Source organism: Leptolyngbya sp. BL0902 (assembly GCF_016403105.1).
Classification (GTDB): Bacteria; Cyanobacteriota; Cyanobacteriia; order Phormidesmidales; family Phormidesmidaceae; genus Nodosilinea.
In genome coordinates, this window is record NZ_CP046155.1 from 1,430,136 (window position 1) to 1,660,821 (window position 230,686).

The window sequence follows — 230,686 nt, forward strand, 5'->3', positions numbered from 1 at the left end:
ACGACGGGCGGACGGAAACTGCGGGCCGCGACCAAGTTGGCATACTGGGGCAAGTCGCGCAGCAGGGTTGTCACCAGGGTTTCGTACTCCGCTGGGCAAGCTTCCGAGGGGCGCAGGTAAACCGGATCACTCGCTTCATTGACCGGGGAAGCATCGGGATCCCGTTCAGCATTGGGAGCTTCCGGGGTTGGGGTTGCGGGGGCCGGAATTTCGGGATCGGTTGGCAGCGGATCGCCCCATTCCAAACTAGCGTCATGGGGTGAGACTGAATCGAGGGATTGCGTTGGTTCAGGCGACTGACCTAGGGCAACCTGGGGCCAGGACATCGACATGGCGATCACGGCTAGGAGCGACAGACTCCATTTCTGAGTCTGTCGGTATGGGTGATGGGGATGATGTTGATGGTGGCGGGCGGTGCCCACCCTACGGTTGTTTGGGGGCATGGGGTAGCTTCTCGGCTTAGCCCCTACAGGTTAGCCCCTAGTTGAGGGCAGTGGCGCATTCATCGCAGATGCGCTGGAAGGCGGCGGCGGGGTCGGGGCTGGCGGTGATGGGCCGACCGATGACCAGATAGGTGGCTCCGGCCTGGAGGGCTTGGGCGGGGGTGAGGGTGCGCTGTTGGTCGTTGGTGCTGGCCCAGGTGGGGCGCACACCAGGGCAAACAAGGGCAAAGTCTGGGGGCAGGAAGCGCCTCAGTTGGCTAACTTCCTGGGGCGAACAGACCACGCCACCAAGGCCCACATCCTGGGTCATTTGGGCCATTTGTAGAACGTAGGCTTCTGGTTTCAGGGGCACTCGCAGTTCTGTGGCGAGGGCTTCGGCGGAAATGCTGGTGAGCAGCGTCACCGCCACAATTAGCGGTAAAGGGAGGTTCTGCGCGGCGGATTCGGCCTGGGCGGCGGACAGCGCAGCCGCTAGACCCATTTGTCCCGCCGAGGCGTGGAGGGTGAGGATATCGACCCCGTAGCGGGTGGCAGCGGCACAGGCTCCGGCCATGGTGTTGGGGATGTCGTGGAGCTTGAGATCTAGGAAAATTCGCTTGTCCCTGGCCTTGAGCTCCTGAAGCATCCCTGGCCCTGCGCTGATGAACAGCTCAAGACCCACCTTCCAAAAGCTCACCTGGGGCAGGCTGTCTATCAGCCTCAACGCCGCCTCAGCCGTGGGAACGTCTAGGGGCACGATGATCCGCTGATCCACCGTCAGCGCGTTGACCGTCAAACTATCCGTAGTCGAAATCGTCATGGGCGAAGACTCCAGGGAATAATCTACGGACATGGGGCAAATTGCTCGACAGCCATGGGGCAATTTACTCGATGGGCTAGGAATACTGAGGTTTCCCTTAGTTAGGGCGCACCAGCATCAGGGCTTGGCCAAATTCCACAGGCTCGGAGTTGTTGACCAGGATCTCTACAATTTCCCCGGAAACCTCGGCTTCTAGCTCGTTCATCAGCTTCATGGCTTCGATGATGCAGACGGTTTGGCCCGTGCTCACGCGGTCGCCCACATTCACAAAGGGCGGCTCATCGGGCGCAGGAGATCGGTAGAAGGTGCCCACCATGGGCGAACTGATGGTCAACAGGTCGGAGTGCTTGCCGGGGGGAGCGACTGGGGGGGTGGCTGGAGCCGCTGCTTCTGCGACGGGGGCCGCCACGTCCACAGGTTTAGCCGGGGCCGGAGCCACCGTTTCGGAGGACACCACCACGGTAGGCACAGTCGCCGCCGTCACCACCCCCTGCTTGCGGAGGGTGAGCTCAAAGGTGGAGCTTTTTAGGGTTAATTCGGCCACATCGCTCTGGCTCAGGGCGGCGACCAATTCTCTGACTTCGTTAACGTTTAGTTCCACTGAGCAACCCTCACTACCATCGTGCGTATATCCCGGTGATTCCCGATTTTAGGGGCAACCTGGCTTCTATCAATTCCCGCGCTCTGTTCTTCACCTCGGCCCTAGCCAGAACCAGGGCCCAGGGGAGGACGGCCTATTCCCGACCGAGGTAAGCGTCGGTGCGGGTGTCTACTTTAATGCGTTCTCCGATGGAAATAAACAGCGGCACCATCACCTGGGCTCCGGTCTCCAAAATGGCGGGTTTGGTGCCTCCGGTGGCGGTGTCGCCCTTCACACCGGGGTCGGTTTGGGTGACTTCCAGCACGATGGAATTGGGCAGTTCCACTTCCAGCACCTGACCATTCCAGGTGATGACGTTGACGCTCATCTCTTCCTTCAGGTACTTCACCCGATCCCCAATTTGGGCGGCGGTGAGGCGACCTTCTTCATAGGTTTCCATGTCCATGAAGACGAAGTCATCACCATCGCGGTAGGTGTGCTGCATTTCTTTCTTTTCAATCACCGCTTGGGGCACGGTTTCTCCGGCGCGGAAGGTGCGCTCTACGGTGTTGCCGGACTGCACGTTTTTGAGCTTGGTGCGCACAAAGGCCGACCCTTTACCAGGCTTAACGTGTAGAAATTCCACAACACGCCAAACAGAGCCATCAAGCTCAATGGTTGTACCGGGGCGGAAATCATTGCTGGAAATCATAACGCTGGCTCTAGTGGTCGGATAGATAATTGTTTTGGCATCTCATTTTACCCTTCAGTGGCCCTTTCCCCATGGTGAGTTCTGCCAGAATCTCGATAGCCTAGCTATGGCCGCTAGAAACAGGCTTTTGGCCCTAGGGGCTATGGCCAGGGCGAATTCGCCCACCTCCGTTTTTTGGCCAAGATCCAACAGTGTGACAAGATTGTAAGGGCGACCTCGCCCACGCAGTTGTTTGGTTTAGCAGGCAAGTTAAGAAACATGGCCAAAGGCATGACGATCAGCCGCCCTTGGTGGCAGCACGGTTCCCGCACCCTCCTCTCCGCCCTTGGGGTGCTGTTGGTGATGATGGGCGTGGGGGTGGGGCAGCCGAGTCAGGCCCAGGCCCTCAGTCTGGGTGGAACCCTAGACGCAACGATGACCGTGGCCTACCTGCCCCCCGGCAATGCCATCACCGAAGGGCGAGCGCTGCTGCGAAATTCCCTACCCATTGAAAACAAGGCGATTCGCGACATTCAGAGCACCCTAGAGGGGCTGTCAGAATGGCTGCGAAGTAAGCGCTGGGGGCCTGTGGCGAAGGATGTGGCGAAGGTAGAGCGGCTGCTGGGCCGAGATCGGGAAACGATTTTGGCGGCGATTCCCGACGGCAAGCGGGCGGCGGCAGTTAGCTATTTGGACGATCTCCAGGCTCAGCTCCTGCCCATGCATGAGGCCATTGATCTGAAGGATCGAGAAGCGGTGTGGATGACCCGTTCCGCCATGCTCGACAATGTGGGCCGTATTGAAGAGCTGATGGTAACAGCCTTCCCCTTCGAGGTGCCCGAAGCCTATAGCAACCTGCCCCAACTGAAGGGACGGGCCACAATAGAATTTGTCACCAACAAGGGCACGATGCAGGCCGTGGTGGATGGCTATAGCGCCCCCGTCACCGCTGGTAACTTTGTAGACCTGGTGCAGCGAGGCTTCTACGACGGCATGGAATTTATCCGTGCCGAAGAAAACTACGTGCTGCAAACGGGTGATCCGGCGGGGCCAGAGGATGGCTTTATCGATCCCAAAACCAAGGCTTACCGTGCCGTGCCCCTAGAAATTTTGGTGAAGGGCGACGATGCCCCCGTCTACGGCACCACGTTGGAAGATCTGGGCCGCTATTTGGATGATCCCGTCTTGCCCTTTTCCGCCTTTGGCACCCTGGGCATGGCCCGCCCCGGAGACGATCCCAACGGCGGATCTTCCCAGTTCTTCTTCTTCCTGTTTGAGCCGGAAATGACCCCCGCTGGCCTGAATTTGCTGGATGGCCGCTACTCGGTCTTCGGCTATGTGGTAGACAACAAAGAAGTCCTAGAACAGTTGGGGCAGGGCGACCGCATTCAATCCGCCCGTGTGGTAGCCGGAGCCGAAAACCTCATCCAACCCACCTAAGCCATGGCCGATATCCCAACCGTGGGCTCCACTGTGGGGCACGTTGGCGAACTAGGGCTGCTTCAGCGTCTCTTTCGCTACTGCCCCACCGACCTAGTGGGAGACGACGCGGCGGTGATGAATCTTCCCCCCGGTCATCAACTGGTGGTGACAACGGACATGCTGGTGGATGGCGTCCACTTTAGCGATCAAACCACTGCCCCAGAGGACGTGGGCTGGCGGGCCATCGCCGCTAATTTGTCCGACCTCGCCGCCATGGGAGCCCAGCCCCAGGGCATTACGGTGGCCCTGAGCCTACCCAGTTCCACCCCGGTGGCCTGGGTCGAGGGGGTGTATCAAGGTATGGCCGCCTGCCTCGATACCTGGGGCGGGCAGATTATTGGCGGCGATCTGTGTCGGTCGAACACCCTCAGCCTCGCCATTACTGCCCTGGGTGCGGTGGAGGCGGGTGAAGCGTTTTACCGCCACACGGCCCAGCCTGGACAGGTGCTCCTAGCCACGGGCTACCACGGCCTTTCGCGGGCGGGGCTAGAACTGCTGTTGGCTCCCGATCAACGCCAGTCCCCAAGCGACGCGGTGCGTCAACGATGGATTCAGGCTCACCAGCGACCCCAGCCTAGGCTAGAGGTGGTTGCTCACCTGCGATCCCTGATTCAGGATGGTGCCGAGCGGATGCCCATCGCTGCCATGGATTCCAGTGATGGCCTTGCCAACGCGGTGTTGCACCTGTGCCAAGCCAGCGGCGTTGGAGCTATCCTTGATGCCCATCAACTCCCCCTCGATCCCGCCTTGGTCGACTGGGTGGGGCTCGACCAAGCCCGCCAATGGTGCCTCTACGGCGGCGAAGACTTTGAGCTGGTGCTTTGTTTGCCAGCATCCATTGCCCAAGCCCTCAGCCGTGACCTGGGCGGCTCGGCAACGGTGATCGGACGCACGACGGCCCAGCCCGCGATTCGCCTCCAGGGAGTGTCTTCCTCGCCCGATTCTGTCTCATCGGCGGGCTCTGGCGACGGTATCGAATTGTCCTTCGACCAAGGATTCCAGCATTTTTAGATGACTTCGCCTCTCCGGGGGGCGGCTGAGGCTGGGGGCCTGTTCCTACGGGTTAGCGGCCACCACCGGATAGAGCGGCTCCTGACCATTTAAGCGCCAGAGGCTAATGCACAGGGCTGTAGCCACCACCAGCCACACCAAGGACGGAAAAATGACCCACCCTGCCAAGGGCAGCACCTGAAAGTAGCTCGCTGTCAGCACCACAACCGACAGCAGCGGCCCCGCCAGCACCACGGGCACCGCCGCCCCCAGGCGACCCTCCACCGTGAAAATCGTGTTCCAGGTGTCGCCCAAGCTGAGGTGAATCATGTAGATCACCAGGGGCCAGCACAGGAACGTTTGCCCCAGGGCCGACCACACCCAGTAAGCCGAGGTAATCCGCAGCACGGCAATGCTCATCCAAACAATCGGGAAGGCTAAGGGGGGCGGTGCCCAACCCGGTCGTTGCAGCGACCGATAACGACCGCTGTTGCGCGTGTTGTCGAGCCAAGAGAACAGCCGGGAACGCAGGGTGATAAAGGCAAAAAAAGCCCAGGGAATGGCGGTCATTGCCCAATCTGGCAAGGCGTCCCCTAGGGGCCAGTCTAGGATCCTATCCATCCCCCACAAGAGCCCCGTCATCACCGCCACCTGGGTCAGGGTGGCCCCTAGGTAGGTGAGGGTAGCGGCGATGTCCCAGCGGGGGCTGGCCAAATCGGTAGCAATTTTGGGGTCGGTGGCCGTTTCGCGAACACCCATCACGGTATTAACGCTTTGCTGGATCCAATTTTTGCGATTCATGGCGATCTCCCCTGTGTTCCTGCGTGTGTATCCTGACCGATGTGCTCGGCCTCTAGTCTGCTGGCGATGGCTTCTGAGGCCGTCATCCTAGGCGCTTGACCCGATCCTTGGCGTCTTGGCGCAGTTGTCGGGCCATGCGAAAGAGTTCCTGTCCGGTGTGTAGGTAGGACGGTTCGTAGCTGTAGGTAAAGCGCTCGATTTCCTCTAGGCCGTCTTCGATCTGGCCCAGGCAATGGTAGAGGTCAGCGGCAACCCCGGCTGCGCTGGCAGGGTTGGCCATGGATTGAAACTTGGTTTTGGCCTGCTCTAGCCAGGTGTTGCACTGTTCTAGGTAGGCTTGAAAGGCTGCCATCAAGTCGTCGTCAAAGGGGTCGGCGGAGAGTTGACGCACCTCGGCTTTGAGGGGGGAGATAATCTTCCCTGTGAGCCGATCCACCGGGCCGTAGACGAGCTTCAGCCAAGCATCTTCGCGGGCCTCGGAGGATTGGCTAGCCTGTCGGTGACGGCGGTAGGCAGCTTGCATATCGGCGGTGCGGCGGGTGCGCTGCTGGGCCGCCACCTCTGGATTAGCAACGGCCACGCCCTGACGCTCTTGGTCGTACCGCACCCGACGGGCCGGATCGCCGATCACCTCGTAGGCGTTGTTGATGCGGGCAATGTGGTCGTGGGAGGCGGCTTCCGTTTGGCGATCAGGGTGAAACTGCTTAGCCAAACGGCGATAGGCCCGCTTGATTTCGGCCTGGGTTGCCGTTTCGTGGACTTCCAGAATTTGGTAGTGAGTTTGCTCTGCCATAGCCACTATCTTAAAAGAGAGCCTGGCGAATCGCTAGCGTTCCCTGCCCTAACCTCAGTTCGGAATCAGCTCAGCGGCCCAGCCCTAATAGTCCATTGGGAAGCAAGCCATAGCCCCCTCGCCCCGGCCTCACACCGTCAGGGCGGTGAGCTTGACTAGGAGTGGATCGGTTAGGCTTTGTTGTTTGTCGGTCAACAGGCTTTGCAGATAGGCCCGAAGCCCCTGACTTTGCTGGGGGTTCGGCACATACACCTGGGGGTTGGGGCGGCTGAACAGCGGCGTTGTCCCCAGGGCCTGGAGAGCCGGGTTGGGGCTCGGAATCAGCAGGGGGCTGGGGGTCGCGATGGGAATTAGCCCTGGAGGTAAGCGTCCCTCTAGGAGGGCCATCAGGTGGGCTTCGCAGGCCGCTACGTTGAGGCCCTGCTCCTGGAGGAGATGGAGGATGCCGCTGAGGGGCAGAGGCTGATCGGCACAGGTACGCAGCAGTTCCATCAGCAGAAACATATCGCTGTACTGATGGCGGTGCAGGTCAAGCACCTGGGGATAGCGGGCAAGATTCACCAGCCCATAGGCAACCCGGCTGCAACTGGGGGGGCGGTCACTGTGGTAGGTGTCTTGGACGATGGTGGCGTTGGGAAATTTCTGGCGCAGCCAGCGGGCCATTTTGGGCAGCGACGCACTCCCCCCGGTACACACCACCTGGTGGACGGCCTGACTGGCCATTCCCACCTCGCTCAGCAGGCGGTTGAGGTGGCCGTTGATGCGCTGGATGTAGGGCAGGATGATGCGATCTTCGAGATCCTTACTCCGCACTACCCAGTGTTGATCCGCCAGATCCAGCTCAAACTGGGCCTGGTGCTGAAGGATGATCTTGAGGTGGCGGGCCGCATCCAAAACACTTTGGCCCAGGGCCGAAGACTCTAGCCGCTGCCAAAGCCGCTGCCGACGGGCCAGATCAGGTTCGCCCGGTCGGGGTAAATCCAGTTCATCCAAACGCAGATCCACCCAGTGAGCATTTTCCAATTCCGGCATCTCCGCCTGCCAGCCCCAGTCGTGGCCCCCGGTCGATCCTCCCATCGCGGCTGGACGCTGCTGCCGCCGATCTGCCGGGTGCAGGAGTTGGCACACAATATCGAGGTCGATGGCATCCCCCGCATAGGTAAGGGAATGGAGGGAAAAAGCCTCATAATTGAGGGCCGTCAGGGGTTCTGGGATATTAACGAGACCCACTTCGGTGACGGTGGCCCCCGCCGCAATTACCACGGTGCCCCCCGTCCACTGACAGGCGTAGAGGGTTTGCTGCTGAATGGGCTGGCTTTGGCCCTGGGGTAGGGGTGTCTCCGGGTCAGGTAATCCTGAGAGCACCGCTGCAATAGCGTCCTCAATGAAGTACACATCATCTGCCCGGTGAACTAGCCCCGCCCCCAGCACCGCTTCCCGCAGGTTAAAGGTATAGGTATCGGGCCAGTTGGCCGGATAGCTGACCACCACCCCGGCCAGGTGATCGAGGGCTTGGGCAATGGCCGGAGCTTTCAGCCCCACGGCCCCCAGGGTAAAGGGAGCCTCGCCCCGAAGAGCCTGGGGCAGCGTGGCCAATAATCCCTGCAAGCTGTCCTGGAAGGCCTTGAGCGGTAGCTGAGTAGTCTCGGCCCATTGAATCTGAGGCTGCGATACGGCACCCTCGCCGAGGGGAATACCCAGGCGCAAAAACGGCTTGAGGTTTTTGATTAATACCGTGTTGTCTTCGGGGTCTCCGTCGCCCCAAGTTACGGTGAGGGCCGAAGAACCGACGGACTGAACCTGGTAATCGCCGCTGGTAGCTAGCCGCACTAGGCTGAGGGTGGGCAGACGGAAAAACTTATCGGCGGTGGCCCCCGAAATGTTGTTGTCCACCCAGTAGAGGGGATGCACCTGGCCGCTGTGGCGTTCCATCAGTACGGCTGACAGCCCCGTGGTGCCAACGTCTAGCCCCAAAAACCATAGGGACTGCGGCTCTGGCGAGGCCGGAAGCGGCGGCTCCACCGTGGCCGGAGGCGGTGGGGGCTCTGCCAGCAACGCCTCTAGGTCGGCCACGTCTGCTTCTGCCAGGGCGGTTTCGGGCAAGGCGGGTTCCGGTGTTTCCCCAGGCAAACCCGCATCCCCAGGGCTGACCTGTGGGGATGGGGCGGGAGCAACGCGATTCTCTGCCTCACCAGAAACTACCCTAGACTGGGCGATCTCCTCCGTCAGGTTGGCAAGGCGAGTTTGATCGAGGGATCCCAGGATGCTGTCCAGGCTCATTTCTCGTTGCCAATCGCTGTCCTCGCTGGCGACAGGCCCAGGCAGGGGAGCCTGTGGCGATAAGGGCTGAGGGGACTCGGCAGACGCCCCAGCATCCTGGTTAACGCCAATGTCCTCTAGGCTCCAGGGAGTGATTGGGGCCGTTCCGATGCCGAACGAGGTTGGCGCTAGGCCAGCAATCCCGTCGTTGGTCGCCTCATCTGGGGGTGCTTCCATCTCAGGGCTGAGGGCGTCGCTAGGATCGAGGCTCAGGTCTAGGTCATTGAGGGTGAGGGAAAAGTCCGCTGCTTGGGGGCCTTCGCGGGCAGGCAAGTCAGCGGTGCCAAAGTCTTCTAGGGTAGGGCCTGACGCGCCAAAGTCCTCTAGGGTGGGACTAGCTGCACCAAAGTCCTCCAGGGTGGGACTGGCAGTGCCAAAGTCTTCTAGGGTGGGGCCTGACGCGCCAAAGTCCTCCAGGGTGGGACTGGCTGCGCCAAAGTCCTCCAGGGTGGGACCTGACGTGCCAAAGTCTTCCAGTCGAGGGCCAACCTCAAGCTCTGACAGCGTAGGATTAGGAGCCATAGCCTCCCCAGCCCAGTCGAGGTCGGTTGGAGAAGGTCGGGCCGCAGCGGGCGAATCCCCCCAATCAAGGCTATCCAAGCTATCTCCGCCCAGGCTTAGGGCCAGATCAGGCACATCCACAGTCGGTTGTATCGGGGGCTGGGGGGCTGTCTCAGCGGCGTTTCCTCCAAAGGCGTCTTCCCCAAAGACATCCTCCGCTGTCACCGAGTCGGTTTCGGGTTCAGCCAGCGGAAACTGAGGATCCAATCGCAAATCGACCAGCAGACTGTCTAAGGACAAAAACGGATCCGCTGCGGTCTCTTCTGGTGCCGTGGACGGTGGATTTGAGGGGCCTTCGCCAAATAGATCAAGGCTACCTTCTCCCGCATCCACCCTCGAAGCCGAAGGATCCGAATCCGCTGCAAATTCCCCTAGGGCCTCGAGGGTCAGGCCCGCATCAGTGGGCGGAGACTCTACAGGCCCCAGGCTCAAGTCTAGGTCTGACAGGATGAGGGACAGGCTATCTGCCGTATTCAGCCCCGGATCGACGGATGGCCGCTCCGGCGGACGAGGTGGATCCGGCGCGAGCCTTGGCCCTAGGTCGCCAAACAGGTCGTCTGCGGGAGAGACGTCTGAGGCAAAGTCAAGGGTGCCAAAATCCTCGGTATTCCCGAAGTTGCTGGCGTCGCCAAAACGGCTGCTATCACCCCAATCCGTAGATGGGATACCAAGGTCGCTGCTGACGCCGAAATCGCCAAACACATCCTCAGAGGTGGGGCCGGGGGCAGTTAGAAGGTCGGGGGAAGGGGTTGGGGCTTGGTCGGGAGGAAAAGCCGCATTGGGCTCTTCGAGGTCGAGGTCTGAGGCCAGTGTTCTAGCAAAATCGTCAAGGGCGAATTCTGGCCCCTCCGGCACCAAGGGCGGTTCTGCTAACGTTGGCTCTACTGGTTCCGAGGGCGGCAGATCCCCAAATAAATCCAGGGTTTCTGACGGAGGTTCGGAGGCATCTCCGGGAGCGTTCTCCCACCCGTCGCCGAGGCTGTTCCCTAGGCGGTTGCCCCCGGTATCGCCAAAGAGTGTCTCGGTGGTGTCGGCCAAGTCCTCCTCCTGGCGGGGAGACGCAGCAATGGCCTGATCGTGAGCGACTTGCTGCCGCCACTGCTCTACCCGGCTTGACCAATCCACCACCTCTTCCTCGGTCTCCCCTAGGGCGGGGGCCACTGGATGGGCGGTCTCCGCCTCGGCGGGGGGCGGGGGCGAGATGGTTTCCAACCGCACCAAATCTTCGGAGAGGGCGCTAACCACCTCAGCATCTAGGGCCAGATCGAAGTAATCTGCCTGGGGAGGCTCAACCTCGGCCAGCAAATCCTCGTCCTCAGGGGCCTGGATTTGTTGACTAGGGTTGAGCAAAATATCGAGGGCATCGAGCTCTGTGGAAGCCCCTGACCCATCGGGCAGCAGCTCATCTAGCGTTGTGATGGTATCGAGGTCGGGGGCGGGGCTGGGCGTTGACCCCGGCAGGGCGTTACCGCTGCCCTCCACCAGTTGGGCTAGGCCATCGTCGGGGGGGGCAACCGCGATAGCCTCAGCTTCCCCCAATGCGTCATCGTCGGGGGAAGCTTCGACCAGCCCGCCCCAGTCCTGGAGGTCAGACGGGGGCGGGGTGTCGATGAGATCGGCAAGGGTTTCGGCGGCTTCGGCGGCGGCTCTGGCCTGGGGGGGGCGCACGGCACTATCGCCAAAGAGCGTTTGGTAGAGATCGTCAATGTCCTCAGCGGCGTCTTCCAAAACGGTATCTGCCGCCGCCGATTGGGTGGGGGGCAGAGAAACCGAAGCGGTGGGATCCGGGGCCGCAACGTCGAGCTGGTCTAAAATTTGCAGGGGTTCGCGGGGTGGATCCACTTCTGGGGCTAAAACCTCAGCGGCCTCGGCCTCGTCCCCTTCTAGCCGCAACTGAGAAATTTCCTGATCGATTTGCAGCAGGGTTACTTCATCGTCATCAAAGTCGATGTCGAGATCCAGCTCCTCAAGGTCAAAGTCATCCTCATCCTCAAAACGTTCATCCGTGTCAGCGAATGCTGAGATCAATCGCTCATCCTCGGCCACGGGTAGTTCCGGTGGTAGACGGCCTGGCGCTTCTAGGTAGGCGAGGGCTTCCTGGTTCATCCGCTGGGCAACGTGGTTGACCAAGGCGCTAAACATCATTTCGCCCTGCTGGCCCAGGCTGTGCATTTTGTTGAGGCCCTGGTTGAGCGAGTCTTGGTAGCTATAGACGCTCTGTTGGAGCGCATCGAACACCGCCCGCAGGGATAGATCCAGGTTGCGAATTAGATCGTCGGTTTGGGCCTGAATTTGCTGGAGATAGGCCAGCCGCTGGGCCGGGGATAGTTCCCCTAGGCCAGCCGTAAGGGCATCGTCGGGGGCTGATGGATTCAGCAGATAGTTATTCGCCACCGAGGTTTCGAGGCGGCGCACCGCTTGCTCTACCTGCCCCGCTAGGTGGGCATCGAGGTGCCGCGTCAGTTCTCCCAGGGTGTCTTCCCACAGCCCTGGGGACAGGCGGGGGTTGCCCTGGGCGGCTTCGAGGCGCTGTTGCTGAAGCTGCTGCACCTCCCGCAGGAGGGTTTCTCGCTGCTGGCGCAGGGCCGAGACCTCATTTTGCAGGGGCGTCAAAATTTGCAGGGTTTGCCCCCGCAGATACTGCATTTCCTGAAGCAGGGCATTGAGCACCTGGCTTGCAGACTGGCTAGTCGCATCCTCGGACGGCCCCGCTGTTGGCGACAGACTCGGGATCGCCTGCGGATCCGCCTGCATCTCCGCTAGACAAGCTCGGGCCTTGGCCAAAAGCTGTCGTTGCTGCTGGGTGGCGCTCGACATCACCCAGGGAAGTTTGGGTGCTGCCTCCCCCAGGGTTGCATCAATCTCGGCGATTAAGGCTTCTAGTTGTTGCCGCTGCACAGTCACGTCCTTGTACCCTACTTCCCCAATTATTGCCAAAGTGTATGCTAGTCGGTCTGAAAAATCACCTTTCCAGCCGATACATTAAGTTCGGTGTCGGCTAATCTCCCAGGCCCATCGGAGTGTGGAATGGTATACTGAATTCCCTGGTACGGGAATAATTCGGCCATTAGGGCGATATGTTTAGCGTTGGAGTCGTCAATGGATGCTCGCTACGGCCATCGGGATTCCAAGGATGATCTCCAGTTGGTGCGTTCAGCCCTGATCTTCAAGGATTTGCCAGAAGAAGCCGTGGCCCAAGCTGTCAGCCATGTGGTTTCCCGCCGCCATCCGGCCAATCAGGTAATTTTGCTGGAAAATGACTGGGGCAGCTCCGTCTATTTTATCCTGGACGGCTGGGTAAAAATCCGCACCTACAACCTGGACGGCAAAGAGGTAACGCTGAATATCTTGGGCCGGGGTGAGCTTTTTGGCGAGATGGCCCCCCTCGAAGAAGTGCCCCGCTCCACCGATGTGATTACCCTGGTGCCCACGGTCATCGGCAGTATGCCCGCCAGCGACTTCGTTCATCTGCTCAACACCCAGCCCCTAGCCGGGATTCACCTCGCCCAACTGATGGCCCGACGGCTGCGGCAGGTCAATCGGCGGCTGCGGCTGCGAGAGTCGGACAGTACCTCACGGGTGGCCGATATTCTGCTGTTTTTGGCCGATGGCCAGGGCAAAAGCGGCAGCAGCGGCATCGAAATTCCCAACCTGCCCCACCGCGAACTCAGCAGCCTGAGCGGCCTTGCCCGCGAGACAGTCACCCGTGTGCTGAGTAAGCTAGAAAAAAAAGGGCTCATTGTTCGGGATAGAGACCTCGTGGTCATTCCAGATATCAACGCCCTAGAAAAACTGCTCGTCTAGGTATCCATGAGTTCTTCTGTGCCCGATTCCGCTGGCTCTAGCCGCCCATCGTCCGCGTCATCCCCTGGCCCATCCCCAGAGACCGAGGCCAATTTCGACGACCTCGATACCTATTTGGACTACCGCTCCGCCGCCAGCAACACCGGATCCTGGCGTCCGCCCATCGCCGACCATCGCCGCAAGGCTGGCCCCCTGGTGATGGTGGAAACCGCCTTTTTGGCCAGCACCGCCGCCCTGATCTGGCTGGTAAACACCTACTTTCCCCCCGGCCCCATCCTGCGGATTTTGTTCCCGTTGCCGATGGCCCTGGTCTACCTACGCTGGGGGCCAAGGGCGGCCTGGATGTCGGCCCTAGTCTCAGGTCTATTGCTGTCGGTGCTGATGGGGCCACCGCGTAGCCTGCTGTTTTTGATTCCCTACGCCCTCATGGGAGTACAACTGGGCTTTACCTGGGTGCGCGGGGCCAACTGGTACATCTCCGTTGCCGCCGGATCCCTCATTGGCAGTCTGGGCTTTTTCTTTCGCCTGTGGCTGATGTCGGTGCTGATTGGCGAAGACCTCTGGATTTACCTCACCACCCAAGTCACCCAAATGCTGAACTGGGGGCTAGAGAAGCTGGTGAATTTTGGCATCCTAGACATCGGCGTGTTAGGACAGGCCAACGTAGAAGCCATCCAAATTCTCGCCCTGGTGATGGTGCTGCTGAGCAATGTGGTCTATCTGTTCACCGTCCACCTCGCCGCTTGGCTGCTGTTAGAACGGCTGGGGGCCAAAATTCCCGAACCACCCGTCTGGGTCCAAGATCTCCTTACGGATTAAGCTACACCAACACAGTAAGCAACATCAATGATTACCGTTTACAGCGATCCCCAGCGGGCCACCCCTTGGCTGCATCGGGTGCGGGGGCAACGTCCGGCCCTGGCCCTGGTGCTAGGCTTCACCGAAACGGGGCTGATTCCCGGCATTTCCGCCGCTGGGGCTACCCCCGCAGATCGCCGCACCACCGCCCTCGCCGATGCCGAATGGATGGTAAACGGCCCCCAACCGCACCCCACCTTTCCCCTGCCGCCCCTCCAAGCCGGAGCCTCTCCCGCCCTAATTTCGCGGGCGGTGATGGCCGGACAGGATATTCCCCTAACGGTGTTCAATGCCGGACTGCCCCAATCGCCCACCGTCGCCCATGTCGATTTGGGGGGACAACCTGCCCAATGCCTCACCACAGGCCAAGCCCTGCCCCTCGATGCCGTAAAGCACCTCTTTCAGGCAGGGCTGCACTGGGGCGAAACCCTCGCGGCGGATCCCACCACGGGCTACCTGCTGCTGGCGGAATGCGTCGTTGGCGGCACAACCACGGCCCTTGCCCTGCTGCAAGGGTTAGGCATCGACGCCATGGATCGGGTCAACAGCAGCCACCCCATCTGCAACCACGACCAAAAACGAGACATCGTGCAACAAGGACTGACCCAAGCCCGCCAGCACTGGGGGGAATCCTCACCCCACCCGCTAGAAGTCGTTGCCGCCCTAGGCGATCCCATGCAGCCTGTGGTCGCCGGAATGGCCCTCGCCGCTAGCCGCACCCAACCCGTGATGCTGGCCGGAGGCACCCAAATGTTAGCTGTCTATGCCCTGATGACGGCCTTGGCCCAGGTTGATCACTTATCCTGGCACCCCGAAAACGTCGTCGTCGGCACCACCCGCTGGGTCGCCGCTGACCCCACCGGGGATACCGTAGGTCTAGCCCAAGCCATCAACGCCTGTCTGTTGGCAACGGAGCTATCCTTTGCCGACTCCCGCTTTGCCGCCCTCCGAGCCTACGAACAGGGCTTTGTCAAAGAAGGGGTGGGAGCCGGAGCCTGCGCCATTGCCGCCGAGCTGTATCAAAACTGGGGGCAATCGGAACTGCTAGCCGCCATTGAACAGGAACTCGCCCAAAAAGTTGAATTTGAAGGTCAGGCACTATTGCCAGAAGGGGCAAGTTAGCAGATCGTCCAAGGCTGAACTGAAGGGCCAATGATCGGGGAAAGGCACCTTAGCATAGTCCTCCCGTACTTCAGAAAGGGCGATGGTGTAAGCGTCCTCCACGACATCGGCAGCATAGTGAACCAAGCTGGGGGATTGCTCTAGCAATAACCGCAGTTCTCGTCGCTGTTCTCGAAGGGTGACTTCCCAACCCCGATTATCGTAGGCGCTGTCGATGTAGAGGCATTTGAGCAAATGGGCCAACAGCACCACCAGCCGACTCTTAATCTCGCGCTTCTGGGATCGTCCCAAGGCGTCTAGCTCCACCACCAAGTTGTCAATATCAAGGTGGCTGAAATCTCCAACCCGAAGCTGATTCGCCACCTGTTCTAGCCAAAGGGCAAAGTCTTGATCATAGAGCGATTTGGATAGGGAGGTCTGGGTCACAGGAGCCACCTCAGGTTGGCCTTTAGCTCTAGGGTAGCCTGTGAAATCCTTGAAAAAACAGACCCAAATCCAGGAAACGGGGTTTGGGTCTGTCGTCGATATTCAGAATTTAGGGTTGAGCCGATTTAGTTCAGGCCCTCTCCCAGGGCCACAGTATTGACCAGGTTGGTGCTGGCCACGGGGGTTTGCAGCATGGGCGTCTGCACCACGGCATTGTTAGCCAGGGTGAACAGGGGGTTCGACAAAATCCCGGCGAGGGAAGTGGCGACCAGGGCCAGAATCAGGCTAATTTGCATGGGCCGCAGACCGGGCAGATCCCAGCGCACGGCGGGGTAGTTGTTCACCACGTCGGACATTTCCTGGGGTTCCTTCACCACCATCATCTTGATGACGCGGATGTAGTAGTAGATGGAGATCACGCTGGTGACGAGGCCGACCAGCACGAGGCCGTAGGCTCCGGCTTGCCAGCCTGCCCAGAAGATGTAGATTTTGCCGAAGAAGCCCGCCATGGGCGGAATGCCGCCGAGGGACAGCAAGCAAATGCTGAGGCCCAGGGTGAGCAGGGGATCTTTTTGGTAGAGGCCGCTGTAGTCGCTGATTTGGTCGCTTCCGGTGCGTAGGGCAAACAAAATCACGCAGGTGAAGCCACCCAGATTCATGAACAGGTACACCAGCAGGTAGTAGATCAGGCTGGCGTAGCCCGCATCGGTGCCAACGACGAGGGCGATCATCAGGTAGCCCGCTTGGCCAATGGAGGAGTAGGCCAGGAGGCGCTTCATGCTGGTTTGGGCCAGGGCCACCACGTTGCCCAGCACCATGCTGAGGATGGCCAGGGCGGTGAAGACAAAGCGCCACTGTTCGGAGACGAGGGGGAAGGCTTCAATCAACAGGCGGATGGCGAGGGCGAAGCCAGCGGTTTTGGAACCCACGGAGAGGAAGGCCACCACGGGAGTGGGGGAGCCTTCGTACACGTCGGGCGTCCACTGGTGGAAGGGCACAGCGGCAATTTTGAAGGCGATCCCCGCAATCACAAACACCAGGGCGACAATCAGGCCGATGGGTGCTTCGCCGTCAACGTTGACGATGGTGTTGGCAATTTCTGATAGCCGCGTTTCGCCACCGGAGAGTCCGTAGAGCAGGGACGATCCGTAGAGGAAAATCGCGGAGCTCGCCGCCCCAATCAGCAGATATTTCAGGGCCGCTTCGTTGGAGCGGGGGTCGCGCTTCATGTAGCCCGTCAGCAGGTAGGAGGCGATACTGAGGGTTTCTAGCGAGACAAAAATCATCACCAGTTCGTTGGCCCCGGAGAGGAACATCCCCCCCAGGGTGGCGGTGAACAGGATGACCAAAAATTCTGCTAGGGAGGTGCCGGACTGCTCCACGTAGCGAATAGACATGGGCACCGTAAACACCGCTGACAGAACGATGATGCCCCGGAAAATAATACTGAGGTCATCGGCGTTGAAGCCGCCCAGGAAGCCGATGGGATCCGCTGCGCCCCACTGAAAGACCAAGGCCGCAATGGCCCCCAAACCGCCACCCATGGCAGCATAGGGAGTCCAGGCGGAGGAGGAACGCCCCTGAATTAAATCTCCTACCAGCATCACCAGGATGGTGGCGACGATGATGCCCTCTGGCCAAATGGTGCCAGCATTAAGCTGGGCCGCAAGGCTCGCAAAATCCATGGGCGCTTCCCCTTGTCGATGACACGTTTACAAACCTACAACTGGCATATTATCGCGATCCTGCCCCGGTAGGCAGGGCCAAACAGGATTTTACGGCCCCTAGACGACGGTACCCTATCTGAATTATTGATTAGATTGATTAGTGGTCGTAAATTCGACCTTTTTTACCCAGGAGCGTCCGATTTGCCCCTCACCCATGGCCATGCTCATTGGTTCATCACCTTGACCCTGACACCTGGGGGGCACCTCAGTGTTTGCCCATACGGGGGATAAGCTAAGGTGACGTTAGACCTGCGCGGCAATCATTAAGTTTTTTGGGGATTTGGAACTTTGCCCCCTAAAGCTGTGCATTAAAGTGGTTAACACCTGGGTCATGGTCTTTCTACAGGCTTTGCCCTCAGACTTTCCTCTCTCCCTCTCCGACCTCCGACTGCCATCCACGCGCCATCAGCCCTATGTCAACCCTTGTTATTGTCGAGTCGCCCACCAAGGCCAAAACCATTCGCAACTACCTGCCACGGGGCTATCGGGTGGAGGCTTCCATGGGGCACGTGCGCGATTTGCCCCGGTCGGCCAGTGAAATTCCGCCGGAGGTGAAGGGGGAAAAGTGGGCGCAGTTGGGCGTTAACCCCGACGATAATTTTGCGCCGCTGTACATCATTCCCAGCGACAAGAAGAAGGTGGTCAAAACGCTCAAGGATGCCCTGAAGGACGCCGACGAACTGGTACTGGCCACGGACGAAGACCGCGAGGGGGAAAGCATTAGCTGGCATCTGCTCCAGGTGTTGAACCCCAAGGTGCCCACCAAGCGCATGGTGTTCCACGAGATTACCCAGGAGGCGATCCAGTCGGCCCTAGAAAACTGCCGCACCATTGACGATCAGCTCGTCCATGCCCAGGAAACCCGCCGCATTTTAGACCGCCTGGTGGGCTACACCCTGTCGCCGCTGCTGTGGAAAAAGATTGCTGGGGGACTGTCCGCCGGACGGGTGCAGTCGGTGGCGGTGAAGGTGGTGGTGAACCGCGAACAACAGCGCCGCGCCTTCCGCAAGGGTTCCTACTGGGATTTGAAGGCCAGCCTTCTGAAAGACAAAAGCGCCTTTGAGGCCAAGCTCTATTCCCTAGCGGGGACTCGCCTTGCCAACGGCAGCGACTTCGACGAATCTACCGGACAGATTATCGCTGGCCGAGAAGTGGTGCTGCTGGACGAAGCCCAGGCCCGTGACCTGCAAGCCCGGTTACTGGAAGGCGTGTGGACAGTCAGCAACCTGGAAGAACGGCCCAACACCCGCAAGCCCTCGCCCCCCTTCACCACCTCCACCCTGCAACAGGAGGCCAACCGCAAGCTGCGCCTCTCCGCCCGCGACACCATGCGCGTAGCCCAAAACCTCTATGAGCAGGGCTACATCACCTACATGCGTACCGACTCGGTGCATCTGTCTCAGCAGGCCATCGAAGCGGCGAGAAGCTGCGTAGAAACCAAGTACGGCAAGGAATACCTCAGCCCCAAACCGCGCCAGTACGCCACCAAATCCAAGGGTGCCCAGGAGGCCCACGAAGCCATCCGCCCCGCTGGCAGCACCTTTAGAACGCCTGCCGAAACGGGCTTAAGTGGACGGGAACTCTCCCTATACGACCTGATCTGGAAGCGCACCGTCGCCAGCCAGATGGCCGAAGCTCGCCAAACCAACATCACCGCCTCGATTGAAGTGGAAGACGCCATCTTCCGGGCCACGGGCAAGCGGATTGATTTTCCCGGCTTCTTCCGGGCCTATGTGGAAGGTTCCGACGACCCCGATGCCGCCATCGAAGGCCAAGAGGTGCTGCTGCCCAACCTCAACACCGGGGATGCCCTGGGCTGCACCGACCTAGAGGCCATTGGCCACGAAACCCAGCCCCCCGCCCGCTACACCGAAGCCACCCTGGTCAAAGTCTTAGAGAGCGAGGGCATCGGTCGGCCCAGTACCTACGCCACCGTCATCGGCACCATCATCGACCGGGGCTATGTGCGCCTGGTGAACAACAGCCTGATCCCCACCTTCACCGCCTTTGCCGTCACCGCCCTGCTAGAGCAAAACTTCCCCGACCTAGTGGACGTTCACTTCACCGCCCGGATGGAGCAAACCCTGGACGATATTTCCACGGGTGGAGTGGATTGGCTACCTTACCTGAAGGAGTTTTACAGCGGAGATAAGGGGCTAGAAACCCAAGTCCACACCCGCGAAACCCAGATTGACCCCACCGCCGCCCGTACCGTCGTCCTCGATGACCTAGAGGCCAAAGTCCGTATCGGTCGCTATGGCCCCTACATCGAAATTGGCGACGGCGAAGAATCCGTGCGGGCCTCCATCCCCGCCGATGTGCCCCCCGCCGATTTGGACGAGGAACAGATCGAGCGCATCATTAAACAAAAGGTGGAAGGCCCTGATAAAGTCGGCCTCCATCCCGACACCGGGGAACCGATTTTCCTGCGCATCGGCCCCTACGGCCCCTACGTGCAGCTCGGTGAAGCCACCGACGACAACCCCAAACCCAAACGCGCCTCTCTACCCAAGGGCATGAAGGCCGAGGACATCACCCTAGAATCGGCGGTGGGTCTGCTGCGGTTGCCGCGCCTCCTGGGCGAACATCCTGAAACGGGCAAGCCCATCAAAGCTAGCCAAGGCCGCTTTGGCCCCTACGTCATCCACGATCAAGGCAAGGACGGCAAAGACTATCGCTCCATCAAGGGCGATGACGACGTGCTGACGATTTCCCTAGAGCGGGCGCTGGAACTGCTGGCCCAGCCCAAAACCGGACGCGGACGGGGCAAAGCCACCCCCCTGAAGGAACTGGGCAACCACCCCGACGATGGCGAACTGATCGCCGTGTTCAACGGCCCCTACGGCCACTACGTGAAGCACGGCAAGGTGAATGCCTCCGTGCCCGAAGGGGTGGAATTGGAGAGCATCACCGTGGAGCAAGCCCTGGAATGGATCGCTGCCAAGGCCAAAACCAAGGGCGGCAAAGCCAAGAAAGGCAGTACCGCTAAATCCGGTACCAGCAAGTCCGGCACGACCAAATCTGGCACCACGAAAAAGAGCACCAAAACCGGGACAACCGCCCGAACCACCAAAACGGCGGCGGCGAGTAAGGCTTCGGGCACCAAACGCACCACCAAAGCCACCACCACCAAAGCCACCACCACCAAAACCTCAACGACGAAAAAATCCACCACCCGAAAATCGACTTCAGCCAAGGACGATGCAGCGGATTCTAGTGATTAGAGCGTTGATGGATGCTCCTTTAAATCTGGTCGTCGGGTGCATTAGCAGCCCATCCATTGCGGTTAATCTTTAAGGATTACTCTGATGCCCCAATGCACCGACAATGGAGATATTGGGCATCCGCCTTCTTTTTTTACGTTCTACGAAAGCCCCATTCAAGTCCTACGGCTCGTCTCCGATGGGCAATCCTTGATTGGGCTTTACTTGGCATCGGCAAAGCATGACCGGATGGCTCAAGGCGATTGGGTCGAAGATGCATCCGTCGATCCCTTTCCCGCCGCCAAACAACAACTGACTGCCTATTTTTCGGGTACCTTGATGGAGTTTGACCTGCCGTTGAAAATGCCAGGAACGGTCTTTCAGCAGCGGGTTTGGGACGCCCTCAAAACTATTCCCTACGGCACAACGATGTCCTACGGCGAGGTGGCCCAACATATCGGACAACCCAAGGCATCCCGTGCGGTGGGTCTAGCCAATGGACGCAATCCCGTATCAATCATTGTTCCCTGTCATCGTGTGATTGGGGCCAGCGGTAAGTTAACGGGATATGGCGGTGGCCTTGAACACAAACAGTGGTTACTCACCCATGAGTGCCTAACCCGGATGAAAGGCATAGAGCCGCACCGCTAAATCCGGTACCAGCAAGTCTGGCGCGACAAAATTCTGAATAGCACCCCAGCCTAACCTCGACACGATTGGTTGAACCCGCCGCAAGGTTAGAAATAGTCGTATTCCTGGATGGGGTTAGCTGGGTCGGGGGCAAAGGCTAGCCACAGGGGAAACTGAAGCAGGGCGAGGCTAATCACCGATTCTGCTTCATCTACCACAATGAGGGGCAGGCCCCCTTCAGACCGGATGCGGTCGGCCCGTTGGGCGAGGGGTTCTGGGGCGTCAAACAGCATGAGCCCTTGGCCTGTGCCAAAATCGGCCCGCGATACGCCCAGGCAATCTTGTAGGCCGCGCCGCCATTCCCCCAGTCGCTCCGGGCTGTTGGAGAGCACCAGCGTCCGCAGGCGTGGGCCGTAGAGGGTGTGCAAAATTGAAATCGCCGCCGAGGCCACTAGCACATTCTGCAAACGGCTGCCCATGCTTTTTACGGCACCGCGTCCGCCCTGGGCAAAAAACCAGTTCGACACCCGCTCAGCGTGGATTGGCTCGAAGGTGCGCCGCAGTTGCCACACGGGGCCATAGTAGTCGGGTCGCATCCGGTACTGATCCAGCAGGCTCCGTACTCGGTCGGTTTGGTCTTGGAAGGCGGTGGGGGCAAAGCCTAGGGAGGAGGGGGCCTCCCCAGGTGGCTGATCCGGTGCTGAAGGACGAGGGCGACGGCCAGCCCCAGCCTGAATCACCTCTGGTTCTCGCGGAGGGGCGGCGGCGGGGGCCATATCCAACTGTTCGGCGGCGGTGGCCAAATCCTGCAAGCTGCCCACGAGGTAGTCTTTAAAGCCCTGCACCCGCACCGCCAAATCTTGAGAAGCCCCGGCAAAGGTCGTCCGCATTTCTGCTTGAATGCGCTCCTGGCGACGCTCCAGCTTTTCAATCTCCAGTTGCAGGGTGCGTTTGCGCTGCTCTAGATCGGCGGTGCCCTGCTCTACCATGCGGCTGAGGTCGCTTTGGATTTTCTTGAACTGATCCTGGGTCAGACGGTTGTAGGTGGCTTGCAGATCGGCAATGCTGCGCTTCAGATCGGCCTCCTGCTGCTTCAGGCTGTCCATGCGGCTGCTCCAGTCTGACCGAAAGCCCTCCGAGCGCAACCCCTCCGATGACGATCCTGCCGACCCGATCCCCTCCGAACGCAGACCCGAAAAGTCCACTGAAGCTGCGCTGCCGCCCTCGCCGCTGGGGCTACCTTCGGTGGATGACGTCGCTGGGGAAAACTCGTCGGGGGTCATAGACATGCTTTAGAGAGAACAGTGGGTTTCTAGGGCAGCTTTCAGTTGGCTGGGGCTAAAGATAATGGGCAAAAAGTGAATGCTTTTCACTTCCCGAAAGTAAAACAAAATGGGTACCGGGGGCCAAAAAATTTCCCAGTGCTCCCAGTCGGCGTAGGGAAATTGGCGAATTTGTTTTTCCCCGCGATAGATATCTAGGGCCGTGTCGGTGAACCGCAGCCGCAGGGTGAGGGCCTGAATGCCTAAAAATAAGCCAAAGAGACCGACCACACCGCCCAGCCACAGGTTAACCACAGCCAGCGGTATCGCCAGCCCTACTAAGGCTAGGGGAATGCGGTAGCTGGGGGCCAGTTCAGTGACAGAGGAGGCTAGGGGGGTATCCGTTGGAGAAGAAACCATCGCCAGGGGGTGCAACAACTTTTCCAGTATATCGCTGACGTCTCTCCCGGCGGTTGCTCCCCAAATCCCCCTGGGTCTTGACTGAGCCCCCCTGGGTCTCGTTCGCCCGTAGCTTAGCTTTGACCAAATTCTGCCTGGAGGGCGTCGTCCGAGTCATCGGCGATGGTGGCAACGATGGTCATCAACCGGGAGATTTCGGCAGCGGAAATGTCCTGGAGGATTCGGCTGGAAATCACCAATACCTGATTACCCGATAGGCCAAAGCGAGCCTCTAGGGTTTCGTAGCAGTTTTTTTCGAGCAGGGTTTTCATCAGTCGGGGTTCGTCCTTGGCGGGCAGCGTCAACACCGGAGACCAAACCGTAAGGGTATCGGAGGCTGTTTCCCCCGTGAGTTGGACATAGACACGAACGCTGCCGTATTGGAATGTCCACAGGTGCCCTTGGTCGTTTTTTTGGACGCGGGGGCCATCCCCCTGATCTAAGCTAGTCAGCACCGCCTCAATGGTTTCAATGTAGGAGGTGCTTTCCGTGGCATCATCGGGGCTAGGGGCCGACAGATCGAGTTCTACGGTGTTGGCAGTCATTACACAAGCTTCCATCTAGGCGGTCACACGCCGATGATAGCGCCCATCCCCCAGCCCCAAACACCACTTCGCAGTAAATTGAGACAGAAACAGCGCAACCGCCGCCGGAGGCAGGGGACGCACCGCCCCGATATCCGCAAAACCCGCTGGGAGCTTTGTCTTCTGGCTCACCCTCCTCAAGGGGGTGAGCCGCTAAACTAAGACGACTATGACCTTTAAGACCACTGTGGTTCCCCTCCGAGACGACAATCCGGCCCAAGGTACGCCCTTCGTGGTCTATGGCATTATGGGGCTCAACCTCGCGATATTTTTGGCGCAGATTGGGCTATCGACCCCGGAACTCAGCCAATTTTATGATGACTGGGGCCTCGTGCCAGCCCAGTTCACGGCTAGCCTGCGCGGACGCCTCGATGCTCCCCTGCGTGAATGGATCACCTTGCTCTCGTCCCAGTTTCTCCACGGTGGCTTTTTCCACTTGGGGGGCAACCTGCTCTATCTCTGGATTTTTGGTAACAACATTGAGGATCAGCTTGGTCATTTCAAATTCTTGATCTTTTACCTAGGCTGCGGCGTCTTGGCAGGACTTACCCAGTGGGTGTTCGACCCTCTCTCCACAATGCCCACCGTGGGAGCCAGCGGAGCCATTGCCGGGGTGATGGGGGCTTACGTGTTGCGCTTTCCTAGGGCACAGATTCTTACCCTGCTGCCGCTGATTGTGGTGTTTACGACCGTTCGCATTCCCGCCATCTTCTTCTTGGGGATTTGGTTTGCTCAGCAGGCTCTCTTTAGCCTCGCTACCCTCACGGATCAGGTCAACTTGGGCTCCTCTGGTGTGGCCTATTGGGCGCACTTGGGCGGCTTCATATTCGGCCTAATGTTGGGGCCAATGCTAGGGCTGATGAAGCCACATCCCCCTCGGCGGTGATGTGGTTCTTGGTAGGTAACGGCAACGGCACAGACAACAGCCCGTGACCATGGTGTGGGTTATCTAAGTTGCCGCTCACGGGTTCCGCCCTGGCCTAGGGTGCGGCGCTTTGGGTTTCTAGGTCAATCCCCAGCACTTGGGTATAGGCTCCTCGTGCTTGGGTGACGCCGATGGTGCGCTGGGACGCTTCGATCATCGGGCGGCGCAGGCTGACGACGATGAACTGGGCCTGCTCGGCCTGGTGCTTAATCATCCGAGACAGGCGCTCCACGTTGGCCCCATCCAGGAACATATCCACCTCGTCGAAGGCGTAGAAGGGGGAGGGACGGTAGCGCTGGAGAGCAAAGATGAAGCTGAGGGCCGTGAGGGATTTTTCGCCCCCGGACATGGAGGCCAGCCGCCGCACGGGTTTGCCCTTGGGGTGGGCCACCAGGTTCAGCCCGCCGTTGAAGGGGTCTTCCGGGTCTTCCAGTTGCAGATGGCCGTCACCGTCGGAGAGTTCGGCAAAGATGGTCTGGAAGTTTTTGTCCACGGCATCGTAGGCTTCCTGGAAAGCTTTGCGCCGCAGGGTGGTAAAGGTTTCGACCCGCAGCAGTAGTTCCGTGCGCTCCTCTTCCAGGGTGGAGAGCTTGTCGCTCAGGTCGTTGAGGCGTTCTTCGGTGCGGTTGTATTCCTCCAGGGCCAGCATGTTGACGGGCTCCAGGGCTTCCATCCGCCGTTGCAGGGAACGCAGTTCCTTGTGCAACTCTTCCAAGTCGGTGTCGGGGGGAATTTCCGGCAGTGGATCGGGCAATTCCTGGGCCTGGGCTTGGCAGAGGGCTTGGGCTTCGGTGAGCTGTTGCCGCCGTTCCTGCTGGGTTTCGAGTAGCTTTTGCCGCTGCCATTCCTGCTGCTGCTTTTGGGTGCGTTGGTCGCGCAAACGGGCTTCAAGTTGATCCCGACTTGCCTTTTCGGCGGCGAGGGTTTGATCCAGCACCGCCATGGCCTGCCGCAGAGTCGCAATTTCCTGGTTTAGCCCACCCTGCTGCTGTTTGATTTGAACCAAGGACTGTTCCCGCTCCCCCTGCTGTTGGCGGATGGTAACGACGGTCTGCTGGGCCTGTTGAATCGTCGTTTCGAGCTGCTGGCATTGGTTTTGGCGGGTTTGGATTTGCCGTTCGGCCTGTTGTAGGGCGGCTTGGCGTTCCGCGAGTTGCTGTTCGAGTTGGCGCACAGCGGCCTGGGCGGTTTGCCATTCGCTGTGGGTCTGGGATTGCTCCAATTCCGCCAGTTCGGCTCTTTTTTGGGCGATTGCGGCTTCCTGGGTGGGCAAGGTGGCGGCGATCTCCTGAAGCCGCGCCTCGGCGGTGGCAAACTCCTGCTGGGCCTGCTGAAGCTGGGTTTGAATTTGGCTGCGCCGTTGGGCAAGCTGCTGCTGCTGGGTCTGCTGCTGTTCTCCCTGAAGCTGCATTTCCCGGTATTGCTGCCGCTGGGTGATCAGGCTTTGGGTGAGGGTTTGCAGGGTAGTGGAAGCATTTTGCAAATTACGTTCGCACCGTTCTAGCAGCACGTCAATATCGCTGAGCCGCTGCCGGAGGGCTTGGGCTTCCTCGGATTCGGCGGGTTCTACGGTGCCAAAGTGCAAGCTGCCGGAGCGCTGGTTGAGGCTGCCCCCGGTCATGGCCCCACTGGTTTCCAGCACTTCGCCATCGAGGGTGACGATGCGGAAGTCGCCCAAGTGTTGCCGCGCCATCTCCAGCTTGTCGAACACCACGGTGCTGCCGAAGGTGTAGGCGAAAATGTCGCGATAGCGGGGGTCGCAGTCGATTAGGTCAACGGCGTAGTCTAGGAACCCGTCGGGACGCTTCCAGTCGGGCACGGGGGTAAATTTCGGGGCACGGATTTTGTTCAGCGGCAAAAACGTCACCCGTCCGGCCCGTCGCTGCTTGAGGAACTCGATGCCCTGAGCCGCCACTTTGTCGTTGGCCACCACCAGGTAGCCCAGTCGCGCCCCCGCCGCCACCTCTAGGGCCACCTGGTAGCGGGGCTCCACCTTGCCCAGTTGCGCCACCAGCCCCTCAATGCCCTTGATGCCGCTGTCGAGCAGCAGTTTGGTGGCCTGGGTGCCCTGGCTTTCCTGCATGGCCTGGGTTTGGGCCTCTAGCTTGTCCAGTTGCCGCTGTTTGTCCCGCTGTTCCTTTAATAGGCGAGTTTGGGTTTCCCGCTGCACCGCCAGTTCCGCTTCGGCGGCAGAGATTTTCTCGGCGGTGGCCTGAATCTCCGCCTTGGCCCGCTCTAGCTGCTGGCCGAGGTCTGGGGCACTTCCACCACCGAGGACATCCTCCGCTTGAAGGGCCGTCAGTTGCCCCTGCTGCACCTGAATTTGCTGCTCTAGCTGGTGCCGCCGCTCTTGTAGACGAATTTGCTCGGCCCGCTGGGGTTCCATCACCCCTTGCAGGGTTTCGATGGCGCGGCGCAGTTCCGTCTGCTGCTGCACCCAAGCCTGGGAGGCCGAGGCAATCTCATTCGTGGCCTGTCGCCGTTCCTCTAGGGTCTGCTGCACCTGATCCCGCGCCTGGGTGAGCGTGACCATTTCCCGCGAGGACTGCTCCTCGATCTCCCGCTGAAGTTGGGCCAGGGTGCGCTGGTGCTGTTGCAGGGCAATCTCCGTGTCCCGAAGCTGGGCCGCCGCCTGGTTGGCCGCCTGACGAGTCTCCTGTTCTTGACGCTGCAACTGACGCAGTTCCGCCTCGTGGGTGGCAACTTTCGCTTGCAGGGCCAGATGTTCGTCTTCCCCCATGGCACGAATGCGGGCGTTGAGGGTGGCCAATTCCGCCTCTAGGGCCACCACAGCTTGATCCGCCTGGGTGATGGCCTGGGCTAGTTGGGCCGATTCGGTTTCCCCCCTGGCGATGGCCTGTTGCAGTTGATCGATCTGTCGCTGCTGCTGCCGCCACACCAGCACCGCCTCCCACTGGCTTTTGTCCTGGAAGGTGGCCTTTAATTTTTGGTACTTCTCAGCCTTCTGGCGATCCTGGGCCAGTCGTTCTAGCTGGGCTTGCAGTTCGCGCTCCACAATGCGGAAGCGGTCTTCGTGTTCGCGCACCGCATCCAGTTTGCCCCTGGCCTGGTCAATTTTGCGGTCAAAGGAGGCCACCCCGGCCAGTTCGTCGATGATCTGCCGCCGCTCCCGCGAGTTCATCGAAATAATACCCGTCACGTCCCCCTGGAGCACCACGTTGTAGCCTTCGGGGTAGATGTGGAAGCGCTGCAACTGCTCGTGCAGGTCGTTGAGGGTGCAAGGTTCGCCGTTGATGTAGTAGTTGGAAGTGTAGGTGCCCTGGCTGGTGACGCGCAGCCGTCGGGTCACGCTCCATTCGTGGTTGATGGCCAGGGGCACCAGCCGAGAATCCGTCTTGGCTCCGTTCTCGTTGCCGTTCTGACCGTTGCCGTTCTGGCCGTTGCCGTTCTGACCATTGGCCTCTGGACTTTCCCCATTGCCGTTAGCCTCACTGGCGGCTCGATGGGCTTCCTCCATCAAATCTGCCGCGTCTTTTAAGAAGAACTCCGGCGGCACATCGCTTAAATCAAAGGTGACGGTAACACTAGCTTCCGAGGTGGTGCGACGGCTCATCTGGCCCTGGTTCACCAAATCCGGTAGGCGATCCGCCCGCATTCCCTTAGAACTGGCTAGCCCCAGGCCAAACAGCAGCGCATCCAAAATATTCGATTTGCCAGACCCATTTGGCCCAGAGATGACCGTAAACCCAGGCAATAAGGGAACCTGGGTTGTGCCACCAAAGGACTTGAAGTGGGACAACTCGACGCGCTTAATGTGCATTCGCTAGCGGTGCCTCAAGCATAAGACACGTGTACTAAAAGTTGGCACGCTTTCGGCCAAGATGACAGGACAGTTGCCCATACTATAACGATGTCCTGGCCTATTGCCGCCTAAGTTTAGTGCAAATGCTGTCGTTTGTAGCGACGAATGGATGAAAAACGGGGAAGATTTGTTGCAGTTCTGGGGTGCAGTTTCCCTGGGCTGGCAGTCTTAGGGGCAAACCTGGAGCAAGGGGATCATCCTTGTTTACCGCAATGAATCATCTCCAGCAGGAAGAACGCCCTCTGTGTGATGACGCAAGAATGAAGTAGCTGCTTGCCAAAAGTAAACCGACCAAGCTACTAGGCCGATGAACTTAAAGCCATCTTCAAAAAAGTATGGATTGATATAGGGGGGCTCTAGAATATCTAGCCCAATGGAAAGAGCAAACCCTACAAATGCGACGACGAGCAGAGTATAGTCTGTGCGGCGGATAATCTTTCTGAATTGCCATAGATAAGCTAGGGTAAGCCCAGCATATAGGGCATAAACCATCATCTCAGGGATACCTAGGTAGGCTGGGAAAACCTCCTCATGAAGCAGAAAAACATCGTCAAAACCCAGAACTAGACTTAGAATTCCCGACCCTAAGAAGAACTGTCGGATAGGATAGAGTCCTGGTCGGCGTGGTAATGTCTGCGCTGTTAGCAAGCAGACCGATGCCATTGCTGACCAGATAAAAATGCCTAACTGAGAGAGAAAGCCAAGATAGAAAGGCTGCCCCATGACCGCTACGGGATCTGCCATGAAGTGCTGAACAGGAATGTCCTTGAGGCGATTAAAAATAACAATTAACCCTAGGGGAATTATTGAAATAGTCAGAGCAATCACGTAGTAGGGTGAGTGAATGACTCCCTGAGGATAGACACTATATTTTCCTTGCAAAGACTCTGTAGATGAACTCAGTTTTTGGGTCTGACTGGAAGGATAAGTCACAATCGTTTTAGAGAAGGGATAGATACAGACACCTGACCTTAGTTGCGCTAGACAGAATTGTTTAGGGCTGCATTTAGTGGCTTGAGGGATAGACTAGACCTCAGCGAGATCTACTCCTGATGCCACCGATCAAATTTCTGGCAATGTTCCATGAATAAGGAAGCTAAAGCCCTGGATTACAGGCTGTGGATGCCCATCATTGGTCTGAGCATGGCGATGAGGCTTACATTTTTGACTTCTTCTTTATCCATACTTGATTAAGCAAATTGCTGCTGTAAGTAAATTTACATAGTTATCATAGATGACAGTCCTGGAGAGAAGTTTCTAAATTAAGAGTTTTCTCATGTAATCAGCTTGGTGGGCGGGTGCGGGTTCGCTGAGGGGTTGAAGCCTTGCCCTGAACTGGAGGGGTAAATGGCCCTAGGCGGAGGCTGAGCCGCAGAAATCCGAAGAAAACCCAGTTGATAAGGACATCCGCCTCGTTCCGTGGAACACTGGATCACACGTGGGAACGCGTTCTGTCGTAGGCTATGAGTCTTTGTATCAACCCGCATTGTCGCCAACCAAATCATCCCGACAACAGCGCAAGTTCGGTGTGTCAGTCCTGTGGGTCGGAACTGCTGTTGCAGGGGCGCTACCGGGTGATGCGGCTGATCAGCAGCCAGAGCGGCTTTGGGCGAATTTATGAAGCCTATGAGCGGAATGTGCCCAAGATTCTCAAGGTGCTGAAGGAAAGCTACAGCCACAACGAGAAGGTGTTGGAGCTGTTCCGGCGGGAGGGGCAGGTGTTGGGTCAGCTCAACCATCCGGGGGTGCCCCAGGTGGATGCCGATGGCTATTTTCAGTATTTTCCGAAGGGGAGTCCTGATCCCTGCCATTGCCTGGTCATGGAGAAGATCGATGGCCCCAACCTCAGACAGTGGATGGTGCAGCAGGGGAATCACCCCATTAACGAACAGCAGGCGATGCTGTGGCTCACGCAATTGACCGATGTGCTGCATTTGGTGCACCAACACCACTACTTCCATCGCGACATCAAACCAGAAAATATTATGCTGCGGTCGTCGGGGCAGTTGGTATTGGTGGATTTTGGCGCAGCCCGTGAGATGACTCAAACTTACATGGGTCACTTGGGCGACAGCAATATTACGGCGGTGAGCTCGGCGGGCTATACGCCTCCAGAGCAGGAGCAGGGCCAAGGGGTGCCCCAGTCGGACTTCTATGCCATGGGTCGCACGTTGATTTATCTGCTGACCGCCAAGCTGCCCAATGATCTGACGATCTACGACCCCCGCAGCAACGCCTTTCAGTGGCGCGAGCACGCTCCCCACATTTCCTCAGCCTTGGCAGATTTTGTCGATGAACTGATTGCCCCCGCCGCTGCCCATCGTCCGGCCACCACTGACGCCATCCTAGAGCGCCTAGGCCAGATTCGAGCGGCCCAGAGTTCCCGTCTGCCCCCGCCATGTCTGCCCTCGGGCCAAGGGGGCAACTCCTGGCCACAAACCACCCTCAATGCAACGGAACCAGAAACGCAGGTGGAACCTGCCCCCAGCCGTTTTCCCAGGTGGCTGGGGGGCCGACCTTGGCTGGTGGCGGGGTTAGCTGGGCTGATCCTGTCGCTTCCCCTGACTTGGTATGCCTTCAGACGCGGGGAGGGGGTAACGGCTCCTGGGGCCATCAACCAACCCGATCTGACCCCGGTGACGGTGACGCCCACGCTGGCCCTGGCAGGGCACACCGGAGATGTTTACGACCTGCTGCTGCTGCGGGATGGCATCACGCTGATTACCGCCAGCGCCGACGAAACCATTCGCTTCTGGGATCTGGAGGCGGGCACGCTGGTCAAGACCCTAGACCAGCCCACCAATGTGGTGAAAGCTCTGGCCATCACCACCGACCAAACGGTGTTGATTAGTACCGGAGATGACCGGGCCCTGCGGTTTTGGGCCTTGCCTGAGGGAGATCCCCTCGGCCAAATCAACAATGCCCACAACATTCCCACCACGGCGGTGGAGGTGAGCAACAACAATCGCTGGTTAGCCAGTGCCGATGGCGACGGCACCATCCAGCTCTGGCCCCTCATTACCGTTGATGGTCGCCTCAACCTAGCTGCCATGGCCGAGGCTGGCCCAAGCCATAGGTTCCAAGCCCAGGGCACGATTAACGACCTGTTGTTTAGCCGCGACAATCGCTGGCTGGTTAGCGGCGGGGCTAGCCTACACCTGTGGGATTTATCCAGCCTAGGCGCAGGGGCGGAGGTGCCTGCCCCCATCACCCTGGAGGGCCACACAAGCTTTGTCAACCGCCTTGCCATCAGCGACGACAACCAAACCTTGATGACTGCTTCTGCGGATACAACGGTGCGGCTATGGAACCTCACCACCCAAACTCCCCAAGCGGTGCTAGAGGGGCACCAAAGCTATGTCAACACCCTGCGAGCCCACGGCTCCCGCCTGTGGAGCGCCGATGCCAACAATGTGATTCTGGTGTGGGATCTCCAGCAGCAGGTTCCGGTTGGGCAAATTAACGGCTTTGCCACCGATATTTGGCGGTTTGCGGTTCGACCCAACGGCCATATTGTCACCATCGGCGGCAGTCAACCCCTCATTCGGGTGTGGCAAGGGGCCGAAGCCGTTGCGCCCTAGGCGTCGTCCGCTGAGGTCTTAGTCTGCATAGTCCTGGCTCTCCTGCCTCGATGGCGAGTGTCTATCAGGCTGAAAAATTGCCCAATCTTCGGCTACGCAGTAGCTGTTTCGTCCTTGGGTTTTGGCCTGGTAGAGGGCTTGGTCGGCGGCGGCAATCAGGGCACTGGTAAATCGTGTGGGCTGGGGAAGCGCTGTGGCAATGCCCATGCTAACGGTGATCTGCCCCTGGGGAGAGGATGCGTGGGGAATTGCTAGGGTCGCTAGGCTGTGGCGAATCTGTCGAGCCACGGTGATGGCTCCCTGGGTGTCGGTGTAGGGCAGAATAATCGCGAATTCTTCCCCACCATAGCGGGCCACCAAATCCGCCGGACGTTGGGTTTCCTGTTGAAACACAAGGGCTAATTGTTTCAGACATTCATCCCCGGCTTGGTGGCCGTAGGTGTCGTTGTAGGGCTTGAAATAATCAACATCGCAGAGAATGAGGCTGAGGATCTGTTGCTCGCGGCCTAGGCGGTACCATTCTTGATCGAGGTAGGCGTCAAAATAGCGGCGGTTGGCGGTTTGGGTCAGGCCATCGCTGTGGGCCAGTCGCTGCAATTCTTGGTTGAGCTGCGTAAGCTCCAGATTGCGCTCCTCCACGCGCTGCTCCAAAGTGATCAGGCTGTCCTTGAGCTGATCCGCCATGATGGCAAAAGATCGCGACAAATCGCCAATGGCATCGGATCGCTCGGTGAGGATGGGCTGAGTCCAGTTACCCTGGGTAATGGCCTGGGCGCTCTGGCTTAGATCCTGAATGGGGCGCACCACCCAACGAGCTAGCAGCATTCCACTCACCCCCGTCAGCGCTAGGGCTAACAGGTAAAGCGTCAGGGTTAAATGGTTTTGATCGTTGATTTGGGCCATAAAGTCGGCCTCAGGAATCACCACCACTAAGCGCCAATCTAGCCCCATCTGATCGCTAAAGGGGCTGACCTGAACAAGGTAGCGCTCGCGGTCAAGGGTAATAACGAGTCGATCTAACAATCTGACCCTCGTCGGGACGTCTTGATCTGGCGGTGTATGGCCTTGAAGGGCTTGAGCTACCTGCCGAATGACTGGGTTCTCGCTGTCGATGGCCTTGAGCAGCAGGCTATTGGCTCCTTGTCCTCCCCCCTCTTCCGCCAAAATAGACTCCGGTGTTGAGGTAGCGAGGAGCACTCCTTCGGCATCCATAATGAAGGCAATGCCGGATTGACTAATCGTCAAAGTTCTCAAAAACCCATTCAGCTCTTCAGACAGGATGATATCGGTGGCGCAAACGCCAATCAGAGACCCCGTATCTAGGTCAAACACGGGGGCATTGGCGGTAATGGTGGGCAGGCGGGTTTCAAAGTCGAGGTAGATGTTGCTCCAGTTGGGTTTGCCCTTGGCCTTGGTTTCCATATACCAGGGCCGGAGCCGGGGATCGTAGGGTCTATCGCCCACGGCACTGAGGCGGCTGCGGCGTCCGGTGGGGGTGATGTCGTAGTAGTAGATATAACGTCCAGTTCTGGCGTTTGCCTCTTGAATTTGCAACACTCGCCCCGTGCCCCCCTGGGAACGGCCTGCCCCTAAAAAAGCTCCATCTACCTCTGTGGCGCAATAGATGAAGTTGGTTTCCGAGAATATTTTCATTTGCTGCCAAAAGATATGCTCCCCTTGGCCTGTCAGCAGATTAATATCTCCCTGAAGTAGAGCATTAGCGTTGAGCTGGTTGATAATGTGAGGCTTAGCAACGGTTTCCTCAATCTCCTGCAAAATTCGGGTGGCTAGCTCATTTTGCAACTGCTGCGCTATGTTGTAGACCGCCGCTTGCCCGTTACGGTAAGACAGATAGGCAACCACTCCGACCGCTAGCGCTACCTGAGTGGCCAAGGGCAGGATAAGTGCCGTCTGAAGGGGAAGTCGATCCAGAAATCGCTTGACAAGCGCTCGCATAGTGACAGGATGATGAGGGAAAACAGCGAGGCAGGAACTAAGGTAAGGATACCCACGTTCCCCTCGACCCTAACATTCCCTCCTTCACTACACCGCTAAGAATTCCTGAATCACGTCGTTGGTCAACTCCTGGGTGGGGCCATTAGCCACGATGGTGCCCCGTTGCATGGCGTAGTAATAGTCCGCCTGCCGCACAAAATGCAGGTGTTGCTCCACTAACAGCACCGAAATCCCCGTGGTTTTGATGATTTTCTTTACCGCCGCCTCAATATCCAAAATAATCGACGGCTGAATGCCCTCCGTGGGTTCATCGAGAACCAGCAACTTAGGACGACCCATAATGGCGCGGGCAATGGCCAACTGCTGCTGCTGCCCACCGCTGAGGTCGCCCCCCATCCGATCCAGCATCGTTTCTAGCACCGGGAACAGCTCATAAATTTCGGCGGGTACCTCCTTCACGGGCTTGCCACGACTGCCCAGGGCTTCCTGGCCAATCAACAAATTTTCCCGCACCGTCAGCCGAGGAATCACCTCTCGCCCCTGGGGCACATAGCCAATCCCCATCCGCGCCCGACGATCTGGAGGCAAACTATTCACCCCTTGCCCCTCAAACTGAATCTGCCCGGTGCGAGGCCGCAACACGCCCATAATGTTTTTCAGCAACGTGGTTTTGCCCACGCCGTTGCGACCAATTAAGCACACCATTTGCCCCTTCGGTACGGTCATGCTCACATCCCGCAGAATGTGGCTTTCGCCGTAGTAAAAGTTCAGCCCCGAAATCTCCAGCATCGGTGCTGTCAGAGGATCTTGATAGGTGGGAGTTGGGAGAGTCGTTGTCATTTTGGGTGAGTTGATAGGTGAATAAAATTAGAATTCGTAGGGTGCATAACGCTAGGGCGAGGCTGTGCCAACGCGAAGCAATGCACCAGCTTTATACACAAGGTATTTGGTGATAGATTATGTTTTGCTGACTACCCTCTTTCCGCGAGTTCTGCTAGGGCCGCAGCTTCCAACCGTTGCACCGTTTCCGGCGGCAAATTCAGCAGGTTCAGCAACTTTTGGTACACCACCGCTTCGGTTTGGTTGATGGTGTTGGAGCTAATCACCTCGTAGCTGAGCATCAAGGCGTCTTCCTTCTGGGCCTCAGTGGCAAGTTGGGGCACCAGGTCTTCTAGGGGAATTTCCTTGGCCAGCAGATCCCGCAGGTCGTCGCGCAGGCTGGCCTGTTCATCGGGGCTGTGGGCAAATTTACGGCTGAGGCGATCCAAAATCACCTCCTGCTGAACGTCGGCAAAGTTATCGTCGGCCCAGGCCATGGTGGCGGCAATTCGTAGCAACAGCATTTGCTCTGGGGACAGACTGGTTTCCTTGCCCAGGTAGACCTCGATGACTTTGGGATCGTTCTGAATTTCGTCCATGGTGCCCTCGCAGAGCACGGTGCCCTGGTGCAGCACGGTCACTTGGCGGGCAATCTGCCGCACAAATTCCATGTCGTGCTCAATCACCACAATGGAATGGCTCTCGGCTAGGGACATCAGTAGGTTTCCGGTCTGCTCAGTTTCTTCATCGGTGAGGCCCGCTACGGGTTCATCCACCAGCAGCAAATCGGGGGATTGGGCTACCAGCATCCCAATTTCCAGCCATTGTTTTTCCCCGTGGGAGAGCAGCGCCGCCGGGATGTCGGCCTTGGCAGTGAGACCGATGGTTTCTAGCAGGCCGCCCACGGTGCGTTTTTCGGCGGGGGGTGTTTTTTTGAATAGGGTGGAAAAGACATTTTTGTTGCGATTGCAGGAGAGTTCCAGATTTTCCCTAGGGCTGAGGTTGAGGTAGACCCTAGGGGTTTGGAACTTGCGACCAATGCCAAGGCGGGCGATTTCGTGTTCCTTAAATTTCCGCAGGTCTTGCCCTTTGAAATAGGCCGCGCCTTCGGTGGGTTTGGTTTTGCCCGTAATCACATCTAAAAAGGTGGTTTTGCCCGCACCGTTGGGGCCAATAATCACCCGCAGTTCGCCCTCATTCATCGAAAAATTGAGGTTATTGAGGGCCTTGAATCCGTCAAAGCTAACGGTAACGTCTTGGATATCGAGGACTTTGGTGCTCATTTTGGGGGGATGGAAATGGGGGAATGATGGGGAAATGGGTGCATTGCTGGCGCGTTGGCGTTAGCCTCGCCTCAGCGTTATGCACCCTATGGTGTTTACCCTACTTTTCGGCGTATTCGGGGGTGTCGAGGGGGGCTTCGGGGATGGGTTCGGTGCCGTCGGAGTAGGGGATATCCGTGGGGGCAAGGCCGAGCAGGTTGCTGATGCTGGGGCCAAATTGGTTGCGGCCCCAGCCGATGATGCCGTTGGGCAGGGCCGTTACCACAATCAAAAACAGCGCCCCCTGGAAAAACAGCCAAATATCAGGGAATTTTTCGCTCAGCAGGCTACGGGCCATGTTGACCAACACGGCCCCCAAAACGGCCCCGACCAGCGTCGCCCGCCCCCCCACGGCCACCCAAATCACCATTTCAATGGAGAAGGCAATGTCCATGGACTGCGGCGAGATGATGCCGGATTGCACTGTAAATAAGGCTCCGGCAATGCCCGCAATCGCCCCCGACACGGCAAATACCAGTACCTTGAAGGCGGTGGGGTCGTAGCCGGAGAAGCGCACCCGGTTTTCGTCGTCGCGGATGGCCACCAACATGCGGCCAAAGCGCCCACTCGTTAGCCAGCGGCAGAGGGCATACATGGCAATCAGGGCGACCACCGTGGTGATGTAGAAAAACATCCGCATTTCCGGTGTGCTCACCTGCTGGCCAAAGAAAATTGAGGTGGAGGTTTTGAGGCCGTTGGTGCCGTTGATCAGCTTTTGTTGACCGTTGAAAAAGTTGAAAAAGACCACCAGGGCGGCTTGGGTCAAAATCGAAAAATAGACGCCCCGAATGCGGTTCCGAAACACCAGGTAGCCCAGTAATCCGGCGACGATGGCCGGAATCGTAAAAATGGCAATTAGGGTAAACGGAAGCGAATTAAACGGTTGCCAAAACCAGGGCAATTCCGTGACACCATAGAGGCCAAAGAACTCTGGAATCCGGCCTTCAGGCAGGGTATTTAGTTCCAAATACATGGCGAAGGCATAGCCACCAAGGGCAAAGAAAATGCCGTGCCCCAGGCTCAACAGGCCTGTGAATCCCCAGATCAAATCAATCCCCAGGGCGACAATGGCGAGGGCCAAAAAGCGCCCCAGCAAATTGAGACGAAACCCCGACAAAAACAGCGGCATCACCAAAATCAAGATCAGCGCAATGGCGATAACGACCGCTGCCTCAATCAAAAATTTGCGCTTTTGGCTGGCTTTAACCGCAACACGCGGCTGTGTGACTGCTTCAGACACCATCACCCTACAACTCCGCAGAACGACCCTTCGGCGGGAACAGCCCAGCGGGCCGCACCTGCAAGAAGGCAATAATTAACGCAAACACCATCACCTTGGCCATGCTGGTGGTGGCAAAGAAGGTAAAGAAATCAATGGCGGGCTGGAAGAAGGCCGTGGGCGGCAGCAGAATCGCCAGGGTGCCCGAACCCACCAGATAGGTGGTGATCCCAATCAACAGCGCCGCCACAATACTGCCCACCAGCTTGCCCACGCCGCCCACCACCACCACCATGAAGGCATCCACGATGTAGTTGGCCCCCAGGTTTGGCCCCACGGAACCCAGGAGCGTCACCGCGCACCCGGCAACCCCCGCTAGGCCAGATCCTAGGGCAAAGGTAAGGGCATCCACCCGGTCGGTGGGAATTCCCAAACAGGCACTCATACCCCGGTTTTGGGTCACAGATCGAATCCGCAGCCCCCAGGCGGTGCCGTTGAGGAACCAGTACACGGCCACCAAACAGAGAATCGTCAGAACAATGATGAACAAACGGGCATAGGGAAATTGCAGCGTCGTACCGATGGCAACACCACCCCGCAGCCAGCTGGGGGGCGTCACATCCACGTTGCGAGCACCAAACCAGGGCCGCACAAATTGGGCGCTACCGGAACTCTGCACCAAAAACCAGGTCAATGCCGCAATGGCCGCTGACAAACCCAAAAATACGGAGTTAGCCCAACCTTGGATGCGATCCCAATCGGTGTAGCGGGTTAACACCCAGTGCCCGATGAAGTACAGCGCCGCAAAGACGATTAATCCAATCACCATCGGCCAGCTCACGCTGCGAATGAACTGGATCATAATCAGGCTCACGCCCCAGGTGGCCAGCAGGGTTTCCAGCGGTCGCCCGTAGAGGTAGCGAATCACCGTTCGTTCTAGAAACAGCCCAATGGCCGCAGCTACTAAAAACGCTAGGGGCAGCGCCGCAAAAATGTAAATTTCTGGAGCAATGCCGCCCATACTTCTGGCCGCATTTTGCACCACAAAGGTGGTGTAGGCCCCAAACATCATCAATTCTCCGTGGGCGAGGTTAATCACCCCCATCAGGCCAAACACGATGGCCAAGCCCAAGGCCACAATCAACAGCACCGCACCGATGCTCACTCCGTTGAATAGGCCGCCGATTAAGCCTTCTAACACAGCATCTACCGCCTAAGGAACCAACGGCTAGCCGCACTTTCAGCAGACGGTCTACAGAATGCTTGGGCTAGCCGACACAACAGAGCTGATCCTAGGAGGTATGGGATGGTTAGAAATGTTCATCAGCAACATTTGCTGCCATTCAACGGCGGTGCGGGGTGCCATCAAGGCTAGGGATCGGTTTGCAGGGCTTGGGGCTGAAGGTAGGTGATCATCTCCTCCATGCCTCGCTGAATGCGGCGGGTGACGGTCATGGGGCTAACGCCGATTTTCTTGGCCACTTCCTTGCGAGACAGGCCGCTGAAAAAGACAAACTCAATGGCAACACGGGTTTTGCCCTCCAGTTGGCTGAGCGCCCGCTGGATTTGCTGGCGATCTTCCTCCAAAGCCTGCATCCGCAGGTAGTGGCTGTCAGGCAGGGTTTCGCCAAGGGTGATGGCGGCATCGACTTGCTGGCAAACCGTGGCATCTAAGCTGAGGGGCATCCGGTTTTTGTAGGCTAGCTTCACTTCGCGCCATTCTTTGATCGAAACCCCCAGGGCGGCGGCGATTTCACCGTCGGAGGGGGTGTGGCCGAGGTCTCGCAGCATCTCGGATTGAACGTGGTGAGCTTCTTTTTGGAGGTCTTGCCAGCGACGCGGGATTTTTACCGTAGTGCCCCGATCTCGTAGAAAATGGAGCATTTCGCCCCGGATGTAGGGGACAGCGAAGGAACTAAAGGCGCAGCCTTGGGTGGGGTTAAACCGTTCGATGGCGCGGATGAGACCAAGGTAGCCGATTTGTTCGAGATCCTCGTAGGGTTCAGAACATTGATGGCTCACCCGATGGGCAATTTTGCGAACCAGCCCAGCATTGAGACGAACCAATTGATTACGCAGCTGAATGGACGGGGCTTTTTGGTATTCTGCCAACAGTTCCATCCCCCGAGAGCGAATTGAGGAGATTTGAGTAGCCATATCTGCGGGTGTCCTTGCGAGAGCGAGTTCCAGCGGAACTATGTATTATTCTCTGAGGATGCAGAAAGGCTTACCATCGTTGATCCACGGGACTCTGAGGTAACGCGAATTTCCTCCTCCGTAGTCCCACGGGTACAGCCCCCTCCTGGAAGCTTGCTAGGTGGCTGAAACTATTGTCTGATAGGCTTTTGAACGGTTCTGCTAAAGACTCCGTAAAGCCCCGTAGAAACGGGCCATTGGTCGGGTTTTGGTGGGATCGTCTTCCCTTTGAATACCCAAAAATCGGGCTAAGCTAGAGGTAGAGGCTCAAAAGTATCAATTTCTTTACAGTGTTTGGGTGAAGTAGGCTAACGCTATGGTGTTGCAGGCGGTGTTGCTAGATTTTAACGGTGTCATAATTAACGATGAGCCGCTGCATCAAACCCTGATTCAAGATTTACTGCTAGAGGAAAACCTGCGCCCGAGCCTGGAAACCTATCAACAGGTGTGCCTAGGCCGTACTGACCGAGCTTGCATTACCGATTTGTGGCAGCGCCAGGGGCGGGTGGTCACGGAAGCCCAACTGAATAAATTGTTAGATCGCAAGGCTACTCGCTACCGCGAAGCCTTGACAACCCTAGAAAAACTGCCCCTCTACCCCGGATTGGAGGATGTGATTTACCAAGTTCGGGCCGCTCAGTTGAAGCTGGCGGTGGTTTCCGGGGCACGGCTCAGCGAAATTGAGGCGGTGCTGTCCTTGGCGGGGGTGGCGGACTATGTCCACACCATTGTGTCTGGGGATGACCTGTCGGTGGCCGCCAGTAAACCTGCCCCAGACGGCTATCTGTTGGCAATCCAGCGCCTCAACCAGCAGTTCCCTGCCTTGCACCTCACCCCAGGGGAATGCCTAGCGGTGGAGGACTCCTTCGCAGGGCTGGAAGCGGCTCGGCGGGCGGGGGTGCCCGTGGTGGGGGTGGCCCACGCCTTTCCCTACCACATGATCCATCGACGGGCCGACTGGGCCATCGATCACCTCTATGAACTCAGCCTGGAGTGGCTGCAACCGTACTACGCCAACCAGCCTCTACCGTCTAGCCCGCCCGAAAAAAGCCTTCCATCATAGCGACTCTTGGGAAAATGGCACGGCCTTGATCAACGTTTTCTCTACAACTGCTCTATTTCTGAGCTTTTGTGCCAATGTAGTTACCGACAGCGCACCCTAGCGAGATAGCCGAGTCGGTAGAATGAAAAGGCAACTGACCTACTTTGGGCATTGGCGTCGAATCTGGGCCATGGCCCACCACTGGATTCATCACAGCAATATGCTCGATTTTGTTAAGTATCGAGTGGGGCAATCGCCCTGGGTCAAGCTGGTTGGCCGTACCTTCCTCAAATGGCAGCAGGATGACTGCCTCGAGATGGGAGCGGCCCTAGCCTACTATGGTGTGTTTTCCCTGTTTCCGATGATTTTGGTGGTGCTGAGCGTGGTGGGCTTTTTAATTGGCCCCAGCACGGCGGCCTTCAATACCGTTCTCCACTTTGCCCAAGAGGCGCTGCCGCCGGATGCCTTCCCCATCGTCCAAACTACGCTCATTAAATTTCATACGGGCAGTACGCGGGCCAGCTTAATTGGGTTTGGCGTCCTGTTATTTACCGCCAGTGGTTTCTTTGGTGCCCTCAGTCGATCCTTTGACAAAATCTGGCGGGTAGATCAGCATCACCGCTCTGTTAAGTGGGTGCCGGGGGTGGCCCTCACCTTTCTGTGGCGACGCTTTTTGGCCTTTCTGCTGGTGATTGGCTCCGCCGGACTCGTTTTTGTTTCTCTGCTGTCGAATATCTTAATTGATACGCTGCTGCGACTTTTAGAGCGATTTAGTACGATGCTGACCCTCGAAACCATTGACTGGGTTCAGTTTTTGCCCTCGTTACAGTTGGGGGTATCGTTTATTATTTTGATTCTTGTTGTAGGGGTGCTCTATAAAGTTCTGCCCCGCACCTATGTGGCCTGGAGCGACCTTTGGCTCGGTGCCCTGTTTACCGCTGTTCTCTGGATTCTGCTGCAACAACTGATTACCAATAGTGTAATTAGCCTAGGCAGTCGGTTTCAATCCTACGGGGTGGTCAGTAGCTTTATGGTGCTGATGCTGTGGATTTACCTCACCAGCCAGATTTTTTTCCTAGGGGGTGAACTCACCTACGTCTATGCCCATTTATTTGGCAGTCGGCGGGGGCAGAAGCGGATTAATCCCCATTAGGGTTAGTCAGCGGATTAATCCCCATTAGGGTTAGTCATCGGATCCTGGGGGTAAGGGATTGCCTAATAGCGCTAGGCCATGGGATAGACCCCGCCGCCCTAGATCACCCTAGGGTTGGATCCAAGACAGCTTCGATGCGGGCCGCTTCTCGGCCTGATTGCCTAGGGATAGTCCATTTAGCGATAGTCTAATGTAACCCTGCCGCGAAGTAGCAGGGGGATGGCAATCGCCGTAGGACAAATCGTTAGGATCAATCGTTAGGATCAATGGCAATGAAACAGCGTGGTGTCACCATTTGGTTTACGGGTTTGAGTGGGTCAGGAAAATCCACCATTGCCCACGCCCTGGAAGTTGAACTCAGGCGGCAGGGCTATGGCCTCGAAATTTTGGACGGCGACATTGTGCGCACCAATTTGACCAAAGGTTTGGGCTTTAGCCGAGAAGACCGTGACGAAAATATTCGCCGCATCGGCTTTGTTTCCCACCTGCTGACCCGCAACGGCGTGATTGTGCTGGTTTCCGCAATTTCCCCCTACCGAGACATCCGCGACGAAGTGCGCGAACGCATTGATGATTTTGTGGAGGTTTACGTTGATGCGCCCCTAGCGGTTTGCGAAGACCGCGATGTCAAAGGGCTCTACAAACGCGCCAGAGCCGGAGAAATCAAGCAGTTTACGGGCATTGATGACCCCTATGAAGCGCCCCTCAACCCTGAAGTGCACTGCCACACCGATGCCGAAACCGTGGAGGAGAGCGTGGCTAAGGTGATGGCCAAACTGGTGGAACTGGGCTACCTTCAGCAGCCCGCCGCGGTCTAGGTCCTTGGGCCTAGGGCCACCAGGTGATGACAGCGGGGCTTGCCTAGGTGAGCCCCGTATTATTAGGGGATGATTGGGGGAAATTTGGTTGCACAGGATGCGGTCAGCCGCCGAGAAAAAAGGTTTTATCGTATTTAGTCCCGATCTAGGTCAGATCAGGTTAAAAATGGTCTAGGTATCCCTCAGGCTTCAGAATGAAGCTGCTGTCATCATGGGGTACCCGTCGTTCCTGCCGTGGCCTCTGGCCTGACCCGATTGCCCCGTCTTGCAGCATTTCCGTGATTCTATCCTCCTCTCCGATCATCCACCGTGGCAAGTCTCTTTACGAACAGGTGTACCAAGCGCTGCGTTCGGCCATTCTCACTGGGCAGTTGGCCCCTGGGGATCGCCTAGTAGAGACCCAACTGGCAGAGTGGCTTCAGGTGAGCCGGACGCCCCTGCGGGAAGCCCTGCGCCAAATTCAGCAGGAGGGGCTGGCTACCGCCGATGTGAGTGGCGGGCTGCGCGTGATCACTATCACCGCTGCCGATGCCGCCGAACTCTACGACTGTCGTATGGCCCTAGAATGCCTAGCGGTGGCCGGGGCTTGCCATAATGCCACCCCAGATCAGCTACAACGCATCGAGTCCTGTGTTTTGCAGGCCGATTCCCTGGGGACGCAGTACCCGCCCGTCCGGCCCCGTCCGGCCCATGTCTCTGCCTCTGCTGGGGCGGCCTCCCCGCCGGATCTCCCGTCCCCCCAGCAACTGCTCGATGTGGACTACCAGTTTCACCATTTGATTGCCGAAAGTTCAGGCAACCGACGCCTGATCTCCCTGCTAGATGGCCTCTTTGATGCCATGGCTCTGCTGCGGATTCAGACCCTCAAGCAAAATCCCGACGTCCTCGATATCCGCCTAGAACATCGGCAAATCTACCAGGCCATCGCTAGCCGGGATGTGGCCACCGCCGTCAGCGCCATCAAAAGCCATCTCAGTGCCAGCAAGGCGCGGGTGATCCAGGAAATTGAGGCTTACGAAATCGGGCGATAGCTGGAAAGCCCAGGAGTTTCAGCCCAGGGATGAAGAGCAACGACGGATTTCATGGCCATCCTTACCCTAGGCCGGAAGCCGCCGCCCCCACAACCGCGCTGCCTGTGCCTTGAAACATCAGCCAGGACAGGAAGAAATTGCTGATAAAAATGGCGAGCAAGGCGGTGACGACGGCGGTGGTGGTCGATTGCCCAACGCCCTTGGCTCCGCCCGTGGTTGTGAGGCCCCAGTTGGTGCCAATGACGGCAATCAAGACCCCAAAGCAAAAGGCTTTGATCAGGGAACTAACCAAGTCCCAGGTTGACAGAAAGTTTTTGGCCGAGTCGAGAAAGACTGAACTGGCGATGCCGTATTGGGTGGTGGCAATCACCAGTCCGCCCGCCATTCCGGTGATGAAGGCGAGGATGTTGAGCAGGGGTAGCATCAAGGCGCAGGCAATGATGCGAGGGATGACCAGATAGTCAATGGGGTCGGTTTTGAGAACCTGGAGAGCGTCGATCTGCTCAGTGACGCGCATGGTACCAATTTCGGCAGCAAAGGCGGAGCCCACTCGTCCGGCAATGATGACGGCGGTGAGGACGGGGCCAAGTTCGCGGGCCAGAGTGAGGGCCAGCACACCGCCCACAGCGGTTCCGGCCCCAAAGCTGAGGAATTCGCGGGTGACTTGGATGGTAAACACCATGCCCACAAAGGCCGCTGTAATGAGGGCAATCAGCAAGGATTCTGGCCCCACTGCCGCCATTTGCTCTAGGGTGTTGCGACGGTGAATCGGTCGTGAAATCAAGTGCATCACCACCTGTCCGGTGAGAAATAGAGCAGCCAGCAGCCGCCGACCCCACTGCCCTAAGCTGGAATTTTCTGCCGCCTGTGTCACGTCTTTTCTCCCCTTGCGATGGATGGCTGAACCTCCACGGATACCCCTAGGAGACGCTTATCTTAGGGCAATTGGCCCACGCCATTCCCGTTTCCCAAAAGCCTCCCCCAGAATATCAGTCTGGGCAAGGGCAAGGGCTGTCCTCCGCATATCGGTGTCTGAACATCGGTGTCTGAGCGAGGCATTGGCTCCACCCCTGCCCCTTGGGGCCTACTATTGATCACCATCTGTCACAACTTCCATACCTTGCTTCATGGCTTTGCAACGATAGACCGTGTTTTACAACGAGACACGAACGAGCTTGAAGTTTTCTCACTAGGCCGATCCATTCCTAGTTGGGCTGTTTAAGGTGTTAAAAGTTCCGCACTGTTCCACGACGAAGGTCTAAACCTGTGACGGCAAATACGAAATCCATCACGATCAACACCAAGAGCCTGGGGCGATACGTGCAATCCCTCGCCATGACAGCGGTGGTCGCCGGGTTGCTACCCCTGGGGCTGATGGGGCTGATGATTTTTGGCCTCGGTCTCGCCCAAGCTTGCGTACCCAGCCTTGATCTCTATGGTCAGGGTATCCACTGCTGCCTTGATGTGCTCAGGGTTTTTGGCAGCGGCGACCCCCGCCAGGGCATTCTCACCATTGTGGCCACCTCTAGCCTGGTAGGGATGCTGTTTGATACCTACACCTTTTGCCACGGACGCCACAGCCCCTACCGATAAACGCCCAGCCGGGTGGCCCTTGCCCTCACCTTCCTGATTCTGGGGCTTTTGGCAGAAGAGGCTAGCCACCCAGAACAGTCTCACCGTTCAGGGCAACGGGAAACGCCGCAGAGACCCACGCAACAGGGTAAGATCTGACCTTGGTTGAGCAACTGAGAGGACAGACCCCTGAAAACCCGCATCATTATTGTCCGCCATGGACAAAGCACCTATAACCAGCTCAAGCGCATCCAAGGCCACTGTGACGAATCGGCCCTGACGCCCCAAGGGGAAGCCCAGGCGCTCCAGGTGGCCCAAGCTTTGGGGGGGATTCCCTTCGACGCGGTGTGGTGCAGTCCTCTCCAACGGGCGCGTAAGACCGCTGAACTGATCACCGCCGAACTGCAAAAGAGCCTGCCCAACCTGGCGGCTCCCCAAACTACCGACGATCTGAAGGAAATCAGCCTGCCCCTGTGGGAAGGAATGCCCTTCACCGAGGCTGAGACCCAATTCCCGGAGACCTTCCGCCAGTGGCGCACCGATCCGGCCAATTTTGTCATGGCCCTACCCACGGCAGAGGGCGGCACCGAGGACTTTTACCCGATCCGCAGCCTCTACCAGCAGGCGGCGCGGTTTTGGCAGGCTTTACTGGCTGACCATGAGGGGCAAACGGTGCTAGTTGTGGCCCACAGCGCCATCAACCGCGCCCTGGTAAGTACGGCCATCGGCCTAGGGCCAGACCACTTTAACCAGCTCAGCCAAGCCAACTGCAACATCAGCGTGCTCAACTTTGAGGGCGGCTGGAACGGCCCGGTGCAGGTGGAGGCCATGAACCTGACCAGCCACATGGGCAGTCCGCTGCCGGAAATGCGGAAGGGCCACCGGGGGCCGAGGCTGCTGCTGGTGCGCCACGGCGAAACCGAGTGGAACCGTCAGGGGCAGTTTCAGGGCCAGATTGACGTTCCCCTCAACGACAATGGTCGCGCCCAGGCCCAAAAGGTGGCGGAATTCCTTAAATCGGTGAAAATTGACGCGGCCTACACCAGTTTTATGGCTCGCCCCAAGGAAACCGCCGAAATTATCCTGCAACATCACCCTGGCCTGGAACTGCACACCGTCACCGACCTGCAAGAAATTAGCCACGGCGAATGGGAAGGGCTCTACGAAGCCGACATCGAGAAAAACTATCCCGGAATGCTGCACCAGTGGCAAACCGCCCCGGAAACCGTGCAAATGCCGGGGGGCGAAAACCTCCAGCAGGTGTGGCATCGGGCGATTTTGGCCTGGAAGCAAATTGTGGCGGCCCACAGCGGCGGCGACGAGGTGCAGACCGTCCTAGTGGTGGCCCATGATGCGGTGAATAAGGCGCTGCTCTGTCACCTGGTCGGCCTTGGCCCAGAGTCCTTCTGGCGGTTTAAGCAGGGCAACGGTGCCGTCAGCGTCATCGACTACCCTAACGGCATCGACAGCCCCCCGGTGATCAACGCCGCCAACATCACCATCCACCTGTCGGGCAGCGTGTTGGATAAAACCGCAGCGGGGGCCTTGTAACCGTGACCACCGAGGCCGATCAGCATCCCACGTCCGGCAGTCCGACTACCCCAGGTCAGCCCCCCCAAGGCCAGATTCAGCTCATCCAACAGGTGCGGGTGCTGGATGCCGTCACCCAAATGGATCAAGTCAACGACGTGTTGGTTCAGAATGGGAAAATTCAGGCCATCGCCAACCCCATCACCGACTGGCCCGCCGAAGCCGAGGTGATTTCGGGCCAGGACAAGGTGCTGATGCCGGGCCTGGTAGATCTCTACAGCCACTCTGGGGAACCGGGCTATGAAGATCGCGAAACTCTGGCCTCCCTGCTGCGGGCCGGACGGGCGGGGGGCTTTACCCGTTTGGGCGTGCTGCCAACGACGGAACCCGCCGTGGACAATCCGGCCATGGTGGAGAAGCTGCTGAGCCAACGCCAAGCCCTCGCCGCCGCTGAGCCCAACCTACCCCACCTGTACCCCTGGGGTGCCCTCACCCAAGCCGCCCAGGGCCAACAGATGACGGAACTGGCAGAACTGGCCCAAACCCCGATTGTGGGCTTTGCCGATGGCCGTTCGCTGCAAAATCCCCTACTCACCCAGCGCTTGCTGGAATACCTCAAACCCCTCAACCGTCCTGTGGCCCTGTGGCCCTGCGACACCACCCTGCGCGGCAACGGCGTAGTCCGGTCTGGCCCCTTTGCGCTGATCTACGGCTTTGTGGACGACCCGGCCCTCTCGGAAACCGCCGCCCTCGCCGCCCTGCTGGAAACCATCGCCGCCGTGGGCACCCCCGTCCATCTCATGCGCCTCTCCACCGCACGGGGGGTCGAATTGGTGCGGCGGGCCAAGGCCGAAGGGCTACCCATCACCGCCAGCGTTTCCTGGATGCACCTGATCTTTAGCAGCCGCAACCTCGGTAGCTACGACCCCAACCTGCGCCTCGCCCCGCCCCTCGGCAACCCGGAGGATCAGGAAGCCCTCATCGCTGGGGTGAAAGACGGCACCCTCGACGCCATTGCCATCGACCACCGCCCCCACACCTACGAAGACAAAACCGTAGGCTTCCCTGCCGCGCCACCGGGGGCCATCGGTCTAGATCTGGCCTGGGGCGTGTTGTGGGATGCCTTTGTTTCGACGGGACTGTGGGAACCCCTCACCCTGGTGCAAGCCCTCAGCACCAACCCCGCCCGCCTCTGGGTCCAAACGCCGCCCACCCTGCAACCCCAGCAGCCCGCCGAAATGGTGCTGTTCGCCCCCGCCCAATCCTGGGCAGTGACGCCCCAAACCCTAGAATCTCTCTCCCACAACACCCCCTGGCTGGGCCAAACCCTGAAAGGTCGGGTGATTCGCACTTGGGCTTAGGTCGGGTCTTGATGACCATCCCAGGTAAAGTAAACATGGGCCTTTTAGGGATGACAACTGCCATGACCCCACCCCCCATTGATTCAGCCACCGTCGAAACCACCGACCTAAAGCCCGACCCAAAGCCCGAAGCACCTCCCAGCTTTGTGAAATTGGCCATGCGAAACATGGTGAAGAAGGGCGGCAAGTCGCTCTATCACTTCACCCTTACCACGGTGGGCCTGCTGGGGCTGCTGGTGGGGTTAGCCTATCTCACGCGCTAGGGCTCAATCGATGGACCCTCTTGCAGACGTTTATTCTGGGGAATCCGATTCTCCTCTATCCAAGTTAGCTGCTATGCCTTCGTCCCCTGAGTTTGACGTTGTGGTGGAGACGCGCCACGCCCAGGCGAGGATGATTGCTGAGGAAGACTGGCCCACCTGGTTTCAGCGATGGGCCACGATGGTCGATTTGCCGCCCTCGCCGCTAGGGGCCTACGAGCTTTCCCTCACCCTGACCGATGACCGGGAAATCGCGGAGCTAAACGGCACCTATCGCCAGATGGATCGGCCGACGGATGTGCTGTCCTTTGCGGCCCTAGAGGACGCAACGCCCTTGGCCCCAGAGCTGCTGGAAACGGAGCCTCTGTACCTGGGCGACATCATCATTTCCTTGGATACAGCCCAGCGGCAGGCCGATGCGGCGGGGCATTCCCTCGCCTGGGAGACGGTGTGGTTGGCCAGCCACGGCTTTTTGCACCTGCTGGGCTGGGATCATCCCGACGAGGAACAACTCACCGCCATGCTAGCTAAGCAGGATGACCTCCTTCAGGTGATCGGCTGGGTGTCGGCAGACCGCCAGGGCTAGGGTAGCACCAATCCCAGGCCGCCATCGGCCCCCAGATTGCCCCTTGTACCCCGGCAACGCTGCATTGTGGTTCTGCGCCTGTCCAAAAAAGTGCCAAGATTTATCAAAAACCTCATATTTTTTCTATGCAGTGCTGTAGGTGACGCAATGAAATTGAAATGACTGGTGTAGACTAACCTCGAAGCCCGTCCTAAAACGCCCCAGGGTGCAGCATGGCCGGAAAGGTAGTGGCTGCCCTTGTATTCATGCTATATTTCCTGCCGATCCTGAGGGATCTCCCATTCATGACTCTCTATCACGAAAAATCTGACCCGGCGATCATTTCCGACCTACCCCGCCCCAGCCGCCCCCTCTCTTGGCGGGTTGCCAATAATTTGTTAGTCAGTTTTCAGTATGCCGGACAGGGCCTGAGCTACGCCTTTCGTACCCAGCGCAATTTTCGTATCCACGTGGGGGTAGGGCTGCTAACTGTGGGGCTAGCCCTAGGGCTGAAGCTGAGTGCGGTGGAGGTGGCGGTGATCATCCTCACGGGGGGCATCGTGATGACGATGGAACTGCTGAATACAGCCCTAGAGTCGGTGGTAGACCTAACCGTACAGCAGACGTACCACGAACTCGCTAAAATTGCCAAAGACTGCGCCGCCGCCGCCGTTCTGATGTCGGCGATTGTGGCCCTTGCGGTGGCAGTTTGTTTACTGTTGCCAGCTCTATTGCAGCGTTTTGTGGGATAGCCCTGATCATGATTCTTGTGATTGACAATTACGATAGCTTTACCTACAACCTGGTGCAGTACCTAGGGGAGTTGGGCCAAGAACTATCCGTGGCCCAAGATTTGAGGGTCTATCGTAACGACCAAATTAGCTTAGAGGAGATCAAAGCCCTGGCCCCCGATGGGATTGTGATTTCCCCTGGCCCCGGCACCCCCGACGATTCTGGCGTGTCTCTGGCGATCATCCAGACCCTTGGCCCCACGGTGCCCATTTTGGGGGTGTGTTTGGGCCACCAAAGCATTGGTCAGGTGTTTGGGGGCAACGTCATTCGAGCCCCAGAGCTGATGCACGGCAAAACCTCCCCCATCTATCACAAGGGGCAGGGGGTGTTTGCAGGGCTGGATAACCCGTTTCAGGCCACCCGCTACCACAGTTTGGTGATTGAACCCGCGTCGTGCCCTGAGGATCTAGAGGTAACGGCCTGGGTGGAGGACGGCACCATCATGGGGGTGCAGCACCGCCACTATCCCACCCTCCAGGGGGTGCAGTTTCACCCCGAAAGCATTTTGACCGACTGCGGCAAACAGATTCTCCGCAACTTCCTGATCTCGATCCCCGTTCCGGTGGCGGCGTAGCACGTAACCCGATCTGCACCCGATCTGCACGGCCTTGACTCTGTATCTGGTATCGCCCTGGCAAAACTAGGTAATACCAGATGCGGGACTAGGAGACTTCCTGAAGCTCTGGGGCAGCTTGGGCGGCGAGGGCTTTTTCCTTATCTAGGCGGCGCTTGCGGGCATAGAGCTGAATGGTGGCGGCCATGAAGACAACCAGTCCAGCGATGAGCCAGGTGGTAGCTCCGGTGGGGAAGTTGTTTTTGAAGATGACCAGCATCACAATCACCACCAGCAGCAGGGTGGGCGCTTCGTTTAAGGCCCGCAGCTTTTGGCTAGACCATCGGCACTCGCCCCGCTGAAGCTGCCCCATCAGCCGTCCGCAGTAGACGTGGTAGGCCAGCAGCAGCCCCACAAAGCCCAGCTTGACGTGCATCCAGCCATCTTTGAGATATTCCGGCATTTGCACCAGCAGCCCCACGGCCATGGCCACGGTCACAACCATGCCGGGGGTGGTGATGATGTTGTACAGCCGCCGCTCCATGATTTCGTACTGGGCTTTCAGGATGCCCTGGGCGGGTTCTGGCTCGGCTTCAGCTTCAACGTGATAAATGAACAGGCGTACTAGGTAGAACAACCCTGCAAACCAGACAACGACGCCAATAATGTGAAAGGCTTTGAACCAGTAATACGCCATAGGACTTGTGCTGCAACGATAGGGAGGAGGATAAGCGCCTCTCCACTGGGGAAAGGACGTTAGGAAAAGGGCCACAGAACAGCGATGTACTCCACTACCCAACCGGGCTAGGGGAATATTGCAAACCGTTAAGCCCGCTTTTTATTGTTATGCAGGGGTTTACCTATAGAAAAGAAACTGCGATGGTTCTTAACGTTTAGCGCGTTAAAAGGGACGATGCCCCTCCCCCGGATAGGTATAGCGCGGAGTCTGGAGGGCCTTCTACTATGAAAACGTCCCTTTTCTGTTGGAGCCCTATGGCTTACGAATTAGCTCCGTTGCCCTACGCCTACGATGCGCTAGCGCCCCATATCTCGAAAAGCACCCTAGAGTTCCACCACGACAAACACCACGCCGCCTACGTCAACAACTACAACAAAGCGGTGGAGGGCACCCCCCACGACAGTCAGCCTATCGAAGCGGTGATCAAAGCCATCGCTGGGGATGCCGCGATGCAGGGGGTGTTTAACAATGCCGCCCAAGCCTGGAACCACACCTTTTACTGGAACTCCATCAAGCCCGGTGGCGGTGGTTCCCCCACGGGGGAACTGGCCCAAAAAATTGAGGCCGACTTCGGTGGCTACGACAAGTTTGTAGAAGCCTTCAAAGCCGCTGGGGCGACCCAGTTTGGCAGCGGTTGGGCTTGGCTGGTGCTGGATGGCGGCACCCTAAAAGTGACCAAAACGGGCAACGCCGAGAACCCCCTCACCGCGGGCCAAGTGCCCTTGATCACTATGGATGTGTGGGAACACGCCTACTATTTGGACTACCAAAATCGTCGGCCTGACTACATTGATACGTTCCTCAACCACCTGGTGAACTGGGACTTTGCTGCCCAGAACCTAGCCAGCGCCTAGAGCCCAGAATCCGATCAACTCGGCAGGAACCCGGTTTTTAGGTCGCAAGGGCTACGCTGATAGCACAGCCACCCAAAAGCCGGGTTTTCATCCTCCGTCCCAACCCTGTGGCATGGTGGAATCATGGGTTTTGGCTACGTTCTCTGTCCTGCGTGCTCTGCTCTGTGTTGTCACCCCTTCAGCTCTCTGGCCTAGCGTCCCATGCTGTTCTCAGACCCCGATTACCCCCACGTGGTGATGTCCTTTGCCTATCGAGGCTTTTGGCTCGAAATTGACCAAGGCGAGGATCAAGGGCTGGTGCTGTTTTCGGTGTGGGCCACCCACGACCGAGGCTGTGCTGTCGCAGTGCCCGGTGTCTACAGCCGCCGCGAAGCCATCTACAAAGCCAAGCGCTGGGTAGATCAGCGCCTCAACCCTTAGCCAACCCAGGGCTGATTCTGGAAACCTTCAGCCGCCAGCCCCAAAACCAACACCTCAAAGCGGTATGGGATAACAGCTACCGCCTTGAGACTCTGCCCCCGCAAAATGAGGCGCGTTGGCCCTGGGGATGCCCAGGAGTAGGAGTCAGAATCCCTAACTGGCTGAGACGGGCAGTTTGAGATCTATCAGGCTGAGGAGGCGATCTAGATCGAGGTGGTTGGCTACCAAATCTTGTACACACTGCACCTTGATGGGCTGATGCAGCCGCACCTGGCCAAAGAGCTCGTCAATGCGCTCGACGGTGGAGAGGGTGTCGGAATCTACCGCCAGGATGGGAATTTCTAGGTCAGACGCCCGCTCCAGAATGGTGGGAATGGGAGGAATTTGCCCCGTTAGCACAAGGCACTGTGTGGAGGTTTCTAGGGCCGCAAACTGGATGTCGCTGCGGTCGCCCCCAGTGACAACGGCCATATTGAGCCCCTTGCGGAAGTAGCGCAGGGCAGAATTGACGTTCATCGCCCCAATCGTCAGGGTTTCCACCATCAGTTCCATACGGTCGGGGCAGCAGAGAATTTCGGCGTGCAGCCGCTCCACAATTTCCCCAACGGTGATGCTCCGCATGATGGGAGATCGAGGAAACAGCGCCAGCACCGGAATGTTGAGCCGTTCTAGGAAGGGTTTTGTCACCTGGTGGGCGGTCTCCAGTTCATCATCGGGCACGTCGTTGAGGATGACCCCAACCAGGTGATCCCCTAGTTGCGCCTTGGCGGCCAGCAGTCGATCCACCAGCAGTTGAGAGTCGTAGCGCGTGACCAGCAGCACCGAGGCATCTAGGGCGTAGGCCATGGCGGGCAGGGAAAGATTGAGGAGGGTGCCCTCGGTCAGATTGCCGGGGCCTTCTAGCAGCAGCAGGGTTTCTCCCTGGCTTTCGCGGTAGGAGGTCAGGCTGTAGTCATCCGCGCCACCTAGGGCAAGGCGTTCATCGACGGTGGCTGGGGTGAGGGAGGCTACCGGAGGATAGTAGCGATTGGCGGGCAGCTTCAGGGTTTCTATAATAAAGTCGAGGTCGGGGTCGAGGGCCGCTTCGTTGTAGGCGCTGCCGAGGGGCTTGCCAAAGGCAATATCCACCCCCATGGCCTGAAGTTGTAGCCCGATCCCCAGGATGGCTGCCGACTTGCCGCTATAGGGCTCGGTCGATCCAATAAGTAAATGCTTTGAACTGGACACGCCATCACTCCTTCACAAGGGGGAACCGTTTAGTCTCTAGAGTAGACCAAACTCGGCCATTCTTAATACCCACGGCAGCACCCACGGCAATACCCGCGACTAGGGCACCGTGTATCCCTACGGTGCTGAATATCACCCCATCGCCCTTGGGTCTGAGGCCGCCAGGGCACCCCAATCTAAGCCACCCCACCCAGGGTGTAGTTCTCCCTAGGAAGGAAACCTGGGCCTGCGGTGTTGTGGCGCTAATCTTCTGCTCGCAGCAGTTTGCGATAAAACGCCTTAGAGAAGTCTGGGGCTCGTTTGTTGCGAAGGGCCACAATGACGTCAAACAGGAAGTCTACAAACTCAAAGGTCGCCATCACAATTTCGTAGCTGAGGTCGGCATCGCCATCAAATTGAAGACGACACCGGGTCAGGTCAGCGGGCAACATTGAGACGTTCCAAGTGGCGATAAACGAGATACTCTCTCCCCCCTCAATGTGGCGCTCTCCCTCTAGGTTGCCCTGTTTATAGAGAGAGATCGCGTAGGGTAGGGCGGCGCGCTTGTTCCCTTGGTAGTAGGGTAAGTACACGCCAACATCTTGTTTACCAGCGGGTTGAATATCCTCAAAGGTCAAGCGCATGGGTATGGGCCTTAAAGTGTGGCTAGGGGTTCACAGGAATGGAGGTGGGGCGACGTCCCTAGGGTTAGCATTGGGGGAGACTAGGGGCTCCACGGGGGCTTTCAAGGGAACTAGAGGTCAGGGTACCGCGAACTGGCCAGGACGAATCATCAGAATCTCTGAAAAATTGCGTCACTGGAGTAAACCTAGGCTCGGCAGCGCCATCCTGGGGTCTTATTTTTAACATTCCCCGTTGAGGCGACAAGGCATCACGCTATTTTTTTCTTCAAAATCAGGGATGATAAAGCTGAATAGTTTGTAACTCTAGGTAACACTCACGCCGAATGTGGTGGGGTATGTGGTGCGGCTGTTCTTGGCTGCGTTGCTGCTGCCCTCTGTTGATTCCCGTCGTCCATGATGAACTCCCCCAAAGCTGTGTTTCAACCCCTTGCTGACCTCGACCTTGATGATTTTCCAGGCTATGCAGGCCGTCGCCGCAAGGCAGCGTTAACCCTGTCTCTGCTGTGGGGCAGTACCGTGGCGCTCCACCTTCTATCCTGGGGAAGTTGGGTGATGCTGGGGCTGATGGCGGTGCTATCGACCCATGCCCTGCGGGTGATGCTGGCCCGCCCTCGCCTGGGGCCAACGCCGCTACCGTCCCAGGTCGTGGAGCGGGAATTATCCGTCGAGGGCGATGCCATGGGGCAGACTTCTGCGGCCAGCCTTCGCCCAGACGCCGATCCCTGGCCCTACGTCTCGCTATTGGTGGCGGCCAAAAACGAAGAAGCTGTCATCCAGCGCTTGGTAACGGCCCTGTGTAATCTGGACTATCCCAGTCACCGCTACGAGGTCTGGATCATCGACGATCACAGCACCGACCGCACCGCCCAGCGCTTGCAGGCGCTCCGGCAGCGTTACCCCCAACTGCGGGTACTGCATCGATCCGCCAACGCCACCGGGGGCAAGTCTGGAGCCCTCAACCAGGTCTGGCCCGATACCCAGGGCGACATCATCGGAGTATTTGATGCCGACGCCCAGGTACCCAAGGATTTGCTGCGCCACATTGTCCCCATGTTTGAGACAGAACAGGTAGGGGCCGTGCAAATGCAGAAGGCCATTGTAAACCGGGCCAAAAACTGGCTCACCCGGGGACAACAGGCCGAAATGGCCCTAGATACCTACTTTCAGCAGCAGCGCATTGCTCTAGGTGGTATTGGCGAACTGCGGGGCAACGGCCAATTTGTGCGGCGGCGTGCGCTGATCCAGTGCGGCGGCTGGAACGAAGAAACCATCACCGACGACCTCGACCTCACCCTACGCCTCCACTTCAGCGGCTGGGACATTGAGTTTTTGCTCCACCCCGCCGTAGATGAAGAGGGGGTAGAACGTCCCCTGTCGCTGTGGCACCAGCGCAACCGTTGGGCCGAGGGCGGCTACCAGCGCTACCTCGACTACTGGCGCTTCATTGCCCAGAGTCGTCTCACCCCCGGCAAAACCCTAGACATGGCCGCTTTCTGGCTGATTCAGTACGGCCTACCCACCGTGGCCCTGCCCGACTTTGCCCTGGCCCTCCTGCGCCATCGCCTGCCCGTCTTCCTGCCCGTTTCTGGCCTTGCCCTCACCCTCTCCGTGGTGGGAATGTACTGCGGTCTGCGCCGCACCCAACGCCAACCCCACTGGGCCAGTGCCCTCCTCACCCTCTGGGGCAACCTCTATATGCTGCACTGGCTGCTGGTGATTTCTACCATGGCCCTGCGGCTCTCGGTGCGACCCAAGCGTCTCCGCTGGGTCAAAACCGCCCACCAAGGCAGCGAAGACGACCTCCAAGTGGACGGGTCGGCCTAGGGGCATCATCACCTGGGCGGGGGTGGAGCAGGAAGGGCTGATCCTCCCCTGCCATAACGAACTCCGACCGTCTGGTTGGTTTGGTGACACGCCATAGCCCAAGAGAGAGGCATCGCATGACCCCTGATTTCCCGAAACCCGCCCTGACCCTGGCTATTGTGGAGGGCACCTTTGCCATTCACCGCTTGGCCCCTACCGCTGAGGTTCCCCCAGAAATTCTGCATCAAGCCATATTTAGCGTGATGCGTACTCCCCAGGAATTGTCTCTGCTGGTACGAGAGGAGGTGCCCATTGTGGCTGACAAAACCGAACTGGGCTGGCGGGGGATGGTGATTCAGGGGCCTCTCAACTTTGGGATGACAGGGGTATTGTCGGCAATTTCCAACGTGTTAGCGGCGGCCCAGGTCAGTATTTTTGCCCTATCCACCTACGACACAGATTATATTTTCGTGAAGGCTGACCAACTAGAATCTGCCTGCAACGCCCTGCGTCGAGCGGGCTACGGCCTGCTTTAGGGGTTGCTGGGAGAAGAGGGGCTGGGGGTGAGGGCATTCAGGGACTTTGCGATCTAGTGAGCCTGAGACGTTGGCACACCCAAGCCTCGGATCGCCACTGCCCTGGGATCGCTGGGGGTTCCGAACGCCATTTCCCAACGCCATTTCTGAACGCCATTTTAGGCGGAGACTCGGCACAATGAAAAAGACCCGTTTTTGGAGGCTACCAAGACCATGCGACTTCTACACACCATGCTGCGAGTGGGCGATCTAGAGCGTTCCCTCAAGTTCTACTGCGATGTGTTGGGGATGAAACTGTTCCGCAAAAAGGACTATCCCGGCGGAGAATTTACCCTGGCCTTTGTGGGCTACGGCGATGAGGCCGACCACACGGTTCTAGAACTCACCTACAACTGGGGTGTGGATAGCTATGACCTAGGCAGCGCCTACGGCCACATTGCCCTCGGCGTAGACGACATTTACCAAACCTGCAAGCAAATTCAGGCCATGGGCGGCGAAGTGGTGCGAGAACCCGGCCCCATGAAGCATGGATCAACGGTGATTGCCTTTGTGCAGGATCCAGACGGCTATAAGGTAGAGCTCATCCAACTGGGCACGTCCGCAGGTACCGCCAAGGCGAGCTAGTCCAAGCTAGGGTGCGCCCTAGGCTACGTCCGGGAGGTTCCTAAGCCTGCCGGACGTAGCGAAGACCTAGCGAAATTAAGAGAAATCATGGCTTGGAGAGATCCTTTCCGTCAAGACTGATCGGGCGTTTCATCAGGATGGCCTCGGGCTGGTAGCCCAGCTTTTGATATAGCGCCTGGGCCGGGGCATTTTCGCTAAATACTTGCAGGCTGATTTGGGTGTAACCTTCCGCCTGCGCCCACTGGTGGGCCGTATGCAGCAGTTCTGTGGCCAATCCGTTGCGGCGGTGGTCAGGGTGAACGTAAAGCAGCAGCACGTAGGGGTGAAGTAGGCCGCTGCGTTGATCGGTGGCTTGGCCCAGCCAAATGCAGCCCACGGCAATGGTAGACCCTCGGCTCCTAGGACGTTCTATAATCCACAGCGGCGTATCGCCAGAGAGATAGCGATCTACGGTGGCAGCAAGGTGCTGGATCGGCAGGCTGTCGTCCAATTCTTGGTAGGTACGCTCCATGAATTTGACCAGGGTGGCCCGGTCTAGGGGAGATCCTAATCGCAGGTGATAGCCAGGAATGGGACAGGAAGCCATGGGGGTTATGAATGAACGGACTGCACCTGAAGACTGCGGAGGCGGTTGATGGCGGCGGCAAGTTCTAGGCCACGAAACATAACCAAGTCGCCCATGGGCCATTCGGTCAGGGCATCTAGGCCGTGACTGGCCAAGTCGGCCATGACCGCATCAACCACCTGAAATAGAGGCCGATCCTGGGTCATATAGTAGCGCTGGGCATAGACGATGGCCTCAGCAATGGCCCGCACCTGGCCCGGTTCCACCAGTTGCTCCACAGCAGAAAGGTCGATGGCTTCGGTGCCGATCTGCAAGTGATCGGTGTTCCTCGCCTTGAGGTTGACGCTGCGCCGCCCCTTGCTGGGGTCGATGCTGTGGGGCTTCACGATGCGGGCTGTGAGGTTGCCAAAATGGGGGCCGCCCTCGCAGTGGCGGTCGGTTGGGTACTGGGCGGCGAGGGCCTGGGCTTGGGCGGTCACATCCTGGGGCACAAATTCATCCAGGACGATCACCGTGTCGGCCACATCGAAATAGTCGCCGCTGCCCCCCATCACCAGCACCGTAGAAAGACCGTATTCGGTATAGATCTGGCGTACCTTGTCGATGAAGGGGGTGATCGGCTCCCGGTCTTTGGCAATCAACGCCTGCATCCGGCGGTCGCGAATCATGAAGTTGGTGGCAGAGGTGTCCTCATCCACCAGCAGCACCCTGGCCCCAGCTTCCACCGATTCAATGATGGTTGCCGCCTGGGAGGTGCTGCCGCTGGCGTTGGCGGTGGAAAACTGGCGGGTCGATTGGCCCTGGGGCAAGTGGTTTATAAAGGGCGAAATATCCACCCCAGCAATGCTGCGGCCATCCTCGGCCCGCACCTTCACCGCTGCCCCATCGGTGACCACCTGGTGCCGCCCATCGTCAGGAATGTGGTTGTAAACGCCCGCCTCGATGGCCCGCAGCAGGGTGGATTTTCCGTGGTAGCCGCCGCCCACAATCAGGGTAACGCCCTGGGGAATGCCCAGCCCCGTCACTGCTCCAGCGTGGGGACAGGTCAGCGTCACCCGGAGGGATTCCGGCGACCGGAAGGGCACCGCCCCATCCACCCCAGGCCGCTCATCTACGCCACTCCGTCGAGGCAAAATCGCCCCATCCGCCACAAAAGCCACCAGTGCCCGATCCACCAACTGGGATCGCAGGGCCTCAGCATCCTCGGCACAGGCCAGATGACGCTGAATCGCCGCCGCATCCAGGGCGTCATAGCGCAGGGTCATATTCACCAACTCTGGCAGCGCCCGACAGAGTAAGTCTGCCGCTTGCTTTCCCGCAATGCGTCGCCCAAAGGCCGGAAGCCCCACCGTCAGCCGCAGTTCCACCGCCTCTGCCGTCACCTGGGCTGCACTGCGCTCTAGAATCGCCTGACTGGGCCGGACGACGCCGATCAACCCGCTCTTGCCCGACCCCGTCGGTTGCGCCCGCCGCTGGGTAGCTTGGTACGCCGCTCGAATCAGAAAATCCGCCAGCGCCACCGCCCGCCCTGGGGTTTGCCACAGAGTTGCCGGAAATCCTGCCACGGCCTGGGGCACCACCACCCGCACCCGACTAGGGGCCGCAAAGGGATCCCCCTGCACATGGTCGATGTGGAGGGTAAAGTCCGCCAATCGGTAGGCACCCTTGAGGGACTTGTAGGCCCCATAGCCCTGGCCATCCAGGCGATGCAGTTGGTCGTAGAGGGAATCGCCAGGGATGGACATGGCCGTTGAAAAGCCCCTTGGGAACTTGGGCGAAGAACTAGGCGGCAAAGGCCAAAGGATTTTGATCGCGGCGGTGGTTCACGGGGATGGGATCCGGCTGGCCCTCCCCGGCAAGGGCGGCGGTGGCTTCCAGGGCTTGCCGCAGGTGCTTGGCCGCATAGATGGACATATCCCTAGGGACGCTGATGCGGTCGCGCAGGTAGCGCAGGGCCACGTCACTGCCGGCTGGGGGCTGGCAGCTTTCCCCAGTCATCAGGGTGGTAAGGGCGCAGCGCAGGGCTTCGTCCATCAGGGTATCGGCGGCGGGGTTGACGCGAATGATGTTAGCCCGATGTTTAAGAACTCGGTGCAGGGCCTCCTGGCGGGAATTATCTGCCTCGGCATAGCCCACATCGGGCAGGCCAAACCAGGGGCCACGATCCACCCGCTGCTGATTTTGACGAGTTTGGGGCAAATCGTTGCTGTAGCAGCCGCCCATTTGGGGGGGCAGGTCGTGGACGTGGGTGTGGAAGTCGCTCTGGGTACCGCGATAGGTGGGGCGGGTTTCCATGGCGTCGCACCAGGCCGCAAAGCGCGGGTTCACCTCCCGCATGGAGTAGCCCTTGTAGTAGAACAGGCTGGCGTTCATGCGCTCTACATAGGGCGTAAAGACCAAATCCACAGTGCCAAAGTCGTCTAAAAAGTAGGGGCCGGAGGTACTGGCCAGGGCCGCTTCCACCCGATCCATCACCCCCTGAAACTGCTGCCCCGACCGCTGATCCTCCTGGGCCGACCGGGACGGATAGCACAGCCACGCACACCAGGCCCGAAACAGCAGCCGTTCAAGCTGGCGCAGGGGCACCACCGCCCGATCCGTCATGCTGTGAACCAGTGGCCCAAAGGTGCGCTCTAGGGCCATCAAAATGTCATCGCTCTCGGTAATCATCCGCCCGTCTAGTTCTAGGGCAGGCAGCATCCCAGAGGGCACCTTGCGCTTATACCAGGCTTCCTTCTCGCCGTAGCAAAACATGGTGATTTTTTCGACCCGGTAGGGAATTTGCTTTTCCTCGAGCCACAGCCATACCTTTTGGCAATAGGGACACCAGGCATGGTTATCGCGGTAGAGCGTGACCCGCACCGCCGATTCGGGCTGGCCAAACAGCCGCAGCCGCGATTGGGCATTGGTGGGGCCATGCACCGGGTCGATGGCGAAATCCGTCAGCGCCGCGAGGGCGTCCCAACTTAGGGGTTCAACAGCCATGGGGATTTAGAAAAAAGCGACAACATCGAAGCCGTAACATCCCGATTGGGTAGGGGACTTAGTGATGCAGGACGCAACTGTACAGGGTGCAACGATGCAGGACACACAACGCTCAGTTGGGGCTTCGTCCACGTAAAGCCGTACACCCAGCTAGCGATAGTTCGTAAATTGCAGCGCCACGGGCCACTCTTCCTGCTTCACTAACTGCATAGCCTGTTGTAGGTCGTCCTTGGATTTGCCGGATACGCGCACCGCATCGCCCTGGATGGAGGCCGTGACTTTCTTCAGGTTGTCGCGAATCAGCTTGGAGACTTGCTTGGCAATGTCTTGGCTCATGCCCTTTTTGAGGGTAATTTGCTGACGCACCCGGTTGCCGCTGGCGGATTCCACCACGCCATAGTCAAAAATTTTCAGGGACAGATCCCGCTTCGCCGCCTTTTGATGCATCAGTTCCTTCACCGAATCCAGGCTCATTTGGCTGGCGGTTTCGATGGTGATGGTGTCGTTGCTGAGTTCGATGCTGGTTTTGCTGTCTTTCAGGTCGTAGCGGCTGGTGACATCGCGACGGGTTTGGTCAAGGGCGTTGACCAGTTCTTGGCGATCAAAATCGCTGACGATGTCAAAGGAAAACGTAGAGGCCATCGTGGAAGGTCTCCCAAATACACACAGGTTGGATGAAGGGCGTAGGTCAACCGGGCCGATGATTCCGGTCTACGAGACTACTCTATGAGTCCGGTACATCAACCCAGGGCATGAATTACGCAAGTCATCACCAGCCTACAGGAAGGCGGCGCGACAACTCAAGACGTAGAGGGTGATGGTGCCCAGGTTGGCTAAGCCAAACATGAGGGAACGCAGGGCCGGGATATTGGCGATGTAGAACATAGGATACAGCGCCCTGGCCACCAGATACACCACTACCGCCCCCAAGGCCACCGTAGACTCTTGCTGGGTGATGTAGGCCATCAGCGCCGCCGGGGCAAAGAGAATCATGGATTCAAAGGCATTTTCGTGGGCCCAGGTGGCTCGTTGGGCATAGGGAGGCAGTTTGGCCAACATGGCGCGGGGGGCCGACTGGTCGTAGCCCACCTTGAGCCGAGCATAGCCCACGGCCAAAAACGGCACATAGACCAAAGCGGCGGCGAGGGGGATGCTGAGCAGGAGAAAACCGGGCATTGCCATGACTATTCCCTAATCTCTAATCGACGTAAGACAGCATGATGAAGGGGGCCGTGCCCACCCTACCGAGCTTTCCGGTTTCCTAATCGAAGTAAAACAGCGTCACAATTTTGCGCTGATCTTCGGCGTCTTGGCAGGTGCGCAGCAGGGTGTGGCTGTCGTGGAAGGCGAAGCAAATCAACTGCTGGCAGCGGGAAATAATTTCCTGGTTGCAGATGGAGCTAGCTTCCCCAAGAGAGAGCACATCGTTGGAGGGGTTCTCCACCAGGTGCATCACGTCTTCGAGTTGCTCCCGAGACTCGCGGGGCTGGCGCTCCAGGCTTTGGGGCAAAATCACCGTCAGCAGGTTGGGGTCGGCCTTCATTGCCCCCCGAATGGCCGCTGAGTTGGTGCCCGTTGCGCCGGAGGTAATCACCCGGTTGCCGCCTAGCACCAGGGCGTAGGTCATCAGCTCGATGAGTTGCTGGTGGGTAATGGGCACATGGCGAGATCCCAGGATGGCCACTCGCTTAGAACCAGACTGTTGAATAGCGGCCAGTTCCTGGAGGAATGTATCGACTTTGGAGGCTTCGATGGACTGACTCAACGACTACACCAATTAGGAGAAGACGGGCTTCATTGTATCAGACCCCCGTTCTCCCTGGGCAGGCCCAAGGGGAGTTCCGCAGGGTAAACGCATACTCATGCTGTAGGGGCAGCTGGTGGAGGCCAGATGGTGGGCGCTAGAAGGCATTTCATCGGCCCCCTAGAAGAGGGACAGAGAGCCTAGGGCTGATTGGCCTGGGCATCCTTCACCGCCGCATAGAACAACAGCCCCACCAAGGGCACACACAGCCCCAGAATGACCGTCGTTGGCCCCTGGCCCCAGTCGGGGCTACCGGAGGATAGCTCAAAGACCGAGCCCACCGCCGCAATTGCTGCAATACAGGAACCTGCCAAAAACAAACCGCTCTTTGGGGTCACAACCGCACTCCTCACAACAAAACTATTGAACCAGCACCGAAGGTCAGCCCCACAGGACGCAGCTTTCCTCACCGTTGCCCAAGCACCCGCCGCTAGGCCTTGACGGGCTGCACGTCCTTAGCAAAAAAGCCGTTTTTCTTCAGTTCTTGGTTTAGGGCTAGGGTGTTGTCCACCCGGTCTACAAACAGCACCCCCGTCAGGTGATCCATTTCGTGGAGGATGCAGCGGGCCAGCAGATCAGCGGCCTGGATTTTCTGGGGCCGACCGTTTTCGTCTTTAAAAGAGACCTCGATGGCGGCGGGGCGCACCACATCCAAAAACACGCCGGGAATGCTGAGACAGCCCTCTTGACCCACGGCCAGTTCCTTAGAAACGCGGACGATAGTAGGGTTGACCAGCACCAGGGGCGGAGCAGCGACGTTTTCTGGATCCACATCTACCACAATGAGCTGCTTATTGACCGCTACCTGGGGAGCGGCCAGCCCAATACCATCGGCACTGTACATGGTTTGCAGCATTTCCTTGACCAGCAGACGGATGTCGTCGTCTACCTTAGCAACTCGCTTGGCGGGCTGGCGCAGCACTCGGTCGCCCAGGGTATGGATATCGAGGGGGGGCTGCTTAACTTTGGTTTTCTCAACGTGGATGGTGGCGGCCATAGGTTAATTCGGGATTGATGTCCTAGGGGTAGGGTGTTGTTACCTATCCTAACAACTCAAACTGACGTCGAGATAGCCCCCAACCTACTCTGTTTCCCGGCTGCCCTGCCAACTGGCCAGCATCGTGGTGCCCAAAATCAAGCCGCCGCCCAATATCGTTCTCACGGTGGGGATTTCCCCTAGCAGCAGCGCGGCCAAGATAATGCCATAGACGGGCTCCAATCCGCTGATAACGCTGGCCACCTGGGTTCGCAGCACCGACAGGCTTTCGATAAAGAGCGTGTGGGCTATCGCCGTACACAACACCCCCAACACCAGCAACCACAGCCAGTCTGTTCTGGTGATCCCAAAGTTAGGCAAAGGATTAACCGCGATCCAGACCAACAGGCTGAGACAGGCAAATAGGTTTTGCTGAAAGGCAATGGTCAGGGCGGAATAACGCTGCCGCTGCCCTCGGTTCAGCAGTTGCAGCAGCGCAAAGGACAATCCAGACAGCAGCCCCCACACCGCCCCCAGGGTGACGTCTGAACCGAGGCGATATTCCGGTACCACTAGCGCTACCCCAAGGACGACCAGAAGCGCCAAGATCCCATCTCGTCTGCGCCAGGGGGTGCCAAAAAACATCGGCTCTAGCACCGTGACAAACACCGGAAAGCTGGAAAATGTCAGCAGCCCAATGGCCACCGTCGAAAGCTGAATGCTGCGAAAAAAGCTCACCCAATGGAAGGCCAGCAGCACCCCCAGCAGCGCCAACCCTAGCCCATCGCGCTTCCTGTGTGACCAAAGCCGTTGCCGTTGCCAACCCAGACCTAAACCCAGCGCGGCGGCGGCTAACCCTGTTCGCCCCAAGACGATAGCCGTCGCAGGCCATGCCAATCCCTTGCCAAACAGCCCCGCCAAGCCAAACAAAAATACGGCCCAATGCACCTGCACCAAGGCTCGACGGCGAGACAATGAGCTGTCTAGACCGTCACACCTTGGACTCCCAGGTTCTCGATCTGCCGATGACTGTCCTTGCTGCGCCACAGCCCCTCCCTCACCCTTGGATATCACAGCGCCAAGCTCAATGTAGAACAGCCCGATGGGCTAGGGCTAGGGTAGGCAGGCCGAGTGAACGGTCGCCGTGGGTTGGAAGATAGACCTAAAAAATCCCATAGATCTAAAAAAGCCCTCAGATTTCTCTGAAGGCTTTTTTACTATTTGGTGGCGGGGCATGGATTTGAACCATGGACCTTCGGGTTATGAGCCCGACGAGCTACCAGACTGCTCTACCCCGCGTCGGCTTATTCAATATAGCAAGAAATGTTCGCGGTTGACCAGTTTTTTGAAAAATTTTTCAAAATAGCAGGTTCCTTAGGAGGATCGGGAGGCTAGGGGCTGCCATCCAGGCTGCCAGAGGTCGCGGTTTTTCAACTGTTTGGCGTTGATCCACAGCCGCACCGAGGGGTCGCAGGAGGCCACCAGTTCCGCAAACACCCAGCCCCCGTCTTCTTTACGGTTAGCCACTTGGAAATGCCGCCAGCCCTCGGTGGTGTGGCGGGCCGTCCATTTGGAGCCCAACAGGTGGGGAAATTTTTGCTTACGGGCCATCGGGAAAATTAAAAATTGAGCCGGGTTGGGTAGAAGCTGAGCTGGCGGTGGGTCGCTAAGGGAGAAACCGAGGGGCGGCGACCGACAAAAAAGCCCCTGCTGCCTAGTCGATCCTAAAGGAACGCGGCAACGGGGGCAACGGATTGTGTTGAAGGAGGAACAGGACAAGATTAGGCGTTTAACCAAATCGTCCTTGGACGTAGTCGCGGGTGGCGTCTTCGCGGGGGTTGGAGAAGATTTTTTCGGTGTCGGCATACTCCACCAGGTAGCCCACCTTGCCGCCCGATTCCGTGGCTTCAGCGTTGAAGAAGGCGGTTTTGTCGGAAATTCGCAGGGCTTGCTGCATGTTGTGGGTAACGATGACGATGGTGTAGTACTTCTCCAGTTCCCGCATCAGTTCCTCAATTTTGAGGGTGGAGATGGGGTCGAGGGCAGAGCAGGGTTCGTCCATCAAAATCACTTCCGGCTCGATGGCGATGGCGCGGGCAATGCACAGGCGCTGCTGTTGGCCCCCGGAGAGGGAGAGGCCGCTTTCCTTGAGCTTGTCCTTCACTTCGTCCCAGAGGGCGGCAGATTTGAGGGAGCGTTCCACCAGGTCGTCGTAGTCGCCCCGATAGCCGTTAATACGGGCGGCAAAGGTGATGTTTTCGTAGATGGATTTGGGGAAGGGGTTGGGCTTTTGGAACACCATGCCAATGCGGCGGCGCACGTTCACCGGGTCAACGCCGGGGCCGTAGAGGTCGCTGCCGTGCATGGTGATTTTGCCCTCTACCCGCGCCCCTGGGATTAGATCGTTGGTGCGGTTGAAGCATCGCAGTAGGGTACTTTTACCGCAGCCAGAAGGGCCGATGAAGGCGGTGATTTCGTTTTTGAAGATATCCAGGCTGACATCCCGCACGGCCAGGGACGCCCCGTAGTAGACGTTGACGTTTTTGGCCCGCAGGGTGGCCTCCTCTAGGGAGGTCTCTAGCCCTGGCTGGCCTGTGGATTCTGACATCATGGCGACCAATTCTCTCAGGCGTCTTGGATGGTTAGAAGTTGGGGATTCTCGCAGGGGAGGGGCCTTACTTTTGGAAGCGGTTTCGCAGGTAAATGGCGAGGGAATTCATCATTAGCAAAATCACCATTAGCACGATAATACCCCCTGCCGCGAGGGCGTGGAAGGCGGGCTGAGGACGCGACACCCAGTTGAAAATTTGGATGGGCAGCACCGTAAAGGGGCTTTGCAACCCGCGCAGGGAAAGCTCTGGCAGGAAGGGAATGTAGGTCAATGCGCCGATGGTGATCAGCGGTGCAGTTTCGCCAATGGCGCGAGACAGAGCCAAAATTACCCCGGTTAAAATGCCGGGAAAAGCGAGGGGCAAAATGTGGGCACGTACCACCTGCCAACGGGTAGCCCCTAGGGCATAGCCCGCCTGCCGCAAACTGTTGGGGATAGCCCGCAGGGATTCGCGGGTGGCGATGATCACAATGGGCAGCACCAGCAGAGACAAGGTGAGTGCACCGGATAGAACACTGCGCCCCTGGGTGATGGGGAACATAATTCGCACAAACACCTGGAGGCCGAGCAGACCATAGATAATAGATGGCACCCCTGCCAGATTGGAGATATTGATCTCAATTACCTTGGCAAACCAGCTATCGGAGACAAATTCTTCGAGGAAGATGCCCGCCCCAACCCCAATGGGGAAGGTAAACAGCGCCACCAGCACCATCACCCAAATGGTGCCTACCAGGGCCGACACCAGCCCTGCATCGGCGGGGCGTCGGGAGGGAAAACTGGTGAGGAAGCTCCAGCTAAGGACGGGGAGCCCATCGATCAGCACATCGATTAGCAAAATGGCTAACACTGACAGGGAGAAGATCACCGCTCCCAGGGAGAGATACTTGATAATTTGGTCAATCAGCTTGCGGCGGCTCAGGGCGCTCAGGGCAGAAGCCTGGTCGATGTCCCAGCCCTTGTCCATCTTGCTGGGTTGAGGCGACAGTGAGGTCATTACTCGTAGGTCTCCCGAAACTTACGCACGTACCAGAAGCTGAAGATGTTGAAGACGAGGGTGACGAGGAACAGCGTCATCCCCACCGCAAAGATAGACTTATAGGCGATAGAACCAGCGGGGGTGTCGCCCAAGCTGACCTGCACAATGTAGGCGGTCATGGTCATGATCGGCACGAAGGGGTTGAGGGTGAGGTTGGGGTTTTGCCCCGCCGCCAGGGAGACGATCATGGTTTCCCCCACCGCCCTTGAAATCGCTAGGATGACCGAGGCCACAATCCCGGAGAGGGCCGCTGGCAGCACCACCCCAAAGATGGTTTCCCGCTTCGTCAAACCCAGGGCGTAGGAACCATTGCGCAGGGAGTCCGGCACAGCGTAGATGGCATCCTCACTGAGGGACGCCACCAGCGGCGTGATGGAAACGCCCAGCACAATCCCGGCACTGAGGCCGTTGAAGCCGGAAAGACCAGGGATAAAAAGCTGCAAAAACGGCGTCACCAACAGCAGGGCAAAGTAGCCAAACACCACCGAAGGCACCCCCGCCAATACCTCTAGGGCAGGCTTAAGGATGCGGCGTAGTTTCGGAGAAGCGTACTCACTCAGATAAATCGCCGACAGCAGCCCTAGGGGCAGCGCCACGACGATAGCAATGATCGAGGTGAGAAAGGTGGCGCTCAGCAGTACAAACACGCCGAACTGAGGATTGGAGAACAGCGGCGTCCACTGGGTATCGGTCAAAAAGCGCCAGAGCGGCACCGCTCTAAAAAACTCCAGCGCCTCAAACAAAAGCGACAGCACAATGCCGATGGTGGTGGCCACCGAGAGCAGGGCAAAGAGGCCAAACAGCCCCACAATAACCCGCTGGCTCCACTTACTCCAGGCTCGGTTGGGCTGCCACAGGTCGGGCTGGCCCGTGGGTGGAAGGTTGGTAGTCATCGCATTATCTCTGAGCGATAGGGAACGGTTGGGATAGGCTCCTTGGTCAAGGAAAAGGGGTCAGCGTCATCGAACACTAACCCCTTTCCCACCTATTGAGCGCTAGCCGTTTAGGTTGATACTAGAGGTCGCCAGAAGGAACGCCCCTAGAGCAGATCTTCCAGGCTCTTGCCCACGGCAGACCCACCTTCAAACACCGAGCCCGTTTTGGTCGTTGCCAACCGCTCCAGCACCTTGGCATTCATGTCGGCGGGCAGACTGACGTAGCCCACTTCGTCGATCAGAGGGGCATTGGCCATATCAAGATAAAACTCCACAAAGGCCTTCACCGCCGGATTTTCCAGGGAGGTGGTCTTCACGTAGATGAACTCAGGCCGAGACAGGGGCTGGTAGCTGCCGTCGGCAATGGTTTCGGGACTGGGGGCCACGCAGCCCGTGCCGCCATCAACGGCCACCAGTTGCAGACGGTCGGCGTTTTCTACGTAGTAGGCAAAGCCAAAGAAACCCAGACCGCCATTGTCGGTAGACACACCCTGCACGATGACATTGTCATCTTCGCTAGCGGTGAAGTCACCCCGGCTTTCGCCATCGGCCCCAATGGCTTCCATAAAGAAGTCGTAGGTGCCGGAGTCGGTACCTGCGCCGTAGAGGCCCAGGGGTTGATCGGGGAAGTCAGCTCGGATTTGGTTCCAGTTCGTGATGGTGCCCTGGGCGGCGGGTTCCCACATGGTCTTCAGTTCGTCGGTGGTGAGGCACTGGGCAAACTCGTTGCTGGGGTTAACCACCACCGAGAGCCCGTCAAAGGCGATGGGCAACTCAACAAACTCGATGCCAGCCTGGGCGCAGAGGTCAATTTCCTCTTGGCGAATGGGGCGAGAGGCACCGCTGATATCGGTTTCGCCCGCACAGAACTTTCTGAAGCCGCCGCCCGTGCCGGATACGCCCACGGTTACGGCCACGCCGGGGTTAGCCCGGCCAAACTCCTCGGCCATGGCTTCGGAAATGGGGAACACCGTGCTGGAACCATCCACCAGCACAGACCCGGTGAGGTCAGAACCACCAGCGGTGTCGCCACCGGCTTGGTTGCCACCACCACAGGCCACAAGCCCCAGCACACTCGCTAACAGCAGACCAGAACGACCAACGGAAAATAAACGATTGGACAACATAGCTTCCTCAGTTTCACCTAAAACACAGTTCAAACAAGCTAGGGCTGCTTTGAACAGCAAAAGCCGCGTCAGACTCCCTTAGAATCCATGGCCATCACAGCTGCGAATGACCCTTGTGACCCTGCCTTTGCTCAGCCAAATATAACATTGATTGTCTTCTGACTTAAGCCAAACTCTAAATTTGAGGCATGAGAATACAAGTGATTGTTTGTCAAGTCAGTCGTCGAAATCTAGGGATTATTGCGCTTCAAGAAGCTGTAAAACACTAAAAAGCATAGCATTTCCAGCCTTGCAGTTTTTCTGGCCTCTAGTTCACAGAGCTAATCTGGCAGACTTTCGGGTTGATCCAGAGTGAATTCTAGTCTTCCTTAAAATATGCTTAATTTGGACAAAAGAGAGGCTTTCAATATTTAGAAAAACACCCCGGCAAAAATCTCGACATACTCTCCAATCTACCCCAACCTGCAAAAGAATAAACCTAGCAAAATTAGGCTGTGGCTTTGACAAGTATCTCTGTCACGGGGTCATGCTAGCCCAGGCGCATTAATAACTGTTTGCGCTCACATTAACGATATCTTGGCATTGCATTAACATCAGGTTAAAAAGCGGCTCAGGTCAGCAACCCAGATCGCCCTAAACCTAGGGCAGAGGGCAGGCTCGATGAAGGCGCTTTTGCTGATACATGGCTCGGTCAGCCTCGGCCCAGGCGGCTTTTAGGCCCCGACTGGGATGGCGGGAGGCAACGCCTACGGAAGCCTGAACTTGGGCGTTGAGGAGAGCCCGCTGGAGCCGCTCCCCCAGCCACTGCCCCTGGGTGGCCGAGCATTCTGTGCAGAGCACCACAAATTCATCGCCGCCAATCCGAGCGACTACGTCGTGTTTGCGAGTTTCCTGGCGCAGGATGTGTCCAGCGCGTTGAATGAGCCCATCCCCCGCACCGTGGCCGAAGCTATCGTTCACGATTTTGAGGTTGTCCAAGTCAATCACCACCACACAGGCCGGAAAGCCATAATTAGCGCAGCTTTCCTCCTCCTCCGCCAGCAGTTGATCCCAGCCTCGACGGTTATAGAGCCCTGTGAGGGCATCGGTGAAGGCTTCGTTTTGCAGGCGCTCGGCGCGACGGGCCTGCTCGGCAGCCGCCATATCGGCATGGAGAATGGAGCTGAGCAGCTTGGCCAAGAGTGTGATCAAGGGAAGGTGTTCAGCGATGGAATCGGGCTGAGGGGAGGGATCAATGGCGCAGAGGGTGCCAAACAGGGTGCCGTCTTCAGTGGCTAGGGGCACACCCACATAGGCCCCAATTTTTACCTGGCTGGCAATGGGGGCTTCAACGTAGGCCGGAACAGCCTGGGAATCGGGGGCAATGCAGGGGCCTTGTCCGGCCACCATGCGAGAACAAAAGGAATCTGTCCAGCGAAACACATCTCCCTGCTTCACCCCATAGCTCTGATCCTGGGCGTGGAGCACGATCCAGTCTTCGCCCTCTGTGCGAGTCACCATCCACAGCCCAAAGCCTAAGGTCTGCTGGAGATAGTTCAAAACTGCCGTGGCAGCGGCATTAAAGTCAGGGAACAGGTCAGCCTCAGGACGCATCAGCACGGTTTTAGCCACTATGAGACATACTCTATTAGTTCCCTATTTAGGGAAAAAATGCCAAACACAATACAAAATGAGACAAATACACGGGTGCCGGAGGTATTAATTAGAAACAAACTCTCCTTAAAAATACTGAGGCGCTGGCAACGGCTAGGCAAGGAAAAGGCCGCTCTCCGAGCATAGCCCCCGCATGGGCCGATCCCACACATCCCTGGGCAGATGAGGCAGCCGGGCATACTCAAAGACAATGCCCACCGTGGGCACGTTGCGCCAAACCTGCTGGCTGAGCATCCGGTCGTAGTATCCAGCCCCGTAGCCCAGGCGATAGCCCTTGACATCGCAGGCCACCGCAGGCACAAGAATTAAATCGACCAGATCAGGATTGACTAGGGGCGAGTCTGGGTGGGGCTCCAAAATGCCGTAGGCTCCCCGTACCAAGGCTCCACCATCCTGGGGCGTCCAGAGATGCCAAGCTAGGGTTTTGCCAACGCAGCGGGGCAGCCCCCAATACCCATGGTGCTGTGTCAGGGGGCTGAGGTCGGGCTCTTGGCGAAAGCTGGTGTAGGCCAAAATCACCCGGCAGCGGCGAAAATACTCCCAGCGGGAGAGGTGGTCACAGATCTGATCGCTTTTCTGACGCCACACTTGGGCTGGAATATTCTGCCGTGCCTTTAGCAGACGGCGGCGCAGATCGGTTTTGGCGGTGTGATTCCGTTCGGCAGGGGTGGACACGGGAAGCAGGTCTGAAGGAGTAGAAAAACAGTGGGGGCGTTAGGGGCAGATTCGCTAGCGTTAGCCTAACGCATAGATGCCTCATCCCATCTCCTGGTAAGCCTGCCAAAATAACGTTGTAGCGTTCAAGGGCGATCAACGCGAACCTCATGGGTTGGCCACCATCGGGTGCCGCAACCGCTCAGACAGAGGCCGTCCGGTGCCGCCTCGGCGCACCATAATCAGTTCGGCGGTGATGCTGACGGCGATTTCCTCCGGGGTGAGAGCTTCGATATCCAAGCCAATGGGGCCGTAGATATTCGCAAAGCTGGAGCGGGGTAGGCCCGACTGCTCCAGGGTTTGGTAGACCTGGCGCACCCGTTTCTCGCTGCCGATCATGCCGATGTAGGTGCAGGGGATGGGGCGGGACAACAGATGGGTTAGGGCTTCTAGGTCGTAGGTGTAACCCCGCGTTACCAAGGCGGCATAGAGGTTTTGGTGATCGGCGAGGGTTGCGAGGGCGGGTTCGATAGGTTGTGTCAGCCGATAGGTGGCCTGGGGATAGAGGCGTTCGTTAGCCCAGTCGGGGCGGTCGTCTTGGACGGCGATGGCAAACCCCGCGAGGTGGGCGACCTTAGCCAACTGCACCCCCACATGGCCTGCGCCCACGATTAGTAATAGGGGCGGCGGTTGCAGAGTGTCCACAAAGGCGATGGCAGGGTCGAGATCGGGGGGCACTTCGCTGAGGTAGGGTGTGCCGTTCCCATCCAACGGCGTGACTAACGTGACAGATTGCCCCGCCTGAAGTCGTTGCACGATGGTTTGGGCCAGGGCGAGTGCGTCCTTCCCCTGCCAGCGCTCTAGCCACACCTGCATCAAGCCGCCACACACGCCTTGGGTTTGGCGATGGGGTGCGCCTGTCAGGTCAATTTCGACTATCTGGGACTCGCCCGTTTGCAGCACGGTTTGGGCCTGGGCAATTACCTTGGCCTCCCCTGCCCCGCCGCCGATGGTGTTGAAGGCTTGGCCTTGGGCATCCACCACCAGCCGCGCCCCCACCTCACGGGGCACCGACCCGCGTATGCTGACGACCGTAGCCAAAACAGCAGGGCCATAGGTCAACGCCTGGGCTAATTGTTGAAAACAGGTGATCATTGCAGCAAGCGGCCAAATTTGCCCTTAACCTATCGTGTTCTAGCCAAAATCAACCGTTACATCGCCTACCGCTCACTGGCGAAGGGGGCAAAGTCCCCAGGCGGGCTGTCTCCGCCGCAGGCATCCCTTGAGAAAATCCATCGTTATTCCCCCATTGGCCCCCCAGGTTGCTACAGTCGTTAAGCGGTTTTTGGCGTGGGCGTGTCGCGTTCCTAGGGCATAGGGTGAACCCACCGCCACTTTCGCAAGCATTGATTTTTCCACAAGCACGGATTACGAGCAGGACAACGGCATGGACGGGTGGCGACAGGGCGATACGTTGGATTTGACGATTACCGACCTCACCAGCAGCGGCGATGGGCTGGGGCGCTGGCAGGAGCGGGTGGTGTTTGTGCCCGACACGGTGCCGGGAGATGAGGTGCGGGTGCGGCTGGTGCAGGCCAAGCCCACTTTTGGCCGAGGGCAAGTGAAGCAGATGATTAGTCCTTCGCCGGATCGGGTGCGGGCGGCCTGCATTGTGGCGGATAAGTGCGGCGGCTGTCAGTGGCAGACCGTCAGCTACGAGGCCCAGCTTGCGGCCAAACAGCAGCAGGTGACGGATGCCCTGGTTCGCATCGGCAAATTTGACGCGCCCAACGTGCTGCCGATTTTGGGCACCGAAGCGCCCCTCGGCTACCGCAACAAGGCCACCTATCCCCTAGCCCGTTCGCCGGAGGGCAACGTGAAGGCGGGCTATTTCCGCAAGGGCAGTCACAAACTGGTGAACCTCAACCAATGCCCGGTGCAGGATGAAAGGCTGAATCCCCTACTGGCGGAGGTGAAGCAGGACATCAAGGAACGGGGCTGGTCGATTTATAACGAAGATCGCCACCAGGGCCGCTTGCGTCACCTGGGTCTGCGGGTGGGGCGGCGCACGGGGCAGATGTTGCTCACCCTGGTCTCCACCGCGCCGAACTTGAAGGACATTGAACTCCAGGCCCAGGAATGGATGGAGCGCTACCCCGACCTGGTGGGCGTCTGCGTCAACCTCAACCCCGACAAAACCAACGCCATCTTTGGGGCCGAAACCCTGGTGATCGACGGGGTGCCCTACATCGAAGAAATCTTTGCCGATCTACGTTTTCGCATCCACGCCACCACCTTCTTCCAGGCCAACACCGAGCAGGCCGAAGGCATCCTCCAGGTGATTTTGGACGAACTGAAGCTGACCGGAACCGAAACCCTGATCGATGCCTACTGCGGCGTAGGTACCCTGACGCTCCCCCTCGCCAAGGTCGCCAAACGCTGCGTGGGTCTAGAGGTTCAAACTGAGGCTGTAGAACAGGCTCTAGCCAATGCGGGCCTGAACGGCATCGACAATGTGGAATTTCGGGCCGGGGACGTGGGCGAAACCCTAATCACCGCCGCCGAAAATCTGGCTGACCCGCTGGACATTGTGGTGCTGGATCCTCCCCGCAAGGGCTGCGACCGGGCGGTACTGGATGCCCTGATTGCCCTCAAGCCCCCCCGCATCGTCTATATGAGCTGCGACCCCGCCACCCTGGCCCGCGACCTCAAAATCCTGCGCGAAGAGGGCGGCTACACCCTCACCAAAGCCCAACCCGCCGACTTCTTCCCCCAAACCCCCCACGTCGAATGCGTCGCCTTTCTGGTAGCGTAAAGACCAAATTCCCCTTCCTAATTCCTATGAAGCTCAGCACCATCGCCGAACAAATTCGGATTGCCGCCGCCACCAGCCTGGAGGCTAACCCCAGCCACGACCCCGACATTACCGGGGTTGCCGCTGTGGATGAGGCCGTTGCCGGAACGCTGAGCTACATTGAAGGGGACAAATTTGCCCAGTTTGTGGCCACCACCGGGGCCAGCGCCCTGATTTTGCCCCAAAACGAAGCCCTCCAAGCCCAGGCCACCGAACGGGGCATCGCCTGGATTAGCACCGCCGATCCGCGTCTGGCCTTTGCCCGTGCCATCGCCCTGTTCTATCAGCCCTACCGTCCCACTCCCGGCATCCATCCCACAGCGGTGATTGACCCGATGGCGACCTACGGCGAGAACGTATCCATCGGGGCCAACGTGGTGATTTCGGCAGGCGTTCACCTGGGGAATGACGTGTGCATCCATCCCAACGTAGTGATTTATCCCGGTGTGCGGGTGGGGGATCGCACCGTCCTCCATGCCAACTGCACCATCCAGGAACGCAGCCAAATTGGGGCCGACTGCACCCTCCACAGTGGTGCCGTGATTGGGGCCGAGGGCTTTGGCTTTGTGCCCACCGCCGAAGGCTGGGAAAAAATGGAGCAGTCCGGCTACGTGGTGATTGAAGACGGCGTGCGCGTCGGCGGCAACACCTGCATCGACCGTCCCGCCGTGGGCGTCACTCGCGTTGGACGCGGCACGAAGCTGGATAACCTGATCCAAATTGCCCATGGTTGCCAGGTGGGCGAGGCCACGGTGATGGCCTCCCAGGTGGGCATGGCCGGGGGCGTCAAGGTCGGCAATCGGGTGATTTTAGCCGGACAGGTGGGCATCGCCAACCAAGCCACCATCGGCGACGGGGCCATCGCCACCGCCAAGGCGGGCATCCACAACGACATCGCCCCAGGGGAAATCGTCACGGGCACCCCGGCCCTGCCCCACAAGGTATTCCTAAAAGCCTCGGCCATCTATCGCCGTCTGCCGGAAATGCACAAGTCCCTGCAAAAGCTGCAACGGGCCTTGGACGCTATCAGCCCCAAAGAACCTCAGTAAGCCCCAGTCAACCCCAAGCTAGACCAGGGGAGATTTGGCCGGAATGCCGGGAAGTCGGGGGAATTTGTCGGGGGTGCGGCTGGTTTTGTCGATGATGACGTTGTGGCGCACGCCTTGGGTGATGGGGGTGGTGACGGCGCGTACCTCCCGCAGTTGGCCCCCTAGGCGCGGCAAAATGGCGATCAGGCTGTCTTCTTCCTGGGCCGACCACTGGCCTCGGTAGAGAATGGCCTGTCCGCCTAGACGGGTGAGGGGCAGGGCGTATTCAGCGCAGGTGTTGGTTGATCCCACCGCTCGCAGCAGGGCCAGATCAAAGGATTCGCGCAAAACAGGTTGGTGGCCGACCTGTTCTGCCCGCTCTGCCAAAAAGTGAACGTTGTCTAGGCTAAGCTGGGCGCTGACCTGCTGGAGGGCGGCAATTTTTTTGCGGGTGGCGTCCATCAGCGTCACCGTCCAGTGGGGGAAGGCCAGGGCTAGGGGCAACCCCGGAAAGCCACCCCCGGTGCCAATGTCCACCACGGTGAGGGGCTGGGTGGCGAGGGCCGGATCGCTGAGCCAGGGGGCTACTCCTTGGAGCGAGTCCCACAGGTGCTTTTCCCAAAAGTCTTCCGGGCTAGTGATGCGGGTGAGGTTGAGGGTTTGATTAATAGCGACGATGGCCCCATAGAGCTGCTCGAAGCGGGGCTGAAGGTTATCCGTGGGCTGCCATTGCAGGGTGGCTTGCCACAGGTCGGTGGGGTTGGGCAGGGTTGGGGTCGTGGTCATTCCCAGTTAGCCTCCGTGGCCATCGGTTGAGGATTTGTCTGTTTTTGCAAGGTGAGGTGTCCCTGGTTGAGGTGCCAGCAGCAGTCCGCCAAGTGGGCCAGTTCATCGGCATCGTGGGATACCACCAGCAGCGTCCAGTTTTGCTTGAGCTGTTGCAGCAGGCTGATAATTTGCTGGCGCATCGACCAATCCAGCCCCGCTGTGGGTTCATCCAGCAGCAGCAGGTAGGGCTTGCGAATGAGCTGTACCGCCAGGGCTAAACGCCGCTGCTGGCCCCCGCTGAGGGAGTGAGGCAGGGTGGTGAGGTCGAGGTGATCGAGCCCCACTGACTGGAGCGCTTGGTCGATCTGAGCCCGGTCGAGTTCGGGGTGGCCGAGGCGCAGTTCTTCTAAAATGGTGTGGCCGCAGAAGTGCCGCTCTGGAAACTGAAACACCAGCCCCGCCAACTGACGCAGCGCCTCGGGTTCGAGGGTTTGATCGCGCCACCGAATTTGCCCGGTGCTGGGCGTGGCAAACCCGGCCATCAGCTCTAGGAGGGTGCTTTTGCCCGACCCGCTGGGGCCATAGATCACTCCCAACTGCTGGGGGGCCAGTTCCAAAGACACCCCGCTCACAATGGCCGCTGGGGTCGCGGGGGGATGGTACGTAAGTTGTTCAAGTCGCAGCATGGGTTCGTTCTGATGATCTCGCAGACCCTTCCAACCGATTCCGTCGATTCAGTTTTCCCCGTTATGGAGCCTGTCTAGGCAGGATAGTCCTGGGCGACGCAATAGGCCAGTGTAGCATCTGTAACAGGGGGGCAGGCTATTCCTCAGGCCAGCGCACCAGAATAGAGGCAAGCGCAGTCTTGACCACAATTACGCCATTCATCATCCCATCGTCCGTTTTAATGATAGCGAGTTGTCCTATGGTGGTTCCTTCCTTGCAACACTCTCAGCCCCTTCGTCGCCACCGCTGGCGAGCATGGCTGGCGGGAGCCCTCACCACGGCGATGGTAGGGCTGAGCGGTCTACCTGCCCTGGCTGGCGATCCCTTCCGCCCCAACACCCCCCACGCCATTGGTGATGCCACCGAGGCGGCCTTCAAGGCCCTGTTCTATGAAGGCAACTACACGGCGGCAAAACAGTTGGCAAACCAGGCCATCGCCTCGGAGCCCAACGAGCCGATGAACTATGCCATTGCCGCAGCCCTAGATTACCTCGACCAAGACCTCAGTTCGCTGCTAGAAAAAGCCCAACAGACCCAATCCGCTGCCGCTGCCCTGAAGGAAACCGACCCCCTGCGGGGCCACCTCTACACCGCCGTGGGGCTGTTTCTCGAAGGAGCCCATGTCATCCAAACCCAAGGGCTGACACGGGGCACTCCCACCGTCCTGCGGCTGTTACAGCGCGTCTTTGGCGAACTCAACGCCGCCGAAGCCATCAACCCCAACGACCCAGAACTGAGCTTGCTGAAGGGCTTTATGGACTTGCTGCTGGCGGTGAATTTGCCCTTCGCCAACCCCGATCAAGCCATTAGTCGGCTGCAACAGGGCTATCCCGCCTACCTCTCCCATCGCGGCATTGCCATCGGCCTGCGCGACCTCCAGCGCTACGACGAAGCCCTCGTGGAGGCGAATCGTGCCCTCACCGCCGCCCCTAGCAATCCCGATTTGATGTACCTCAAGGCCCAGATTCTTTTCCTTCAGCAGGATTTCCAGGGGAGTCTTCCCTACTACGCCGCCGCCCTGGCCCGCGCTGACCAACTGCCCGCCACCACGGTGCGGCAGATTCGGTTCGAGGAATGTCGTGCCCAGGGCACCGATTCGAACACCTGCTCTACGCGGGCTGGCCTCAACTAGATTGGTCGCCCTAAAGCTGCCCTGCGCTGCCTTGAAGCTGGCCTTGAAGTCGGTCGCCCCCAGGCCCCTAGCCCTCGGGTTGATGGGGGCTGTTGTGCTGGGATTAGGGGAAACCAGGCGAGGCCCAGGCCAAAACTCATGGGAAGTCAGGACGCAGCCTAGGCTAAAATTGACAGCTATGAATAGCGAACTTGACTACTCCCTTCCCCCCGCTGTCCGCCGCATTGCCACGGCCTTCCGGCTTACAGGCTGGGTCAGCTTTTGGATCCAAGTCGTGTTGGCCGTGGTGTCTAGCCTGGTGCTGCTGTTTGCCCTGGTTAGCATTGGGGCGCGTACGGCAGCCGGAGGAGCCAATGCCGGAACGGGAGTTGGGGTGCTACTGGCCCTATCAGGCTTAGTCGCCGTCTATATCAGCATCTATTGGGCCTTTCGCTATGTGCTGTTGGGTCGCCGCCTCCGCAGCCGCGATGCCAGCAAACGCCCTAGCCCCAAGGATGCTATCCAAGCCCTGCGGATGGGCATTGTGATTAGCATGGTGGGGATGCTGCTCACGCTGTTTGGCGGGCAGGCATTGATTGGATCGCTGCTGGGCAAGGCGCTGCTGCAACCCCAGGGCAACACGGTATTTATTCCTGGCAACATCAATCAATACGTCGAAGCCTTTGATATTTTCATTGTCCAGGCCAACACCAACACCCTGCTGGCCCATTTTGTTTCCCTGACGGCGACCCTGTGGCTGCTGCGGGTGGTGAATCGCGCCTAGCTCGCCCTGAAAGCCAAGGTGGGGAGGAATTGGAGGCCAGAACTCGGTAAGATTAAGGTCGCAGGTTGTGAGGACAGGGCCGCTGAAATGGTGGATGTGTTGGTGCTTGGGGCTGGCCCCGCTGGGTTATCGCTGGCGGCAGAATTAGGGCAGCGTGGACTCTCGGTACAGGGCCTATCCCTCACCGATCCGGCGGATCCGCTGCCTAATACCTATGGCATCTGGGTCGATGAACTGGAGGCCCTGGGGCACACCGATTGGCTGTCTCACCGCTGGACGAATTGCGTGGTGCAGGTGCGGGGCCGAACGCTGCCCCTGCAACGGGAATACGGCCTGATTGATCGTCAGCGGGTGCAAACCCACTGGCTGACCCAGGCGGAACGCCACGGCGTCACCTGGCTGAAGGGAGCCGTCGCCCAGTGCCACACCACGGCCCAAGGCGCAGAATTAACCACCCAGGCCGGGGATATCCTCTCGGCCCGACTGGTGGTGGATGCGACGGGGCACCAGCCCGTTTTAGTGCAGCGCCAAGCCAAGGCAGACGTGGCCTACCAAGCCGCCTACGGCATTGTGGGGCGTTTTTCCCAGCCGCCCATTGCATCCCAGCAGATGGTATTCATGGACTTTCGGGATGACCATCTTTCCCCCCAAGAGCAACAGCAAGGCCCCCCCACCTTTCTCTACGCCATGGATTTAGGGGACGGCTGCTATTTTGTAGAGGAAACCTCCTTGGCCCAGCACCCCGCTGTTGCCATGGATACCCTGAAGCAGCGGCTCCATCAGCGGTTGCGCCACCGGGGGGTGGAGGTCTCGGAGATCCACCACGAAGAACACTGTCTGTTTCCCATGAACTTGCCCCTACCCGATCTCCGCCAGCCCGTGGTCGGATTTGGGGGAGCAGCCAGCATGGTGCATCCCGCCTCTGGGTATTTGTTTGGGGCCTTGCTGCGGCGGGGGCCAGCCCTGGCCCAGGCCATTGCCGACGCCCTCAATCAGCCCAGCCTGACCACGCCCCAGGCGGCTCAGCGGGCCTGGGAAGCCCTGTGGCCCCAAGATCGCCTACGCAAGCACTACCTCTATCTCTTTGGGCTAGAAAACCTGATGGACTTCAGCCCTACCCAGATCAATCATTTCTTTGAGTCTTTCTTCCAGCTTGAGACCCAGGACTGGGCTGGGTTCCTGGCCGATGGTCTGGCTTTGCCCCAGGTGGTGCAGTCGATGATCGGGCTATTTGGCCGAGCTCCCAACGATGTGCGCTGGGGGTTGATGACCTCCGTTACCCGCCACGGATCCCTGCTGCAACGAACGATCACCCTGTAGGCTCCTGGGGGGCGGGGCTAGCCCCCTGCGTTGAGGTGCTTTTCGGCAGTTTTTAGGCTCGATGTAGCCTCGCTGGCCTGGGAATTTTGGCCCTAGTCGCGATGATGGGCTGCGGCCTGGGGCGGGGGCAGCGAGGGGCGACCTCACTGCCCTGGGAACGGTGGGGGCTAAGGGCGCTGATGGAAGCCGTCAATGGCGGTGGGCAGCGTGAAGTAGATGTGGTCAACGCCGATGCGGTCTAGGAGTCCCGACAGCTTCAGTTGGGCGTAGAGATCCTGCTTCACCCGAGCCATGGCAAAGGTGATGCCCCGTTCCGCCAGTTCATCAAACAACTCGTTCAGCATATCGGCGGCGGTGATGTCGATTTCGGCGATGGCCTCGGCATTGAGAATAAACCACTCCACCGGGGCCTTTTCTGCCTCAATGGCGGCGAGGGCGCGGCGCTTAAAGTTATTGGCGTTGGCAAAAAACAACGGCGCATCATAGCGGTAGAGCACCAACCCTGGGATGGTGGTGGCCCCTGGCCAGTCGCTAATATCATGGAGGCCGGGAAGGTCGGGCACCTTGCCCATCACCGCATCGTAGGGACGGGCAATGCGGGCAAACAGTTCAATTACCGATAGCCCCACGGCAATGGCAACACCCATCAGCAAATCCGTGGCTAACACCCCCAGGGTTGTCAAGACAGCGAGGGCATAGTCGCCGCGCCGGAATCGTTGTAGGCGGCTGAATTCTGGCAGGTCTACCAGGCGAGTGGCGGCATAGATCACCAGCGCTCCTAGGGCCGCCGTGGGAAACATCACCAGCAGCGGGCGCAAAAACAGCAGCACCAGCAGCACCACCCCAAAGGCAACCAGGGAAAAGACCTGGCTTTTGCTGCCTGTGGCGTTACCAATGGCGGCACGGCTTCCGCTACTGCTGACCGGAAAGCCCTGGAACAGCCCCACCCCCAGGTTGGCAATGCCCAGGGCCAGCAGTTCTTGGTTGGGGTCAATGAGTTGAGAATAGTGGTTACGGGCGGCGAGGGCCCGGGCGGTCAGCACATTGTCGGAATAGCCCACAATGGCAATCCCCGCCGCCGCTGAGATCAGGGCAAGGGCTTCTGCCTGAGACACCATGGGCACCTGGAAACTGGGCAACCCAGCGGGAATGGTGCCCACCACCACGACTCCGTACTGATCGAGGTGGAAAAGGCTGACCGCTGCCGTGGCCAACAATACCGCCAGCAGCGGCCCCGGTGCCCGGGGGAACCGCGCCTGCACCCCAAAGAGCAGCACCAGCACAAACCCCGCCAGGATAAAGGTAGGCCAATGGATTTGGTCGAGATTGCCCAAAAAGTCGGCCACCTGTCCGGCAATGCTGGTGGCTTCAATGGGCACCCCGCTCACCTTGCTGAGCTGACCCATAATCATAATGACCGCCACCCCAGTCATGTAGCCAATCAAAATCGGCTTGGAGAGCAGGTTGGCCAAAAAACCCAACCGGGCCACATAGCCCACCAAACACAGCACCCCCACCAACATTCCCAGGGCCGCTGCCAGGGTGGCATGGCTGGTGCCATAGATCACCACCAGGGGCGCAACGGCGGCAGCGGTCATCATCGCTGTGGGAGATTCTGGCCCCACCGAAAGCTGCGGCGACGACCCCGTCATGGCATAGAGCACAATGGCAGGCAGCATAGCCCACAAGCCCTGCACCGGATTCACCCCCGCCAATTCGCCATAGGCCATACATTGAGGAATCAGGTAGGCGGCGACAGTAACCCCCGCCAACAGGTCGGAGCGAAACCAGGGAGAAGGATAGTGACGAAGACGCACCAGACCCGGAAATAGGGTCTTAAACAGAGAAGAAGCTGGCTTAGCGGTCAAGGTTAACAGGTCTCAACGGAAAAGAACGGTGGACAGACCAAGCTTCACCTAGAACAGCCTAGCGTTGGCCTGAGAATCCCTGATTCTACGACGTTCTAGCGATAATGTGGGCTGAATGTAACCCTTTGCAACCAACTAAACCAGACCTAAAAACCGCGATCAGACAAAGTGGTAGGGGGGCAGCGCCGAACTCAAATGGATCTGCCATTGGGGAGCCTGGGTTTGCCAATGGGCAAGGGTTTCTCGCAGGGCATCGGCCTGGGAGGGGGGGATGAGCAGGTAGACTTTGGTGTCGGCTGCAGATTCATCCACCACGGCCTCGGCGTAGGCGCTGGCGATAGCCGTAAGCAAACGCTGCCGTTCGTCCTGCTGCTGCTGCTGGGCGAGGGCGAGGTCTTGCAGGCGTTGTTTTTTGGCTAAAAAGTAATCTCGACCCTTCAATCCTTCAGGTAGCGGCGGCGGGTCAAGGTCAACGGGAATCAGCTTGATCTGGTATTCGGCCTGATCTGCAAGGGCCAAAAGCTTCGACTGGTAGACGGCCTGCTCCTGGGTGAGGTAGGCGTGGAGCCGATCTAGGGAGGGAAACTGGGTGCCAAACCGCAGCGGCAACAGGGGCACCTGCTGAAACAAGTGACACAGCACCCGGTCATGGCTGAGCACTGCCGCTAATAGCTGAGTGCTTTCTCCCTGGAGAACCTCTAGGTCGATGTTGTCTTCCACCACCGCTGCCAGGGCATCTACGGTGATCAGCCTGACGGGCTCCGCGATGCCCGTGGGTAAGGTTAGATGCTGCCCACGGGCAAGGCACAGACCATAGACGTAGAGGGGGCCGCTGGGGCCAGATGCAGAAACCAAGACCATAGATGAAGAAAAGTAGACCGAGGACGTAGCAACCCGTAACACCCCCAGGGACGGCTACCCCCGGTTTTTGATGGTCATGACCTGCACGATTTGCAGGGCGGTGTCCCCTGGAATTTCTAGGATGCGGTAGAGATCATCGAGGAAAGCCTGCTCCTGGGGAGTCACCGTGCGGTCTGACAGCACCAGATCCGTGGCGATGGCAAAGGCCGTTTCGCGTAAATCCTGGCTGAGAGCCACCTTCGCTTGATCGACAAGGACGGCTGGCCCCTGTTGTTTAAGCCGGGTCAGCAGGTTATCAAACAGGCGATGGAGCATATCCTCGGGGTAGCTTTGGAAGAGGTGCATCCGCGACAGCATAATCGTCATGTCCTGCCCCTCTTGGTCGGACAAATAGCCGTCGGCAGCGATGGCCACCAAGGCAATGCTAGCAATCGCCTCGGCGGCTCCCATCAGTTGTGGACTTGTGGTTTCATCGGAGGTAAACATCTTGTCAAATAGCCCCATGTTGGCCTCGGTAGTAGTCCCTAGTTTCATCTTGCCTTAGATTGGAGGCTTCAGAACTGAGGCGTGAAGAGTTGTTACGCTCCATACCCTGGCCTTGGCCGCGCTGGTGTGATCAATCTCACTAACTCTCGTGACCCAGTGCCTAGGCATTTGTCCCACCACCCCAGATACTGTAGAAGACTCATTTAGCCGAGTCATCTACAGGGAACACACAACGAATCGGCACGCTCTTTGGGGGCTGTCGATTTTTTTTACCTTGAGCCAGACTGTGGTGCCTGCCGTAGCATCGACGGCTAGGGAATCCAGCCCGCAAAGGGTTGGGCAAACTGCGCCAAGGTAAGTCGATGCATCCGCCTATTCGCTGCCGCCAAGGCCTGATCCGCCGCTGTGTTGTAGCCCCAGTCTGCCAAGAAAAGCTGGATCGTGTCTAGATCGGGTTGATCTTGCACCGCCTGTAGCGCCTTGATGCGATCTTCCACAAACCAGATTGGCGCGTCGGGGTGAGCCGCCTGGAGTTGTCCTAGCGTGGTGTACTTAGGCTGTTTAACTTCTTTCCCTAGGATGCGGTCTGCCGTTAGGGCTAGCCCCTGCTGGGCCAACAGGCGCTGAATAAACCGCCCTTCCTTGGTGGAAATAATGATCAGATCCGTCCCCTGGGCTTGGGCCTGGTGCAGGCGCGGTAACACCCCTGGATAAAACCGATGCAGCCCTAGCCAGCCCTCCAGGTCAGCGGCCATCCACCGATCTCGCACGCCGTCTACCGCTGCCCCCAACTGAGCAGGCTCGACCCTTCCCTCGGCAATCAGCTGGGGAATGAGACTTGGCCAATCGTCCCGAATGGCTTCATCCGCCACCCCAGACAGCAGCCCATAGAGCACCAGGGGCATTTCCCACCCGGTTTCCACCACTGGGCGCAGGGGATAAAACCGCTCGGCTAGGCCCAGGGGCGGCTCTGGCGTGGCAGGCTGAAAAACCTCGCAGTAGGCTTTCCAGGCCGTTTGAAAATATTCCAGCAGGCCGTCACAAATCACGCCATCAAAGTCTAGGGCGAGGAGGCGGGGGAGGGGGGAAGATGGCATCGGGCAGACAAACGCGATGAAACGCGATTAAGCTTGTAAACTATTGAAACGTAATCTATCGAAACAATTACCTCTGACTAGGCTACTCAGGATCACCCTGATTGTCTAGCTCGGCTCCCCCGGCGGGCTGTATGGCGCTGGGCTGTCGTTGCTGTCCTCGGTCTAGGTCAAGTCTGCCATGCTAGCAACTCCCTCCCCCGTTGTGCCGTCCCAACCGCATCCTACGCCTCCAGGGCGGCTGGCCCATCCCCAAAAAGTAGTGGTGGTGGGGGATAGCCTGGTCTATGGCTATGGCGACCCAGAGGGCGGCGGCTGGGTGGAACGGCTGCGGCGACGGGCCATGGCACCGGGCTCAGAGGGAGCCGTATTCTATAACCTGGGGGTGCGAGGAGACCGGGCCAGCCAGGTACGGGAACGTTTGGCCCACGAGTTTCGCTATCGCGGCGAAATTCGCAATCGCCTCCCCGACCGCCTCGTGATTTCGGTGGGCACCAACGACTCGGCGCGGGTGGGTCGCCCCCTAGGCCGCAACTACACCGACTTTGACGAATTTGAGCAAACCCTCGCCGACCTCCTCGCCGAAGCCCGTCAGCTCTGCCCGGTGCTGTTTGTGGGCATGGTGCCCGTGAATGAAGCCGCCATGCCCTTTTCCGAAGTGCTCTACTACTCCCAGCGCGAACAGTGGCGCTACAAGGAGGCCACCCGCCTCACCTGCGAAAGCCACAACATCCCCTACCTCGATGTGATGGATCTCTGGCTGCACCGAGGCCCCGATTGGTGGCAAGCTCGCCTGTCTGCCGACGGTCTTCATCCCAATGTGCTGGGCTATCAGTCTTTAGTACAAGATGTTGTGGCTTGGGATGCCTTCCAAGCTGCCGTGGAAGTTCCCACGGCCTAACCTCAACCCTGGGCCAGCCGCAATGATCAGGCATCGCAACCGGGCATCCTTGCGGATTCTAGGGGCTAGCCTCCACCCACTGGGTAGCCCAATCTCGGCCCACGCGGATGGTGATGTCGGAGTCGAGGTCGCCCGTCGATTCGGACAGCACTCGCCCCTGTCCCAGCACCGAATGGACTAACTCAGCGCTGCCGCGATCTCCTCGTTGGGCCACCACTTCTGTTGTTCGACTCACGATAGGCGCATCATTACTCACATAGACGTTACTAAAGCCGTTATCCCGCAGGTAGCGAGCCATGGCGGCCCCAGCCCCAGCGGTATCTGAGGCATTTTGCACGGCAATGCGTAGATTGGATACATAGCGGGTTCTGCCATTGTCGGCGTAGACGCCCACCCCCTCGGTTTGAAAAAAGGTTTGCAGAATGTTGGCTGAGGCTTCCCAGTCGGGCAGCCAGTAGCTGGCCTCAAACTCTGAGGTGGTGCTAAATCGTCCCGGCAGCATCACCATCTGGAAGTCGTCGGCCTCAATTTCTAGGCCAAAATTGGCCAAGGCCAGCATTTCTTCGAGGGTGAGGTTGGTATCGACATAGCGCTGCACCACCCGAATGGCCTGGGGCAGACTGGGCACCACCAGCGGACTGGTTAAGCGCTCCCGCAGGGCCTTTAGCAGGATTTGCTGGCGCTGCACCCGGCCAATGTCTCCGGCATCGCTGCGGAAGCGGGCAAATTGCTCGGCTTGGTCGCCGTTGAGGGTTTGCCAGCCGGGATAGAGGTCGATGTAGAGCCCTTGGGTTTGGTCGGTGTACTGCATTCGGTGCGGCACTTCAACCTCAATGCCGCCAACCAAATCGACAATTTCCCGAAAGGCGGTGGTGTTGACTCGCACATAGCGATCAACCTGGACATTACCGAGGTTATCGGCGATGGTTTGGGCCACGAGGGTGGGGCCACCTTCCACATTGGCATGGTTAACCTTAGCCATGCCGTAACCCGGAATTTGAACCCGCGTATCTCGTGGGATGGACATCACGCGGAGCGTGTCGTCTTGGGGGTTAACGCGCACCAGCAGCAACGTATCGGTGCGGCCCCCAAACACAGCGTCCGATCCAGGGGGGCCGTCTAGGTTCTCATCGAGACCCATCACCAGAATCGTAACGGGGCGCGTGACCTGGTAGCGAAAGCCTGCCTGCCACAGATCGCTCAAGCCAACTCCTTCTGCGCTGGTCTCAGGCAGACCGGGCAACGGCAGAAAGAGCGCTGCCCCGGCACCAACCAAGGCCGACGTGGCAGCGGTGCCGACAAAAATACCGCTCCACAGTAGGCCACTGATGGCTCGCCCTAACCATCCCCGCTTCGGTGGGGCGGGCGGAGCAACGTAGCGGTAGGCGGAAAGGGGGTCGGGGTCGGCTGTGTCCGTGGAGTTATTGACCCCAGAGTTGGGACTAGGGGAGTTGGGCTTATCTAAGTTGGGCTCGTCTAAGTTGGGCTCGTCTAAGTTTGAAGCGTTCAGATCTGGGGCATCTGAGCTTGAATCCCTCAGGCTTGGCTCGTCCACCCCTGGCTCGTCCACCCTTGGATCATCTAAAACAGCCGTGGGGTGAGCCTCACTGGAGGAAGCGGGGGCTGGGATCGCTACGCCAGACTCTTCAGATTGCTTTGACGATGCCATGAATACCTGCCTCACTAACGTCACACCTCATACCCTGAGCCCTGGATCTCGAGGTTCCCGATGCCCCCAGCATCCCAAGGACGCTCCCTCAGACCGTCGCTCTACCCCAACCTACTGCGGATTATCTACCCATAGCTTAAAACCTCAGACACCTGGGGATCTGGCACTTTTAGGGTAGCGTTCTCCCAGGTTGAACGGGGATGCTTCGGATAAGCTTGGGGGAAGCCCTCTGGGGATTAACCTAAGCCATCGTGGACGGGCCATGGGTATCGATATCTACCCTTATCCTCTTTGCCATTTCAACCTAGCTTTGCTAAATCGTAATGTGTTAATCAATATTAAGCTTTTTTCGCAAGGGACTGATCCCCCTAGGGATAGGATTAGAGCACAGATTTCCCAACGGTCTATAGATAAGTCTTAAGGATTAATACCTATGGCAACCTTCATTCCCGTAATTCTCGCTGGTGGCAAAGGGGAGCGGTTTTGGCCCGTCAGCCGCCTTGCCTGCCCTAAGCAGTTCCTTTGCCTGGATGGCAGTGACCGGAGTTTGCTCCAGGCCACGGCGGATCGGCTGTGTCAGTTGTCAGGCTCCTGGGACAATTTATGGGTAATTACGGCGGGGCATTTGGCGGATCGGGTGCGGCAGCAGTTGCCTCACCTGCCCGAAGCTAACCTGCTGGTGGAGCCCATGGGCCGGGATACGGCTCCCGCTGTGGCCTGGGCCACCCTCGAAATTGCTAAGCGCTACGGCCCGGATGCGGTGGTGGGCTTTTTTCCGGCTGATCACTGGATTGCCGATGAAGCGGCGTTCTGCGACACCCTAAAAGCTGCTGCCCACCTCGCCGCTGCCCAAGGAGCCATCGCTACCCTAGGCATTACCCCCACCTATGCCGCCACGGGCTACGGCTATATTGAGCAGGGCGAAGCCGCCGGAACCTACGGCGATCTGCCCGCCTACCAGGTCAGCCGCTTCACCGAAAAACCCGACGCCGCCACCGCCCAAACCTTCATCGACAGTGGCCGCTTTAGCTGGAACAGCGGTATGTTTGTGTTTCCAGCCCAGGTGATGCTGACGGAGTTGAACGCCCACGCCCCCCAACTGATGCAGCCCATCCAAGCGCAGGGGGTGGCGGCCTATCCCGGCCTCGAAAAACTCAGTATTGACTATGCAGTGATGGAGCACACCGATCACGCCTATGTAATGCCTGTGGCCTTTGGTTGGGATGACCTAGGCGACTGGAACGCCGTGGAGCGCTTGCTGAAGAAACCCGACGACAAAAATGTTGACCTGGCCACCCACATTGCCCTAGACACCGAGGGCAGCATTGTCTATGCCTCCAACTCGGACGAGGTCGTTGTCACCATTGGCCTCAGCGATGTGGTGATTGTGCGCGATGGCAACGCCACCCTCATCGTTCACAAAGACCGCACCCAGGATATTAAGCAGGCGGTCAAACAGTTGGGGGCTGAAGAACGGTTCCAGCACCTTCTGTAAAGAACAACCAACGGCTCTAACGTGAGGCGGGACGCGTTGGGAGCAACCCACTGGAAAACAACACACCCCATGACCTCCTAACGTAGGCCTATCGGTGGCTATCCACGAAGGATTTAGGCATTATTTCGCAGTCGATCCTTAGTACGGGAGCTGAGCTGTTGGTCAATGATGTCTTTATCCCGTGATCCCCAAACGCTCATGCGCCTCTGGGCCTGGTTGATCTGGTGATTGTCTGAGAGGCGGTTGATTAAGTCCGCTTCATAGGATCGCTGACGGGAACTCATCCGAGATTTTCCCATGATGTCATCTACCTGTGGTGGTGGGGCCTGGTTCCACTGTAGGCGGCGATGATGGCTTCGGACGATTTCCCTACATAAGTTTGCACTGGCGAGAGTGCAAAGAATGGGGACAGACTGAAGGTTCCGTCCGGTGGAGGGCGACTCCATCTGTCCCCTAGGCCAGGATGCTAACCCAGCAGCGCCTTGGCACGGGCCACGAAGTTTTCGGCAGTGAGGCCATTGAGGGCCATGATTTGCCCTGCGGTGGCGGTGGTTTCGCCGCGCTTCCAGGCAAAGGTGTCGCGGGGGGCGGTGCTGCGCAGCATGATGGGTTCAAGCATGGCGCTGGAACCACCCGTTACACCAATCACCACATCGCCGCCAAACAGCCGCTCAAATCCGGCATCATCCAGGAAGGCGCTGTCCGGCTCGGAGCACATATCCCAGGCGACATCGGTAGGGCGATAGAGTTGGCGGGGGCTGACCACGGAAACAATCCGGCTACCGATGCCTGCGCTGGCCAGTTGCTCGGCGGCCTCGAAGACGGGGATCAGGGTCATGTCGCCAATCACCGCAAACACTACGGTCTTTTCACCGGGGGTAGAAGCGAGTTCCACCGCGCCCTCGGCCAGGGCTTGGCGGGTTTGCTCGAAGGTGGTGCGGATGGGCAGGGGCGACTTGCTGGCGGTGATGGTGACGCCCTTGTTGACGGTGCCCAAGGCCCAGTCGTAGCAGACCTGAATACCGTTGGCGTCGGTGGGAAAGAGGGGGAACACGTTGCCGTTCCGCATCATCCCGGCAAAGTAGTTTTCGATTTCCGGGCGCTGGTGGGTCCAGCCGTTGCGGCCCTGTTCCAGGGCTCCGGCGGTAAACAGGGTGATGGTGGAGGGGGTGGGGCGGCGCAGTTCGGCCATGGCCTGGGTGACGGTTTGCCAAATGGGCAGGCCGTTGATGGCGAAGGATTCGTAGGAACACCAGAGGGTGCGACCACCAAACAACGCCTGGGCGGCGGCGAGTCCGGCACAGGCATCTTCGCTGAGGGGTTCGTAGACCTGGCCCTGGGGCTGCTGGAAATAGGTGGCGTCGGCGGTGGGGTGGATGATCTTGAGCGCCTGGTTGATGTTGTTGATGCCGGAAGCGGCGTTGCCGTCGGCGTTTGTCACCACAAAGGTGGGGTCTTGCTGACCCACATAGCCCACTAGGGCACCCATGGCCGTTGTGGCGACTTGCTTATCGCCGCCCACGGGGAACTCGTTGAGGGGCAGCGTTCCTAAGTCCGCCAGGGGCAGAGTTTTCTCGGTGACGGCCACCTTGGCCCCAGGGCCACCCGCCGCCCGTTCGTAGTTGGTACGCACCAGGTTCCAGGCGTCGGGATGCAGAGCGCGAGTCGTCAGGGCGCTAACGATGTAGTCCCGCTCTAGGGAATCGCCGGGGTAGAGGTTGTGGGATTGGGCACCGCGCTTATGGACGCCTGCGCCCTTGAGCTGCTTCACGATCAGCACTGTCAACGTGCCGCCCAGGGCCAGTTTGGCGGCTTTGTCCGTGGCTTCGAGGACGGCCTGGGTAAAGGCGAACCGCTGGGGGAAACTGAAGGCGGTGCTATCGACGTAGTCTCCGGGCTGGTTGGCATCATCAAAGTCCTTGGCATCCACCAGGATTACCTCCTGGAAGCCGTTGCCGCGCCAGTAGTCGATCATGGCCTGGTTGCTCTTGGTGGAGACCATGCTGTGGTGCTCTTGGCTGTAGCCGTTCCACACCAGGATGGGCAGGAAGTTGGTGGCGCTGGGGTAGGCGGTATTGAAGTGAGCGATGCTGCTCATGATGTAGGGTTCGCCCAGGCCGCCATCGCCGATGGTGACGGGGAACAGCACGCCGGGATGGAGTTTCGCCCCAGCCATGGCAAAGTGTTGACCCTGACCGAGGGGGCCAGCGGGGGCCAGCAGACCCGGAATTTGGCCCGACAGGTGGCCCAGCAAGCCGTGGGTTTCCCGGAAGCGGTCGCACAAATCTTGCACGGTGTTGATGCCCATGGCTTCGAGGGAGCCATCCAAAAACACGTTGCTATAGAAGCCCGGAGCGTGGTGGCCCACTTCCGTAACGATATTCTTGTGGCCCAGCATCACCAGGGAGGCGATGGCTTCGGCAATGCTGGCAAACCCGCCGGGGTGGCCCGACTCCTTGCTGGCAGTCATTTGTAGCGTCAGGTAGCGCAGGGCATCGGCGGCCAGCAGGGTTTGGTAGACGGCAGCGGGGTCGCTAGGGGAAGCAATGGCGGTTTGGCCGGGGGCAATGGCGGCCTCTTGGCCGTGAGCCGCGAAATCTGGGGGCAGTTCCCCAAAATGCTGAATCCCCTCCACAAAAGCCGGAACCGATTGGGTGGTAGCCGCCGTCATACTCAAACCCCTTAACAAGCGTCAAAATAGCAAAACATTCATTCCCAAGCTGATCCTGACCACAGAAGCCCAGCTTAAGCTCACAGGTCACTGTATACAATCAGCCAAGGTCTGCTTACCATCCTACACAGCGACGGGTAGCCCTTGATCGAAAGGCCCAGTTTCCCAAGATAGAAATCCCGTTGTTTAGGAATAGACAGGCCAACCCTACCCCTCGGCCAACGGCGATTTTGGCGATTTTGATGGCCACCAAGATGCCTACCCTGCGAGGACGCGGCTCAGCTCCAGATTGTGTGCCGCGATCCTTACTTGGTGCCAAACAGCCGATCCCCCGCATCCCCCAAACCGGGCAGAATGTAGCCCCGCTCATCCAGCTTTTCGTCGATGGCGGCGGTGTAGAGGGGCACATCGGGGTGTTCCCGGCGAAAATGGGCGACGCCCTCCGGTGCCGCCAGCAAACACAAAAACCGCAGCGACCGAGGATTGGCCTGCTTGAGAGGATACAGCGCCGCAACGGCAGTATTGCCCGTGGCGATCATTGGATCCACCACCAACACATCCCGGTCGGCCAAATTTTCCGGCACTTTGTAGAAATACTCAATCACCCGCAAGGTTTGGGGGTCGCGATACAGCCCAATGTGGCCCACCCGCGCCGAGGGAATCAGCTCTAAAATGCCATCCAAAATGCCCTGCCCCGCCCGCATAATCGACACCACCACCAGCTTTTTCTCCGGGGCCAACACCGGAGCCTGCATCGTGGCCAGCGGCGTTTCGATGGTCTCCAACTTCAGCGGCAAATCCCGCGTTACCTCGTAGGCCATCAGCAAACTAATTTCCTTCAGCAGGGCACGAAACTTGGCCGTACTGGTCTCCGCCCGCCGCATCAGGGTGAGCTTGTGTTGAATCAGAGGATGGTCGATGAGATGGAGGTTGGTCATAGGGCTTAAGCGCTAGGGAATCGGCTAAGACGCACTGCGGTGCGCCCGTACCGGGGATTGTGGCCTTGAGAATTCTGCCTTCTCAATGGCATTCCGTCTGCTCTATGGGGCACAAGTCGCGTTCCGCTAAAGGATAGGCCCCTGGTCAAGCACGGGAGTCGATTGAATTCCCCCTGAACCAAATCGTTCTCTGGCCAAAGGTCAAGGCGCTAGGCGGAAAGGGCCTGAACTATCCGATCCCGAATTAGATCAACCACGGCGTCTAGAGCGATTTCTTCTGCTTCTCCGGTGGCTCGATCCACAACTTCCACAAAGCCATCGGCCAGGGCGCGGCCAGTGACGATGCGGTAGGGAATACCGATTAGCTCGGAGTCTTTGAACTTGACTCCGGCCCGTTCGTCGCGGTCGTCGAGCAGGGTTTCTACACCAGCGGCATTGAGGGCCGTGTAAATTTGGGTGGCGGCTTCTACCTGACGGGCATCGCCGATGTTAGGAATCACCACAATGGCGTGGTAGGGGGCGATGGCCAGGGGCCAGATGATGCCGTTTTTGTCGTAGGACTGCTCTACAGCGGCTTGGGCTAGGCGAGAGACCCCAATGCCGTAGCAGCCCATCACCAGGGGTTGGTAGTCACCGCCTTCACTGGTGTAGGTAGCTCCCATGGCGTTGGAATATTTGGTGCCTAGCTGGAAGATATGGCCGATTTCAATGCCCCGTGCGGTTTGTAGTGGCTGGCTAGGGTCGTGGATAGCCCGATCTCCGGCCATCGCCTTCCGTACATCGACGATCAGCTTGGGCAGGGTAAATTCCTGGCCCCAGTTTGCGCCCACGACGTGGTAGCCAGATTCGTTAGATCCTGTGACAAAACCCTTCAGGTCAACCGCCGTGTGATCGACCAACCGCAGGAACTGGGGTTCTAGGTCTTTGACGCCAGACTGGATATGGTCATCGCTCAAGTCGGGGGCCATGTAGCCCAGGGGCAGGGGCTTGGTGGCCCATTTAGCTTGGGCTTCGGCATCGGGCACGGTCAGCGAGAGCACCGTGGTGCCGCCGTAGGTGGGGGCCAGTTTGGTGAGTTCGTTGATCAGCTTCACGTCGTTGACGTCCTGATCGCCGCGAATGCTGACGATTACCAGCAGGGTTTTGCCATGGTCAAACACCGCCTGATACAGCACGTTTTTGACGATCTGGGTGGGCGAACACTGAAGGAACGCGGCCAGGGATTCAATGGTGGGGGTGTTGGGCGTGTCGAGCTTCTCAAAGGTCGTGAATCGGGACGGTTCCGCTTCCACGGGCAGAGAAACGGCCTTTTCCACATTGGCGGCGTATTGGCCATCCTCGGTGTACAGAACCTCGTCCTCTCCGGCGTCGGCCAGCACCATGAACTCCGTCGATCCTGACCCGCCGATGGCTCCAGAGTCGGCATCCACCGCCCGAAACTTAAGCCCACAGCGGCGCAGAATGGTGCTGTAGGCGGCGTACATCTCGTTGTAGGTCTGCTTGAGGCTATCCTCATCGGCGTGGAAGGAGTAGCCGTCCTTCATAATGAACTCGCGCCCGCGCATGAGGCCGAACCGGGGCCGGATTTCGTCGCGAAACTTGGTTTGAATTTGGTACAAATGCAGCGGCAACTGACGATAGGAGCGGATCATATCCCGCGCAATGGACGTGATAATTTCCTCGTGGGTGGGGCCAAGGCCCATTTCCTGCTGGCGGCGATCCACCAGGGAGAACATGATCCCCTCGGCCTTGGTGTAGGTGTCCCAACGGCCCGACTCGCGCCACAGGTCGGCGGGCTGAAGCTGGGGCAGGAGGCATTCCTGGGCTCCGGTGGCGTTCATTTCCTCGCGCACAATGGCAGAAATTTTGTTCAGTACCCGCCACAGCAGCGGCATGTAGGCATAGACCCCGCTGGCCACCCGACGAATGTAGCCCGCCCGCAGCAGCAGCTTGTGGCTGGGGATTTCGGCCTCCGCCGGATTCTCCCGCAGGGTGACAAACAGCATTTGAGACAGGCGCATGGGACTCTCCAGATGGGCTAAATCAGGGCAACAAGAACGTCGATTCAGCAACGTCCATTAAGCATAGTAGTCGATTCTGACTGAACACCCCCCTTTGGAATGAACAGCGCTATTTTCAGCGGCCTTTTGCTATAGAGTTATGGGCAAACGAAACAATCAGGACGTAGCGATGACTCTGACCTGCAAGGATTTGGTGACTATCCATGCCGAGGCCTGGGAACGGGCCACCGTCCATCCCTTTCTGACGGGTTGCCAGCAGGGCACCATCACCGCCGCTCAGTTTAATACCTGGCTGGTGCAGGATTACCTCTTCGTGAAGGATTTTACCCGCATGGTAGGGAAAATGCTGGCGGCGGCTCCCGATCATCACCTCGATGTGCTGCTGGCGGGGCTCGTGGCCCTCAAGGATGAACTGCTGTGGTTTCAGGCCAAGGCCGAGGAGCGGGGACTGTCCCTAGAGGCTCCTCGGCAATCGACCTGCACCCAGTATTGCGACTTTATGGCAGGGCTGGTGCTAGAGCCCTATCCCGTCCAAGCCACCGCCCTGTGGGCCATCGAAGCGGCCTACAACCAGGGCTGGCAGCGTCCCGGCCCCATGCCATCTCCCTACACCGAATTTGCCGACCGCTGGGGCAATACAGGCTTTACCACCTATGTTGATCAACTGGCGTCCCAGGCCGATCAAGTCCTAGCCCAGGCCAGCGACCACACCCAAGCCCTGGCTTCGACAACCTTTCTGCGGATTGCCAACCTAGAAACGGCCTTTTGGCAGATGGCCTTTGTAGCTTAGTGAATAGGGGGTCAACAGGGGCGAGGAGACCTCGCCCCTACGGATGGTCGGGCGGGGTCTCGGGGGGCTAATTTACTAATTTAGAGGACGCCCTTGGAACTGGGGATCAGGTGGGCGCGGCGGGGATCGACCTCTACGGCCATCCGCATGGCTCTGGCGAAGGCTTTGAAGGTGGCTTCGATGATGTGGTGGGAGTTGATGCCGTCGAGTTGGCGCAGGTGCAGAGTCATTTGGCTGTGGTTGACGATGGCGACAAAGAACTCGCGCACCAGTTGGGTGTCGTAGGTGCCAACCCGCTCGGTGGGAATCGTCAGGCCATAGCTGAGGTGGGGCCGTCCTGAAAAGTCCAACGCTACCTGCACCAGAGATTCATCCAGGGGCGCGACAAAGTGACCAAAGCGGGTGATGCCCTTGCGGTCGCCCAGGGCTTGGTGCAGCGCCATGCCGAGGGTGATGCCCACGTCTTCGTTGGTGTGGTGGTCGTCGATGTGGAGGTCGCCCTGGGCCTGCACGTCCAAATCAATCAACCCGTGGGAGGAAATTTGGTGCAGCATATGATCCAAGAAGGGAATACCCGTGTTGGCGCTGCATTGGCCACTGCCGTCGAGGTTGAGGCTCACCCGCACGTCGGTTTCTCCGGTGGTGCGGCTGACGCTAGCTTGCCGAGGGGAGAACGCCGCAGGGGCAACGGACGGAGGACGGTCTTGGATTTGCATGGCACAGATTGAAACAAGGCTGGGTCTATCTTATCCCGTGGGCCTCTCCATCTGGGGAGGGAAGGCTGATTTTGTGCCGCCATGGTACGGCCCCTCGCCCTGCCCCCAGCACTACGCCGACGCAAGGCGACGGGGCGGGTCAACCCAGCAGATCCCGCAGTTGTTGGGGGTTAGGCCACTGACCGACAATGCGGCGCACGGGGGGGGGCGATACCCGAATCAGGGTGGGGGTGGCGGTAATCAGGTCGGCCTCAGCCTCGTCGGGATGGGTCAGCACATCGATGAGATGGAGGGTATAGGGTTCGGCTAGGGTCGCCTCCAGGGTGTGGCGCAGAACCCGCAGCATTTGCTCGGTGGCCAGGGTGTCGGCCCCGCTGACAAACAGCTTAAACAGGTGCGTGCCCGACTCTGGAGGGTGGTCTGAGGGATTTGCCGCAAGCCCCTCAGCAGTTGTCGGATCCGGGGATATTTTTTCGTTCGATGCCCCCGCCCCCCGCGCCGCCAAGGATGTTCCTAGGGGGCTAACCCAGGTGGCCTCCACCCGCATCACCAGGTTGTGGCGCTCCCACAGTTGGGGAAAGGTGGTGCGATAGGATTCGATGACCCACACCGAACAATCTTCCTGGTGGCTATAGTTGGGTTGCCAAATCAGGTCATCGGTGTCAAACAGGATATTCAGCAGGGTTTGAAACCGCAGGGCACGAGGGTAAGCCTCCGCCACGGTGACAACCTCCCGGCTGCTGGGGTCTAACCAGCGATCTACCGTTGCCGTAAAGCAGGGCAGCAAAAAGTAGGGCGGCTCGGACAGGCCCAGCGCACTTTGCAGGGCCGTGCAGAGATCCAAATGCCAGTGGTTGTTCTTCCGCTGGTCGATGCAGTAGACGCAGTCGCCGCCAGGGGTAAAGAGGGCCAGCCCCTTAAAGCTGGCGGCGGTCGCGGTAGGGTTCGGTGATTTAGACACGACCCCGCAGCATTTGCGCCATTTCGTTCTGCTTGGGTGCCATTTCTAGGGCCGTTTCCTCGGTAATGCGCCCAGATTCATACAGGGCGTAGAGGGACTGGTTCATGGTACACATGCCGTCGAAGGTACATTTGGGAATCAGCGCTTCCACTTCGTCCAGCTTGCCTTGCAGGATGTAGTCCTTAATAGCATCGGTGTTGATGAGGATGTCGTGGAAGGCGGCGCGTTTGCCGTCGGTGGTGCGGCAAAGCCCCTGGGCAATCACCGCAATCAGCGATTCTGCTAGGGATACCCGAATCGGAGCCTGCTGTTCGGGCTCGTAGAGGTTGAGAATCCGCTCCACCGTCTTCACGGCGCTGTTGGTGTGCAGGGTGCCCATCACCAAGTGTCCGGTTTGGGCGGCTTTGAGGGCGGTGTTCACCGTTTCCTTATCCCGCATTTCCCCCACCAGAATGATGTCCGGGTCTTCCCGCAGGGAGGCTTTCAGGGCGTTATCAAACTTGTGGGTGTGCATCCCCACTTCCCGCTGCTTCACCAGGGAACGCTTACTGGTGTGGACAAATTCCACCGGGTCTTCGATGGTGATGATGTGCTTCGGCATTTCGCTGTTGACGTAGTCAATCATCGCCGCCATGGTGGTAGATTTCCCGGAACCCGTTGGCCCCGTCACCAGGATCAGGCCCTTGTGGTAGTGGCAGACATCTTTGAAAATGCCCGTAAAGCCCAGTTGCTCTAGGGTGAGAATTTTCACCGGAATCAACCGCAGCACCATGGCGGGGCCGCGCAACGAGTCAAAAATGTTGATCCGAATCCGGGTGAAGTCGTACTGGGCGGCACCGTCAAAATCGAGGGTTTGGCGAAATTCTTGAATTTGGTCGGGCCGGAGAATTTCCGACAGCCAGTTATAGAAGGTGGCCTCGTCGGTGACGGGGTATTCCGTTGGGGTAATTTCCCCCCGTTCCCGATAGCGGGGCACTTCGCCAACGCCGAGGTGAATGTCAGAAAAACCCTTATCAAAGGCTTCCCGCACGATATGTTCCAGGGTGGGACTGCCGCCCACCTTAATGCTTTCCGCCGCTGTGGGCATGGGGGGCGGGCTCGCAGGCCGATGCCCAGCCGGAGCGGGGGGGCTCTGCTGGCCCGGTTGGCCCTGGGGGGCGGGGGGACGCTGGCCCGGTTGGCCCTGGGGGGCAGGAGGACGCTGGCCCTGGGGCGGGGGCGGCGCGGGGGGGCGCTGGCCCTGGGGCGGGGGTGGGGCGGGGGGACGCTGGCCCTGGGGCGGTGGCGGCGCGGGCCGAGGGGGCATATTGGGGGTGGCCGGAACGTTGGATGACTCAGCCATGGAACCAGTTCTCCGTGATGAAAACACAAACCGGGGGATGGTGGGTGGCTCAAGCACCTCCCAGGCGACCGCTTCCCGGACTATTGCTTAGGTTGCCCAAGGACGGGCCAAAAATTGTCGTCGGGTCGGCAGGAACTTTCGTATGGCCGCCCCTGGCTGACAAGTCCTCAAGCTTATACAAACTATACGGGATGGTTCTGGTTTGGGAGGATAGATATTCAAACACTTCATTCAGCCTAACAATACTCAACGGTGACTTCCTTCTGGAAGCGGCGCAGGATCGCCACCAGGTCTTCAATCAGGCTGCGGCGGATGGAAATATTCTTGGGCAGCAGCGGGTTTTGGTAAAACTCGTTGATGCTTTGCCCTACGAGGAAATGGATGGAGTCGGCCTGGAGGATCTCGCGGGCCAACAGGTAGGCCCCATTGTTATCGAAGCGCAGACGGCCCAGGTCGCAGTGGCACTGGCGGATATACTCCGTGGCCTTGGAGAGGGTCAAAATCCCCTCCGTTACCAAATCGACGCCGCTCAGGGTGCCAATGGGGGGCAGTTCCCGCCGCATGGTCGAGAGATCCATCTCCACCATTTCCCCTAGATAACTGGCCACAATGTTGCCCGTGGTGCCGCCACAGACCACCTTGCGCCCCTCAAACTCCAGCAGCCGATTCACAAAGGTTTCGTCCTGGCCCTCCTCCAGCGGTGGCCCGGTAAAAATCATCAGCGGGTGGCGCTGGCGCATATACAGCCCCACCATGGTGGCATCGTCGCCCACCTGGCCCTGGTAGAGCTCAAAGGTGTGGTCAACCACTCGCTTCACGATGGAACGGGCGGTGTGGGCCTGACTGCCAATCACCCCTTCCACGTACTGGGCGATGTTGTCCCAGCCCCAGCCAAAGTTCATGGTCATGCCCATGCCCGCATAGAGCACGCCGTCGCTGATGGCCCCCAAAAAATCCCCCCGGTCAAGCTGGCCTTCGGCGGATTGCAGCTTGCGGCCCAGAATTTCCTGGGTTTCCATGGCGAGGGGCTGCACCCGACCGCGATGGCAAAATACCGGGGCCGGGTTGTCGAAATTAATCACCTTAAAATGATTGGTGTGGCCGTCTACCCAAAGAATCGTAAACGTGGAGTAGGCAATCTTCCGCACCCGACAGATGGGCAGGGTGCCAATCACCGTTTTCAGCACCTCCTCTAGGGGTACATCGGCGTTCAGCATGGTGATCAAAATTTCGGTGGTCAGGGTGGCCAAAATGTTGGCCTTTACCCCGCTGCCCAAACCGTCGGACAGCACCACCGTGGTTTTGGTGCCCGTCTTGAGGTACTTCACCTTGTCGCCACACAGTTCCTCGCCCCGCTTGTTGAGGCTGGCGCTGTGGATGTCAATGAAAGTATCCAGGGTCATCGGCTAGTGGCCCTCCTGCCCTCGATCCTCAATGGTCGAGCGGGTAGGGCTCCAGTCTTGAGGCCGTACCGCCACGGGATCCACCGCCTCATGCTGGAGCATCTGCACAATTTTTAGCAAACTTACCTTAGTTTGGGCGGTTGTTTCTCCTAATAGTCCGGCAATTTCCTGTACCACCTTCATCTGGTTGTCTACGACTTGGTTGACCTGCTGAATGGTGGTTTCTTTAATAGCAATGAGCTCCCGTCGTTCCGCAAGCTGATGGCTATAGTCGGCCATGATGCAGGCAATGATACCCTCATCAAGAATGGGAAAAATGACCTGATTTACGAGTAGATCGTACTGGATAAACTCCCTCGGCTTGCCTCGATAGACTTCCCCTGTTTCCCATACTCGTCGAAGGTCGCTGACGTCGTCTAAAATGGTGGCAGCGGGCTGGCCCAGCACATCGTTGGGCTGCACTTTAAACATTCGACAAAAGGCCGGATTGACCAGCTTAATGTAGAGGTCTGCATCCACAACTAACAGTCCATTGGGGTCATATTCCCACAGCAGTTGCCAGAGATGCTGGTGATCTTGGTGGTTTTCACTATCCCCACCCTTAGATCGAGCGGCGTTGTGAGAAAAACTAGACTCTGCCATGGTGATAATTCAGGGAGTTCTCTACGGGACGTGGGCCAAGGCAGCCTCAATCATCGGTAGAATGCGCTCAGTAAAAATGGCGTCTACATTTTGGGGACTGATGCCCAAAAAGCGATGATCTTGAAACTTCATGACAATCCCCTGACTGCATGTTTCCAAGCAAAAGGATCCCTTTAGTTCAATCACGCCATCGAGGCCATGGGCTTGGATGAGCGCCTGAAGTTTTGGCAGCACATCGTAGACCCCCATTTGGTGGCAGGCCGAACCCATACAGAGAAACAGGTTTTCTTTTGCCATGGCGCTAGGAAATGGGAGAAGGGATAGGGATAGACGAACCTTGTCCAGCCGATACCCCTTTAGTCTAAACAGGCCACCCCCAGGACAGAGGGCCTAGAAGCCAAGGATTTTATTAAGAAATTCCTCCCTTTCCCTGGGGCTTTGGGCCTAGACGGCATCATCCTAGGGCCAACGATGCGGCCCCTTTAGCCGAACCAGTGGGAGGCGGTCATCATATCCTGGGCCAGGCGAGGATTGGCGCAGGAGACCACCACATCTTCGGAGTGACCAGGGGTGTCGGTGTAGATCGGCTCGTAATTCAGCAGCGCCTGAATTCCCTGCTGAATCAAGCGATCAATATGGCGGTGCTGTTCGTAGGAATAACACTCGGAGGGGGTGCCTGTCCGCCGAATCGTGTCTTGATCGAGGGTGACGTAGATGACGGGCAGCCGCCGCAGGACATAGGCGGTGAGTCGTTGTCGGAAGTCAGGCACATCCAGCGCTTCCCAGTGGCTAGGGGCCTCCGGATCGCGCAGCACGGTCTCAACTTTGGCAACAACAATGGGGAGCGTTAAATTGACAATGATGTGAGACATGGGAGTGACTCCATGGAGTGTCTACAAGTTGGCAATTGGGGGCGAAATTCCCTGGCACAATGGAATCAATCCAACCCAGGAGAGGTCGGTTAGCGGTTAGGACGCTAGGGGAGAGATCGCGAGGTCAACGATTGCCTCAGCCAGGTGATGGCGATCCTAACTAAATGCACCCAGGAAGGGAGGAAACCATCAGGGATCAAGTTATTTTGCGGGGCTGGGGGTATCTCTATGATGACGGGTTTTAGGCAACGACCTACCTACGTTTTAAAGAAAAAATATTTTCTTCCTAAAAAAACAGTAAAGTTGATCAAAAACGACTAAATTCTCAATCTTTTTTAACCTATGGTGAGTCGTCGCTTCCCCATGGGTTACGCAAAATTCTTAGCGACCCTAGGCGGGTGCTGTCGGAATCTAGGGCCGTGGGGGCGGAACGCAACCCAAGCTGGCATAATACCCCCGTAAAGGGAGGAGAGGATGGCTCAGGTTTGGCTAGGAATTTGCGGCGGCTTCCATGGGCCGGAGGCCAACGACGGCATACAAGCCCTGTGGGCAGCAGAACCCGCAATTTGTACCCTGCCCACTGTGGTGCTGGGGGGTGGGGTGCCCTGGGCTCCGCTTTCGGCCCATGCCCTGCGCCAGTCCCTAGATTGCGCCCTAGCGGCTTCCCCCTCGGGGCATCAAGGGCGAGACCAGGGCCAGGATTTAATCCTGTGGGCTTTTAGCGCAGGCGGGGTGGGGGCTGTCTCCTTGGCGCAGCACTGGCAGCGCTATCGGGGGCGGGTGCGGGCAATATTTTTGCTAGACGGCTGGGGGATTCCCTGGGTGGGGAGTGCTCCCCTGCATCGCCTGAGCCACGATGCCTTTACCCACCGCAGTAGCCGGGTTTTGGGGGCGGGCCGCGCCGATTTTTTTGCCCAGCCAGCGGTGCCCCATCTACAATTGTGGCAACGGCCCCAGGCGGTGGTCGGTCAGGGGTGTTTGCCCGATTCTCAGGGGCAGGTGGGGCCAGTGCAGACGGTGAGTGCGGCCCATTTTTTAACCCAGTGGACGGTATTCTATGCGAAGGAGGGGCGGGTTACAGCGATTTCGCCGGACGCTCACTCCAAGGATTAGTCGGATTGGTCTATCGCTAGATCTGCCACGCTTTTCCGGGCCTATATCTAGTACTCTATAGATTCAGAAATTGGCTCCCCTCGGCCTGTTGTCCCGGCTATCTGCCCTTAACCCTTGGAGATCCAAGCATTGGGATAGGTATCTAGGGCAATGGGTTGCCATGGAGCGCATCGCACCGTCACGAGGTATGCCGTGGATCAGGCCCTAAATCGGCTGTGGGAACAAGTGCTAGAGCGGCTTCAACAGCAGCTTAGCCCTCCCACCTACGAAACCTGGATTAAACCTGCTCAGGCCCAGTCGCTGAGTGAGGGTACCTTGGTGATTTCTACCCCCAACCCCTTTGCGCGGAATTGGGTGCAAAAGCACTATCTACCCAGCATTGCCCAGGTGGTGGAGGATCTAGCGGGGCAACCGCTGATGATTCAGGTGGTGGTGCAGGAGGATGGATCGGGGACGGCCAGCGCTCCGTCCTCCGGTGGCCCATCGGCGGCATCCTCCGGGGGTTCACCCCTTGCGGCATCCGTTGGGCAATCGGCCCCCGGTTCCTCCTGGCTGACCCCCATGGCCCCCCCTCGGTCTGGAGAGCTAGAAGCCTCTAATCAAAACCGCGCTGCCTACAACGATCTCAACCCCAAGGCGGTGTTTGACCGCTTTGTGGTGGGGGCTAATAACCGCATGGCTCACGCCGCTGCCCTGGCGGTAGCGGAGGCTCCGGGCCGAGAGTTTAACCCGCTGTTTCTCTGCGGTCGGGTCGGGCTGGGCAAAACGCACCTGATGCAGGCCATTGGCCACTACCGCCAGGATATTTCCCCCCACGCCAAAATTGCCTACGTCTCGACAGAGCAGTTTACCAACGACCTGATTGCCGCCATCCGCAAGGACAGCATGCAGCACTTCCGATCCCACTACCGGGATGTGGATATTCTCCTAGTGGATGATATTCAGTTCATTGAGGGGAAGGAATACACCCAAGAGGAGTTTTTCCACACCTTCAATACCCTGCACGAGGCGGGGAAGCAGATTGTGCTGGCGGCGGATCGGCCTCCCCACCAAATTGTGCGGCTGCAAGAGCGGTTGATTTCCCGCTTTTCCATGGGTCTGATTGCCGATATTCAGCCCCCCGACTTTGAAACGCGGGTCGCCATCCTCCAAAAAAAGGCCGAATATGAACAGGTGAACCTGCCCCGCGAGGCCATCGAGTACATTGCCTCCAGCTACACCTCCAACATTCGCGAACTGGAAGGGGCGCTGATTCGGGCCATCGCCTACACCTCCATCTCAGGCTTGCCGATGACCGTCGAGCACCTGACGGCGGTGCTCAATCCGCCTACAGAACAGATGGAAGCCTCGCCCCAGGTGGTGCTGTCCACCGTGGCCGAACATTTTCAGGTGTCGGTCGATGAGCTCAAGGGTACGTCTCGTCGGCGTGAAATTAGCCAAGCCCGCCAGATGGGGATGTATTTGATGCGTCAACATACCGATCTCAGCTTGCCCAAAATTGGCGATGAGTTTGGCGGCAAAGACCACACAACCGTGCTCTATAGCTGCACCAAGGTCGAAAGCCAGATCAAGCGCGATCTCGACCTTGCCCAAACCGTGCGGCAACTGAGCGACCGCATCCATATGGCGGGGCGGGGCTAGGGTTGCCCACGATGCCCGATCAAAGGACCCCAGGGATCGGGGGATCGCCTGGGGCTGAGCGGGGTTTCACCGCAGATGGAGGTTGGCTAAGGGGGCTGGCGGTCCCACGGAGGGGCAACGGCAGGGCTAGATAACCCCCATGGGGACGGCCCTAGGCTTCTCCAGACACCTGGAGGTCGTGGAAGTAGAGCTTCAGCAGCAGACCACAGCCCAGCAGTTTCAGCCCTTCTAGGCCAAAGTACAGCAGGTGTAATTGGTTCATGCCGGAGGGCAGGGTCGCAGGCTCAAAGGCATTGAGGGATACCCCCAGGGCACCCATGGCCGGAGTGAGGGCATAGGTGAACGCCAGCACAATGGCCAGCAGCCCCAGCGCCAGTTCAATAGCCCAACGACTGCGGATACCGCTATCCATAACGGTATGGTCGGTGCGGGCTTGGTGAGTGACCAGCAGCCCGGTCAAAACCAGGGCCACACACACCAGTTCTAGGCGATTAAACACCCAAAATAGGGAATAGCCAGCGGTACTAAAGTCGGGTTGGCTCATCATGCCCGTGACAAAGAGACCGGGCATAATCACAAAATCCATCAGTAAGCTGGCGCTAAACCAAAACATGAGGAAAAACAGAATGACCCCAAACCAATTCATAGATTTTAGGCTGGGGCTGGAGAGCGTACGCATGGCGGTTTGACCTATAACGGCGATGGAGAGAAATACCCAAGGCGTAGCGTTTTGGGTAGGGGTATCAATGACTTCAGCCTATCGAATTTTGCCGACCCAAACTATAAACTATTCTTGCGAGAGTGTTGTTCCTAGGGGCTTTGACCGTTGCCCCAGGGCGTGAAAATAACCGCCAGATAAGGATTTCGCCCTCCTAGATCAAGGCTTCTATCGTTTGGGGGCGTTGATAAAAATTCAAGTTTTGTGATTAACCGATACCTAGGCCAACTAGCGATACAGTGGGACTGTGAAGCGCAAACAGGAACCATCGGTCGTCTATGATTACGCACGTTTTGCTGGATATGGGTGGGGTGCTAGTAGAATTGCAGTGGCGAGAGCGCATGGAGAGATTGCTCAACCGCCCCCTGCCCATGGCAGAGCTGCATCACCTGTGGGTGACGGCCTCTAGCACCACAGATTTTGAGTCGGGCCGGACGGATTTTGATCAGTTTGCAGCGGCCTTCCAGCAAGAGTTTGGCCTATCGACGGAGACCGCCACGATTCAGCATGAGTTTTTAGAATTGGTGCAGGCTCCTTTACCCCATTGTCAACAGGTATTAACGGATCTTAAGGCCCGATTCCATCTCTCGCTTCTGTCGAACACTAATCCTGCCCACCACAAAAAACTCAGCCATCAATACGACTTCTTTCATCATTTTGATCAGCTCTTTTTGTCTTACCAAATGGGCTGTATGAAGCCGAGTAGCCAAATCTTTGAACGGGTGATTTCCCATCTCAAGGTGCCTGCCGATACCATTGCCTTCTTCGATGACGGAGCCCGAAATGTAGAAGCGGCCCAGGCGTTGGGCATCCGTGCCTTTCGGGTAGACTCCCCCGATCAGGTTTGGGATATTGCCCAAAAATTTTAGACCCGGTGACATCCTACACTCGGACTTTGGCATCATCAATTAGCGCAATCGCCCGGAGCGCCAAATGCTGTAGACCAGCCACAGGCCCAGCAAGCTGGCGGCGATGAACAGGGCGATGGTGAGCAGTTGCCCCTGGGAAGATTGCCGTCCGGTGGAGACAATGGCGGCTCCGATGATGAGGGCAGCGACCACGGTGCTGAAGGATCGGCGATTGGCGGCGTCGTCGATGCTGCGGCGCAGGTCATCGAGACCCTGGATTTTTAGGTTCCACTGAAGTTGTTCGGAACTGAGCCGATCTAGCAAAAAGCCGAACTGGCGCGGCGAACTGAGGGATAGGTTGCGGAACTCCAGTCCGGTACGCAGGAGGGCTTGCAGCGGGTCGTCCCCGACCAACTGATGCCGGAACAAGTCCACCATGAGGGGCCGCACTTCGTCGATCAGGTTTACCCCAGGGTTGAACTGCCGCGCCGCACCCTCTAGGTTGGCCAGGGATTTGGTGAACAGGCCCACGTTGGCGGGCCAGCGCAAGTGGTTGCTAATGCCTGCCTCCAAAATTTCGCCAAACACCACGGCGGTGCTGAATTGCTCCAAGCTCAGGCCGTAGTAGCGCCCTAGCAGGCGGGTGTAGTCGCTTTCTAGGCGGGCCAGGTTGACGGGTTGCAGGGGTTCCGCCAGTTGGAGGGTGAGCTGGGCGCAGCGTTGGGCGTCGCAACTGGCAATGGCCAGCACCATTTCGGTGAGGGTGGCGCGGGTGCGGGGGTCGAGGTGGCCCATCATGCCGCAGTCGAGCAGGGCCATGCGGCCATCGGCGAGGTAGAACATATTGCCGGGGTGGGGGTCGGCATGGAAGAAGCCATCGACAAAATACTGCTTAAAGAAGGTGCGAAACAGCAGCGTCGTCACCTGGCCTCGATGCTCTAAGGGCAAATCGGCCTTGAGTAGGGGCACTCCCTCCAGCCACGTCATCACCATTAGCCGCGAGTTGGTCAGTTCCCACACGATATCCGGCACCACCAGTTGTTTGGGGTTGTACCAGCCGCTTTGGCTGAGGTTGCGGCGCAGTTGGTCGGTGTAGTGGGCCTCGGTGAGGAAATCTAGCTCGGCGTTGAGGGCATCGGCAAACTCGTCGGCCAAGCCCACCACGTTATAGCGCTGGCCAAACTGGGTGGCCGACATCAGCCGCGCCACGTCGCGAATTAGGGCCATGTCTTGCTCTACCTGGCGTTCGATGCCGGGACGCTGCACCTTGAGGGCAACGGTGCGGCCATCCTTAAGCTGGGCACGGTGGGTTTGGGCGATGGATCCGGCGGCGATGGCGCGGTAGTTAATTTCGGCAAAAAGCTCCTCTGGTGGGTGGGGTAGGGCGGCGCGGATCTGGCGTTCGGCCTCCTGGGCGCTAACAGCGGGGACGGTGCTCTGCAAACTGCTGAGGGCTTCGATATAGCTGGGGGGGAGCAAATCGGGGCGGGTGCTGAGCAACTGGCCCAGCTTCACATACACTGGCCCTAGGGCCGTCAGAATGTTGACTAAGACCTCCGGGGGCGGGATGTCAGGCTCGTCGGTTTTGCCCCCCATCAACAGCCGCCGCATATAGTCCCAGCCGTGGCCGAGCACAATTTCCACAATTTCCCGCTGTCGGGCCAACCGAGACGCAGACACCAGAGGGACTTGCATAGACCTTCACTACCCGTTTCCGCCATACCACGCCCCTATCTTACGACCTGTGACCTAAGGCTACAGATAGGGATATACGCCCTACTCCATCTGCTAGATTAGGCTGGGCCATCGGTGGTAACGCGCTCGGAACTCTGGGGCAAGGCTTAGGGTCAAGGCGATAGCAAGCATCTAGAACCGCAAACATCTTGAGGAACACAGGGCATGATGATCAAGGCAAAGGTTGGACAAAAGCTAGGTCGGGTAACGCGAATCTCCCTGGTGGGGCTGATGATGATGCTAGGGACTGCCCTCGTCGCTGAAGCCCGCCCCCAACGATCTGCAACGACCCCAGCAATGGCCATGGGCCACGGTGGCGAAAACCATGATGCCGCCGATCACAATGCCGCCGATTACGGTGGCGAAGGCCAGGAAGCCATGGGTGACTCGGAGGAACCGATGCCAATTTCCACGGGGGCCACGGTGTCGCTCATCCCAGCGAGCCACGGCGATCACTTCGCGATGGGCTTTCCAGAGGGTTGGGTTGTCTCCCACGGAGCCACGGCCCCCCACCTGACGGCCCGCACCCCAGAGGGAGCGCCGATGATGGTCACGGAAGTAGCTTGGCAGGCCGAAGCTCCAACCCAGATCGTTCCTGCCCTGTTGAACGAGATTCGGGAAAAGGGCTACACCATGGCCCGCTACGATGCCATCGTCGTAGATGGCACCACCACCCTAAGACTGTGGCTGGCGGATTTGCCGGAGTCGGATCTGCCCTACGCCTTTATTAGCGTGGTGGGCTACAGCGATGCCACCGCCATCCTCACCAGCCGCTACGGCACCCGCAGCCCCGACCTCGATAACCTGCTGAGCCAAATCCATCAATCCTTTCGGCGCAGCACGCCGAGCACAGCGGAGCCCCACCACCCCTAATTCATGGGGGATACCCATCGCCCTGACCGTCTATTCCAGCAGCCCACCTAGGGATTGCGCCAAATGTAGCCGTCGTCGTCAATGGTGAGGGGGGTATCGGGGAAATCGCGGCGGGTGAGGCTGCGGACGAGCGTTACCCCTTTGAAGTGGTCATCGAGATAGGGCACACCGTTGCGGTCTAGGGCAACGGGGACAATGCGGCCATTGAGGAAATTGCCGCTGCCGTCGAGGTTGGCGGTGAGGATGAGGGAGGTGCCCAGGTGCCCAGCGGTGGAGAGGGTGCGGTAGCCCAGAAAATTGCCCAGGGAGTAGGCGATCAGTTTGCCGTTATGGAGTTCTAGGGCGCGGGGAACGTGGGGGCCATGGCCAAGGACAAGGTCGGCCCCATGGTCTACGACGGTGCGGGAAAAGCGGACGACGTTACCGCGATTTTCCGAGAAGAAATACTCCGTTTGGTCGCGGGTGGCGGTAGCGTCGCTGCCTTCTTTTCCGGCATGGAAGGAGACCACCACAATATCGGCGTTTTGCTCGGCCTCTTGCACCAGGGCGGCGGCGGCATCCAGGTCGTGGACGGTGTTGTGCTGGCTCAGGTGGCTAAAGCCGATGAAGGCCAGTTTGAGCCCCTTGGCCTCGGTGTAGACGATTTCCCCTTTGCGGCCCACGGCTTTGATGCCCTCCTGCTCCAGGTTGGCCAGGGTGTCGATAAAGCCCTGCTCCCCAAAATCGAAGGAATGGTTGTTGGCCACGCTCATCACATTAAAGCCCGCCACCTTTAGTACGCTGGCATACCAGGGCGGGGTGCGAAAGGCAAACACGTTGGGTCGTCCTGTGGCCTTGGGGCTGCTGCGAACTTCAGTGAGGGTGCTTTCAAAGTTGCCAAAGACAATATCGGCCTGCTGAAGCTGGTACTGAATGCCGCCAAATAGGTATTGCCAGTCTTGGGGAAGGCGATAGGTTTGATAGTTGGTGCCGGGAATGACATCCCCCACGGCATTGATAGTAAGGGTGGTGGGAGCTTGCAGGGCGTTGGTATTGAGGGCTGCAAGGCGGCGAGGATCGAAAATTGGGGTGATCTGAGGCGGTGCTGGGTTGGCCTCAGCCGCTACAGATTCCTCGGATCGTTCGGCCTCTGGTTCGCCAATGCCATCAATATAAATGCCGGGTTCTGGGGCGGCGACTGGATCTGCTCCTGGGGGGCTGGCCTGGAAATTGGTATCTGGGGCTGGGCTATCGAACGAGAAGCCATCGGGTGGTGCGGAACCGGGAGCCTCTTCCTGGGCGCTGACCTCTGAGGACAGGGGCGCAAGGGAATCAGACTGGCCATAGCGCCACTGGGCCACCGCCGCCCCTAGGCCCAAACCCAGGGCAATCAGGGCTGCTAGCCCCAAACTACTTTTAATCCGTTTGGAGCGAGCCAGGGACTGTACGAGGTCGGCGGCGCGTTCCCCTAAAGCTGGGGGCGGGGGCGGTGCGACCAAGGCCGTATCGGCAGGGATGGGGGCGGGGGTGGGAATGGCCTTGGTAGGCTGAAGAAACTCCGGCAGTTGGGGGGATTGCCGTTCTGTCTCGATGCTTGGGCCATGGGGGAGGGGTGGGGAATCCGTCCAAGTCTCTGGCAGGTAAAAGGGTTGCCGCCAGCGATCCACCTGGGGGCGATTCGTGCCATCGATCACCTCCAACCGATCCAACCCCTGAAGCGCCAGATCCGCCACCACCGCATACACCGCCGAGGCATGATCGGCAGGATGCCCCTCCCCTAGCACCGTCAGAAACACGTAAAGGGTAGTGCCTCTACGGGCCACCTCAAACCGCAGATGGGAATCCCCAAAGGACTGAGCCAGCAGCGTTTCGATGGCGCGAACATCCCCCGTTTGAGCCTGGGATTTGAGACTTTGGGAAGCGGCGGGAGGGTTAGGAGTTGGCACGGATGCAGGACAAGGCAGCTACGCCCAAATCATATCGGCTGATTTTGGGTTGAGAACACAATTTTTCAGGCCCATCAGCGGAACCAACCATCCTGGTTTCAACCGCTACAAAACGTCATAATTTAGGGGAACCCATTTCGAGAGAACCCTCTAGAGAAAACGCCCCTTACACCAAGTCTGGCTGACTTACCCTCGGTAGTTATGGGTGAGGAGACCTCACCCCTACGGTCTCCCTGTCCCCCAATCCCCCCGTCTCCCGCTCTCCCAATCCCCCTGTCCCTCTCCCCCTATGACCGCTGAACCGAATTTTGTCTTAGATCTCACCCTGGCCCTGGGCACTTCGGCCATGGGGGGCTATATCGCCCATCGCCTCAAGCAACCTGCGCTGTTGGGCTACTTGCTGACGGGGTTGATCATCGGCCCCTTTGGCTTTGGCTTGCAAACCGATGTGGAGCAAATTCAAGCCCTGGCCGAAGTGGGCATCGCCTTTCTGTTGTTTGCCCTGGGGGTAGAGTTTTCCCTGACGGAACTGAAGCGGGTGCGGGCCATTGCCCTTCAGGGGAGTGTGCTGCAAATTGGGTTAACGACGCTGCTGGTGGCCTCGGTGTCGCTGCTGTCGGGGTCGGCCCAAACTCCTTTGCAGGGGATTTTTCTAGGACTGGTACTGTCCCTGTCCTCCACCGCCGTGGTGCTCAAAACCCTGACGGAGCGGGGCGAAACCAGCACCGTCCACGGTCAAGTCATGCTGGGGCTGCTGATTGCCCAGGATTTGGCCCTGGGGCTGATGCTGGCCCTGCTGCCCGTGCTGAATCAACCCGATGCGGTGGGTTTGGCCCTGGGTTTGGCCCTGCTGAAAATTCTGGGCTTCCTGGCCGGAGCCATTGCCCTAGGCCGCTGGGTGGTGCCCCGGCTGATTCAGCACATCGCCGCCACCGAAAGCAGCGAACTGTTTTTGTTAACCGTGGTGGCCCTCTGTTTGGGGGTGGCCTGGGTGACATCCAAGCTGGGCCTCTCCATCGCCATGGGGGCCTTTGTGGCGGGGCTGATGATCTCCGAAATCGACTACGCCGACCAAGCCCTCGGCAAAATTCTGCCCCTGCGCGACACCTTCGCCTGTCTGTTTTTCGCCTCCATTGGCATGTTGATCGACCCCACCCTCATCCTCAACAACCTCAGCACCATCTTGGAACTGGTGGCGCTGATTATGGTGGGTAAGGCGCTAGTCATTTTGCCCATCGTCCTAGGCTTTGGCTACTCCCTCAACACCGCCGTCAAAACCAGCTTTGGGCTGAACCAAATTGGGGAATTTTCCTTCGTCCTCGCCCTCGGTGGCCTAGAAATGGGGCTAATTACCGAGCAGCGCTACACCCTGCTGCTGGGCACCATCGCTATTTCCCTGATGCTGACGCCCCTATGGATCGCCCTCGCCCCCCGTGTCGTAGACGGTCTTCACCGCTTGCCCATGCTGAAGGACATCCTCAACCGAGCCGAAGAACCCAAACTGCTGTCGGTGCCCTCCGACCTCAGCGACCATGTGATTGTGGCGGGCTATGGCCGAGTGGGGGAAGTGCTGGTCAACGTGCTGCTGAGCCGGGGCTACTCGGTGCTGGTGGTAGACAACAGCGAAACCGCCGTGCAGCGCCTCCGCAACCGCCATGTGCCCCTGGTGCCGATCCCCTTCGTCTATGGCGACGCCGACAACGAACTGGTGCTGGAAAAAACCCGCCTCGAAACCGCCAAAGCCCTGGCCATCACCCTGCCCGACCCCGCCACCACCCGCCTGGTGCTGCAACGCGCCCTCGCCAAGGCCCCCCACCTCGACATCATCGCCCGCTCCCACACCAACGAGGAAATCGATGTGCTGACCCAACTCGGAGCGCGGGAAGTGGTACAGCCGGAATTTGAAGCCGCCCTAGAACTCGGTTCCCACCTGCTGAATACCCTCGGCGAACCCCCCTTCGACATCCAGGCCGTCCTCACCCGCATCCGCGACGACCGCTACCGCACCATCCGCCCCGTTGCCCAAGTCGGAGAAGCCTAGCCCCGCCTCCAGCAGCTCCCAGAATTTGGGGATTTCCGAGGGGTTGAGGTCGCCGACAGGGGGGGTGGATTTGGTATGATTCAATCCCCGCCGAGGGAGAGCCCATGGTGCAGAATGCCGCCCCAAGTCCCCAAAATCGCTATCTAGCCGACCACGTTGATCGGCTGCGCTACAGCTTTCGCCGTCTGCTGGGAGAAGACCTGATCGACCCGACCCTCTCCGATGTAGCCGCTGCCCAGGCGTTGTACGAAGCGCCCTTTGTGGTGGTCTCCCACGGCACCGAGGCCGACCCCATCTTCAACTACGCCAACCGCATGGCCCAGCAGCTCTTCGAGTTGTCCTGGGAAGACTTTACCGCGCTGCCCTCCCGGCTTTCGGCAGAATTGCCCAACCGGGCCGAACGCGCCCAACTCCTCGCCACCGTTGCCCAGCAGGGCTTTATCCGCGACTATGCCGGGGTTCGCATAGCCAAGTCGGGGCGGCGATTTACCATTCAAAACGCCATCGTTTGGAATGTCAGCGATGGGGCGGGCACCCCCTGCGGCCAAGCTGCTCTGTTTCACCAGTGGCAATCCCTAGAGGACGACGATGAACCTGGTAGGATGCGATAGCTACAGCGTAGCGTGCCACCTGAAGGTGATGTTTTCGCCGCCTGTCTACCCACCATAACGGCGCAGCCCCAAGGGGAATTCGATGCCACAATCCTCAAATCCATCAACTTTAGTTGTTCTAGGATTCAAGGCTCTCGCCGATCCTCTACGGTTAGACATTGTGGATCGCCTGCGTAGCCAAGAGCTATGCGTCTGCGATCTGGGCGATCAGTTGGGGGTCGCTCAGTCGAAGCTATCCTTCCATCTCAAGGCCCTAAAAACGGCGGAATTAGTGCGTTCTCGCCAGGAGGGACGCTGGATTTACTACAGCCTCAACCTACCTCAACTGGTTGCCCTAGAGCAGTACTTGGCAGACTTCCGCCGCCTCAGCCCCATGCTGCCCGCCCGCACCTGCCCACCAGAGAAGGGTTGACAAATCAAGAAAACTTGAAATGATGAAAAGGTCGAAGCCAGAATTTTGGGAGAGATCCCAGGATTCTGTTTGGCGTATTGGCTCAGATCACGGGCTTCTCCTAGGCGGCTTTCTAGGAACTGGCGGATCTGGTTGTGGCCAATGCTGTTGTTTCAGGTGTGACTGGCATGGATTCCCAATCCGACATCAACCCCAAAGCGGTGCAGGCCGGGGGGCAGCTCAACCGCTTTGAGCGATACCTGACCCTGTGGGTCTTTCTCTGCATTGTGGCGGGCATTGTGCTGGGCCGATTGTTTCCTGGGGTGGCGGTGGCGTTAGACGCCATGAGCCTTTACCAGGTATCAATTCCCATTGCGATTTGCCTCTTTTTCATGATGTATCCCATCATGGTAAAGATTGATTTTTCCCAGGCCAAAAAAGCCGCTCGAACACCCCGCCCTGTGGTGTTAACCCTGGTTATTAACTGGCTGATTAAACCTTTTACCATGGTGCTCTTTGCCCAGGTTTTTCTAGGGGGATTCTTCCGTCCTTGGCTGGCAGAAACAGAAATCATTCGGGGCGCAGAAATTGCCCTGGCGGATTCCTATATTGCAGGCTGCATTTTACTTGGCATTGCCCCCTGCACTGCCATGGTGTTGATGTGGGGTTATCTGTCCTTCAGTAACCAGGGCCATACCTTGGTGATGGTGGCCGTTAATTCCTTAGCCATGTTGTTTCTCTATGCGCCCTTGGGGCGGTGGCTGCTGGCGGCAAATAGTCTCACGGTGCCCTGGGAAACCATTGTGCTGTCGGTGCTGATTTATGTGGGCCTGCCGCTGCTGGCCGGGGCAATTTCCCGCACCTGGATTTTGCGCCACAAGGGTCGAGACTATTTTGAAAACGTGTTTTTGAAGTATCTCAGTCCGATTTCGGTGATTGCTCTGCTAACGACGTTGGTGCTGTTGTTTGCCTTTAAGGGCGATTTAATTGTTCGCAATCCGCTGCATATTGCGCTGATTGCGGTGCCGTTATTTCTGCAAACCAATGTGATTTTTGGCCTCACCTATGTGGCGGCTCAAAAACTAGGCATGGTCTACGAAGATGCTGCCCCCGCTGCCCTGATTGGGGCCAGTAATCACTTTGAAGTCGCCATTGCCACCGCCGTAACACTATTTGGGCTAAATTCTGGTGCCGCCCTCGCCACCGTGGTGGGTGTGCTGATTGAAGTGCCCGTGATGCTGATGCTGGTGGAATTTTGCAAAAAAACCGCCTTTTGGTTTCCTCGCGAACCTGAGAAAGCGAGTCTCCGCGATCCCCGTTGTCTTCCCCCAGGAGTTAATGTATGAAGCGTGTGATGTTTGTGTGTAAGAAAAATTCTGCCCGATCCCAAATGGCCGAAGGCTTTGCCAAAACCCTGGGAGCCGGAAAAATTGAGGTGGTTAGCTCTGGGCTAGAGGCCAGTTCTGTCCGACCAGAGGCCATTGCTGCCATGGCTGAGGTGGGCATTGACATTAGTGAACACACCTCCAACGCCCTGGCTGAATTTAGCCCAGAGGACTTTGATGCGGTGATTTCCCTCTGCGGCTGCGGGGTAAACTTGCCCCCCGATTGGCTGATGCGCGAGTATTTCGATGATTGGCAGCTCGATGACCCCGCTGAGCAACCGGAGATTTTTCCCCGCGTGCGCGACGACATTCAAGAACGGGTCACGACCCTGTTGGCTAAGCTGGCCCCTGACCCGGCATGATTGGGTCTGACCGGAACAGGTCGTCATGGCTGTGGCTCTTTATGGTGGTGATCTTCATTACGGCGACTATTTATCGCTGCGATCAGGGACATCTCTGGCCCCCAAACTTGTAAAGCCAGTCTAAAGGTTGACGAGGATCGGGGCCGGGGATCCCTACCATGGAGACAGGCGCTAGGGAAGGGCCATGGCGGCCCTGGGTGCGAAGGCCGCTGACCGCCCCTACCTAGACGCCGCCTGCGACCTACCTAAGGAATATCCATGACGGACATGACGGACTATCAACCCACCGACGCTACTTTTGCGGTGGATCGTGACTGCAAAACCCTGTCGCGCCACGTCCTCGAACAGTTGCAAAGCTTTAGCCCCGATGCCCAGGACTTGAGCGCCCTGATGAACCGTATCGCCCTAGCCGGGAAGCTGATTGCTCGCCACCTCAGCCGAGCTGGGTTGATGGAGTCAGTACTGGGCTTTACGGGGGAAACCAACGTCCAGGGCGAGGCCGTCAAAAAGATGGATGTCTACGCCAACAACGTCTTTATCTCGGTCTTCAAACAAAGCGGTTTGGTTTGTCGGCTGGCGTCGGAGGAAATGGAGCACCCCTACTATATTCCCGAAAACTGCCCCATTGGCCGCTATACCCTGCTCTACGACCCCATTGACGGATCCTCGAATATCGATATTGATCTCAACATTGGGTCGATTTTTTCTATCCGTCGCCAAACCGGAGACGACCTCGATCAATCGGCTCAGGACTTGTTGCAGGATGGCCACCAACAACTGGCGGCGGGCTACATTCTCTACGGCCCCAGCACCGTGCTGGTATATACCCTCGGCCAGGGTGTCCATGCCTTCACCCTAGATCCCAGCCTGGGGGAGTTTATCCTCGCTGCCGAAAATATTCAGGTGCCCAACCACGGCCCTACCTACAGCGTCAATGAGGGCAACTTTTGGCAGTGGGACGACGCCATCCGCGACTTCACCCGCTACGTCCATCGCCATGAGGGCTATTCTGCCCGCTATAGTGGGGCGCTGGTGGCCGATTTTCACCGGATTTTGCTCCAGGGCGGCGTGTTCCTCTACCCTGGATCTACCAAAAGCCCGGAGGGAAAACTACGGCTACTCTACGAAAGTGCGCCCCTGGCCATGCTGATCGAGCAGGCCGGAGGCAAGGCTAGCACAGGCACTGAGCGCATCCTGGATGTTGTTCCTACAGAACTCCACCAGCGCACCCCCCTCATCATCGGCAGTACCGAAGATGTGGTGCTGGTCGAGTCCTTCATCCACGACCACAGCCGTCGCCAAAGCCGCGACCAAGCCTAGACCAAACCCTATTGACCTAGGGCCACCTAGGGCCAGCGGGTGGCCCTAGCGCAGGAAACTGCTGACTACCCAGAGGGCTAAACAACTGATGGCGGCAGCGATGGCGTCGGGGCTAGCCCAGGCGGCTTGCAGCCCTTGGGGAATCAGTAATTGGCCCACCGTGAGGCCCAGACCCAAGCCCACGGCCAAGCCCACAATGGTCAGCAGAAAGGAGCGCCAGAATTTGTTTTCCTTGCGGTTGAGGAAATAGACCGACGCGCCTAGGGCCACCGCCAGGGATAGAGACGGTGCGGCAAAGCCTAGCAGGGCCAGTCCGGCAAAGGTAACGGCGGGCCAGAGAATATCGTCTCGGCTGGGGGTATCTACCAGGCTAGAGAGCCAGTCGGGGCGGGGTAAGGAGGGAGGGGACTTGGCGGCGGGGGCGGGCTCTGGATTATTTTCTGCAAATCGGATGCGGTCGGGGACTTTAATTTTGCCTTCCTGGCGCAGCCGCAGCCGCTCCATTAGAATGGCGTCGTAGGCGGCTTCGATGTTGGCCTTTTGCTGAGGCTCATCACCACAGGACTCGATCAGACGATCCCTCGCCGCCTGAATTTCCTCGAAGGTAGACGCTTCGGTTAGTCCTAGTAGTTCGTAGGAATTTTGATCACTCATCGGCATCACTCCGAGATCCCCAGGGGAGGTCGTACGTTTGGCTCAGCAGAATGGCTTTACTTTACCAAGTTGACAGGCACTTTCATTTCCAGTGTACATACCGATCTCAAAAATTAAAAAGATGGCGGGGGCCTTGTCTGTCCGGGGGGCTCCATAACAGCGGGGCCGAGGAGGCCATGAACCGATGCGGGGATGGCGAGAAGCGTTCTAAGTGCCTAAAGCCCTGCTATGCTGAAGCCCGGATAGATGGACTCGGGCCAAAACCCACTGGCTAAAGACCGCGTTGATCAGCAAAATGGGTAGGTGCGTTGGGGCAGGCAGCGGGTCGCTGGGTTGACGATGTGTGATGGATGCTAAGGGATGGTTGTACGCCTAAATCGCCTGTTTTCCATGGTTCCCCTGGTAGCTTCTCCCCTGGGGCTGCTGGCTGTGCTGCTCGGATCGGGGGAATCCCAGCCCCTCCAGCCCACGGGGTTGCAGAACCAAACCCTCGTGGCAGAATGGCGTTCCCCCTGGATCGTCGGGCTTACCCCCGACCCGGCCATTGACCAAATCCTCGCCCAATACCTGGCAGGGCTAGAGCGGCAGGGGTGGTCTCGGCCCCATCAGGGCATCTGGATTCAGGCCCAGGACAGCGCCATTGCCCAGCACCAGGGCCAAGTGCCCATGCCAGCGGCCTCCCTCACTAAGCTAGCCACCACCCTAGCGGCGCTGAAGTATTGGCCCCTCGACCATCGCTTTGACACCCTGGTGGGGATGCACGGCACCCTGGAAAACGGCGTCCTGACGGGCGACTTGGTGGTGCAGGGCAGCGGCGATCCGCTGTTTGTGTGGGAGGAGGGCATTGTTCTGGCCAACCACCTTCAGGCCCTGGGGGTGCAGCGGGTGACGGGGGACTTGGTGATTGTCGATGCCTTCACCATGAATTTTTCGGAGGATCCCAATGCCTCGGCGGAGCAGCTTAAGCAGGTAATGCACACCAACAGTTGGAACGGTGCCATTCGTGCCGCCCACGGCAACCTAGAAGCCAACACCGCCCAGCCCAGCCTGACGATTCAAGGCCGAGTTCGCCGCATTCCCGCCACTGCCCTGCCGCCGGACACCACCTGGCTGGTGCGTCACCAGTCCTTGCCCCTGGTAGCCATCCTCAAGGCCATGAACATCTACAGCAATAACGTCATGTCTGACCAGGTCGCGGCCCTGGTGGGCGGAGCACGGGTGGTGAAGGAAACCGCCTCCACCATGGCTGATCTGCCCGTCGGAGAACTAAGCCTGATCAATGGTTCGGGCCTGGGAGTTGACAACAAAATGTCGGCCCGCGCTGCCGTGGCCCTCACCGTGGCCCTCCAGCGGGAGATGGAACGCCAGGGCTATTCGGTGGCTGATGTTCTGCCCGTGGCTGGGGAAGATGCAGGTACCCTAATCGGTCGCCGCATCCCGGCCACCGCCGCCGTAAAAACGGGCACCCTAGCGGAGGTCAGCGCCCTCGCTGGCATGGTGCCTACCGCCGACAAAGGCCCGGTGTGGTTTGCCATCATTAACCGGGGCTGGGCCATTTCCGACCTTCGCGTGCAGCAAGATCAGCTCATCCAAGCCATTCAGGCCCACTGGGGTGCCGCTACCGTCCCCGATGCCATGATCACCAAGGTCAGGATGCAGACCGAAAACTACCGCTACGGCGACCCCCGCCGCAACGTAGCTCCCTAAGGTGGCTCCCTAGGGGGCGTAATTGGCGGCTGACGTCACCCAAGGGTTAGGAGGCTAGGTGAAACGCTGATTGGTCAGCTTGCCAGAGCCGAAAGCCCCCCAGGAAGGCGTTGCTATTTTGCCCTGCCCGACAGCCGGAAGGGAGTTGCTTCAGTTCCTTAACTTGACCACCACCCAGTACCACATCATCTAATTGCAGGGCGGCGATAAAGTAGCCCACACAAATTTCGACCTGCCGCCGCCATTTCTTTTTGCCGAGGCGGGCCAGCCCCCGTTTGCCCAGGTAGTCTTCGTAGGTGCCTTTCTTGTAGGGGAGGTGGGCGAGTTCTAGGGGCAGCACGACATTTTCAACCACCAAAGCAGAGCCAAGGCCAGTGCCCAGGCCCAAAAACAACATGGTGCCGCCCTCATAGCCGCCCAGGGCTTGCATGGCGGCATCGTTCAACAGCCGCACAGGTTTGCTAAAGGCGGCTTCAAAGTCAAACCCCACCCAGCCCGGTGCCAGGTTACGCGGCTCCTGGATAATGGCCCCATGGCGCACCACACCGGGATACCCCAGGGTGATGACATCGTAGGGCCAGTCCGCCGCTAGTTCCTTCACTCCCGCCACCATCAATTCGGGGGTGAGGCTGGTGCCCGATGGAAATTTTCGAGATTGATCCTGCCCCGTGGCCAAGATTTTGACGTTGCTGCCACCGACATCAATCACCAATACTTTCATCGTTTGCCACCAGAGAGAGTAAGTCCGAACAAAGCCTCGGCTCTCCCAGCCTGTAAGGGAGCCCCGGCCTAGATTAAGTCTACCCGGCCCATGCAGTCTACTTCGCTAGATCCGGCTCTCCAGGAAGACCTTCTCTTCTAATGTTGCTGAGGGGCGGGCTATAACCCAAGACGAGCACGGGTTTGTGCCCCCACAATGCCATCGGCCACCAGGCGGCGGCTGGTTTGAAATTGCCGCACCGCCCGTTCGGTGCCGGGGCCAAAAATGCCGTCAGCGGCCACTGCAAATCCAGACCGGGTGAGCGCCTGCTGTAAGGCCCGAACGTCTGGCCCGGTGGTGAAGGGATGGGTGAGCCGTAGGGTGCGCCCGCCGCTGGTGGGAGGTGGGGGCGTGGCTGCTCCCTGGAGCATGGCCCAGGTGCGGGGGCCAACCACGCCGTCGGGGGCAAGCCCTCGGCTGGACTGAAACAGCCTGACCGCCCGCTCGGTGCCGGGGCCAAAGACGCCATCCACCGCCAAGGCCACCCCCGACCGAGCCAGGGCCTGCTGCAACTCGCGCACATTTGGCCCGGTGGTGAAGGGCTGAGTTAGGCGCAGGGTGCGGCGGCTAGGGGGGCTGGGAGGCGGGGCTATCGGTGGGGGGCTGGGGGGCGGTACTGATGGCGCTGTGGGCTGGCGCTGCAAGGCGGCCCAGGTTTGAGAGCCAACCACGCCATCGGCGGTCAAACCCTGGTTGCGCTGAAACTGCTCTACGGCCCGTTGGGTGGCGGGGCCAAAGACGCCATCGGGCACCAGGTTAAAGCCCCATCGCCCCAGGGCCGTCTGCACCTGCTGCACATCTGGCCCTTGTAGGGGGGGCGTAGCCAGACGCAGAAGGCGAGACCCGGGGGCAGCAGGTAGCGGGCTGCTTGGAGTCGCTCCACTGGTGATGCGGGGACGGTTGGCCAGGTAGGCCTGGGCTTCGCGGCTGAGATGGGAGTTGGGGTCGGCGGTGCGCCCTCCGGCTAGGTAGCGCTGACCTGCCGCACTGAGCGATACCCCCGGCGTCCCGGCCAGGAAGACATTGGCCTCCGACAGCCGCCGTCGCAGCAGCCCCTCCTCCACCCGACTGCCCGGATTGCGGTACAAAATCAGGGCAGCTTCGATATTGTTCCACTCCTGGTTTCGCAGCACCCGCGACAGGGTTTCAAAGCCGTTGGCTCCATAGAAATGGGCACCCAGGTTATAGGCAAAGCTGAGAATGGCCCCCCGCTGGTTGTCGTTCATGCGATCCCAGGCGGGAATGCGCGATTGGGGCGGCAGGTAGGAGCGAATAATTTGATCCATCAGCAGGGCATCGGCCTCTTGCTGGGTGATGCGGTCGCCTAACTTAAAGGGGCGGCCCTGGCGGTCTCGGGTAGAACCCCAGCCAATGGTGATAGGCTCGCCCCCGGTTTTAGGGTCAGGATAGGCTTCGAGGCGAGATCCCTCAAAGATTTTGATTAAATCGACCCCCGGCATCGGTATCCCAACCATGGCCCCATATCCCCAGCAACCCGTTTACCCTCGCCAGTGTAGCCTGCTTCCCCCAGGCTGAATCATCGCCGTGATATCCTCCCAGCACCAGTGGACGCAATTCTCAACGCTCCCAGCGATAACACTCCCTGAGAACCTTATGTTTTGGTTTTATGAACTTTTCGCAACCGTTGAATTGCGGATTTGAGTAGCCCCTATAGTGAAAGTAGAGTACCTCGCTACCTCCGCACCCTGGCTGGAATCAATCCTGATATTTCGCATCCAGGCACGGCCAGAGCAGCATCTTCAGGCGCAGCATCTACTGAGGGACGTCATCGCTATCCTACGGTACCCCTAAGCAGGCTTTGAGGCCCCAGGGCGGGGGGATGGCGACCATAGCTTTATTATTACTGTTCCATGCCTATGTTGCGGTTCCATCGATTGTCCTTAACCGATCTCACCCAGCGCTACAACCAGGGCCAAATCCGATTTGAGCGTCAGGATCTGACCCATCTGTCCCTAAAGGATGTCCGGTTTCCCTTCCTGGAACTGGTGGAATGCAATCTGCAAGGGGTCAATCTGTCGCGGGCTTTTCTGCCGGGGGCAGTATTTGACCAAACTAGGCTGCATCGGGCCAATTTAAACCGGATCAACCTGATTGGGGCCGACCTCGTCCGGGTAGACTGCTCGGCAGCTAGCCTGCACCACGCCATGCTGTCGGGGGCCTGCCTCACCGGGGCCAATTTTAGCGAGGCTAACCTGATGGAAGCCTCCCTCAGCGGCTGCGATTTACGCGGAGCCAACCTCAAACGGGCCAACCTGCGCGGAGCCACCCTTTGCCATGCCAATTTGCAGGGGGCCGATCTGCGGCGGGCCGACCTAACGGGCACCGACCTCACTGGAGCCAACCTCCTAGGCACCCTGATGCCCGATTCGACCTACATCGACTACCGCCAGGAACTCCTGGTGGCGGGTTCTGACTAGGGGTTAGGGCTCTACAAGGACGGGCGTACCCACCTGCACACGGTCGAAAAATTCGGCAATATCGGCATTACGCATCCGCACACAGCCGTGGGACACCGCCTGCCCGATCAGATCCTCCTGGGGCGTACCGTGGAAGCCAATGACGTTGTTGCCATCGCTCCAAAAGCCTACCCAGTGGCGACCGAGGGGGTTCTCTGGGCCGGGGGGCACCAGTTCCCCCGTAAAGGGGTGCCGCCAGGTGGGATCCGCCTGTTTTCGCTGCACCACAAACTGCCCGGTGGGGGTGGCCCAGCCCTGCCGACCCACCGCCACCGGATAGCTGGCCCAGGCCCAGTCTCCGTCGTATAGATATACCCGCCGCTCTGAGATCCGCAGCACCACATGGGTGGCCTGGATCGGCGCGATCCTCGGCGGTAGATGATCCGCCGCTTCCCCCAGGGGCAGCAGGGGCCAGGGATCGATGTCTACGGCTGTCACTGCCTGCGCGTCTGGGGCTAGGGGCAGGGGGCGGTTGGGAGAATACCCCCAACTCGGCCCGCTGATCATCATTCCTGTGCTCCAGAGGGCTAGACCACCACCCCAAGCCAGTCCCATCCGCCTAGCCCATCCTCTGGGTGTCCTCCGGGTGTTTTTCACCATGTTCCTTTCCCGTGGGTTTGCGATTTCGGCCCCTGCGGTCTTGATCTTAGACCACAGACTAAAACTGGTAGCCCACCTCTGCAAAATTGGCGATTAGGGCAAGATTGGCGTGCTCTAAGCTGGTGACAAGCCAGGGCACCTCTCCGCACAACCGCCGTTCATGCAGGTTAAACAGGATGGAAAAGCGCCGCTCTAGCCAGGGCTTAGCCTTAGAGCAGAATAGAACAATTCGCAGCAGCAGCCCCATAGTGAGGGGATAGCCGATGTCTTCGATCAGGTGGCAATAGCGCCGGAACACGGGCCGCCGAGGATTGTCAACCACCAGAAAGTTGAGCACTTGGCGGCAGGTTTCGACCAAAATGAAGTCGTTCAGGGGCTGGTTGTCAAACTGGGGCAGAATGTCTTGCAGGTGTTGGCGCAGGGTGCGGGTAAAGTGGTTGTGGCCATACTTGGGCTCAACGGCGGCGATTGGCCCCATCAGGTAATCCACAAACTCATCCTTGAAACGGTCGAAGGATCGGGCGGTTTTGCTGTAGGTGGAAAACCAGCGGGCCAAGTCCTTCTGACTGCGGTGGCCGTCTACCTTGCCCGTGTAGTGGCCCATGGCCTGCTGAAAGTCGGCGGGGGCGAGGAGGGTAGGATTGGGGAGGGACAAACTCTCTTGGCGGGTTTGGAGGCCACCGTGGTAGCGGGCAAGGCGAATGGCCAAGGTGGTTTCGGCTTTGCGCCGCAGATGACCCACATTTTGCGCCTGCTCTTGGTCGCTGTCCTTGGTCAGCAGGCTGCCATCGTACAAAAAGGGATAGTGGGAGAGACGGTTGCCTAGGGGTTGCTCCTCCAGCCGCGCCTCTGCCTCTGCCCTAGAGTCGCTCAAAATGCAGCGCAACCGTTCTAGGGCAGCATACTGATCGCTGGTGACAAAGCCGTTGACCAAGGCCCGAACTCGCCGCACCGCCGGGTCGGTGGCAGGGGGAAACTGGCCATCAAACAACCCAATCAGTTCAGGAATGGCCCACTGCTCGCGGGGCTGACTGTACCAAAAGTTAATCAAGGTATAGCAACAGCGATTGAGGACGTACTTAAATTCCCGCTCGGCGTTGGGATCCTTTGCAAGGCTAAACAGGGCTTTGGCCACCGTTGTGTCGGGGTAGCTGTCGCCCTGCAACAACAAATGGCGAAACCGCGCCAGCAACTCACGGGAGGATTCCTGCTGTCGCCAGTGCTGAAGATGCTGATAAATGACCTCCTCTAGCTTGGCCGGGGGGCGGTTGGAGTAATCAGACCAAGAATCAAGGGAATCCCAGGGGCTCATGGCAAAGATCGCAGAATGGGCGAAATCAGACGTGACGGCCAATCGGAGGTAGCGACGTCACTGCAAGGACGTGACAGTGCCGAGCCATCGCTCGCCCTATGGAGGCAGGCTAGCGAGAATTCAGGAAACGTTACTAGTGTTTTTACCATTAATTCGTAGTTTTTTCATGTATTTGTCTAGTGTTTCCACTAGGTCTAGACATTAACTTCATAGAATTATCGGGATTTACCCCGAATTAAGGGTGGCCCAAGGGTAGGGCGGCTTTGCCATCGGATCCTCCGTTCCTAGCGCGTTGAGGCCTTGATCGGCTGAGTTTAGGGCCGCTCCCAGGCTGTACTACACTGGCCATAGAGATGGCCTGCATCGCGGCAGGTGGGAGAGGGGAGGTTGAAACTGTCCTAGAGCCGTCCCCAAGTCCCTCTGGAGCCGCATTGAAGCCCTCCTAAAGCTGTGTTGAAACGTATGGAGTAGGTACACCGTGCTAGATGAACAGGCTAAAAAGACGCTGCTGCGGAAAATTCCCCACGGGCTCTACATTTGTGGGGTCAAAGATGGCGACGAGGTGAACGGCTTTACCGCCAGTTGGGTGATGCAAGCCTCCTTTACCCCGCCCCTGGTGGTGAACTGCGTCAAAAACGACTCCACCTCCCACGCCATGGTGAAGGCTAGCGGGGTGTTTGCCCTCAGCGTTTTGGAGGCTGGCCAAAAGGACTTGGCCCAAAACTTCTTCAAGCCCCTGCGCCGGGTGGGCAACAAGTTTGAAGACATTGAGTTCTACCCCGGCCCCGAAACCGGGTGCCCCATCATCCAAGACACCCTCGGCTATGTGGAATGCCGGGTGGTGGGCAGCGTCGAGCATGGCGACCACACCGTTTTTGTGGGCGAAGTGGTGGGGGCAGGGCTGCACCGCGATGGTGAACCGCTGCTGCTGGAAAGCACCGGATGGAACTACGGCGGCTAGGCGCGAGTTCGGGGGAATGCCCGTTATGGAACGCCCGCCCTGGAGCGATCTCCACGCCCGCCTGCACCGAGAACTGCGGCAGCGGGCGCTGTTGCCCCAGGGCGCTGGGGTGGTGGTGGCCGTGTCGGGGGGGCAAGACTCCATCGCGCTGCTGCGGCTGCTCCTAGACTTACAGCCCAAGTGGCAGTGGCGGCTGTGGGCCATGCACGGCAACCACGGCTGGCGACCCGACGCCGCTGAGAATGCCGCCTTTGTGGCCGACCTGTGCCAAGCCTGGGGCGTTCCGTGCCAGGTGGTGCAGGCCGATCCACCCCCCACCAGCGAAGCCGAGGCCCGTGCTTGGCGCTACAACCGTCTGGGGGCCATGGCCCAATCCCTGGGGGCCACCCACATCGCCACGGGCCACACCGCCACCGACCGGGCCGAAACCCTGCTCTACAACCTCCTGCGCGGCAGCGGCACCGACGGTTTGCAAGCCCTCGCCTGGAAGCGTCCCTTGGGGGATAGTCCTGCCGATGCGAAGCTCACCGTGGTGCGTCCGTTGCTGGCCTTCAGTCGCCAAACCACGGGAACCTTCTGCCGTCGGAGGGGGCTACCGCTTTGGGTAGACAGCACCAATGCCGACCTCTCCTATACCCGCAATCGGCTGCGGCTGGAGGTGTTTCCCTACCTAAAAGCCCACATTCACCCCAGGGTGGAGCACACCCTGGCCCAAACCGCCGAAATCCTCACGGCGGAGGTGGCGCTGTTAGATCAGATGACCGACGACCTCTATCGGGCGGTGGTGAAACCCTGGGCGGCGCAACCGTCGGATAAACCGTCACTGGACGCGCAGGTACCGAATCCGTCGAATACGCAGCCGTCGGATAAACTGTTGCTGGATGCGCAGTTACCGAATCCGTCGAATACACAGCCGCCACTGGATGCGGATTCCTTGGATCTGACGGATCCGGATCCGCAGCTATCGGCCCTGCCCCTGCCGTTGCTAGGCGTGGTGCCTCCAGAGACCTATGCTTGGCGGATTCAGCGTTCTCCCCTGCGGGATGCACCCCTCGCCCTTCAGCGGCGGGTGTTGCGACGCGCCCTTCAGCACACCCTGACGGCCCCAATCACCTTTGATCAGGTGGAGAAATTAGTGACCCTGGTGACGGCCCCAAACCGCTCTCAAACCGACCCTTTTCCGGGTGGGTGGGTGGCTAGGGTGGAGGGGGATTATATCCAGATCCAGCGGGCCGATGGAATCATCACAATCCTCACATAATCGCAACGAAAGCCACCCTGCCCAGACTAGGATGAACATGGAGGGGAACCACTATGCGCCTATCAAATTACGAAGCTGACTTTTTTAATCGACTGAAAAATGTTCGCCTTTCAGCCCGAGATCATTCCGAAATTCGGCTGCGGTCTCCAGGGCTGGCCGATGCCCTGGCGGAATATCAACAAAAGCATATTCCTGCTCGTCCGATGATCTCTGATCTTAAAAATATCTTGCCGGAACTGCACCCCAATCAAATCCGGCAGCAGCAGCGGCTTGAGTCTCTACACCGCCTCGGTTATGCGATGGACTTGGAGGGACTAAAAATGAACAACCCCTGGGTCAGTCAGAATACACCAGCGATGCTGATCATTGAGCAAATGCGCCCCGACTGGGCCATTGTTCTACGAGATTTGGCCAAAAAGCGCCTTCATCGGGAGAGTCCGTCTCCCGATTCTCTAGCCTAGGATAGGGCGTTTTATATAGGGTGTCCCTTATTCGGATTTAGCACATCGGATTTAGTACATAGGACTTAGTACAACAGCCCATCCTAGGGCCGATCCTCCTCTCCGCCAAAAGACTGGCCCCCTGGTGACGCCTGCGTCGGAACGGGCTTTCTAAGCCTAGTTATGGTGCAGGAAGACGAATGGGCATGGTTGCAGGACGGCTGGGGTGCGGTGCGTACGTGGCTGGGTTGTTTGTGGTGAGTTTGTGGGTACGCCATGGTGGCCTCGGGTGTTGGGTAGGGGCGGGCCTAACGGGCTTGATTCTGCTGGGGCTGGGGGGGCTGGCGGCGTTGATTTTGCCCCGCCGTTGGCCGCTGGGGCCGAGGGCTGAGGTGTGGCTTGGGTTGGGCGGGCTAGGACTGGTGGCCGCCCTCAACTATGGCTGGCAATATCCTGCGCCATCCATCCTCGACATTAGCCGCGTGCTGCAACAGGAGGCCCCCACCGGAACCCAGCAGGAGGTGTGGGGACGGCTGCAAGAAATGCCTCGTGAGAGCCGCAGCGGCAAGGGACAGCTTTGGTTGCAGGTTCAGCAAACTAGGCGCTTAGACCAGGCAGGCCAGCCCCTAGGAGAACTCCTTCCTGTGGAGGGCAAGCTGTATGTGACGGTGCCCTGGGCGGCTACGGCAGACCTTCACCCTGGCCAGCAGCTTCAAATTCGGGGCCAACTGTATGCGCCCTCGCAGGCCAAAAATCCTAACGCCTTTGACTTTCAGCAACATTTGGCTAGCCGAGGGGTGTATGCGGGACTGAATGGCCAGTCCGTCGTCATTCAGGGCGAGGGCGGCTGGGGGCTGTGGCGGCTGCGGCAGCGCATTGTGCAGGCTCAGGCCCAAGGGTTGGGGCCAGAGCAGGGGGCTCTGGTTAGCGCCATGGCGTTGGGCCGACGGGCGGTGCAGGTGCCCTATCCCATCCAAGATGCCTTCATCCAGGCGGGGTTGGCCCATACCCTGGCGGCCTCTGGGTTCCATGTGTCGCTGCTGTTGGGGCTGGTGATGGGGATTTTGCGATGGCCTGCCCTTCAGGGGCGGATCTCCCAGCCCGGTGTGGCCCAACTGGGGATTGGCACCGCTGTGCTGGCGGGCTATGTGCTGATGACGGGAGCCCAACCCAGCGTGATGCGGGCGGCATTGATGGGGATAGGGGTGCTGGTGGGGCTGGCCCTAGAACGCCGCACCCAACCCCTGGGCTGTTTGCTGGTGGCGGTGACACTGCTGCTGGTGTGGAATCCCACCTGGATTGACGACGTGGGGTTTCGCCTCAGCGTGATGGCCACCCTGGGACTGATGGTGAGTGTGCCGCCGCTGATGGATCACCTCCGCTGGTTGCCGCCCACCTTCGCCACGGTGCTGGCGGTGCCCCTCGCCGCCTACTTTTGGACGATTCCCCTCTCGCTCTACTACTTCAATACCCTCACCACCTATAGCGTGCTGCTTAACATGGTGGCTACGCCCCTCGTGACGGTGATTAGCCTGGGGGGCATGGTGAGTGGGGTGGTGTCCCTGGTCATTCCTGCCCTGGGGGCGGCTTTGGCCGCGCTGCTGTGGTTGCCCACCACGGTCTTGATGGCCCTAGTGAACTGGCAGATCAGCCTGCCGGGAAGCACGTTGGCCATGGGCCACATCGCCCTCTGGCAAATGCTGGGGTTGTACGGCCTCTATGGCCTGGGGGGATGGACAGCCCTGGGACGGCGGCGGCGCTGGCTAGTGGCGTTAGCGGTACTGCTGCTGGCTCTGGGGCCACTGTGGTATCGGGGGGCCACCCTCACCCAGGCCACGGTTTTGGCGGCGGGCAACGATGCCGTGATGGTGGTGCAAGATCGCCAGTCTACGCTGCTGATCAACAGTGGCACCCAATCGACCGCCTTCTACACCGTGGGGCCATTTCTGCGGCAGGCGGGCATCAATCGCCTCGCCCACGCCATCGCCGGACAGAGCAGTGACGCCGAAAACTGGCAAACCCTAAGGGCCCAGGCTCCCATCCAGCACCTCTACCACACCCACCGCCTCAGCACCTTTTCCCAGGATTTACCCACCGCTACCAAACTGGGGCCACACCAGCCGCTGAGCCTGGGGCCACACCGCGTTGAATCCCTGACCGACGAGGCGACGGCTCTCAAGATGACCCTGTTTGGCGCTGGGGTGCGCCCAAGGACGACCCAGCCAGAAACCTGGATTTTGCTGACTCACCTGAATCAATCCCTTCAGCGATCCTTGCTTCAGTCCACTACCCCCCTAGCCAGTGATGTGCTGTGGTGGGATGGTCAACCGCTTTTGCCGGAGTTAATTGCGGCCATTCATCCCCAGGTGGCCATTGCCTCCAGCCGCCGCCTAGAGGACACCGTTGAAGCGGCCCTTCAGGCGATGGGTGTTCAAGTGTGGTGTACGGAACGGGATGGGGCGGTTGTGTGGCAACCCCGGCGGGGCCACCAGGCTTACCTCGCCACTGCTGCTCCGGCCTCAACGGCGCTGGAATAGCGCCTTCCCCACGGCCTAAGGTCAATCATCATGGCTTAAGGTAGGTCATAGGGACAAAACGCGATTCCATAGGAAGACGGAACCATGCCAACGGTATCTGCCCAGGGCAAAACCTTTGAATGCGAAGCTGGAGCCAACCTGCGAAAGGTGCTGCTGGCCCACGGTGTAGACCTTTACAACGGCCAGTCTACGGTGATTAACTGCCGCAGCCTGGGCACCTGTGGCACCTGTGCGGTGCAGATTGAAGGCGAGGTTTCGGCCCCCAACTGGAAGGACAAAACCCGCCGCTCCTTGCCGCCCCACCAGGCCGACCGCAACCTTCGCCTCGCCTGCCAAACCCAGGTGTTAGGGGATGTCAAAGTCACCAAATATGACGGCTTTTGGGGCCAGGGCGAAACCGTAGTGTGGTAGAGGGGCCAAGGGTAACACCGAGATCGTGGTCGCCTTGGTTGGGAGGGATTCGCCCCCAGGGCAAGGTAGGGCCTTTATACTTTGTGATCTGTTGTTGATCTGCGGGCTGAGCCATGACCCCTTCTCCCCCCTTACCGCGAGAATCTAATCCCCTTGGGGGGCGCTACCAAATCGTTCAGCCTTTAGCGCAGGGCGGCTTTGGGCGCACCTTCAAGGCCCAGGATCTCCATATGCCGGGGCATCCCTTCTGTGTGGTCAAGCAGCTCAAGCCCCAGGTCTCCAGTGTGGAAGAACTGCAAGTGGCGCGGCGACTGTTTGACACCGAAGCCCAGGTTCTCTACCAGTTGGGGTCCCATCCTCAAATTCCGGCGCTTTTGGCCCACTTTGAAGAAAATCAAGAGTTTTACCTGGCCCAAGAACTGATCCAAGGCCATGCGCTGACCGAGGAACTGGTCGGGCAACCCTGGACGGAGGCCCAGGTGGTAGCCTTTTTGGGCGATTTGTTGGGCGTGCTGGCCTTTGTCCACGCTAAAGGGGTGATCCACCGCGATCTGAAGCCCTCGAACCTCATCCGCCGCCGCGAGGATCACCGCATTGTGCTGATCGACTTTGGGGCCGTGAAGCAGGTCAGCACCCAACTGCACAGCCAGCGCTCTGGCCTCAGCCACACCATTTCCATCGGCACCCAGGGCTATATGCCCAGCGAGCAACTGGCCGGACGGCCTCAGTTTAGCAGCGACCTCTATGCGGTGGGCATCCTGGGCATTCAAGCGCTCACGGGCTATGCCCCCACCGACCTGCATCCCCATCCCCAAAGCGGCGAACTTGACTGGCGCGGCTATGCGCCCCAGCGTTCCCCAGCGCTATTAGATTTCCTAGACCGTCTTGTGCGATACGACTTTCGATCTCGCTATCGCCATGGCATGGAGGCCCTAGCCGCTCTGCGCCAGTTGCCTCCAGCTCTCAGTGCCCAGATTCCCACCGAGGCTATCCCTGTGGGTGCCCATCGCTCGTCGCCCAGCCCTGTGGCCCCAGGACAGGCCACGGCAATAGACCCGACGACGCTAGATCCAGCCGCGATGAATCCAGCCGCGATGGTTCCAACGGTGGCTGTGGCTCCCCATCGCCCAGATTTTCCCACCGCCGCTGTTCCCCTCACCCATGCGGCAACGCCTCGATCCGCAGCATCCCCCAGGCCAACCTGGGTGCCCATCCTCGCCCTGATGGTATTAGCGGCCTTGGGCGGAGGGCTAGGGGCGGTCGGCTGGCGAGCGGTGATGATGCCCTCCAACCCAGAGATCGATGGAGGGGCTCCGGCAGCTAATCGCCCTACCCCAGACGATCCTTCTCCTCCCGTGCCCCCCCGCTCCCCGGCAGAGAGACCGTCGAATCCTGCTCCGCCCGCTCCCACAGACACCAGCACCCCTGCGCCCGTTCCGCCCACGCCCCCAGCAACGGCTTCAGAGACCACCCCTCCTGAAGTTGTCTCGGAGGGTCGCCCAACGCGGTCGGAGGTAGCGGGTTCTACCCCGGCCCCGCCCCTAGATGTGGCCTCCGCCCAGGCCACGGTTGCCAACCTGTACGTTTACATCAGTAGCGGCGACTGGGAGAACGCTCAGGCTCAGTTTAGTCCGGCCTTAGCTCAGCAGTTCGATCCGGGCTTCTTTCGGCAGTTTGACCGAGTAACCGTCGAAAATCTGCGCGTCCTTGAGCAAAGCGATGATCAGATAGCGCTCTTGGGCGAAAACACCTACTTTTACCCCGATGGCACCACTCAGCGGGAGGAACGCACCTTTACGGTACAAATGATGAACGATGAACCCCGCGTTGTCAGCTCTGCGTTTAGGCGGGTGATTAAGTTTCGCTAGGCATGGGGTAGCCTCAAGGGCGCTGCCCCACCTGGCCAACCAGGGGCACGAAGGTCTCTACCCAATTCCGCTGAGCCGTCACCAGCGTTGGATAGGGCTGGCGGCTATAGTCTTGGCCCACGGTGAGAGGGAAGAGTGCCGCGCCATCGAGGGCCACCCAGGTGGCTCCGGCGGCTTGCACAATGGCCCACACAGCGGCGATGTCCCAAATTTTGGGTGTCGCTTCCACAGCCCCGATGGCCCAACCTGCCCCCACCAGCAGCAGGTTATAGGTGGCCGATCCCAGCATCCGAATTTTGCAGGGGAAGGGCTGGCTCATCACCGAGGTACTGCGGGCGCAGAGGCTAAAGAATTCCTGGGGGCCAGGTTCCGCTGGGCTGGGCTGCATGGGCCGACCGTTAAAAAATGCACCGCTGGGCATAGTTAGTCCGCTTTCACCGGGCCAATAACCATGGAACGCTTGCCCCAGGGGCGGCATCGCTACATAGCCAAAGACGGGCACCCCTCGGTAGAGCAGCGCCAGGGAAATGCCCCAGATGGGAATACCCCGCGCAAAGTTGGTGGTGCCGTCGATGGGGTCGATAATCCAGCACCAGTCGGTGTTGGGGAAAATATGCTCGGTTTCTTCGCTGAGGACGCCGTGGTCAGGGAAGGTTTTGAGGATGGCGGTGCGAAGGGCTTCGTCGGCCCAGCGGTCGGAAGCCGTCACCAAGCTACCATCGGCCTTGAGGTCGGCCTGGGCGTGGCCAAAGTCCTCTAGCAATGTTTGCCCCACGCGCTGGGTGGTGGTTTGGGCAAAATCCAGCACCGTCTGCCAAAACATGTCCATGGAAAACCTGTTGAGAATGTTGATTGTGGGAGCGATTTGAGGAGTGAAATCCTGCCTAGCCCGGAGTTGCCCTCACCCTAAATCCCTCTCCCAAGCTGGGAGAGGGACTTTGAAAGAAGCCATTTCCGGCCCCCCTCTCCTCCCTGGGAGAGGGGCTGGGGGTGAGGGCGACTCTTGCTGCAAGGACGGTTTGGGCTAATCCATATCACTTTCCAAGGCAGCGGTGATGGCGGCTTTGGCGTTGGATTGAAACTCCAGAATATCCACCCGACTCAGCAGCCCAATGGCCACGATCATCCCCACGGCCTGGAGGCCGAACACGAGGCCGTAGGCCAGCAGGGCATTGGGTTCGCCTACCGCAGCCGTCCCTTGTCCGCCGCCGAAAATCAGCCGACCCAGATCCAGCAAGCCGCCCCCCAGCACCGTGGCGCTGCCCCTGGCGATGGCCTGGGCCAACCCCCACGCGCCGATGAAGGTACCCGCCGTTTCCGCCACGGTGAGATCCAGCATCAGCACGATGGCCCCTAGGGTGAGGACGCCGGACGCTGTGCCAAACAAAAACACCGCCGACAGCAACACCTGGGGCGAGGCCGTCAGCCCCGACAAAATCAGGCCCACCAGGCACAGGGCTGCCCAGCTACAGCCCAGCTTCACCGTGCGCTGCTTGCCGATGCGGGGCACCACCAGCCAGCCCGTGAAGATAATCCCCAACAGCGTGCCCATGCCAAAGGCGGCATTGAGCTGGGTGGTTTCGGCGATGGTCATACCAAAGACTTCGCCACCGTAGGGTTCGAGGATGGCGTCTTGCATAAACAGGCTGAGGCTGAGCACCAGCAAAAAGCTGAAAAACAACCCCGTTTGGCGACTAGCGGTGAGAATCCGCAAGGCTTTGCCCAGGGTGAGGCCGTCTTCACGATCCTGGAGGGACGACCGATCCCGCAGGCGCGAGTATTTGCGCTCGATGCCGTAGGTGCTGAAGATAGACAGGGCACAAACCACCGCCGGAGCAATGACAAACAGCCGATTCACCGCACTCCGCACCTGCTCGAAGGGGGCGTTTAGCTCGATGGGTTTGAGCACGATGGAGGTGATGATTACCCCGGTAATGATGCCCACCATCAGCATGGCCCAGCCGATGCTCACCAGGCGGGAGCGACTGTCCTCATCGGACACATCCACCAGTAGGGCGGTGAAGGGGGTTGACGTAGCACTGAGGGCCAAGCCATAGGCGGCAAAGAGGACTCCTAGCAGCCCCACCCAGGGGTATACCGCTGGCCCCCAGCCGCTTTCTAGGGTGCGGCTTCCAATTTGCCACACCACTTGCAGGGCCAAAAAGGAAATCACTGCCACCGAGAGAATCCCCAGCCAAATATAGCCGCTGCGGTGGTAGCCCAGCAGGGGCCGAGCATCGGACATTTGGCCAAACCACACCCGCGCCGGAGCCATGAACTGATGTACCGCAATGGTGCCCGCCGCAATCAGGGCCGGAACCCGCAGTTCCTCAATCATCACCCGGTTCAGCACCCCCAGGGTGAGCAGGGACATAATGCCCAAGCCCATGTTGAACACCCCCAGGCGCAGCATTGTCAGCAGTCCTAGGTTAGGCCGGGTCGCTTGGGTCGGTTGGGGACTGGGCAAGGAAACGTCGGGGCTAGACATTGCGGCAATCCAGGGATGAACGGCAGAAATTAACAATCGAGTAGGTTTCCCCATTTTGCCACGGGGACGGGATGACCAGATGTCAGGGTTGTCTGGTGGAGGCCAAGGCGGAAAGGGCGACGGTTTCGGCTAGGGCTGGCGGCAAATACCAAAGACCGAGGTGAACCCATGCAAAAAGGTGGTGTTGCCCACGGGGCCAATTTCGCCACCGCAGAAAAAGCCGCCTAGGGGCACCGGGCCAAGGTATTGCTGAAACAGGTCAGAGTCAAAGTTGGCGGATTGGTAGAGCCCTTCCCCTCGGCCCATGCAGGAAAACATCAGAGCTCCGGCGGGGGCGGTGGGTTGCTGGCGGCGGTAGTTGCCCAGCCAGTGATCGAGGTCTTCGGCGGAAGTACGGGCATCGCGCAGGTGAAACTGAATTCGCTGGCCGGGGCGCACCCGATCTCCCACGGCAATGGCCCCCGTTTTCGGATCCACGCCCAGCAGGGTGCGAATGAGAAAATCCCCTGGGCTGAGGGTGAGCTTAAACTCGTCCTGGGCAATGCCCACAAATAGGGAATTCTGCGCCAGTTTGCGATCCGCCTCGCTGAGGGTTTGGATCAGCCCTTGCAGTACCTCCAGGGGCGGACGTTCATCGTGGTCGTGCTCTGGATCGTTGAGGCTGAGGATAATGTTGCGCTCCGTTTCTCCCACTTGGTACGCAGGGCCAATGGGCCGACACCCCTGGGCCACAATCGCCTCCAGCACAATGGGGCCAGACAGGGCCACCCCCACCACCCCCTCGGTATGAAGGGTGTGATTGCAGAACAGGCCGCTCTGGCGGTTGAAGCCATCCACACTGGCCAACCCGCCCACCTTCACCGCCTGGGGATAGGCGAAATCGAGCCCCTGAAGCAGATCGTTAATGCCAGAGGAGAAGGGATCCGCCAGCAGAATAAATTGCGGATTCGTGGCCGGATCAACGCCAATAAAGTCTGTCCACGTAGCGGGCGGGCTGTCTAAATCAGGCAGATCATCCCCAGACCGATGAAAGGGCTGCACCGTCACCCCCGGCAACCGGGCCACCGTCAAACTCAGGGCCGGGGCCGATTCCACCTCCACAGCGGCTTCAGCACTAGCCATCCCCACCACGCCGCCGCCGCTACAGCCCACCACCACAGGCAGGGGCCACTGTTCTTGCAGCAGGGGCAACAGACGCGGAAATTCGCTGGTAAAGGCGGAGGAAATAAACACCAGGGCCAAATCTGGCGGTGTGTCAAAGTGGGGCTTGAGGGTATCCACCACTTCCTGCACTGCCGCCTCTAGGGACGCCCGCTGGGACAGGGCATTGGCCCACTGCATGGTCTGGGAAGCACCTGTCATGGTTCGTTGTCTCCTTCGCCAGTGGCGTTGTGCAGGGTTGTAAGGTGTAGAGGTCTCCTGAGGGGATAGGAATCGCCAGGGCGGATGGCCTCCCAGGGTAGGGTAGATCACCGAAATTAGCCGATTCCAGAGGTAAACTATACTGGATTTTAGGGTTTGACCTCAAAGGATCGCGCTAGTCTAGGGCGATCTCGTCCTGTCCTCAGGAAGGAATTTTGTCTTTCCCAAAATCATCCATAGCAACAAGGAATATCATGAGCGATAATCTCCAAACCCGCATCCAAAGCGAAATTGAAAGCGCTCGGGCCGCCTGCGACACCGGAAATGCCCAAGACTGCGCCGCCGCCTGGGATGCCGTGGAAGAACTTCAGGCCGAAGCCTCCCACCAGCGCGAGCAAGGCACCGACAAAACCTCCCTCGAAACCTACTGCGACAACAACCCAGACGCCGACGAATGCCGCGTCTACGACAATTAGCCATCAAGGTTTCACCTAAAACGGCTCCATAATGGATGCTGACCGCTAGGGCCGATGGGATAGCTCCACCGAGTAACGTCCCATCGGCCAGCGATAGGTTCAGGGGACAAACTACCTTGGAACCCGCTCGTCAACCTCTCCCTCGGCCATCAAGGTCAACTTCCTGCCATCATTTGCGCCACAAAGTTGGTGTACACATCGCCGCTGAGGAAATTGGGATTCTCTAACACCTTTTGGTGGAAGGGAATCGTCGTCGGCAGTCCAGTGATGGCGCATTCCCGCAGGGCGCGTTTCATCCGGCGGATGGCGGTGGGACGATCTGGCCCCCACACAATCAGCTTGCCGATCAGGGAATCGTAGTAGGGCGGGATTTCGTAGTCGGTGTAGACGTGGGAATCCATCCGTACCCCCATGCCGCCCGGTGCCAGGTAGCCGTTGATGCGGCCTGGGTTGGGGCGGAAGTTGTGGTCGGGGTCTTCGGCGTTGATGCGGCATTCGATGGCGTGGCCCCGGAACTGGATTTGTTCCTGGGTGAAGGGCAGTTTGTCGCCCTGGGCCACGCGCAGTTGGGCGGCAATCAGGTCGATTCCGGTGATCATCTCGGTGACGGGGTGCTCTACCTGGATGCGGGTGTTCATCTCCATGAAGTAGAAGTTGCCGTGGCCGTCCACCAGAAATTCTACGGTGCCCGCGCCCACGTAGTTGATGGCTTTGGCGGCTAAAACGGCGGCATCGCCCATTTTCTGCCGCTGATCCGCAGTCAGGATGGGGCTGGGGGCTTCTTCGAGGAGCTTTTGGTGCCGCCGCTGGATGGAGCAATCCCGCTCGCCCAGGTGGACGACGTTGCCGTAGCTGTCGGCCAAAATTTGAAACTCGATGTGGCGGGGCCGCTCCACAAATTTTTCCAGGTACACGCCCGGATTGCCAAAGGCGGCTTGGGCCTCGCCCTGGGCGGCCATGAAGGCTTTGCTCATGTCGGCTTCGGTTTGCACCAGGCGCATCCCCCGCCCCCCGCCCCCCGCCGTGGCTTTGATGATGACGGGATAGCCAATTTCGGCAGCAATGCGGTAGGCCTCGGTTTCGTCCATCAGCAGGCCATCGCTGCCGGGAACGGTGGGCACACCAACCCGCTGCATGGTTTCCTTGGCCGTAGACTTATCGCCCATCTTGCGGATGGCCTCTGGGGATGGCCCCACAAAGACGATTTGGTGATCGGCGCAGATTTCCGCAAAGCGGGCATTTTCCGCCAAAAAGCCATAACCGGGATGGATGGCGCTGGCGTTGCGGGTGAGGGCGGCGGCGATGATGTTGGGAATGTTCAGGTAGCTCTTTTGGCTGGGCGCTTCGCCGATGCACACGGCCTCATCCGCCAGTTGGACGTGCAGGGCGTGGCGATCCACCGTGGAATGCACGGCCACCGTGGCGATGCCCATTTCTTCACAGGTGCGGAGAATGCGGAGCGCGATTTCTCCCCGGTTAGCAATCAAAATTTTAGAAAAGCGCATTCTATAGGGCGATAGTCTCTCAACCAGAATCATACGACGGTTGCTGATCCTATCACGGGGTAAGGGACAGAAAATTTCCGATCCGAGGGGGCTAACATTGCCGCCATTATGGTTTATTCTGATATAGCTGAGCTGATGTTCCGGGCTAAATTCCCTCATGGGCCTGGGTAAAGTCGCTTAGTCCAACCTGCGGATGTGGTGGAATTGGTAGACACGCACGCTTGAGGGGCGTGTGGCTCACGCTGTGCGAGTTCGAGTCTCGCCATCCGCATAAGTTCTTTCCCCGTCTAGCGATCTCCCGCTGATAATTGATCGGGCAGGGGTGGCAACCAGTCATCCCCTAGCTGGGCGATGGCCCACTCAGCAACCCGGAGTAGCCGTCCATCTTGGCCACGTTGGCCCACGAGCTGAAGCCCCAGCGGTAGTCCCTGTTCTCCTCGCCCCAGCGGCAGGCTGAGCGCGGGCACGCCACAGATTGACCAGAGGGCGCAGAACTTAAAGGAACCAGTATTGTCTAAGCCTGCCGGAGCTATACCCGTGGTCACTGGCGTAATCAGGGCATCATAGCGGTCAAACAGCGGTGCAAGGGCAACGCTGTAGTTGACTACGGCCTGTCGGGCGGTGGCATAGGCCAACCCGCTGTAGGCGCGGCCTCGCTCGATGGTTTGGCGCAGGGTGGGGGACAGGGCATCGCGATGGCGGTCGTAGTCTGCGCCGTGGTGAGCTGCCATGCCGCAGGCCAGCAGCACGTCCAGGGTATCGAGGTAATCGTTGAAGATATTAGGCAGGGAGATTTCAGTCACACTGGCCCCCGCTGCGGCCCAGGATTCTAGACTTTGGGCGAGGGCGGTCTGAGCCTGGGGTTCCACCTCGTGCCAAAACGGAGTGGGTACAAAGGCGAAGTGGGGCAGCGGGGCGGCATTCCAGGACAAGTCTAAACCCGGTGCGCCGAGGCTGTCTGGGTCGCGTCCGTCGGGGCCAATCAGAACACGGCAGAGTAGCGTGATATCCTCCAGGGATCGCCCGAACACGCCGACATGGTCTAGATCGCGACTGACGGGCAGGGTGCCGTGGCGAGAAATCAGCCCAAAGCTGGGCTTAAACCCCAAAATGCCGCAGTAGGCCGCTGGACGCAAAATCGATCCTGCTGTCTGGCTACCCAGGGCCAGAGGCACCATGCGATCAGCCACGGCTGCCGCCGACCCGCTGGAGCTGCCCCCTGGGGTGTGACCGGGGTGGTAGGGGTTGCGGGTTTTGCCTGCGCTGGCGTGGGCATACTCGGTGGTAACGGTTTTGCCGAGAATGACCGCCCCAGCGGCGCGTAACCGCTCGACCACCGCTGCATCGTAGGGGAGGCGCTGTCCAGCGTAGATTGGGGTGCCCCAGCCCGTGGGCATATCCGTCGTGGCAAAAATATCTTTCACCGCCACGGGAATACCGTGCAGCGGGCCGAGGGGATGACCCTCGCCACGGCGCTGATCGCAAAGCCGACTTTGGTGACGAACGTATTCTGGATCCAAATACTCCCAGGCATCGACAACAGGTTCGCGCTGGACGATGCGATCTAGGCAGGCTTGGGCCAGGGCTTGGGCCGACACCTCCCCAGCGTGCAGGAGGGGGGCTAATTCACTGGCGGTCAAGGTATGGAGGGGCAAAACACCCATGGAAAGCACCCAAATTTGAGGGATGTCGTTGAATGGTATACAGGATACAAATGTATACGAAACCCAAATGGAAGGACGACTGAATGATTTCTGTGGTGCTGTTGGGGCTGGCGGCTTTGTTGGGGGCAGGCAGTAGCTTTTCGGGAGCCATCAATAGTTTTATTGGGCGAGAGATTGGGTTTATCCGGGCCACGTTTCTCTTTCTGAGTTTGGGATCGGGGCTGGCTTGGCTGCTGATGTTGCTGTTTGATGAGGCGCTTTCCCCCGCCGGGCTGGTAACGCTCTTTTCCAAGCAGCCTTACCTGGCGATCCCAGGCTTGGTCAATGGTCTGCTGATTTTGGTGATTATTCAGGCAACTGCCGCCGTGGGGACAACCATCACCACCGCCTGTCTCTTTAGTGGCCAGATGTCGATCAGTCTGTGGCTCGACCATATCGGCTTTGCGGGGTTGCGCACCATTCCCATCAATCCAGGGCGGCTGGTGGCTCTGGTGGCTCTGCTGGTGGGGGTGGTGCTCCTCAGTGGCTCCCGTCAGCGGGCCGAATCCCCAACCACAGATGTCCTAGGACTGGGGGCTACCGGATCTAAACGGCCCAATCCCTTGGCGATGGGAGGCGTGCTGGTGGTGGGTGGTTTGCTGAGTGGTGCCAACTCGCTCAATGCGGCCCTAGGGCAGGCAGCGGGGGTGTTTACGGCCACGCTGTTTTTCCTGGGGCCAGGGGTAGTCCTGTTACCGCTGTTGTCGGCGGCGTTTGTGCCCCCCACGGGGTCGGGCCTGCTCAAATCCTGGCAGCCCCTGTACCTCATGCCGGGAATTCTGAACGTCCTCTATATTGCAGGATCCGTATTTTTGGTGCCCATTCTGGGCGTGCAGACGATGACAAGCACGGTGTTCACCGCCAAAGTGTTTACGGGGCTGCTGATCGACCGCTACGGCTGGTTTGGGGTGCCCCAGTCTCCCCTGACTAGCCTGCGATTGGCGGCGGCTTTTTTGCTCAGCTTAGGGGTATTTTTGTCCTCGGTCTTCTCGTGATCGACTTCCTACAGAGGCCGATAGACCCGGTAGTTGATGTTGGGGAAGATGTTGTCGATGGCTTCCATTTTCTCCAGCCAGCCGGAGTCAATCTTGCCGCGCAGGATGTCGTCCCACAGCTTTTGGAAGCGCATCAGGTGGGTGCGGGTGCGGCGCACGGCGTAGGGCACCATCGTCCCCGTCCGCATGATGAAGGCCCAGTCGGAGGATTGCGCCAGCAGCAGTTCCCGCGCCGCCTGGTTGAGGGCACGCCATTCTAGTTCGTCTTCGGGTTCGCGCTTGGCCAGGTCAATCATGCGCTCGGCAGCTTTGTGCAGGTGGGGATAGATCCAGGCGTTGGTTTCGTTCAGCCAGTATTCGTGGAAACCCTTGAAGCCCCAGCTCGATTGGGACGGACGACAGACCTGCTGGGTGGGGTTGGCCTTGAGGTAGTCGGCCAGGTGGGTCATTTCGTAGGTGTTTTGGTCGAACCAGCTCTTGCGGAACAGGTAATCCAGGAACCAGGGGCCTTCGTACCACCAGTGGCCAAACAGTTCGGCATCGTAGGGCGACACGATAATCGGCGGGCGCTGCATCAGGCCGTGGAGGTGGCTAATCTGCTGCTCCCGGTTGTACATGAAGTTAGCGGCGTGTTCGGCAGCTTTTTCCTTGGCCCAGTAGGGGTCGTATAAGGCTTTGTCGGAAAGGCCCAGCCCCTTGCCCGTAATTTTGTGGTACTTGATGCCCACATTTTTGCGCTGGCCGTTGGGCATGATGTAGGGCTTGATGTATTCGTACTCGGCATCCCAGCCTAGGTCGCGGTAGAACTCGCGGTACTCCGGTGCGCCGGGGTAGCCCACCTGGGACGACCACACCTGCTGGGAGGATTCGTGATCCCGTCCGAAAGCCGCCACCCCGGTTTCGGTGAAGATCGGCGCATAGCTGCCAAAGCGGGGGCGAGGGCGGGCGTAGAGAATGCCGTGGCCATCGGTGAGGAAGTAACGCATTCCGGCATCGGCCACCAGGCGCTCTAGGCCTTCATAGTAGGCGCATTCCGGTAGCCAAATGCCGTTGGGGGCGCGGCCAAAGTTTTCTTCGTAGTGTTCCGCCGCCACCTGAATTTGCGCCCACACCGCTTCGGGGTACATCTTCATCAGGGGCAGATAGCCGTGGGTGGCTCCGCAGGTGATGATTTCTAGGTTGTTGGAATCTTGGTACTGCTTGAAGGCGGTGACGAGATCGCCGCTGTAGTTCTCCCAAGTGTTGCGAACGTGGTTGAACTCTTGGGCGTAGGTTTCCGCCAAATAGCGCAGGTGGCCGTTGTGGGCATGGCGCTCGACTTCCAGTTCCGCCAGTTCTTCGAGCTGGGCCAGATGGGCATCAAAGCGCTCTTGCAAGAGGGGATCCCGCAGCATCGACACCAGGGGCGGCGTCATACTCATGGTGAGCTTAAAATCCACCCCGTCCCGCTTCAGCCCATCAAACATGGTGAGCAGCGGCACATAGGTCTCGATGATGGCCTCATAGAGCCACTCTTCCTCTAGCACATAGTCACTTTCAGGGTGTCGGACGTAGGGCAGGTGGGCATGGAGAACCAGGGCGAGATATCCGATAGCCATAGGTGATTGCCGTTGCGGAGTGGACTGTGAATGCCGATGTTGTGGGCCGGGATAAACCGTTGACAAGATTCTAAAGCAAAAGTTAAGCGGTTACGGTTAGCCAGACAGCATCCTGTCGGGCATCTCGTCCAAAGCATCGCATTGCAAAGTTTTATAACGTTTTTAATGGCCCAGTTTTCCCACAGAAGCAGGACTCCAGAAAGTTCAGAGAGAACGCTCTAGGGGCAAGTTAATACACGTTCAATTTGAGTAGAGACTTGGATAGAGGGTTTGGATAGAGATGTATTTATGACTTCTATTATGCCCCGCGTTCGCCGTCAAATCCCATCAACCTTCCATATCGTCCCTTGCCTCCCAACCGCTCCACCTCCCTGGTTTGATCGGGGCTTGTCCTGGGGTGCATCATCCCTAACACTAGGGCATGGCAAGCATAGCGTTTCAGCAGAGGCCGACTTATTAACGTCACAGGATCATCGACAGTAATGCAGTCAAAACCTATGGGACGGATGCGGTTGACTTGGCTGGGGCTGCTGCTCACGGGGCTGGGGGGCTGTCAAACATTACCCACCACCGCCCTGCAAGGATCGGTCTGGACGGAGGACACTCTCACCGCCCTAGCCTATCCCGCTTTTTTGGTGGATACGGGCACCGCCGAACGCTACCGTCAGCAGGGGTTGACCTATCGATCTGGGGGCGATCTGGAGCGATCCGTAGCCACCCTTAAAATTGCCGCCGCCCTCGATCCCTACAACCCCAATAGCCACATCATCCTGGGCTGGACGCAGCACCTCTCCGGCGACCGTCCCAACGCCATCAAAACCCTGAACACCGCTTTACGGCAGGATCCTGACCAAGTGCAAGCCCTGAATGCCCTGGGGATTGTCTATTTAGTGGAAGGCCAGCTTGACCAAGCCACCGCCACCCATCACCGCGCCCTAGAGCTAAAGCCCGACAACAAAATTGCCCACTACAACCTCAGTTTGGCCTACCAGCGCCTCGGCCAGTGGGAACCCGCCATCCACCATGCCCAAAAAGCCACAGAACTGGAGCCCCAAAATCCTCACCCCTGGGTGGCCCTGGCCCTAGCCCTAGCTTCGAGGGGCGATACCGCTGCCGCCCAAGCCACCTATCGACGCACTCTTCAAATGGATGGCCGATATCGCCAACCATCCCACCTCAGATCCCTAGAGCGAGCTGGGTTTAGCCCCGATCAAATTCAGTCCGTGGCCAATTTGCAGGAGGCCGTTTTGCCCTAGCCCCTACCTTCTATCCCCCCTAGCGGAGTCTGGCTAGACGCTTGACCACGAATCCCCACCGCATCGAGAACACCAGGAGCACCCAAGGCATTTGATAAAGGCTGATGCCGTACAGGCCAGTTTGCGATTTTCCCGCTGGCCCATATATAGCCCATGGAAACCGGACTGGATACCTCCAAGGGAAGTTGTTTTGTAGTTCTAATGAACCATATTAAATTGTTTTGAAGCAATGGGAGATTTGCTAAAAAAATGAGATTTTTCAACGGTTTGGACGATTAGCCAGAGCTAGATTACCCCCGATCTGTGCAGCCCCGAAGCTTTACGGTTAAAATTAGTAAGCCGTTAACCCCTTGTTTCAATACCTTCGATAGACAAGAAGGCAGAATTGAGGCAAGGCCAGAGCCAATGGGCCTTGGTTGGCGGTCGTCTATGGAAGTTCGTCTGCCGCTAGAGTGGCTCAAGGTACGCAAGTTTTCTTCGGAGACTGGGCACCTCAGGGATAGAACTGCTAGTCTGAAAAAAACCTTTGTTTTGAATTGAAGGAGCACGAGGATCGCGGTATGACCCAAGCAAATCATCTGCTCGAAACCATCGAACCCGATAGTGATATCGAGCTATTAATCGACGATAGCGATGGTGACGAGAACTATATTGCTCAAGATGACGAGGCCGATTCTACCGCTAAGGGGGCTAAAGGTAAAACCGCCCGCCGTCGGGCTCCAGCCAAAAAACGCCACTACACCGAAGATTCTATCCGCCTCTATCTCCAGGAAATTGGCAGAATTCGCCTGCTACGAGCCGAAGAAGAAATTGAGCTTGCTCGTAAGATTGCCGATCTGCTCAAGCTAGAGCGCATCTTCGATGAACTTAATGACAACTTGGACGAGGAAGAGTTCCAGAACCTCAGCCAAGAATTGACCGCCGAAGAGTGGGAACAGTGGGCCGCCGCTGTGATGCAAGAGGAAGGGGAAACCTTTACCGTTGGAGCTTTTCGTCACCGCGTTCATGTGGGGCGTCGGGCCAAGGACAAAATGGTTCAGTCCAATCTACGGCTTGTGGTGTCCATTGCCAAAAAGTATATGAACCGTGGGCTTTCCTTCCAGGATTTAATTCAGGAAGGTAGTCTAGGTCTGATTCGTGCCGCCGAAAAATTTGACCACGAAAAGGGCTACAAGTTCTCCACCTACGCCACCTGGTGGATTCGTCAGGCTATTACCCGAGCCATTGCTGATCAATCGCGCACCATTCGCCTTCCGGTGCACCTCTACGAAACCATTTCTCGCATCAAGAAAACCACCAAGCTGCTCTCCCAAGAACTGGGCCGTAAGCCCACTGAAGAAGAGATTGCCACCCGCATGGAAATGACCATTGAAAAGCTGCGGTTTATTGCCAAATCGGCCCAGCTTCCCATTTCCCTAGAAACGCCCATTGGTAAAGAGGAAGACTCTCGCCTGGGAGACTTCATTGAATCCGATGGTGAAACCCCCGAAGACCAAGTATCCAAAAGCTTGCTGCGGGAAGACCTCGAAAGCGTACTCAGCACCCTCAGCCCCCGTGAGCGGGATGTATTGCGCCTGCGCTACGGCCTTGACGATGGCCGCATGAAAACCCTAGAGGAAATTGGCCAGATCTTTAACGTTACCCGTGAGCGCATTCGCCAAATTGAAGCTAAAGCTCTCCGCAAGTTGCGTCATCCCAACCGCAACAGCATTTTGAAGGAGTACATCCGCTAGTCTCTGGTACGTCTGGGCCTTCATGGGGTCTAGGCGCAACGAAGGTGTTGACTTTGGCTGTGATCAGGGCCGCTCCGCTTGGGGCGGCTTTTTTGCGGGGGTATGCTATCCGCATCCGATTAACGCGAACGGCGGCTAACGCGAACGGCGGTTAAACCCAGTCAACGCTCGTTCATGGATGGCCCTAAGAGATGGCCGCAACTTTTATTTTTTAATACAGTTGGACTATAGTAAATATGGCCCAACAACAGAATTTGTGATCCCCTATGGAAACGTTAACCTCCGCCCAACAAGAACTGTATGACTGGTTGGTCAACTACATTCAGGAAAATCAGCACTCTCCCTCCATTCGGCAAATGATGAGAGCGATGAACCTGAAGTCTCCAGCACCCATTCAAAGTCGCCTAGAACACCTTAGACGGAAGGGCTACATTGAGTGGAGTGAGGGCAAGGCACGAACCATTCGCGTGCGTGAAGATGTGCGAGGTGTTCCCATTTTGGGGAGTATTGCCGCGGGCTTGGTCAGCGAGGCATTTACCGATACCGTCGAGCGGTTGAATTTGAACGGACTTCCCATCCGCCACGGCGACTACGCCCTCAGGGTAACTGGGGACAGCATGATTGATGCCATGATCCAAGATGGTGACATTGCGATCATGCGGCCTGTCACCGATCCGCAGGCCGTGCGGGACGGCACCATTGTCGCCGCCATAGTTGACAATGGCAAAACAACGCTGAAGACGTTCTACCGCCATGGCAATCAAGTGCAGCTCAAGCCTGCCAACCCCAACTATCCCGTCATGGAGTTTCCCGCCGACGGCGTGGGCATTCAGGGGCGTCTGATTGCTGTGTGGCGCGGGATTGATCCAGACTTCACCATTTAACGACCGTTCACAATGGGCTCCATCGACGGAGGGTGGTGGGCCATGTTCGCCCACGTCCTGTGATTGTTGCATTTCAACACGCTCTGGCCCGCCTAGGTGCGCAAGGATGCAGGGGCACCCTACACTGGGAATGTTGTCTTTGGCCGCGTTCCCAGTCTGGGCTTGGCCTTGTCGGTGTTGTCGGTTGCGCCCATGAAGTTTCGCCCCATCACGTTTCGGACATTTATTATTCCCTTGGCCGTCGCGGCGGGGCTGGTGTTGGTGTTAGGGGTTGGCCTGCTGGGTGGGCTAGCTCTACGTACCCCTCTATATCTCCTGGATCGGGGGGGGCAGGCGGTGCCCCAGGCCGTACAGTTTGTGCCCAAGCAGTCCCCTTGGATGGCATCGGTGCTCACTCGACCTGACCGCTTAGCCCAACTGTGGGACTACTTGGCAACTCCCAAGCAACGGCCCAGCCTGCGGGCCGACCGAGATCGCCTAGAGCGGGCGGTTCTAGCGCAAACGGGGTTGACCTATGAGCGGGATCTGCGGCCCTGGCTGGGGGAGGAGATCACCGTTGCCTTGGTTTCCCCTGATCTGGATTTAGATCCCGCCAATGGGCGTAGGCCAGGGTATTTGGCGGTGTTGTCCTGTCGTGATGTGGACAAAGCCCGCGCCACCCTAGAGTTATTCTGGCAAAATCGCGCCCTAGCGGGAGAGCCCCTAACCTTTGAAGACTTGGGCGGCACCCGACTGATCTACGGTCGGTCTGCCGCCCGTTCTGGGCATGGGTTTTCGACCTTTGCCACGGCCATGGTGGCCAACCGTTTTTTGCTTGTGGCCAATGACCCGATGGTGCTGCGCCAAGCCATCGCCGCTGCCCAGTCGGTCGGGGATAATGTGGCCACCGATTGGCGATATAAGCTCGCCCTCAAGACCCTGTCTGGGCCTAGGGTGGGTCTGTTGGCGGTCAATCTACCTCAAATTCAGCAGTGGCTGCACCCTACCCCAACCACGACCCTGGCAACCTTAGAAGCCACAGAGCATCTGCCCCTGACGTGGGGCCTGATCTCCTTGGGGCTTCAGCGCCAGGGTGTGTTGGCAGAGGCTGCTTGGGTGGCGGCTTCTGGGCAACCGCTCGAACCCCATCGCGAGGCTATAGAGGATTGGTATGCCCTCGCCCGCTATTTACCTGGATCTCTGGGTCTAGAAGCGATGGGTCATGATTTAGATCGCCTGGGCGATCACCTTCTACCCTGGCTGGCCCCCTGGGTAGAGCAGGGAGTCAACGGGATCGCCCTATTGGACACGGTGGACGAGCAACTGGGGAATGGAGTGACCCACCAACTTCTGGAGACCGTTGATCAGCCCTATGCCCTGGGTTTGGGCCTCAGCCCGACGAATGGTTTACCCGACTGGCTGTTGGTGAGCCCCACCCATCCTTCGACTCAGCAGATGATCGAAACCCTCGGTAGGATGGCCCCAGACCGGGGCTTCAGCCTCGGCCAGCTTGAGATTTTAGGATTTCCCACAACGGTGTGGACGCGGCTATCCCTAAGCCAGAGCCGACCAGGGGCTTTGCAGGTGCAGACGGAGGTCGCTGGATTGACGGCCCAAGTGGGCCACCATCAAGTGTTGACGACCTCGCCAGTGCTGATGGAGCAAGCTCTAAGGGTAGAACAGCAGCAGGGCCAGCCGCCGATTTGGACCGATCAGCTGGGCCGCTTCCCTCGGTTGGGAGAAAGCTATGTTCACCTAGACTGGCCGACCGCTGCGGCCTATGTGCGCCAACAGTCGCCCCAGTTTCGGCTGTGGGAAACCGTGGCTAAGCCCGCCCTCAAGCACCTGAAAGGGGTAATTCTCACCAGCTATGGTCAAACGGATCGAGTGCGCCACGAAGGGCTTCTGATCCAATTACAGAACTCGTAGCGATGCCTACGGCTGTGGCCGCGATGACTATCCTACACTCAGGCTAGGAGCCGCTTTGATGGGGCTCCTCCAAGTAACCCCTTGTCCATCCCGTCGCTGCTATGGCCTCCTCTGACCTCATCGCTGCCCTTCTCGCTGAGGTGTTGGCGGATCCAGCGCTGTCTTCAACCCAGGCGGCGGCGCTGCGACAGTGGGAATTGGCGGATGCAGATCGGGCTCAGGCTTGGGGCATCGACCCAGACACCGTAGACGAAGCGCTGGCCGAGCGTCTGCACTGGTTGAGAACCCTGGTGCCCCACCACGCCTTGTTGGGGCTACCCCCTGCCCCTCAAGCCGTCACCCTCACCCTATATTGGCAGCTCTGGTTGCCCCTAGCGATCACGCTGAAGCAAGCCCGCGAGAGTCTACCAAGACCGCTGATTCAGGGCATCCTAGGGGGACAGGGGACGGGGAAAACAACCCTCTCCCTCATTCTCCGGCACATTTTAGAAGCCATGGGCTACCCTACCCTGGGCTTCTCCATTGATGATTTGTACAAGACCTACTCAGAACGACAGCAGATCCGTCAGGCTGATCCTCGGCTGCGATGGCGGGGGCCACCGGGCACCCATGATGTGGATCTGGGTATTCGTGTCCTCGACCATTTGCGGCAGGCCCCATCGGAGGAAGCGGTAGCCATCCCTCGCTTCGATAAGTCGCTCCACGGCGGTGAGGGGGATCGGGTGGCCCCAGACCTCGTATGCGGCGTCGAGATTGTTTTATTTGAGGGATGGTTTTTGGGCACAAGGCCCCTGGCAACGGCGGCGCTAGAAGCCCAGTTGGCCCAGCCCCCCGACCCCATTCGCACCGAAGCAGATCGCCAGTTTGCCCGTGATATGAATCGCCAACTGGCCACCTACCTACCCCTCTGGGATCGCCTGGATCGCCTGATGATCCTCTACCCCCAGGACTACCGCATCAGCAAGGTGTGGCGGCAACAGGCTGAGCAACAGATGAAAGCCCAGGGCAAATCGGGGATGGACAATGATCAGATTGACGCCTTTGTGGAGTACTTTTGGCAGGCTCTCCACCCAGACCTCTTTGTAGCCCCCCTCAAGCAAGATCGGCAGCACGCCCAGCTTGTGGTAGAAATTAACCAAGATCGCACGCCGAGGGCGATATACACCCCGCCATAAGTCGGTATTATCGAGACGTTAGGCCACAGAATCCCTGGCCTAGCTTTCGGTTGAGCGAACGTTTTATCAATTGCTATAAGGAACCCGACGGATGAGCGTGAAGCTGGAAGTGATTACCCCTGAGGGCATTTTAGATGGCACCAAGGCAGAAGAGTTTCGGCAGACGGTTGATGAGATGCTGGTGGCCGGAGCCGAAGTTATTCTAATTGACCTCAAGGAGATTACTTTCATTGACAGTTCTGGGTTGGGTACCCTCGTCGTCATTTTGAAAAAGGTGCGGGGCATGAGTCGCAAACTCTGCATTTGCTCGATTAATGATCAGGTGCGAATGCTGTTTGAGTTGACCAGCATGGATCGTGTGTTCGATGTCTACGAAAACCGAGCGGCCTTTGAAAGTGCCATGGCTAACGCTTAGGCAAGGGCCGCAGGTACTCCCGCGAAAACCAATAATCGCGTATGATCACCCATATGATCCAAGCTCTCCTGTCATTGTCTTATCGCAATCCCTAGCTCCATGGATGTAATGGATTTCTTCCGCCTCAGCGCGGGCCAGTGGAACTCTCAACGCACCACCCACCACCTGCCCTTTCGACGGGCCGAACTGGGGGGATCGGTAATTTCTGTTCAGGCTCTTGAGGCCACCGATTCCGGCGTGGTAGACATTTGCCAGCTCCACAACGTCGATCCGTCGTTGGCGGTTGGCGGGGCGCTCGTCACCTGGCAAGGCTCCATGGCCTGGGATAAAGAAGACGAAAACCACGAAGGGCGCACCGTCTTTGCCCTGGTACCCGATGCGGATAATCCCCAGGTAGGGCAACTCCTGCGCGAGCGGGGCTACGCCGAAATTGTGCCCGTCATTGGTCGCTACGAAATTGACGCGGAGGGGGGGCTGTTACTCACCACCGAATACGAAACCATGAGCTCCGTCGAGCGGTTTTGGTTTGCCAACCCCAACCTACGCCTGCGCACCAGCGTAGTAAAACGGTTTGGCGGCTTCAGCACTGCCTCCTTTTGTGCAGAATCGCGCCTGCTGAATGGATCCGAAGCCACCGCTGTCGAGGCTTCTGCTCCTTCGCTAGATCCGGATCTGATATCCTCCAGTGCGGCTTTCTCGGCCTTTGGTTGGTAGTTTTGGGCCTAGTTGAGGAGCGTGGGGAACGGCTCCCAGGTGGTCTGGGTCTGGCCAGAACAAAGGACAAGCTTGGGGGCAGCGGCTTGACGTAGGGTTGCTTGAATAAATTCAAGGGTATACCATGCTTACTAAGCGGTACTCATCGGTTCAATGGGCTTCCCCGTCACTAATTGCGGCTACGATGTTTGTCCCCAGGCGCAGCCGAAAGCGCCCTGGGGTCTGAACTACTGCCCTCGCCGCCCCTTTGGTTGGGCCACACTCCAGCCAATGCTGTCCTGTCATCCTAGCTCCATCTCGAACCTTGTCTGCTAGTGCCCCTCTGCCGCCGCGTACCCATGCTGGGGGGTGTTCCGAAAGCCCCCTGAGGTTTCCGCTGGAGGCAGATTCTTCCCCGTCCTACATTCGCTGGTTTACAGACGATCTCCTCTTTCATTACCAGCGCTGCCATCGGCGGGCTTTTTTAGACATCTACGGAGATCCGAACTGGCAGGATCCGCCCTCCGATTATTTTCTCAAGCTGCGTCAGGACAGTGCTGATCATCGCTCGGCGGTGCTGCAAACCTTCGAGCCCCTACACCGACCCCAGTTTGCATCGGGGGATTGGGCAGCGGGGGCCAAAGCCACCCTTGCTCTGATGGCCCAGGGAGTAGAGGCCATTCACCAGGGGGTGCTGGTAATGCCTGCTCCGGTGGAGGGGGTGCAGTTGGTGAGCCAGCCGGATCTCCTGGTGAAGCAGCCCGGTTGGTCTTGCTGGGGCGACTGGGTCTATGCCCCCATTGACATCAAGCTGGGTAAAAAGCCAAAGCTGGACTACCAGGTGGTCGCCGCCTACCACGCCTACGTGCTATCGCGGGTGCAGGGGGTGTGGCCCGCCCAAAGCTATTTGGCCCTGCGCGGGGGCCAGCTTTACCCCATCGAGTTAGGGCGGCTGGTGGTCAAGCTCCAGGATACCCTCAACCATAGCCTGCAAGACCTGCGGGCTCCCCAGCCGCCGGAGTTATTCATTTCCCACAGCCGCTGCGACCTCTGCCAATGGTTTAGCCACTGCTATGGCGAAGCCAAGGCCCAGCGCCATCTCTCCCTGCTGCCGGGGGTAACGCCTGCTCGCTACGATTTCTTGCGCCAGCACCACATCACCACTGTGGCGGCCCTGGCCCAAACCTCGCCCCAGCACCTTGCCCCTCTCCCGGGCTTTGGGGATACGGTGGCCGAAAAGCTGGTGCACCAAGCCCAGGCCATGATGGACAACCGCGCCATCCCCCGCACCAGCCCCCAGGCTCCCCACGGCTTTCCCCTGTGGCCAGAGGATTTGCCAGAGGGTGAATTTGAGCTGTTTTTTGACATCGAGGCGGCCCCCGACCAAAACTTGATTTACCTCCACGGGGTGCTGGTGGTGAACCGCATCACCGGAGAAGAAACCTTCCATGCCCTGCTGGCCGAAAGCCACACCCAAGAGCGGCAGGCTTGGCGAGATTTCCTTGATTTGGTTCATGCCTACCCCGATGCCCCGGTCTACCACTTCTGCCCCTACGAAGCCCAGACCGTTCGTAAATTAGGGCAAGCCTATGGCACTCCCTATCGCCACATTGAGACTTTGCTCAGTCGCTTTTTTGACGTTCACAAGTGTGTGACGGATGGGGTGACGCTGCCCATCGAAAGCTATGCTCTAAAGCACATTGCCCGCTGGATGGGCTTTGACTGGCGCGATGAAGGGGCGAACGGAGCCCAGTCGATCTGCTGGTATAACTCCTGGGCAGAAACCGGGGATCCGACCTACCTTGAAGCCATCCTGCGCTACAACGAAGACGACTGCCGCGCCACTTACCATGTTAAGGACTGGCTTGTAAAGTTTGCAGAGCCCTACTGGGAACGCCTCTACGCTACCCACAGATAGCGCTGGGCCTATTGCGCTTCTGGGCTGATGTTGCCCTAGCTTGGCCCACAAGCCAAGGTGGTCTGGCCCTATCCCAGGCTCATCCTCAGTCCGATGGGCCGTCATACCTAAAATCTGACGTCCTAAGCTTAAGGTTTTCTTTCGTCCTCACCGCTTGGATTGGATCCAGGCAGCTTTTTATAATTAACTCTAATCTTGCAGATTAGTCATACTAATCTGTTTATTTTCCTATCTTGCAGGTTTCCATGACAACCTCCTCCAACCTGGTTTCCAGTCTCGCAGCGAACCTAGACTCCGACGGCCCACGTCAAACCCTACGCCACCACATTGTGGTCATCGGCGGTGGAGCGGCGGGGATTACGGTGACGGCCCAACTGCTCCAACATAACCCCGACCTAGACATTGCCATTATCGAACCCTCGGCGCAGCACCACTATCAACCGGGCTGGACGCTGGTGGGCGGCGGGGTCTTTCGCCTGGAGGACACCACCCGCGATGAGCAGACTCTCATTCCTAAGGGCAGCACCTGGATTCAGGATGCGGTGGTCAAGCTCGACCCAGATCACAACACGGTGCTGACCCAGGATGGCCAACACATTCAGTATGAGTTTCTGGTAGTCTGTCCCGGCATTCAGATCGACTGGCACAAGGTCAAGGGGCTCCCAGAAGCCCTGGGCAAGAATGGCGTTACCAGCAACTACCGTCGCGATCTCACCCTTTATACTCGCCAATTGATTCAGGAGGAGTTCACCGGGGGGACGGCTGTTTTTACCTATCCCAACACGCCGATTAAATGCGGCGGGGCACCCCAAAAGATTATGTACATGGCCGATGATGCCTTCAAACAACGCAGCGGCGTTGGGGTGAATAGCCGGGTGCTGTTTTGTACAGCGGGGGGATCTATGTTTGGGGTTAAGGCTTACTCCGATTCCTTAGATAAAGTGGTGGCCCGACGCGGTATCGAGCCCCACTTTCACCATAATTTGGTAGAAATTCGGGCCGACGCCAAGGAAGCGGTCTTTGAGGTCACGCAGGGGGGCGAAACGGTGCAGCGGGTGATTCCCTACGCCATGATCCATGTGGTGCCGCCCATGAGCGCCCCCGACTTCATCAAAAATAGCCCCCTGGCGGTGCCCAACAATCCGGGCGGATGGGTGGATGTGGACAAAGACACCCTGCGCCACCATCGCTACCCCAACGTCTTCTCCCTGGGCGATGCCTCGTCTCTGCCCACCTCCAAAACGGCGGCGGCGGTTCGAGGTGAGGCCCCTGTCCTCGTGGCTAACCTGTTGGCGGCTATCCAGCAGCAACCGCCTCAACAAACCTACGACGGCTATACCTGCTGCCCGCTGATTACGGGATATAACAGCACTATCATGGCCGAGTTTGACTACCAAAACCGTCCCCGGTCTAGTTTTTTGATCAACCCCACCAAGGAACGCTGGAGTATGTGGCTGGTGAAAAAACACCTGCTGCCCCGGCTGTATTGGGAACGGATGCTGAAGGGGAAACCCTTTGAAGGAGAACGGCTGAAGCCTCTCCAGGGCGTGATCGGCTACAAGGGTTAATCGGTGGTACAATCCCACTGCCTTTGCCCTAGATCTGGGGTGAAGGCTGACTCTGATTAGTCGCCCGCACAGGGGCTAGAGGAGGGCGGGGGCGGCGCGGAGGGCGTCTAAATCGAGGGCCTGGAGTTGGGCGTAGGCGTTGTCGATGGTGCGCTGGCCACGCAAAAATCCGGTGTTGGCGGCGGGGCAGAGGTGGGCCAGGGTCTCTGGGCTGAAGCGGGTGCGGAGGGCCTCGACTTGGCAGAGATGGCGGGGCCAGTGGAAGGTTTTGGAAAAGCGCAGGGGTTCAGGGTGGCCTTGGCGGTTGGGCAGCAGGTGGCGGCCACTAAACAGCACGCCGCCGTAGCACCCATAGTAAACACAGGCAGAACCGGGGGAATAGCCGGGGGTCCAAAGGACTTCTAGGTGAGGGGTCAGACTCAGGCTACGGTGAAACGTGGTTTTGGGCGTATCGGGCAACAGATAGGCTTCCTGTTCTTGAATCACCACCTCGCAGCCCAGGTGCTTTTGCAGGGCGGCAGCCTTGCCCAGGGCGGTACGATGGGTGATCGCCAGCCACCGCACTCCTCCCTGCTCCGCCAGAAATTGCCGGGTGGTTTCATCCCAGGGGGGTGTATCCACCAGCAGATTTTGTGCCCGCCCCTGGGAGTCCTTCTCTACAATGAAGTAAGCGGTTCCCCCCAGGGTGTCCCGATTGGGTGCAAAGGCGTAGATGCTTTCAAACACGGAACGCGGCGGCTTGGAGACTGGGGACGAGGGGGAGAAAACCATAGGACGCGATAGGATTTGACTCGGCGGCAAACGTTGGGGACGGCGCAGACGGTGGGTTGTTGGGTAGGATGCTGATCTTAGCGGTTGGTGTACCCCTTTCCCCAATCCTACCTTGGTCTCGACCGCTACCGATCCGTTATTGATGCTGTCCCTGTCCTCCTTGGCCTGAATCGCTGCCGCTGCGGGTACCGGATCAGTCATGCCCCCATGCCCCATCCCAAAAACGCCCGTCACCGGAGGTCTTGATACCAGATCGTCACTCGATTGTGGGTGTCCTCAGCCCCCCTGGGCGGTATAGATTGTCCCCCTGCCTCGGTTGCCCCTGCTGTTCATGGTTTGGTTGTCCATGCTTGTGTTTTGGATTCTGTTGCTACTGCTTGGTCTGTTTACCTTCTCCTCGGTTCAGCAAAGCGTGGGGACGATCACCCGCACCCCCGTGTGGCTGCTGTGGCTGGTGATGATGATGCCAGCGCTGGTGTTGGCGGGCTGGGCCATTACCCAAGGGCCAGAGAAGCCGCTGCCGATAGGTATCCTGCTGGGCCTGTTTGTGCTGTGCCCGTTGCTCTATTGGGGGCTGGTGCAGTGGGGTCGTAAGCCAACAATGGATCCCTCTGCCCCCGCTGAGGCGGCCCTGCCCAAGGTTGCTCCGCCTTCTGCCAAGCCCCCCCTGCGCCCCATCGACAAGGAGGAAGAAACCGCCCTACAGGGCTGCTTCCCTTGGTCGGTTTACTACTTGCAAACCATTGAATACCTGCCCCAGGCCATGATCTGCCGGGGGCAACTCCGCACATCGCCCACCGAAGCCTACGACACCGTGCGGGAGAACGTGCGGCGGCAGTTTGGCGACCGCTTCCTGGTGATTTTTCAGGAGGGAATGCAGGGTAAGCCTGTTTTTGCCCTGGTGCCCAATCCCCAGGCTCAGACCCAGGCACGCGCTAAGGCCCTGACCCGCCCAGGATTGGCCCTGGGGCTGCTGGGGGTGACGCTGATGACCACCACCATGGCTGGAGCCCGGTTGATGGGCCTTACGGAGGCCCAACGGCAAGCGGATCCTAGTTTGCTCTGGCAGGGATTGCCCTACGCCTTGGCCCTCCTGGCGATTTTGGGTTGCCACGAGATGGGCCACTACCTAACCGCCCGCCGCTACCGCATGGAGGCCACCCTGCCCTACTTCATCCCCATCCCCTTCTTTCTGGGCACCTTTGGAGCGTTTATCCAGCTCCGATCTCCGGTGCCCCATCGGCGAGCCCTGTTTGATGTGGGCATTGCTGGCCCCCTGGCTGGGCTGGTGGTTACGGTGCCGCTGCTGCTGTGGGGCTTGGCCCAGTCTACTGTGGTGCCCATGCCCGACAGTGGATCCAGTCTGCTCAGCTTTGAGGCCATCAACCCCACGGCCTCGGTGCTGCTAGCCCTGATGATTAAGCTGACCCTGGGGGGGCAGGTGGGCTTAGAACAGGCGGTGCACCTCCATCCTGTCGCCATAGCGGGCTGCTTGGGCCTGGTGGTCACGGCCCTCAACCTCATGCCCGTGGGGCAGCTCGACGGAGGGCACATCGTCCATGCCATGTATGGTCAGCGCACCGGAGCCCTGATTGGCCAAGTGGCGCGGTTCCTGGTGTTGGCCCTGGCCTTTGTCCACCCAGAATTGCTGGTGTGGGCCATTCTGCTGTTTCTCATTCCCGCCGTGGATCAGCCCGCCCTCAACGACATCAGCGAACTTGACAGCCGCCGCGACCTGCTGGGGTTGGTGGCCCTCGCCCTGCTGGTGCTGATTGTGCTGCCCCTGCCTGGCCCCTTGGCCCGCCTGTTGTTCTAGCGTGACGGGGCCAAGGGGAGCGTTCTTCCTGGGGGCGTTCTCCTCGGCGGAGGCCCTCCCGGGGCAGGGGCTCAGGGAGCGTCGGGGCTACGCTTCGGCCCAACCCTTGGCCCGATCTACGGCGCGTTGCCATTGGTGGAAGGCGTCTTGGGCCTGGTCTTGGTGAGGGCCTGGTTCAAAGATGCGGTCGATGGGGCGGCGGCGGACGAGGGTGTGGTAGTCGTCCCAAAAGCCGACGGCAAGGCCAGCGGCAAAGGCGGCTCCTTGGGCGGTCACATCGAGCACCTGGGGCCGCTCGACGGGGATGCCTAGCACATCGGCCTGGAGCTGCATCAAAAAGTCATTGTTGCAGGCTCCACCATCCACCTTGAGCTGGTGAATGGGCGTGCCCGAATCCTGGTTGACGGCATCCACCACTTCCTTCACCTCGTAGGCAATGGCCTCCAGCACAGCCCGCACCAAATGTTCTCGCTTGACCCCGCCCGTGAGGCCTAGGAACGCGCCGCGAGCACTCATGTCCCAATGGGGGGCACCAAGGCCGCTGAGGGCCGGGACAAAGTAGACGCCGCCATTGTCGGACACCCCCTGGGCCAAAATCTCCGTTTCCGCTGCGCTAGAAATCACCTGAATGCCGTCTCGTAGCCACTGGATGCAGGCTCCGGCGGTGAACATACTGCCTTCGATGGCATAGCCAAGCTGGGGCGCGGGGGCGCGGGTGGCCCCTGGAGCCTGGGGACTGGCCGCCTGGGACCAAGCAACGGTGGACAACAGTTGATGCTGGGATCGCACGACGTCATCTCCGGTGTGGGCGACGAGGAAAGCCCCGGTGCCGTAGGTGCATTTCAGCAGGCCCGGTCGGTCGCAGCCATGGCCGTAGAGGGCCGCCTGTTGATCGCCAAACACCGCCGCGATGGGGATCTCCACCCCCAGCAGGGCCGGATCGGTGTAGCCAAACAGGCCAACGCTAGGGCCAAGGCGTGGCATTAGATGGGGGGGAATGCCAAAGAGATCCAGCAGGGTATCATCCCATTGGCCCGTGGTGATGTTGAGCAGCATCGTCCGGCTGGCGTTGCTGTGGTCGGTGGCGTGGACTTTCCGCCCCGTCAGGTTCCACAGCACCCAACTGTCTACGGTGCCCGCCAACACCTGGTCAAAATCCACCGGAGGATCGGTTTCCTTCTGGGTCTGATCGAGCAGCCAAGCCAATTTGGTGGCCGAAAAGTAGGCATCTAGCACCAAGCCCGTGCGTTCGTAGATCTCCGCCGCTTTCCCCGCCGCCCGTAGAGCATTGCACTGGGGTGCGGTGCGGCGATCTTGCCACACAATGGCGTTCGATAGGGGCCGTCCGGTGGCGCTATCCCATAGCAGGCAGGTTTCTCGCTGCACCGTCAGACCAATGGCGGCGATGTCCTTGGGGGTCAGCTCGGCTTTAGAAATGGCCGATCCCATGGCCCAGTCAATTTGATCCCAAATTTCCCGAGCATTGTGCTCCACCCAGCCCGGTTGAGGATAGTACTGGGTCAATTCTCGATAGGCTTGCCCCACAATGGTGCCCTCCCGGTCGAAAATAATCGCCCGGTTGCCTGTGGTGCCCAAATCTAGGGCCATGATGTAGTTCGCGGTCATGGTTTCAGTATGCTTTAGCGGTTTTTAGGGGATATGGTGAGGCCACTGTAACAAACCGCCTCTCCTTGCACCCCTGCCCTAGGTGAGAACCGCCCGGTTCCCTAGCTTGTTCCGGCAGTGCCGACCATCCCAGCGACGATGCCCTCTCCTTAATCTGGGCCGTGCCAACTGTGGATGCATCACCATTTCCTTACATCCCCACCGAAGTTTAAGGTCTCCCTAAGTATTTATTCCCGCCTGCCGGGGCACAATAAAGATGACCTGACAGCCCCCAGGCAGGTTGTGCCGCCAGCCAAACCATTCCCATAGCTCAGTCCATCCCCCCAAGAGTTGCCCCCTAACTCCCGACTGCTGCCCCCCAACCCCCAATTCCTGCCCCCTCAAATCCTAACCTTGCCATTGCCGAGGACATTTCACTATGGACATCACCTACCCCCCTGCGGAGCCAACAGTGTTTGGCCTGCCTGCCCAGCAAGGCCGCTGGTTGCTGATTCCCCTTGGCATTGCCGTGCTGCTGTGCCTGGGGACAGTCTATTCCTGGAGCGTCTTTCGTCGGCCCCTGGAGGCGGAAATGGGGATTAGCGCCACCGCCAGCCTGCTGCCCTTTACCCTGGTGCTGGTGTGCAATGCCGTGATGATGCCGATTACCGGGTTTTATATGTGCCGCTTGGGAACCCGGCGGGTGGCGGCGGTGGGCGGGGCCATTGTGGGTCTGGGCTATCTGCTGGCCAGCTTGGCCACCCACATCGAAACCCTCACCCTGGCCTATGGGGTGGTGGTGGGCATTGGGGTCGGCATCACCTACGGCGTACCAATGGCGGTGGTGGCCCGCTGGTTCCCAGACCGCAAGGGCTTGGCGGTGGGGCTGACGATTATTGGCTTTGGCCTGTCGCCCCTGGTGACAGCTCCCCTGGCCAATACCCTAATTGCCGACCTGGGTGTGCGGCCCACCCTGCGGATTATGGGCATCACCTTTGGCCTGATCATCCTGGCCATCTCCCTCACCCTCAAACTGCCCCCCCAAGACTGGCACCCCTACGACGGCACCATTCCCCATTCCAACGAAGCCGCCCACCACGGCTACCCGCCCCACATGATGAAAAGCCGTTCCTTCTACGGCCTGTGGATTTGCTACACCATCGGCACCCTGGTGGGCCTCACCGCCATTGGTATCTCCAGTCCGGTGGGGCAGGAAATCATCAACATTAACCCCAGTTTGGCGGCGAGTAGTGTGGCCCTGTTTGCCCTATTTAACGGCATCAGTCGGCCCCTGTTTGGCTGGCTCAGCGACCGCTTCCGTCCCCACCAGGTCGCCATCGCCTCCTATGGCCTGATTTTGCTGGCCTGTGTGCTGATGGTGAACGCCCAATCGGGACAGGTGGCCCTGTATTTGGTGGCCTTTTGCCTGTTTTGGTTCTGCCTGGGCGGCTGGCTGGCCATTGCCCCCACCACCACCCTGCGCCTGTTCAACCCCGACCACTACGCCCAAAACTACGGCATCGTCTTCACCGCCTACGGGGTGGGTGCCCTGGTCGGCACCCTCAGCGCCGGACAAATTCGCGACTGGTTCGGCAGCTATACCTACGCCTTTTACCCCATGGCGGTGCTGGCCATCATCGGCATTGTCGTCGCCGCCACTCTGCTAAAGCCCGATCATCCCCACCCCCACGCTTAGCTCATGGACGAAGCCAAGGCTGCACTGCTGCTGAACCGGGAGGGGGCTGGCTCTAAAGTTCCTCATCTAAGTCGGCACCAGTTCTCCAGGGCGTAGCTTAGCCCATTTGCCCGTCTCTTCCTGGAAGCTTTCGCAACCGACCACGTCCCATTCCATTTCAATGTCTTCGCCCCGTTGGCGAATGTTGACATTGATGCTGGGTTCCACGGGTTCAAAGCTGGGAACCTCTGTGAGGTGAGGCTGTTGATGTTGGCCTTCCACTGCGTGGTAGGTGGTGCAGCGGTCAACATAGTGGCAGTTTACGCAAATGCACATATCGCTAAGCCCATCCACCGAAGGGGGTCTGTTTTTTGATATTCTACTCAAGCTTTGGGAAAGCCCTGGGCAAGGCGGGTTAATATTGCAAAATGTAAACATCGCGGCTACGGTTCTCATCCCGCTGCGGTTCACTCCTTTTTCCAGGCATTTTCCCCAGGCATTGATCCGGCGGTGATCCGGGTGGAGAGGGGGCACGGTTAAGATGGCCCGTGGTGGGCGGTCAGGAACCCCAAAAAATTGTTGTCATGAAAGAATAGAGGCTTCCTTGAGTCTGACGCTAACTTCGCTATCCCTGGCCGTGGCTACCCAGCAATCCGCCCTTTCTCCCCAAACCTGGCCCTTTAGCGTGGCGCTGTTGCCCCCCCAGGCTTACTTGGTGGGGGGTAGCGTGCGTGATGCGCTGCTGGGTCGTCAGGCAGATTACCTGGATTTAGACTTTGTGCTGCCGGAACGAGCCATCCAAACAGCGGCAGACATTGCCCACCACTACAAGGCGGGCTTTGTGGTGCTCGATGCGGAGCACCAAATTGCGCGGGTGGTGTTTCCCAATGCCACGGTAGATTTTGCCCAGCAGATTGGCCCCAGCATCACCGTAGATTTGCAGCGGCGCGACTTTACCATCAACGCCATCGCCTACAACCCCCATAGCGAAACCCTGGTGGATCCCCTCGATGGCTATGCCGATCTGCAACGAAAAGTGCTCTGCATGGTCTCCGCCGAGAACCTGGCAGAGGATCCCCTGCGGCTGCTGCGGGCCTATCGCCAAGCGGCCCAACTGGGTTTTAGCCTCGATCCTGACACCCAAGCTACCCTGCGCCAACTGGCTCCCCTGCTGAAGGCCATGGCCGCTGAACGGGTGCGGGGAGAGTTGGATTGCTTGCTCAGCTTGCCCCAGGGGTCTGCGCTTTTGCGGGAGGCATGGCAGGACGGCATCTTGCAAACCTGGTTGCCCACGGTGGGCGACGAGGATCTACGGCAACTGGCGGTACTCGACCGGACGGCGGCGCAAATCCATGAGCGCTGGCCCACCTTCTCCGACCTGCTCCAAAGCTGGGTGAAGGAAGCTACCGCCCCCGGCCTCCATCGCAGTTGGCTCAAGGCCGCTAAGCTCAGCCAACTGCTGATGTCTGCTGCCGCCCAGGCCGAAACCCTCCTCATGGGGCTGAAGTATAGCCGCGTAGAGCAGCAGGCCGTGTTGAGCATTCTCAAGGGTTGGGCCATCCTCAGCCCCTTGGCTCAGCAGCCTGCCATCTCCATTCCCCAGCAGTATCACCTATTCAAGGCCACGGGGGCGGGGTTGGGCGGTTTGGCCCTGCTGGCCCTGGCCCATGGGATGGCGGAGACCGTCGTGATAGCCCTGGTAGAACGCTACCTCAATCCCCAGGATCCGGTGGCCCATCCCCGTCCGCTCATTTCCGGGCGAGACCTAATTCAGGGGCTTGGCCTTCCCCCTGGCCCCCAAATTGGCGAACTGCTAGAGGCCATCCAACTGGCCCAGGCGGAGGGCTTTGTTACCCAGCGCCCGGAGGCCCTAGCCTGGGTCAAGCAACGTCTAGATACAGGCTTGTAGGCACCGTGCTCCCCAGGGAAGGGCTACCCCCTAGTGCTGGCCCTCCTCCCCTAGGTCACGCGGCCTAGCTCTTGGGCGCAGGCTAGCCGCGCCGCCCCTGGGCAGACCGAGAGATTTCTGGGGGCTTGCCTAGATGTGCTAAAGTAAACCTCTGGTCATGTGATGATTGATTCACTGGTTTCTACTCGGGCAGATCGTCCAGACGCTGTTCTTGCAGCAAACATTGCGACAAAGTGCCACCCCCCTAACCTTTTCGGCATTTTGCAGTCTGGCCACCACCTTCCTTCCTTGAGTGCCTTGCCCTTGATTCTGATCACGGCTGCTCTGTTGTCTGAGGTTATCTAATGTCGAAGCGTCGCAATCCCAAGAAAGAAAAAGCACTGCGTAACCAAGCCTACGCCCGCAAGTTTCGCAAAAAGCGCTCTGGGGGGCAGCGTTTCTTCAAGCGCAACAACCGTGGGGCCGATGAAGAAAATACGAACGAGAACGCCAATAAAGAGGGCAACGACTACTCAGCCGCCATGTAGGTTGAGCCTGTCTTTAGGCTTTCAAGAATGCGCTGGGCAGCGGCCTCTCCCGAAATCACAGCTTCGTTTAGGCCCACCCCCCCACACCAATCTCCACACCCTGCCAAGGTCGGCACCGCTTCGGTGTACAGCACGTTGGCAGGGTGTGCTTGTTTAACCAGACCGTAGCGCCAGCGGTGTACCTGCATCCAGGTGGGCTGGGCTAGCCAATGGCCTAGGGAGGCAGCAGCGGCAGCTAGGATCTCTTGCCCCACAGAGGGAAGATCCGCCGCGTCAAAATGGGCCTCGGCAAAGGCGGCAGTGCTGTGAGCCACCACCACGGGGTAGGGCGGATGGGGGCGTTTGCTGCTATCTAGCACCACCCAGCGCAACACCGGATGCCCGTCTCCCCACACCATCCATCCCGCTGCGGTGGATTCGTTAGCAGGCACCCCACTTAGATCGGCGCGGATTGCTGAGTCATAGCCCGCCATCACGGTAATTACCGGGTCGAAGGTGACGGCTGCCGCCGCCGCCCAAAACGAAGTTAACTCCGCGTTTCGAGCCGTGGCCGCCCGCAGAATGGGAATAACCTGGGCCGCTGGCAGGGCCAACACCAGCGCCCGTGCCTCCAGGGGAGTGGTTGCTTCAGGGTCAGAGCCTGCCGCTACCCCTGCCGCATCATTCACCCAATCCACCCGCCATCCCGCCGCCGTGAGCCACACCTGGGTCACTCGGCTTTGCCGCTGGATAGAAAGCCCCGTCGCCATCGCCTTGGCCAGGGCACTCATCCCTTGGGAAACGCTGTAATACGGCGCTGCGACACCTTCCTGGACAGCACGGAGAGCGACCGACCCATCTGCGCCTAGGGTGAATTCCGTGGGCGTCCAGGGTTGCAAAAGGCCCTGATCGATCCAAGGCATTAGCCAGGATTCCTCTGGGGGAGAAGGCCATGGAATCAACCGACAGCCGTGATCCACCGCCACCGTTGGGCCATCTCCCTGGGGCTCCGTTACCCGCCGCGTGGCCATGCGCCCTCCCAGCCCCCGCGATTTATCGAGCACCCGCACCCGACATCCAGCCTGGGCGAGGCGCTGAGCTGCGGTAATGCCGCTAATTCCGGCCCCAACTACGATGACATCCCACATCTGAGCCTTCTCCTAAAACCGCACCTGAAAATCCACCTGATAGGCATCGGTAACTTGGGGTTGTCCATCCACCAAGGCCGGGGCTAGGCGCAACTGTCGCTGTCCTATGCAGCTTACCAGGTTGTCCAGAGCCGGGTTGCCGCTGCTGTAATCGACGTAGGTTGCGGAGACCGTGCCATCGGCTTCCACCTGCACCCGCAGCGCCACCGCCAAGACCGTGCCTGGGCTAGCCATAGATCCTAGATGGGTGTTCCCGCACCCCCAGGCTCCAGGCGGGATGGCCATGGCCGCTGTGCTCAACAACTGGGGCGGCGTATCGGGCCAATCCCTGCCGTAGGGCGTCGGGCGCAGGCCCAGGGGGATGAGATATCCGGTGGTCTGTTCGGTGGCCTGTCCTGGGCTGGGGGGTAGCGAGACAGGGGGGATCGCGGCGGCTGGCGGCGTTGCGGCTGGCGGCAAAACCCTTGAGGGGGAATCTGGGGGGAATGGCGGGGTGGGGGCTGGGGAAGGCGGTAGGGAAGGGGGTGGTGGCGCTGGGGAAGATGGCGGGACAGTGGGGGATGGAGAGGCCGTCGGTGGTAGTGACGGTGAGGGGGATGGCGGTGAGGGGCTTGCGGTCGCTGGGGGAGATATAACCGGGGGCATCTGCGGGGATGGGGCAGCCGCAGGCGGACGGGACGTTGCAGTAGGGGGTAGGGCAGGGGGAGGGAGAACACCAGGCCCAGGAACCCCAGAAGACAGAGCAACCGGGGGGGCCGGAGACGGTGGTGCAGCGGCTGGGGCAACGGAAGCCGCCTGATCGACTGCTGGATGACTTGCCTCTGGGGTCTGGGGAGAATCTAGCGCCTCATGGGGGGCCGGGGTTGGAGCAAGCACAAGCAGTTGAACAGGAATCGTATCGGGTGCCGTTGGCCTGGGCTCTATCCACGTCGGCAGATGCAGCAGTAGCACGCCGTGGGCCACCACCGATAGCCCTGCGGCCAGGGGCCAAAGCGCCTGGGGATCGCGGTAGGATTCGAGGCGGGTTAAAAAGGGTGCAGCCATAGCAGAATGCTAACAGGGTCAAGATGCTAACGTAGTCAGGGGAAAGACAGGCGATTGGGTTTGGATCGCGTCTCCGGTCGTACGGCGTACATGGGGTGCCATGGCTGAATCAATCTTCAATACCTCGAATACCTCTCAATGGACACAGGCCCCCACCGATGACAGCCAGCCAGTGGATTGGGCCTCCCCAGACGCTTGGCCCACGCCGCACATCCGACCTGCGAGCCTAGAGGATTTGAGCCAACTAACCGAGGCGCTGGCTAGTAGTTTCTATGATCGCACGGGCTGGCTGGCGTGGCTGTACCCCCTCCTGCGGCTGGGCATTCAGGAGGATCTAAAGCAGCGGCTCAAAACCGAGCGTCACCACTATGCTTGCCTTGCGGCGGTGGTGCCAGCCGCTACTCCAGCCTCCCCTGGCGATCTCCGCCCAGAAACTATTGTGGGAACGGTGGAGGTGTCTCAGCGGCAATCTTGGCCTTGGCAACCAACCCGCGCTACCCATGTGTACATCTCCAACCTGGCGGTAGTGCAGCCCTGGCGGCGGCGGGGGGTAGCGGCTCAACTCTTAGCCGCCTGCGAAGCCCTCGCTGTGACCTGGCACGTTGATCACCTCTACCTCCATGTCATGGAAGATAACCCAGGGGCGCGACGGCTCTATCGTCGGTTTGGGTTTGAGGTGCTGCAAGTGGAGGAGGGGCTAGGGGCATGGCTGGGGCTCCAACCTCGCCGTCTACTGCTGCAAAAAGATCTCGTGCCATCCCCAAACCCAGCGCCCAGTCGCCCTCAACCGGGGTCTATTCCCACCCATTAACCTTCTCCTTGGCATGATTTTCAGCGATTTGATCACCCCAGATACCCTGTGGAACTGGATACGTCGTCTAGTTCTGGCGCTGGCGCTGGGAGTATTGCTGCTGCTGGTCACGGCTGCTCCGGCCTGGGCCTCCATCCACACCTACCACGAGCAACCGGGTCAAACCACCGTCCGATCTCGCCAAAGCCTGCGCGATCAGCGGGATATGGCCTGGCAAGCGACGGTGTTCAAGCGCTACCAAGGCTCAGAGATTCAGGGTATCTACCTGCGCCTAGTGGGGTTTCCGGGGCAGGTAACGGTGGATCGTCAGCAGGCCCTCGCCATCGACACCGGAACCACCGCCCACTGGAGCGCCCCCTACGCCCTCGATCCCCAAACCCCAGCCTCCGTGCTGCCTGACAACATCAGCCAATACGACCTGGGCACGGTGTTAACCGAGATGCCCCGCCCCATTCCCCTCACCCTGGCGGTGCCCCTGGTGGGCCAAGCCCCCGCCCAACTCGTCGCCGCCCCCTACGTCGTCCAAGAATGGCTCACCATCGCCCAAACCACCCCCGAACCGTAACTACCCCAGACTCGCAGGGTGCATTCGCGGCAAACCGCTTTGGCAATACCGACCATCAACCACCAGAGCCGCAATGCACCTACCGGAAGACAACGACCGAGGAGAGACACCAGGGGGGAACAGATTGGCTTAGGATTGAAGGGTTCTATCTGTCCCGATTGGCCCTAGGGGTTTGGGAAGGTTCCTCGGTTAGGTTATTACAGTCGCCATGAAGTCTACCGTCGCACAGCTTAAAACCCAGATTCAGCGGGCCATGGTGGCCGCCTTTGGGGAGGATTTGACCGATACCGACCCGATGCTGGTGCCCACCAGCAATCCCAAGTTTGGCGACTTTCAGGCCAATGTGGCCATGTCCCTCGCCAAGCCGCTGAAGCAAAACCCTAGGGAAATTGCCCGCCAAATCGTCAAAAATCTGGACTTGGGCGACCTCTGCGACACCCCAGAAATTGCTGGCCCCGGTTTCATTAACCTGCGGCTGAAGACGGCCTATCTGGAGGCCCAACTCAAGGCGATGCAGGCGGATCCGCGTTTGGGCGTGGCCCCGGTAGAGCAGCCCAAAACCGTTATTGTGGACTTTTCCAGCCCCAACATCGCCAAGGAAATGCACGTCGGCCACCTGCGCTCGACCATCATTGGCGACTCCATTGCGCGGGTGCAGGAATTCATGGGCCATAACGTCCTGCGGCTGAACCATGTGGGCGACTGGGGCACCCAGTTTGGCATGTTGATCACTCATTTGAAAGAAGCCTGTCCCGAAGCCCTGGAAGCAGGTTCCACGGTAGACATTGGCGACCTGGTGGCCTTCTACAAACAGGCCAAACTGCGCTTTGATACCGATGAGGACTTCAAAACCCGTTCCCGTGAAGCGGTAGTGGAGTTGCAGGCGGGTGAAGAAACGGCCACCAAAGCCTGGAAGGTGCTCTGTTCCCAGTCTCGCCAGGAATTTCAAAAGCTCTACGACCGTCTGGATATCCAGATTCAGGAACGGGGCGAATCTTTCTACAACCCTTTCCTCGCCGATGTAGTGCAGGACTTAGAAACCCAAGGGCTGCTGGTGGAAGACCAGGGTGCAAAGGTGGTTTTTGTCGATGGCTTCACCAACAAGGACGGCAACCCCCTGCCGCTGATCATCCAAAAAACCGACGGCGGCTACAACTACGCCACCACCGACCTCGCCGCCATCCGCTACCGCACCGGAACCGATGGGGCCGAACGGGTGCTCTATGTGGTGGATGCGGGCCAGGGCAACCACTTCGCCCAGGTGTTCCAAGTGGCGGGGAAGGCGGGCTGGATTCCCGACGGGGTGGATCTGACCCACGTTCCCTTTGGGGTGGTGCAGGGGGAGGATGGCAAAAAGTTCAAAACCCGCTCCGGCGACACGGTGCGGTTGAAGGACTTGCTCGATGAAGCCGTCAGCCGCGCCCGTGCGGATCTCGAAACCCGCATCCAGGCCGAAGAACGCCAGGAGACCGAAGACTTCATCCAAAACGTGGCCGAAGCCGTAGGGATTGGGGCGGTGAAATACGCCGACCTCAGCCAAAACCGCACCAGCAACTACATCTTCAGCTTCGACAAAATGCTGGCCCTGCAAGGCAACACCGCCCCCTACATGCTCTACGCCTACGTGCGGGTGCAGGGCATTGCCCGCAAGGGCGGCATCGACTTTGACCACCTCCCCGCCGAGGCCAGCCTTCACCTAGAGGACGACAGCGAATTTGCCCTCAGCCGCTACCTGCTGCAACTGGATACCGTCCTAGAGGAAGTGGCCCAAGACCTCTACCCTAACCGCCTCTGCCAATACCTGTTTGAACTCAGCCAAACCTTCAACCAGTTCTACGACCGCTGTTCTGTCCTTCAGGCCGAGGAACCCCAGCGTACCTCGCGGCTGATTCTCTGCGACCTCACCGCCAAAACCCTCAAACTGGGCCTTTCCCTGCTGGGCATTCGCGTCCTAGAGCGGATGTAGTCCTTTCGATAGGCGATCTTCCCCACCTAGGTAGCCTGGGCCACGGCCTGGAGGAAGGTTTGCTTTTGCTCGTCGCTGAGGAAGGAGGCCCGGAAGGAGTTTTGGGCCAGGGTAATCATATCCTCCGGCGTCAGGGGCAGGGCGGCGGCAATAGCGGCCATGTTTTCGGTCATGTAGCCCCCAAAGTAGGCGGGATCGTCGGAGTTGACCGTCACGCACAGGCCCAGATCGAGCAGGTGCTTGAGGTTGTGGTGGGCCATGGTGTCGAACACGCAGAGCTTGATGTTGGAGAGGGGGCACACCGTCAGGGGAATTTGGTGTTCGCCCAAAAAGTCTACCAGGGCCGGATCTTCGACGCAGCGCACCCCGTGGTCAATGCGGGACACCTTCAGCAGTTTCAGGGCTTCCCAAATGTATTCCGGTGGCCCCTCTTCTCCGGCGTGGGCCACGGTGAGGAAGCCCTCGGCCCTAGCCCGGTCAAACACCGCTTGGAACTTCGACGGCGGATGCCCCATCTCGGAGGAATCTAGCCCCACCGCCAGGAAGCGGTCGCCGTAGGGTAGGGCTTCCTCTAGGGTGGCCATGGCGGCTTCGGCACTGAGGTGACGCAAAAAACAGAGAATGAGCCCGGACGACACCCCCAGCCGTTGCTGCCCATCCCGCAGGGCTGCGGTGATGCCGTCGATCACCACGGGGAAGGGAATGCCTCGGTCGGTGTGGGTTTGGGGGTCGAAGAAAATTTCCGTATGGCGCACGAATTGGGCGGCGCATTTTTCTAGATAGGCCCAGGTGAGATCGTAGAAGTCCTGCTCCGTTTGCAGCACCCGCGCCCCGGCATAGTAGAGATCCAGAAACGACTGAAGATGCTCAAATTGGTAGGCCGCTCGCACCGCCTCCACCGAATCGTAGGGGAGAGCGAGGCCGTTGCGCTGGGCCAGGGCAAACATCATCTCCGGCTCTAGGGATCCTTCGATGTGGATGTGGAGTTCGGCCTTGGGCAGCGTGAGCAGGTTGGTGGTCATGGCAGGTACCCCATCAGAAACAGGACGAACGGGTGAAGCCGTCATGCCCTACACCCGTTCCCAGCCATTCAACGAGGTGAGGCGAGCGGGGAGGGGCAGGGCTCGGCAGACGGGAAGCCTATGCTTCTATTCTCTCAAAAGAGGGCAAGATGGCGCTATTCTGCGGAGATATCTTAGCTTTTGCCCGTCACCCGGTGGGCTTATCCCTGCGCGAGACGGCTCAGAAGACCGACCTCCCAGCGAGGAACGGCTGACGGCTGAGGGGGATGGGACGAGACTTTCCATGTAAGATGAGAGCAGCGGTTACATCCCTTCACACCTTTCCCCTCTCTCCTCTTTTTTGGCTCTATGTCGTTCTTCCGGTCTTACATTGCGCCCCTGTTGATTGTGCTGATCTTTGCTGTGGCTATGCTGGCGGTCAGTGCCCGCATCTTTTTGCCCAGCGACATGATGGCCCCGGCCCCCATCGAAGAAACCGTATCCACCCTGCCCCCGGCTCCCTTGGCCTCTAGCGATGGGCTTACCCTGGATCTCTCTGAGTTCATCCACGGCCCCGCCGCCTACCAAGTTGAGGGCTAGGCTTGCTTGCGTCGGGGGGGGGTAGACCCAGCCAGCCTGGATTAGTCGAGGGTTTCTACTACCTCATCCCAGCGCATACTGAAGGGGGGCAACCAGCCCCGCATATAGTAGTACATCGAGGCTAGGAGTTCTTCCCAGTAGCGGGTGGTAATCCGCAGGGCTCCCACATTGGGCACCAGATCGGAAAATCGGGCGAGGGTGCCATCGGCGCGGCTGCGGGGGGCTCCATAGAGTTCTGTGGGCCAAGCCACGACTTGCAGACCATCATTTTCAAAGGCGAGGGCTGCTCGACGCATGGCCAGGGCAGGGGTGACTAAAATCACTCGGTTCGTAGTCCGGTTGTCCCGTTCGGTGCGGCGCTCTCCACGGGCGAGGGGGGTAAAGAGCTGACGGTCGGTGAGGAAGCTTTTCTGGTTCTCCACCGTGCCGCGAATGTCCATTCCGGTGTTGATGATGTTGATGTTGTCCGTGGGGATGCCGCGATTGACTAGCCGCTGGCGGATGGATTGATCGAGCTGCTGGCCAATGTCGCTGTTGCTGTCTCTGGCCCCCGCCGTCACCGTTACCAAAGGAGCCGCCGCCGCCACCCGACCATAGACATCGGCGGCACTGTTGAGCCGCGACACCAAGATAGGATCCAACGGCACATCCGAATCGCTTTGGCTGGGCAGGTGATTGGAGACTCGGTAGGCATCGGCGTTATCGCCAATCACCACCATCGCCCTGGCCAACTGAAGGGGCACCGCATCGGCGGCATCGCAGAAATTGGTGCTGCACAGGGTGCGTTGATTTTCGTAGGCCCGCTGCACCGACTCCTCTGCCTGCACCGACAGCCCCCGTGCTATCAGCGGCATACTGCTGACCCAAATCACCGCTAGGGCCGCCACCACCAGCTTGCGCTCCACCTTTTTGGGATCCTTTGTCAGGGCCAAAAATAGCATGGTAATTGCGGCACCCAGGGGGGTAAGCGGCAGGGAAATGAGCTGCCAAAAGGTGCCCACCGTGCGGTCGTTGGGGTCAATAAACGCCCCCAACACCACCAGCAAAATCAGCCCGCCCCCCAGCCAGGTGAGCCACTTTTCTGGAATCAGCTTTTTCACAGCCCACCACAGACCATAGCCAATGGCTAGCCACAGCAATAATCGGGTGAGCAGATTGAGAATGTCCATGCTTGGGCGCTGAGGGACGGGAATTGGCCTTCCTGATGATACTGAGGATTCCAGATTTTGCAGCGCCTTAGCCTAGCGACTGTAGCGCTCTCTAGCCCAAGGGTTTCCCCGCATGTGGTAGCCGTTGCGCTCCCAAAAGCCCGGTTCTGGCTGGGCCAAAAACTCTAGGCCGCTGATCCACTTGGCGCTTTTCCAGGCGTAGAGATGGGGCACCACCACCCGCACCGGGCCACCCCGTTCGGCAGGGAGGGGCTCTCCATTCAGGGTATGGGCCAGGAAATTGTCGGGTCGTAAAAAGTCCGCCAAATCCAAATTTGTGGTGTAGCCGCCGGAGCAGTGCAGCATAACGTGAACCGCCTGGGGATCGACCTCCACCGTGGCCATCAGGTCGGTGATGGCGACCCCCGTCCACGACACATCCAGCTTGCTCCAGGTGGTAACGCAGTGGAAGTCGGCGGTGAAGTCGCGTTGGGGCAGGGCCATCAGGTCGTCCCAGGTGAAGGTTTGGGGCTGGGCAAGGCCAGAGATGGTTAACCGCCAATCGGCCCCGCTCACCTCCGGCGTTTCGCCATAGGTAAGCACCGGAAACCCCTTGGCCAAGTTTTGTCCCGGCGGCACCCGATCCGCCAATTCTGGGCCAGGTTTCTCAAAAAACTTGCCTGCCATCGCCATCATCCCCAAGGTAGGAGTCCTTTTCGATTTTCCCTCAACTTTTCCCAAAGAAGATTCCCTTGCTATGCTGAGACTAGAGATTAAGACCGCCAGATGATTCATTCATTCCGCAATCAGGGAACGGAGGATATCTTCAACGGCAAGGCTTCCAAAACGGCAAGAGCCACCTGTCCACAAACGCTTTGGAAGCGTGCTGTCCGAAAGCTTGACCAGATAGATTCCGCTACTTCTGTGGATGACTTGAAAGTGCCCCCTGGCAATGGGTTAGAGCTTCTTAAGGGTGATCGCACAGGGCAGTACAGCATTCGTATTAACGACCAGTACCGCATCTGTTTTGGCTGGGTGGAGCAGGGGGCAACCGAGGTTGAGATTGTCGATTATCACTAAACCAAGTCATGAGAATACCGACCCACCGATCACCAACCCACCCAGGCGAAATGCTGTTGGAAGAGTTTTTAGTTCCCATGGGGCTATCTGCTGAAGATCTGGCGATCTCCATTAACGTGCCTATGGCCAAGATTGAAGCCGTGATCAGCGAACAGCAGGGGGTAACGCCAGAATTAGCCCTACGGCTCGCTAAGTTCTTCGCTATGTCTGCCGACTTTTGGCTCACGCTACAACTACGGTGGGATCTCTACCGTGCCCAACAGTCAGAAGCGGAAGCCTTAGCCCAAATTCATCCTTACCAAACGGCATCTTAACGGCTATCTACTGGTATACCAGGAGTCGGAGATACCCTATTCCCGTCCATAGCCACCATGCCGAAAATTCTTTTTCTCGCCGCCAACCCCAAAAACACTACCCGCCTGCGCTTAGACGAAGAACTGCGGGACATTAAAGAAGGACTGCGCCGCGCCCAACAGCGGGATCAGTTTACGCTGATTTCCCACGAAGCCGTCCGTTCCCGCGATATTCAGCGGGCCATGCTGGACGAAATGCCTCAGATCGTCCACTTTTCCGGCCATGGCGATGGCGAAGCCGGACTGGCCTTTGAGGACGAAACGGGCAACGCCAACCTGATCGACGGCAACGCCCTCGCCGACCTCTTTGCCCTGTTCGCCGACCCCGCCGAATTCCCCGAACCGCTCACCTGCGTCGTCCTCAACGGCTGCTATAGCGAAGTGCAGGCGAATGCCATCGCCACCTATGTGCCCTACGTCATCGGCATGACCCAAGCCATCCCCGACCGCGCCGCCATCGAATTTGCCGTCGGTTTCTACGATGCCCTCGGCGCAGGTCGCAGCGTTCCCTTTGCCTTCAAATTAGCCCGCACCGCTATCCCCGACCGCGCCGCCGCCGAAATCCCCATCCTCCTCAACAAAATCCAGCCCCCTGCCACATCTAACTCCCCTCTCCCCATGGGAGAGGGGCCGGGGGTGAGGGCCAACTCTGCCCCAGGGCAATCCCCTACCAACGCCATCCCCCAAGGGCGCACCCAGCTCTACCAATTTCTGCTCCGCATTCCACCTGCTCAATTTGAAATGGTGATCTTCGACCTCAACCCACCCAAGGGCAACATTTCCCCCAGTTCTGCCCCCCAAGGCCAACGGGTACCGGAACTGCTGGACTGGCTAGAAAGCCCCATCGGCCCAGGATTGGAAGCCCTACGAATCTCCCTTGGTAACGTCCTCTACCCCTGATTGCCTGACACATCTCTAACGTAGACTGGGTGCAGCACAGCGTTCGCAAAGCGTCTCCTCAGGCGAAAACTGAACATCAACCGAGGGTTTAGGGCTTGTTGGGCTTTGCTATCGCGCCACCCAACCTACCAGATATCAAGGCTTCTTTGCGTTGTGTCAGTCAGGCTAGAGGCCATCCCTTAGACCTAGCCATATAGATAGTGCCATCTCAGATTCAGATCAATAGGGGATCATCTATGAATAAGCCATCTTCTCAAGCTCAGTACTGGACTGAAATCGACGGACTTCGTGCTCTTGCTGTTGTTGCTGTTATTGTCAATCACTTAAATAAAGATTTCTTGCCAAGTGGCTATTTAGGGGTAGATATTTTTTCGTTGTCTCTGGCCTTCTCATGACTTCATCACTTCTATCAAAGTCAGAATTGAATCCTGTAATATTCTTTTCAAACTTTCTAGCCAAGCGAATCAGGCGTATACTGCCAGCCCTAATTGTTTGTGTCGTTGTAACGAGTTTAATAATATGCTTGGTTAATCCTGATCCAGAACAAGAAATCACAACAGGTATTGCGTCACTATTTGGCTTCTCAAATATTTATTTAACTCAACAAGCTACTGATTATTTCGCGACATCATCTGAGCTCAATCCTTTTACACAGACTTGGTTCCTAGGAGCGTTGATCCAATCTGAATTATTCTTATGTCTGATTGCATGGATTTCCCTATGGATCACAACAAGAATAAGGCATACGTACTGGGATAAAAGGCGTATCTTCACATGGATAATATCTATAGTCATACTCATCTCTTTTCTGAGATTTATCTATTTATATCCGATTGACAGATCGTCCACTTATTTTTCTGCTGCTACCAGGTTTTGGGAAATAGGGTTGGGTTCCCTCGCGTATTTGCTCATTAGTCATGTCACTACAACAGGCGGAATTTATCAATATTCACGAGATTTTCTATACAAATACATAATTTCTCAGGCGACATGCCTAGTGCTACTGATAGCAATCACATCCTTTTTCTTTTTACCTCTGGCTTTTGCTGTACAAGGGACAGTCTTAACTGCACTTGCAACATCCGCCGTGCTGGTTCATATCACTCAAACGAGAACCAAAAAAACTAGTCTATTATCTCGAAAAGAAATTATATTCCTGGGATCAATATCCTATTCACTCTATTTGTGGCACTGGAGCGTTTTATCAATTAGCAGATGGACAACTGGTATCTACTGGTGGCTTATCCCAGTACAACTTGGAATAATACTCTTCTTTGCGTGGCTCTCTTTTCAATATATTGAGCTTCCGTCAAGGCAACTAAAGTGGCCTGGGCATGATTGGAAAGTCGCATTTTATGGAATTTTGACCTCAGTCATCATTGCTGGCTTCCTATTTTCTCTGACCAAAGTACCTGCTCTTAGTTTGTATTCCGGTCGTCATCCCGAATTAATTGCCAAAGGAGTTCAGTCATTAACTGAACCTTATTCTATTGATGGAGCTGAGGGAGAATGGAGGGGAATAGACTGCGTCATATCAGGTGAGATAGATATAGATAAAAAAATTGATGTCGAAAAATGCACCTTAGGATCTTTAGAAGATTCAAAGGCAAGAGTGCTAGTGGCAGGAAATTCCTTTTCGGCATCCTTTACTCATGCTTTTGATGAATTGATACGCGAAGATGAATATTCTGTTATTATTACTTCTTCATGGGGATCGTCGGTATTGCCAAGTCGTTTCCAAGGAAGCAGTCGAAAAAATACTGACGATTACTCTGATCACTATTGGTCGCTTATTATTTTTGATATAATTCCTATTCTTAAGCCTAATGACTGGGTGTTTTTAGTTAACGATATGGCGGGATTATCACCTCCAGTTAGAACATCTGACAATGATGTTTATTTCCAGGAATTTCGGAATAATTTAATAGAGTTCTCCAGGTTGATTGAATCCAAAGATCTGAATCTAGCTATTCTACACGGTAATCCCTTCGCGCGAGAGGCAAACTGTAAACCTAATGTTGCTATAAGGCAGTGGTTTCATCCGTTTGGAACGCCTTGTAAATTACCAGGAAAAACAGCTTCATTGCAAAGGAGGCAAGAATTAGATGATTTTCTCCGCTCCCTTGAACAGGAGGGAAAGATATCAGTCGTAGACTTGTTTGATATCTTTTGTCCTGGCCGAATATGTACTTATAATGCAGCAAATGGCGATTTATTGTATCGAGATGAGTACTCCCATCCATCCGTTGAGGCCGCTCGCTTATCTGCTCCTATTATTCGTCAAGCGTTGACCTCTGGAGAATAATATTAAGGGCACCTCGATTAATACCGAAAAGTCCGTAGATACTGTGTTGGCCGATGGCCGTCAAGGGTTGGCCGTTGCCGCTTTAGGGGGCTTTAGGTTGTAGGGTGCATAACGCCAAGGCGAGGCTAGTGCCGACGCACAGCCATGCACCAAGGCCCTAGTTTTCCTTGGCTACCCAGCGATTGCGGCCTTGGCGTTTGGCGGTGTAGAGGGCTTGGTCTGCGGCCAAGATCAGGGTCTGGGAAAATTCGCCCCGTTGGGGAACGTGGGTGGCAAGGCCAAGGCTGAGGGTGACGTGGTGGCTCACCGCCGAGTCTGTATGAACGATGGCTAAATCATGAAGGTGGGCCTGAAGGGTAGTCGCTATGTGCTGCGCTGTTTCTTGGGGCGTATTGGGCAGCAGCAGCGCAAATTCTTCGCCCCCATAGCGGGCAGCCAAATCTCCGGGGCGGCGGGCACTTTGCTGAATCACCTGGGCCACCTGCACCAGGCATTGATCCCCCATGGGATGGCCGTAGCGATCATTGTAGGCTTTGAAGTAATCCACATCGCACAGAATTAAGCTGAGGGGCTGTTGGAACTGCAAACACTGGCCCCACACCCGTTGCAGGTGGCGATCAAAGGCGCGGCGATTGGCCAGTTGGGTGAGCGCATCCAGGTCGGCTTGCTGTTGGAGGGAGGCTTCGAGGCGCTTGCGGTCGCTAATTTCTAGCAGCACTACCCCCACTTGGGTCGTGACGGGATCGAGCCCTTGGATGGGAAAGCAGGAGAGTAGCCAGGTGCGCTGAATCTCAACTTCGGCGGTGGTGGTGGTTTCCACTTCTTGGTCAATGAGGGCGGTTTGGGTGCGAACCACCTGCTGATAGGCGGATTGGATAGCCTGGGCGAGATCGGGCATTAAAATGCTCCCCTCCCCCAGGGGAAGGCTGCTGGAAAAGCCCAAATTAGCCAGCACTGGGTTCATTCGCACCAAGCGCAGGGATTCGTCTAAAATGCCGAGGCCAACGGGGGAGGCGGCAAACAGTCCGGCTAGGATATTCTCGCTTTGGCGCAGTTCCTCGGCCCGTTTTTCCACCTGAAGTTCTAGGGAAGCGAGGGTTTCCTCTAGGCGCTGTTGGGAGACCTGGCGTTCGGTAATCACCGCCGAGAGGATCAAAATGGTGAACGACAGCACCGCCAGGAAGGACTGGAGGTACAGGAACGACTCGTGGGGAGCCTCGCGCACAAAGGCCCCCAGGCCCAGATTGGTGGCGTAGATAGCCACGACGGTGATGATGGCCAAACACAGGCTGGCCGAGAGCAGCCCCAGCCGAAACACCACCAGCATCAGCAGCGGCAGGAAGATGTAGTCAATCGGGTAGCCCTGGCCAAAGGTGAGGTAGAGCAGTAGCATAAAAGCCCCAAAGAGCCCGATGGAGGCTTGGGCCAAGGTACTCCCTCGTCCCCAGGGGGGTTGGGGGTGGTGCATTCGCAGTAAGGGCGGCACAAAGATGAGATGGGCCATGGCGGCGGGTAGCCACCAAGTGAGCCAGGTGAGGGGCACATCGGCGGGTTCAATCAGTCCCACGGCTTGCCAGGTCAAACTACCAGCCAGGGCGGGGAGGATGGGCGACACCACCGATGCCCCAATGAACCGCAACACCCTGGGCACCGACTGAAACCAGTCTGGGCTTAGGGCTTGGGTGGGGCGGGCGCGATGGATCCTAGTCAACCAACCTGGCCGGAAGCCTTGCAGACCCCAGACTGCCAGCAGCGGTTGCAGGGTTTCGCAGCCGGAAAACACCAGGCTGGCCCAAAGCAGCGACGGCCAGGACAAGCCCGTATCCCACAGGCCCACGATTACAATGGCAAAGGCTCCCACAAACACACCGGGCAAGATGGTGGGGCCATAGCGCAACAGGGCCGCTAAGGTGAAGGCGGCAGGGAACCAAATGGCGGTAATCTTTCCCGGCAGCGAGGCCAGGTTCACACTCGCCATAAACAGCAGGGCAAAGCCCACCGCCACCCCAACCCCTAGGGCCAGCCGATACCCAGGCCAAGATCGCCAAGCAAATGGCAAAAACGTCATCTCCTCACGCGAAACGGCACATCAAAGCTACATTCTGCCCTATTGGATCGGGATTCCGCCCTCAGACGCACCGCCACCCCTCCGATTGACCGATTTGACCCATCGTGTAGGGCTACAGGCGAGAGGTTTGGGCAGTAAACACCTGGTTCATCAAAAAGGGCGCGATGGATTGTAGGGGCAACACCTGCTGAGCGGCCCCCAGGGCAATGGCTTCCTTGGGCATGCCAAACACCACTGAGGAGGCTTCGTCTTGGGCGATGGTGAGGCTTCCGGCCTGGGCCATGGCCTGGAGGCCGTCGGCTCCATCGCGGCCCATCCCCGTCAGCAACACCCCCACGGCGGAGCGGCGATAGTAGCTGGCCACGGATTTGAACATCACCGTGACGGAAGGACAGTGACCGGATACCGTCGGCCCCTGGGTGACGGAGATCTGCCCACGGGGGCTAATTTCTAGGTGGTGCCGTTCGGGGGGGAAGTAGACGATTCCGGGCTGGGGACTTTCCCCTGGACTGGCAATTTTGACCTGGAGGCTGCAACTGCTGTTGAGCCAGTCGATCAGCCCCTGCAAGAAGCCCTCGCTGATGTGCTGCACGCAGAGGATGGGCACGGGGAAGGTTTTGGGTAACTGCTGAAAAATCGCCAGCAATGCCTGGGGGCCACCTGTGGATGCGCCGATGGCCAGGATTCTGGGGGCACGGATATCCATCGGTGTCGAGGCAATGGGGGGCCGCTGGATCAGGGGTTGGCGCACGGGGGGCGCACCCTGGCGGCGTTGGGTGAAGACGGAAACCCCAGACAACACGCGAATTTTGGCCAGCAGTTCGTTTTTGGATTTTTCGTACTCCGAGGCCAGCCCGGTGCGGGGTTTGGGGAAAATATCCAGGGCTCCGGCTTCCAAAATGCGGAACACGTTTTGGGTGTCTTCTTCTTGCACCGAGGCGCTGACCACCAAAATCGGGCAGGGGTGGCGGGCCATCACCTCCTGGGTGAGTTCCAGGCCGTTCATTTTGGGCATATGGAGATCGGTGCAGATCATGGTGGGGTTCACCATGGGAAACATCGCCAGGGCTTCTTGGCCGTTGCGGGCCACACCCACCACTTCAATGTCCGAAGCTTCACGAAAAATCCGCTGCAAAATGGCCAAGGCAACGGGAGAATCCTCCACAATCAACAGTCGAATACGACCAGGCATCTAGCGTCTCACTTCGGTTAGGAATCAGGCCCCAGGGTGACGCGCCACCGACCAGGATCAACCCGTAGGGCGGTCTGGCCCCCAGCGCCAAACGGCGGGGCGAGGGGCAGGCGGCGGGGGAATGGCAAAACCTGGATGGGGCTATATCAATCTTTCCAAGGTTTCGAGAAGCACTTCCTGATTAAAGCTACCCTTTGTAATGTAGGCATTGGCTCCGGCTTCGGCCCCCCGCTGGCGATCCGCATCGCTGGCGAGGGTTGTCACCAACACCACTGGTAACTCATTGTATTCTCGATGCTGCCGGATGCGCTCGGTGAGTTGCAGGCCGTCTAGGTTGGGCATTTGGATATCGGAGATGACGGCATCAAAGGCGCGGGATTGCAGTTTGTTGAAGCCGTCCACCCCGTCCACCGCTGTCACCACCTCGTAGCCCGCCGATTCTAGGATGCGTTTTTCCTGGGTGCGGGTGGCGATGGAGTCTTCCACCAGCAGGATGCACCGAGGCCGCTGTTCCGTTAGCCCTATTTCAACGGATCCGCCACTGTTGCCCAGGGCAGCCTGGGTGATGCGGTGGCGCACGGCGGCGATCAAATCCGGCGGATTCAGCACCATACACACTTCTCCGGTGCCCAGGATAGTCGCTCCGGAAATATAGCGCACCCGTTTGAGCAGTTGGCTTTGGGGTTTCAGCACCACGTCCTGTTCGTCCACCAGGGCATCGACAAAAATGCCGAGCTTGTCGTGTCCGGTCTGCAAAATAATGCAGGAGAGCCGCTGATCCGGAGATTTTACCCGACCATTCCCCGGCAGGTTGAGCAAATCCGCCAGCCAAGCCACGGAAACGGGCTGGTTGTCGTAAACAATGGTGCTGTGGCCTTCCAGGGTGAAGATGTCGCTGGCCTGAACCAGGCAGGCGGTTTGGACAAATTCCACGGGCAGGGCGTAGGTGTGGCCCTGGGCCGTGACCAGCAGCACATGGGCGGTGGCCAGGGTGGTGCCCAGTTGAATCCGAATGGTGCAGCCTTGGCCGGGGGTGGAATGCACCTCCACATTGCCCTTCAGCCGCTCCACGTTGGTACGCAGTACATCCAGGCCCACGCCCCGGCCCGAAATCTCCGTCACCATGGTGCGGGTGGAGAAGCCGGGGCTGAGGATCAGCGCCTGAATTTGCCCAGGGGTGAGCATTTCTAGCTCTTCGGGCCGATACAGCCCCCGCCGCACCGCCGTTTGCTTAATCCCTTCCACGTCCAGCCCCCGGCCATCGTCGCAGATTTCCAGCACGATGCTGGTGGGGGTTTGGTAGCCGCGCAGGATGATGGTGGCGGTTTCGGGCTTGCCCTTGCGCTTGCGTTCGGCGGGGGATTCAATGCCGTGATCGATGGCGTTGCGGATCATGTGCAGCAGCGGATCCTTCATTTCCTCCAGGATGCGCTTGTCGGCACGGGTTTCGCCCCCTTCAATCACCAGTTCCACCTGTTTATTCTCCTGGCGGGCCAGGTCGCGCACCAGGCGCGGGAACAGGTTAAAGATGGTGGACAGGGGCAACAGCCGTAGGGTGCGAATGCCCTCCTCCAGCCCGTCGGTGATCATCTCCAGGCGGGTGGTGTCTTCGTAGAGGGCGCTGCTGAGCTGCCCCACCATGCGGCCCAAGGCATCTAAATGCTGCTCGGTGCGGCCATGGAAGTTCTCCAACTGCCGCCACACCTGCTTGCCCTGCTGGGCCTCGTGGAACAGGAAGCGATTCATGAATAAATCGCGGCTCCATTCCTCCCAGAGGTTGGTGATGGCGTCGATTTCCGCAAGGCGATGGGCGACGCGAATCTTCGTCACCGTCAGTTCGCCGCTCTGGGTCATCAGCGAATCGAGGCTGGTGGTGGGCACCCGAATGGTCTCGATTTTGTACTTCGAGGCTTGGTCGAGGGCGTTGATGGAGTCGTCCACAACGGGGCCAGCGGGAGCGAGCGGGGACGCTGGGGATGGGCTGCTGGGAGATGGCGGGGCCGGGGGCGTATCCGAGGACGCACCCATCAGTTCCGCCAAAACGTAGAACACGTTGACCCCGGTGGGTTCGCCCGTGCTGGCTTCGTGGACGAGTTGTTTCATCGCCACCATGCCGTGGGCCAAACGGTCGCAAACGTCCGAGGTCAGGGGCGTTTCTCCGCGCTTCACCGCACCGAGGATATTTTCGACCTGGTGGGCCACCTTGCCCAAATCCGCCACCCCCAGCATATTGCTGTCGCCCTTGAGGGAATGGGCCTCCCGCATGATGTTTTCCACCACCGACAGATCCTGGGGATTTTTCTCCAGGTGCAAAATGCCCTCATCCAGGGCTTGCAGACGTTCTTCGCTGGAGGTTTTGAACAGCGCCCGCATTTCGTCATCGGCAATGTACAGCGGGCTGCGTTCGCCGGGAAGTCGGGGTTCTGGGGGGGCGCTGGTGCCGTTGGTGGGCGCAGGGCTAGGGGCCGCAGTGGGACTGGGGGCGGCGGAACTGGGAGCCGGATCAGGACTCGGCCCTAGGCCAAACAAATCCTCGTCTTCTAGAACAGGTGTTGGATCGACATCAGGATTCACTGCCGTTAGATCCGCCGCGTCCTCCGCTGGCATATCCAAAGAACTGTCAAAAATCGCGCCAGGAGGGATGTCATCGTCGGGTGCAGGTTGTGAGGTCGCCGAGGACGCAACGGGTTCGACCTCCGAGAACAAATCCAGGGACGATTCCGGTTCCTGGGTCGCCTGGGGCACCTCTACTGAGGGCGACGAAAACAGAAATTCCGCCAGGTCATCGTCCCCAGCCTCGCCCTGAGCCGTCGGAGCCGTAACGGTTGCCGTGGTTAGCGGATCCTGGGGTGCGGGGGCTTCTTCTTCGGCCATTTCCGCCGCCATCAGATCCGCCAGCACGTAGAACACCTTCACCTGGGCGGGTTCCCCGGTTACGGCTTCCGCCGCCATCTGGCGCATGGCGTCCATCGCCCGCCCCAAGCGGTCAAACAGGGTGGGGGTGAGTTTGCGCTCGCCACGCTTAATCGCCCCAAAGATATGCTCGACTTGGTGGGCCACCTTACCCAGGTCGTCCACCCCCAGCATATTGCCGTCCCCCTTCAGGGAGTGGGCCTCCCGCATCAGGACGGTGATGGTCTCCAGGTCTTCCGGGTGCTTTTCTAAATGCAGCAAACCTTCATCGAGCACCTGAAAGCGCTCTTCGCTGGAGGTCTTAAAAATCTCTCTGAGTTCACTATCTTCAATCATTTCGGTAGGGTGCTCCCCTCCAACGTCTGCATCAATTCCCGAACTGGGCCTAGCTGTCCTGGATTCCCTGTCCCCTGGTCTATCAGATGGTGGGCAGTGCCCACCCTACGGCTGTTCCGGCTCCCCTCTCCTCCCTGGGAGAGGGGTTGGGGGTGAGGGTCTAGATCGCGTTTTTCAACAGCAGGGCGCTTTCATTCAGTTGATGGGTTCCAATCTTAATTTGGCTGACCCCATTGGCGTTTTCTTGGGCACCTGTATTCAGGCTATTCATGGCGCTAACCACCTGTTGAATGGCCACCGCCTGCTGTTTCACATTGAGGGAAATTTGTTGACTATTCAGCACCACATTGTTAACAGCATCGGCCACTCCGGCGAAGGCATCGGAGGTTTCTTCGGCAATTTTCACCCCTTCTTCTACGGTTTTGGTGCCCTCATCTGTGACCATTACTGTGGAATTAATGGCGGTTTGAATATCGGCCACCAGGGCATTAATTTTCTCGGCGGATTTCTTGCTTTGATCAGCCAGTTTGCGAATTTCCCCCGACACCACCGCAAAGCCCTTGCCGTGTTCCCCAGCTCGGACGGCTTCTACGGCTGCGTTGAGGGCCAACATATTGGTTTGGTTGGCCAAATCACTCACCAGGCCAGAAATACCCCCAATTTGGCTGGTTTGTTCACTCAATCGCAGAATTTGGTCGGCAATGGCTTCCACTTTTTCCCGCAGGGTGGTCATGCCATCCAGGCTGCGTTCCACCGCACGGGTGCCGCCCTCCGCCAGTTTAAGCGCCTGTTGTGCCCCCGATGCCGCTGCTTCAGCCTGTTCCGAGGACTGCCGCGAGGAGGCTCCCAGTTCATCCATCGTCGTGGTGGTTTCGCTGACGCTGGCGGCTTGCTGGCTGCTGGTGCGTTCCTGCTGTTCCACGCTGGCGGCGATTTCGCTGGCAGAACTGGCAATGTCTCCCGCCGCTTCGTTCATCATTCGGGCGGTTTTGGTAATGATCCAGGTGCCAATCATGATGGATAGGGCTAAGGACGAAATCACCGCCACCATCAAGGTAAACTGTAAGCGGTCTAGCGCATCAGACTGAATCGATTGATTTTCCTCCACGACCTGATTTTGCAAGGCTACAATATCGGTCAGTGCTTGTTTTAAGCCGTTAGAAATGGTTCGTGCATCATCTACTTTCCACATCTCAACGGCTTCTTCCCTTCGCCCCGAACTAATCATGCTGGCGAGGGTGTCATTAATTTCGACAAACTTGTCTAGATTCGTTTTAACCTCTGCAAATACCTCAATCACCTCTGGAATCGCTAGGGACTGATCTAGATCCTCTACCGTAGAAAGAGCAGAGCTTCTTGCCCTCGTCAACGCATCCCTAGAGGCTGTTTCTCCATCGATTAAGTAAGCCCGAATCTCTCGTGACATATCATGGAGATCAATGGACAGGCTCATAATCTTGTTTTGGTTTTGCCACGTTCGGTCTAGGATGCCGTCTAACTCCCTTAAGTTGCGTACATTGATTACAGTAACCCCAGCAGAAATCACCAGAGCCACAATTGGCACTGAGTAGCCCAAGATGATCCAATGACGTAGTTTCCACCCTCTGCGGCCTTCCATGATGGTTCTCCTTAAATAGCGGTCTTGAGTAGTAGGGCACTTTCATTCAGTTGATGGGTGCCAATCTTAATTTGGCTGATGCCGTTTGCGGTTTCCTGGGCACCCGTATTCAGGCTGTTCATGGCGCTAACCACCTGTTGAATGGCCACCGCCTGCTGTTTCACGTTGAGGGAAATTTGCTGACTATTCAGCACCACATTGTTCACGGCATCGGCCACTCCAGCGAAGGCATCGGAGGTTTCTTCGGCGATTTTCACCCCTTCTTCTACAGTCTTAGTCCCTTCGTCCGTCACCATCACCGTAGAGTTAATGGCGGTTTGAATATCGGCGACGAGGGCATTGATTTTCTCGGCGGATTTCTTGCTTTGATCGGCCAGTTTGCGAATTTCGCCGGACACCACCGCAAAGCCCTTGCCGTGTTCCCCCGCCCGAACGGCTTCCACCGCTGCATTCAGGGCTAGCATATTGGTTTGGTTAGCTAGGTCACTCACTAGGCCAGAAATGCCGCCAATTTGGCTGGTTTGTTCGCTCAACCGCAGAATTTGGTCGGCAATGGCGTCTACCTTTTCCCGCAGGGTGTTCATACCGTCTAGGCTGCGTTCCACAGCGCGGGTGCCGCCCTCCGCCAGTTTGAGCGCCTGCTGTGCCCCCGATGCCGCCGCTTCGGCCTGTTCCGATGACTGCCGGGAGGAGGCTCCCAGTTCATCCATGGTGGTGGTGGTTTCACTAACGCTGGCGGCCTGCTGGCTGCTGGTGCGTTCTTGCTGCTCCACACTGGCGGCGATTTCGCTGGCAGAACTGGCAATTTCCCCCGCCGCCTGATCCATCATCCGCGAAGCTTTCATGATGATCCAGGTGCCAATCATAATCGACAGAATGACGGAAGACAGGGCCGCGACCACCAGAGTAAACCGAAGCCGCTGAAGCGCTTCCTGCTGGGCTAGTTGATCTGCCGCTACAATTTCATCTTCCAAAGCTTCCATGCTTGTTAAGAGAGTGATGGCATCGTTCGATAGCGTTCGGCCATTATCAGTTTTCCAAGTTTCAATGGCACGGGCTGTATCCCCAGAATCAACAATTCGGATCAAATTGTCTGTGGTTTGGAAATACTGCTGAATGAACGCATCGGTATTCGTTAGGTTTTGAATTTGCTGCTGGTTGACAATGAGATCTCGGATTAGCTCAACGGTGGTTTTATACTTTTCTATGGCGGCTCGATAGTTTTGCAGCGAGGTTTCATTCCTTTCTAGGAGATAGCCACGGGTCGTTCTCGATACGGTTTGAATGGCCAGTTGAAGGTCAGAAACCTTATCCTTGACGAGGGAAGATCGTTCCAGTTCCTTGGAAATCCGCGTGAGTTCATTAATGTTGACAACCGTAACGGTTGCAGAAATGATTAGGGCAGCCACCGGAATGGAATAGCCCAAAATAATCCAATGACGAAGTCTCCAAGTTTTGCGGCCTTCCATGACGATTCTCCTTAGAGAAAAATAACTGTGAATAATTGCGTGAAAAGGAGGCAGGGTAATCTGAGGGATCATGCCAAGGGATGCTATCTCTTCGGCTGAGCCATCATAGCCATCGCCTCTTTAACCCGACTGATTGACAACAAGCTCGCCCTGGGTCAGCAATTTGGGCAAGTCCAAAAGGCTCATCATTGAGTCTTGATACCGAGCAATGCCCTTCAGGTATTCGTTATCACTGGAATGGATAGCGGCAGGTATCGAGGCAATTTCCGTGGGCTGCACATAGACCACGTCATAGACCTCATCCACCACCACCCCCGCCACTAGGGACCCTAGGCGCATCACCACCGCCTTATCGGGCTTGCGTTCGGCACTAGGGGCCAAGTTCAAAAAGCGACGAATATCCACCAGGGTTAAAATTTCGCCCCGCAGGTTCATATTGCCGACGATGTGGGACGGGCAGCAGGGGATCGGCGTAATCTGGGGCACCTCGGTAAATTCATGCACCGACTCCAGCCCCAGGGCAAACTGTTCCCCCTCCAAACTCACCACCGCTAGGGCCGAAAGCCCAGAGAAATTCTCATCCTCCGCCACCTGGGCTAGCCCCGCCGCCCGATCCTGCAACACCATCTGGGCCTCTGGGCTAAACTGCGCCATAAAGGTGTTATCTAGGCTGTTGACCTCAGCGGGGTTCACCTCCTCATGGATTGCTGCGTAGCCGTGTACCAGGGTTTCTGGATTCAGCAGAATGATGATCTGGCTACCAAGCTTCGCTAACCCCGTGGTCATCGACCGCTCGGCTTTGCCGATGTAGGGCGTATCCAGGCCGCTGGAAATGTTAGCCGTGTCGATTTCTTCCACGTTTTGAATGTCATCGACGACCAACCCCAGGCGATAGTCATCGTATTTGACCAAAATGACCGCCTGATTCAGGGTATTGGGCCGTCGCGGCTTGCCTAGGCACACCCGCAGATTGAGCACGGGCAGCAGTTGCCCCCGCAGGTTCAACACCCCCGCCACCTCCGGCCCCGACTCCGGTACCGAGGTCAGCCCTGGAAGAAAGAAAATTTCCTGCACTACCCCCGCTGCTAGGCCATAGTGCAGACCATCAAGGGTGAATAAAAGATAGGATTCGTGGTTCATTGTCGTTGTCCCCAAGGGAAAGCGCACCGCCCATGGGCCGCTGTCGATGAAGAGTCAGGGACAGAAGACCACCCGACGGGCTACCGTCACGATTTTAGGCTTCGATTTCATCATGCCCTTTCTATTTTTGGCAATCACCATTGCACATAAAAATCCACGCTTCAGAAAATAACTTTGCAAATAACCGCATAGTTTTTTCTAGGGATGTTGCGCCCCACAATCATGTCTATGAAACATTGTGGAATTCTAAAAAAAAGATAAAGAAATGAGGGGCAGCCTTGGCTGCCCCTAGCGCCTATCTGAGTGAGCCAAAACTGGGGCATCTACCATGGCTCAAATAGAGCAGTCTGAGGCAGGGGTGGATACTCTGATTCGATGCAGCGCCTAGCCGATGAGCTAGCGGCTTCGATGCACTACCGTAGCACATTGTTCCTCAGAGTTACCCGCGTTACTTGCGCTCTAGATCGCTACATTACCCTAGGGTTTAGGATGCCTCAGATCGCTTTTGTAAGTGATCTCGCCATTGACCAGCCGTTGTGCCACTGTGGATGTCTAGGACGGTATCTGGGGGAAGTTTAGAGAGTAGGTCGAGGGCATAGCTACGCATTTTCTGCGTTTTTTCAGGCTGATGCTCCCGCTCATAAATCGTGGCTAAGTCGAGATAGGCATTGACAAAGCTATGGTCGAGATAGGTGATTTTTCGTAGATAGTCTTTAGCAATTTCAAATTCATTTTGGTCTTCGGCAATTTGGGCCAGTAAGTAGTAAATGTCTACATTCATGGGCTGGCGCTGGAGTACCTGTTGACACAGTTGTTTAGCCTGGTCATAGTTGCCCATGTTAGCGTAGGCATGGGCTGCAATTTTGTAGGCTTTATCGCAGTGGGGATGGGCGCTAAAAATAACCTTGGCCCGCTCAATGGCGCTGGTATAAGCTTCTTGCTTAAGCAGGGCTTCCGCGTCTTTCAGAGCCGCCTCTAAATTATGGTCAAGGCTCGACTTGAGCGAATTCCAGGGGAGAGTTGGGGATGAATCTATCGGCGCTTTAGCGGCTGGACGAGCCGTAGGGCGCTGGGCTGCACGGGGGAGAGAAGACCGCCCCAGAGGGCTGGCCGGGGAAGTGGAGAGCAGCAAGTTGACATTGCTGGAAACCGCTGGAGAAGGATGTCCTTTGGATTGGGCCTGGGCGCGTTTCTGGTACACAATGGATTCTGGGAAGCTAATCAGATGAAACTGCGTTGTATCCTGGGCGTAGAGTTCGGTATGTCCGGTGATGAGATAGCCGTCGGGCGTCATCGTTTGATGGAATTTTTGAATAATCTGACTAATGGCCTGCTCATCTAGATAGATGAAAACATTGCGACAGAGGATAAGGTCAATTTCATAGAGGCGGCTGGCCTGATTTGGGAAAGGATCTTGCAGCAAATTGCCATACTGAAAGGCTACCTGTTGTCGCAGCGTATCACTAATTTGAAAGAACTGTTGGCGAGGATGAAAATACTTTTTCTGAATGTCGGCGGAAACTTGGCGAAAAGACCAGGTGCTATAAATTCCTTTGCGGGCATGGTTGATGGCCGACTGGCTAATATCTGAGCCGATTAACATCACGTCCCACTGGTGCCAAGAAAACTGCATTTCGTCAAGCACAATGGCAATGGAATAGAGCTCTTCTCCGGTGGAACAGCCAGCACTCCAAATTCTTAGGCGAGGACGAGTTCCCTGGCTGTCAGCTTCCCTGAGTTTGCGCTGAATCAGGTTGGGCAGCAGATTTTCCCTGAGTAGTCGATATTGATTTTTATCCCGAAAGAAATAGCTTTCGTTAATGGTTAAGATCGCGTAGAGTTCTTGCCATTCGGATAGGCCACCTCGACCTAAACTTCCCTGAATTTCTCGAGCTGGATTGCCTAACTCCTGCACGAGCCGCTGATAGTAGCCGTTGAGGGAGGATAGCCCTAGGGCTTTAGTCCGCTGCCACAGCTTTTCCGATAGGGTTTTATAGTCCTGGGGGCGAACCTGAATCCCAGAATGGGAGGCGATGAGGCGGCTAATTTGTTGGAGTGTTGAAATCTCATCCATGGCCTAAACCCTGATTGGGATATGTCGCGGTGCTGGTATCACTGTTATCATAGGCGGATTGTCGGGAATCCTCTAGGGTTCGCCAAGCCTATCGTGGGCAAAGAGTGCCGCCTTAGTTCAGGTCGCTAGAATCAAAGGTGATGGCGTCGCGGTCGTGGGCGGGGTTGGTGAGGATGAGCTGCCCCAGGTTGACGTGCCAGAGGTTGGTTTTTTTGAAGTTGGCCCCTGCCAGTTGGGCAAAGTCTAGGCAAGCCTCGGATAGGTTGGCCCGGAACAGGTTGGCATTTTCCAAAGAGGCATGGCTGAGGTCGGCGAGGCGCAGCACCGCTTCCCGCAGGTCGGCTTCGCTGAGGTCGGTACCCTGGAGGGTGGCCCGGAACAGGTTGGTGCCCACACAACTGGCCCGGTGCAGGTTGGCTTTAGACATATTGGCCCCCATCAGGCTGGCGCTGCTGAGGTTGGCCCTGGCCAAGTCGGCGTTGCAGAGGTTGGAGTAGTAGAAGGTGGTTCTCACCAGGTTAGCGGAGTGCATGATGGCTTCCCGCATATCCACCTCGTAGAAGTTAGACTCCCCTAAGTCGGCTGAGGCCAGTAGGGTTTCCTGCATATCCGCCTTATAGAAGTGGGAGTAGCGCAGGTTGGCATCGGTGAGGTTGGCGGTGTAGAGGTTGGTTTTGTAGAAGTCCACCATGCTGAGGTTGGCCCCCGTTAGGTCGGCCATGCAGAGGTCGCAGCGGTAGAGGGTGGAGGACTCGAAGTTGGCGTGGGTGAAGACGCTCTCCCGCAGGTTGGCTTCGTAGAAGTTCGCGTGGCGGAAGTCAATGCCGGGGAGGTTGCGCTTGGCCAAGTCGGCCCCCTGGAAGTCTGGCCGCACATCAGGGTTTTCGGCCCGCCAGGTATTCCAGGCTTCAACCCCCTGATCCAGAATGCTTAAATGCTCTGTGTTAGCCATTCGCCAATACTCCTTGATCAACGCATGGGGGGCGGCGACGCCAATCATGCGGGGGTGACGGTGCTGAAACGCACGATAGTTTTCAGGTTGCGGACGGATGAGCGCTGGGGGAGACGGTATGGGCTACCGCTAAGACAAGTGCGCCAGGGCTAGGGAGTGGTGGATCGCCCCAGGGCTGGGGTTAGCCTGAGGATCGCCGTTTAGCACGGAGTCCCTGTCCCTGATGGTATATCGATCTGCCTATCTCCAAGTTTCCCCTTATCACCCGGTGGGACAACGGAGCAGTCACATATCTATGCATTTGATAGGCATCCACTCCATCCATTGCCCCCAAGACTCCGAATTTTGTCGCCTTGGGCTCCTGTGGCAATCGGGAAAAACTGTCACAGCATTGCCACGCCCTTGCCATGGAGCCGCCATATTATCACCATAAATTAAAGACAATCCACCGTAAGACTGTCTTGAGGTACTTGCCATGACCAAACCTGAATCAGAGCGATCTTCTCGCCCCATGGGCGCTGTCACCAAATCTGTGGCGCTGGTGCTTTTGGGAGCTGGAGTGGCCACCGTTGGCCCCGAAGCCATAGCCACGATTGGGTCTCTGGTTCAGCGGCCCGCCGTGGCTTTCTCCAACCAGGGTGAAGCGCCCCAGGTGGCCCAGCGCAGTGGTTCTCCGGCTCCCTCCATATCCAACCCAAACCTGATTGCCGACATTGTGCGGGAAGTGGGGCCGTCGGTGGTTCGCATTGACGCCTCCCGCACGGTGCAAACGGGCTTGCCGCCCCAGTTTCAAGATCCCATGTTCCGCCAGTTCTTTGGCAATGCCCTGCCTCCCTCCGAGCAGGTGCAGCAGGGGGTTGGGTCAGGGTTTATTACCACGGCGGATGGCCAAATTATTACCAATGCCCACGTGGTTGCCGGGGCAGATCGGGTACAGGTAACGCTCAAGGATGGCCGTAGCTTTAGCGGAGAAGTGATGGGGGCCGACACCGTTACCGACATCGCCGTCATCAAGATTGACGCCCAAAACTTGCCTACGGTGCGGCTGAGCAATTCCGACCAAATTCAGCCCGGTGAATGGGCCATCGCCATCGGCAACCCCCTGGGCCTGGATAGCACCGTCACGGCGGGTATCATCAGCGCCACGGGCCGCACCAGCCGCGAGGTGGGCGTTCCCGATAAGCGGGTGGAGTTCATCCAAACCGACGCCGCCATTAACCCCGGCAACTCCGGTGGCCCCCTGCTCAACCTCAACGGTGAGGTGATTGGCGTCAACACCGCCATCATTCGGGGTGCCCAGGGGTTGGGCTTCTCCATCCCCATCAACACGGTGCAGCGGATTAGCACCCAGCTCATCGAAACTGGCCGCGCCGAACACGCCTACCTCGGCATCCAAATGGTGTCCCTTTCCCCCGAGGTGAAGGACAATATCAACAACAGCCCCAACAGCCCCTTCCGGGTGGAAGACACCGAGGGCGTGCTGATTGCGCGGGTGGTGCCCAACTCTCCCGCCGCCCAAGCCGGACTGCGGGATGGGGACGTGATTACCGCCATTGAGGGCCAAACCGTGAAGGAAGGATCTGCTGTGCAGCGCGTGGTTGAGCAATCCCGCGTTGGCCAAGCCCTGACCCTCACCCTGCGCCGCAATGGCCAAGAGCAAACCCTCACCGTTCGCCCCGGCAACCTGCCCACCCAGCGCTAGGCATCAGTCGGTCGCTAGGCCAAGGTGCCCCCTGGTCTGGCCTCGCGTAGCCCTGAGAACAGCGGACTTCAGGGGCAAGACCTGCCGGGGGGAAGGGGGCCTAGGGATGGGGGTTGGTGGGCGCGAGGTATTGGCTGTCGATCAAAAACGCGCCTCGCTCAAAGCGGACGCCCCAATAGCCGCCGGGACGCCGATCTAGCACCCAACCTTCATCCCCCACTTGCAGCAAATCGGGGGGGCGCAGCATGGGCATGGGGTCGGCAGTTTTAAGGTAGGGCGGCAGGGCTAATAGCCGCACCCGATCCCCCACAGAAAATGTATGGGCCATAGTCAACTTCTCTACGGGCTAAGGTGGTCGAGCGATTTCCCATGACGGCCATGACTAGCCATGGGGGTGCCACCCAGGGTTGGATAGCTTGAGTGTAGACCAAGGGTGGGCATTTCCCATCGCCAGTCTGGCGGGGAAAGCGCTAGGCTGACAGCAGTTTTGCGATACCTTTTTGCGATACCTTGCCCACTTTTGCCTGCCTGCATGGGGTTCAGCCATGACCTTAGACGATGCCGACCTACAAGCCAAACTGCGCCGCCTCGAAGCCGACCTAGAGTTTACGGCGTCTAGCCCCCACCCAGATCCGGGAAGCACCCCCACCCCTCAGCGGCCTCAGCCTCAGCCTGCCCCCGCCGAGCGTTGGCTAGATCGCTGGCGGGCCAATGCCGTGCTGCCCCTACAACTGTTACTAATTCCCTGGGCGCAGGAAATCATTGACCAAGTATTTTTTGGCGGACGGTGGAACTTGCCCCTGCACCCACGCACCCTAGAGGGCATTCCCGGTGTTTTTCTGTCGGCCATTTCCCACAGCGGCTTTCCCCATCTCATTGGCAACAGCATCGGATTTGTCATCTTTAGCTGGCTGATTTTGGCCAAAAGTCGGCGCGACTACTGGATTGTGCTCTTACTAGGCTGGTTGGGCGGGGGTGTCGTTTCCTGGCTGCTTGGCCCCACCAGCGTCCATGGCCTCAGCGGCGTTGTATACACCCTGTTTGGCTACCTGCTGTTCATTGGCTGGCTAGAGCGTCGCCTCGTGCCGCTCCTGATTTCATGCTTTGTGCTGGCAAACTACAGCTATTTCCTCTGGGGTATCTTTCCGACCCATCCTATGGTGGCCTGGTGGGGGCATCTGTTCGGCTTTTTGCTGGGTATCCTGGCGGCCTATGGCGTCTATCGTGAGCCCCACGCATCCTGAAGTTTTGCCCCTAGGGTGCGGCGTCAATCGGTTGGGCAGATCGAAATCTATACGCTTGACAAGTGTGAGCCTTGGCCTCAGTCGGGCATACCTGATCTGTTAAGCTCGGTTGCTGCACCGAGAATTCCCGTTGCTTTTGCGCGGGGAGTGTCAATCATTGAAACGTTTCACGATAGGGAGACCGTATATTTTCGGATCTTTGGTAGCGTAGGCGAGGAAGACTAGGCTGGAGTGTGAGAATAAGGGAAGGTCTTGCATAAACGGCTCCCAGCATCCATGGTCGTGGTGCTAGCCTGCCCTGAATTCGTTACTTGCTATCGCGCTCCATCCTTTGCCAAGGGAGATTGATCTCTCCCGCCCTATGCCTCGGCCTGTGTCCATGAATGTTTCTACCATGCCCATGTTGTCTCCAGCAGCGATCTTGGAACTGGTGGCAGCAATCACCCTCCAACGCCAGGAGGGCAAGGCTGTAGCTGAGATCATGGCTGACCTTGTGGAGCATGTCAGGGATCTGCTGCGGGCAGACCGGGTTTTAATTTACCAAATGTCGGCCCCAACCGTGGCCCCAGCAACATGGACTGTGGCATGGGAAGCCTGCCTCCCCACCCTCCCCTCCCTGCGGGGGCATCCGGTGCAGGATCCGCTGGTGAAGGCAGACTGGTGGCCGCGCTATCAGCAGCGTCAATCGGTGGCTGTCGCCAATGAGCGGGAAGCGTCTCTCTCGTTGGATGACCTCGCCCAGTGGCGCTGCTTGCAGGTACGAGCGGTTTTGGCCACGCCCATGGTGGTGAGACAGGCCCTGTGGGGGCTGTGGGTGGTGCAGAGCCAGCGGCCTCGAACCTGGCAACCAGTGGATATTCAGCTCCTAGAACACCTCGCCCTACACAGCAGCAGTTTTGTTGATCAGCCAGAATTCTCCGCAGGGCACCCAGCCCAACCCCACCCAACTGCCAGGGCCAGCTCGATAGATGCCAACCCAGACTCTGCGGAGGTTGCTCGTCAGGCTGACAGTCGTTGGAAGGCGGCCATCGAGGGCAGTGGAGCCGGGTTGTGGGACTGGAACATGCAGACCAACCGCGTTTTCTACTCGCGCCAGTGGAAAGCTAGCCTAGGCTACGACGAAGCCGACATCGGGGAAGACCTGTCTGAGTGGGACAGTCGCGTCCATCCTGAAGATAAAGCCGCCGCCTATGCTGCCCTAGAAGCCCACATCCAAGGCCAGACGCCCACCTATCAAAGCGAGCATCGCCTGCGCTGCAAAGATGGCAGCTATCGCTGGATGCTAGACCGAGGACAGGTGATTGAACACACCCCAGATCGCAAACCCTTGCGAATGATTGGCATTAATAACGATATTACGAGCCACAAAGACATTGAGGTTGCCCTCCGTCAGAGCGAGGAGTCGCTGCGTGAAAGTCGCAATAAATATCAAACGCTGTTTGAGACTTTACCCCTAGGGATTGCCATCACCGACGCCCAGGGACACATTTTGGAGGTTAATCCCGCCTCCGAACAGTTGCTAGGACTGACCGCCAACGAACAAACCGCCCGCACCTACGATGCCCCCGACTGGCAAATCATTCGTCCCGATGGCAGCCCCATGCCCGCCTCCGAATTTGCCAGTGTACGCGCCCTCCAAGACAACTGCTTTGTCCACAATGTAGAAATGGGCATTGTCAAAGCAACAGGAGACATCACCTGGATTAGCGTCAGCGCCGCCCCCATTCCTTTAGAGCAGTATGGGGTGGCCATTTGCTACGTAGACATCACGGCCCGCAAGCAGCTCGAACAGTCCCTTGCCCTCGCCAATTTTTCCCTGGAACAACTGGGTGTTGCGGCCCTGTGGGTTGACCGCGAGGGGCTCATTCGTCAGGCCAACCACCATCTCTGTACCTCCCTCGGCTATGGTCGCAACGAGGTGATCATGCAGCCCATTCACCACGTTGTGCCCGATCTCACCGACCATTGGCCCGTCTTTTGGGACGCCGTTCGATCTCAGCAGCACTTGATTACCCAAGCCCATCATCGCACCAAAGACGGCGTTGAATTTCCGGTGGAAGTAATCGTGCGGCACATTCAGTTTATGGGCGAAGAATATATCTTTGCCCTCGCCCAAGACATCCGCGACCGCCTGCGTACCGAAACTCAACTACGCCTCCAAAGTACGGCCCTAGAAGCCTGTGCCGATGCCGTAGTAATTACTGACCTTCAGGGCCGAGTTGAGTGGGCTAATCCAGCTTTTACCACCATTACTCAATACAGTTTAGAGGAGGCCAAAGGTAAAAATCCTAGAGAATTAGTTAAGTCAGGGCGGCATCCCGAACGTTTTTATCAAAATCTCTGGCAAACAATTTTGTCGGGCCAATGCTGGCGAGGAGAAATTATTAATCGCCGCAAGGATGGCACCCTCTACTACGAGTTTTCTACCATCACTCCAGTGTTTGATGATCAGGGTCATATCCATCATTTTATCGCGATTAAGCAGGATATTTCTGAGCGCAAAGCCATTGAGCTAACCCTGCGTCAACAGTCTGAACGAGAACGTATGATTCAGGTGATTACCCATCGTATTCGTCAGAGCCTTAACCTGAGCCAAATTCTAGAGACTACCGTGGCCGAGGTGCGCGAGTTTTTAGATGTAGACCGGGTGCTGATTTACCGCTTTCACTCTGACCAAACCCGAGTTGTCATTGCAGAATCGGTTGCCTCACCCTGGCCTCCTGCCTTGGGATTTGAAATGCCGAATACCTACTTTGCCGAGCTTGAACATTGCCTTCCTGTTCAGGGCGATATTGAAGTGATTAATGATGTTAATCAAGCCGTATTGGAGCCTTGTCATCGCGAGATTTTAGTACAGCTTCAGGCCCAGGCAAAACTCATGGTGCCCCTCTGGCAGGGGGAGATGCTGTGGGGTATGATAGTTGCCCATCAATGTCGGTCGCCTAGGGTGTGGCAATCCCTTGACCGAGGCTGTTTTATCCAGCTAGCTGTACAGCTAGAAATTGCGATTCAGCAGGCCGAACTCTATCGCCAACTAGAGCAGGCTAACCAAGAATTGGAGCACCTCGCCACCCAAGACGGGCTCACCCAAATTGCTAATCGCCGCACCTTTAACCGCATTGTCGAAATAGAGTGGGAGCGTATGCAGCGGGACCAACAGTTTCTCTCGCTGCTGCTGATTGATGTCGATCACTTCAAGCGCTACAACGACCACTACGGCCACCAGGCGGGCGATCAGTGTCTCTGCCAGGTGGCCCAGGTCTTGCAGCAGTCGGCCAAGCGCCCGGCGGATTTGGTGGCCCGCTACGGCGGCGAAGAATTTGCTGTCTTGCTGCCTCAAACCGATGCCACGGGAGCAATCCAGGTTGCCCAGGAAATCCAATCAACCCTGCGTGCCCTCGCCATTGAACATCGCTACTCGCCTGTGGTTCCCTACATTACCGTCAGCATAGGCCTCAGCAGTGTTGTCCCTAGCAGCAACCTGTCCATTGATCAGTGGGTCTATCAAGCCGACCAAGCGCTCTACGCTGCCAAGGCCCAGGGCCGCAATGGCTATTTTCAAACGCCCTAGTGCGCCTAAGCGCCCAGGGTTGCCCAGCCGATCCTGGCGGGGCTAGAGGCGGTGGGGCCAAGGCAGCAGTGCAGGGGCCACAGAACGACGTGTTACAAAACTTAATGCCTTAACTATTGAGAATCATTCCGATTTGTGGTGTGATGGGCTTGTTGAATTTGGTTCTCAATAAGCCCTGATTGCCCTGAGAACCATTGCCCTAGGATGTCTTCACCATGCAAACCTACGGAAATACTGACGTTACCCATAACTGCTGGACTAGAAGCACTCGCGTTGCTAGCTTTTCGGGCCTACTCCTGGGCAAGCAGGGGGGCATCCGACTGCTCTCCCTGGCCACCATGCCCTACGGTGCAGACACCGTGGCCCTGCCGCTCAATGCCCATGGCTCCCAAGGGTGGTTGCCCCATTCCAGCTTCATTCTGGCCTTCCTGATTTTGCCAAGGCACCTGTGGCACGCCTTGCAATCAACTGGATTCGACTTCCGGCGCGTTGAACAGGCCCTGAGCGCTATCGAATCCTAACCCTGTTGGATCCGTTCTCCTCTCTCTTTGGGGGGCATTTATAGGCTCCAACATCCTGCCCCCCTTTTCTCTTCTCAATCACGTTTGCTGTGCAGTAATTTAGGCTGTCAAACCCATGACTAAAATTGGTCTTTTCTATGGTACCCAAACCGGAAATACCGAAACTCTAGCCCAAGCTATCCAAGCCGAATTTGGTGGCGATAGCATTGTCACCCTCCACGACATCGCCGATGCTAGCACCGATGATTTTGCTGACTATAGCTGCCTAATTGTAGGCTGCCCTACTTGGAATATTGGCGAACTCCAGGCCGACTGGGAAGGTTTCTATGACGAGCTGGATGAGGTTGATTTTAGCGACAAAAAAGTTGCTTACTTTGGCGCTGGCGATCAAATTGGCTATGCCGATAATTTCCAGGATGCCATGGGTATTTTAGCTGATAAAATCACCTCCCTTGGCGGTATCACCGTCGGGCATTGGTCTACGGATGGCTACGAATTTAACGAATCTAAAGCCGTCCAAAACGGTGAATTTGTTGGCCTTGCCCTAGATGAAGACAATCAGCCCGAACTTACCGAAACCCGCATTTCTACCTGGGTGGCCCAAGTCAAAATTGCCTTTGGTATTTAGTCGTTAACTCATCATTGAGAATGGAGATTTAGGTGTTTTTGGGATTCATTCTCAATGATTTGTCTTTCACGGTTTCCCCTTCCTCTCTTGGCTCCGATACTATGTTTTATTCCACTCAGCACAAAGCTCTTTGGCTCAACGTTAGCGCCAGTTTTCAGCGGTTTGACCAAGCCCTCCTGAAGACCTTGGCCCGCCACATTGATATGTCCCACTGGGCCTACCGCCAAACCCCCGATGAGCCCAGTTCCCTGGCGGTCGCCCTGGATTTGCTGCATGATTTTATCGCCCAGCAGCCCCATCCTCTACATCTCATTGGCCATGGAACCAGCGGGCTGGTGGGGCTACTCTACGCCCGCCAATATCCTGAGCGAGTGCGCTCCCTGACCCTGCTCTCCGTGGGGGTTAACCCCATGGTGGACTGGCAGGCCCACTACTACGCTCAACTGGAAGCACTGCCCTGCTCTCGTCAGCGGGTGTTGGCGCAGATGGCCTATACCCTGTTTGGCCACCAGGCTCGTCCCTTGGTCAGCGGCTGGGTGCGGCTGCTAGAACAGGATTTAGCCCATTCTCCCTCCCCCCATTCGCTGTGGAAGCGCTCCAGTTCTTTTCCAGGACAGGTGCCTGTGCCGATGATGGTGTGCGGCAGTGGGGATGATGCGGTGATAGATCCGGCCCAAATTCAGGGCTGGCAACCTTGGCTGAAACCGGGAGATCGGCTGTGGCAGTGCCCCAGTGGGCGGCATTTTTTCCATGCGGTTCATCCCGAAACCGTGGCCCAGGAGGTGCTGAAATTTTGGCAAGTTCCCACCGCCCTGCTGCCCCAAGATGGGTTTTGCCTTGCTAGCCTGCGCGATGCCTAGGCCCAGGGTAGCCAAGGCTCAAGTCTACAGGCGGTGGGTTCTACAGACGGTGCATTGCTGCGCGAAGGCCCCCTACGGCTGATTCAATGGCACCATGGAAATGACGGATATTGAATCCTGAAAACGATTGACTCCTAAAAACCATTGAGGAAGATAACGAATGGCTAGGCTGCGGCAGGTGTTGTTGGGAATTTGTCTGCTAGGAATGATGGCATGGACGTGGGATGCCCTGCCCTACTACGCCACCGCTGATTCCCTATCCAATCAGCCCTCAGCCGCCATGGCCGAAGACAACTTAGCCACCGCCACCTTTGCCGGGGGCTGCTTTTGGTGCATGGAAAAACCCTTTGACGATCTGGAGGGCGTGGTCGCCACAACCTCTGGCTACACCGGAGGTACCGTCGAAAACCCCAGCTATGAGCAGGTTTCTGCCGGAGGGACAGGCCATGTGGAAGCCGTACAAATTACCTACGACCCAACTCAGGTCAGTTATGACGCCCTGCTGTCGGTGTTTTGGCAGAATGTAGACCCTCTGGATAACCGAGGCCAGTTTTGCGATAAGGGCAGTCAGTATCAGGCCAAAATCTTTGTGCAAACGGAGCAGGAACGCCAGTTGGCTGAAGCCTCTAAACAGGCCCTAGCCAGCCGCTTTGGCCGTCAACCCATTGCCACCGCCATCGAGACCGCCCAACCCTTCTATGCCGCCGAAGACTACCACCAGGACTACTACCTCAAACATCCCGTTCGCTACAACTTCTACCGCACAGCCTGCGGTCGTGATAAGCGCCTCACCGAGGTCTGGGGCACCTCGCCCCACTAGGGCAAAATTGGGCCAAAGTTGGGTTCAATATCGTTCAACATTGGGGCGAATGCACGTCGCCGCTGGGGGCAGGTGGCCTAGGCTAGCCTAGGTTGGGGCCAGAGGCTTAGGGTAGGGGCGATTTGCCTGGAAGACGGCCATTGTTATCCTGAAGGGAGCCGTTGAAGCGAGCCATTATCGCAGGAGTTGCCGCCGTGGGCCTATTTGAAGACCTCAGTACGTTTCTAGAAACCCGCCTGGATGAGTTTTTGCGGGCCAATCCCCAGCTAGAGCTGATGGGGTTAGAAGATCAACTGCGGGGGCAAGAACGGGACGCTATTGCCCTGTTGGGAGACTTAAAACGGCGAGAACAGCAGCTTAAGGATCAAATTCTGGCAACGGCCCAAGACATTCAAAAATGGCATGAGCGGCTGAATAGGGCCAAGGCGGCAAACCGTCCCGATTTAGTGGCCATGGCCGAAGAGCGGGAAGCGGCTCTGCTCCGCCAGGGAAACCAGTATTGGGGCCAGATGCAGGGGGTGAACGCTCAGATTGACCAAACTCGCGCTCTCCAAAAACAAATCCACGAGCGTCGTCGAGAACTGAAGGCCAAAATGGCCCAGCTTGAGGCCGAACGGGCCAATCAGCGGGCATCCCAACACGCTGCCCAAGCCACCAATGCCTGGGAGACGGGCTGGTATCAATCGCCTATGGCCGGGGCCGGGTATGCCCCTATCGACCCCGTAGAAGAATCATTTCAGCGCTGGGAAATGGAGCAAGAACTGGAGGATCTGAAACGCCAGGTGGGCCGATAGCACCGGGTCACAACATCATCGGTCTATCGTCGTGCCGGGGGTGGGCTTGAGGCCAGCCAGAGACCAGCACGACGGGGGATTCTCCTGCGTCGCGGGGCACTCAGCCATGGATGAAAACCCATATTCTGCGGGCGGCTAGGGGGTAGAATATTTGGGCGATTGAGCGCTTTTCTGCACCGAATTACCGACCTTCTTGAACCATGCGTATTTCCCTGAACTGGTTGAATGACCTCGTGAGCGTTGACCTCAGCCCGGAAGACTTGGCCGACGCCCTGACCATGGCAGGGTTTGAGGTGGAAGACATTGAAGATCGCCGCACCTGGGCCGATGGCGTGGTGGTGGGTCGGGTGCTGGAGCGAACCTCTCACCCCGATGCCGAAAAGCTGAGCGTTTGCACGGTGGATATTGGCGCGGCGGAACCCTCCACCATCGTCTGTGGTGCAGCCAATGTGCGAGCGGAGATCTACGTCGCTGTGGCCACGGTGGATACCTACCTGCCCAAGGTGGATCTCACCATCAAACCCCGCCAACTGCGCGGCGTGCCCTCGGCGGGGATGATTTGCTCCCTGTCGGAACTGGGCCTAGAGAAGGACTCCGAAGGCATCCACATGTTCGACCAGGCTGACTTGACCGCGGGCCAAGACGTGCGGCCTCTGCTGGGGTTGGACGACGTGATTTTGGACGTCACCTCCACCGCCAACCGCGCCGACGCCCTCAGTATGGTGGGTTTGGCCCGCGAAGTTGCCGCCATCACCGGGGCACCGCTGCACCTGCCTCCCACCCAGGCTCCCACGTTGACGAATCCCAAGGCGGCGGTTAACCTTGACCTGCCCGACGAAAAAGCTTGCCCCATCTACATCGGCACCGTCCTAGAGGGCATCACCATTGGCCCCTCGCCCCAGTGGCTTCAGGCGCGGCTTCAGGCGGCGGGTACTCGGCCTATCAATAACGTGGTCGATATCACCAACTACGTGCTGCTGGAGTGGGGCCAACCCCTCCATGCCTTCGACCGGGATCAACTGGCCAAGCTGGGCAAAGGCGATCTGACCCTCGGCGTCCGCTTTGCCCGTCCCGGCGAAACCCTGACGACGCTAGACAGCCAAGAGCGCACCCTGGCCCCCGAAACCCTGGTGATTACGGCCCACGATGCCCCGGTGGCTCTAGCTGGGGTGATGGGTGGTGAAGATACCGAAGTCAGCCACGCCACCCAGGCCGTCGTCCTGGAAGCAGCCTACTTTGACGCAGCGGTAATTCGCAAATCCGCCCGCAGTCAGGGACTTCGCACCGAAGCCTCGGCCCGCTATGAACGGGGGGTGAACCCGGCGGAACTGTCCCTGGCCTGTCAACGCGCCCTCAATTTGATGGTGGAACTGGCGGGGGCAACGGTGATCTCCCAAACCACGGCCACCACCGCCCTCGGCCAAGCCATCCCCGAACGCACCCTGGAACTGCGGCTGGAGCGCGTCCATCACCTGCTGGGGCCAGTGGTAAACCTGGGGTCAGACCCCGCCCCCCTGCCAGCGGACAAGGTGCAAACCCTGCTAGAAACCCTGGGCTGCACGGTCACATCCACCCAAACCGAGGGCGTGTGGTCGGTGACGGTGCCCCCCTACCGCTATCGCGACCTAGAACGCGAGGTGGATCTGATCGAAGAAGTGGCCCGCCTCTACGGCTACAACCACTTTGCCGATACCCTGCCCCAGGGCGCGGTGGGCGGCGTGCTCTCCCCCGAAGCGGCCCTGGCCCGTCGGGTGCGGGAAGCCTTCCGGGGGGCAGGGCTAACGGAACTGCTGCACTATTCCCTCACTAAGCCCATCTCCGAGCGGCAGGTGGTACTGGCGAACCCGCTATTCCCGGAATATTCCGCCCTGCGTCAGGATTTGGTCGATGGCCTGATCGACGCCTACGAACTCAACCTCAACCAGGGCAACGGCCCCCTCAACGGCTTTGAACTGGGCAATATCTTTTGGCAAGACGACCAGGGCATCCACGAAGCCAAGGCCGTGGGCGGCATCCTCGGCGGCGATGGACGCTCCACCCAGTGGGTGAACAGCGGCCAAGAACAGCCCCTCACCTGGTACGAGGCCAAGGGCATTTTAGATACCGTGTTCCAACGGTTGGGCCTAGCGGTGGACTACCGGGCCGATAGCCAAGATCCCCGCTTCCACCCCGGACGCACCGCCTCCCTGTGGGTGCGAGGCCGGACAGAACTGGGCCGCTTCGGCCAACTGCATCCCCAACTGCGGCAACAGCGGGAACTGCCGGAGGAGGTCTATGTCTTCCAGCTCAACTGGTCGGCCCTAGAACTCTGCCTGCTGTCCAGCCAGCAAAAGGCCGTGAAATTCGCAGCCTATTCCCCCTTCCCCGCCAGCGACCGCGATTTGGCCTTCTATGCGCCCCTAGATTTGGCCGTGTCTGCCCTGGAGGCGACCATGAAAAAGGCCGGGGGCAAGCTGCTGGAATCCGTCGCCCTGTTCGACGACTATCGCGGCACCGCTGTCCCCGAAGGTCAGCGCAGTTTGGCCTTCCGGTTGGTGTATCGTTCCCCCGATCAAACCCTCACCGATGAGGTGGTAGACCCCGTTCACCAAAAAGTCCGCGCTGCCCTCGAAAAGCAGTTTAAGGTGACGCTACGCAGCTAGGGCAATGCTACGGAGCGATGGATTGGCCTAGGACACAGGCTCATTCCAGGGCTGATTGGGCCTGGGGTTGGGCCTGGTGGAGGCGGGTGGCGAGGGCCAGAATGGTGTCGTAGTCGGTCAGCCGTTCTCGCCAGGGTTGGGGAATGCCGCTGAGGCCGTAGTGGGCTCCGGCCAGTTGGCCGCAGATGGCGGCGGTGGTGTCGGCATCATCTCCTAGGTTGGTGGCGGCAAGAATGGCGTCGGCGTAGGTGTGGGTTGTCCAAAAGCACCACAGGGCGGCGGCGAGGCTTTCGACCACGTAGCCGCTGCCCCGAATTTGGTCGCGCTCTAGGGTTTGGTAGTGGCCTGCGGCAATGGATTGCAGGGTGTCTGTTGCTAGGTTCAGATCGTCGTAACCGCTGAGGATGGCGGCGCGACTGGCTCCGGCGAGGGCGCGGCCTACCATCGCCCCAAACAGGCGGCTGGCCTCCACACATTCCTGGGCTCCGTGGGTGGTGCGAGCGCTTTCTCCCGAAAACCCGACCATCTGGGCCACATCAGGAAAGTAGAACATCGGCACCGGAGCCAGCCGCATCAGGCACCCATTGCCCGCCGACTGGGGATGGGTGGGGCCGCTGAAGGGTTCCCCCGTTTGCCGAAACTGGCGCAGGGCTCGGCTGACGGTGTTGCCAATGTCGAAGCAGTGGCCCGTGCTGCTGAGGTAGCCTTCCTCGGCCCAGCGGCAATAGCGCTGCATTTGATCCACCGGGTCAAAGCCGCCGCATTCCAGCAAACTGGTAGCCAAACATAGGGCCATGGAGGTGTCGTCCGTCCACTGTCCGGGCTGGAGCCGAAAGGGGCCACCGCCGACCATATCTGTAACTAAGGGAAAACTGCCGCGAGGTTGAAACTCCACCGTGGTGCCCACGGCATCGCCCACCGCCAAGCCGATTAAGCTGCCCTGAAAGCGATCTAGAGTTGTGATTGGGTCTGCCATGGTCTTAATCCTGGGTTTGACGCCTTGATTGCCGTTGTCCTAGGCCATGGGATTGCTGGTTTCATAGTCGCCGCAGCCGATGGCGGCTTCGGACAGGGCGGTGGTGGGATGGAGGGGGCACTTCAAAAAGGGACTGTTGGTGAAATAGCGACAGTCGGCGCAGGGGATTTGGTGCATGCGCCTAGCCCGCTGCATCCCGTCGCGGGTGATGGCGATCAGTTGCCAGACCGTCATGGCCACCAAGGCCCAAGCCACCACAAAACAGAGGGGCACCAAAATTGGGCGAATCCATTGCAGGATTTGCGCTAGCACCACAAAAAAATCCTGGATAACCTGATCCATCGCTCATCCCCATTCCTATCCCACCTATCCCCCCTGGGGAACCCGTGAGCCTGCTTTCAACGGGATGAGCCTGCTCTAAACTCAGATGAGTTAGCCCCTAGAGCCAGGGAGGTCAGGCCCGTTGGTTGGCCCATCCTTACAACTTACGGGCAAAGCCTCTGGGCAACGCCTGCGCTTAGGAAAACTTCAGGGTCAGGAGATGGGTTTGGCTAGGGCCTTGAGGATATCCAGAAAGCCGTAGATGGCGGGCGTGTGCAGGCCATCGGCCAAAACGGCTGCACCAATAACCCGGGAGAGGGGATCCGGCAGCGAAAAGACCTGCACTGCGCTGGGGATGGGTTCTGCCGCAAGGCGCGGTAGAATGGTGGCCCCTATGCCCTGGGCCACAAGGTTGACGATGGTGGTATCGGTTTCTACTTCAGAAACCACGTTTAGATGGTGGCCATGGGCTTGGATATGGTCATAGACATCCCGCATCATCACCCGATCTAGCGGGGGCATAATCATCGGCTGCTGAGTCAGATCGACCCAGGTGAGTTGGGGCTTAGATGCCCGAAACTGAGGCGGCATCAGGACAACGTACTCGTTTTCTAGGATCACCCAGGTATCTAAATCTTCGGCGGCAGGCAGCACCGTCAGGCCAATGTCAGCTCGCCCCTCCCGCAGGGCCCGCTCCACCTGGCGATAGTTGTCGTGCTCGCTGAGGTTAACCGCCACGCCGGGATAGCGGTGGTTGAACTGGGCAATGGCGTCGGGCAGTAGGTGAATGGCAATGCTGCGAAAGGAGGCCACCCGTACCTCTCCTCCCTTGAGCCCTTTCACCGCTTCCGCCGCTGTGACGATGGCATCGGCTTGGTGCAAGATGGTGCGGGCGTGGGAAATAACCCGCTCGCCCACCGGGGTTAGCCTTGCTCCATGGCGACCCCGGGCCACTAGCACGACCCCTAGGTGATCCTCCAAGGCCGCAATGCTGTGGCTCACCGCCGACTGGGACATCTCCAGGGCTAGCGCCGCCGAGCTAAAGGTGCTGTGATCGGCCACGGCCACCAAGACCCGGAGTTGGGAGAGCTTCATTTGGTTTTGGGGGTTGTCTTTCATGGGGCGTTGGGCGTTGGGATGGAGATGAGACACGGGGGTGGGGCCAGCTTGGAGCCTAGGAGTGGGGCCGTGATAGAGCAACGATAGCCCGCCTACGACGACTCTCCAAGCTTCCCCCACTCCCTAGGCCCCGTTCCCGATTGGCTATGTCTCCATCGCCAAGGGCTAGTGTATAGTTTTGGTGAATCTTCGGTTAAACGCGCACTATGGACGCTTTCCCTCACCTCGCTCTAACCCCTGCACCCTCGGCCCCTGGGTTAGAGGCAATTCTTCGCCCCATTGTCCTTGAGGACGCTCTACAGGTTCAGTCTTTTTTACCCACGGCAGCAGCCCTGGAGTCGGCCTCGATAGCCTCAGCTATGCCCTCCTCCCTGGTGCTGGCTCAGCAGTTCGACCAAGATGTTCTGGGCGATATGGGCCGACTGTGGAACATTTTCATTGAGTCGGGCCAGGTATGGGCCTTACTGATTGGCATTGCAGTGGGCTATTTTGTCCGTGGCCTCACGGCCTATTAGTTGGCCTCATGAGTTGGTCTACTCATCCTTGACCTTGGTCTGGTAAATCCATCGTTTTACGGCTTTTTAGCCCAGTTTTACGGCCCTTGAGCCCAAAGGAGTTCCATTGGAAACCCCCACCTCTCCCCAAACCTGGAGCCAGCGTTTTGAATCGGCCCTGCACCCGGCCATTGCTCGGTTTAATGCCAGCATCGGTTTTGACATTGCCCTGATCGAGTACGACCTCACGGGATCAGAAGCCCACGCCAAAATGCTGGTCAAGACGGGCATTCTGACCCCGGAGGAAGGGGAGGCCATCGTCAACGGCCTAGAAACCATTCGCCAGGAGTACCGCGAGGGTCTTTTTCAACCGGGCATTGAGGCGGAGGACGTCCATTTTGCCGTGGAGCGGCGGCTGACGGAACTGATCGGCGACGGGGGCAAAAAGCTCCACACGGCCCGATCTCGTAACGACCAGGTGGGCACCGATGTGCGACTTTACCTGCGGGCCGAAATTGAGGCGATCCAGGGCCAACTACGCCAGTTTCAGCAAACCCTCCTCTCCCTGGCCGAGGCCCATGTAGAGACCCTAATTCCGGGCTACACCCACCTGCAACGGGCGCAGCCCCTCAGCTTGGCCCATCACCTGTTGGCCTACTTCGACATGGCCCAGCGGGATTGGGAACGGCTTCAGGATATTCAAAAGCGGGTGAACATTTCGCCCCTAGGCTGCGGTGCCCTGGCGGGGACAACGTTTCCCATTGATCGGCAGTATTCGGCGGAACTGCTGGGGTTCGAGCGGGTCTACGGCAACAGCTTAGATGGCGTCAGCGACCGGGACTTTGCCATCGAGTTTGCCTGTGCCGCTAGCCTGATTATGGTGCACCTGTCGCGGCTCTCGGAGGAAATGATCCTCTGGGCCTCCGAGGAGTTCAGTTTCGTTAGCCTCAACGATAGCTGCTCCACCGGATCCAGCATCATGCCCCAAAAGAAAAACCCCGACGTGCCGGAGTTGGTGCGGGGTAAAACAGGGCGCGTCTTCGGCCATCTGCAAGGGCTACTGGTGATGATGAAGGGCTTGCCCCTGGCCTACAACAAGGATTTGCAAGAGGATAAAGAGGCTATTTTTGACTCGGTGCAAACGGTGCGGGGCTGCCTGGAAGCCATGACTATTCTGCTCGCCGAGGGCGTTACCTTCCGGGTGCCTCGGCTGCGGCAGGCGGTGAACGAAGACTTCTCCAACGCCACGGACGTAGCGGATTATCTCGCGGCCAAGGGCGTCCCCTTCCGGGAAGCCTACAACCTAGTGGGCCAAGTGGTGAAGACCTCCCTGGCAGCGAACAAACTGCTGCGCGACCTGACGATGGATGAGTGGACGTCCCTCCACCCCGCCTTTGAGGAAGACATCTACGAAGCGATCACCCCCCAGCGGGTGGTGTCGGCCCGCAACAGCTACGGCGGCACCGGGTTTGATCAAGTGCGCCAAGCCATCCAACGCGCCCAGCAAATTTTGGGGGATGCCTAGATGACCCTGAGCCTATGCATGATCGTCAAGGACGAAGCGGCGACCCTGGGCCAAGCCCTGGCCAGCGTCAAGGACGTGGTCAGCGAAATCATCGTCGTAGACACGGGTTCCGCCGATGACACCGTCGCCATCGCCCAAGCCCACGGGGCTCAAGTGCACACCTTCCCCTGGGTGAACGACTTCGCCGCCGCCCGCAATGTCTCCCTGGCCCACGCCACCGGAGATTGGGTGCTGGTGATTGATGCGGACGAAGTCCTGCAACCCGAAGTTGCCACCCTGCTGAAAGCCTTGGATCAGGGCCAACCCCTGGGAAACATCCCAGCGGAAAACGTCCTAGCCGTGAATTTGCTGCGGCTAGAACTGGGGGCACCCCAAGCCCCCTACACCCTGATTACTCGCCTGTTTCGGCGCTTGCCAGACATCACCTTCCACCGCCCCTACCACGAAACCGTAGACGACAGCATCACTGCCCTCCAAGCCCAGAATCCCGATTGGCAAGTGGTCACGCTAAGTACGGTGGCCCTGCACCACACGGGCTACGATCCGGCGGTGGTGGTGCAGCGGGGCAAATTTGACCTCGCCCAGCAGGTGATGGAAGCCTACCTGGCCGACCACCCCCAGGACGGCTATCTGCTGAACAAACTCGCGGCCCTGTACCTAGAATCGGGCAAACCTGAGCAGGCCACTGACCTCCTGAACCGCGCCTTGGCCAGTCTAGACACCCTAGACACCCTCACCCGCTACGAAGTGCTGTATCACCGCGCCCTCGCCCAGGAGGACAGCCACCCCGGCCAGCCTGACCTCGCCGCCGCCGACTACGAAGCGGCCCTCGCCCAAGACGTCCCCGCTATTCTGAAGCTGGGTGCTTGGATCAACTACGGCAGTCTGAAAAAGGCCCAGGGCGATCTCCTGGCCGCCGTTAATTTATTTGAGCAAGCCATCGCTGCTGCCCCCACCCTGGCCATCGCCCACTACAACCTGGGGACAGCTCAGCGAGCGAGGGGCTACCTAGATGAAGCCATCGCCGCCTACCGCCAGGCCATTGCCCTCCAGCCCAACTACGCCGAGGCTCACCAAAACCTAGGGGTGGCGCTGTTTAAGCTGGGGCAATTACCGGAAGCCCTGAACGCCTTTAATCGGGCGATCCATATCTACGGCACCTACGCCCCAGAAACTGCCCAGGGCTTGAGGCAGGGAGTGCAACAACTGGGCATTCCCCTGGATTTATTGGCGGGGGCACAACTGATCTAGGGGCGTTCCCCTGAGCGTTAGGGGCTAACTTAATCCGATGGAGAATTGCCCTAGCGTGGGGAAGGATAACGCCTGCCGCCCCACGCGCTCCACTGGCGCTATGGTTTTGCCTGTCCTACTTGTTGTAGCGGGAGTCGTTCCAGTCAAAATCGAGCCCGCCGCCGCTGTTGCCCTGGGTTTGATCCGAAGAGGACTCCTGATTGCGCCGCCGTTGCCAGGAGATCGTCGAGCCATAGGTGCCGGGACGCCACTGCGGTTTGTCGGTGGATCGGCCAGGGAAAGCTGAGGGGGCCGATCCGGCGGTAGCAGCGGGCGACGCATAGCCCGGTTCTCCTCGCAGCGCACGATAGCGGGTACGGTGCGAGCCGTCAAAGTCGTCAACGGGCGGGGAGGCCGTGTCGGGCTGATTGTTGGTCATGGCCTCCTTGAGCCGATTCACAACACCATCCCAGCCCAAGTCCGGCTGTTTGAGCAGATCGCGCAGGGATTCTAGGACACCATTGGCTTCGTCTTTGTGATCAAGCTTGAGCGGCTCGGAGGAACGCAGTGGGTCTACCTGGACCGCTGCAATGGCCTGCCGCACCGCGTTTTTAATTTGGTTGTGGAGTTCTCGCTTGGCCTTGTCGTACTGGTGCTTCCATCCCTTCTCGCTGGAGGCATAGAGGGCCGGTAGTCGATTGAGGGCATAGGTTTCGACCTCAACTACCTTGAGATATTTCATCACCCGAGGGGGCAACATTTTGAGCTGTTGCTCTACCTCCTCAGCAACCAGCAGTTCCATCACGTTAATGTAGGCGCGGCGAGGGCTATCTTGTGAGATTTTCATAATTTACCTGTCCTTTTGACGTCTATACGTCCCGTAGGATTGACCTCTGGGGCTCCTGACGGTGGCACTCCTCCAAGGAATATGCCCTCCACTACTAGGCAAGCGAAACGTCAACTTGTGCAATCGCGGATTGACGATATACCCCGCCACACGTTGCTAGGTAGGACAACTATCTGACGTTGGCGGTGGCTGGAGCCGATGGAAGTGATGCACGGATCTGATGGGGCCACCAAGGCTGGGCGCTCAGTGGCCAGGAGGAGATTGTTCTCAAGTGAATTTTGAACAACCGGATGCCTTAACCCACATTTTAAACTATCCTAAGCGCTGTGTCAGAGAGAGCCTTTGATCCCTCGGTTTCCACTGAGCGTAGACTGAAGGCCAGAACCACTTGGCAAGAGGGAGCCAGAAGCGATGGGGCAATGGGTCTATCCCAGTTTGGCGGTGGGGCTGGCGCTCACTCAGGTGGCCTGGGTGGCCCTACCAGCTTTTGGCCCCGGCCTAGAGGTTGGGCTGTCTGCAACGACTGCGGCTGCGCCCCAATCCCTAGCGGATCTCTATACCCTGCGAGACCACCTGCAAGCGTTGCTTCAGCCCCCTGACTTGGGTGCCAGGGTTGATCTCAGTCGTCCGTGGCCATCCCCCCCAGAGGTTGCTGGAGCTCAGATTGGGGCGGTGGGCGAAGGGGGGCAGGAAGAGGTGGAACCAGGGGCTATGGCCGCTGGGGATGAATCAGAGTCCCGTGGGCAGGTGCCAGCGGTGGCAGACTCCACGACCCCAGCCGATCGCCTGTGGGCCTTGCACCATCGCATTTACCACGAGGAATTAGCCCAGCGCCTTTGGCAGCAGGCGGCGCGTCAAGCGGCCCAAGCCTATGCCCTCGGCGACCCAACCACCCTACCCGATCCGTTGGTTCCGGTCGCCTACCAGCAATGGCAAGCGGCCCTCTACACCCTTAGCCAGGTGCCCCCGTCCTCCTTCGCCGCCCCCACCGCCGCTGCCCATGCTCCCCGCTATCGCCAGCAGTTAGCCACCGTAGCCTACCGCTACGACACCCTGCGGTCAGCCTTTTTGTATCCCATCGCCGCCCAAGGGGGAGATGCCGAGCGGGTACGGATTACGGCGTGTAACCTCCAGCGGGAATGTCGTCGATGGCAGGGCAACCGTCCCCCGGTTAATCCAGCTAGCTTGATCAAGGTGCCCGTGGCGGTGGCCCTGATAGACAAGCTGCATCGCGAAGGGGTCGATCGGCAGGCGGGGCTGTGGGTTAACCCCAGCAACTGGACGGAGGATGCCGGGTGGATTCGGGTACGGTCGGAGTATGCGGTGGAACAGGTGGTGGCCGATATGATTAGCCGTAGCGGCAATGTGGCCACTAACCAACTGATCGACTACCTCGGCTGGGACGGGGTGAACCAGCCCCTCAGAAGCCAGGGCTATACGGCGACCCGAATCACCACCAAACTCGTGGGCGAGAAAACCTACCCAGCCAACCGAGGGTTTGCCCCCAACCAGATCACCACCGACGAACTGACGGACATGATGGTGGGCATCTACAACCATGAGTATCCCGGCAGCGATATTCTCCAAGCCGCCCTGGCCCAACAAGTCGATATTCGCCTGGGCAAAACCGCCCTGCGCCCGCCCATGATTTGGCTCGGCGAGAAGACTGGGCGCAACTCCCAGGTCATCGGCAGCACTACGGCTGTCCTCATTGGCGGTCAGCCCTACATTATCACCGCCACCCTGGATCGCAGCGGCAACGAAGCGGCCCTGCGGTCTGTGATCGCTGGCGTGGCCGAACATATCCTCACCCACGACGGCTTTGACCCTATGGGGCCAGCGTCCCTAGTGCCCGGAGTGCCGCCGTCCCGTGCTTTTCTGCCCTAACGAGGGGCCACCTCCAACGGGCCCATCCCAGATGCGGGCAGGCGCTTCCCGCAGCGACAACGCAGGGAGGATAACGGTGTTGGCCTGCCGTAGGCCCAAGGCTTCCTCTACCTGTGGGTGGGGGAAGACCTTGGCAACGTAGACCCAGAGCAGCGGCCAGATTTTTTCTTGGCCAAAGCAAAACTGTAGCTGAGATGGCGTCACAGAACTTAAAACTTCGTTAGCATTGTTAATGACGAGCTTAAGTTTTCTAAATGACCCTCACTGCCCCGCAACGCCTTCTATCTCTGGGTGGGCTGGCTCTCAAGCCCAACTCCTCTAGCAATGTTCCCTTTCAGGTTTCTTGGACAATTCTGAGAATTGTGGCCGGAATTGTCATGATTCATAACGGTTTGGATAAGCTGGCTAATATCGAAAGCTTTGCCGAAGCCTACGTGGCCTACCTGGGTCTGCCCTTCCCCATTACCCTCAGCTATCTGGCGGCCTTCACTGAGCTTATTGGGGCTCCGCTGGTGGCGCTGGGGCTGTTTACCCGTCCAGCGGCGCTGGGGCTATTTTTTACCATGGTGGTTGCCATGTATCACCACATCAAGGTGGCCGGGTTTAGTATTCCCTACCTAGAGCTCTCGGCCCTGTATGCGGCTACGTTTCTGTTCTTCTTGGTGAATGGAGCGGGTGCGTTTTCGGTGGATGCCCTCCTTGCCCGTGCCGTTGCTGGAGTGCAGAGCCACCAGGCCACGGATCAGCGCGAATCCTTGGAAACCGCCTTTCAGCGGTCTGGAGCCGAAACCCCAAGCCGCTAGGGTATGACCCCGTCCCGTTTCGCCAGTCCCCGGTTGCTCCGTTCCTAGGCCATGGTGATGGCCGCTGTGGGGCGGAAATCCGGTGACTGGCGGACGCGGCACGACCGGGATGGGGGTGGCCCGGTTACATCCCCGGTTACATCACCGACCTCGGCGGGGGCTAAAGTCAAGGGCCTCGACATCGGGGCGGCGGCCCAACAACCAGTAGGTAGCCATTTGGCCCCGTCCCTTAACCACCACCCGACCCCGAGGCTCGAACAAAAACTGATCCTTCAGGTTTTCGTAGAACTCTGGAGTGACCTGGATGCGCTGGGCCTCCCCGGTAGCCTCCATGCGGCTAGCCAGGTTGACGGTGTCGCCCCAGAGATCGTAGGCAAACTTGCGACGGCCAATCACCCCCGCCACCACAGGGCCAGAACTGATGCCAATGCGGATTTTGAAGCCTTCGCCATCGGGTCGAGGAAACTGCTGAATGGCGTCGCAAATGTCTAGGGCAAACTGGGCAATGGCGGCATCATGGTTGTCTTGACCCATGGGCAACCCCCCAGCCACCATGTAGGCGTCGCCAATGGTTTTGATTTTTTCGAGGCGATAGAACTCAGCCAGTTGGTCGAACATGGAGAAAACTTCGTTGAGCATCTTCACCAAATGGCGAGGGCTCATTTCTGTGGAGGCCGCCGTAAAATCTACCAGGTCGGCAAAGAGGACGCTGACATGATCGAGGCTTTCGGCAATGGTGCGGGCTCCAGTCTTCAGCCGTTGAGCAATGCGGTAGGGCAAAATATTCACCAGCAGTCGATCCGCCTGTTGCCGCTGCTGCCGCAGTTCGTCTTCCATTTGGCGGCGTTCGCTGATGTCGTGGACGATGCCCTCGTAGTAGAGTAGGGTGCCATCGAGGTCAAACACGCGCCAGATATCTTCGCTGACCCAAAAGGTGCTGCCATCCTGGCGAAACACTTCCGACTCGGCATCGGTGATCTTGTCAAAGCGGCTGAGGTAGACCAGGAGTTCTTCCCGGCGTTTTGGCTGCACGTAGATTTGGCGGCTGATGTCGTCAACCGCTGCGAGGAGGTCAGCGGCGGAGGCGTAGCCCAATAGGCGGGCCATGGCAGGGTTAACGCTGAGGTACTGACCGGAGGCGCTGGCCTTAAAAATGCCCACCGTGGAGTTTTCAAACAGGCTGTGGTAGTTCAGTTCGGCTACCTGCCGCGCCCGGTCGATTTGGATGCGCTCCTCTACCTCTCGCTGAAGGGCCTGGTTTTTTCGGTAGAGTTCTTGGCGCTGTTGGGCGAGGTAGAGCTGGTTTTGCACGCGCACCAGCACCTCCTGCACTGCAAAGGGTTTGGCGATGTAGTCTGCCGCCCCAGACTGAAACGCCTTAACCTTATCTAAGGAATCGGCCAGAGAACTGATGAAAATAACCGGGATATCGCGGGTGGCGGGGTTCGTTTTCAGCCGCTGGCACAGCGTATAGCCATCTAGATCCGGCAGCATAATATCCAGCAGGATCAGGTCGGGGGGCTGCTGGCAGATGAGGGCCATCCCGGCCTCCGCGCTGATGGCTTGCCGCAAATGGTAGCCCTTTTGGCCCAACAACCGAGTGAGCAGACGGCAGACCTCCGGGTCATCGTCAATCATGACCAAGTCTATCGAGGGCAAATCAGCATCAAGGGCTGGAGTCGCGTCTTTCACTCAGGGTAAATGACCTTGTTGGGAGTAGGGCAGGGGTGAGGGGATACCGTCCATCGGGGACGGCCTAGCGATGGGCCTCAGACTGAGCCGGGAAGGTGCCTAATAGGATAGCGGATTTAACCTTGCCCCATTGTTTGGCTATCCTACTGATCAACCTCTAAGAAAACAAGCCAAGATAGGTAGCGAAAGTCAGGAATTTTGGTTTGGATTGGGTTGAAACACCGTCTAAGGTCGGGCCGACTGCACAGAACGTTTTCTCTAGGGTGTGTCATCAAATAAGCCAGATGACGCAAGCAGCCATGTAAATATGGTTAATTCAATCATTAACAGAATGGTTTGACGAGTTTATCCAGGGACAGGTCAGGCTGTTCTGACCGCTTTCGCTTCATCGTTCCAAAGGTCTTCTCAATCGGGTTGAGGTCAGGAGAATAAGGAAGCAGAAAGAGGATCTGCACTCCTGTCACCTCAATCAACTCTCAACGGCGCTGAGACTTGTGGAAGGCCGCATTATCCAGGATGACCACCATGGTCTTGTCTAACAACGGGCACAACGGATGCTCTACGGATGAGGAGCTAATCTAAGGGCTCGGTGAGGCGATTGAGGTAGCGTTCGATCAGCAAGATTGCCACGATGTCGTCGATGGGGCGGGGGATGGTGCGGAGGGACTGGGGCAAGAGTTTCCCTAGGCCAGAGGGAGGATACATTTGCCAGTAGCGGTCGCGGGCTTCGAGGGAGGTGTAGCGCTCGTCTACCACCATAATTCGCGGCGGGTCGTTGAGTTGGGAGAGGTTGTCTTTCCACTGTTTGGAGCCCGTTTGATCGCCGAGGACGATGGTGGAAATCGGGAACTGTTGCCGCAGTTGTTCGATGGTGGCGATCACCGAGTCTACCGCCACCACTTCTTGGTAGCGCAGGATGCGATCCACCCCCATGATGGCGAGGCCGCACTTTTGTCGGCCCGGATCGAGGCCTAGGATCACGGGCTGGGACAACGAGCTAGGCATTGGACAGACGGGCCACGGCTTGCCCGGCGAGGCGCTGGTGGGTGTCGGCCAGCAGGGCGGGGATTTCTTGGGCGTAAGGGCTGTGGCGCAGGCAGTCGGCGAGGTGGAGGTCTGGGACGGTTTCAGCCTTTTGACCGGGGAACCAGTGGCCCCCGTTGCCCAGCAGGTTGTAGCGGGCTTTGGCAAATTCCTCCATGTCGTAGGCCAAGAGCAGGTTTCGCAGCCACAGGATGACGGGAATGTTGACCTCTCCGGGGGTGTTTTCCGGGGTGGGAAGGCCGTCGCGCCAGTGGTTCAGCCAGGTTTCTCCCAGCACCGAGCGGGCTTGGGCTTCCAATCGGGCGATGATGGGAGCCAGGTGGGCGTCGGCCTCCGCCAGCAGGGGCAGGGTGTGGAGGTGTTCGTCAAAATCGCTGGGGCGGGCGGCACCGATGCTGAGGGTGTGCACCTGGGGCCGACTGAGGCAGAACAGGTTGTTGAACACCATGGGGCTGAGGGGGGCACAGAGGTTCGCCAGGGTGGGGGACGGGTTGTACAGGTGGCCGCCCTTATCCGAGGGGCTGATGATGAACACGCCCATATCGTGGCGCTGGGCGGCGGCGATGGCGGGCCAGTTGTCTTGGTTGATGTAGTACCAGTGCAGGTTGACGTAGTCGAACTGGTCGGATTCAATCGCCCGCAGGATAACGTCTGTGGGGGCGTGGGTGGAGAAACCAATGAACCGCACCCGACCCTGGCGCTGAAACGCTTGGGCGACTTCTAAACAGCCCCCCGGTCGCAGGGTCCAGTCCAGCAGTTCGGCGGTGTTGATGCCGTGGATGCCCAGCAAATCTACCGTGTCCAGCTTGAGGTTGTCGAGGGACTGGGTGAGGGTGCGGCGAAAGTCCTCTGGGTCTTCGGTAGGGGAGACCTTGGTTTGCACAATCAGGCCATCGCGGGGCAGGGTGGGCAAAATTTCGCCCAGTTGAAGTTCTGAGGTGCCGTAGCCCCGCGCCGTTTCGATGTGGTTAATGCCCAGTTCCAAGGCGCGGCGAATGGTGGCCTCTAGGTTGGCCTGGTTGGCGGCGGGAATGTCCGCCAGGGGCACATCCTTCCAGGAATGCTGGTAGCGCATACCGCCGCAGGAAAACACAGGCATTTGCAGATGGGTGCGACCAAACCGACGGTACTGCATGGGAGAAGGTTCTAAACGGGTGACAAAAGCTACTCCCCACGGTAATCAATGCCCCGCCCGTTGTAAAGGTTGGGCCAGGTCAGCTCGGCCCAGGGAAGCCATGAAGAATGCAAAGGAGGGCGTTATAGTAAGCAAGGGTTTTGCCCAGCGGCATCACCTCGTTATCCAGCGTATTTATAGATAGAGAGTGATTGGTTCATGGAGTTCCACGCCTCAGCCCAAACCTGCCTCACCTGGTCAGGGGATTGCCTCGTTATCGGTCTCACAGAAGCCTCCCTACCCCTCACCGGGCCATTGGCCGACCTCAATACCCAGGTGTCGGGCCTGCTCCAGGAACTCATTGACGAAGCGGAGTTTACCGGAAAAGACGGATCCACGGCGGTGATTCGGGTGGGGGGCAGCATGAAAAAGCTGGGCCTGGTCGGGCTTGGATCCGCCGATGACCTGAGTTTGGAGGGCATTCGTCGCGCCGCCGCCGCCGCCGCCCGCCTCGCCAAGAAAGAAAAGTGCGCCACCCTGGGCCTGAGTTTGCCCACCTATCAAAACAATCCAGCCCAAACCGCCCAGGCCGCTGCGGAAGGGGCCGCCCTCGCCCTGCACCAGGACAACCGCTTTAAGTCGGAAGACAAGAACGGCAAAGTTACCCTCACGGCCATTCACCTGCTGGATTTGGCAGGCCAAGAAGCCAGCCTTGCTGCGGCCCAAGCGGTGTGCGACGGCGTGATTTTGGCGCGAGAATTGACCTCCGCTCCGGCCAACGTGGTGACTCCGGCGGTACTGGCTCAAACCGCCCAGGACATCGCCGCCGCCCACGGCCTAGACTGCGAAATCCTAGAGCGGGAACAGTGCGAAGCCCTGGGGATGGGCGCATACCTAGGGGTGGCCCTGGCCTCTGATCTGCCGCCCAAGTTTATCCACCTGACTTACCGCCCAGCGGGCACCCCCAGCCGCAAGCTGGCCATCGTGGGCAAGGGCCTGACTTTCGATAGCGGTGGCCTCAACATCAAAGGCCCCGGCAGCGGCATCGAAATGATGAAAATTGACATGGGCGGAGCCGCCGCCGTCCTGGGAGCGGCCAAGGCCATTGGCCAACTAAAGCCTAATGCCGAGGTTCACTTCATCAGCGCCGCCGTGGAAAACATGATCAGCGGTAACGCCCTGCGTCCCGGCGATATTCTCACCGCCTCCAACGGCAAAACCATCGAGGTGAACAACACCGACGCCGAAGGTCGCCTCACCCTGGCCGATGCCCTGGTGTTTGCCGAAAAGCTGGAGGTGGATGCCATTGTGGACTTAGCCACCCTCACCGGAGCCTGCATCGTGGCCCTGGGGGATGACATCGCTGGGCTGTTCACTGAAAACGATGACCTGGCCAACGGCCTGTCCGATGCCGCCGCCGCCGCTGGCGAAAAATTCTGGCGCTTGCCCATGGAAGCCAAATACTTCGATGGCCTGAAGTCCATCGTGGCCGACATGAAAAACACTGGCCCCCGCCCCGGTGGTTCTATCACCGCCGCCCTGTTCCTAAAGCAGTTTGTGAACAAAACCCCCTGGGTGCACCTAGATGTAGCTGGCCCCGTGTGGACGGAGAAGGAAAGCGGCTACAACAATCCGGGCGGCACGGGCTTTGGTGTGCGTACCCTGGTGGAGTGGGTGAAGGCTCAGGGCTAGGGCAATTTCTAGCCAGAACCGTAGGGCGACGGAGTTCCCTGTCTTGCCTACGGTTCTGATTCCGGCGCGAAGTCCGCTGTCTTGCCTACGGTTCTGAGGCGGTTCTGAGGCGGTTCTGGTGCCCAAGCATTCTGGACAACTGGCCCGGATTTGTCTGTTTGTCACCAGATTTGACTATTTCCCATCGCCAGAAGACTCGGCCCTACGTAGAATGGCTAGATTAAAATTAAGTTTGGCTCCGGGTTTCGACTTCGCTCAACCCTCCTGCTTTGCGTGGGAGCATTGAGCGAAGTCGAAATGCGTTTTACCCATAATTGTGACCCCTTACTTAGTCAATTCGACTATTTTCTATCACTGACGGACTCGGCTCTAGTCGATGTTGATCATCATCAGGGACATATCATCGGCGGCGGTAGCGGTGGCTTGGCGGTGAATCACCGACTGCAAAATATAGTCCACACTTTTCTCCCGACGGGCCACGGTGAGAAGGTCAATAAAGGCGTCTAGGCCGAGGTATTGGTCGTTGTTTTGCAGCACCTCATACAGCCCATCGCTGAAGAGGTAGAGGCTGCTGTTGGGAGGAACTTGGCAGCGCTGCCACTGGTATTTGGCATCGGGCATCATGCCGATGGGCATCCCTGGGGTGCGGAGCCGGAGGGTGCTGACGGTTTGATCTTCACCCACGGAAATGAGAACAGCCGGGGGATGGCCTGCGCTGGCATAGAGCAGTTGGCGGTTGGCGCAATTTAGGACGCCGTACCAGATGGTGAAATACTTTTGATTTTGGTCGCTCATGGGAAAGGTTTCGTTGAGCGCCCGCAGCACCTTCTCAGGCCGATAGAAGCTGACATCCGGCAGCGACTGCGCCCGCAGCACGTTCAGCACCGAAGTAGATAGCAGGGCCGACCCCAGCCCGTGCCCCGACACATCCAGTAGGTACATCACCAAGTAGTCGGGGTCGAGCCAGTAGTGGTCGTAGCAGTCGCCCCCCAGTTGTTGGGAGGGGCAGAAGCGGGCTTGAATGGGAATTTTCCCGGTTTGGTCGGCGGGCAATAGGGAACGCACATAGCTTTCCGCCTCCGCCAGTTCCGCCTCCATTCTTTGGGTTTGCTGGCGCAGGTCTTGGGTGAGTTGGTAGAGCCGCAGCCCCGCCCGAACGCGGGCATTCAGCTCGTTGATGTCTACGGGCTTGGAAAGCAGGTCATCGGCCCCCATTTCTAGCCCTGTCACCCGGTCGGCGCTGCTGTAGCGGGAGGTGAGCAGCAGCAGCGAAGCAATGTAGAGGGTGGGGTGGCGCTTGAGGCTATAGCAAAAAGTGAGGCCGTCAATTTCGCCCGGAATGTTCCAATCGCAGATGATCACACCGGGCATGAGCTTCTCGGCCAGGGCCAAGCCTTCCTTGCCATTGTGGGCCGTTGTGACTCTATAGCCCTGGGCCACCAAAGCATTTACGAGAAATTGCTCGGTGTCAACGTCATGCTCGATGATCAGAATATCGGTCATAGGATCTCTAGAGTGACACCCCTGGACGGCAGCAGGGCGCAACGGGAAGGGAACAGGAGGCGATGCTCAACATACGCTAGATTTACCGCCACGGTAAACTAGCTCAGTATGATTTTCCATGAAGATCGGTGGCAAGCCCTACCTCAAGGTAAGATTGGCAACTTCAAGTTGCTCCAGCAACCCCCAGGAAACTCAACCCCCAGGGTTTGTGGCGCTGAGCCATCCTAAGCACAACCTATCTGGTAACAGTATGCCTGACAATCTCAGGTCAAGGAGGGAACAAGCTGGTCGGTTGATCCAAGAATCAGTGCGCCAAGGGAGGCGCGGCACGGATCCACAGCGATAGAGCCCCACCCACTGTTTGCTGTCGTCGCCACAATCTCCTGAGTTCCCAGGTTAAACACAGCCCAACCCCTAAGCCCCCAGCCTTGGACTTGATCCACCGGGTCTATCCTCCCAGCCTCAGCGGATCAGTTCCTCAAGCAGCGGCACAAATCTATCTTGGTTAACCACTCTAAACTTCCAGAACTGGCTTAGTCTCTCGATCTGGGCATCCTCAAGGTCGAGAATCACGAGAAACCCCCTTTCTGGAGGAATAGAGAGACGCTTCAGATGGTCAGAAAACTTTCTCAGGTGGGCATTAAAGTCTCCTCCTGTCTTACACTCAACCAACAGTGGTTCTCCGCCCACTAAGAATAACAAATCCAGCTCGAACCTATCACCATTGGGAAATTGAATCACTGGATTGATTAGGCAAGCATGGGCTAAATCAAGACGGCTGAGCAATTCAGTCATTCTGTAATATATAAACCTTTCAAACCATTCACCATTAAAAAATCTCCTCACATCTCCTCTATCTTGGATGGCTGCATGAATAATTTTGTCGTTTTTTGAATAATAGTAAGAAGACAACAAGGTATCATCCCGCAGATTACAGCAAAATTGGGTTGATGTTTTGATTTGCAGTTGACTTGAGTTTTTTAAGTGATATTGAACTCCTCTATTTTTTGAAATTGACCATTTTATTCGCTTCAGCAGTGGAGACAATAGCGGCTGCTGATTTTCATCCTTGAGATGATTGCCAAGAAAAACAGCATGTCGGTTAAATATTTCATCAACATTCTGATCTAATAAGCGATGATTTTCTACCTTGATTTCCCTAGCAAGAAGCCAGTCAATAACTAAGTCATCGCTCTGGCGACGGATGTTTGTCGAGGCAATCACTGATTCATCCTCAGAAGAGGAGTCAGCGCCATCTTTACGCTGATCTTGGCGAGGCAATGCCCCATCCCAGTCAACTTGATCCCGGGAATCTAAACCCTCTAAGTAATCAGGCGTAGATACTTGAGGGGCTAAGGCTTCAGCTTGATTCAAATGCTGCAAAGATCGTACATCTTGAATCTGACTTTCTAACTCAATTAACAACTGGTTGCGGCGCTTAGCTAAAACCATCGAGCTGGTGATTGCTCCTAGGCCGCTGCCCATCAGGGTTGCCCTAGCGTTTTTAGGCAAAATTATCGCTGTCCCCCCACCTACTACTATCGTAGTTAGTCCAACGATTAATCCATCTGCTATCCATTTCTGCATGAATGACCTCAGACGTTATCTCAATATATTTTGTAAAGTTTTTGCGCCATTGATTCATCATTTCGATGCCATCAATAAAAAGATGACAAGAGAACTTCCAAGATAAGAATGACCAATAATTTTAGATATTATCTGCCAGTTTGCTTGGGCGGGATAAAAACATTAAGTTTCTTAATATTTTTGGATGATCCTCGTTCAGAGAAACAATCAGCCCTTCGATCAGGCAGTATCTGTGTCAGTTCTGGTCAAGGCTGAAAGTTGTTGCAGGGATTGCGTTACCCTGTGTGGGTAATGCTGACTTCAATCCATCGTGTCTAGACAGAAGATGAGCTAGATAGCAGTTCCATAGAGCTGTTCTATGACCATAATAAATATGCTGATGGATGGCTGGAAAACATACTATTAATCCTAGAAAGCTATAAAAATCCTGTCCCACTCCAGGAACTTATCAAGGCTTAAGAGGGCGTTTGAAAAGGGGGTAGGGTGTAGCGAATTACGCTAGACGCTGCACCATGATCCGGATCATGGCGATGTTGACTATCGCCTCCGAGTTCTCAGGAGGCTGCTGGGCTTTCCGGTCGGCCTTCCGAGACCCGTATCCAGGCCCGTAATCGGTCGTGGACGCATCCCAGGTACCGTCCTTCACCCATCCTCGATAGTACGTATAGACGGTTTGCCAGGTCGGGAAGTCGCTCGGTAGATCTTGCCAACTGCACCCCTGCTTGACCAGGTAGAAGATGGCGTTCAGCATCGCCCAGAGGCAAACCGTTCGAGGGCGATCACCGGGCTTAGCCGGGGGCAAGAGGGGTGCAATCAACTCATACTGGTCACGGGTATAAGTTGCTGGTGTAGGCTTTGGTTATGGCTCTCACGGGGTTGAACGTTTGTATCTACAACCCATACCGTGTGAGCTTTTTTACTGACCATCCGGCTTCTCAAACGCCCTCTAAGCGCAACCATCGTCTTATCCGCGAAGCGCTTCAGAAGAAAACCCAAGTGCCTCAATCAAATGGTAAATAGCTACCATGGCAAGATATTGACCCTCCAGCCGCCTAGGAAGCCGCCGCCCCCTAGCTTTGGAATCTGCGACAATGGAGGACAGCGCTTGCTACAAATACTGTTCCTGTAGAACCTGATTCTGTGACTTCTGACGCCTTCGATTCCGTTGACCCCAGTTTCGACCCCCTAGGTTTTAGCACCATCCCCACGCCGCCGGAGGGGTTCAAATCGGGCTTTGTGGGCATTGTGGGGCGGCCCAACGTCGGCAAATCCACCCTGATGAACGCCCTGGTGGGGCAAAAGGTGGCGATTACCTCCCCCACGGCGCAAACCACCCGCAACCGTCTGCGGGGCATTCTGTCGAACGACCAGGCGCAGATTATTTTTGTGGACACCCCCGGCATCCACAAGCCCCACCACGAGCTGGGCAAAATTTTGGTGAAAAACGCCCGCATGGCTATTGATGCCGTGGACGCCACCCTGTTTGTGGTGGATGGCAGCGGGTTGTCAGGTCGGGGCGATGAGTTTGTGGCCTCGCTTTTGGCCCCCAGTGCGGTGCCTGTGATTTTGGGCCTCAACAAAATCGATCAGCAGCCCGCCGAAGAGGCCGAGGCCATCGACGCCAGCTACCAAGCCATGGCCGACGCCCATGGTTGGCCCCTGGTGAAGTTTTCGGCCCTGCACGAACAGCAGCTCGATACCCTGCTGCAAACGCTGATTGAGCGCCTCGACCCTGGCCCCTACTACTACCCGCCCGACCTCGTTACCGACCAACCGGAGCGGTTCATCATGGGCGAACTAATCCGCGAACAAATTCTGCTCCACACCCGCGAAGAGGTGCCCCACTCCGTCGCCATCGCCATCGACCGGGTCGAAGAGGACACCAACATTACCCGCATCCTCGCCACCATCCACGTCGAGCGCGATTCCCAAAAAGGCATCCTGATCGGCAAGCGGGGCAGTATGCTCAAAACCATCGGCTCCGAGGCCCGTCAGCAGATTCAGAAGCTGGTGATGGGGCAGGTGTATTTAGAACTGTTTGTGAAAGTGGTGCCCAAGTGGCGACAGTCTCGCAGCCGCCTAGAAGACTTCGGCTATCGCGTGGAGGAGTAGCCCATGGTGCCCGCCCCGCCGCCCCCGGCCCTGCTGACCCAGGTGGCCCGCCTATTCCCGGAGGCGCTGTTCTATGCCCCCACCCAGCAGCGCCAGATCGCCCTCACCATCGACGATATCCCCACCCCCGGCGACCGGGACGACGCCTCCACCCGCCTCATCCTCGCCGCCCTAGAGCGCCATAACCGCACCGCCCAACACCCCGTGCGGGCCACCTTTTTTGTGATTACCGACCACCTCAATCCCGGCAGCACCATTCTGACCGACATTCTGGCGGCGGGCCACGAAATCGCCAACCACGGTACCACCGACACCACCCCCGCCATCCTCCAGCCCGCCGAATTTGAACGCCACTTCCGCGAAGCCCACGACCTGATCACCCACACCACCCAACAGCCGATCCGCTGGTATCGCCCTGGGCGCGGCTTCTACAATCGGGCCATGGTGGAACACCTCAAACTCACTCCGGGCTACGAATCCCTCGTCGCCCTGGCCTCCATGGTGCCCTTCGACACCTTCCAACCCCTCAGCACCCCCACCCTTAACACCTGGTACCTGTCGCGGTTCATCTTTCCGGGGTCGATTTTTGTCCTGCACGGCGGCTCGATGGAACGCTGTCTGCAAACTGCCCAAGCCCTACCGCCCCTGCTCAAACTGATGGAACGCCAGGGCTACCAAGTCGGCACCCTCTCTGATCTGTATGACAATCTTGTCGCCGAGCAGAGTTGACCACAAGGGTGAAGGGGTTCTAGGCCATAGAGCCATCCCCCTGATTGCCTGACATATACATATCCAATGTAGGTTAGGTTCAGCGAAGCGGAACTCAACATCTGCCGAGGATTGCGGGCTAAGCGAGCGAGGAAACAATAAACATTTGGTAAAGATTCTTCTACCTTTGTTGATCCAGCCGAGTTCTGGGGAATGTTTGAGAAAAGACACCCGATAGGCTCAATATGCTCAAATATTCCTTAGCCCTTGGCGCTGCTCTGGCTGTTCTCCTTCCTGTAACAGCTCAGGCGCAGTCATACGACCCTATGCCTACCAGAGAGTGTACTACTGGGATTATCATTAGTTTTATTTGCCACGACCAGTTGAATGATGGCTCTCCGATGCTTTATGCCTTCCCAAGTGGGTATTCAGGTCGTTATGTTCTTTACGCAAATAAAATCCCTGGTGGCATTCTTTCGTTAATTTACGATATTTGGAACGAACAACCCGCCGCCTATATGTACTTCGGAGGGAATAATAGTGGGCGACCTAACGCAGGCGGAAGTATTCCTTTGTTAGAAGAACTTGAGCAGGAGATTATTGATATCGTCACTCAAGCTTCTCTATATCAATGAAGCGTTAGTTCCCTTCCTCCTTTCAGAATTCATAGTCAAATTATTCTTTATGCCCACAGATCTTCTGATAAAAGAATGATATGGTGCGATCGAACAAAGCATAATTCTGTAGTACCTTTTGAGTGCCTTCAGTTAGTAGGGGTATAACTATGGCCATAAATTAAGAAACAATCATTAACACCATCTTGAAAAGTGTTGAGCCTTGTCTTGAACAAATAATGCATAAAGCCAATAGCCACTATACTCACATCAGAGCAGCACAAGAAGGGCTGATAGAACTGAATCGTAGGGTGGAGGCTCTGGAACGAGAGAATAAAAAGCTGAAAGAGCAGATGTATGTACTAATGGAAGATGCTATCTGTAATCGGAGACAACCTGTAAATAGCCCTTGGAATGACACTAAATAAAAATAATTCACAATTACTTAGAAACTGAGCAGGCAACCCTACATATACGAACTGTCGAGATCCTTGGTACGTCTATACCAGTCTCAACCATCCCTGGAATGCTTGTACTGACGCCGACCCTTTTGGAGAACGCTTCCCGACCATAAGACGTGTATCTCTTACATATCTCTTAAGTCGTCTGAAACACATCTTGCGGTGGTCGCTCATCCTGTGATACGTTAGTTATCCGCAAGGACGTATAGCTCAGTTGGTTAGAGCACCACGTTGACATCGTGGGGGTCACTGGTTCGAGTCCAGTTACGTCCATTCCTTGTAAAGTGACACTTTATTTATCGTCGGGCATTGGTGTTGTCGGGACACAGCTTTGTCGCAAAGCCAGCCCATGGCTCAGCCTCGATGAGGTTCTCATTCTGAGTATGTGTTTGCCCTGATAGCTGGGGCATCTTAGGTGGCGGGGCAGAGCCAAATCAGCTACCCTTGGGGCACAGGTTGTTCGGTCGTGCCCAAGACTTTCGATGCGTCCTAGGAGAACGGTTGGGACAGAATGGCAGCATTCCTAGAATCCACCCCATTGCCATGATGTGTCCTGTTCGTCTCGGCTTCTCGTGAGGTCTTGTCTCCTCATTTCCGCGTTTCCAGAGATATCAAATGGTGTCTCGTCCTGTACCTGTTGCTTTTGATGATCTATGACATTTAAGGTTGCTCAAGCCTGCTTTCTGGGTGCCGCTAGCTTTGGCTTGCTGGGGCTTCTCTCTCCCCCCGCAGCGGCGGAGGTGGTGATGAACAAGGGTGAAACTCCCTGCTCCCTGCAAGATAATCGGGGCAATGCCGAAACCCGCGTACCCAATAGCGATACGCGAGAATACGTCCTGGCCATGGAAGAATCGGGGGAACTTCGGGATCCTGGTCTCATGCTAGAGGATGGCAGCTTTTACAGTTTTTACTTCCTGATGGGAGAGGCCGGACAAAACCTCGAAGCGCAAGTGCGTAGCTCCGGCTTTCAGCCCGTGTTGCTGATAACGCACAACGACACCGAAGACGTAGTCGTGGCGGCAGAAGGCGATGAAGACGGCAAAATCTATGAAACCTTTACGCTGCCCCACGAGGGTCTGTACGTCATTGTTGTGAAATCTGCGACGGCTGGCGAGACGGGCACCTTTGAACTGTCCCTTGGGGTAGAACGCTAAGCTACCGATCTACCGATGGAGCGCTCAGGCGGGCCTCTTGGGTGGCGGGGCCATTCGGCAGCGGAAGCTCTCTCCAGCTAGTGCCCCAACCGCTCTACCTAGGGGTTGCTTCAATGGGTGGCGGGATTCAGGCAGCGGCGCAACGACGCCCTCAGCGCCATGGATACTGCTCTCTCTAAAGCCCAGCAGAACGATGGAGAAACGGGGATGGCAAGATTTGTGATAACAGCCCACCAGAGCTATGGTGTCGCCCTGGAATGGTCTGGACGTGCTGGCGATGCAATCGTGACTCCATCGCGGTTAGCGGCGCGGGCATTGCAGGCACGGCCCCAGGATTTGTACCGCTCAGCCCGTAAGGCCATTGAATCGGCAGGAAAGACCATTGCCCCAGACCTCACCGCCCAACGGCTGTTTCGCCAGGTGGTGCAGGAGGTGGCCCAGCCCGTAGACGCCCTCGGCACCGCCAGAGCTTGGTGGCCAGGGGTGAAATCGCTGCTAAAAAGTAGTCCCACTCTGGACGAAGCGACGCCACCCTCAGCCCAAACGGCCCAGCTTTTTGAGGTAGCCAAGGTCTATCAACAAACGCTAGGTGAGCGAGGGCTGATTGATGGTTCAGACCTCTACTGGCACGCTGCCCAGAGCAAGGTTTCTCCTCAGAAAGTGCTGATTTACGGCTACTTCCAGCCCCGCCCCGACGAACTGGCCTGGATCAATGCTCTGGCTGCTGAAGATAGTGTGCTGGTTCTGCCCGTTGCCGATTCGCCGCTGTTTGCCGATAGCCAAGCCGCCGTGGATTGGCTGGTCGCCCAGGGCTGGCAGGTCGTGGGTGAAGCGGGGGCTCAGGACGCTGGCCCAGAGAACGGTATCGCGGCTCAAGCCGTCCGCAACGCTGACACCATCGCCCTGGGGGAATGGCTCAGCCAAAGGTTCTGCGGGGTCAACAACCTGGTTCCTAATGATGAAATTAGATCCCATCAAGTGGGGAACGATGGCGAGGCCACCCTTCAATCCGCGCAACCTTCCGTGATGGCCTACGCCTACAGCACCTTGGAAGCGGAGGTGCGGGGAACCTTGGCGCAGGTCAAAGCGCTCCTCAACAACGGCACCCCAGCCCGCGACATCGCCATCATCGCCAGGGATGAAATGGCCTATGGCCCTAAGCTCATCGACATTGCCTGGGAATATGGCGTTCCCCTGCGGGCGCTGTACCAAACGCCGCTGCTCACCACCCGTTTGGGGGCTTGGCTGGCGCTGTTGGTGGAGGTGATCGAGGCCAAATTTCCCTTTGAGGGAACGGCCCGTCTGCTCAGCCATCCCCTCGCCAGCAACCCAGATCGCGATTTTTGGGCGGCGGCCCGTCGCCAACATCCCCAGGGTTTTGCCGCCTGGGAAAAACTCGCCCAAGAGCAGCTTGAGTTAAACCTCGACCTTCTAGCGCAAATCCGCCAATCCCATAGCCGCGAGGACTGGGTGGCCCTGTGGCAAAGGATTCTCGGCAGGTTTGACCTACGCCGCCGCTGTGCCCGCTGGGCCAGGGAAAGTTTGGCCTTTAATACCGTCAACAACGCCCTGGGGGAACTGGCGAAACCGGAAACGGAGGTGCTGACCTGGGGCGAGTTTCGCCAAGAATTACAGGACTTGCTCGACCGCTTGACCGTACCCGCCCAGCCCGGTCGGGGTGGGGTGGAACTGCACAGTCCCCGTTCGGTGGTGGGGGCCAGGTATGCTCATTTGTTTGTAGTGGGCATGGCCGAGGGCATCCTACCCGCCCCCATCAGCAACGACCCCTTGCTGGATTTCTTTGAACGGCAGCAGCTTCGTCAGCAGGGGATGGTGCTGCCCAGTGCCGCCGAAATGGCCCGACGGGAGGTGCTGGATACCTACTTTTTGCTGCAAACGGTGACGAATTCCGTGGTTTTCTCCTATGCCCAGCTAGAGGGACGTAAGGAACGCTTGCCCAGCCCTTACCTAAAACCCTTGGGGCTAACCCTCAGTGAACCACCCGCCTCGGCCATCGCCAGCCCCGAAGAACACCGCCGCGCCATCCTGCGCCATCATCTCCAAGCCAGCGATCTCCCAACGGGTTCCCCTCAAACGGCTGATCTTCAAGGGATGGAGGCCGACAATCCGGTGCTGACCGCCGCCATCCATGCCTACACCGTCGAGCAAAGCCGCGAGAGCCACCATCCCGCCAACGAGTATGACGGGGTGATTGGGATTCCTTTCAACCAGGCCGATTGGCCCTTTAGCGTGTCGCAGTTGCAAAATTTGGGGCAGTGTCCCTTCAAGTGGTTTGCTAACAAATTGCTGAAACTAGGGCCACCGGAGGACATCAGCGACGACCTCAACCCCAGCCAAATCGGCCAGCTTTACCATCGCGTCCTAGAACTGGTGCTGGCCGAGGGGGGCGAAGATTTCGATCAAACTTTAGCCGATCCAGAGCGTTTTTCAAGTCTCTTAAACGCCGCCTTTGCCCAGGCCGAACGCGACATTCTCCCCCCCAACCTACCCGCCTGGACGCTACGCCGAGAAGAACACCTCCGTGTCCTCGCCCTGGCCTTGCAAGACCCCAGCTTTTTGCCCCCTGGCACAAGTCCTGTGCGGCTAGAGCAAGACTTTGAAGGCGAATGGCACGGCCTGAAAGTGCGGGGCCGCATCGACCGCATTGATCGCACGGATAATGGCCTGGTGCTAATCGATTATAAAACCGGAAAAAGTCGCCCCACGGGCATCAAAAACCACAACGGCAAATCCTGTATTGATCTACAATTGCCGCTCTACCAAGAGGCCGCTGGGCCAGCCCTTTTTCCCGGTGAAAACATCGCCGATGCCTACTACTACTCCATTCGGGGCCGACAGAAAATGGCCCTTTCTTCTAAGGAATCTCCGGGAGATTTAACCGCCGCCATCGACCGTTGCAAAGCCCATTTAGCGGCGGGCCACTATCCGGTACAGCCCGACATCGACCGCAAAGCCTGTACCTACTGCGATTTTGATGCCCTCTGCCGCCAGGGCGACCGCCTCAGCCGAAAGGAGACGACCCATGGGATTGACTAAGCAACAGGAAAAAGCCGCCTATCATGCTCAGAGCGTGGCCGTCACCGCTGGGGCAGGTACGGGCAAAACCCACATGCTCTCCGAACGCTACCGATACTTTTTGGAGAAGGGATTTTCGCCCCTGCAAATTGTGGCCGTCACCTTTACCGAAAAAGCCGCCGCCGAACTGCGATCCCGCATCCGCGCCACCCTGGCCGACTCGATGGGGGATCGTCCCGATGGGTTAGCTGAGCTAGAAGCCGCCCAAATCAGCACCTTCCACGCCCTCGCCGCCCGCATTTGCCGCGAACACGCCGCCATCGCCAACGTGCCCCCAGACTTTACCGTGCAGGACGAGCTAGAAAGCCCCATTTGGCAGGCCGATGTCTTTGCCGATGCCCTCGCCCAACTGCCCAGCCACTTCTATCTGGGCATTCCCTACTCGCTCATGCGCGACGTGCTCTGGAGCTTGCTATCCGACCCCCTCACCGCCGCCCAAGCCTTAGAAAAAGGCCGCGATGATTGGCTCCCCTGGGTGGAACGGATTCAACTTCAGGCGCTAGAGGAATTTTTGGCGAATCCAGACTGGCTACGCAGTAAACATATTCTGCAATCCCACAGCGCACCGGGCGACAAATTAGAGGAGCATCGCCTCGCCGCCCTAGGAGCCATCACGTTCTTAGAAGAAGGCTATACGGATCAGGCTCTGGCGATCCTTGATGGCTTAACAATCAAAGGCGGTAGCCAGAAGAACTGGGGTGATAAAGAGATCTTAGCTACGGTCAAAAAAGCAATTTCCACCCTACGCGATCTGGGACGAGAGGCGATCAAAGCTGGATTGCTCACCCTAACATCCAACGATTACGACGACCAGACCGATGCCCTACTGCCCAACCTGCGGGGGGCTTTTGCCTGGGTGCGCGATTTTCTGCACCAGGCCAAATATCAGCAGCGGGTTTTAGATTTCAACGACCTAGAAGTTCACGCCCTAAAAGCCCTAGAAAATCCAGCCGTGCAGCACTACTACGCCCAACGCTGGAAGGTATTTTTAATTGATGAATTTCAAGACACCAACCCCATTCAAGGTCAATTTTTGGAAACCCTCACTGCCCAGGCCACTATTACCATTGTTGGCGATATCAAACAATCTATCTATGGCTTTAGACGGGCCGATGTGCGGGTATTTGAACAGTGGAAGCAGCGCATTCATCCTAACAATGACCCCGTTGAACTCAACCTCAGTTTTCGTACCCATCAGGCGTTGATCGCCCAACTCAATCAGGTGTTTGATCCGGTGCTAAAGGATTTGCACCAACCCCTTGAGGCCCACCGTCAGGAAGCCCTAGAACCCACTCCCAAGATTCAGCTCTACACGGTGCTGGTGGACGATGAGTATAAGGACGATAAAAGCATCGACACCAACACCGATGCCTGCCGCCGAGTGGAAGCCCAGAAAATTGCCGATTTGGTGGAGGAAATGCTGTCAGCCAAGCGGCTCGTCCACGACAAACCCAGCGGGCAACTGCGGGAAATTCGGCCCCAGGATATCGCCATTTTGTCGCGCACCTGGGGGCCGCTGGAGCTGTACGGCAACGCCATCGCCGCCCGCGATATTCCCATTTTGCAGGCCGGGGGTGGCAACCTCCTCGATACCCGCGAGGCCAAGGATGCCGCTGCGCTTTTACGATTTTTGGCCGACCCCACAGACAGTTTGGCCCTGGCGGCGGTGCTGCGTAGCCCCTTCTTTGCCCTCAGCGACACCACACTCTACACCTTCGCCCAGGCCTTACCCGCCAAAACGGGCTGGTGGAAACATCTGCGAACCAGCGCCGATCCGGCCTTGAGCCGCGCCAGAGACATCCTCGGTGAACTGCTCATCGCCCGCCGCACCGAAGCCCCCACCCGACTGCTGCAACTGGGCGACCGCCTCACGGGGTATACCGCCGTGAGCGCCAACCTGCCCGGTGCCGACCGTCGTTTGGCCGACTGGCAAGGGTTTGGCGAACTGGTGCGTTCCCTAGAATCGGGCAGCTTTGATGTCTTGGCCGTGGTGCGTCGTCTCCAGCGATTGCAGACCGCTGAAGTGAAGGTGCCCCGCCCCGCCCTAGCCGGAGGTAATGCCGTCAGCCTGATGACCATCCACGCCTCCAAGGGGCTGGAGTGGCCCGTGGTGATCGTCCCCGACCTCACCCGCCAGTCTCGTCCCGATTATCCCCTGGTGCGCTTCGACCCTGAACTAGGCATTGCCCTGAAGCTAGAGGATGAAGAGGGCGCACGGCATAGGTCGGCCCTCTATACCCTACTGGAGCAGCGCAAAAAGCAGGAAGAACATGAGGAAGACAAACGGGTGCTCTATGTTGCCCTCACGCGGGCTAGGGATCGCCTCATCCTGACGGCGGCCAAACCCGCTGGCGGTGGTCTCGACGTATTAAGCCCCGGTCTGGAGGGGCTGATTGAACCCTTGCCCATCCCCTTTTCACCCGCCTTGGCCAAACCTGTGGCCCCGGTCGATCCGCCCCTGCCCACCCTGGCCGATCAGATCCTCACCTGCCCCAGCCCCGCCGGATTTGCCGAACTGCCCGTCACTGCCCTCAGCGACTATGCCCTCTGCCCGCTCCGGTTCAAGTTCCGCTATGTAGATGGCCACCCCGGCTACACCAGCGGCCACGGGGGGCCAAACCTAGGCATGGAAATCGGCAAACTCACCCACAAAGCGCTGGAACTGGGCCTCGATCAGGTCAATGCCCTCGCCGCCTACGCCCCCCATTTAGACCTCGCCACCGTGGCAGCAGCCCTCACCCTGGCCCAGGGGTTCCGAGAATCCCCGGTCTATGCCGCCCACCGAGACCGGGCCACCCACTGGGAATACCCCGTTTCCCTTACCGTGGGCCACCTCACCCTCAACGGCGTGGTGGATTTGGTCGGCGAAGACTTTGTCCTCGATTTCAAGACCGACCAAACCATCAGCCCCACGCATCACCAGTTTCAGCTTTGGGCCTACAGTCAAGCCCTCCACAAACCCACCGCCCACCTCGCCTACCTGCGCCACCAGCACCTCCACACCTTTGATGCAGAGGCCCTCGATGCTCTCACCCCCCAGGCCCACGCCCTCATTGACCAACTCGTTCAAGGCCACGTAGCCCCAACCCCCGCTCCCGCGAGGTGCGGCATCTGCCCCTTTACAGAGATTTGCGATGCGAAAGTCCTAGGCTAAGAACGGTTTAAGCTTGAGGGGCGATCCTCGCTGAGCGACAGGCCACTGAGTCATCGGCAACTGGAGGTACCCACACCCTAGGGGGCTATACCAGGCTCACTATCCGGTCGATGGCGTCGGTCAATATTTCGGGGGGATGGACGAGGGCAATGCGGACATAGCCTTCTCCGGCTGGGCCAAAGCCGACGCCAGGGGCTAGGGCTACTCCCGTGGCTTCCACCAGTTTGATGCAGAAATCTATGGAGCGCTCGGCCCAGGGGTGGGGCAGCTTGAGCCAGAGGTACATAGTGGCTTCCGGGGGGGTGACTTCCCATCCGTGGCGGTGGAGGGCGGCGATGGCGGCATCTCGCCGCTGGCGGAAGGTATCGATCATGTGTTGCACGGTGTCTTGGGGGCCGGAGAGGGCGGCAATGGCCCCGCGCTGAATGCCGGGATATTGGTTAAAGTCTACGTTGGCCTTGATCTGCCGCAGGGCATTGATGAGTTGGGCGTTGCCAATGGCGTAGCCCAGCCGAAAACCGCCCATGCCGTAGGACTTGGACATGGAGAAAAACTCGATGGAAACGGTTTTGTCGCGGTCGGCCTGGAGGACAGACACCGCTGGCTTTCCGGTGAAGGTGAGATCGGCGTAGGGAAAGTCGTGGGCGAGGACAATCTGATGCTGCTGACAGAAGGCCACCGCCCGCTGCCAAAAGGCCAGATCAGCGGTGGCGGCGGTGGGGTTGTGGGGATAGCTGAGCACCATCAGCCGGGATTGGGCAAGGATGGCTGGGGGAATGTCTTCAAAGCGGGGGAGGAACTGGTTGTCTTCCCGCAGGGGCATGGGATAGATGTGGCCGCTGGCGAGGTAGACCCCCCCGGCATGGGAGGGGTAGCCTGGATCCATCAGCAGGGCATAGTCGCCAGGATTGAGCACGGCCAGGGGCAGATGGGCTGTACCCTCCTGGGATCCAATCAGCAGCAGCACTTCGGTGTCGGGGTCTACGGAGACGCCAAACTTGCGGGTATACCACTGGGCGGCAGCTTCCCGAAAGGCCTGGGTGCCGGAAAAGAGGCAGTAGCCGTGGGTACTGGTGTCTTCGAGGGCCGTGGCGATGGGCGCTAGGATATGGGGGGCAACGGGCAGATCTGAGGAACCCAGAGAGAGGTCGATAATCGTCTGTCCTGCGGCCTTGGCCTTGGCCTTGGCCCGATCCATGTCGGCAAACACGTTGGCTTGGAGGGGCTGTATGCGCTGGGCTAGGGGCAAAGGGAAATCCACAGAGGTACCGCCACAGAACTCGATGACGTTAGCCATGATATAGCAAAGGTCAGTATCCATCGAAATGGGGAATCCTTAATTTATAGGGTTTCCTGATCCTCCTGATATGTCGTTCCCTTGGGCTACATTGGTCTAGACTCAACCCATTGCCAACGCTCCTGCCGACTTGTCCTGTGCCATGCCAAAACCGCCACCCGCTGCCCTGGGGGATGCCTACCCAGCGCTGCGAAACTTCCTTAAGCTGACGGCACTGACCCTGGATGTGCCCCAGGTGGCGCTGACGGTGCAGGTCGGATCGCGCCCCTACAGCACCGGAGCCTTGAGCTATGGCCCCATGACCCAGGCGGCCCTGCGCCAAATGCTGCAACAG

General features: G+C 58.4%; 199 protein-coding genes, 3 tRNA genes and 1 pseudogene (2 of these 203 only partly in view). 99 read left to right on the forward strand and 104 right to left on the reverse strand.

Features of this window, described 5'->3' with window-relative positions:
* The 4 genes from GFS31_RS06480 to efp form a co-directional block, all read right to left on the reverse strand.
* Positions 1-332, reverse strand: partial view of a hypothetical protein gene (locus GFS31_RS06480; protein ID WP_198807403.1) — the 5' portion only. Its footprint begins 424 nt before the window's first position; only the first 332 of its 756 coding nucleotides appear in the window; its start codon is at positions 330-332; its stop codon lies off the left edge, out of view.
* A 148-nt stretch (positions 333-480) separates the two neighbouring features.
* Entirely contained in the window at positions 481-1,242 is a 762-nt protein-coding gene (pyrF, locus tag GFS31_RS06485) for an orotidine-5'-phosphate decarboxylase (RefSeq protein ID WP_225907590.1), read from the reverse strand.
* A gap of 97 nt (positions 1,243-1,339) precedes the next feature.
* Positions 1,340-1,843 (reverse strand): acetyl-CoA carboxylase biotin carboxyl carrier protein, encoded by a 504-nt coding sequence (accB, locus tag GFS31_RS06490; protein ID WP_198807405.1) that lies wholly within the window; start codon positions 1,841-1,843, stop codon positions 1,340-1,342.
* Positions 1,844-1,976: 133 nt separating this feature from the next.
* Positions 1,977-2,534: an elongation factor P gene (efp, locus tag GFS31_RS06495; RefSeq protein ID WP_198807406.1), complete on the reverse strand. Its 558-nt coding sequence runs from the start codon at positions 2,532-2,534 to the stop codon at positions 1,977-1,979.
* Between the two features lie 270 nt (positions 2,535-2,804).
* Here efp and GFS31_RS06500 point away from each other — a divergent pair, with 270 nt between their 5' ends.
* Positions 2,805-3,953: a peptidylprolyl isomerase gene (locus GFS31_RS06500; protein ID WP_225907591.1), complete on the forward strand. Its 1,149-nt coding sequence runs from the start codon at positions 2,805-2,807 to the stop codon at positions 3,951-3,953.
* A 3-nt stretch (positions 3,954-3,956) separates the two neighbouring features.
* A complete protein-coding gene (thiL, locus tag GFS31_RS06505) occupies positions 3,957-5,006 on the forward strand; it encodes a thiamine-phosphate kinase (RefSeq protein WP_198807407.1) in 1,050 nt (349 codons plus the stop codon).
* Positions 5,007-5,051: 45 nt separating this feature from the next.
* Here thiL and GFS31_RS06510 read toward each other — a convergent pair whose 3' ends face one another.
* From GFS31_RS06510 to GFS31_RS06520, 3 genes are all read right to left on the reverse strand, one after another.
* Positions 5,052-5,786 carry a TspO/MBR family protein gene (locus GFS31_RS06510; protein WP_198807408.1) on the reverse strand — a complete coding sequence of 245 codons (735 nt, stop codon included), beginning with the start codon at positions 5,784-5,786 and terminating at the stop codon, positions 5,052-5,054.
* A gap of 82 nt (positions 5,787-5,868) precedes the next feature.
* A complete protein-coding gene (locus tag GFS31_RS06515; protein ID WP_198807409.1) occupies positions 5,869-6,579 on the reverse strand; it encodes a DnaJ domain-containing protein in 711 nt (236 codons plus the stop codon).
* 129 nt (positions 6,580-6,708) lie between these two features.
* Positions 6,709-12,357, reverse strand: coding sequence for a hypothetical protein (locus GFS31_RS06520; RefSeq protein WP_198807410.1), 5,649 nt, complete (start codon positions 12,355-12,357; stop codon positions 6,709-6,711).
* A 201-nt stretch (positions 12,358-12,558) separates the two neighbouring features.
* On the opposite strand from GFS31_RS06520, the gene GFS31_RS06525 reads away from it, so the two are divergent.
* Genes GFS31_RS06525 through cobT form a run of 3 tightly spaced genes read left to right on the forward strand, consistent with a single transcriptional unit; the run spans position 12,559 to position 15,243 of the window.
* Positions 12,559-13,263 (forward strand): Crp/Fnr family transcriptional regulator, encoded by a 705-nt coding sequence (locus GFS31_RS06525; protein WP_198807411.1) that lies wholly within the window; start codon positions 12,559-12,561, stop codon positions 13,261-13,263.
* Between the two features lie 6 nt (positions 13,264-13,269).
* On the forward strand, positions 13,270-14,082 hold the full coding sequence (locus tag GFS31_RS06530) for a DUF2232 domain-containing protein (RefSeq protein WP_263974911.1): 813 nt from the start codon (positions 13,270-13,272) through the stop codon (positions 14,080-14,082).
* Positions 14,083-14,109: 27 nt separating this feature from the next.
* Entirely contained in the window at positions 14,110-15,243 is a 1,134-nt protein-coding gene (gene cobT, locus GFS31_RS06535) for a nicotinate mononucleotide-dependent phosphoribosyltransferase CobT (RefSeq protein WP_198807412.1), read from the forward strand.
* On the opposite strand, the gene GFS31_RS06540 is transcribed toward cobT, so the two are convergent.
* Complete coding sequence (locus GFS31_RS06540; RefSeq protein WP_198807413.1) at positions 15,220-15,669, reverse strand: DUF29 domain-containing protein; 450 nt, start codon at positions 15,667-15,669, stop codon at positions 15,220-15,222. The genes cobT and GFS31_RS06540 overlap by 24 nt on opposite strands.
* 125 nt (positions 15,670-15,794) lie before the next feature.
* Positions 15,795-17,354, reverse strand: coding sequence for an NAD(P)H-quinone oxidoreductase subunit N (locus GFS31_RS06545; protein ID WP_198807414.1), 1,560 nt, complete (start codon positions 17,352-17,354; stop codon positions 15,795-15,797).
* 455 nt (positions 17,355-17,809) lie between these two features.
* Here GFS31_RS06545 and topA point away from each other — a divergent pair, with 455 nt between their 5' ends.
* Together topA and GFS31_RS06555 are read left to right on the forward strand one after the other, a co-directional pair.
* Positions 17,810-20,620: a type I DNA topoisomerase gene (gene topA, locus GFS31_RS06550; protein WP_198807415.1), complete on the forward strand. Its 2,811-nt coding sequence runs from the start codon at positions 17,810-17,812 to the stop codon at positions 20,618-20,620.
* A gap of 84 nt (positions 20,621-20,704) precedes the next feature.
* Positions 20,705-21,250 (forward strand): methylated-DNA--[protein]-cysteine S-methyltransferase, encoded by a 546-nt coding sequence (locus tag GFS31_RS06555; RefSeq protein ID WP_198807416.1) that lies wholly within the window; start codon positions 20,705-20,707, stop codon positions 21,248-21,250.
* Positions 21,251-21,336: 86 nt separating this feature from the next.
* Here GFS31_RS06555 and GFS31_RS06560 read toward each other — a convergent pair whose 3' ends face one another.
* The 4 genes from GFS31_RS06560 to GFS31_RS06575 form a co-directional block, all read right to left on the reverse strand.
* Positions 21,337-22,512, reverse strand: coding sequence for a DUF3086 domain-containing protein (locus GFS31_RS06560; RefSeq protein ID WP_225907592.1), 1,176 nt, complete (start codon positions 22,510-22,512; stop codon positions 21,337-21,339).
* A gap of 9 nt (positions 22,513-22,521) precedes the next feature.
* Positions 22,522-22,911 (reverse strand): DUF3119 family protein, encoded by a 390-nt coding sequence (locus tag GFS31_RS06565; RefSeq protein ID WP_198807417.1) that lies wholly within the window; start codon positions 22,909-22,911, stop codon positions 22,522-22,524.
* 113 nt (positions 22,912-23,024) lie between these two features.
* Complete coding sequence (locus GFS31_RS06570) at positions 23,025-23,495, reverse strand: YbjN domain-containing protein (protein WP_198807418.1); 471 nt, start codon at positions 23,493-23,495, stop codon at positions 23,025-23,027.
* 15 nt (positions 23,496-23,510) lie between these two features.
* Entirely contained in the window at positions 23,511-23,666 is a 156-nt protein-coding gene (locus GFS31_RS06575; protein WP_198807419.1) for a hypothetical protein, read from the reverse strand.
* 37 nt (positions 23,667-23,703) lie between these two features.
* Between GFS31_RS06575 and GFS31_RS06580 the strand changes: the two genes are divergently transcribed.
* The gene (locus tag GFS31_RS06580) at positions 23,704-24,420 is read left to right on the forward strand and encodes a rhomboid family intramembrane serine protease (protein ID WP_263974912.1); all 717 of its coding nucleotides are present in this window, start codon (positions 23,704-23,706) and stop codon (positions 24,418-24,420) included.
* 94 nt (positions 24,421-24,514) lie between these two features.
* Here the strand turns inward: GFS31_RS06580 and smc are convergent, their stop codons facing one another.
* Positions 24,515-28,240, reverse strand: coding sequence for a chromosome segregation protein SMC (gene smc, locus GFS31_RS06585; protein ID WP_198807420.1), 3,726 nt, complete (start codon positions 28,238-28,240; stop codon positions 24,515-24,517).
* Between the two features lie 246 nt (positions 28,241-28,486).
* The gene (locus GFS31_RS06590) at positions 28,487-29,215 is read right to left on the reverse strand and encodes a hypothetical protein (protein WP_198807421.1); all 729 of its coding nucleotides are present in this window, start codon (positions 29,213-29,215) and stop codon (positions 28,487-28,489) included.
* Positions 29,216-29,745: 530 nt separating this feature from the next.
* On the opposite strand from GFS31_RS06590, the gene GFS31_RS06595 reads away from it, so the two are divergent.
* Complete coding sequence (locus tag GFS31_RS06595; RefSeq protein ID WP_198807422.1) at positions 29,746-31,863, forward strand: serine/threonine-protein kinase; 2,118 nt, start codon at positions 29,746-29,748, stop codon at positions 31,861-31,863.
* Between the two features lie 18 nt (positions 31,864-31,881).
* Here GFS31_RS06595 and GFS31_RS06600 read toward each other — a convergent pair whose 3' ends face one another.
* The 6 genes from GFS31_RS06600 to GFS31_RS06625 form a co-directional block, all read right to left on the reverse strand.
* A complete protein-coding gene (locus tag GFS31_RS06600) occupies positions 31,882-33,819 on the reverse strand; it encodes a diguanylate cyclase (RefSeq protein WP_198807423.1) in 1,938 nt (645 codons plus the stop codon).
* 87 nt (positions 33,820-33,906) lie between these two features.
* The gene (gene urtE / locus GFS31_RS06605; RefSeq protein ID WP_198807424.1) at positions 33,907-34,659 is read right to left on the reverse strand and encodes an urea ABC transporter ATP-binding subunit UrtE; all 753 of its coding nucleotides are present in this window, start codon (positions 34,657-34,659) and stop codon (positions 33,907-33,909) included.
* A gap of 131 nt (positions 34,660-34,790) precedes the next feature.
* Positions 34,791-35,921, reverse strand: coding sequence for an urea ABC transporter ATP-binding protein UrtD (urtD, locus tag GFS31_RS06610; RefSeq protein WP_198807425.1), 1,131 nt, complete (start codon positions 35,919-35,921; stop codon positions 34,791-34,793).
* Positions 35,922-36,021: 100 nt separating this feature from the next.
* Positions 36,022-37,203, reverse strand: coding sequence for an urea ABC transporter permease subunit UrtC (urtC, locus tag GFS31_RS06615; protein ID WP_198807426.1), 1,182 nt, complete (start codon positions 37,201-37,203; stop codon positions 36,022-36,024).
* A 4-nt stretch (positions 37,204-37,207) separates the two neighbouring features.
* Positions 37,208-38,380 (reverse strand): ABC transporter permease subunit, encoded by a 1,173-nt coding sequence (locus GFS31_RS06620; RefSeq protein WP_198807427.1) that lies wholly within the window; start codon positions 38,378-38,380, stop codon positions 37,208-37,210.
* Positions 38,381-38,550: 170 nt separating this feature from the next.
* Positions 38,551-39,336, reverse strand: a complete 786-nt coding sequence (locus GFS31_RS06625; RefSeq protein ID WP_198807428.1) for an RNA polymerase sigma factor SigF — start codon at positions 39,334-39,336, stop codon at positions 38,551-38,553.
* Between the two features lie 355 nt (positions 39,337-39,691).
* Here GFS31_RS06625 and GFS31_RS06630 point away from each other — a divergent pair, with 355 nt between their 5' ends.
* From GFS31_RS06630 to GFS31_RS06645, 4 genes are all read left to right on the forward strand, one after another.
* Entirely contained in the window at positions 39,692-40,438 is a 747-nt protein-coding gene (locus tag GFS31_RS06630) for an HAD family hydrolase (protein ID WP_198807429.1), read from the forward strand.
* A gap of 121 nt (positions 40,439-40,559) precedes the next feature.
* On the forward strand, positions 40,560-41,570 hold the full coding sequence (locus tag GFS31_RS06635; protein WP_225907594.1) for a YihY/virulence factor BrkB family protein: 1,011 nt from the start codon (positions 40,560-40,562) through the stop codon (positions 41,568-41,570).
* 272 nt (positions 41,571-41,842) lie between these two features.
* Complete coding sequence (gene cysC, locus GFS31_RS06640) at positions 41,843-42,388, forward strand: adenylyl-sulfate kinase (RefSeq protein WP_198807430.1); 546 nt, start codon at positions 41,843-41,845, stop codon at positions 42,386-42,388.
* Positions 42,389-42,666: 278 nt separating this feature from the next.
* Positions 42,667-43,419 (forward strand): GntR family transcriptional regulator, encoded by a 753-nt coding sequence (locus tag GFS31_RS06645; protein ID WP_225907595.1) that lies wholly within the window; start codon positions 42,667-42,669, stop codon positions 43,417-43,419.
* A 61-nt stretch (positions 43,420-43,480) separates the two neighbouring features.
* Here GFS31_RS06645 and GFS31_RS06650 read toward each other — a convergent pair whose 3' ends face one another.
* Positions 43,481-44,293 carry an MlaE family lipid ABC transporter permease subunit gene (locus GFS31_RS06650; RefSeq protein ID WP_198807432.1) on the reverse strand — a complete coding sequence of 271 codons (813 nt, stop codon included), beginning with the start codon at positions 44,291-44,293 and terminating at the stop codon, positions 43,481-43,483.
* Positions 44,294-44,685: 392 nt separating this feature from the next.
* Here GFS31_RS06650 and GFS31_RS06655 point away from each other — a divergent pair, with 392 nt between their 5' ends.
* The 7 genes from GFS31_RS06655 to GFS31_RS06685 all read left to right on the forward strand — a co-directional run bounded on the left by GFS31_RS06655 (position 44,686) and on the right by GFS31_RS06685 (position 50,073).
* A complete protein-coding gene (locus GFS31_RS06655) occupies positions 44,686-45,012 on the forward strand; it encodes a hypothetical protein (protein ID WP_198807433.1) in 327 nt (108 codons plus the stop codon).
* A gap of 186 nt (positions 45,013-45,198) precedes the next feature.
* Positions 45,199-46,542 carry a histidine phosphatase family protein gene (locus GFS31_RS06660; protein WP_263974931.1) on the forward strand — a complete coding sequence of 448 codons (1,344 nt, stop codon included), beginning with the start codon at positions 45,199-45,201 and terminating at the stop codon, positions 46,540-46,542.
* A 2-nt stretch (positions 46,543-46,544) separates the two neighbouring features.
* Entirely contained in the window at positions 46,545-47,882 is a 1,338-nt protein-coding gene (locus GFS31_RS06665; protein ID WP_225907596.1) for a dihydroorotase, read from the forward strand.
* Between the two features lie 62 nt (positions 47,883-47,944).
* Positions 47,945-48,145, forward strand: coding sequence for a DUF3285 domain-containing protein (locus GFS31_RS06670; protein ID WP_225907597.1), 201 nt, complete (start codon positions 47,945-47,947; stop codon positions 48,143-48,145).
* Between the two features lie 73 nt (positions 48,146-48,218).
* Positions 48,219-48,728 carry an rRNA maturation RNase YbeY gene (gene ybeY / locus GFS31_RS06675; protein WP_198807435.1) on the forward strand — a complete coding sequence of 170 codons (510 nt, stop codon included), beginning with the start codon at positions 48,219-48,221 and terminating at the stop codon, positions 48,726-48,728.
* Positions 48,729-49,012: 284 nt separating this feature from the next.
* The gene (locus tag GFS31_RS06680) at positions 49,013-49,459 is read left to right on the forward strand and encodes a diacylglycerol kinase family protein (protein ID WP_198807436.1); all 447 of its coding nucleotides are present in this window, start codon (positions 49,013-49,015) and stop codon (positions 49,457-49,459) included.
* 8 nt (positions 49,460-49,467) lie between these two features.
* The gene (locus GFS31_RS06685) at positions 49,468-50,073 is read left to right on the forward strand and encodes an anthranilate synthase component II (RefSeq protein ID WP_198807437.1); all 606 of its coding nucleotides are present in this window, start codon (positions 49,468-49,470) and stop codon (positions 50,071-50,073) included.
* 88 nt (positions 50,074-50,161) lie between these two features.
* Here GFS31_RS06685 and hemJ read toward each other — a convergent pair whose 3' ends face one another.
* A complete protein-coding gene (gene hemJ / locus GFS31_RS06690; protein WP_198807438.1) occupies positions 50,162-50,749 on the reverse strand; it encodes a protoporphyrinogen oxidase HemJ in 588 nt (195 codons plus the stop codon).
* Positions 50,750-51,045: 296 nt separating this feature from the next.
* Here hemJ and GFS31_RS06695 point away from each other — a divergent pair, with 296 nt between their 5' ends.
* Entirely contained in the window at positions 51,046-51,645 is a 600-nt protein-coding gene (locus tag GFS31_RS06695; protein ID WP_198807439.1) for a superoxide dismutase, read from the forward strand.
* A 201-nt stretch (positions 51,646-51,846) separates the two neighbouring features.
* On the forward strand, positions 51,847-52,065 hold the full coding sequence (locus GFS31_RS06700) for a hypothetical protein (protein WP_198807440.1): 219 nt from the start codon (positions 51,847-51,849) through the stop codon (positions 52,063-52,065).
* A 153-nt stretch (positions 52,066-52,218) separates the two neighbouring features.
* Here the strand turns inward: GFS31_RS06700 and GFS31_RS06705 are convergent, their stop codons facing one another.
* Positions 52,219-53,292 carry a phosphotransacetylase family protein gene (locus GFS31_RS06705; RefSeq protein WP_198807441.1) on the reverse strand — a complete coding sequence of 358 codons (1,074 nt, stop codon included), beginning with the start codon at positions 53,290-53,292 and terminating at the stop codon, positions 52,219-52,221.
* Positions 53,293-53,534: 242 nt separating this feature from the next.
* On the reverse strand, positions 53,535-53,915 hold the full coding sequence (gene ebsA, locus GFS31_RS06710) for a type IV pilus biogenesis protein EbsA (protein WP_198807442.1): 381 nt from the start codon (positions 53,913-53,915) through the stop codon (positions 53,535-53,537).
* Between the two features lie 393 nt (positions 53,916-54,308).
* Between ebsA and GFS31_RS06715 the strand changes: the two genes are divergently transcribed.
* The 3 genes from GFS31_RS06715 to gloA all read left to right on the forward strand — a co-directional run bounded on the left by GFS31_RS06715 (position 54,309) and on the right by gloA (position 56,878).
* Positions 54,309-55,739: a glycosyltransferase gene (locus GFS31_RS06715; RefSeq protein ID WP_198807443.1), complete on the forward strand. Its 1,431-nt coding sequence runs from the start codon at positions 54,309-54,311 to the stop codon at positions 55,737-55,739.
* Positions 55,740-55,855: 116 nt separating this feature from the next.
* Positions 55,856-56,254 (forward strand): ACT domain-containing protein, encoded by a 399-nt coding sequence (locus tag GFS31_RS06720; RefSeq protein ID WP_198807444.1) that lies wholly within the window; start codon positions 55,856-55,858, stop codon positions 56,252-56,254.
* Between the two features lie 213 nt (positions 56,255-56,467).
* Complete coding sequence (gene gloA, locus GFS31_RS06725; RefSeq protein ID WP_198807445.1) at positions 56,468-56,878, forward strand: lactoylglutathione lyase; 411 nt, start codon at positions 56,468-56,470, stop codon at positions 56,876-56,878.
* An 85-nt stretch (positions 56,879-56,963) separates the two neighbouring features.
* On the opposite strand, the gene GFS31_RS06730 is transcribed toward gloA, so the two are convergent.
* The 18 genes from GFS31_RS06730 to GFS31_RS06815 all read right to left on the reverse strand — a co-directional run bounded on the left by GFS31_RS06730 (position 56,964) and on the right by GFS31_RS06815 (position 72,382).
* Positions 56,964-57,464 (reverse strand): GNAT family N-acetyltransferase, encoded by a 501-nt coding sequence (locus GFS31_RS06730; protein WP_198807446.1) that lies wholly within the window; start codon positions 57,462-57,464, stop codon positions 56,964-56,966.
* 5 nt (positions 57,465-57,469) lie between these two features.
* Positions 57,470-59,188, reverse strand: a complete 1,719-nt coding sequence (locus GFS31_RS06735) for an ABC-ATPase domain-containing protein (protein WP_198807447.1) — start codon at positions 59,186-59,188, stop codon at positions 57,470-57,472.
* A gap of 37 nt (positions 59,189-59,225) precedes the next feature.
* Positions 59,226-60,428: a glutathione S-transferase family protein gene (locus GFS31_RS06740; RefSeq protein ID WP_198807448.1), complete on the reverse strand. Its 1,203-nt coding sequence runs from the start codon at positions 60,426-60,428 to the stop codon at positions 59,226-59,228.
* 150 nt (positions 60,429-60,578) lie between these two features.
* The gene (locus GFS31_RS06745; protein WP_198807449.1) at positions 60,579-61,070 is read right to left on the reverse strand and encodes a YajQ family cyclic di-GMP-binding protein; all 492 of its coding nucleotides are present in this window, start codon (positions 61,068-61,070) and stop codon (positions 60,579-60,581) included.
* Positions 61,071-61,205: 135 nt separating this feature from the next.
* Positions 61,206-61,610: an MAPEG family protein gene (locus GFS31_RS06750; RefSeq protein WP_263974913.1), complete on the reverse strand. Its 405-nt coding sequence runs from the start codon at positions 61,608-61,610 to the stop codon at positions 61,206-61,208.
* Between the two features lie 79 nt (positions 61,611-61,689).
* Positions 61,690-62,193, reverse strand: coding sequence for a DNA recombination-mediator protein A (locus tag GFS31_RS06755; RefSeq protein ID WP_198807450.1), 504 nt, complete (start codon positions 62,191-62,193; stop codon positions 61,690-61,692).
* Between the two features lie 179 nt (positions 62,194-62,372).
* The gene (locus GFS31_RS06760; RefSeq protein ID WP_198807451.1) at positions 62,373-62,570 is read right to left on the reverse strand and encodes a hypothetical protein; all 198 of its coding nucleotides are present in this window, start codon (positions 62,568-62,570) and stop codon (positions 62,373-62,375) included.
* Between the two features lie 92 nt (positions 62,571-62,662).
* Positions 62,663-63,229, reverse strand: a complete 567-nt coding sequence (def, locus tag GFS31_RS06765; protein ID WP_198807452.1) for a peptide deformylase — start codon at positions 63,227-63,229, stop codon at positions 62,663-62,665.
* Positions 63,230-63,313: 84 nt separating this feature from the next.
* Complete coding sequence (locus GFS31_RS06770; RefSeq protein WP_198807453.1) at positions 63,314-64,255, reverse strand: DMT family transporter; 942 nt, start codon at positions 64,253-64,255, stop codon at positions 63,314-63,316.
* 175 nt (positions 64,256-64,430) lie between these two features.
* Positions 64,431-64,507, reverse strand: a tRNA-Met gene (locus GFS31_RS06775).
* A 75-nt stretch (positions 64,508-64,582) separates the two neighbouring features.
* Complete coding sequence (locus GFS31_RS06780; protein ID WP_198807454.1) at positions 64,583-64,819, reverse strand: TIGR02450 family Trp-rich protein; 237 nt, start codon at positions 64,817-64,819, stop codon at positions 64,583-64,585.
* Between the two features lie 178 nt (positions 64,820-64,997).
* Entirely contained in the window at positions 64,998-65,816 is an 819-nt protein-coding gene (gene pstB, locus GFS31_RS06785; RefSeq protein WP_410503870.1) for a phosphate ABC transporter ATP-binding protein PstB, read from the reverse strand.
* A 67-nt stretch (positions 65,817-65,883) separates the two neighbouring features.
* The gene (gene pstA / locus GFS31_RS06790) at positions 65,884-66,816 is read right to left on the reverse strand and encodes a phosphate ABC transporter permease PstA (RefSeq protein WP_198807456.1); all 933 of its coding nucleotides are present in this window, start codon (positions 66,814-66,816) and stop codon (positions 65,884-65,886) included.
* A complete protein-coding gene (gene pstC, locus GFS31_RS06795) occupies positions 66,816-67,751 on the reverse strand; it encodes a phosphate ABC transporter permease subunit PstC (RefSeq protein ID WP_198807457.1) in 936 nt (311 codons plus the stop codon). Before pstC ends, pstA begins: the two co-directional genes overlap by 1 nt.
* 146 nt (positions 67,752-67,897) lie before the next feature.
* Complete coding sequence (locus tag GFS31_RS06800) at positions 67,898-68,920, reverse strand: PstS family phosphate ABC transporter substrate-binding protein (RefSeq protein WP_198807458.1); 1,023 nt, start codon at positions 68,918-68,920, stop codon at positions 67,898-67,900.
* Between the two features lie 639 nt (positions 68,921-69,559).
* Positions 69,560-70,531, reverse strand: coding sequence for a sensor domain-containing diguanylate cyclase (locus GFS31_RS06805; RefSeq protein WP_263974914.1), 972 nt, complete (start codon positions 70,529-70,531; stop codon positions 69,560-69,562).
* A 135-nt stretch (positions 70,532-70,666) separates the two neighbouring features.
* On the reverse strand, positions 70,667-71,248 hold the full coding sequence (locus GFS31_RS06810) for a 5-formyltetrahydrofolate cyclo-ligase (protein WP_225907598.1): 582 nt from the start codon (positions 71,246-71,248) through the stop codon (positions 70,667-70,669).
* 147 nt (positions 71,249-71,395) lie between these two features.
* A complete protein-coding gene (locus GFS31_RS06815; protein ID WP_198807459.1) occupies positions 71,396-72,382 on the reverse strand; it encodes an XdhC family protein in 987 nt (328 codons plus the stop codon).
* A 292-nt stretch (positions 72,383-72,674) separates the two neighbouring features.
* Here GFS31_RS06815 and rlmD point away from each other — a divergent pair, with 292 nt between their 5' ends.
* Together rlmD and lpxD are read left to right on the forward strand one after the other, a co-directional pair.
* Entirely contained in the window at positions 72,675-74,042 is a 1,368-nt protein-coding gene (gene rlmD / locus GFS31_RS06820) for a 23S rRNA (uracil(1939)-C(5))-methyltransferase RlmD (protein WP_198807460.1), read from the forward strand.
* Positions 74,043-74,068: 26 nt separating this feature from the next.
* Complete coding sequence (gene lpxD / locus GFS31_RS06825) at positions 74,069-75,130, forward strand: UDP-3-O-(3-hydroxymyristoyl)glucosamine N-acyltransferase (RefSeq protein WP_198807461.1); 1,062 nt, start codon at positions 74,069-74,071, stop codon at positions 75,128-75,130.
* 18 nt (positions 75,131-75,148) lie between these two features.
* Here lpxD and rsmG read toward each other — a convergent pair whose 3' ends face one another.
* Complete coding sequence (rsmG, locus tag GFS31_RS06830) at positions 75,149-75,895, reverse strand: 16S rRNA (guanine(527)-N(7))-methyltransferase RsmG (RefSeq protein ID WP_198807462.1); 747 nt, start codon at positions 75,893-75,895, stop codon at positions 75,149-75,151.
* Positions 75,892-76,563 (reverse strand): ABC transporter ATP-binding protein, encoded by a 672-nt coding sequence (locus tag GFS31_RS06835; protein WP_198807463.1) that lies wholly within the window; start codon positions 76,561-76,563, stop codon positions 75,892-75,894. Before GFS31_RS06835 ends, rsmG begins: the two co-directional genes overlap by 4 nt.
* Positions 76,564-76,802: 239 nt before the next feature.
* Here GFS31_RS06835 and GFS31_RS06840 point away from each other — a divergent pair, with 239 nt between their 5' ends.
* The 3 genes from GFS31_RS06840 (at position 76,803) to crtL (ending at position 79,818) form a co-directional block, all read left to right on the forward strand.
* A complete protein-coding gene (locus tag GFS31_RS06840; RefSeq protein ID WP_225907599.1) occupies positions 76,803-77,735 on the forward strand; it encodes a Sll0314/Alr1548 family TPR repeat-containing protein in 933 nt (310 codons plus the stop codon).
* A 178-nt stretch (positions 77,736-77,913) separates the two neighbouring features.
* The gene (locus GFS31_RS06845) at positions 77,914-78,498 is read left to right on the forward strand and encodes a DUF3611 family protein (protein ID WP_198807464.1); all 585 of its coding nucleotides are present in this window, start codon (positions 77,914-77,916) and stop codon (positions 78,496-78,498) included.
* A gap of 87 nt (positions 78,499-78,585) precedes the next feature.
* Positions 78,586-79,818, forward strand: coding sequence for a lycopene beta cyclase (gene crtL, locus GFS31_RS06850; RefSeq protein ID WP_198807465.1), 1,233 nt, complete (start codon positions 78,586-78,588; stop codon positions 79,816-79,818).
* 167 nt (positions 79,819-79,985) lie between these two features.
* On the opposite strand, the gene sulP is transcribed toward crtL, so the two are convergent.
* From sulP to GFS31_RS06870, 4 genes are all read right to left on the reverse strand, one after another.
* The gene (gene sulP / locus GFS31_RS06855) at positions 79,986-81,686 is read right to left on the reverse strand and encodes a sulfate permease (RefSeq protein WP_263974915.1); all 1,701 of its coding nucleotides are present in this window, start codon (positions 81,684-81,686) and stop codon (positions 79,986-79,988) included.
* Between the two features lie 159 nt (positions 81,687-81,845).
* Positions 81,846-82,547, reverse strand: coding sequence for a GvpL/GvpF family gas vesicle protein (locus GFS31_RS06860; RefSeq protein ID WP_198807466.1), 702 nt, complete (start codon positions 82,545-82,547; stop codon positions 81,846-81,848).
* A 54-nt stretch (positions 82,548-82,601) separates the two neighbouring features.
* On the reverse strand, positions 82,602-83,081 hold the full coding sequence (locus GFS31_RS06865) for a tellurite resistance TerB family protein (RefSeq protein WP_263974916.1): 480 nt from the start codon (positions 83,079-83,081) through the stop codon (positions 82,602-82,604).
* 263 nt (positions 83,082-83,344) lie between these two features.
* Complete coding sequence (locus GFS31_RS06870; RefSeq protein WP_198807467.1) at positions 83,345-84,130, reverse strand: HAD family hydrolase; 786 nt, start codon at positions 84,128-84,130, stop codon at positions 83,345-83,347.
* Positions 84,131-84,308: 178 nt separating this feature from the next.
* On the opposite strand from GFS31_RS06870, the gene GFS31_RS06875 reads away from it, so the two are divergent.
* A complete protein-coding gene (locus tag GFS31_RS06875) occupies positions 84,309-85,028 on the forward strand; it encodes a GDSL-type esterase/lipase family protein (RefSeq protein ID WP_198807468.1) in 720 nt (239 codons plus the stop codon).
* A 58-nt stretch (positions 85,029-85,086) separates the two neighbouring features.
* On the opposite strand, the gene GFS31_RS06880 is transcribed toward GFS31_RS06875, so the two are convergent.
* Complete coding sequence (locus GFS31_RS06880; protein WP_198807469.1) at positions 85,087-86,697, reverse strand: LCP family protein; 1,611 nt, start codon at positions 86,695-86,697, stop codon at positions 85,087-85,089.
* A 433-nt stretch (positions 86,698-87,130) separates the two neighbouring features.
* Between GFS31_RS06880 and GFS31_RS06885 the strand changes: the two genes are divergently transcribed.
* Complete coding sequence (locus tag GFS31_RS06885) at positions 87,131-88,192, forward strand: mannose-1-phosphate guanylyltransferase (RefSeq protein WP_198807470.1); 1,062 nt, start codon at positions 87,131-87,133, stop codon at positions 88,190-88,192.
* 113 nt (positions 88,193-88,305) lie between these two features.
* On the opposite strand, the gene GFS31_RS06890 is transcribed toward GFS31_RS06885, so the two are convergent.
* The 4 genes from GFS31_RS06890 to GFS31_RS06905 all read right to left on the reverse strand — a co-directional run bounded on the left by GFS31_RS06890 (position 88,306) and on the right by GFS31_RS06905 (position 93,822).
* Positions 88,306-88,491 (reverse strand): hypothetical protein, encoded by a 186-nt coding sequence (locus GFS31_RS06890; protein WP_198807471.1) that lies wholly within the window; start codon positions 88,489-88,491, stop codon positions 88,306-88,308.
* Between the two features lie 167 nt (positions 88,492-88,658).
* Positions 88,659-90,863, reverse strand: coding sequence for a phosphoketolase (locus tag GFS31_RS06895; protein ID WP_198807472.1), 2,205 nt, complete (start codon positions 90,861-90,863; stop codon positions 88,659-88,661).
* Between the two features lie 305 nt (positions 90,864-91,168).
* The gene (gene upp / locus GFS31_RS06900) at positions 91,169-91,801 is read right to left on the reverse strand and encodes a uracil phosphoribosyltransferase (protein ID WP_198807473.1); all 633 of its coding nucleotides are present in this window, start codon (positions 91,799-91,801) and stop codon (positions 91,169-91,171) included.
* Between the two features lie 209 nt (positions 91,802-92,010).
* The gene (locus GFS31_RS06905) at positions 92,011-93,822 is read right to left on the reverse strand and encodes a proline--tRNA ligase (protein ID WP_198807474.1); all 1,812 of its coding nucleotides are present in this window, start codon (positions 93,820-93,822) and stop codon (positions 92,011-92,013) included.
* Positions 93,823-93,991: 169 nt separating this feature from the next.
* On the opposite strand from GFS31_RS06905, the gene GFS31_RS06910 reads away from it, so the two are divergent.
* Positions 93,992-94,612 (forward strand): TenA family transcriptional regulator, encoded by a 621-nt coding sequence (locus tag GFS31_RS06910; RefSeq protein WP_198807475.1) that lies wholly within the window; start codon positions 93,992-93,994, stop codon positions 94,610-94,612.
* 80 nt (positions 94,613-94,692) lie between these two features.
* Here GFS31_RS06910 and hisB read toward each other — a convergent pair whose 3' ends face one another.
* The 7 genes from hisB to GFS31_RS06945 all read right to left on the reverse strand — a co-directional run bounded on the left by hisB (position 94,693) and on the right by GFS31_RS06945 (position 100,548).
* Positions 94,693-95,328, reverse strand: coding sequence for an imidazoleglycerol-phosphate dehydratase HisB (gene hisB / locus GFS31_RS06915; protein WP_198807476.1), 636 nt, complete (start codon positions 95,326-95,328; stop codon positions 94,693-94,695).
* Between the two features lie 139 nt (positions 95,329-95,467).
* Entirely contained in the window at positions 95,468-96,289 is an 822-nt protein-coding gene (locus tag GFS31_RS06920; protein WP_198807477.1) for a circadian clock KaiB family protein, read from the reverse strand.
* Positions 96,282-97,631, reverse strand: a complete 1,350-nt coding sequence (locus GFS31_RS06925) for a PilT/PilU family type 4a pilus ATPase (RefSeq protein WP_225907600.1) — start codon at positions 97,629-97,631, stop codon at positions 96,282-96,284. The genes GFS31_RS06920 and GFS31_RS06925 overlap by 8 nt, the downstream gene beginning before the upstream one ends.
* Positions 97,632-97,867: 236 nt before the next feature.
* Entirely contained in the window at positions 97,868-99,034 is a 1,167-nt protein-coding gene (locus GFS31_RS06930; protein ID WP_198807478.1) for a SpoIIE family protein phosphatase, read from the reverse strand.
* A gap of 3 nt (positions 99,035-99,037) precedes the next feature.
* Complete coding sequence (locus GFS31_RS06935) at positions 99,038-99,676, reverse strand: PAS domain-containing protein (protein WP_198807479.1); 639 nt, start codon at positions 99,674-99,676, stop codon at positions 99,038-99,040.
* Positions 99,677-99,697: 21 nt separating this feature from the next.
* On the reverse strand, positions 99,698-99,973 hold the full coding sequence (locus GFS31_RS06940) for a (2Fe-2S) ferredoxin domain-containing protein (RefSeq protein WP_198807480.1): 276 nt from the start codon (positions 99,971-99,973) through the stop codon (positions 99,698-99,700).
* A 185-nt stretch (positions 99,974-100,158) separates the two neighbouring features.
* Positions 100,159-100,548 carry a hypothetical protein gene (locus GFS31_RS06945; RefSeq protein ID WP_198807481.1) on the reverse strand — a complete coding sequence of 130 codons (390 nt, stop codon included), beginning with the start codon at positions 100,546-100,548 and terminating at the stop codon, positions 100,159-100,161.
* A gap of 474 nt (positions 100,549-101,022) precedes the next feature.
* On the opposite strand from GFS31_RS06945, the gene GFS31_RS06950 reads away from it, so the two are divergent.
* Together GFS31_RS06950 and dnaA are read left to right on the forward strand one after the other, a co-directional pair.
* Positions 101,023-101,661, forward strand: coding sequence for a hypothetical protein (locus GFS31_RS06950; protein ID WP_198807482.1), 639 nt, complete (start codon positions 101,023-101,025; stop codon positions 101,659-101,661).
* Between the two features lie 192 nt (positions 101,662-101,853).
* Positions 101,854-103,302: a chromosomal replication initiator protein DnaA gene (gene dnaA, locus GFS31_RS06955; protein WP_198807483.1), complete on the forward strand. Its 1,449-nt coding sequence runs from the start codon at positions 101,854-101,856 to the stop codon at positions 103,300-103,302.
* A gap of 151 nt (positions 103,303-103,453) precedes the next feature.
* Here the strand turns inward: dnaA and GFS31_RS06960 are convergent, their stop codons facing one another.
* Positions 103,454-103,981 carry a DUF4149 domain-containing protein gene (locus tag GFS31_RS06960; protein WP_198807484.1) on the reverse strand — a complete coding sequence of 176 codons (528 nt, stop codon included), beginning with the start codon at positions 103,979-103,981 and terminating at the stop codon, positions 103,454-103,456.
* A 317-nt stretch (positions 103,982-104,298) separates the two neighbouring features.
* Here GFS31_RS06960 and GFS31_RS06965 point away from each other — a divergent pair, with 317 nt between their 5' ends.
* Positions 104,299-104,889 carry an HAD family hydrolase gene (locus tag GFS31_RS06965; protein ID WP_198807485.1) on the forward strand — a complete coding sequence of 197 codons (591 nt, stop codon included), beginning with the start codon at positions 104,299-104,301 and terminating at the stop codon, positions 104,887-104,889.
* 39 nt (positions 104,890-104,928) lie between these two features.
* Here the strand turns inward: GFS31_RS06965 and GFS31_RS06970 are convergent, their stop codons facing one another.
* The gene (locus GFS31_RS06970; protein WP_198807486.1) at positions 104,929-106,563 is read right to left on the reverse strand and encodes an ABC1 kinase family protein; all 1,635 of its coding nucleotides are present in this window, start codon (positions 106,561-106,563) and stop codon (positions 104,929-104,931) included.
* Between the two features lie 204 nt (positions 106,564-106,767).
* Between GFS31_RS06970 and GFS31_RS06975 the strand changes: the two genes are divergently transcribed.
* Positions 106,768-107,475: a hypothetical protein gene (locus GFS31_RS06975; RefSeq protein WP_198807487.1), complete on the forward strand. Its 708-nt coding sequence runs from the start codon at positions 106,768-106,770 to the stop codon at positions 107,473-107,475.
* Between the two features lie 47 nt (positions 107,476-107,522).
* Here GFS31_RS06975 and GFS31_RS06980 read toward each other — a convergent pair whose 3' ends face one another.
* Positions 107,523-109,400 carry a CapA family protein gene (locus GFS31_RS06980; protein ID WP_198807488.1) on the reverse strand — a complete coding sequence of 626 codons (1,878 nt, stop codon included), beginning with the start codon at positions 109,398-109,400 and terminating at the stop codon, positions 107,523-107,525.
* 289 nt (positions 109,401-109,689) lie between these two features.
* On the opposite strand from GFS31_RS06980, the gene GFS31_RS06985 reads away from it, so the two are divergent.
* The 6 genes from GFS31_RS06985 to fbp all read left to right on the forward strand — a co-directional run bounded on the left by GFS31_RS06985 (position 109,690) and on the right by fbp (position 115,510).
* Positions 109,690-111,441: a cation:proton antiporter gene (locus GFS31_RS06985; protein ID WP_198807489.1), complete on the forward strand. Its 1,752-nt coding sequence runs from the start codon at positions 109,690-109,692 to the stop codon at positions 111,439-111,441.
* A 104-nt stretch (positions 111,442-111,545) separates the two neighbouring features.
* Positions 111,546-112,052 carry an MEKHLA domain-containing protein gene (locus GFS31_RS06990; RefSeq protein ID WP_198807490.1) on the forward strand — a complete coding sequence of 169 codons (507 nt, stop codon included), beginning with the start codon at positions 111,546-111,548 and terminating at the stop codon, positions 112,050-112,052.
* An 82-nt stretch (positions 112,053-112,134) separates the two neighbouring features.
* Positions 112,135-112,464: an ArsR/SmtB family transcription factor gene (locus tag GFS31_RS06995; RefSeq protein ID WP_198807491.1), complete on the forward strand. Its 330-nt coding sequence runs from the start codon at positions 112,135-112,137 to the stop codon at positions 112,462-112,464.
* Between the two features lie 167 nt (positions 112,465-112,631).
* The gene (arsB, locus tag GFS31_RS07000) at positions 112,632-113,789 is read left to right on the forward strand and encodes an ACR3 family arsenite efflux transporter (protein ID WP_198807492.1); all 1,158 of its coding nucleotides are present in this window, start codon (positions 112,632-112,634) and stop codon (positions 113,787-113,789) included.
* Complete coding sequence (gene arsC, locus GFS31_RS07005) at positions 113,786-114,190, forward strand: arsenate reductase, glutathione/glutaredoxin type (protein ID WP_198807493.1); 405 nt, start codon at positions 113,786-113,788, stop codon at positions 114,188-114,190. The genes arsB and arsC overlap by 4 nt, the downstream gene beginning before the upstream one ends.
* 258 nt (positions 114,191-114,448) lie before the next feature.
* Positions 114,449-115,510, forward strand: a complete 1,062-nt coding sequence (fbp, locus tag GFS31_RS07010; RefSeq protein WP_410503856.1) for a class 1 fructose-bisphosphatase — start codon at positions 114,449-114,451, stop codon at positions 115,508-115,510.
* A gap of 45 nt (positions 115,511-115,555) precedes the next feature.
* Here the strand turns inward: fbp and GFS31_RS07015 are convergent, their stop codons facing one another.
* On the reverse strand, positions 115,556-116,164 hold the full coding sequence (locus GFS31_RS07015) for a CPP1-like family protein (RefSeq protein WP_198807494.1): 609 nt from the start codon (positions 116,162-116,164) through the stop codon (positions 115,556-115,558).
* 360 nt (positions 116,165-116,524) lie between these two features.
* Here GFS31_RS07015 and GFS31_RS07020 point away from each other — a divergent pair, with 360 nt between their 5' ends.
* Positions 116,525-117,871 carry a D-alanyl-D-alanine carboxypeptidase gene (locus tag GFS31_RS07020; RefSeq protein WP_198807495.1) on the forward strand — a complete coding sequence of 449 codons (1,347 nt, stop codon included), beginning with the start codon at positions 116,525-116,527 and terminating at the stop codon, positions 117,869-117,871.
* Positions 117,872-117,917: 46 nt separating this feature from the next.
* On the opposite strand, the gene GFS31_RS07025 is transcribed toward GFS31_RS07020, so the two are convergent.
* The gene (locus GFS31_RS07025) at positions 117,918-118,592 is read right to left on the reverse strand and encodes an ROK family protein (protein ID WP_198807496.1); all 675 of its coding nucleotides are present in this window, start codon (positions 118,590-118,592) and stop codon (positions 117,918-117,920) included.
* A gap of 158 nt (positions 118,593-118,750) precedes the next feature.
* Positions 118,751-120,106 carry a peptidoglycan-binding protein gene (locus tag GFS31_RS20950; protein WP_225907601.1) on the reverse strand — a complete coding sequence of 452 codons (1,356 nt, stop codon included), beginning with the start codon at positions 120,104-120,106 and terminating at the stop codon, positions 118,751-118,753.
* 396 nt (positions 120,107-120,502) lie between these two features.
* Between GFS31_RS20950 and GFS31_RS07045 the strand changes: the two genes are divergently transcribed.
* Positions 120,503-121,069 (forward strand): pentapeptide repeat-containing protein, encoded by a 567-nt coding sequence (locus tag GFS31_RS07045; RefSeq protein WP_198807497.1) that lies wholly within the window; start codon positions 120,503-120,505, stop codon positions 121,067-121,069.
* Between the two features lie 3 nt (positions 121,070-121,072).
* Here the strand turns inward: GFS31_RS07045 and GFS31_RS07050 are convergent, their stop codons facing one another.
* The gene (locus tag GFS31_RS07050) at positions 121,073-121,618 is read right to left on the reverse strand and encodes a L,D-transpeptidase (RefSeq protein WP_198807498.1); all 546 of its coding nucleotides are present in this window, start codon (positions 121,616-121,618) and stop codon (positions 121,073-121,075) included.
* 148 nt (positions 121,619-121,766) lie between these two features.
* A complete protein-coding gene (locus GFS31_RS07055) occupies positions 121,767-123,020 on the reverse strand; it encodes a hypothetical protein (RefSeq protein ID WP_225907602.1) in 1,254 nt (417 codons plus the stop codon).
* A 478-nt stretch (positions 123,021-123,498) separates the two neighbouring features.
* Between GFS31_RS07055 and GFS31_RS07060 the strand changes: the two genes are divergently transcribed.
* From GFS31_RS07060 to GFS31_RS07085, 6 genes are all read left to right on the forward strand, one after another.
* Positions 123,499-123,981, forward strand: a complete 483-nt coding sequence (locus tag GFS31_RS07060; RefSeq protein ID WP_198807499.1) for a flavin reductase family protein — start codon at positions 123,499-123,501, stop codon at positions 123,979-123,981.
* A gap of 25 nt (positions 123,982-124,006) precedes the next feature.
* The gene (gene tilS / locus GFS31_RS20955) at positions 124,007-125,242 is read left to right on the forward strand and encodes a tRNA lysidine(34) synthetase TilS (RefSeq protein ID WP_225907603.1); all 1,236 of its coding nucleotides are present in this window, start codon (positions 124,007-124,009) and stop codon (positions 125,240-125,242) included.
* Between the two features lie 53 nt (positions 125,243-125,295).
* On the forward strand, positions 125,296-125,703 hold the full coding sequence (locus GFS31_RS07070) for a hypothetical protein (RefSeq protein WP_198807500.1): 408 nt from the start codon (positions 125,296-125,298) through the stop codon (positions 125,701-125,703).
* Positions 125,704-125,882: 179 nt separating this feature from the next.
* Complete coding sequence (locus tag GFS31_RS07075) at positions 125,883-128,219, forward strand: ComEC/Rec2 family competence protein (RefSeq protein ID WP_198807501.1); 2,337 nt, start codon at positions 125,883-125,885, stop codon at positions 128,217-128,219.
* 84 nt (positions 128,220-128,303) lie between these two features.
* Positions 128,304-128,630 carry a 2Fe-2S iron-sulfur cluster-binding protein gene (locus GFS31_RS07080; protein ID WP_198807502.1) on the forward strand — a complete coding sequence of 109 codons (327 nt, stop codon included), beginning with the start codon at positions 128,304-128,306 and terminating at the stop codon, positions 128,628-128,630.
* 113 nt (positions 128,631-128,743) lie between these two features.
* A complete protein-coding gene (locus GFS31_RS07085; RefSeq protein WP_198807503.1) occupies positions 128,744-130,498 on the forward strand; it encodes a serine/threonine-protein kinase in 1,755 nt (584 codons plus the stop codon).
* 13 nt (positions 130,499-130,511) lie between these two features.
* Here GFS31_RS07085 and GFS31_RS07090 read toward each other — a convergent pair whose 3' ends face one another.
* The 3 genes from GFS31_RS07090 to GFS31_RS07100 all read right to left on the reverse strand — a co-directional run bounded on the left by GFS31_RS07090 (position 130,512) and on the right by GFS31_RS07100 (position 134,348).
* Positions 130,512-131,327 (reverse strand): inositol monophosphatase family protein, encoded by an 816-nt coding sequence (locus tag GFS31_RS07090; protein ID WP_198807504.1) that lies wholly within the window; start codon positions 131,325-131,327, stop codon positions 130,512-130,514.
* A 195-nt stretch (positions 131,328-131,522) separates the two neighbouring features.
* On the reverse strand, positions 131,523-132,986 hold the full coding sequence (locus tag GFS31_RS07095; protein ID WP_198807505.1) for a BCD family MFS transporter: 1,464 nt from the start codon (positions 132,984-132,986) through the stop codon (positions 131,523-131,525).
* A gap of 129 nt (positions 132,987-133,115) precedes the next feature.
* Positions 133,116-134,348 carry an FIST N-terminal domain-containing protein gene (locus GFS31_RS07100; protein WP_225907604.1) on the reverse strand — a complete coding sequence of 411 codons (1,233 nt, stop codon included), beginning with the start codon at positions 134,346-134,348 and terminating at the stop codon, positions 133,116-133,118.
* A gap of 254 nt (positions 134,349-134,602) precedes the next feature.
* Between GFS31_RS07100 and GFS31_RS07105 the strand changes: the two genes are divergently transcribed.
* Positions 134,603-134,824, forward strand: a complete 222-nt coding sequence (locus GFS31_RS07105) for a Calvin cycle protein CP12 (protein WP_198807506.1) — start codon at positions 134,603-134,605, stop codon at positions 134,822-134,824.
* Positions 134,825-134,979: 155 nt separating this feature from the next.
* On the opposite strand, the gene accC is transcribed toward GFS31_RS07105, so the two are convergent.
* A complete protein-coding gene (accC, locus tag GFS31_RS07110; RefSeq protein WP_198807507.1) occupies positions 134,980-136,329 on the reverse strand; it encodes an acetyl-CoA carboxylase biotin carboxylase subunit in 1,350 nt (449 codons plus the stop codon).
* A gap of 189 nt (positions 136,330-136,518) precedes the next feature.
* On the opposite strand from accC, the gene GFS31_RS07115 reads away from it, so the two are divergent.
* A tRNA-Leu gene (locus GFS31_RS07115) sits at positions 136,519-136,600 on the forward strand.
* 16 nt (positions 136,601-136,616) lie between these two features.
* Here GFS31_RS07115 and GFS31_RS07120 read toward each other — a convergent pair.
* Positions 136,617-137,993: an amidase gene (locus GFS31_RS07120; RefSeq protein WP_198807508.1), complete on the reverse strand. Its 1,377-nt coding sequence runs from the start codon at positions 137,991-137,993 to the stop codon at positions 136,617-136,619.
* An 83-nt stretch (positions 137,994-138,076) separates the two neighbouring features.
* Here GFS31_RS07120 and GFS31_RS07125 point away from each other — a divergent pair, with 83 nt between their 5' ends.
* Positions 138,077-139,027, forward strand: coding sequence for a DMT family transporter (locus GFS31_RS07125; RefSeq protein ID WP_198807509.1), 951 nt, complete (start codon positions 138,077-138,079; stop codon positions 139,025-139,027).
* Positions 139,028-139,035: 8 nt separating this feature from the next.
* On the opposite strand, the gene GFS31_RS07130 is transcribed toward GFS31_RS07125, so the two are convergent.
* Positions 139,036-140,625 (reverse strand): glycoside hydrolase family 57 protein, encoded by a 1,590-nt coding sequence (locus GFS31_RS07130; RefSeq protein ID WP_198807510.1) that lies wholly within the window; start codon positions 140,623-140,625, stop codon positions 139,036-139,038.
* Between the two features lie 482 nt (positions 140,626-141,107).
* Here GFS31_RS07130 and GFS31_RS07135 point away from each other — a divergent pair, with 482 nt between their 5' ends.
* From GFS31_RS07135 to GFS31_RS07175, 9 genes are all read left to right on the forward strand, one after another.
* The gene (locus tag GFS31_RS07135; RefSeq protein WP_225907605.1) at positions 141,108-141,881 is read left to right on the forward strand and encodes a tetratricopeptide repeat protein; all 774 of its coding nucleotides are present in this window, start codon (positions 141,108-141,110) and stop codon (positions 141,879-141,881) included.
* Between the two features lie 560 nt (positions 141,882-142,441).
* Positions 142,442-143,614 carry an RNA polymerase sigma factor RpoD gene (gene rpoD / locus GFS31_RS07140; RefSeq protein WP_198807511.1) on the forward strand — a complete coding sequence of 391 codons (1,173 nt, stop codon included), beginning with the start codon at positions 142,442-142,444 and terminating at the stop codon, positions 143,612-143,614.
* A 266-nt stretch (positions 143,615-143,880) separates the two neighbouring features.
* Complete coding sequence (gene lexA / locus GFS31_RS07145; RefSeq protein ID WP_198807512.1) at positions 143,881-144,498, forward strand: transcriptional repressor LexA; 618 nt, start codon at positions 143,881-143,883, stop codon at positions 144,496-144,498.
* A gap of 96 nt (positions 144,499-144,594) precedes the next feature.
* Complete coding sequence (locus tag GFS31_RS07150) at positions 144,595-146,406, forward strand: DUF3352 domain-containing protein (RefSeq protein ID WP_198807513.1); 1,812 nt, start codon at positions 144,595-144,597, stop codon at positions 146,404-146,406.
* Between the two features lie 101 nt (positions 146,407-146,507).
* Positions 146,508-147,581, forward strand: coding sequence for a glycerate kinase (locus GFS31_RS07155; RefSeq protein WP_198807514.1), 1,074 nt, complete (start codon positions 146,508-146,510; stop codon positions 147,579-147,581).
* Positions 147,582-147,672: 91 nt separating this feature from the next.
* On the forward strand, positions 147,673-147,996 hold the full coding sequence (locus GFS31_RS07160) for an STAS domain-containing protein (protein WP_198807515.1): 324 nt from the start codon (positions 147,673-147,675) through the stop codon (positions 147,994-147,996).
* A 99-nt stretch (positions 147,997-148,095) separates the two neighbouring features.
* Positions 148,096-148,710, forward strand: coding sequence for a phycobiliprotein lyase (locus tag GFS31_RS07165; protein ID WP_198807516.1), 615 nt, complete (start codon positions 148,096-148,098; stop codon positions 148,708-148,710).
* 304 nt (positions 148,711-149,014) lie between these two features.
* Positions 149,015-150,607 (forward strand): TM0106 family RecB-like putative nuclease, encoded by a 1,593-nt coding sequence (locus GFS31_RS07170; protein WP_225907606.1) that lies wholly within the window; start codon positions 149,015-149,017, stop codon positions 150,605-150,607.
* A gap of 245 nt (positions 150,608-150,852) precedes the next feature.
* Positions 150,853-152,175, forward strand: coding sequence for an FAD/NAD(P)-binding oxidoreductase (locus GFS31_RS07175; protein WP_198807517.1), 1,323 nt, complete (start codon positions 150,853-150,855; stop codon positions 152,173-152,175).
* A gap of 75 nt (positions 152,176-152,250) precedes the next feature.
* On the opposite strand, the gene GFS31_RS07180 is transcribed toward GFS31_RS07175, so the two are convergent.
* Positions 152,251-152,946: an MBL fold metallo-hydrolase gene (locus GFS31_RS07180; RefSeq protein WP_198807518.1), complete on the reverse strand. Its 696-nt coding sequence runs from the start codon at positions 152,944-152,946 to the stop codon at positions 152,251-152,253.
* Positions 152,947-153,292: 346 nt separating this feature from the next.
* On the opposite strand from GFS31_RS07180, the gene GFS31_RS07185 reads away from it, so the two are divergent.
* Entirely contained in the window at positions 153,293-154,762 is a 1,470-nt protein-coding gene (locus tag GFS31_RS07185; protein ID WP_198807519.1) for a site-2 protease family protein, read from the forward strand.
* Between the two features lie 87 nt (positions 154,763-154,849).
* On the opposite strand, the gene glpK is transcribed toward GFS31_RS07185, so the two are convergent.
* Entirely contained in the window at positions 154,850-156,388 is a 1,539-nt protein-coding gene (glpK, locus tag GFS31_RS07190; protein ID WP_198807520.1) for a glycerol kinase GlpK, read from the reverse strand.
* A gap of 418 nt (positions 156,389-156,806) precedes the next feature.
* Between glpK and GFS31_RS07195 the strand changes: the two genes are divergently transcribed.
* Complete coding sequence (locus GFS31_RS07195; protein ID WP_198807521.1) at positions 156,807-158,063, forward strand: OFA family MFS transporter; 1,257 nt, start codon at positions 156,807-156,809, stop codon at positions 158,061-158,063.
* A gap of 66 nt (positions 158,064-158,129) precedes the next feature.
* On the opposite strand, the gene GFS31_RS07200 is transcribed toward GFS31_RS07195, so the two are convergent.
* Positions 158,130-158,378, reverse strand: coding sequence for a Ycf34 family protein (locus tag GFS31_RS07200; protein ID WP_198807522.1), 249 nt, complete (start codon positions 158,376-158,378; stop codon positions 158,130-158,132).
* Positions 158,379-158,679: 301 nt separating this feature from the next.
* On the opposite strand from GFS31_RS07200, the gene GFS31_RS07205 reads away from it, so the two are divergent.
* The gene (locus GFS31_RS07205; protein ID WP_225907607.1) at positions 158,680-159,951 is read left to right on the forward strand and encodes a CCA tRNA nucleotidyltransferase; all 1,272 of its coding nucleotides are present in this window, start codon (positions 158,680-158,682) and stop codon (positions 159,949-159,951) included.
* A gap of 344 nt (positions 159,952-160,295) precedes the next feature.
* Complete coding sequence (locus GFS31_RS07210) at positions 160,296-160,478, forward strand: hypothetical protein (protein ID WP_198807523.1); 183 nt, start codon at positions 160,296-160,298, stop codon at positions 160,476-160,478.
* Here the strand turns inward: GFS31_RS07210 and GFS31_RS07215 are convergent.
* Together GFS31_RS07215 and GFS31_RS07220 are read right to left on the reverse strand one after the other, a co-directional pair.
* A complete protein-coding gene (locus tag GFS31_RS07215) occupies positions 160,460-161,605 on the reverse strand; it encodes an NAD(P)/FAD-dependent oxidoreductase (protein ID WP_198807524.1) in 1,146 nt (381 codons plus the stop codon). The genes GFS31_RS07210 and GFS31_RS07215 overlap by 19 nt on opposite strands.
* Before the next feature lie 12 nt (positions 161,606-161,617).
* On the reverse strand, positions 161,618-162,649 hold the full coding sequence (locus GFS31_RS07220; RefSeq protein ID WP_198807525.1) for an energy transducer TonB: 1,032 nt from the start codon (positions 162,647-162,649) through the stop codon (positions 161,618-161,620).
* A gap of 100 nt (positions 162,650-162,749) precedes the next feature.
* Between GFS31_RS07220 and GFS31_RS07225 the strand changes: the two genes are divergently transcribed.
* The 3 genes from GFS31_RS07225 to argS all read left to right on the forward strand — a co-directional run bounded on the left by GFS31_RS07225 (position 162,750) and on the right by argS (position 165,991).
* Positions 162,750-163,460, forward strand: a complete 711-nt coding sequence (locus GFS31_RS07225; RefSeq protein WP_198807526.1) for a GNAT family N-acetyltransferase — start codon at positions 162,750-162,752, stop codon at positions 163,458-163,460.
* Between the two features lie 13 nt (positions 163,461-163,473).
* A complete protein-coding gene (locus GFS31_RS07230) occupies positions 163,474-164,025 on the forward strand; it encodes a DUF3122 domain-containing protein (protein WP_198807527.1) in 552 nt (183 codons plus the stop codon).
* A 208-nt stretch (positions 164,026-164,233) separates the two neighbouring features.
* The gene (gene argS, locus GFS31_RS07235; protein ID WP_198807528.1) at positions 164,234-165,991 is read left to right on the forward strand and encodes an arginine--tRNA ligase; all 1,758 of its coding nucleotides are present in this window, start codon (positions 164,234-164,236) and stop codon (positions 165,989-165,991) included.
* Between the two features lie 26 nt (positions 165,992-166,017).
* Here argS and GFS31_RS07240 read toward each other — a convergent pair whose 3' ends face one another.
* Positions 166,018-167,013, reverse strand: a complete 996-nt coding sequence (locus GFS31_RS07240) for an adenosine deaminase (RefSeq protein ID WP_198807529.1) — start codon at positions 167,011-167,013, stop codon at positions 166,018-166,020.
* A 348-nt stretch (positions 167,014-167,361) separates the two neighbouring features.
* On the opposite strand from GFS31_RS07240, the gene GFS31_RS07245 reads away from it, so the two are divergent.
* Positions 167,362-167,592 (forward strand): hypothetical protein, encoded by a 231-nt coding sequence (locus GFS31_RS07245; protein WP_198807530.1) that lies wholly within the window; start codon positions 167,362-167,364, stop codon positions 167,590-167,592.
* Positions 167,593-167,633: 41 nt separating this feature from the next.
* On the opposite strand, the gene GFS31_RS07250 is transcribed toward GFS31_RS07245, so the two are convergent.
* Complete coding sequence (locus tag GFS31_RS07250; protein ID WP_198807531.1) at positions 167,634-168,761, reverse strand: ElyC/SanA/YdcF family protein; 1,128 nt, start codon at positions 168,759-168,761, stop codon at positions 167,634-167,636.
* A 72-nt stretch (positions 168,762-168,833) separates the two neighbouring features.
* Complete coding sequence (locus GFS31_RS07255) at positions 168,834-169,427, reverse strand: sulfite oxidase-like oxidoreductase (protein ID WP_198807532.1); 594 nt, start codon at positions 169,425-169,427, stop codon at positions 168,834-168,836.
* A 99-nt stretch (positions 169,428-169,526) separates the two neighbouring features.
* Between GFS31_RS07255 and GFS31_RS07260 the strand changes: the two genes are divergently transcribed.
* The 5 genes from GFS31_RS07260 to GFS31_RS07280 all read left to right on the forward strand — a co-directional run bounded on the left by GFS31_RS07260 (position 169,527) and on the right by GFS31_RS07280 (position 173,378).
* Positions 169,527-169,820, forward strand: a complete 294-nt coding sequence (locus tag GFS31_RS07260; RefSeq protein ID WP_198807533.1) for a type II toxin-antitoxin system RelE/ParE family toxin — start codon at positions 169,527-169,529, stop codon at positions 169,818-169,820.
* A gap of 8 nt (positions 169,821-169,828) precedes the next feature.
* A complete protein-coding gene (locus GFS31_RS07265) occupies positions 169,829-170,134 on the forward strand; it encodes a HigA family addiction module antitoxin (protein WP_198807534.1) in 306 nt (101 codons plus the stop codon).
* 57 nt (positions 170,135-170,191) lie between these two features.
* Entirely contained in the window at positions 170,192-171,073 is an 882-nt protein-coding gene (locus tag GFS31_RS07270) for a CHAT domain-containing protein (RefSeq protein ID WP_198807535.1), read from the forward strand.
* 236 nt (positions 171,074-171,309) lie between these two features.
* Positions 171,310-171,468, forward strand: a complete 159-nt coding sequence (locus GFS31_RS07275) for a hypothetical protein (protein WP_198807536.1) — start codon at positions 171,310-171,312, stop codon at positions 171,466-171,468.
* Positions 171,465-173,378: an acyltransferase family protein gene (locus GFS31_RS07280; RefSeq protein WP_198807537.1), complete on the forward strand. Its 1,914-nt coding sequence runs from the start codon at positions 171,465-171,467 to the stop codon at positions 173,376-173,378. The genes GFS31_RS07275 and GFS31_RS07280 overlap by 4 nt, the downstream gene beginning before the upstream one ends.
* Before the next feature lie 157 nt (positions 173,379-173,535).
* Here GFS31_RS07280 and GFS31_RS07285 read toward each other — a convergent pair whose 3' ends face one another.
* The 8 genes from GFS31_RS07285 to GFS31_RS07325 form a co-directional block, all read right to left on the reverse strand.
* Complete coding sequence (locus tag GFS31_RS07285; RefSeq protein ID WP_198807538.1) at positions 173,536-175,446, reverse strand: GGDEF domain-containing protein; 1,911 nt, start codon at positions 175,444-175,446, stop codon at positions 173,536-173,538.
* Between the two features lie 112 nt (positions 175,447-175,558).
* Positions 175,559-176,638, reverse strand: coding sequence for a chemotaxis-specific protein-glutamate methyltransferase CheB (cheB, locus tag GFS31_RS07290; RefSeq protein WP_198807539.1), 1,080 nt, complete (start codon positions 176,636-176,638; stop codon positions 175,559-175,561).
* Between the two features lie 141 nt (positions 176,639-176,779).
* Positions 176,780-179,887: an Hpt domain-containing protein gene (locus GFS31_RS07295; RefSeq protein ID WP_263974917.1), complete on the reverse strand. Its 3,108-nt coding sequence runs from the start codon at positions 179,885-179,887 to the stop codon at positions 176,780-176,782.
* A gap of 160 nt (positions 179,888-180,047) precedes the next feature.
* Positions 180,048-181,505 (reverse strand): methyl-accepting chemotaxis protein, encoded by a 1,458-nt coding sequence (locus GFS31_RS07305; RefSeq protein WP_410503857.1) that lies wholly within the window; start codon positions 181,503-181,505, stop codon positions 180,048-180,050.
* 11 nt (positions 181,506-181,516) lie between these two features.
* A complete protein-coding gene (locus tag GFS31_RS07310) occupies positions 181,517-182,974 on the reverse strand; it encodes a methyl-accepting chemotaxis protein (RefSeq protein WP_198807540.1) in 1,458 nt (485 codons plus the stop codon).
* Between the two features lie 120 nt (positions 182,975-183,094).
* A complete protein-coding gene (locus GFS31_RS07315) occupies positions 183,095-184,114 on the reverse strand; it encodes a chemotaxis protein CheW (RefSeq protein ID WP_198807541.1) in 1,020 nt (339 codons plus the stop codon).
* Between the two features lie 484 nt (positions 184,115-184,598).
* Entirely contained in the window at positions 184,599-186,188 is a 1,590-nt protein-coding gene (locus GFS31_RS07320; RefSeq protein ID WP_198807542.1) for a CheR family methyltransferase, read from the reverse strand.
* Positions 186,189-186,300: 112 nt separating this feature from the next.
* Positions 186,301-187,140, reverse strand: a complete 840-nt coding sequence (locus tag GFS31_RS07325) for a pentapeptide repeat-containing protein (protein ID WP_198807543.1) — start codon at positions 187,138-187,140, stop codon at positions 186,301-186,303.
* A gap of 475 nt (positions 187,141-187,615) precedes the next feature.
* Here GFS31_RS07325 and GFS31_RS07330 point away from each other — a divergent pair, with 475 nt between their 5' ends.
* Positions 187,616-188,842, forward strand: coding sequence for an HhoA/HhoB/HtrA family serine endopeptidase (locus tag GFS31_RS07330; protein WP_198807544.1), 1,227 nt, complete (start codon positions 187,616-187,618; stop codon positions 188,840-188,842).
* A gap of 100 nt (positions 188,843-188,942) precedes the next feature.
* Here the strand turns inward: GFS31_RS07330 and sipA are convergent, their stop codons facing one another.
* On the reverse strand, positions 188,943-189,170 hold the full coding sequence (gene sipA / locus GFS31_RS07335; protein WP_198807545.1) for a regulatory protein SipA: 228 nt from the start codon (positions 189,168-189,170) through the stop codon (positions 188,943-188,945).
* Between the two features lie 217 nt (positions 189,171-189,387).
* Here sipA and GFS31_RS07340 point away from each other — a divergent pair, with 217 nt between their 5' ends.
* From GFS31_RS07340 to pheT, 8 genes are all read left to right on the forward strand, one after another.
* The gene (locus tag GFS31_RS07340; protein ID WP_198807546.1) at positions 189,388-190,086 is read left to right on the forward strand and encodes a rhomboid family intramembrane serine protease; all 699 of its coding nucleotides are present in this window, start codon (positions 189,388-189,390) and stop codon (positions 190,084-190,086) included.
* Between the two features lie 379 nt (positions 190,087-190,465).
* Positions 190,466-193,657, forward strand: a complete 3,192-nt coding sequence (locus GFS31_RS07345; protein ID WP_198807547.1) for a PAS domain S-box protein — start codon at positions 190,466-190,468, stop codon at positions 193,655-193,657.
* 215 nt (positions 193,658-193,872) lie between these two features.
* Positions 193,873-194,178 (forward strand): hypothetical protein, encoded by a 306-nt coding sequence (locus tag GFS31_RS07350; RefSeq protein ID WP_198807548.1) that lies wholly within the window; start codon positions 193,873-193,875, stop codon positions 194,176-194,178.
* Between the two features lie 115 nt (positions 194,179-194,293).
* Positions 194,294-194,806: a flavodoxin FldA gene (fldA, locus tag GFS31_RS07355; protein ID WP_198807549.1), complete on the forward strand. Its 513-nt coding sequence runs from the start codon at positions 194,294-194,296 to the stop codon at positions 194,804-194,806.
* Positions 194,807-194,907: 101 nt separating this feature from the next.
* Entirely contained in the window at positions 194,908-195,666 is a 759-nt protein-coding gene (locus GFS31_RS07360; RefSeq protein WP_198807550.1) for an alpha/beta fold hydrolase, read from the forward strand.
* Positions 195,667-195,826: 160 nt separating this feature from the next.
* Complete coding sequence (msrA, locus tag GFS31_RS07365; RefSeq protein ID WP_263974918.1) at positions 195,827-196,486, forward strand: peptide-methionine (S)-S-oxide reductase MsrA; 660 nt, start codon at positions 195,827-195,829, stop codon at positions 196,484-196,486.
* A 194-nt stretch (positions 196,487-196,680) separates the two neighbouring features.
* A complete protein-coding gene (locus tag GFS31_RS07370) occupies positions 196,681-197,280 on the forward strand; it encodes a TIGR04376 family protein (RefSeq protein ID WP_198807551.1) in 600 nt (199 codons plus the stop codon).
* Between the two features lie 200 nt (positions 197,281-197,480).
* Complete coding sequence (gene pheT, locus GFS31_RS07375) at positions 197,481-199,922, forward strand: phenylalanine--tRNA ligase subunit beta (RefSeq protein ID WP_198807552.1); 2,442 nt, start codon at positions 197,481-197,483, stop codon at positions 199,920-199,922.
* A gap of 40 nt (positions 199,923-199,962) precedes the next feature.
* Here the strand turns inward: pheT and GFS31_RS07380 are convergent, their stop codons facing one another.
* The 3 genes from GFS31_RS07380 to GFS31_RS07390 form a co-directional block, all read right to left on the reverse strand.
* Positions 199,963-200,898, reverse strand: coding sequence for an ADP-ribosylglycohydrolase family protein (locus GFS31_RS07380; RefSeq protein ID WP_225907609.1), 936 nt, complete (start codon positions 200,896-200,898; stop codon positions 199,963-199,965).
* A gap of 39 nt (positions 200,899-200,937) precedes the next feature.
* Entirely contained in the window at positions 200,938-201,240 is a 303-nt protein-coding gene (locus GFS31_RS07385; RefSeq protein ID WP_198807553.1) for a hypothetical protein, read from the reverse strand.
* A gap of 192 nt (positions 201,241-201,432) precedes the next feature.
* Complete coding sequence (locus GFS31_RS07390) at positions 201,433-202,338, reverse strand: LysR family transcriptional regulator (RefSeq protein ID WP_225907610.1); 906 nt, start codon at positions 202,336-202,338, stop codon at positions 201,433-201,435.
* 206 nt (positions 202,339-202,544) lie between these two features.
* Between GFS31_RS07390 and GFS31_RS07395 the strand changes: the two genes are divergently transcribed.
* The 3 genes from GFS31_RS07395 (at position 202,545) to GFS31_RS07405 (ending at position 205,608) form a co-directional block, all read left to right on the forward strand.
* A complete protein-coding gene (locus tag GFS31_RS07395) occupies positions 202,545-202,853 on the forward strand; it encodes a hypothetical protein (RefSeq protein WP_198808326.1) in 309 nt (102 codons plus the stop codon).
* A gap of 106 nt (positions 202,854-202,959) precedes the next feature.
* Positions 202,960-204,357, forward strand: a complete 1,398-nt coding sequence (argH, locus tag GFS31_RS07400) for an argininosuccinate lyase (protein WP_198807554.1) — start codon at positions 202,960-202,962, stop codon at positions 204,355-204,357.
* Positions 204,358-205,608, forward strand: coding sequence for a tetratricopeptide repeat protein (locus GFS31_RS07405; protein WP_198807555.1), 1,251 nt, complete (start codon positions 204,358-204,360; stop codon positions 205,606-205,608).
* A 115-nt stretch (positions 205,609-205,723) separates the two neighbouring features.
* Here GFS31_RS07405 and GFS31_RS07410 read toward each other — a convergent pair whose 3' ends face one another.
* A complete protein-coding gene (locus tag GFS31_RS07410; protein ID WP_198807556.1) occupies positions 205,724-206,434 on the reverse strand; it encodes a late competence development ComFB family protein in 711 nt (236 codons plus the stop codon).
* A gap of 411 nt (positions 206,435-206,845) precedes the next feature.
* Between GFS31_RS07410 and GFS31_RS07415 the strand changes: the two genes are divergently transcribed.
* Positions 206,846-208,321: a serine hydrolase gene (locus GFS31_RS07415; protein ID WP_198807557.1), complete on the forward strand. Its 1,476-nt coding sequence runs from the start codon at positions 206,846-206,848 to the stop codon at positions 208,319-208,321.
* 254 nt (positions 208,322-208,575) lie between these two features.
* Positions 208,576-209,124 (forward strand): DoxX family protein, encoded by a 549-nt coding sequence (locus GFS31_RS07420; RefSeq protein ID WP_198807558.1) that lies wholly within the window; start codon positions 208,576-208,578, stop codon positions 209,122-209,124.
* A gap of 141 nt (positions 209,125-209,265) precedes the next feature.
* Here GFS31_RS07420 and GFS31_RS07425 read toward each other — a convergent pair whose 3' ends face one another.
* The 4 genes from GFS31_RS07425 to GFS31_RS07440 form a co-directional block, all read right to left on the reverse strand.
* Positions 209,266-210,816 (reverse strand): adenylate/guanylate cyclase domain-containing protein, encoded by a 1,551-nt coding sequence (locus GFS31_RS07425; RefSeq protein WP_225907611.1) that lies wholly within the window; start codon positions 210,814-210,816, stop codon positions 209,266-209,268.
* A 323-nt stretch (positions 210,817-211,139) separates the two neighbouring features.
* Complete coding sequence (locus tag GFS31_RS21660) at positions 211,140-211,280, reverse strand: transposase (RefSeq protein WP_225907658.1); 141 nt, start codon at positions 211,278-211,280, stop codon at positions 211,140-211,142.
* A gap of 109 nt (positions 211,281-211,389) precedes the next feature.
* Positions 211,390-211,821: a Holliday junction resolvase RuvX gene (locus GFS31_RS07435; protein ID WP_198807560.1), complete on the reverse strand. Its 432-nt coding sequence runs from the start codon at positions 211,819-211,821 to the stop codon at positions 211,390-211,392.
* Positions 211,814-212,995, reverse strand: coding sequence for an aldo/keto reductase (locus GFS31_RS07440; RefSeq protein WP_198807561.1), 1,182 nt, complete (start codon positions 212,993-212,995; stop codon positions 211,814-211,816). Before GFS31_RS07440 ends, GFS31_RS07435 begins: the two co-directional genes overlap by 8 nt.
* Positions 212,996-213,193: 198 nt before the next feature.
* Between GFS31_RS07440 and GFS31_RS07445 the strand changes: the two genes are divergently transcribed.
* Positions 213,194-214,666 (forward strand): leucyl aminopeptidase, encoded by a 1,473-nt coding sequence (locus GFS31_RS07445; protein ID WP_198807562.1) that lies wholly within the window; start codon positions 213,194-213,196, stop codon positions 214,664-214,666.
* Between the two features lie 369 nt (positions 214,667-215,035).
* Here the strand turns inward: GFS31_RS07445 and GFS31_RS07450 are convergent, their stop codons facing one another.
* The 3 genes and pseudogenes from GFS31_RS07450 to GFS31_RS07460 form a co-directional block, all read right to left on the reverse strand.
* Entirely contained in the window at positions 215,036-216,169 is a 1,134-nt protein-coding gene (locus GFS31_RS07450) for a SpoIIE family protein phosphatase (protein ID WP_198807563.1), read from the reverse strand.
* A gap of 462 nt (positions 216,170-216,631) precedes the next feature.
* Positions 216,632-217,756, reverse strand: a complete 1,125-nt coding sequence (locus GFS31_RS07455) for a DUF1887 family protein (RefSeq protein ID WP_198807564.1) — start codon at positions 217,754-217,756, stop codon at positions 216,632-216,634.
* A 563-nt stretch (positions 217,757-218,319) separates the two neighbouring features.
* Positions 218,320-218,619 (reverse strand): annotated as a pseudogene (locus GFS31_RS07460) (transposase); the annotation flags it as partial.
* Positions 218,620-218,896: 277 nt separating this feature from the next.
* Here GFS31_RS07460 and era point away from each other — a divergent pair.
* The 7 genes from era to GFS31_RS07495 all read left to right on the forward strand — a co-directional run bounded on the left by era (position 218,897) and on the right by GFS31_RS07495 (position 229,055).
* The gene (era, locus tag GFS31_RS07465; protein ID WP_317135086.1) at positions 218,897-219,868 is read left to right on the forward strand and encodes a GTPase Era; all 972 of its coding nucleotides are present in this window, start codon (positions 218,897-218,899) and stop codon (positions 219,866-219,868) included.
* Positions 219,869-219,871: 3 nt separating this feature from the next.
* Positions 219,872-220,597 (forward strand): polysaccharide deacetylase family protein, encoded by a 726-nt coding sequence (locus tag GFS31_RS07470; RefSeq protein ID WP_198807566.1) that lies wholly within the window; start codon positions 219,872-219,874, stop codon positions 220,595-220,597.
* Positions 220,598-220,821: 224 nt separating this feature from the next.
* A complete protein-coding gene (locus GFS31_RS07475) occupies positions 220,822-221,211 on the forward strand; it encodes a hypothetical protein (RefSeq protein ID WP_198807567.1) in 390 nt (129 codons plus the stop codon).
* A gap of 639 nt (positions 221,212-221,850) precedes the next feature.
* Positions 221,851-221,924 (forward strand) — tRNA-Val (locus tag GFS31_RS07480).
* A 380-nt stretch (positions 221,925-222,304) separates the two neighbouring features.
* Entirely contained in the window at positions 222,305-222,805 is a 501-nt protein-coding gene (locus tag GFS31_RS07485; protein WP_198807568.1) for a hypothetical protein, read from the forward strand.
* A 159-nt stretch (positions 222,806-222,964) separates the two neighbouring features.
* Positions 222,965-225,862: a PD-(D/E)XK nuclease family protein gene (locus tag GFS31_RS07490; protein WP_198807569.1), complete on the forward strand. Its 2,898-nt coding sequence runs from the start codon at positions 222,965-222,967 to the stop codon at positions 225,860-225,862.
* Entirely contained in the window at positions 225,849-229,055 is a 3,207-nt protein-coding gene (locus GFS31_RS07495; RefSeq protein ID WP_198807570.1) for a UvrD-helicase domain-containing protein, read from the forward strand. The genes GFS31_RS07490 and GFS31_RS07495 overlap by 14 nt, the downstream gene beginning before the upstream one ends.
* A gap of 85 nt (positions 229,056-229,140) precedes the next feature.
* Here the strand turns inward: GFS31_RS07495 and GFS31_RS07500 are convergent, their stop codons facing one another.
* Positions 229,141-230,376 (reverse strand): LL-diaminopimelate aminotransferase, encoded by a 1,236-nt coding sequence (locus GFS31_RS07500; protein WP_317135087.1) that lies wholly within the window; start codon positions 230,374-230,376, stop codon positions 229,141-229,143.
* A gap of 118 nt (positions 230,377-230,494) precedes the next feature.
* Between GFS31_RS07500 and GFS31_RS07505 the strand changes: the two genes are divergently transcribed.
* On the forward strand, positions 230,495-230,686 hold the 5' portion of the coding sequence (locus GFS31_RS07505; RefSeq protein ID WP_198807571.1) for a GGDEF domain-containing protein. 1,419 nt of this gene lie beyond the right edge of the window; 192 of the gene's 1,611 nt are visible here — the first part of the coding sequence; its start codon is at positions 230,495-230,497; its stop codon lies off the right edge, out of view.

Excerpts from the sequence above, each read along its gene's own strand:
- GFS31_RS07055 (WP_225907602.1), bottom strand. The coding sequence starts at position 123,020 with ATGAGCCCCTGGGATTCCCTTGATTCTTGGTCTGATTACTCCAACCGC.
- GFS31_RS06515 (WP_198807409.1), bottom strand. The coding sequence starts at position 6,579 with ATGGCAGAGCAAACTCACTACCAAATTCTGGAAGTCCACGAAACGGCA.
- GFS31_RS06580 (WP_263974912.1), top strand. The coding sequence starts at position 23,704 with ATGACCTTTAAGACCACTGTGGTTCCCCTCCGAGACGACAATCCGGCC.
- GFS31_RS07420 (WP_198807558.1), top strand. The coding sequence starts at position 208,576 with ATGACCCTCACTGCCCCGCAACGCCTTCTATCTCTGGGTGGGCTGGCT.
- GFS31_RS06925 (WP_225907600.1), bottom strand. The coding sequence starts at position 97,631 with ATGGCTGAGTCATCCAACGTTCCGGCCACCCCCAATATGCCCCCTCGG.
- pyrF (WP_225907590.1), bottom strand. The coding sequence starts at position 1,242 with ATGACGATTTCGACTACGGATAGTTTGACGGTCAACGCGCTGACGGTG.
- GFS31_RS07395 (WP_198808326.1), top strand. The coding sequence starts at position 202,545 with ATGGACGCTTTCCCTCACCTCGCTCTAACCCCTGCACCCTCGGCCCCT.
- GFS31_RS06500 (WP_225907591.1), top strand. The coding sequence starts at position 2,805 with ATGACGATCAGCCGCCCTTGGTGGCAGCACGGTTCCCGCACCCTCCTC.
- gloA (WP_198807445.1), top strand. The coding sequence starts at position 56,468 with ATGCGACTTCTACACACCATGCTGCGAGTGGGCGATCTAGAGCGTTCC.
- GFS31_RS06530 (WP_263974911.1), top strand. The coding sequence starts at position 13,270 with ATGAGTTCTTCTGTGCCCGATTCCGCTGGCTCTAGCCGCCCATCGTCC.
- rlmD (WP_198807460.1), top strand. The coding sequence starts at position 72,675 with ATGGACGGGTGGCGACAGGGCGATACGTTGGATTTGACGATTACCGAC.
- GFS31_RS06905 (WP_198807474.1), bottom strand. The coding sequence starts at position 93,822 with ATGCGCCTGTCTCAAATGCTGTTTGTCACCCTGCGGGAGAATCCGGCG.
- GFS31_RS06595 (WP_198807422.1), top strand. The coding sequence starts at position 29,746 with ATGAGTCTTTGTATCAACCCGCATTGTCGCCAACCAAATCATCCCGAC.
- GFS31_RS06865 (WP_263974916.1), bottom strand. The coding sequence starts at position 83,081 with ATGAAACTAGGGACTACTACCGAGGCCAACATGGGGCTATTTGACAAG.
- fldA (WP_198807549.1), top strand. The coding sequence starts at position 194,294 with ATGACTAAAATTGGTCTTTTCTATGGTACCCAAACCGGAAATACCGAA.
- GFS31_RS07135 (WP_225907605.1), top strand. The coding sequence starts at position 141,108 with ATGCAGTCAAAACCTATGGGACGGATGCGGTTGACTTGGCTGGGGCTG.
- msrA (WP_263974918.1), top strand. The coding sequence starts at position 195,827 with ATGGCTAGGCTGCGGCAGGTGTTGTTGGGAATTTGTCTGCTAGGAATG.
- GFS31_RS07165 (WP_198807516.1), top strand. The coding sequence starts at position 148,096 with ATGGATGTAATGGATTTCTTCCGCCTCAGCGCGGGCCAGTGGAACTCT.
- GFS31_RS06715 (WP_198807443.1), top strand. The coding sequence starts at position 54,309 with ATGATGAACTCCCCCAAAGCTGTGTTTCAACCCCTTGCTGACCTCGAC.
- GFS31_RS06560 (WP_225907592.1), bottom strand. The coding sequence starts at position 22,512 with ATGACCCCCGACGAGTTTTCCCCAGCGACGTCATCCACCGAAGGTAGC.
- pheT (WP_198807552.1), top strand. The coding sequence starts at position 197,481 with ATGCGTATTTCCCTGAACTGGTTGAATGACCTCGTGAGCGTTGACCTC.
- GFS31_RS06555 (WP_198807416.1), top strand. The coding sequence starts at position 20,705 with ATGCCCCAATGCACCGACAATGGAGATATTGGGCATCCGCCTTCTTTT.
- GFS31_RS07125 (WP_198807509.1), top strand. The coding sequence starts at position 138,077 with ATGATTTCTGTGGTGCTGTTGGGGCTGGCGGCTTTGTTGGGGGCAGGC.
- GFS31_RS06670 (WP_225907597.1), top strand. The coding sequence starts at position 47,945 with ATGACCCCACCCCCCATTGATTCAGCCACCGTCGAAACCACCGACCTA.
- GFS31_RS07180 (WP_198807518.1), bottom strand. The coding sequence starts at position 152,946 with ATGGTTTTCTCCCCCTCGTCCCCAGTCTCCAAGCCGCCGCGTTCCGTG.
- GFS31_RS06685 (WP_198807437.1), top strand. The coding sequence starts at position 49,468 with ATGATTCTTGTGATTGACAATTACGATAGCTTTACCTACAACCTGGTG.
- ebsA (WP_198807442.1), bottom strand. The coding sequence starts at position 53,915 with ATGCGCTTGACCTTTGAGGATATTCAACCCGCTGGTAAACAAGATGTT.
- GFS31_RS06975 (WP_198807487.1), top strand. The coding sequence starts at position 106,768 with ATGATGATCAAGGCAAAGGTTGGACAAAAGCTAGGTCGGGTAACGCGA.
- GFS31_RS06510 (WP_198807408.1), bottom strand. The coding sequence starts at position 5,786 with ATGAATCGCAAAAATTGGATCCAGCAAAGCGTTAATACCGTGATGGGT.
- GFS31_RS07445 (WP_198807562.1), top strand. The coding sequence starts at position 213,194 with ATGGAGTTCCACGCCTCAGCCCAAACCTGCCTCACCTGGTCAGGGGAT.
- smc (WP_198807420.1), bottom strand. The coding sequence starts at position 28,240 with ATGCACATTAAGCGCGTCGAGTTGTCCCACTTCAAGTCCTTTGGTGGC.
- GFS31_RS07220 (WP_198807525.1), bottom strand. The coding sequence starts at position 162,649 with ATGGCTGCACCCTTTTTAACCCGCCTCGAATCCTACCGCGATCCCCAG.
- GFS31_RS06565 (WP_198807417.1), bottom strand. The coding sequence starts at position 22,911 with ATGGTTTCTTCTCCAACGGATACCCCCCTAGCCTCCTCTGTCACTGAA.
- GFS31_RS07435 (WP_198807560.1), bottom strand. The coding sequence starts at position 211,821 with ATGCCTAGCTCGTTGTCCCAGCCCGTGATCCTAGGCCTCGATCCGGGC.
- fbp (WP_410503856.1), top strand. The coding sequence starts at position 114,449 with ATGACGGACATGACGGACTATCAACCCACCGACGCTACTTTTGCGGTG.
- GFS31_RS06735 (WP_198807447.1), bottom strand. The coding sequence starts at position 59,188 with ATGTCCATCCCTGGCGATTCCCTCTACGACCAACTGCATCGCCTGGAT.
- GFS31_RS06525 (WP_198807411.1), top strand. The coding sequence starts at position 12,559 with ATGGATGCTCGCTACGGCCATCGGGATTCCAAGGATGATCTCCAGTTG.
- GFS31_RS06960 (WP_198807484.1), bottom strand. The coding sequence starts at position 103,981 with ATGCGTACGCTCTCCAGCCCCAGCCTAAAATCTATGAATTGGTTTGGG.
- GFS31_RS07500 (WP_317135087.1), bottom strand. The coding sequence starts at position 230,376 with ATGGATACTGACCTTTGCTATATCATGGCTAACGTCATCGAGTTCTGT.
- GFS31_RS06745 (WP_198807449.1), bottom strand. The coding sequence starts at position 61,070 with ATGGCCTCTACGTTTTCCTTTGACATCGTCAGCGATTTTGATCGCCAA.
- pstA (WP_198807456.1), bottom strand. The coding sequence starts at position 66,816 with ATGACCTCACTGTCGCCTCAACCCAGCAAGATGGACAAGGGCTGGGAC.
- GFS31_RS06700 (WP_198807440.1), top strand. The coding sequence starts at position 51,847 with ATGCTGTTCTCAGACCCCGATTACCCCCACGTGGTGATGTCCTTTGCC.
- GFS31_RS07245 (WP_198807530.1), top strand. The coding sequence starts at position 167,362 with ATGTCGTTCTTCCGGTCTTACATTGCGCCCCTGTTGATTGTGCTGATC.
- GFS31_RS06895 (WP_198807472.1), bottom strand. The coding sequence starts at position 90,863 with ATGACGGCGGCTACCACCCAATCGGTTCCGGCTTTTGTGGAGGGGATT.
- GFS31_RS06885 (WP_198807470.1), top strand. The coding sequence starts at position 87,131 with ATGGCAACCTTCATTCCCGTAATTCTCGCTGGTGGCAAAGGGGAGCGG.
- GFS31_RS07130 (WP_198807510.1), bottom strand. The coding sequence starts at position 140,625 with ATGGCTATCGGATATCTCGCCCTGGTTCTCCATGCCCACCTGCCCTAC.
- GFS31_RS07090 (WP_198807504.1), bottom strand. The coding sequence starts at position 131,327 with ATGGACATGTTTTGGCAGACGGTGCTGGATTTTGCCCAAACCACCACC.
- GFS31_RS07330 (WP_198807544.1), top strand. The coding sequence starts at position 187,616 with ATGACCAAACCTGAATCAGAGCGATCTTCTCGCCCCATGGGCGCTGTC.
- GFS31_RS07230 (WP_198807527.1), top strand. The coding sequence starts at position 163,474 with ATGATTTTCAGCGATTTGATCACCCCAGATACCCTGTGGAACTGGATA.
- GFS31_RS07410 (WP_198807556.1), bottom strand. The coding sequence starts at position 206,434 with ATGAAAATCTCACAAGATAGCCCTCGCCGCGCCTACATTAACGTGATG.
- GFS31_RS07050 (WP_198807498.1), bottom strand. The coding sequence starts at position 121,618 with ATGATGATCAGCGGGCCGAGTTGGGGGTATTCTCCCAACCGCCCCCTG.
- GFS31_RS06945 (WP_198807481.1), bottom strand. The coding sequence starts at position 100,548 with ATGTCTCACATCATTGTCAATTTAACGCTCCCCATTGTTGTTGCCAAA.
- GFS31_RS06840 (WP_225907599.1), top strand. The coding sequence starts at position 76,803 with ATGGTGGTTCCTTCCTTGCAACACTCTCAGCCCCTTCGTCGCCACCGC.
- GFS31_RS06870 (WP_198807467.1), bottom strand. The coding sequence starts at position 84,130 with ATGCCATCTTCCCCCCTCCCCCGCCTCCTCGCCCTAGACTTTGATGGC.
- GFS31_RS07015 (WP_198807494.1), bottom strand. The coding sequence starts at position 116,164 with ATGAGTGATCAAAATTCCTACGAACTACTAGGACTAACCGAAGCGTCT.
- GFS31_RS07455 (WP_198807564.1), bottom strand. The coding sequence starts at position 217,756 with ATGCAGAAATGGATAGCAGATGGATTAATCGTTGGACTAACTACGATA.
- topA (WP_198807415.1), top strand. The coding sequence starts at position 17,810 with ATGTCAACCCTTGTTATTGTCGAGTCGCCCACCAAGGCCAAAACCATT.
- GFS31_RS06740 (WP_198807448.1), bottom strand. The coding sequence starts at position 60,428 with ATGGCTGTTGAACCCCTAAGTTGGGACGCCCTCGCGGCGCTGACGGAT.
- thiL (WP_198807407.1), top strand. The coding sequence starts at position 3,957 with ATGGCCGATATCCCAACCGTGGGCTCCACTGTGGGGCACGTTGGCGAA.
- GFS31_RS07095 (WP_198807505.1), bottom strand. The coding sequence starts at position 132,986 with ATGTCTAGCCCCGACGTTTCCTTGCCCAGTCCCCAACCGACCCAAGCG.
- GFS31_RS06970 (WP_198807486.1), bottom strand. The coding sequence starts at position 106,563 with ATGCAAGTCCCTCTGGTGTCTGCGTCTCGGTTGGCCCGACAGCGGGAA.
- GFS31_RS06750 (WP_263974913.1), bottom strand. The coding sequence starts at position 61,610 with ATGGCAATGCCCGGTTTTCTCCTGCTCAGCATCCCCCTCGCCGCCGCT.
- GFS31_RS06880 (WP_198807469.1), bottom strand. The coding sequence starts at position 86,697 with ATGGCATCGTCAAAGCAATCTGAAGAGTCTGGCGTAGCGATCCCAGCC.
- GFS31_RS06545 (WP_198807414.1), bottom strand. The coding sequence starts at position 17,354 with ATGGATTTTGCGAGCCTTGCGGCCCAGCTTAATGCTGGCACCATTTGG.
- urtE (WP_198807424.1), bottom strand. The coding sequence starts at position 34,659 with ATGACAACGACTCTCCCAACTCCCACCTATCAAGATCCTCTGACAGCA.
- lpxD (WP_198807461.1), top strand. The coding sequence starts at position 74,069 with ATGAAGCTCAGCACCATCGCCGAACAAATTCGGATTGCCGCCGCCACC.
- GFS31_RS06625 (WP_198807428.1), bottom strand. The coding sequence starts at position 39,336 with ATGGCTACTCAAATCTCCTCAATTCGCTCTCGGGGGATGGAACTGTTG.
- GFS31_RS07470 (WP_198807566.1), top strand. The coding sequence starts at position 219,872 with ATGGTGCCCGCCCCGCCGCCCCCGGCCCTGCTGACCCAGGTGGCCCGC.
- GFS31_RS07175 (WP_198807517.1), top strand. The coding sequence starts at position 150,853 with ATGACAACCTCCTCCAACCTGGTTTCCAGTCTCGCAGCGAACCTAGAC.
- GFS31_RS06635 (WP_225907594.1), top strand. The coding sequence starts at position 40,560 with ATGAAAAGGCAACTGACCTACTTTGGGCATTGGCGTCGAATCTGGGCC.
- GFS31_RS06930 (WP_198807478.1), bottom strand. The coding sequence starts at position 99,034 with ATGACCCTGGATACTTTCATTGACATCCACAGCGCCAGCCTCAACAAG.
- ybeY (WP_198807435.1), top strand. The coding sequence starts at position 48,219 with ATGCCTTCGTCCCCTGAGTTTGACGTTGTGGTGGAGACGCGCCACGCC.
- crtL (WP_198807465.1), top strand. The coding sequence starts at position 78,586 with ATGGTGGATGTGTTGGTGCTTGGGGCTGGCCCCGCTGGGTTATCGCTG.
- GFS31_RS06835 (WP_198807463.1), bottom strand. The coding sequence starts at position 76,563 with ATGCTGCGACTTGAACAACTTACGTACCATCCCCCCGCGACCCCAGCG.
- GFS31_RS07250 (WP_198807531.1), bottom strand. The coding sequence starts at position 168,761 with ATGGACATTCTCAATCTGCTCACCCGATTATTGCTGTGGCTAGCCATT.
- GFS31_RS07380 (WP_225907609.1), bottom strand. The coding sequence starts at position 200,898 with ATGGCAGACCCAATCACAACTCTAGATCGCTTTCAGGGCAGCTTAATC.
- GFS31_RS06815 (WP_198807459.1), bottom strand. The coding sequence starts at position 72,382 with ATGATCACCTGTTTTCAACAATTAGCCCAGGCGTTGACCTATGGCCCT.
- glpK (WP_198807520.1), bottom strand. The coding sequence starts at position 156,388 with ATGACCGCGAACTACATCATGGCCCTAGATTTGGGCACCACAGGCAAC.
- GFS31_RS06800 (WP_198807458.1), bottom strand. The coding sequence starts at position 68,920 with ATGTTGTCCAATCGTTTATTTTCCGTTGGTCGTTCTGGTCTGCTGTTA.
- GFS31_RS07275 (WP_198807536.1), top strand. The coding sequence starts at position 171,310 with ATGAATAAGCCATCTTCTCAAGCTCAGTACTGGACTGAAATCGACGGA.
- GFS31_RS07260 (WP_198807533.1), top strand. The coding sequence starts at position 169,527 with ATGATTCATTCATTCCGCAATCAGGGAACGGAGGATATCTTCAACGGC.
- GFS31_RS06600 (WP_198807423.1), bottom strand. The coding sequence starts at position 33,819 with ATGCGAGCGCTTGTCAAGCGATTTCTGGATCGACTTCCCCTTCAGACG.
- GFS31_RS06875 (WP_198807468.1), top strand. The coding sequence starts at position 84,309 with ATGCTAGCAACTCCCTCCCCCGTTGTGCCGTCCCAACCGCATCCTACG.
- GFS31_RS07305 (WP_410503857.1), bottom strand. The coding sequence starts at position 181,505 with ATGGAAGGCCGCAGAGGGTGGAAACTACGTCATTGGATCATCTTGGGC.
- GFS31_RS06995 (WP_198807491.1), top strand. The coding sequence starts at position 112,135 with ATGCCACAATCCTCAAATCCATCAACTTTAGTTGTTCTAGGATTCAAG.
- def (WP_198807452.1), bottom strand. The coding sequence starts at position 63,229 with ATGGCCGCCACCATCCACGTTGAGAAAACCAAAGTTAAGCAGCCCCCC.
- GFS31_RS07415 (WP_198807557.1), top strand. The coding sequence starts at position 206,846 with ATGGGGCAATGGGTCTATCCCAGTTTGGCGGTGGGGCTGGCGCTCACT.
- GFS31_RS07270 (WP_198807535.1), top strand. The coding sequence starts at position 170,192 with ATGCCGAAAATTCTTTTTCTCGCCGCCAACCCCAAAAACACTACCCGC.
- GFS31_RS07310 (WP_198807540.1), bottom strand. The coding sequence starts at position 182,974 with ATGGAAGGCCGCAAAACTTGGAGACTTCGTCATTGGATTATTTTGGGC.
- GFS31_RS07200 (WP_198807522.1), bottom strand. The coding sequence starts at position 158,378 with ATGTGCATTTGCGTAAACTGCCACTATGTTGACCGCTGCACCACCTAC.
- cobT (WP_198807412.1), top strand. The coding sequence starts at position 14,110 with ATGATTACCGTTTACAGCGATCCCCAGCGGGCCACCCCTTGGCTGCAT.
- GFS31_RS06730 (WP_198807446.1), bottom strand. The coding sequence starts at position 57,464 with ATGGCTTCCTGTCCCATTCCTGGCTATCACCTGCGATTAGGATCTCCC.
- GFS31_RS06940 (WP_198807480.1), bottom strand. The coding sequence starts at position 99,973 with ATGGCAAAAGAAAACCTGTTTCTCTGTATGGGTTCGGCCTGCCACCAA.
- arsC (WP_198807493.1), top strand. The coding sequence starts at position 113,786 with ATGAAGCGTGTGATGTTTGTGTGTAAGAAAAATTCTGCCCGATCCCAA.
- GFS31_RS06890 (WP_198807471.1), bottom strand. The coding sequence starts at position 88,491 with ATGGGAAAATCTCGGATGAGTTCCCGTCAGCGATCCTATGAAGCGGAC.
- GFS31_RS06860 (WP_198807466.1), bottom strand. The coding sequence starts at position 82,547 with ATGGTCTTGGTTTCTGCATCTGGCCCCAGCGGCCCCCTCTACGTCTAT.
- GFS31_RS06950 (WP_198807482.1), top strand. The coding sequence starts at position 101,023 with ATGGCTCAGGTTTGGCTAGGAATTTGCGGCGGCTTCCATGGGCCGGAG.
- GFS31_RS06935 (WP_198807479.1), bottom strand. The coding sequence starts at position 99,676 with ATGGCAGAGTCTAGTTTTTCTCACAACGCCGCTCGATCTAAGGGTGGG.
- GFS31_RS06780 (WP_198807454.1), bottom strand. The coding sequence starts at position 64,819 with ATGGCCCGTAAGCAAAAATTTCCCCACCTGTTGGGCTCCAAATGGACG.
- lexA (WP_198807512.1), top strand. The coding sequence starts at position 143,881 with ATGGAAACGTTAACCTCCGCCCAACAAGAACTGTATGACTGGTTGGTC.
- GFS31_RS07240 (WP_198807529.1), bottom strand. The coding sequence starts at position 167,013 with ATGACCACCAACCTGCTCACGCTGCCCAAGGCCGAACTCCACATCCAC.
- GFS31_RS07340 (WP_198807546.1), top strand. The coding sequence starts at position 189,388 with ATGACCTTAGACGATGCCGACCTACAAGCCAAACTGCGCCGCCTCGAA.
- GFS31_RS07255 (WP_198807532.1), bottom strand. The coding sequence starts at position 169,427 with ATGGCAGGCAAGTTTTTTGAGAAACCTGGCCCAGAATTGGCGGATCGG.
- hisB (WP_198807476.1), bottom strand. The coding sequence starts at position 95,328 with ATGCAAATCCAAGACCGTCCTCCGTCCGTTGCCCCTGCGGCGTTCTCC.
- GFS31_RS07440 (WP_198807561.1), bottom strand. The coding sequence starts at position 212,995 with ATGCAGTACCGTCGGTTTGGTCGCACCCATCTGCAAATGCCTGTGTTT.
- GFS31_RS07160 (WP_198807515.1), top strand. The coding sequence starts at position 147,673 with ATGAGCGTGAAGCTGGAAGTGATTACCCCTGAGGGCATTTTAGATGGC.
- GFS31_RS06990 (WP_198807490.1), top strand. The coding sequence starts at position 111,546 with ATGGTGCAGAATGCCGCCCCAAGTCCCCAAAATCGCTATCTAGCCGAC.
- hemJ (WP_198807438.1), bottom strand. The coding sequence starts at position 50,749 with ATGGCGTATTACTGGTTCAAAGCCTTTCACATTATTGGCGTCGTTGTC.
- rsmG (WP_198807462.1), bottom strand. The coding sequence starts at position 75,895 with ATGACCACGACCCCAACCCTGCCCAACCCCACCGACCTGTGGCAAGCC.
- cheB (WP_198807539.1), bottom strand. The coding sequence starts at position 176,638 with ATGCCTGGTCGTATTCGACTGTTGATTGTGGAGGATTCTCCCGTTGCC.
- GFS31_RS06910 (WP_198807475.1), top strand. The coding sequence starts at position 93,992 with ATGACTCTGACCTGCAAGGATTTGGTGACTATCCATGCCGAGGCCTGG.
- urtD (WP_198807425.1), bottom strand. The coding sequence starts at position 35,921 with ATGAGCACCAAAGTCCTCGATATCCAAGACGTTACCGTTAGCTTTGAC.
- GFS31_RS07325 (WP_198807543.1), bottom strand. The coding sequence starts at position 187,140 with ATGGCTAACACAGAGCATTTAAGCATTCTGGATCAGGGGGTTGAAGCC.
- GFS31_RS07390 (WP_225907610.1), bottom strand. The coding sequence starts at position 202,338 with ATGAAAGACAACCCCCAAAACCAAATGAAGCTCTCCCAACTCCGGGTC.
- rpoD (WP_198807511.1), top strand. The coding sequence starts at position 142,442 with ATGACCCAAGCAAATCATCTGCTCGAAACCATCGAACCCGATAGTGAT.
- cysC (WP_198807430.1), top strand. The coding sequence starts at position 41,843 with ATGAAACAGCGTGGTGTCACCATTTGGTTTACGGGTTTGAGTGGGTCA.
- GFS31_RS07385 (WP_198807553.1), bottom strand. The coding sequence starts at position 201,240 with ATGGATCAGGTTATCCAGGATTTTTTTGTGGTGCTAGCGCAAATCCTG.
- GFS31_RS07045 (WP_198807497.1), top strand. The coding sequence starts at position 120,503 with ATGCCTATGTTGCGGTTCCATCGATTGTCCTTAACCGATCTCACCCAG.
- GFS31_RS06570 (WP_198807418.1), bottom strand. The coding sequence starts at position 23,495 with ATGACTGCCAACACCGTAGAACTCGATCTGTCGGCCCCTAGCCCCGAT.
- GFS31_RS07085 (WP_198807503.1), top strand. The coding sequence starts at position 128,744 with ATGACCCCTTCTCCCCCCTTACCGCGAGAATCTAATCCCCTTGGGGGG.
- argS (WP_198807528.1), top strand. The coding sequence starts at position 164,234 with ATGAAGTCTACCGTCGCACAGCTTAAAACCCAGATTCAGCGGGCCATG.
- GFS31_RS07100 (WP_225907604.1), bottom strand. The coding sequence starts at position 134,348 with ATGACAGGTGCTTCCCAGACCATGCAGTGGGCCAATGCCCTGTCCCAG.
- GFS31_RS07185 (WP_198807519.1), top strand. The coding sequence starts at position 153,293 with ATGCTTGTGTTTTGGATTCTGTTGCTACTGCTTGGTCTGTTTACCTTC.
- GFS31_RS07360 (WP_198807550.1), top strand. The coding sequence starts at position 194,908 with ATGTTTTATTCCACTCAGCACAAAGCTCTTTGGCTCAACGTTAGCGCC.
- GFS31_RS06965 (WP_198807485.1), top strand. The coding sequence starts at position 104,299 with ATGATTACGCACGTTTTGCTGGATATGGGTGGGGTGCTAGTAGAATTG.
- GFS31_RS07155 (WP_198807514.1), top strand. The coding sequence starts at position 146,508 with ATGGCCTCCTCTGACCTCATCGCTGCCCTTCTCGCTGAGGTGTTGGCG.
- GFS31_RS07450 (WP_198807563.1), bottom strand. The coding sequence starts at position 216,169 with ATGACCGATATTCTGATCATCGAGCATGACGTTGACACCGAGCAATTT.
- GFS31_RS07105 (WP_198807506.1), top strand. The coding sequence starts at position 134,603 with ATGAGCGATAATCTCCAAACCCGCATCCAAAGCGAAATTGAAAGCGCT.
- GFS31_RS07475 (WP_198807567.1), top strand. The coding sequence starts at position 220,822 with ATGCTCAAATATTCCTTAGCCCTTGGCGCTGCTCTGGCTGTTCTCCTT.
- GFS31_RS07120 (WP_198807508.1), bottom strand. The coding sequence starts at position 137,993 with ATGGGTGTTTTGCCCCTCCATACCTTGACCGCCAGTGAATTAGCCCCC.
- GFS31_RS07025 (WP_198807496.1), bottom strand. The coding sequence starts at position 118,592 with ATGAAAGTATTGGTGATTGATGTCGGTGGCAGCAACGTCAAAATCTTG.
- GFS31_RS07285 (WP_198807538.1), bottom strand. The coding sequence starts at position 175,446 with ATGACGTTTTTGCCATTTGCTTGGCGATCTTGGCCTGGGTATCGGCTG.
- GFS31_RS07350 (WP_198807548.1), top strand. The coding sequence starts at position 193,873 with ATGCAAACCTACGGAAATACTGACGTTACCCATAACTGCTGGACTAGA.
- GFS31_RS07265 (WP_198807534.1), top strand. The coding sequence starts at position 169,829 with ATGAGAATACCGACCCACCGATCACCAACCCACCCAGGCGAAATGCTG.
- GFS31_RS07295 (WP_263974917.1), bottom strand. The coding sequence starts at position 179,887 with ATGATTGAAGATAGTGAACTCAGAGAGATTTTTAAGACCTCCAGCGAA.
- tilS (WP_225907603.1), top strand. The coding sequence starts at position 124,007 with ATGGAACGCCCGCCCTGGAGCGATCTCCACGCCCGCCTGCACCGAGAA.
- GFS31_RS07485 (WP_198807568.1), top strand. The coding sequence starts at position 222,305 with ATGACATTTAAGGTTGCTCAAGCCTGCTTTCTGGGTGCCGCTAGCTTT.
- GFS31_RS07405 (WP_198807555.1), top strand. The coding sequence starts at position 204,358 with ATGACCCTGAGCCTATGCATGATCGTCAAGGACGAAGCGGCGACCCTG.
- GFS31_RS06845 (WP_198807464.1), top strand. The coding sequence starts at position 77,914 with ATGAATAGCGAACTTGACTACTCCCTTCCCCCCGCTGTCCGCCGCATT.
- GFS31_RS07345 (WP_198807547.1), top strand. The coding sequence starts at position 190,466 with ATGAATGTTTCTACCATGCCCATGTTGTCTCCAGCAGCGATCTTGGAA.
- GFS31_RS06720 (WP_198807444.1), top strand. The coding sequence starts at position 55,856 with ATGACCCCTGATTTCCCGAAACCCGCCCTGACCCTGGCTATTGTGGAG.
- GFS31_RS20950 (WP_225907601.1), bottom strand. The coding sequence starts at position 120,106 with ATGGTTGGGATACCGATGCCGGGGGTCGATTTAATCAAAATCTTTGAG.
- GFS31_RS07215 (WP_198807524.1), bottom strand. The coding sequence starts at position 161,605 with ATGTGGGATGTCATCGTAGTTGGGGCCGGAATTAGCGGCATTACCGCA.
- GFS31_RS07070 (WP_198807500.1), top strand. The coding sequence starts at position 125,296 with ATGCGCCTATCAAATTACGAAGCTGACTTTTTTAATCGACTGAAAAAT.
- GFS31_RS06680 (WP_198807436.1), top strand. The coding sequence starts at position 49,013 with ATGACTCTCTATCACGAAAAATCTGACCCGGCGATCATTTCCGACCTA.
- GFS31_RS06985 (WP_198807489.1), top strand. The coding sequence starts at position 109,690 with ATGACCGCTGAACCGAATTTTGTCTTAGATCTCACCCTGGCCCTGGGC.
- pstC (WP_198807457.1), bottom strand. The coding sequence starts at position 67,751 with ATGACTACCAACCTTCCACCCACGGGCCAGCCCGACCTGTGGCAGCCC.
- GFS31_RS07075 (WP_198807501.1), top strand. The coding sequence starts at position 125,883 with ATGGGCATGGTTGCAGGACGGCTGGGGTGCGGTGCGTACGTGGCTGGG.
- arsB (WP_198807492.1), top strand. The coding sequence starts at position 112,632 with ATGGATTCCCAATCCGACATCAACCCCAAAGCGGTGCAGGCCGGGGGG.
- GFS31_RS07210 (WP_198807523.1), top strand. The coding sequence starts at position 160,296 with ATGTCGAAGCGTCGCAATCCCAAGAAAGAAAAAGCACTGCGTAACCAA.
- GFS31_RS07225 (WP_198807526.1), top strand. The coding sequence starts at position 162,750 with ATGGCTGAATCAATCTTCAATACCTCGAATACCTCTCAATGGACACAG.
- GFS31_RS07280 (WP_198807537.1), top strand. The coding sequence starts at position 171,465 with ATGACTTCATCACTTCTATCAAAGTCAGAATTGAATCCTGTAATATTC.
- GFS31_RS07020 (WP_198807495.1), top strand. The coding sequence starts at position 116,525 with ATGGTTGTACGCCTAAATCGCCTGTTTTCCATGGTTCCCCTGGTAGCT.
- accC (WP_198807507.1), bottom strand. The coding sequence starts at position 136,329 with ATGCGCTTTTCTAAAATTTTGATTGCTAACCGGGGAGAAATCGCGCTC.
- GFS31_RS07080 (WP_198807502.1), top strand. The coding sequence starts at position 128,304 with ATGCCAACGGTATCTGCCCAGGGCAAAACCTTTGAATGCGAAGCTGGA.
- urtC (WP_198807426.1), bottom strand. The coding sequence starts at position 37,203 with ATGGTGTCTGAAGCAGTCACACAGCCGCGTGTTGCGGTTAAAGCCAGC.
- GFS31_RS07315 (WP_198807541.1), bottom strand. The coding sequence starts at position 184,114 with ATGAACCACGAATCCTATCTTTTATTCACCCTTGATGGTCTGCACTAT.
- upp (WP_198807473.1), bottom strand. The coding sequence starts at position 91,801 with ATGACCAACCTCCATCTCATCGACCATCCTCTGATTCAACACAAGCTC.
- GFS31_RS06630 (WP_198807429.1), top strand. The coding sequence starts at position 39,692 with ATGGTGTTGCAGGCGGTGTTGCTAGATTTTAACGGTGTCATAATTAAC.
- efp (WP_198807406.1), bottom strand. The coding sequence starts at position 2,534 with ATGATTTCCAGCAATGATTTCCGCCCCGGTACAACCATTGAGCTTGAT.
- GFS31_RS07490 (WP_198807569.1), top strand. The coding sequence starts at position 222,965 with ATGGATACTGCTCTCTCTAAAGCCCAGCAGAACGATGGAGAAACGGGG.
- GFS31_RS07495 (WP_198807570.1), top strand. The coding sequence starts at position 225,849 with ATGGGATTGACTAAGCAACAGGAAAAAGCCGCCTATCATGCTCAGAGC.
- sipA (WP_198807545.1), bottom strand. The coding sequence starts at position 189,170 with ATGGCCCATACATTTTCTGTGGGGGATCGGGTGCGGCTATTAGCCCTG.
- pstB (WP_410503870.1), bottom strand. The coding sequence starts at position 65,816 with ATGTCAGAATCCACAGGCCAGCCAGGGCTAGAGACCTCCCTAGAGGAG.
- GFS31_RS07320 (WP_198807542.1), bottom strand. The coding sequence starts at position 186,188 with ATGGATGAGATTTCAACACTCCAACAAATTAGCCGCCTCATCGCCTCC.
- GFS31_RS06695 (WP_198807439.1), top strand. The coding sequence starts at position 51,046 with ATGGCTTACGAATTAGCTCCGTTGCCCTACGCCTACGATGCGCTAGCG.
- GFS31_RS07195 (WP_198807521.1), top strand. The coding sequence starts at position 156,807 with ATGGACATCACCTACCCCCCTGCGGAGCCAACAGTGTTTGGCCTGCCT.